This window comes from Corynebacterium ulcerans (genome assembly GCF_900187135.1).
GTDB lineage: Bacteria > Actinomycetota > Actinomycetes > Mycobacteriales > Mycobacteriaceae > Corynebacterium > Corynebacterium ulcerans.
Genome location: NZ_LT906443.1, coordinates 1,845,485 through 2,076,170, shown reverse-complemented (window position 1 = coordinate 2,076,170; position 230,686 = coordinate 1,845,485). Strand labels below are relative to the sequence as shown.

Here is a 230,686-nt window from a genome sequence, read left to right as displayed (position 1 = left end):
CAGGTACGTCACGACCCTCTCATGCCACCCAATGCTCATGTGGGAACCGGAGGAAAGGCAATTACCCCGACCACCACGGTCTCTGCCCCCTCAACCCCACAACCGCAGACAACAACTGTGATTCCAGAGACAGACTCACCTGTTGTTATCCACGAGCCTGAAGAAGAGACTTCGCAAAGCCAAAGCTCTCAGCCGCCTACCTCTATTCCCCCGGTAGTAGAGGGGTCTTCTTCCAGTCCAGGACAGTCTTCGGAGAAGCCGGACCAAAGCATAAGCAGCACTTCGGCGGAACCAAGCCCAGCTCCCACGGAAATCATCACAGAGCCCACTGCCCCTTTGGTGGACCCTTCCACCGTGCGCAAAGCGCTGAGCTCTGCGGGAACTCTTCTTAACCCGCATGCGCAGCCTCGCACTACTGCGCCACAAGAAGCTGAACCTAAGCCTGCCGCGCCAGTCCAGACCGCAGAAAAAGCACCGGTTCCGCAGCCTTAAAACAGATAATTGTTAAGAGGGAGCAGCTTGCACGTGCTGCTCCCTCTTTATTCGTATCGTGCTAAAAATCAGGTCACACGGTAGCTACAAAAAGCTGGCCCTGTCCGCGCGCCTCTACCTCAGCATCAGCTGCAGAAAGCCACAGCGCTTGAGTTGGCCCTAGGACCACTCCGTCGACTTCCACCATTCCGGCCGTGCACAAAAGGATGGCAGGGCCGTCGTGAGCGATCTTCTCTGCGGTGTTATCAAGGTCAAATCGCTTGATAGCAAACTCGTTAATAGGCACTGGATAAACTCCAGATTCTGCCTCCACAATGGGGTCTTCTAAAGAGGAAAACTTCAGCACTCGCACGAGCTCCGGCACGTCAACGTGTTTGGACGTCAACCCGCCACGCAGAACATTGTCGGAGTTTGCCATGATCTCCACGCCAAGGCCTCGAACATAAGCGTGCAAGTTACCTGCATCGAGGTAAATAGCCTCCCCGGGTTGGAGAACAACATAATTGAGCAGGATTGCGCCCAATACTCCCACGTCTCCGGGATACTGCTCATTGAGCAACACGATATTCTTCAGTGCAGCGCTCATCCACTCCGGGGCAGTGTCTGCTTTTTCTTTCGCAGAAGCCACTACCGCGGCGATGAGACCGCGGCGATGAGCAGTGGGGATCGTGATCCATGTAGTAAACAGCGCGCGCAGATTATCGGATTCCTTGAGCGGATTATCCACGACCATCGCAATGTAGCGCTCTAGTTCCTCACAGTCGAGGAATCGCAGCATCTCCAGGGTCTTAGCCAATGGACGGAATCCTGCCATCGCATGAAACTCGGTCAAGGCGATCAGCAACTCAGGCTTGTGGTTATCGTCCTTGTAATTCCGATTATGAGCCCCAAGCTGAATTCCCTGCTCGTTGTCCCGAGCAAATCCTTCCTGAGCTTGCTCCAACGAAGGATGGGCCTGCAAAGATAGCGGCTGATCCGCTGCCAGGATTTTCAGGAGGAATGGAAGCCTCTCTCCAAATTCACTGTGCACGCGATGCCCAAGCTGTTGCTCAGGAGCGGCGGCGATGTGCTCGGCGAGGGACTCATCACCGATCTGCGATGGCCCGCCCGGATGGGCACCATACCAAAGTTCAGCGATTGGGCTGGTTCCTTGCTCTTCGCCTCTAAGTTTTTGGATGAGTGTCCTAGAGCCCCAGGCATAGGCCTGCGCACTTGGGGACAGCAACTGCATGTCATTCCTTCCGATATTCCGTACCAGTCTTGGCACCGATGTAAGAGAATACTTGTTAACTCGATAGAAAGGCAGTCGCCGCGAAGCCTCGAGCGATCATCCGCAGTGGAGTGCCCATGAGTCCAGCGTCGACAAACTCTGTCCGCTCCCACGCATTCTGTTCGGGTTCGCACCACGCAATCGTTGTCACGTTTTGTCCCGCGGGAGCTTTATCCACGTCAGGATCAAAAAATATGTCTTTAGGTGCATATGAGAAACGCCCCAGGGCAGCCCCAAGTTCCGCGACGGGAAGACTCATCGATTCTTTCCCATAACTAGTCCATAACACAGCTATGAGATTGGCCACTGCCACAGCAGGGGCGGTGGCACCGGTATGAATGATGTGTCCGGTTATCTGAGCTAGCTGACGCGCTCTATTGGTGTCCTCATCGCGTTCTGGCGAGCACTGTAGAATCTCCGTGTCCACGCAAGAGGCATATTCCTCCAAAGCACGAGCAGTTCCTTCTGCATCGTGGTCAAGCAACCCCAGCACTGCCATCGCTACGGCGATAACGCGAAGAGGGCTTGGTCCCTGCGCCAGAGGAAGAACCGGTACAACGGCTGTGTCTTGGCTAGCGTCGTCGTGAAGCATCCCCTCTGCAGCGCTAACAAGGATTACTGTGCAGCCTCGACGTTCCGCAGTAATGAGAGCCTGAGATAGGTGCTCCGAGGAAGAACGCTCAGTAGCAATAATCACGATGTCCAGAGGTCCCACGTAACGCGGTAATTCTGAGGTAACGGTGACGGGAACCTTCAGCGGAGCATGTAAAGCTATAGCCGCCTGCGCTGAGTACGTAGCAATTGCCTCTGTGGTCACTACAACGAGGCTTCGTGGTTGAGTTCCTTGCACAGCATCAAGCCCGCCGGAGCGAACAAACTCTGCAACCACTCGTAGCTGCGCGCCTTCATGCGCTATATCGTAAAATGCCACGGCTTCTGGGTCATAGGAATGACTGGGTATAACGGCAGCATCGCTCTCGCGGAACATCTCCTGTGTATGCATTTCCTTCCAATTGTAGGTCTAAACCGGAAGGCACATTCTGCGCAGCCCTTAACAAAATACGCAAAAACTCCCGGGGATAGCGCCATACATGGCTGCATGTTCCCTGGGAGTCAGATGCTCACAGTACAAAGCTAAGGAAAAGTTACTGCTTAGGATCCTCTTGTTAGAGCTTATTACGCGCGAATAACCCCAAGAATTTCAGTAACTAGGGCATCCACTTCTTCCGCAGTAGGAGCTTCAACGTTCAGGCGCAGAAGCGGTTCCGTGTTGGAAGCACGGACGTTAAACCATGCCTTGGTGTCCTTGAGCTCCACCGTGACGCCGTCGAGACGATCAACGCTTTCAGTGCGATCCGCAAAAGCATCAAGTACGGCTTGCGTACGCTCAGCCTGTGCCTCAGCGCTAGCCAAACGCGAGTTAATCTCACCCGATGCCTCGTATCGAGAATACTCTGCCATCAGCTCTGACAACGGTTTATCTTGTCCGCCCAGAGCCGCCAACACGTGCATTGCCGCAAGGATTCCAGAATCGGCGTTGAAGAATTCAGAGAAATAGTAGTGAGCGGAGTGCTCGCCACCGAAGGCAGCACCGTGTTCCGCCATTTGTGCCTTGATAAAGGAATGCCCCACCCGCGTACGTACGGCGACGCCGCCATTTTCTGCAATGACCTCTGGCACGGTCTTGGAGGTGATCAGGTTATGGATGATTGTGCTTCCTGGACGCTGTGCGAGGTAGCGTTCCGCAACGATGGCGCAAATAGCCGAGGGGCTCACCGGATCGCCATTCTCGTCAACCACAAAACAGCGATCTGCGTCGCCGTCAAAAGCTAGACCAATGTCTGCTTTTACCTCTGGGGTGAACTTTTGCAGATCTACAAGGTTCTTGGGATCGAGCGGGTTGGCCTCATGGTTAGGGAACGTTCCGTCTAGCTCAAAGTAGAGAGGCTTCACATCCAGCGGGAGCCCTGCAAAAACCTCAGGAACAGTGTGTCCCCCCATACCGTTTGCTGCATCCACGGCAACAACGAGCGGACGAATACCGGAGAGGTCTACCAAGTCGCGAAGGAAGGAACCATAATCCGCGAGGGTGTCTTTCTGCGTGATGGTGCCGGGTTCACCGTCATAAGCAGGAACGCCTTCCACCAACATGTCAATGATCGTGCCCAAACCTGTTTCTTGCCCCACAGGACGCGCACCAGAGCGGCACATCTTGATGCCGTTATATTCGGCTGGGTTGTGGGATGCGGTGAACATCGCACCAGGGCAGTCCATAACGCCAGAAGCGTAGTACAGCTGGTCCGTTGAGGTGAGTCCCAGCGCAATCACATCAACGCCTTGCGCGGTAACCCCGTCTGCGAAGGCTTGGGTGAGCTCGGGTGACGATGGCCGCATGTCGTGGCCTACGGCGACTTTAGTAGCGCCCTCGTTACGCATCAGATGGCCAAAAGCCGAGCCTACCTCGCGGATGAAATCAGCATCGATGTCAACGCCGACTACACCTCGCACGTCATAAGCCTTGATGACCTTGGTCACCGATTCACGGGTACGCATCTACCAAATCCCACCTTTCAGGGATGAACAAAAGTACTCCGAAGAGATTGTACTCTGATTCTTCCCATCGCCAGCAGTGTGGCGGTGGATAACGCGTTGTGCGCGCTGCCGCGCAGCCGACAATGAGCCTTAGTAATCATCCTCCGGGTCAGGAACAACCGAAAGGTGACCACGCCTAGTGTTCTTTGACACCTGCTTGCGTTGCGCACGGTGAACAGGGTGATTAACTCCAAAATCTTGATTGGAATCGATTAGTCCACTAGTAGTTCTGCCGGCTTCCCGTACCGCCTCTGCAAGTGCTGTGAGGTCCTCATCATCGTCGTCAACCGCATCGACGCGCAGCAACTCCCATCCCAGCGGAGCTGTAATCTTGGACGCGTGGAATTCACACAGATCCCAGCTATGCGGATCACTGTTAGGGGCCAAAGGACCAACCACAGCGGTTGAATGTGCGTACGCGTAAGTCAACGTAGCTACGGCAGGCTTACCGCAACCGGGGCGAGAACAACGACGAAACTGATTCACGTCCATAAAGTCTAGACTCCTAGTTGAGGTTTAGGTAGCCCAGGGGGACTTCGGCGCGTTCTCCCAACCTATAGCGTTCTTAGTTTTAGTGTTATCAGCATGGATTACCGCCTGAATCGAGATCGCCACGGCAGAGGGCTACGAGGCCCCGCGTTCCCCACGGCCGTTCCGCGCTACCGTTCACGGCGTTCGCTTTTCGACGCCGCAGTGCTTGAGGCATATGCGCCCATCCAGCAAAGTTTTGCCCAACAACTTGCACATCTAGACATTGCCGTAGACACGGTTCCGCGCATGCGACTCAATGCCAATGCCGCGTTATTGCCGGACGAAGTCGCTGCCGACGGACCTGTCCCACTAGGCCGCGTCATTCCAGCAGGAATAGATCACTTAGGGAGTCCCACCCGCGCTCGAATCGTCCTTTTCCGCATGCCGATAGAGCAACGAACCAACTCAGCGCAAGAGCGCCAAGAGCTGCTTACCATGGTTCTCACTTCCCTCGTAGCCAATTATCTCAACGTGTCCCCCACGGATATCGACCCAGATTTTCAGTGGTAAAACCGCCGTAAGGCATTACCAGTGACGGTGCAGAACTCGCGCTATGGCACTACCCCATAGTCAGAAGGTCTCCCGTTGCCCCTCCATACAGACACAAATAAAGGACCGCCCAGGCATCGCACCTAGTAGGTCCTTCATATTACAAAGTCTTAACCAATATCCCGTTTGAGTCTCCGGCGCTCACGCTCAGAAAGACCGCCCCAGATACCAAAACGTTCATCATGCTCTAGCGCATATTCTAGGCACTCATCACGCACAGCACATGCTTGACAGATGCGCTTTGCCTCACGGGTAGATCCACCCTTCTCAGGGAAGAAAGCTTCCGGATCTGTCTGGGCGCACAGGGCCTGCTCTTGCCACTCCTGTTCAACTGCACCAAACAGGTCATCTAGCGTCAGCTCTAGGGGTGTGCGAGTCCGAGGCGCGGCGTTACTGGCCATATCTTCCACGCCACCCTCCTCTCCTCGTTGATGTTCTCATATGCGAGCTCTTACGCGAAGGGAAACCACGTCAGCCCACAACACGCCACATAGATACACAGCACACTCACGCAGGATTAGCGGGATATGTAAAGCCATATAAGAAGACTATGCAGCGAATTACATACTTGAAATTCAACACTCCAACACAAGATGCCGTCAACCTGAGAGTGGATTTCCCCTTGAAAAAAATGCATTTCCCCAGCTCGCAAACTTCACGAGTCACATCTTTCACACAACATATTTCTCGGGGGCGGACGTCAGGGGTACTAGATCTAGTATCCCTGACCCAGAGTCACTACTGACCACGTAGCAACCAGCGTGTCGCTACACCTATCAAATTCTCTCGTGCTATCGCACGCTAAAGAACTTTCACACGTACTTTGAGAACCCTCCGAAAGACCTTCCGACTTTTATTCAACCACTCTATTTTTTTAGCAGCAAAATGTCCTCAAGGGTACAAACACACGCTACTAAAATTGAGATGGTCGACACATTTTTCTAGGCGTCAGAGCTGAAGCGGATTCCAGCGGTGGGAATCTCAACTCCTGGCCATACTCGTAGCCCGTTCAAAAGCTCGCAGCGTGCACCGATCTGAGCGCCTTCACCAATAACGCAGCCCTTGATTCGAGCGTTAGCACCAATGCGAACACCATGGGCGATGATGGAGTCTTCAATGACTGCCCCTGGTTCAATGGTCACCCCATCAAAAACCACGGTGTCGTCGAGACGGCAACCGGCACCGATTTCCGTACCCCGGCCGATAACAGTGCCGCCCAGCAAGAGCGCGCCATCTTTCACACCGGCGGACTCGTCGATAAGCGATTCACCTGTGCGTCCTTCAAGCAACGGCGACGGCGCAATGCCACGAACCAAATCGGAAGAACCGCGAACAAAGTCCGCAGGTGTCCCCATATCGCGCCAGTATGCATTATCCACATATCCGAAGACGCGACGGCCCTCTTCCAGCAGCTTGGGAAAAGTCTCACGCTCAACGGACACCACACGGTCAGCGGGAATCGACTCAATCAGCTCGCGGCGGAAAACATAGCAGCCGGCGTTGATCTGATCTGTAGGAGGATCTTCCGTCTTTTCCAAGAATGCTGAAACACGTCCCTCAGCGTCAGTAGGAACGCATCCGAAAGCCCGTGGATCAGGGACTCGAACGAGGTGCATGGTCAGATCGGCCTGTTTCTCATGATGCGCATCGAGAATTCCGCCCAGATCTGTGCCGCCAAGCACGTCTCCGTTGAACACCATGACGGTATCTGCACGAAGTTTTTCATAAACGTTCCGGATACCACCACCAGTACCTAGCGGTTTATCCTCAACAACGTATTCGATCTCCAGGCCCAAGTCTTCGCCGTTGCCAAAGTACTCTTCAAAGACCTCTGCTTTGAAAGATGTGCCTAGCACGACGTGCTTAATTCCGGCAGCCTTAATTCGTGCAAGGAGGTGCGATAAGAACGGCACACCCGCAGTCGGCAGCATCGGCTTCGGAGTCGACACCGTCAGCGGACGAAGGCGCGTGCCTTTGCCACCAACCAGGATCACGGCATCTGTGTTACCGCGCAGCGTCGTTGTGGTCATTTTTGATGTCCTTACTTTTCTTGCTTGTCACGCACGCCTAGACGTGCACCTCCGGATTGACTCAATCAGACTACCCTGACAGAACCTGAAGTTTATGGTTCCACACAGAATGTCCAGCGACACGACCCGCTATCACACATACGGAAGCGCGGTCCTTGCCTCCCGATCCAGGCGTTACTTTTTCACTTTCGCCGTCGCTACTGCCACAAAAGCACGAGCTCGGAGTCCCAGTTTTAAAACAACACGTATGGGCAACTGCCAGGCATGGGGATGACGATCTGCTTGGAATCGATACGCTGACTCGTGATGCGCAGGGAGCATCTTTTCCGGATGCTTTCCCGCCGCATGGCCCACGGCATGAGTGATAAAAGAAGAAGGACAAAAGACATTCTCAAAACCTGCGCGGCCAAACCGGTCACCCAGATCTACATCTTCCATATACATAAAGTAACGCTCGTCAAAGCCACCTATGGCGTCAAAAGCATCCCATCGAACCAACAAACACGAGCCCGACAGCCACCCGGCGGTGCGCTCAGTGGACATGTCAGCATCGTCCTTATACGCCTTTGTCCAGGGATTATTAGGCCATATCGCACCAAATAGCGCATGGCCAATGCCGTTGCTTAGCGTAGGAATAGCACGCGCCGAGGGATATGCAGACCCATCACTTTGCCGAATGTAGGGACCAATGGCAGCAGCATGCGGCCAACGCTGCGCGCATTCAAGCATGACGTCGATTGAGCCTTTATCAAAGACAACATCGGGATTGGCCAACACGAAGAACTCCGGCTCTATGTCACCGTGTGCTCGTTTGTCTTTGAGGTGACGAGCCGCCGCGTTGATTGCAGAGCCGTAGCCGATGTTGCCGCCGGTAGCAAAAAACTCCACGCCGTCCCGTTCTTTCGCAGCAGCCTGAGGGGTTCCATCTGTGGATCCGTTGTCCGCGAGGACGGTATACGCACCCCGCACGGTCGCTTCGCGTACAGAATCTAGGAAGGCTGCAAGGTGATCGCCGGGAGAGAAAGTAACCGTAATCACGGCTATCGGCTTGGCATCTGTTGTAGTCACCCGCTTGAGCTTAGTCGGGCGTATCCGGGAATCGAGATCTGCCACGCTTTTATTCATCGTTGGGAATCCGAACACACAATAAAAACAATTTCGCAGAAAAACTACGGCTTTTAGCCCTACTTCACCTAGACTTTTACCTGTTTCTACTCCTTTCTTCATGGAGATCCAACAAATATGACCGACAAATACCGTCGTAACCGCGACATTCAGGCGCCGCCATCAGCGATGCCCGATACCAAACAAATGGGCCCTAGGCCCGTTAAGATCTTCCTCGCGTTGATCTCGTCGATAGTGCTGGTCATATCTGGCGCCGGTTACTTCACCATTGGAAAACTAGGTAACACTGTTGCTTCTGCCGGCAATCTTTCCCTAGGAGGCGACAAGGGAATGAAGGAAGCTGCCGACGGCGCAACCGATATCCTCCTCGTAGGCTCCGATTCGCGTACCGACGCCCAGGGCAATCCACTTAGCCCGCAGGAGATTGAACTACTGCACGCAGGTGATGAGGAAAACGATAATACTGACACCATCATGGTGATTCGTATCCCTAACGACGGTTCTTCGGCAACCGCCATCTCCATTCCTCGCGATACGTATGTGCACGACAATAACTTGGGAAATCTCAAAATCAACGGCGTGTACAAAAACTATAAAGATAAGGAAGCAACCAAGCTTCTGTCTGAGGGAATCAGCGATCAAAAGACTCTCGATGAGCGTTCTAAGCAAGCCGGACGTCAGGCTCTCATCGGCGCGGTATCCGACCTCACCGGAATTACTGTCGATCACTACGCAGAGGTTGGCCTCCTAGGCTTTGTTCTTTTGACAGAAGCTGTGGGCGGTGTCGAAGTCTGTCTGAACGATAGCGTCAAAGACGAGTACTCCGGCGCTGATTTCGGAGCCGGACGCCAAACGCTTAAAGGCGGACAGGCACTTGCCTTTGTGCGCCAGCGGCATGGCCTTCCTCGTGGCGATCTCGACCGCATTGTTCGTCAGCAAGCGTTTATGGCCTCCTTGGTCAACAAGGTGCTGTCGTCTGGAACCCTGACCAACCCGCAGAAGCTATCAGACATGGGTAAAGCTGTGGAGCGTTCCGTTGTTATCGACCAAAACTGGGACGTGATGAGCTTTGCCAACCAACTGCAAAATCTTGCCGGCGGCAACGTCCGATTCAATACCATCCCGGTTACCTCGATCGATGGCACCGGAGACTACGGCGAATCCGTTGTTACTGTGGATGTACAGCAGGTACATAAGTTCTTTGACCAGCTACTGAATGGCGGACCAAAAGAAGAGCCCTCCAGCGAGACTCCTTCTGAATCCAGCGATCATACGGTGCACCCCAACACCACCGTGGATGTTCTTAACGCCACCACTACGTCGGGACTCGCCGCCGAGGTAGCAGGGCATCTAAAGACCAAGGGCTACACCATCGCAGAAACCGGCAATGCACCCGAAGGCTTGTATTCTCATAGCCAAATCTTGACCGCAGACCCGGAGTCTGACGATGCCAAGCACCTTTCCCAGGAACTCGGAGGCATTCCGGTCGTACAACATGACGGACTCGATCCGCATTCCTACGTGGTAGTTGCGGCCGGTGATTATGCGGGGCCAAAGAGCGCCGAATCTACAACCAGCACGTCAACGACAACCTCTGTGGTGGGGCAACCTGGAGCAGATGAAGGACAAGCAATAGTCTCCCCAGAAATTGATGCCGGCGGAAACGGACCGCGATGCGTCAACTAGCAATCACTCTGTAATTTCCTATGGGCTGAGGGCATCGACTTTTCCGCTTGTCGATGCCCTCAGCCCTTTTCCACGCACAGCAAATTCTTATTTCCCCTACGATGGATTCTCATGGAACTTCTGCGCACCATACTCTCCTCAGACCCCGCTACCCCACGACTGACGGTCTACGACGAATCGACCGGGGCTCGGCTCGATTTCTCTGCTCAAACGTTGGATAACTGGGCGGCGAAAGTAGCAAACATGCTGCGTGAGGAACTAGACCTTGAGCAGGGCTCACTTATCAGCCTCGATCTTCCCGCAAGCTGGCAATGCGTAGCCATAGTTTTAGGTGCAATGGCAGCAGGAATCGACGTTGAGTTTTGCCCCATCGAGCAAGCTCAGGGTGCCGTAGTGTTTATGGATTCCGAGCGTATCGACGCCTCCCCCGCATTCCCCGGAGACGTTGTACTTGTCACACAAGATCCTTTTGGGCGCGGCGTTGTGGAATGTGGAGGAACAGTTCCCGATGGAATGATCGATTTTGGTCCGACTGTGCGCTTCTACGGTGACCAATTCTTTGAGCCAGGCACAAGGATTGAGGAGAGCGTGGATAAGCAAGCCCTTGCCGCGATTACCTCTGGCGCACGCGCTCTGAGCACTGGTTGGACTACCTTGACAGAAATGGAACGCACCGTACTAGCGCCGCTTGCGGCAGTCGGATCGGCTGTTGTTGTCACGGGCGTGGCTAGCGATCAGCGTCTCGACGCTATCGGGCGAGCCGAAAAGGCCACAATCCGGTTGTCGTAAACCCTTCTCGCGCATATGGGGTGAATAGTCGGAGATTGATAACGAGGTTCATTCATATTTAGCACCCTATTTACGGGGTGATAAGGGCCATAAGTCCTTTACTTCCACCGGAGGATCACTACCTTAGTGAGAGAACTCAACGGAAAGGTGATCCTCTCGATGAACGTCTCTAAGACCGGCGCGTCGCTTGCAGCCACAGCGCTTTTTGCTTCCGTAGCCCTCGCAGGCTGCTCCTCCGATTCCTCCGCGCCAGCACCGCAGAACACTGACGGTCGCGGCCCCATCACCTTTGCCATGGGTAAAAACGACACGGATAAAGTTATTCCGATTATTGAGAAGTGGAATAGCGCACACCCCGATGAAAAGGTCACGCTCAAGGAACTCGCCGGCGAGGCCGATGATCAGCGTGAGACCCTCGTGCAGTCGCTTCAGGCCGGCAACTCTGATTATGACGTAATGGCACTCGACGTTGTCTGGACTGCTGACTTTGCCGCCAACCAGTGGCTGGCTCCGCTCAAAGATGCTCTCCAGGTAGACACCTCCGGACTGCTCAAAGCAACTGTCGACTCGGCTACCTATAACGGAACCCTCTATGCCCTGCCGCAAAACACTAACGGCCAGCTGTTGTTCCGTAACACCGAGATCGTTCCAGAAGCACCGGCCACGTGGAAAGACCTCACCGCTAGCTGTGAAGCAGCAAAAGCCAAGCACGTAGATTGCCTCACTACGCAGCTCAAGCAGTACGAGGGTCTCACGGTCAACACCGCAGGCTTCATCGAAGGCTGGGGCGGACACATCCTGGATAATTCCGGCGCACCCGCTGTAGATTCTGAAGACTCCAAGGCCGGCGTTCAGGCGCTCGTGGACGGATACAAAGACGGATCTATCTCTAAGAACTCCATCTCCGCTACAGAAGAAGAAACCAACCTGGCCTTTGTGGCAGGAGAAACCGCTTACGCCATCAACTGGCCATACATGTACACCAATGCTGCTGAGAACACCTCTGCGGTCAAGGGCAAGTTTGAGGTTTCCCCACTCGTTGGCAAAGACGGCGTGGGCGTCTCCACTTTGGGTGGCTACAACAACGGCATCAACGTGAACTCCAAGAACAAGGCTACGGCTCTGGACTTTATGAAGTTCATCGTGAACGAGGACAACCAGAAGTCCTTTGCTGATAACTCTTTCCCACCAGTGCTCGCATCCATCTACGATGATGAGGCTCTCGTGGCCAAGTACCCTTACCTCCCAGCACTGAAGAAGTCCTTGGAGAATGCTGCACCTCGCCCAGTCAGCCCCTTCTACCCCGCTATTTCTAAGGCTATTCAAGACAATGCCTATGCTGCGCTCAAGGGTGACAAGAGTGTAGAAGACGCTACCAAGGACATGCGAGCTGCGATCCAGAACGCATCCAAGAAGTAGTGCTAGATCCACTGAGCTCATACGCTCACGCACTCATAACCACATAGACGGTTCGCACTAAGCTCCAATATCTTTATCAAGGAAGCCTGCACCGGTAAGCTCATGCTCCACGAACATGTTCTTACCGCGGGCTTCCTTTTAGTGCTTTAAGGTTGTAGCGGACCAGCATCAGACAAAGGAGGTACCGTGGACACAACACGCCCAGCGCGAAAAGTTCCTTCTCGGGAAGGAATCGTCGAAGCGCGCCGGAAACAGCACCGCAACGCTGCGTTGTTGATCGCCCCCACGCTCATCGTCCTAGCTATCGTTATTGGCTATCCCATCGTCAGGGCTATCTACCTCTCTTTCCAGGCAGACAAAGGCCTTGACCCAGTTACTGGGCTTTTCACCCAAGGCGGTTTCGCCGGGTTGGAGCATTATGCCTACTGGCTAACGCAACGCTGCGGCACGTCATCAGGAAGTGCAATCGCGTGCCCACCCGGAGTCATATCCACTGACTTTTGGCCAGCTGTAGGCAACACGCTCTTTTTCACCGTAGTCACGGTAGCGCTAGAAATCGTTCTAGGTATTGGCATGGCTCTGGTCATGAACAGGGAGTTTCGCGGTAGGGCGCTAGTTCGAGCCGCAGTGCTCATTCCGTGGGCAATCCCTACGGCAGTGACCGCAAAATTGTGGCAGTTTATCTTTGCGGATAAGGGCATCGTCAACTCGCTCTTGCATACCCCAATCCAATGGACAACCGACCCATGGGCTGCACGGTTTGCCGTCATCATTGCCGACGTGTGGAAGACCACTCCCTTTATGGCTCTGCTGATTCTCGCGGGCTTACAGATGATCCCTAAAGACGTATACGAGGCAGCGCGTGTCGACGGCGCCAGCACCTGGCAACAATTCACACAGATCACGCTCCCGCTGGTCAAACCCGCCCTCATGGTCGCTGTCCTTTTTAGAACACTCGATGCCCTGCGTATGTACGACCTTCCGGTCATCTTGATCTCATCGTCGTCAAACTCCCCCACGGCTACGATCTCCCAGCTTGTGGTCGAAGACGTGCGTCAGAATCACTTCAACTCGGCTTCTGCACTCTCCACGCTGATTTTCCTCCTCATTTTCGCCGTGGCCTTCCTGATGATCCGCGTCCTTGGCGCAGATATCACGGGCCGTGGCGACGCCCCCAAGCCGCGCCGGCAGCGTCGTCAGCGAGGAAAGCATCAGAAGCTAGATAACTCCACGACTCCCAAAGAAAGGACAGCTACCGCACCATGAATCACAAAATTCGTGCAGCACTAGCCAACTACATCGGTGTGGTCTTTATCCTGATCTGGGGTCTGGCACCGTTCTACTGGATGCTGATCACCGCGCTGCGGAACAAAGATTACACCTTTGAAACCACGCCGTGGCCAACACATGTAACCCTGGAGAATTTCCGCGATGCGCTGTCCACAGACAAAGGAAACGATTTCCTCGGCGCAATCGTCAATTCTTTGCTGGTAGGGCTTGCCACCACTCTCCTCGCCGTCCTTGTCGGAGTCTTCACCGCATATGCGCTGGCTCGCATCGAGTTTCGTGGGAAAGGAATAGTCACGGGCGTTGTGCTTGCAGCCTCGATGTTCCCAGGTATCGCCCTGGTCACCCCACTTTTCCAGCTCTTTGGTGACCTCGGCTGGATAGGAACCTACCGCGCGCTCATCATCCCCAACATTTCCTTTGCGTTGCCGCTGACTATTTACACCCTCGTGTCCTTCTTCCGGCAGCTTCCGTGGGAATTAGAGGAGGCAGCGCTTGTCGACGGCGCCACTCGCAGCCAGGCCTTCCGCCACGTACTGCTGCCCCTTGCGGCACCTGCGTTGTTTACCACCGCCATCTTGGCTTTTATTGCTACGTGGAACGAGTTCATGCTTGCTCGTCAGCTCTCCACAACAGCGACCGAACCTGTCACCGTCGCTATCGCTCGTTTCTCCGGGCCCAGCGCCTTTGAGTTCCCCTACGCAGCCATTATGGCTGCGGGATCCCTGGTGACCATCCCCCTTATTATCATGGTGCTTGCTTTCCAGCGCCGTATTGTCTCCGGTCTGACGGCAGGTGGAGTGAAAGCATAATTACCGCTTTCGGGTACTAGGCGCAGTACAATCATCCGCATGAAACCGCGCGATCCTCAACCCCAAGAGACTAGGAAGAAACTCGTACGCGACTCCATCCTAGGCTTTGTGGGGTTTTTCGCGTTTCTTGCCCTGGTTCAGGCCGTAGTGAATCTGTTTCAGCCACAGCCCTCGCTCTGGCCGGCATTCCTTGCCCTCATTTTGGTCATCGCGACTATCGCCCTGTGGCGAGCGTGGCGTTAACCCTTGCAACGAAAAATCTAGCTATCTACAGTGCTCATCCACGGCAGCATGGCTGGCCCACGCTGGGTAGTAATGAACTCCGCTTGCACTGAATACATGGCACGAATCGTCTCTGCGTGCACAATGTCCGAGGGCGCTCCCGAACTGATCAGACTCGTACGCGAATCATCCTCGCTCAGACGCCGTAACGTCACAGCATGATCCGCAAGTGCTAGAGCATGATTCGGGTCATGGAGTGTCGCCAGCAAAGTGATGCCTTGTCCGCGCAGCATATCCATAACTTCCAGCACGCGTTGCTGATTATAAAGATCCAAATAGGTCGTCGGCTCATCCAACAATAAAATATCTGGTTCTTGTGCTAATGCTCGTGCGATCATCACCATCTGGCGTTCGCCACCGCTTAACGTTGTGTATTGCCGGAGCGCCAGATGCCCCACGCCCAGCATGTCCAAGGCGCTGTGCGCGGCATCTACGTCTTTGGGAGCTGGGGAAGAAAACGCCCCAATAAACCGCACTCGCCCTGTCAAAACAACATCTACTACGTCAAAAGGAAAAGACATTGCGTGTGCTTGGGTCACAAATCCCAAGACTGCGTTTGGGGTATCAACGGTAATAGCGCCGCTGTGCACCGGAGTAAGGCCAGCGATCGCTGAGAGTAACGTCGATTTTCCGCAGCCATTAGCACCTAAAAGCGCTGTAATTTTCCCTGCGGGAAAGGCATCCGTCACATCACGAATCACTAAGCGTTGACCATAGCCGACGCTCACTGATTCCATACTCATTCCTACTGCCATTGACCTGCCTTTGTTGAGCGCAGCAACAACCAGAAAACCGGCGCGCCTACAAGCGTGGTGATGATGCTGACGGGGATCTCAAAACCCGTAGCTGTCCGAGCTACAGTGTCGATGATTGCCATCAGCGCCGCCCCCAAAGCAGCAGAAACTGGGATAAGTATTCGGTGGTCCGGACCTAGAAGCATCCTCACGATATGCGGGACAATAAGCCCCAAAAGCGCCACCACTCCCACCATAGAAACAGACAAAGCTGACACCAACGCGGATAAGATGATAAAGAGAACACGGTATCTCTCCACGTGCAGCCCCGATACTTTTGCTTCGGTTTCTCCCATGGTTAAAACATTGAGCCGCCAGCGCAAACCAATCATGAAAAAGCAACCGAGAAGAATCAGTAACCATGTGGGCTTAAGAGTTGACCACGTCACCCCGTTGAAGCTTCCCATGGTCCATAACACGATGGCTTGCAACGACTTCTCATGCGATGTTATTTGAACGATCGAGAGCAAAGCAGTAAACACCGCTGAGGTGATGACACCTGACAGAACCAAGTTCACTATTGGAACCGAGTTCTTTGTTCGCGCCATGAAATAGGTCATGGCTAAAGCCACAAGCGCAAAAACAAAAGCGCTGATAGAAACGGGTATCCAGCGCCATACTGCGATAGCTAAAGCCGCACCAAAAGCTGCCCCCGAAGACAAACCCAAAATATACGGATCCACCAGCGGGTTACGCAGCACTCCCTGTAGCGTCGCTCCGGAAATGGCTAGAGCCATTCCTACCAGTAAAGAGGTCACTACCCGGGGGAGTCTAATATCGGTTATCACCACGGAAACAGTTTCTTGGCTACCACATAACCGCGCGACAAGAGCCGCAATCGCCTCACTCGGGCTGGCTCCATAACTACCGAGCATCATGGACACAAAGAATGCCACGAGCGGAGAAAGAAGCAGCCCGAGAATAAGGAGCTTGCGGCCGCTCATTAAGCGTTGTGGATTCACTGAGCTGGTTTGAATCCTGGGTAATGCAGGCCGTACATATCTACAAAATACTGATCAGTTTCTGCAGAATTATCCCACTCTTTGAAGGCGGCAGGGTTGATGTCTTGTGCGACTTTGGCAGTCGCCATTGGCAGACGCCCAGTCATCATGTCATAGAGGAATGGATCATCAAGTTCAAAGACCTGCTTGTTCTTCACCGCATCGAGGTTCTTCCACGCAGAGAAATCAACTCCGCCTACGTTCTTGCCCTCAATAACATCTGAAGGGTCAATCTCCGAGTTGTACCACATGTAGATCGCATCAGGATTAAGCTTGGCCAGGGTTTCCAGGGAAACAACCGGATGCTCGGAAGCCTTGGCAGAGTTATCCCACTTGGCAATCACGTTGGTTCCACCAGCAGCCTCAATCAGGTCATTAGCACTGGATTTTGTGCCAGCGGTACCGTAAGCGTCGCCCCACATCCAGAACACAGAGGGTTTCTTTTCGATCGTGCTCGTCTTCTCAGCGATCTTGTCCATCTGTTTCTTCACAAGCGCATTGACTGCAGCACCACGCTCCGGGGTCCCATTGACATTAGCCATATCGACGGCCAACTTGTCCAGGTCTGCAAAGGAGGTCAAGAATGCCGCATACACCGGCACTTTCAAGGTCTCCTCGATGGCAGCAATCGCTTTATCGTCGGCAGACTCTGCCCACAGAACCACAAAATCGGGTTTCAAAGCGGCAAGTGCTTCCAAGTCATAGCTGCCGTCTTGAGAGGCAATAACCGGCAGCTTGGAAAAGCCCGGGTGAACTGCCTCAAGGAAGTCCTTCTTAAACGTAGGCTCCCATACTTCGCCCGTTCCCACGATCTTCTTGCTACCACCCACAGCCATCATGGTGTTCATCGCGTTTTCTACCAGGAACACAGAACGCTCAGATGCCTTGGGAAGTTTTACCTGACGACCATGAAAGTCAGTCACAGTGATACCAGCCGCTTGGGATTTTTCTTGTGAAGCTTTTTCTGGAGCTGTGCTACATCCCGATAAAGCCAACGCCACTACCGCGAACATCGCGGTCCAGAGCGCAAATATTTTCTTCATAGTCCCTCTCGATTCCAAAATCTCACATTCAACGTAACAATGGAATGTTGAGGACCCTATTTTTGTTGCGCTAAACACAAAGACGGAACAACGCTTGCTACCTGCCGAGATGCCCCACTCAAGAATCCTGCTCCCCACTCCCCGGCCTATCTCAAAGAGCCTTCTTTATAGCATCATCACTACATCAAAGTGGCTGCTATCAGCAGATTTACTACTGGAAGGCATCTAGACGCATCTGCAATCAAAATCATCAGAAAAATTTAATTACAGCGATAAATCCCAGCTATGAACTAAATCGGTGGGGCTAAATCAAGGGGGTGACAGCAAAGGGGCCTGACATGCCCTGGCCAACACACTTCGCGGGTTTGTCGTGGCGTCGCAAAGCTAAGCTACTCGACGCCACGCTATCCGCAGCAGCGAATGCGGCAATGCAAAGAGCTCACGAACAAAATTCCGCACTCTAAAGGGCGGCTTGGTCACCGCGGAACTTACCGTTATGGGAATTCCTAGGTGTCGCGCCCACGCGAGAGTGCGGAGTTTATGAAAATCGCTCGTTACCACGATCCACGTGTGAGTTTCGGGTAGGAGGGCGTGCGCGTTTTCCAAGTTCTCGTTGGTGCTGGTCGCCTCGGGTTCGATTATCAACCGTTGTGGATCTAATCCGTGACGCACCAGCCAGTCCCCCATCACAGCGGCCTCGCCTTTTCCCGAGACCACAACAGGGCCTGACGTTTGTTGCGACAACTCCAAGGCATGCTGGAGGCGCCACAACAACACATGCCCGGGTTCGGCACCGCGCACTTTAGAGCCGAGGGTAAGAATCGTCGATTCTTTCCAGAAATCAGCCGACAAAAGTCTTACTCGCCCATCAATGTGCGCTTGAGGTTAGCGTCTTTCTGCTCGACTTCCTCACGCATTGCGTCTTGATACGCAACCATTTTTTCCGTCAGGGCCGGGTCACCCGCAGAAAGAATGCGTACAGCAAGAAGTCCCGCATTCTTTGCTCCGCCGATGGAAACCGTGGCCACTGGAACGCCTCCCGGCATCTGCACGATAGAAAGCAAAGAGTCCATACCATCGAGGTCTTTGAGCGCCCGCGGGATACCGATCACGGGCAGTGGTGTGGCCGCGGCAACCATACCTGGCAGATGAGCTGCACCCCCAGCACAAGCGATAATCGCTTTCAGTCCTCTCGTGTGAGCCGACTTGGCATAGGCCAGCATCTTTTCGGGAGTGCGGTGTGCAGAAACCACACCAACCTCAAAAGGGATACCAAACTCAGCCAGAGTTTCTGCTGCTGGTTGCACTGTGGGCCAGTCGGAATCGGAGCCCATAATAAGGCCGACGAGAGGGGACATGTTTTCTCCTAGTTTTGATAAAAAGCCGGCAAAGAACCGAGGTTAGTCCCACGTTGCGTGGACTAGATACTGTGCGGCGAGGCGGGCGTCGGCACGCGTTGCTTCAACGTCAGTACCAGTGAGATTGATGTGTCCTATCTTACGGCCAGCTCGATAGGTCTTCCCGTATAGGTGAACCTTTGCGTTAGGGAAACGACGCATAACTTCTGCAACGCGCTCCCCCATCGGCTGCGCTGGATCAGTTGCCGCCCCAAGAATATTCGCCATCACAGTAACCGGCGCGGTGAGAACAGTAGCGCCGAGCGGATAATCCAATACTGCACGAATGTGCTGCTCAAATTGACTGGTCACGCATCCGTCTTGCGTCCAGTGCCCAGTATTGTGCGGACGCATGGCTAGCTCGTTGACAAAAATCTCTGGCTGCCCGTCCTCGCCGCGAGTCTCAAAGAGCTCCACGGCAAGCACTCCCGTGACACCAAGCTCAGTGGCAATGCGGATGGAAAGCTCGCGGCACTGGTTTTCTAATGCCTCGCCCAAGCCCGGCGCGGGTGCAACCGCTTCCGTACAAATCCCATCAGTTTGTACCGATTCCACCACGGGCCAGCTTTGCGCCTCACCGCTGGGGGTGCGCGCCACCATGGCTGAGAGTTCGCGAACAAGCTGGACTTTTTTCTCGCCCATCAGCGGAGTTCCGTTGCTAAGAAGCTTGTCGACGAGCTCTTCTAACTCCGTCACCGAATCCGGGAACCACACTCCATGCCCGTCATAGCCACCCCGGCACGCCTTCACACACACCTGACCATCCACCGATTCCCAAAAAGCGCGCGCGTCTTCCACACTGCTGATCGGGGCAAATGGAGGGACTGGCGCGCCCATTTCTTTAAGGCGCGTACGCATCACGAGTTTGTCTTGGGCGTTGAGCAAAGCATCGGGCTGGGGCTGTACGTTGTAGCCCTCAGCGATAAGTGTGCGTAGGTGTTCAGATGGCACATGCTCATGGTCAAAAGTCACGGCATTCGACCCGGCTACGACGCGACGTAGATCGTCGAGGTTTGTGTAATCGCCGATGATCACGTCAGCGGCTACTTGAGCGGCGGAAGAATCATGAGAGCTTGCCAGAACCCGAAGTGATTGCCCCAGTTCAATGGCCTCTGTGTGCATCATGCGTGCCAATTGTCCGTCGCCGATCACACACAGAATTGGCATGTCTGGTGCGTGTGCTGCTGGATTACCGCTGCTGTGAGTCACGGGTAACAACTATAGCTTGTGAGCAGAAATGAAGGGGTGTTCTGCATTAGTTGCAAGAAAGCACCGCCTGTCCGCTTCAGTGCTTTTACGAGCACCTTCACAATCCAGCCTCTCGCAGTGTTCTCTTTAGCATCCATTCACAACGATGAAGAAAAGCTAAAAATGAGGGCAACCACCTTGACGAGCAAAACAAAGTTTCACTATCTTTAGCCGGAATTAAAAGAAAATCATTCTCTGTGCAGGCCGCACTGTGCGGTCCCGCATACGTAAAACAATTCTTCCGTATGTGTCGGGAATACCACGACTGTGTTGCCATAATTTTCTATCTAATCCATTCCCGACGATTCGCTAGAACATGTAAATAAACACGCACTTCTCTTCAACAACTGGCGCATTGTCTTCCCATATTCCGCCCGAAAAGTTTCTTTAGCTTCATGCATAAAACCAAAGAAAATACATACAGCCTCGTCAGTTCAGGAGTTTTTAAACAAGATCCTTCGGGCATCGTTTTCCTATTGTCATAATTATTGGAGCCGTAGTCATGCAGCCTCTGGAAGTATCTCACCTCAGCCGCATTTTCTCCTCTGCAAAAAGTGATTACATTGCAGTTAACAACGTGAGCTTTAGTGTCCCCGCAGGACAGGTCACATGCCTCGTGGGCATCAATGGGGCGGGGAAAACCACTCTGCTAAAAATGTGTGCGTCTTTACTAAAACCGACCAGCGGTTCGATCACTGTTCATGGAGTTAATGCTCTTAAAAAACCTTTCGAAGCTCGAAAACATCTAGGAGTAGCTTTTGGCGGCGATAAGGGGTTCTATCCACGCGTAACGGTCTTTAATAATCTTCTCTTTTTCGCTGATTTGGCAGGGGTACCACGTAAAACTTCTCCGGCTGAGGTCTCTCGTGTGTTAAATGCCGTTGATCTTAGCTCTCATGCGGATAAGAAAGCAGGAGTTTTATCACGCGGGCAGATTCAGCGTTTACATATCGCACGAGCGCTTCTAGGAAGCCCAAGCGTACTAATTTTGGATGAGCCTACTAGCGGTTTAGACCCCGATATTTCTTTACATATACGCAGTCTTATCGCCAGCATTGCTCAGAATGGAACTGCTGTATTTTTGGCAAGCCATTCTCTGGAAGAAGTCGCAGAGCTTTCCGAACATGTTTTATTGCTCAAAGAAGGGCACATCGTTGCAAGAGGAACAGTCCCACAAATCGTAGAAAAAGCCGGACTTAGTCACGTCACTATGCTCCACATTCCACCGCACGCTAAGCCCGATATACCAAAACTCAGAGCGGCGGTTCCAGGCTTAGGACACGCAGCGGTACGGCCTATTGGTAGCAAATGGTGTCTCACCACTTATTGGAACATCCCCAATCATGAGAGACTCCTAGCTGAGCTCGCATCCCAAGGCATCACAGTGGTAGATAACGTCATAGATAAAAATCCCGAGCTGGAGGATGCTTATATTCTCCTATCCCATGACACAAAAACCGGTGCTGCATGAGTACATGGGAGCAACTAACGCGAATTAAACGAATGACGCTGTTTCATATGCGCCAATTCCTTACTTTCCCTTATTTTGTGCAGCTGATGTTGGTCGCGACAATAGTATCGGCCATCATTCAACGATTGGCAGTATCTGCTTGGGGCGCTGACCCCTACGCCAGTTTTGTCCGTACGGGTTTAATTGGCACATGGGCTACGATCACCGCCGCTGGCGGGATTATCAGATTTGAAAAGTTTAAAGGCACACTGATCTACTTTTTCAGTGCACGAATTGGGGCTATTCAACCGCTCATGGCGTTGATTCTATCCATCGCATGCAGCGGGATTCTTTCATTCCTTATAGCTTTAGGTCTCTGGGTTATCCCTGGCCCTGCCAGTATCGCTATTCACTATGATGCTGCATTCCTAGCATTGTTTATCTTCGGTTTAACAATCATATGGATCGCGGGGATGGGTGTATCCATGGTAATCGCGTCCTTATTTGTGCTGAGCGATAATGCCCCAGCATTTGAGGCGTTGCTTCTTATCCCTTTGTATATGGTCTCCGGGGTCTTTGGAGTTCCGGCTCTGTCACATCCGATTCTTGAACAACTGCTGCTCGTAGTATCGCCAACGATGCGGATCAGTCACCTTCTCATGGCTCCACAAGCCGTCACACTTTTGGGATTAGTGTGTTCTCTCTTTACCGCGGCAATGTGGTTCTTGCTGGGAATAGTTTTACTTAGAACAGTCAGCAAGAAACTTTCTACTGCTACGTTATCCAGCCTCACCATTTAATTATTTTATTCCCTGAGAGGAACCCCCTTATTCATGTGGTTTGCACGCTGCGTTTCCACTATGCGCATGGCTTTTCTTTCTTCGCCATTGTTAGGTACCCCCACCGCCGCAATCATAACAATAGGGTTGGCTCCACTCCTTGAAATCCTGGGGATGTTCTTACTTGGCTCAGCTTTACACTCTCCCAATCCAGGAAGCATTTTTGTTCGAGCAATAATCATGTGCACAGTGGCAACAACAGCGATGTTGATTGCCACAACAATCGCCCATGACAGAGCCTGTGGTGTGCTCACGGAAGTGGTGACTCGCCGCCATCTCGATTCTGCGTACTTCGTAGCAATCGCACTTTTTGCGGGCGGTGTCAGCGCCACGAGTGCCGGTATCAGTGCTCTTGCTTTATGGATCGCAATGCCGCCGTCTATTTCGGTTATCAGTGCGTCTCTGCCGCTTTTCCCGATCGCCATCGCATTAGGAGTAGGTTTGGGCCTGTGCGCATCAACCGCAGCTTTTCTATGGTCAGATCCGTATATTGTGCTTAACCTACTGGTTCCGTTTCTCCCCATCGCCCTCGGAACTATCGTGCCTATATCGCTTTATCCGCAACCGTTCGGCTCGCTACTGCACTATTTTCCGCTAGCACGCAGCTTAGAGTCCCTTACTGCAGCATCACTGCGTTACGACGCTTTCTGCTGCGTAGTACTCCTCGTCATCGCGACGGGGACACTAGTGCTCGTGGGTCGCCAAAGTCGCAAACAGGGATCCTTGCCGTCCCTATAACGGCCCATCTACCCCCAATATCCACGCCCCTGATTCATGCCTTCTTCAATAGACGCAACCACGTGCTTGGCTTTGGCTACGTTTGCCAACATGATGGGACGTTGGTAGCCAGAGACAGCCAAAGAAATATTCTTACGCTTACGGCCCACATGACGCACCGCACGCAGCGGTATTGATTCGCTAGCCCCCATGATGCCCTGAGTACGCAAGATCACGCGTTGATCAGTGACAATCACACGTTCTTTGCGAGCACGTAGCACGGGCAGAGCAAAACGCCAGAGGGCCAGCGCCGCCCATAGACCTACCACGGCGTTACGCAGTTGGATGGAGTCCTGGGGGTCACGATCCAGGTATCCGATGAGCATCCAGCACACGCCTGTGATGAGTAGGAGCTCGCAGACGGGATAGACTAGGGAGACAAATGAGCGGGTGACGTCGACACGCACAATTTCGTCGGGTAGAACTCGAACTCGTGCCACTTATTTATCCTGAAGTCGCAAATGGGTCACGTCTCCGGCCATGAGCTCGTGGAGCTCTCCTTGCGAATCGCGAACGCAGATAAGCCCGGCATCGGAGACCGATTCCGCTACACCGAGGAGCTCCTCGTTTTCCGACAGGATCACTCGAACGTCAGCACCTATAGAGGTGCACACCTGACGATATTCTGCGATCAAGGTGGGGTCGTTGTCCTCCCATTGGCGCAGCCGTCGGTGCAGCGCTGTCAGCACTCGAACTGCTAGTTCGTTGCGCTCGTAAGGTATTCCTTCCAATTCCAGGCTCGTGGCATGCGGTACCGGAAGTTCCTCACGTGTGAGCGAGGTGTTAAGCCCGAGGCCTATAACCACGGCGGGTTCTTCTCCTAGACTCACGGCTTCAGCGAGCATGCCGCACAGCTTACGTCCCTCGCAGAGCAGGTCATTGGGCCACTTGAGGCCGACTCCTTCTGCGCCTTTGAGGGCGTCGATAAGCGCCAAGCCAGTGGCTAATGGCATCGTGCCGAGCCGGAAAACCGATTCCCTCGGCGGCCGGATGAGTACGGAAAGGGTGAGCTGTGCACCCGCTGGTGCCTCATAGCGTCTCCCCATGCGCCCGCGGCCCAAGGTTTGGTGTTCTGTGAGAACGACAGTCCACGCAGGTGCTCCCTCATGCGCAGCGGCGACCAGATCAGTGTTAGTGGAACCCGTCGTTGATGAATGAAGGATACGCGCGAAGGGGCCATCATCTATCAGCTGTTCACGCAACCACCCAACGTTGAGAGGGGTCCGCGAGTCACGACTACCGCCGCTTTTTTCTACGAGAGTGCTGCGTCTCGCGTCCTTATCCACCATTTCTCCTGACCCTGTACTCATTCGCATCATTTTAGCCGTTTGCCTCCCAACTCGTTTACTCCTCGTTACAGACGCAGCCCTGGGTCAGAATGCCTGAATGTGCGAGGGATTATCTCTTATAGAGCGCGCCAGGAGACATGCGGAAAAAATTTTTTGTGCACAAAATAACCTGCATGTGGTGGGAAAATACGCTTTCGTTGAAAAAAATTTAACGTTTTGCTCTGGAAACTGTCGCCGTACCGGTCTATGCTGCCAAACATGACACTTTCCTCACCTTTTGTTGATGTTGCCGCACTCAAAGACATGACCACTACTGCCGGCAAGATCGCGGACTTCAAAGCACGACGCGTTGAAGCAGGTCAGCCTATGGGCGCAAAAGCTCTGGATAAAGTTAAACAAGCCGGCAGGCTCACTGCCCGTGAACGACTCGATTATCTTCTGGATGAGGGTTCCTTCATCGAGACCGATCAACTCGCACGCCACCGCACCTTTGACTTTGGCATGCATAAAAAACGCCCTGTCACCGACGGAATCGTAACCGGCTGGGGCACGATCGACGGCCGCGAAGTATGCATCTTCTCCCAAGACGGAACCGTTTTCGGCGGCGCGCTTGGCGAGGTGTATGGCGAAAAAATGATCAAGATTATGGAACTTGCCGTTGCCACCGGACGCCCCCTCATCGGCCTCTACGAGGGCGCAGGCGCCCGCATTCAAGATGGCGCGGTCTCCCTAGACCTCATCGCGCAGACTTTTTATCACAACATCAATGCTTCCGGAGTAGTTCCCCAAATCTCCGTCATCATGGGAAGCTGCGCGGGCGGGAACGCCTATTCCCCTGCTCTCACCGATTTCGTGGTGATGGTGGACCGAACCTCCAAGATGTTTGTCACCGGACCAGATGTTATTAAAACAGTAACCGGAGAAATCATCTCCCAAGAGGAACTCGGCGGAGCCAATGCTCACATGACTGCAGCTGGTAACAGCCACTTCACTGCGGCAGACGATGAGGAAGCCCTCGATTTTGTCCAAGACCTTGTCAGTTTCCTCCCTTCAAATAATCGTGGCGTCGCCCCGCGCGAGGATTATGACCGAGAAGAAGGAAGCATAGAAGACAATCTCACACCAGACGATCTGCGGCTAGACCACATCATCCCAGATTCTCCGTCAATTCCTTATGATGTTCGCAGCGTCATCGAATCAATCACAGACGACGGTGGTTATCTGGAGATCCAGGCAGATCGCGCAGAAAATGTTGTCATAGCGTTTGGCCGCATCGAAGGCGAATCGGTAGGTTTTGTTGCCAATCAGCCCACCCAGTTTGCTGGTTGCCTCGACATTGATGCTTCAGAGAAAGCCGCCCGTTTTATCCGCACATGCGACGCATTCAATATTCCTATCGTGATGCTTGTCGACGTCCCCGGCTTCCTACCCGGCGCAGGGCAAGAACACAACGGCATCCTGCGTCGTGGCGCTAAATTACTGTATGCCTACGGCGAGGCCACGGTTCCAAAGATCACCGTCACCATGCGAAAAGCCTACGGCGGAGCGTATTGCGTCATGGGATCTAAGGGGTTAGGAGCCGACATCAACCTTGCCTGGCCAACCGCCCAAATTGCTGTGATGGGAGCGGCAGGAGCTGTCGGATTCCTGCACCGGCGCGAGCTTATCGCAGCGGCAGAGAATGGCGATGACGTTGTAGCTCTCAGCGAAGCCCTAGAACGGGAGTATGAAGATCACATGCTCAACCCCTACCTAGCTGCCGAGCGTGGGCTTATCGACGCAGTCATTTTGCCCAGCGAGACCCGCGGGCATATTTCACGCAACCTCCGACTCCTCAAGAACAAGCATGTCCAGCGCCCGGCGCGCAAGCACGGAAACATCCCGCTATAGACAGCATCAACCTCACTTCTGAAGAGTTTTTCGCAGCAGCACCTTCCCCTACTACCCCCATATATCTGTAGAAAACTTCAAAGCATACACCCCCAAAGAGGGAAATTTTTGCAGGTCAAGAGTCTTAATTTTCATTGCAGCTCTATATAGCAGAAAAATCCTTCAGGAACATACCGAAGTTTTTTTGAAACGCCTCACAATTTTTGGGTACTACCTTTACACTATTGAGTCATGACTGCCGCAACGATCAACGATCAGGGAACTCCAGCTCCCGATCTCACCACCACTGCCGGAAAGCTCGCGGATCTTCGCGCCCGCCTCGCTGAGACCGTGGCCCCCATGGGCCCGGCCTCGATTGAAAAGGTACATGCAGCGGGGAAAAAGACCGCTCGCGAGCGTATTGAATACCTCCTCGACGACAATTCCTTTGTCGAGGTCGACGCACTAGCGCGCCATCGCTCCAAGAACTTTGGGCTTGACGCCAAGCGCCCGGTCACTGACGGCGTGGTTACCGGCTACGGCACCATTGAGGGCCGCAAAGTCTGTGTCTTCTCCCAAGACGGCGCTGTCTTTGGCGGAGCTTTGGGCGAGGTCTACGGCGAGAAGATCGTCAAGATCATGGATTTAGCCATTAAAACCGGCGTTCCACTCATCGGTATTAATGAAGGCGCTGGAGCTCGTATCCAAGAGGGCGTTGTCTCCCTTGGCCTTTATTCCAAGATTTTCTACCGCAACACCTTGGCGTCTGGCGTTATCCCGCAGATCTCCCTCATCATGGGTGCTTGCGCCGGCGGTCACGTTTATTCCCCCGCCCTCACCGACTTCATCATCATGGTGGATAAGACCTCCAAGATGTTCATCACCGGCCCTGACGTGATCAAGACCGTCACTGGTGAGGAAGTCACCCAAGAGGAATTGGGTGGCGCACACACCCACATGTCCACCTCCGGTACTTCCCACTACACCGCGTCTGATGATGCAGACGCATTGGACTGGGTTCGCGATCTCGTGGGATTCCTGCCATCCAACAACCGCGCGGAAGCTCCTCGGGAAGCTGCCGAGCTTATGGTGGGGTCGATTCAGGAGAACATCACCGAGTCCGACCTTGAACTAGACACTCTGATCCCAGACTCTCCGAACCAGCCATATGACATGAAGGACGTCATCACCCGCATCGTTGACGACGGAGACTTCTTTGAGGTTCAGGAACACTACGCCGGCAATATCATTGTCGGTTTTGGCCGGGTAGAGGGCAGAAGCGTAGGAATCGTTGCCAACCAGCCCACCGAGTTCGCCGGCTGTTTGGACATCAAGGCATCAGAGAAGGCAGCCCGTTTCATTCGCACCTGCGATGCCTTTAACGTTCCGATCATCGAGTTCGTGGATGTGCCAGGCTTCCTGCCTGGCACTAGCCAGGAATATGATGGCATTATCCGTCGTGGTGCTAAGCTGCTGTATGCATATTCCGAGGCAAGCGTCGGAAAGATCACCGTGATCACCCGTAAGTCCTACGGAGGGGCTTACTGCGTGATGGGTTCAAAGGACATGGGCGCGGACATCGTTCTTGCATGGCCTACCGCACAGATCGCCGTCATGGGCGCCTCTGGTGCAGTGGGATTCATCTACCGCAAGGAGCTGAAGAACGCCGCAGCCAATGGCAAAGATGTCGCTGCGCTGGCCAAGGAATACGAAAAGGAATACGAGGAAACCCTCGTCAATCCTTACATGGCAGCAGAGCGCGGCTACGTGGATGCCGTGATTCCTCCGAGCGAGACCCGCGGCCAAATCATAGAAGGCTTGCGTCTGCTTGACCGCAAAGTTATTAATATGCCGGCTAAGAAGCACGGTAACATCCCGCTGTAATATTCGAATATGTTTTTAGGGCGTGGTGCCGTTAGTAGCTACATACCTAACCGCGCCGCGTTCTTATCCTATTCACCCGATGGCAAGAAGGATTTTCTATGTCTGATACGTCCACCACGACTGAAGAAACCACTCCGGCTAAGAAGCCCTTTCTTACCGTGGTAAAAGGCAATCCAGACAATGTCCAAGTGGCTGCGATCACCACTGTGATTGCTTCCCTGGCCCAAGATGCAGAGAAAGCCGCCGCTAAAGACCGTGATCGTAACCTCTGGGGCAACGTTGAAGAACGGCTACAACGGCCCATAACCTACAATCCCACAGCCTTCAGGAATGTAAGTTTTTACTAAGTAAACTTACAATACATTAACACATAACCCCCTTCTTGTCATACTCCATACACAGGAGAAGAAGGGGGTTTACTTGTAGATAACAGCCATTTTGCCACTTTTCCCCACTTGACCATCGCGCTGGTGTAAGTTAATTTTAGTTAAGTTCAGATTGCAAACGTTTGCACCAAAGCAGGTTTTATGGAAGCTCCCCGCACTCCCGTTACGTCTTATCCGCGCCGTCGGCGCCAGTCAACAACACTTAAAGATATTGCCGCTGAGACAGGTTTTTCTATCAGCACAGTGTCCCGCGCCCTTGCACACAATCCGGTAATCCCAGAGTCCACACGTACTATCGTCGCGGAAACTGCCAAACGACTCAATTACCGCCCCAACGCTCAAGCGAAAGCACTCCGCAACCAAAAGACGAACCTCATCGGCGTCCTACTACCTAACATCTGCAACCCATATTTCAACACCCTGGCATTTGAGATCCAACAGGCCGCACGCGCTAAGGGCTACAGCACGATTCTCTCCAACACGGATGAATCTCCCATTGTTCTCAACAGTGCACTCGATACGATGAACAGCCAGCAAGTCGACGGCATCATCGTTGTCCCTCATATTCAATCTGCAGAAAAAATAACAGAGCTTGCAGACTCCGGAATCCCCATCGTCGCAGCAGACCGCAGCGTTCTAGGAGGTTCTGTACCTTCGGTCACTTCGGATCCGCTTCCTGCTATGAAGGAAGCTATCAGACTTCTCAGCCTCAACAGCCAGGCAAAAATTGGATACTTAGCAGGCCCCCAAGACACGTCCACCGGCAGAGTACGCCTTGAAGCAATTACGTCCATCAAGGAAGATCTACGCATCCCCTCCCCCGACGTCTATTTTGGTGGATACCACTATGACGCCGGACGCGCAGGAACTCTTGAGCTCTTAGACCGCGGAGTCAACAGTATCCTCACAGGCGACATGATGATGGCAGTCGGCGCGTTGAGCGCTATTTACTCTCGCAAACTGAAAATTGGCAAGGACGTAGCACTCATCGGTTTTGACAATGCCGCCGTGTTCACGCTCCAAGAATCGCCGCTTACTGTCATCGATCAACAAGTGGAAGCCATCGGACAGAAGGCCTTTGAAATGCTGTATTCCATCATGAAAAACGATGCAACACCCGAGTCCGTTGTCATCCCTACGGTACTCAAAGTCAGAGATTCCCACACGTTAAGCTAAAAAACGTGTTCCTACAATAGAATTAAATAACGAGCATTTTCACTGTGCCTCTATATTTTTTGTTTACATGTTTCACGGGAAACACAAAACTTGTGACTTCTCTGGTTGCTTAAGGTAGTCGCAGGGCTATGTGTTAGCTACTTAAAAGGACATGTGATCTGATTGTGCATCGGTTGCGCTAGACAAAGACACAGTGCCCGCCCACCAGTTAGGAGTAACTCACCATGCTAAAGACTGTTGCCGTCGTAGGCTCTATCAACGCAGATTTAAGCGTGCGTGTTCAGCGGCATCCCAACCCGGGAGAGACCGTCCTCGGCATGGATAGTTCCGTTTCCCCCGGTGGCAAAGGCGCCAACCAGGCAGTAGCGGCAGCTCTCCAAGGGGCAAAAGTGATCTTTGTCGGCGCTGTGGGCAAAGATGCCTACGCAGAACCAGCTCTGGAGTTACTGCGTACTTCCAACGTATGTCTGGACCACATCTCGAAGGTCGAAGGCCCCACGGGCACCGCAGTCATCACAGTTTCTGAAGACGGGGAAAACTCCATCATTGTGATCCCTGGCGCGAATGCCACTGTCGACGCCGCCTGCGTCGCCACGCATGCAGAAACCATTGCGAACGCAGACATCGTGCTCCTGCAGGGAGAAATCCCCGCCGATGGATTCCGGGAAGCGATCAAGGCCGCAACTGGTCGCGTTGTGGTCAATCTTGCTCCCGTTATTCCTGTGGATCGCGAAGCATTGCTTAAAGCAGACCCCATCATGGCTAACGAGCACGAGGCCAACCTCATCCTGGAACAGCTCGGCAGCAGCATCAACAGCGATGATCCGCACGAGCTCGCTCAAGAACTATTGACCCAGGGTTTTGCCTCGGTTGTCCTCACGCTAGGAAGCAAGGGTGCACTTGTGGCAGACCCTGCGTCCAGCGTCATGGTGCCTTCGCCAAAGGTAACAGCAGTGGACACAACTGGCGCAGGCGATGCCTTCGCTGGAGACTTTGTAGCCCAATTGCTCGGTGGGGCGTCGTCTGTGGAAGCCGCCCAGCATGCGGTCCGTGTCGGGGCCTACGCCGTGCAGTATCGAGGCGCCCAAGCCTCCTACCCACACGCGGACGCTGAACTCCCCAGTTAGCCCGAATAAGATGTAAGGAATGAGAATCGTCCTTGCATCTTCTTCACCATCCCGACGCGCGATCCTCCGTTCTGCCGGCGTGGATCCCATCATCGACCCCGCTGACATTGATGAGGACAGCCTCCTTGAACAATGCAAGGACCTGCAACCGGAGGAGATTGTCGCGCAGCTTGCCACGGCAAAAGCACACGCCGTAGCAAGCAAATATTCCGGCCACGTTGTAATCGGCGGAGATTCCATGCTGCTCCTCGACGGAGAGCTACAAGGAAAACCTCACACTATCGAACGCACGATTCAACGATGGAAAGAGCAGCGCGGCCGTACTGCCCACCTCATTACCGGGCACTGCATTGTTTACGGTGTTGATGGGGCGTCGACAAGCTATCAGCACGTGGAGACGTCTGTTACCAAGATCAGCTTTGCACAGGCAAGCGACCGCGACATCGAAGCCTACGCCCAGACCGGTGAGCCCTTGCAGTGTGCCGGGGCTTTTACCCTCGAAGCACTTGGGGGCTGGTTTATCGATGCCATCGACGGAGACCCATCCAGCGTCATTGGCCTTTCTCTGCCGGTGGTTCGCCGAGCTCTTTATTCCTTTGGGCTTAACGTTTCAGATTTCTGGAACATGCAGATTCTGGAAGAATAACGGCATGACCCAATTCAACGACATGCTCGCGCCCCCACCCGTCATGCTTCCCGCAGACGAAGCAGCCGCTGAGCCAGAAATCACCGCAGCAGTTGTACTCCGACACCCCGCAAGCCCCCTAGCATGGGCACTCCTAGCGGAAGCTCAACTCGAAGCCGTCGCAACCACTGACGTCGACGCTCTCGCCGCTGCTTATGCGTTTGCGCGGACCGGCTACCACCGCAGCCTTGACAGGCTCCGCGCGAATGGCTGGAAGGGATGGGGTCCTGTGCCCTACTCTCATGAGCCTAACCGAGGTGTTCTGCGCGCCATCGCAGCTCTGGCACGAGCTTCCCAGCTCATTGGCGATCAAGCCGAATACGACCGCTGCCGACAAATGCTTTCCGACGCCGACCCCGAGTCAGTGGCAACGCTGCTTTAAACATTGCTGTTTTTAGGAAAGAATCGTCGATTCTTTCCTAAATCTTGCTCACAAACGTGCTGATTTGCGCCCAGAGAAGCGGCACCAAAGACAACGCGTAAGCGTCCGAAATATGGTTGCCGTCGCGATAGATGTAGATATTGCCTATGACCGCTGGACAAAAATCGTCTGGACAGAACCAGTCTGCGGTATCCACGGACAGCATTGAGTCTGCCGTGAAAAACTTCTGGGAGGGATCAGTATCGGCATACACGTGCGAACGTGGCAGCCCGCACTCTTCGATGCTTCCACCGTTTTCTACGCATTGGGAGACCATCCAGCCTTCGCCCTCTGCCAGGACGAACCAAGGGTTATCCCTTAGACCGATGAACGGAATCTTTTCCTTCTTCAGAAACTCCCAGAACGTGGGATAACTCTGGGGAACTTCATCACGAGTGTGACCTTTTTCCAGAAGTGGTCGGGTGGAATTGCTGATCACCAAATCAGGACGATCTTCTGTAATCCGCTCAATAACCTTTTGGTTAAAAGTCGTGCACTCTTCAGAGAAGACGTCGTCTTTTTCTTCCTTATACATAGGGCATCCTTGGCGCACAAAGGGGACAATTTTTATCCCATGTTGTTTGCCTATCTCGTCCCATGCAGCCATCCACTGCTCTGCGTGGGAGCCGCCTACGAGGTATGCCACTTTTTTAGCGTGGATATCACCGTACAAGCAGTGATCAGGACCTAGATTATCGTTGGCGATGACCTCGGGGTCGTCGCCAAGCAAAGAAATACAGCCGTCGGTCCACGCCGGTGAAAGCGTATTTGCGAGTACAAACGGATCCGGTTCAAAAGGAACGTTGGGAACTCGAACACCTTTGAGAGCAGCGGCACCCGGGTATAGCACCGGGTTGAGCTGCGTTCCGCTCACACGGTCAACTTCCTCTTGCCAGACAGAAGGAATCCACACTGCGGTCCAGCACAGAGTCGCCACGCACAGCGCCGCTACAGCACGAATCGCGCCGCTGGGGGTGGAAAGAGAAGCCACTGCTATGCGACTACGACCTTCCAAAGAAACCGGACGCTTTGCGTGCTGTTTAAATGGTTCCTCGATTACTACATGAGTAAGTTGTGCCACAAGGATTGAGACAACAACCACGCCAAGGCCCAATGCCACGCTAGGCCGTTTTTCGCCAAGGTAAGCAGTGGAGACAATCAGAATGGGCCAGTGCCAGAGATACAGCGGATAAGCAATCTTTCCTAGCCACAACATAAAGCGACTGCTGAGCCAGGTCGCACCTTGCCCACCACCTAGGATCACAAGGACAGCGCCACCGAGCGGGAAAAGCGCTGCGGGGCCGGGGAAGAGCGTTGCGCCGTCGAAAAGCAGCCCAGTAGAAACCACCATCAACAACCCCAGATAGGTAAAGGCAACGCTTAGTCGCTTAGCAATCCGGAGTTTTTCGGCGTATAAAACGAGCACAGCGCCGAGGGTGAGCTCCCACAAACGAGACCATGTGGAGTAGTAGTTGAGCGATTGATCTACTGAATGCAAGTACACCGCATAGCCGAATGAACCTAGGGTTATCAGGATCAACGGGATGCCCGCTGCTATGCGCAGCGTCGTAACGACTTTCCGTCGACGGCGCATCAGTTTCACACCAATTGCTAGCAGCCAGGCAAAGGCAATGGCCATGAGGTAGAACTGCCCTTGAACTGCCATCGACCATAGATGCTGCAGCGGACTTGTCGTGCTTGACGCCGCGCCATAGGCAGCACCTTGGGTGGCAAGCTCCCAGTTCTGAAAATAACCGATGCACGCCAGCAACTGGTCCGACAAGTTGGTGGTTCGTAGCTCTGGTATCCACAGATGCACCGCCAATATCGTGGACATCAGCGTAACCAGCAATGCAGGGAAGAGACGACGGATCGTCCGCCAGACAGGCCACCATGGGTTTAGGCTCGCGTTTGGCTTGATGGCATAACGCAGCTGCGATCCGAGAAAAAAGTAGCCAGACAATAAGAGGAAGACGTCAACGCCGCCAGAAACACGGCCGACAAAAACGTGGAATACGACGACAAAAGCGATGGCGATACCGCGCAGGCCATCAAGATCAAACCTGTATTTGGTAGCTTTCGCTTGCGATTGTTGAGTTGTCCCAGCGGCCATTGATACCTGAGCTTTAAACTATCCCGATTGTGGTGCCTAAAAAGTCCTTTTATTTCTTACCAAATCGGCACCGCTTTACCTATTCCGCACACGGTTGCATGGTCGACGCATAGGAAGTTCTTGCTACTTTGCGTCAAACACCATCGTCACAAGCAACTCCCGCCCCCTCCCCTGGTTGGGGGTAAGGCGGGAGTTGGGGTTACAAACCTGCGAGGACGCGTGAAAATACGCGACACGTCACGCGTTAAAACATGTCTTTTACATCGTGAAAGGGGGCGGTTAAGCGGTCTGAGCTTCCGACTTCTTTTCTACGCGTTGGATTGCCTCTTGGGCTACGAGCTCTTGGATTCCCATGTCCAATTCGGACGTGAAACCAACGCAAGAACAGTTGATTTCCCCTAGAACGTAGGTGTCTTCACCGTTGGCGCCGTCAGCAAGCATAAAATCGGCGGTCCAGATCAATGGAATGTTGTCTCCACCAAGTTTCTCCGCGATGACGGGGCGAGCGTCGGCAAACATATCCACGAGGGACTGCCACGCCTCTGGTTTGTCATAGGTGTACTTTGCCCCCGAGAAGAGGGTCGCGGAGAAGTTATCCCCGCCTGCGGCCGGCTTCTTGTGAACAACAAAGACTGGATGCGGGCCGACCAGGAGAATACGGATTTCGCCTTCCACAATGCGCGGCATAAAGCGCATGTCTACCAGCATGCCGTTATCGCCGATGATGTATTGGTCGCAGAAGTCCATAAACTCACCGAGTTCGCGGATTTCCGTGTGGTTGTCTACAGCCTCGGTGCAGCGCAGCTTGGTATCGAGTGGCAGCGCAGTTCCTGGAGCGACAGAAGCTGCAAGTTCTTTATCTTCCAGCTGCACGCGCCAAATACCGGAGCCGGTGGAGCCACGGTTTTGCTTGAGTACGCGCTCGCCATACGACAGGGACGTGGGGAAAGTGCTGTGGAAGGATTCGACGTCGTAATACGCGGCAGTGTCCGAGGGAACTAGATCTGTGTCATTGAGCTTAACCAGGGCATCCTTTGCGCCGTAGGCCATCATCTCTGCCGGGGTGGACATGCCCACGAGGCCGGCGTCGGAAAGCTTAGTAAGCAGCTCAAAGTAGCCTTTTTCTCCGCCAGGAATGTTGCCTGGGTTAACGCGAGAAATATAGCCATCAAAGTTCTGCGATACATAGTCAAACAGCTGTTCAGACCACTCGGGACGGTAGAAAACTACCTCAGAATGCCACCCTTTTTCCTTGATTGCGTCAACGATGGGCAGCGTATCTTTGCGGTGACCGTTGAACTGCTTGTCACTTCCGCCTTCTACTTCGAATACAACGATGCTCTTGTGCATGTATCTAACCTTTCGGGGATCTTCGGAGGCCCTCCGGACCTACGCATGCTCGCGATGCCTTCCAAAAAGCACCTCGAACTATTAAACGAGACAACTGCTACCCAGTCACCTAGAGAGGATCAGCGATCAACAGGACACAACAATGCACATAACGTGGCACTACTTTTTCAAACCCACCCCCGCGGCACACCACCGTTAATCGTTGTTGCCGTTGCAAGCTTTACGACGCCAACGGAAGCCAGACCACAAACCAAAATTGTCGAGATTTCAATTGCACAGGCCTGACCATGTTATTGCTAGCGTGACGCGCGGGTTCATAGTCTCGTGTCACACACCTCACTTTCATCGTATTAGATCTCTAGACTCTGGGGGATCACAACAAAGATTGCAGTAATGAAAAACACATCTACTTTTTCCGGTGACGTAGAACCCTTCTATTGCATAAGCTAGAAGTGTCTCGGTTGTAAAAGTTCAGGCCTGACGCCACAGGGGCACGAAATGGGGAATTGTATAAAAGGAGTGCACTAGACGACATCGTCACAAGCCTCTTAATGTCCGTTCCCTACCACTACAACATGACCAAAAATTGTTACAGTGGTCACATCGTGGCGATTAAGGCACTGACCTCTCTCCGCCGAGTGGTTTAAAATTTTTGATATCTATCAAGAAGTACATCCAGATTTCATCATCATCCGTAATTTTATGTAAGCGCAAAGGTCGTCCAATGCCCGCACCCTACGATCCCCATCCCCTATTCCAGGACTACGCACATCCCGAGAAACTCGTCTCTGCCTCGTGGCTCAGTGCTCGATTGGGCACGAAGGGGCTCCGAGTTGTGGAGTCTGACGAGGACTCCCTGCTCTACGACATCGGGCATATCCCCGGCGCCGTCCGGATCGACTGGGCAAAAGACCTCAATAACAAGACGGTCCGTGACTACATCACCGGCGAAGACTTTGCTGCACTCATGAACGCTAAGGGCATCGCGCGTGATGACACTGTGGTTATCTACGGAGATAAGTCCAACTGGTGGGCAGCCTTCACCCTGTGGATTTTCGAACTCTTTGGCCACGAGGACGTCCGCATTCTCAACGGCGGACGCGATGCCTGGATGGCAGAAGAACGCGACACCTCTTACGCCGTACCGGAATACCCTGCCACCGATTATCCAGTAGTTAAGCGTGCCGACCATCCAGACCGCATTTACGTCCAGGAACTCCTAGAAAAACTCGGCACACCAAAGCTTATCGACGTCCGCAGCGCCGCAGAATACAACGGCACGGCAGACGCCGGCTCCCCCTCTTCTGGGGTCCTAAGGCGGGGGCATATCCCCACCGCAGTGAATATTCCTTGGGAAAAATCTGTACACCCCAATAGCCGCTTCCGTTCCGCCGAAGAACTCGCCGCACTCTATGCAGAGGTCCCCAAGGACTCCGAAACGATCGTTTACTGCCAAGTAGGAGATCGCGCAGCCCATACATGGTTCGTACTAAAGCACCTGCTTGGATACGATTTTGTCCGAAACTATGACGGCTCTTGGGCAGAATGGGGCAACATGGTCAAGATGCCTATCATCACCGGCAATGAGCCAGGCCAGGCCTAGGAGTCTATAATTACTTTCGGCAACAAAAGCTCATGTAGTTAAATCTCTAGGAGTTTTTGCTTTGAAAAAGTGCCGAATGTGCAACAATATGTGATGCACAACGCATCGATATTCAACGGCCTGCTGAAAAATTCGGTAGGCCACTCTGCATAATCGATAACCGTTCGGACTTATGCGATTAACGTGGCTACGAAGGCCATCGTCACATTGGTCACCATACTTTCACAAGAACTAGGAGAGCTTCAGTGTCTGTGGAACAGAAGAAGATCACGAAGGTTCTCGTTGCTAACCGCGGCGAGATCGCCATTCGAGTCATTCGCGCCGCGCGCGACGCCGGCATCCCAAGCGTTGCTGTATACGCAGAGCCAGACGCCGAGGCCCCTTTCGTGTCCCTGGCAGACGAGGCATTCGCGCTCGGCGGACAGACGTCCGCTGAGTCTTACCTCGTTGTAGAAAAAATTCTCGACGCAGCCCGCAAGTCCGGCGCCAACGCTATTCACCCCGGATACGGCTTCCTCTCCGAAAACGGTGACTTTGCAGAAGCAGTCATCGACGCAGGACTGATTTGGATCGGCCCGTCCCCGCAATCCATCCGTGACCTGGGAGACAAAGTTACGGCTCGCCACATTGCCCTTAAGGCCGATGCACCGATGGCCCCCGGCACCAAAGAACCGGTGAAGGATGCAGCTGAAGTCGTTGCTTTTGCGGAAGAGCACGGGCTCCCCATCGCTATTAAGGCAGCCTTTGGCGGCGGCGGACGCGGCATGAAGGTCGCCTACACCATGGATGAGGTCGCAGACCTCTACGAGTCCGCTACCCGCGAAGCCGTTTCCGCATTCGGCCGCGGCGAGTGCTTTGTGGAGCGCTATCTAGACAAAGCCCGCCACGTTGAGTGCCAGGTGATTGCAGACCAGCACGGAAACGTCGTCGTTGCAGGTACCCGCGATTGCTCCTTGCAGCGTCGATTCCAAAAGCTCGTCGAAGAAGCCCCTGCGCCGTTCCTTACTGATCAACAGCGCACGTCCCTTCACGAGTCCGCAAAGCGGATTTGCCGTGAAGCCGGATACTATGGCGCTGGCACCGTGGAATACCTCGTGGGTGCCGACGGCCTTATCTCCTTCCTTGAGGTCAACACCCGACTCCAGGTGGAACACCCAGTCACCGAGGTAACCACCGGACTCGACCTTGTCCGCGAACAGTTCCGCATCGCCGAGGGACAAGAACTTCACATTAAGGAAGACCCCACACCACGCGGCCACGCTTTTGAGTTCCGCATCAACGGTGAGGACGCAGGCTCCAACTTCATGCCAGCCCCAGGCAAGGTCACCAAGTACGTTGAGCCTTCCGGCCCCGGCGTACGCATGGACTCCGGCATCGTTGAGGGCTCTGTCATCGGCGGACAATTCGACTCTATGCTGGCAAAGCTCATCGTCTACGGAGAGACCCGTGATGAGGCTCTCCAGCGCGCACGTCGCGCGCTCGGCGAGTACGTCGTAGAGGGCATGCCAACCGTCCTCCCCTTCCACCGCCACATCGTTGAAAACCCCGCCTTTGTTGGCGACGGCACCGGCTTTGACGTGTACACCAAGTGGATCGAGGAAGAATGGGATAACCCAATCCCTGCATACGTCGATCCCGCAGACGTCGCTGAGGACGAGGAAGCAACCCCAAGCCAAAAGGTCGTCGTGGAAATCGACGGCCGCCGCGTGGAGATCGCCCTGCCTGGCGACCTCGCACTTGGAGGTTCCGGCGGTGTAAAGAAGAAGGCCAAGAAGCGCCGTGCCGGCGGATCAAAGGCCGCAGTCTCCGGCGACGCAGTCGCAGCACCAATGCAGGGCACTGTTATTAAGGTCAACGTAGAAGAAGGCGCTGACGTTGCCGAAGGCGATACCGTTGTAGTGCTGGAAGCTATGAAGATGGAAAATCCCGTCAAGGCTCATAAGTCCGGCACTGTCACCGGCCTTGTTGCTGCAGCAGGCGAAGGTGTGACCAAGGGACAGGTTCTGCTCGAAATTAAGTAGCAAGCCACACGAGCTTTATCTGTTTGAAGGCCGCGTGCTCATCGATGTTTCGTCGAAAAGCATGCGGTTTTTGCGTGCCTGTGCGATCACTGAACAACGTTCTAGAATATTTGCTATGGAACCAACCGATATCAACGGCGGACGCTTCTATGCACGCCCCCTGCATAACGACGACCGAATCGATGACACCCCCGCTATCCGGCTGATCGACGCCCACTTTGATGTGGATGAAGCCCACCACCGTTGGCACGACAATTCCATGTATTCCTGGGCAGTATGCGAACAGACAAACATCGATATGATTGCTCTCGCAGTTCTCCACCTGACTACGACAGAACACGGTCTAAGCGGCATACTCGACATCGCTCCCGCAGGTGACCCCGCGCGGGAACTGCCCAACGATCCCATCCTCGACCCAAAAACGGTCGGCGATGGGGTTCATGAGATCCGAGGCCCCATCGAGCGGTGGTGCGATGCGCACGGTATCACCCTGACAAGGTGATCTTTGTGGGAAAGAATCGTCGATTCTTTCCCAAACTCCCCGCCGCCGCGTAAGCTGTCATGCTTTGTGGCGGCTTACGCATTTCCCCTTCGCACCGCAGAAGAGTAATCAAACAAAGATAGGACGTCCCGTGGCGACTTCACCGCAACGCATCCCCGAACCGACTCAGGGAACCACAACATCTTCGGAACCACGGGTGGGATTAATTCTTGGTGTCGTCGTTGTCGCGACGATGATCATGATTCTGAATGAAACGGTGCTGTCAGTGGCACTTCCATCAATCATGACCGATTTTGGAGTTACCGCCGACGTCGTTCAGTGGTTGGCTACTGGCTTTCTGCTCACTATGTCCATCGTCATTCCGGCGACAGGCTTTCTGATACAACGGTTTACTACCCGGATGAACTTTTTAACTGCCGTGGGGCTGTTCATCCTAGGGACGCTGATGTGTGCCATAGCCCCTGTCTTCTGGGTATTGGTCGCAGGGCGAATTGTCCAGGCGATGGGCACCGCCATAGTGCTGCCCTTGCTCATGACCATGACGATCACGCTGGTGGAGCCAACCAAACGCGGCACGATAATGGGTATCAACGCAGTTGTTATCTCGGTAGCTCCGGCCTTTGGCCCAACCTTGTCTGGATTCATCCTGAATTCTTTGTCGTGGCACTGGCTGTTTTGGGTGGTGATTCCGATCGCTGTGGCCGTCTTTATTCTGGGCTTTGTTGTAGTAACCAATGTCCAAGAAGTCTCCCGCGTCCCCTTCGATACAGCCTCACTAGCCCTCTCTGCCCTAGCATTCGGAGGGATCATTTACGGGCTTTCCACTATGCGTGAGCTTGTAGACGGCCACTGGCTTCCCGCAGCGGTCTTCCTCATAGGTCTGGGTGCTTTAGCGATCTTTGTCCGTCGACAGCTGCGGTTAGCACAATCAGGCCGCGCACTTTTAGACCTTTCCCCCTTTGCAGTCCGCAATTTCGTTTTATCAGCAATAGTCCTCATGCTGGGGCTCACTGCGCTCTTAGGAACAGTAAATGTGTTCTCGATTTATTTGCAGGAAGGAATCGGCGTTTCTGCCCTCACCACCGGCCTAGCGTTATTACCCGGCGGATTATTTCAGGGCCTAGTCTCGCCTTTTATTGGACGCTTCTACGACCGCGCAGGCCCTCGCCCTCTGGTAATCCCCGGCGCAATCTTGATGTTCGGGTCAATGCTTGCTGCGGCTCTCATGTTCACTGCCGAGGCTTCAGTGCTGGTTGTGGTCGCTGTTGATTGCCTTTTCTGTGTAGGACTTGCTTTGGTGATGACCCCTTTGATGGCAGTCTCTTTGTCGTCCCTTCCTACACGCCTCTATGGACATGGCTCGGCGATCGTGAATACGCTTCAGCAGCTAGGCGGCGCTATGGGGACTGCGGTGATGATCGGGATTATGACTATCGTCGCAACGCGTTCTGTGGCTGCCCCTGCAGTAGCGCAAGCGGAGGGCACGACTTCCGCGTTCGTGGCAGGCACCGTTTTCGCTGGGCTGATTTTGGTGGCTTCACTGTTTATCACGCCCGTTGCCGCAGTCAAGGTCCATGCGACTCAGCCTGAGTAATAATTTTGCGTATCGACGCACAAGGGCGACCACTCACATACGAGTGGCCGCCCTTTTCCCCTGCATACGGCTTAAGCAATAACCAGTAGTAGGTCTCCGCCTTCAACCTTGGTGGGTTGCGTCATCACGATGCGTTCCACGGTTCCATCTGTGGTAGCCGAAATGGTGGCTTCCATCTTCATGGCTTCAATAACTGCAACAGGGTCTCCTGCTGCAACCTTCGTGCCAGGTTCTACGGTTACGGTAACCACACCAGAGAATGGTGCTGCAACGTGTCCAACGTTGGATGCGTCCGCCTTTTCAGCGGAGGCCGTGATGGATTCGACGTTTCGATCCCGGACCAGGATCGGACGAATCTGCCCATTGACGTTGCATACAACATTCCGCATGCCCTTCTCGTCAGGCTCACCCACTGCATCGAGCCTGACGATCATAGGAACGTTGCTGCCCGCTGTGTGGATAACGGTTTCTTTACCCTCCACCAGGCCGTACAGGAATTCTGCATCGCCTAGCTTTGTGGTGTCGCCGAATTGACGACGATGCTCTGAAAACTCCTGTGCTGGCTTGGGGAACAGCAAGCGGTCCAAGGTCCCGCGGACGGTGGCTTGGTCAGCCAGCGCCGCAGCGTCCTCGGCAGGAAGCTCAGCAAGGGTGTCCTTTGACTCTTTGCGTCCGGCGAGAGCCTTGTTGCGCAGCTCTTCTGGCCAGCCGCCGGGAGGAGTTCCCAATTCTCCCCGGAGGAAAGCGATCACGGAGTCAGGGATGTCGTACTTTTGTGGGTCGGCCGCAAAGTCCTTGGGGTCGACTCCCGCGCCGACCAGGTAAAGGGCGAGATCGCCAACGACCTTGGAAGACGGGGTGACTTTAGTGGGCCGGCCGAGCATCTCATTAACAGCGGCATAGTTGTCTTCGATGAGTTCAAAGCGATCTGCCAATCCCAGGGCTATGGCCTGTGCCCGTAGGTTGGAAAGCTGACCACCAGGGATTTCATGAAGGTAGACGCGTCCGGTTGGGCCGGGAGTTCCGGATTCAAATGGCGCGTACAGCTTACGAACAGCCTCCCAGTAGGGCTCCAGGGAGCCAACGGCATCGAGGGAAAGCCCCGTCGAGCGGTAGGTGTTATCAAAGGCCGCCACAATGGCAGAGAGCGACGGCTGCGACGTGGTCCCGGACAGTGGCGCGGAAGCACCATCCACAGCATCTGCACCGGCGGCTGCCGCAGCCCAGTATGTGGCCAGCTGTCCGCCTGCGGTGTCATGGGTGTGGACGTGCACCGGGAGATCAAAGTTCTTACGCAGCTCAGAAACCAGCTTGGTGGCAGCGGCGGGCTTCATCAACCCAGCCATATCCTTGACCGCCAGGATATGAGCGCCTGAGTCAACGATTTGTTCTGCAAGCTTGAGGTAGTAGTCCAGCGTGTAGAGCTTCTCGTTCGGGTCAGTGAGATCACCAGAGTAGGCCATTGCGACTTCGGCAATGGTGGTTCCTGTGTTGAGGACTGCGTCGATAGCGGGGCGCATCTGGGAGACGTCATTGAGTGCGTCAAAGATGCGGAAGATGTCTACGCCTGAGCGCGCTGCCTCGTTGATAAAAGCGGCGCACACGGAATCTGGATAGGGGGTGTAGCCCACGGTATTGCGTCCGCGCAGCAGCATCTGAATGTTGATGTTGGGCATGGCCTCACGCAGGTGGTCTAGGCGCTCCCATGGGTCCTCGTGGAGGAATCGCATGGCAACGTCATAGGTTGCGCCACCCCAAGCTTCAACAGAGAGGAGCTCAGGTGTAAGGCGTGCAACATGGCGGGCGGCGTCGATAAGCGTGTTAGAGCGGACGCGTGTAGCCAACAGCGACTGATGCGCGTCGCGGAACGTGGTGTCAGTAACCGCGAGTGCATCTTGCTTGCGCAAGGCACGTGCAAATTCCACCGGCCCCAGCTGGAGAAGTCGATCGCGGGAGCCCCTGGGGAGTTCCTCTTTGGATTCAGCAGGAAGCTTCTCCACCGGATTGACCACAGCGGGGCGCACACCATGTGGTTTATTCACGGTCACGTCTGCAAGGTAATCCAGGATTCTGCCCTGTTCGTCATCCGCAGGAGGTGCCTGGAGCAGCCATGGGTGGTCAGCGATGAAGCCGGTAGCGATGCGCTTAGACTGGAAATCTTCTTCGCGCAGCAACGCGCGCAAGAATCCAATGTTGGTAGCCACACCAGAAACCACGAATTCCGCCAACGCACGCTGTGCACGGGCGACCGCCGTTTCAAAATCGGCACCGCGGCAGGTCATCTTTACCAGCATGGAGTCGAAATTCGGGCTGATCTCTCCACCAAGCATGGCAGCGCCGTCGAGACGCACACCGGCGCCTCCCGGTGAGCGATATGCCGTGATAGTTCCGGTATCTGGGCGGAAACCGTTATTAGGGTCTTCCGTGGTGATGCGGCACTGCAAAGCCGCACCTTCAGTATGAATGTCTTCCTGGCGCAGCCCCAGCTGCTCTAGCGTCGCGCCAGCCGCAATCATGATCTGCGACTTAACCAAGTCCACCTGGGTGACTTCTTCAGTCACCGTGTGCTCCACCTGGATGCGGGGGTTCATCTCAATGAAGACGTGGTTTCCGTCCTCATCAACCAAAAATTCCACGGTTCCTGCGCCCATGTACCCGATGTGGCGAGCAAAGGCCACGGCATCTGCACAGATCTTGTCACGCAAGTCAGGGTCGAGATGCTGCGCCGGCGCAATCTCAACGACCTTCTGGTGCCGACGCTGCAGCGAGCAATCGCGCTCGTAGAGGTGAACGATGTTGCCCTCGGCATCGCCTAGAATCTGGACCTCAATGTGCTGTGGGTTAATCACAGCGCGCTCGGCGTAGACACGTCCGTCGCCGAATGCAGCAGCAGCCTCACGAGAAGCCTCCGCCGCTAGTTTCTCCAGATCCTCTGGCTTTTCGACGAAACGCATCCCTCGACCGCCACCGCCTGCAACGGCTTTGACAAAGAGCGGGTAGACCTGGTCTTGGGAAAGAATCGCCAATTCTTTCGGATCATCTGTGGGCTCGGTCTCAGTGAGAGTCGGAAGACCTGCCTCGCGAGCTGCAGCTACAGCTGCAGACTTGTCACCCGTCAGGTCGAGCACCGAAGGAGGCGGGCCGATGAAGGTAAGTCCGTTTGCTGCGCATTCCCTGGCCAGTTGGGCGTTTTCTGAAAGGAATCCATAGCCTGGGTACACGGCGTCGGCGCCTGTTTGTTTGGCTGCGCGAATGACCTCATCAATGTCGAGGTATGCCTTAACTGCAGACCCGCCCTCGCCGATGAGAACAGCCTCGGAGGCAAATGACCGGTGGAAGGAGTTCCGGTCTTCCATGGGATAGACAGCTACCGTTGAAGCCCCAGTCTCAAATGCAGCACGGAAAGCACGAACTGCAATCTCGCCGCGATTAGCGACCAAAATCTTGGAAAACGACGTCGGGTGGTGCGTTGCGTTTTTCTGCGTGGAGTGATGCACGGCTAAAGAGTCCTTGTGTTTTAACGAGACACGTAACCCTTGCCCGCAAGACCTAGTTATCTCCTCAAGAACAACCCCAAAAAGGTGTTCCCTCAAGCAGAAAACCCAGCTTGTGAGCAGAGTTACAACGACGGTTGTTGAGTCTACCCACCCGCAACAAAAGAATCAGCATAGGTTTCCGGTTAGCGGCATATTTCACGCTTCTACTACACCTGTTATGCAAAATTTGCCGAGCTTTTTCCATCCCCACAAAGCCACGCATGCAAGCGCTTAAATGGAGTTTTCTTGCAACAGCACAAGAGCCTTCCCCATAAAACGTGCTCTCCCCCACCCCTCTTTTATCCGATTCGTCGAGGATGCCCCTACAACGGGGAGCATCTCCGCGCTTCTTTCAGCCGTTATGGCTCGTTGCATACCCCAGCGGTCCTACAACGAGCCACCACCATTTCCTCCGTCCCCGCCACGCTTTCAACCGATACAGGATCGAAAAGACAGAAAGAATGATAGGAAGGACCTTCAGTCAAAAGCTTTACTCCAAGTCGTCGTGGCTCACAAGCTGGCGTGCAGCCTCTGTAATGGAGCCAGACAGAGAAGGATATACGGCAAAGCTTTCTGCCAAGTCAGACACCGTGAGTTGGTTGGTCACAGCCACTGCGATCGGAAGAATCAGCTCTGATGCCGTAGGTGCCACAACAACACCGCCGATGATAATGCCGGAGTGTCTACGGCAGAACATCTTGACAAAACCATGGCGCAAGGAACGCATCTTCGCCCGCGGGTTAGTTTCGAGCGGAAGAATCACCGTGCGCGCATTGACGTCACCGGACTCAATCTGATGCTGTGTCACGCCCACTGCCGCAATCTCAGGGCGCGTGAACACTGCCGTGGAAACAGTTTTCAAACGAAGCGGCTTCACGCCCTCGCCCAATGCGTGATACATAGCAATACGCCCCTGCATGGCGGCAACAGAAGCCAACGGGAAAAGGTCGGTGCAGTCGCCACCGGCGTATACACCGGGAACGTTGGTGCGAGAGACACGGTCTACATGAATATGCCCCGACCGGGTCATCTCTACGCCGATCTTTTCCAATCCCAGATCCTTGGTATTGGGGATAGAACCTACGGTCATAAGCGCATGGGAACCAAAAATCTCACGGCCGTCGGAGGTACGTACGCAGACGCCGCCGTCTTCAGTACGAGAAACCGAGTCCACGCGAGCATGCTTCTCCAACGAGACGCCCCGCTCAGCGAGCACGGCTTCAAGTGTATCGGCGGCGTCGGCATCGTCGTGAGGCAAAATGCGGTCGCGGGAAGCCACCATGGTCACCTTGACGCCTAGTTCCGCAAACGCCGATACGAATTCCGCGCCCGTTACGCCTGAGCCGACAACAATAAGGTGCTCAGGAAGGTCCGTAAGGTCATAGACCTGTCGCCACGTAAGGATGCGCTCTCCATCTGGTTGCGCGCCAGGGAGGATGCGCGGGGTGGCGCCGGTGGCCACGAGGACCAGATCGCATTCAATCGTTTCCACGGTGCCGTCATTCAGTTCGGCCTTGATGTAGTGGAGGGTCTGCTTTGGGTTGTAATCATCAAACGATCCCCGCCCATCAAGCACCCGCACCCCATGATTAATCATGGAACGGCGAATATCTCCAGACTGTTCTCCTGCCAAAGCCTGCACGCGAGCATTCAGCGCGTCCAGAAGAAGATTGGCCTCGCCTATCCCCTTATTCAGTCCCATGTCATCCGCACGCCGCAGGTCAGTCTTAATGTTGGCACCCGCGATAAAAGACTTTGATGGCACGCAATCGTTAATCACGGCCGCCCCACCCAAACCGCGATCCTCAATAATAGTGATCTGGGCACCGTATTTAGCACCAGCAAGTGCGGCCTCGTATCCAGCGGGGCCGCCGCCGATAATGACGATTCGAGTCAAAATTCCTCCAGACATGGGTGGGCTGGTTAGTTCATCCGCACATAGTCTAACGCAGCACATGGCCTGTCTTGTGATATACGACAAGTCCGCGGGTAAAACAGGGGCAGCTCAGCCTTGAGCTTCTCGACGCCACCCCGGCGTCTCACAACGAAGGCTTTGAAAAGAGTTCAGCGTTGTGGTTATACCTCTCCGCGACTGCGCCGAATAATTTAACTCCAACAGCAATACAGCGCTCATCTATGAGGATGTCCGCCTGATGCAGATCACCGGGCTCTCCTGCCCCGTCCCAGCATCCCAGACGTGCCATCGAACCCGGCACATGTTCGAGGTACCACGAAAAGTCTTCACCGCCCGATGACTGCGGCGCCTGCACGACTGCGTTGGGATCGATGCTGCGGGCGGCGTCGGCAAGCACTGCTGTAGCCACGTCATCATTGAGTACCGGAGGGACCCCCTTGTGGTGAACGATAGATACCTCGCACCCTGTAGACGCAAGGATCTGTGGAATAAGTTCGCGCAGAAGCTCCCCCATCTTCCGCCATACTGTAATGTCCGCGGTGCGAATCGTACCGGTTACTGAGCCGGATTCCGGAATGGCATTCGGCGCATACCCTGCATTAATAGATCCAAAAACTAATACTGTGCCAGTACGGGGATCCACGCGCCGAGAAAGTAAACCGGGCAGGTCGATCACCAACTTGGAAAGCGCGTACACGATGTCCACCGTGAGATGCGGACGTGAGCTGTGACCACCTGGCCCCGCGATATGAACCTCAACAACATCAGATGCGCTGGTAATGGCCCCTGCGCGCACCCCTACGTAACCGACCTTAAGTTTGGGCTCGGCGTGGATTGCAAAGATATTAACTATTCCCTCTAACGCTCCATATTTAATGACATCCGGCGCACCGCCATCCATGACTTCCTCTGCCGGCTGAAAGATCACGCGAACACCTATGCTCAGCTCCGCCGATGCAAGTGCACAAGCAGTAGCTAGGGCTATTGTTGTGTGGATATCGTGCCCACACGCATGCATGACCCCGGCATTGGTGGAGGCAAAGTCAAGGTCGTTCTGCTCGCTAATGGGCAGCGCATCTATGTCTGCCCGGAACGCCAACTTTTCTTCCGTCTCTGGGCCAACGTCTACCATCAAGCCAGTCGTGGGAAACCTGTGCGGGGTCAGACCATAAGAGATGAGAGTCTCTGCAATGAAGTCAGTGGTAGCAAACTCCATATGGGATAGCTCCGGGTGACGATGCAGATGCCTGCGCCACCCGATCACCTCCTCCTGATGATCCGCGATCCAAGCGTTCACATGCTCGGAAATCGTAGTAGCCACGACCAACCCCTTTCTTTCTCGACTGCTCATCCTAGAGGGTCAACCACTGAAAGCTACCCATATAGTGGCCAAGCTAGCATTGCGTAGCAAACATACTGCAGCCGTACTGCATCAGTAGTGTCTCGGAACGAGTGGTAACTGGCATGCGCGACTATGCACGCAGGATCGCTACGACAAGCGCACAAAGGCGACCATCCGACCCAGAACACAGTTAATTCCCACGACGCACAAGGAAAGAAATCTCTAAACTTATAAATTCAGGTTAGCGACACCTCGGTCGATCCTTCCGTGACCTCACAGTTCTTATCCGTTTCACCAGTTCACGTGAGAAAAGAGGCAAAACATGTCCTTAAGATTTGGCACAGCAGGCGTCCGTGCCCCCGTGGGGCCAGCCTCCAACCAGATGAACGTAGGAAACGTCACTAAATTCACATCAGCAGTGGCCATGTGGTTAGCGGAGGAAGCCGCAGCTTCCCCTACACATCACGCAAGAACGTATCCTCAGGATCCGGTCAAGGGAATCGGCGACGTCTTCCACGATGATGCCGCTCCACTGCGCGTTGCTGTGGGGTACGACGCCCGCTATGGTTCACACGCATTTGCCACCGCAACAGCAGAGGTGTTCGCCGGCGCCGGCTTCGAAGTCTTCCTTATGCCTATGCCTGCCCCCACCCAACTCATCCCCTGGCTCATCCGCACTTGGGATCTCGATGGCGGCGTTCAGATCACCGCATCTCACAACCCCGCTGCGGATAACGGCTACAAAGTCTACTGCCACAACGGCAGGCAGCTTATCGACGCCAGCGCGCGTCGCATCGAAGCTATTTATGATGGAATAGACGATTCTTTCCAGATACCCCGCGTCTCTGTGCGACCAAGCTCAGATCTCCTACGCCGCTACATCGATGACGCAGTCTCCACGATCATCCCCGCCCAATCAGATCTCTTACGCGTCAATTCCGACCGCGCTAATCTTCGCGTCGCTTTTACTGCCATGCATGGCGTGGGTGGACGTACGTTACAAGTGTGCCTTCAGGCCGCAGGCTTTGCACACGTCTTTCCCGTCTATTCCCAGCTGTACCCCGACCCCACTTTCCCCACGGTGGACTTTCCCAACCCAGAGGAACCCGCGGCAGTGGCGGCGTTACTAGAGCATGGGGAAGCCACCGACGCCGACATTCTCATCGCGCTAGACCCAGATGCCGATCGCTGCGCCGTGGGAATCCGCACCGAAGACGGTACCCTCCGTATGCTCAGGGGCGACGAGCTAGGCCCGTTACTGGCGGCTCGCCTTGTTCCCAATTGGACTCCAGAAGATGCTGAGCCACAACCAGTCGTGGCTACCACTATCGTCTCTTCTCAGCTGCTTAGTGTGATGGCTAAGGATCGAGGATGGTTGTATCAAGAAACCCCCACCGGCTTTAAAAACCTGGCAGCCGCAGCCGCTTCCGTCGCACAAGATGGCGGGATCGCCTATGCGTGTGAGGAAGCAAATGGTGTAGCCCCCGATTTGCATCGAGTGGGAGACAAAGATGGCGTGGTCACGGCCCTCGTAGCCTGTGCGTGGGCCGCGGAACTTAAGGGGCTAGGAGTGGGATTGCATCGTGCGCTGCATGACCTGTATCGCCAATATGGTTATTTCACCGGCACCCAGATCGCGGTAAGGACCATCGACCCCACAGAGCTTGTTTCCGATTGGATCGCCAACCCACCGGAGTGCCTTGCCGGTATTACTGTCACAGCCACGCAGCTGCCGGAGATTCGTGGACTCAAGCTCAGCGGCAGCAACAAAGACGCCTCAATTAGAGCTATTGTCCGAGCATCGGGCACTGAGTCTAAAGTCAAAATGTATGTGGAGGTGTCGCAGGCTACCAGCGTTGAGCAAGCTGAAGAACTCCTTGCGCAGTTGTGCAACGAGGTGCGAAATCGGGCGCTGCGCTTTTAGCGGTTTTTAGTGTGGTTATACGCAGACATAAAAATCAGCCGACGGTATCTCCAGGTATTGCTTGAGGACCCGAAGGATCAACGAATCGTGGATTCTCCCCCATCCGCAGCCCATAAAGATGCTGAATATCAAAAGCCAATGTGTCTTCAGGGGCTGCGGGCCATACGAGGTCCACTTCAAGATCAGCAGCGTTGTCTTTGCAGATATCTTGCACAATGTCCGTTGCTGCGGGCAAAAGCACCGCAGGCGGCACGTGCAGAGCTCGGGCCAAACGATAAACAGTGGACATCGTAGGATCAGCGGATTTAGTAGCGCTATTCTCATTGCGCTCAAGGTTGGAGATTTGGTTACGGCTCACATCTGAAAGTTCTGCAAGCCGGTCCTGGCTCAGGCCTCGCATCTTGCGAAGGGTGCGCAACCGCACGCTCAACGCGTGACCAAAACTCGGCCACTGCTGCCAACCATTCACCATGCAACACACACTGCCCACCGCAATAGGCAAAGTCCGCACAATATATTGTGCAATACCTTGACCATTGCTGCCGGAGCCCCGTTGGAAAATATTCCTCAATTCTAATACGGCTTGCGGCGGACCAATAATTTAAGTGTTATAGGCAGTGGCAGGCGTTGTGTACGCCTGGAAAAACGCGACCTGGCGCGTCGATAAGCTAAGTGCTAAAGATCAATATTTCGTGGCCCGTAGAGACGGTCGCCAGCATCACCAAGGCCCGGCACGATATATGCATTCTCGTTGAGCTCAGGATCGATCGTCGCGGTGACTAATCGGCACGGTAATCCCGAGTTAGCAAGTGCATCGACTCCGGCCTGAGCAGACACCATGCATACCGCGGTAATATCCGTCGCACCACGATCTGCCAACAATTTAATCGCGTGCAGTAGCGATCCGCCCGTAGCCAGCATAGGGTCCACGCAGAACACTGTGCGTCCGGAGAGGTCCGCCGGAAGCGCTTCCAGGTACGGCACCGGCTCATGGGTTTCTTCATCTCGAGCAAGACCAAGGAAACCAACCTGAGCGTCAGGGATCATCGACAACGCTGGATCTACCATGCCCAGGCCTGCACGAATGATCGGAACAATGATAGGTGGATCTTGCAGCCTAATCCCCTGGGTCTCAGCCACAGGGGTGCTCATCGGAAAGTTTTCCACCTCCAGCTCTCGGGAGGCCTCATAGATCAGCATCGCGCCAAGGTCGGCCAACGCTGCACGGAAGCCAGCGTTATCGGTGCGCTTATCTCGCATAATACTTAGTCGGGACGCCGCAAGGGGGTGGTCAACGATCGTAATCTCCATGTCCTCCATCGTAGCCTCCTTATGACAGGGAACCAGAACTACGCTCGCAAACGTCTAAGTGTTCATGAGGATCGAGCCAGACCACGCACGCACGCTCATTGCCAAGCTTGTCGACGACGCCACCGCCCTTGCCCCTATCGTGCACAATGCCGGAGCAAGCCTTCCCGAGCTTGGCAGTTTCTTTGCTGCTTATAACAGCTGCGTTGAGGCTTTTATGGCGCGAGCTACAGAGCACTGTTCCCGCGCAGAAAGTCTCGCAGCCACGGCGCTACGCAACCTCGAAACTATAGAGAACACCGACGCCTCCCTTGCGGCCTCACTGGAGTCATTGTGATTAACCTCGCAGCAGTCGTTTCCATGCTGAGCGCACTCGCTCCGCCTGCACAACGACTCACGCTGCCCTGCGTTCCTCTCTTCCACGCCGCTGTTCCCCTAGCCGCAGCTTTCGGCTCTCATCCTAAGCTTGTCGACGACGCGCGCCGACTAGCCACCGACATAGAACGCGCGCATCGCTTACTCCCCCGAGCCCATGCTGAAATCGATGCAGTTCGCGCAGAGCTAGGTCACATGGCGGCTGATTTCCTTAAAGAAGCAGCACTGTTATTACCCCGAGTTTTTAGCCCAATCCCTGCTATTTCAGCACCCGCACTGGCAGAAATCACGGCACTCCCGGACATATACGTTCGACTTGCCTACGCGCGCCTGCATACAGCTTCTACCAAGCTTTCCGACGTCACCACTGAGTTAAACCGACTAGCCAGCATCGGGGTAGACATACCCGAAATAGGCAACGCTAACCCTGAAGCTCTTGAACCCAACACACCTAATGTCAACGAAAGCACACCAACACACCAATCGCCCGGCGCGTTGGCAGTCACTGCAGCCAAAAGCGCCTTGGGAACTCCATATCAGTGGGGAGGAACCTCCACCGCAGGATTCGATTGTTCTGGTCTCACGCAATGGGCTTGGCGACAAGCCGGCGTAGAGCTCCCCCGCCTCGCGGAGCAACAAACAGTGGGCACACAAGTAACCCATGAACAGCTCCTCCCTGGTGATCTCGTGGTCTGGGACGGACATGTAGCAATGTATGCAGGGGACGGAACTATCATCGAGGCTGGAGACCCCGTTCAAATAAATCCATTACGTACAACGAATATGGGAATGGCTTTTAAGGGTTACTTCCGGCCAACGGGCTAAACCCGCTAGGATACGTAGCCATGGCTAATAAAGGAATCGTTCCCGTCAAACTGTCGCTGACTGAGGGCGACTTCTACACTCTCTGGGCGCCCGAATGGCGCGAACACGGCGCAGAATGGCAAGCATTCCTCGGAAAAGATGACGATCTTTACGTATTCGCATCCCCTGAAGAGCTTCTACTTTTCCTCGAATCCGGCACAAAGCACGACCTTAACGACCACCCCAAGTGGAACTCTTTTAATGCAGGAGCCGCCAACCGCGTTGTTCCCACTGCACGCCAAGAATTCGATATCGTCGGCACACCCCAGTTGCTTGCCGAGCGTCCCTCTTATGACAACGTCTCCGCAGTAGCTCGCAACTTCAAAATTGCGCGCAGCCTTGGCGACGTCACCGGCACCACCGATATCCTCGTCTTTTTCTCATCTCACTCCATCCTGAGCAACCCTGAGCGTGGCGTCGATCATTTCGCGGGAGAAAATGGACTTGGGGAATGGAGCGCGATCGGACGTGTGGTCCTGAGCAACTGGGACACTGTCGTCGATAGCCTAGACAATCTGATCACGATCAAAGACGTCACAGGCGATTCCGCTTCCATCGAGGATGCTTCTACCCGGATCAAAGCCGCTGAAGAAGCAGCTCGCGTCGCACGCGAAAAGGCTGAAGAGGAAAAGAAGGCCAACGCCGAAAAGGTCGACCCCTACGACACCACCGCTTGGGCAGCATCCGGCATCGACCCTATCAAGGTCTCAATCGACGGTCGCACCCTCTACACCCTGCGCACCTACGTTGAGGCACAGCCCGTTTTCCTCGGAAAATTTGGTGAGATCTTCACCTTCTCTTCGTCCAAAGCGCTCTTGCGTTGGCTCGTCGAACACGGCGACCACGACCTCGCAAAAGTCTCCACATGGGAAGATCTCATGGTTCCGCTGAACGCCGGAGAGCTCGATGTCACCGTCCACTCCGACAACGTCTACTCCTTCAACGGCTTGTCCCGCGACATCAACTCCAGCGTCGATGCAGTAGACACAGCACAGATGGCTCGCGCCTACGAACTGCTTGCCGACGCCGCCGACTGGGCCGCAGACGACTCTCTTAACTCCTACTTCCTGGCCAACCCCCGCATGCAGGATTACATCTCCTACATGCTTGGGTCCAGCGAAACATCGGGTTACACCCCAACCCCGCCTTTCGACGACCACGCAGAAGGTTGGAAAGAACTCGAAGCGATGCTGACCAAGCGCTTTAGTAAGTTCTAAAGAATCGGAAAGAATCGTCGATTCTTTCCGGCCCTACGCATTATGCGTAGGGCTTTTTCTCTGGGATCTATTCGTTGAGACCGAGATCCTTGAGATCGATGCCCATCTCAGCGATGAGTTCTAGAGGTGGTTCGGAAAGAATCGACGATTCTTTCCGATTCTCCTTACTACTTTCACTATCTTCCGCGCTTGCTTCTGCTCCGCCGTTGTCATCGTCGCTGAGGCTGGCAAAGAAAGGACTAATGGTTGATTCGATCAGTTGGCTCCGTGCGGGCTCGGGCAGATAGGAGACGGAGACCGCCGTCATGGTTAATGCGTAAAGGTCTTCGATCGAGTAGTCAAAGTGTTCAACGAGCTCGATCATGCGATCACTACTGAGTAGAGCTGAGGCTGCGTTGAAACCAAGCTTATGCATGAGGGGCAGCGGATGATCTGAGAGGTCATCGATGTCTCCGGATTCGAGGTCGTCGAAGGGATTGGTCAGCACAGGGAGGCGCCGATCCAGAACCCATGCGGAAAGTTGTCCGGGTTTAAGGTCGCCGTCGGTGACGCAGAAGTCGTCGAAAAGCTCTATTCCGTGAGTGATGCGGGTGGCGCCGGCATGTATTTGTTGTTCGAGTGGGCCAGTGAAGTCGTAGGCGATGAGGTTTTCTCGCAGCGCACGGGCGGTATGGGCGTCGGAGGTGACACAGGCTAGGATTGCCGGGTGTGTGAGGTGGTCAAGTGGTGCTGGTTGATCGCCAAGATCGAGGATTATGCCCACGGGGAAGGGCGAAGAGTCCGCGGCTGCGATGGCGGCGTCAGCGGCGTCGAGAGGCACTGTGCATTCGTAGTAAGCAACGGTGTCGTCGCCCAGTTCCCGAATCCGGACTTTGAGGTAAGCTGCGTCACCGGCGTCGCCAAGAATGACCTTTGGCATTGCGTGAAGCAACTCCGGGTTTAAGATCTTAAACTCTGTTCGAAAATCTGGGGTGTCGTACATGCATATAACATTAAGGCACAGGCACGATCATTGATATGAAAGTGTCATCACCGATCGCAGCCTTAACTGCATCATGTTTTACCTTAGCGTTTGTTTTTACCCCCGCGGCGCTAGCCGACCCTACCCCGCGATCATCGGCACCTAACACCAATAACTGCGAGTACGCACTTACTCCCCCACCTGCAGAAAGCACTTCTGAACAGCTAAAACCTGGTCAGGTCCCTCCCACGCCTCGACCTACGGTTATTAACGAATACCCAGGTGGCTGTGGTGTGACCAAAGCTAAAGGATTCAACGAACCCGCCAACACGGCCTCTGCATGGATGGTTTTTGATTTAGACAGTGGCGACGTCATCGCTACCAAAGATCCGCACGGACGTTATAGACCAGCCTCCGTTATCAAAGCCCTGCTCGCGCTTGTTGCACTCGACGAACTCAATCTGAAAGCAAAAGTAAAGATCACCGCTGAAGACGCCAACCAAGAAGGCTCTGCGGTGGGTTACGTAGACGGCGTCGAATACACCAACGAGCAGCTTCTCTACGGCTTGCTTCTCAATAGCGGAAACGACGCAGCACACGCCCTCGCGCAACGGCTTGGTGGCGATGACAAAACTCTGGAAAAGGTCAACGCTCTCGCCCAGTCCTTGGGAACCGTGGACACCTACGCCGCCAGCTATTCCGGCCTCGACGCCCCCGGAATGTCCACCTCCGCGCACGACTTAGCGCTCATCTATAGCCATGCCTGGAAGAATCCGACATTTGCAAAAATGGTGGCCACAGAGCACATAGAGCTTCCTGGCAACGCAGCCACTCCCACATTCCAGGTATGGAATGACAACGGTCTCTTCCTCAACGACGAGCACGGCATCGGCGGGAAAACCGGTTACACCGACGACGCCCACCACACCTTTGTCGGCGCGAAAGATATCGACGGACGTCGCCTCGCCGCAGTGATCTTAGATACCACCGTGGAACAAGGCCGCCCGTGGCAACAGGCCCAGAAGCTTATCGACGCCGCCTACGCTGTTCCGAAAGGTGAAAAGGTGGGGAATCTGAAAGAAACGTCGATTCTTTCCCAACCTTCCCCCTCAGAGCTACCGACTCCACCTGCACCTGGCGAGGGCGATGCTCCTAGCCGCGACCGAAATCATGCCCCAGCTCTTGTCATCGGAGGCGCAATCCTAGGGTTAATAATGTTAGGGACGCTGACATGGCTCCTAGGTAGGAAAAGGAACGACAAGAAAGCGTAAAGAAAGGGGAGCCCATGAATGGCTCCCCTGATTTTATTTTTTCCTTAAAGCAGTAACTATTGCCGCAGCCGCAGCACCTGCTGCCACTCCAATTCCGATTCCTTTACCTTTATCGTTGCTGATCCGAACTTCTTCACGCACTCGAATCACTGCAGGCGCTGGAACATCAAGCTTAGCGATCGCCAAAGCTTCTTCTGTTGTGGCTGCCCATGCAGAGCAATACATCAGGATTCGCCAAACAAAGTAGAACAAAACCATTACACCGATGATCGGACCGAAAGTAGCACCCGCTGGGTTGTTCAAAGCGTTTGAGAAGAACTGTGCGGCAAGCTGTTTGAAGATCTCGAAAAGGACCGCTCCGATGATGGCCGCGCGCACCGCGGATTTCATGGGTACCTCCCCGCGCGGGAGGTATTTAAGCATCCACAAGAAAACAAAGAAGTTAGCGACGAGTCCCAGCAGAATAGCAACTGCGAAGGTGAGAAGGAAGATACCGGGGACGTCGTCAAGCGAAACCGCAACGAGCAAACGCTCTGTGAGACCCGAAGAGCCAATCGCGGTAACGCCGAAGGCTACGATGAAGGCTAAAAGGAGGCCCACTAGCCCAAGTAAGTCCTGCAGTTTTGCTTTAAAGAAATTTTCTCCGGTAACGGGATAGCACCACATTTTCGACGCTCCGTAGCGCAAGTTAGCCATCCACCCAAGCCCTGACCACAAAGCTGTCAAACCACCGATACCAAACATTGCACCACGCTGATCAATGGCGGTATCCAAAATCTTGGTCAATGTTTCTGCAATCGAGCCGTCGACAGAAGCGACAATTTTCTCCTGAAGCTGAGCAAGCAAGTCAGGACGCTGCGCCAGCATCGACGCTGCAATTGCCATGATGAGCATCAACAAAGGGAACATTGACAGAACTGAGAAGTACGTAATACCAGCGGAGTACTGATTGCCGCCTTCTTTGCTATACCGCTCGTTCATCCGCATGATGTGGTCGAACCACGGCCATTTATTCCGATACTTATCCACAAATCCTGGCTCATCGGCATTGGATCGCTCAATCCCGTATTCGTCAGTTTTGTTTTTATCTTGGCGGGTTGAGGTGGGAGTTGTGGACATGAGGGATTCCTTTTGACAAAAGTTTTCTTACTAACTTCTTCCACGATAGAGACGACAAGCAAAATCCGGCCCAAGATTTCAGCTATCTGGGCCGGATCGTTGTCAACTTGTTAGATGTTTTCTGGAAAGAATCGCCTATTCTTTCCCAACCTTCAGAAAACCGATGCGCTCATACGCATCCGCGAGGGTGCGGGAAGCCACTTCGCGCGCCTTAGACGCTCCAAGGGCAAGCACTCTCTCAAGCTCTGCCCGGTCAGACATATACATGTCATATTTGGCTTTGAGTGGCGTCACAAAAGCTTCAAGGGCATCGGCCGTGTCGGTTTTGAGGGCGCCATAGCCTTGTCCTTGGTATCCGGCTACAAGGTCATCGATCGTTTTACCTGTCAGCGCCGATTGGATAACAAGGAGGTTGGAGACGCCTGGCTTGTTAGCTTTGTCATAGCGGATTTCGCCATCGCTGTCCGTGACGGCAGATTTGATGCGTTTCACAGATACTTTAGGGTCGTCGAGAAGATTGATGAGCCCCTTAGGATTCGTTCCCGACTTACTCATCTTGGACGTAGGCTCCTGCAGATCGTAAATCTTGGCAGCGCCTTCCGGAATGATTCCTTCTGGAACAACAAAGGTCTTTTTAAAACGCGAGTTAAAGCGCTCTGCAAGGGTACGAGTCAGCTCCAGGTGCTGGCGCTGGTCTTCACCAACAGGAACGAGCTGAGGCCGATACAGGAGAATGTCCGCAGCCATCAACATGGGGTAGGTGAATAGGCCGGCAGACGTCCGGTCGGCGCCGCGCTTTGCGGATTTGTCCTTGAACTGCGTCATGCGACTTGCCTCGCCAAAACCGGTAAGGCATGTCATGATCCATCCCAGTTCAGCATGTTCTGGGACATGAGATTGGACAAACAATGTCGATTTTTCGGGATCGATGCCCAGTGCCAAAAGCTGCGCAGCTCCTGCGATTGTGCGCTGACGTAGCTCTTTAGGGTCTTGATCTACGGTGATGGCATGAAGGTCTGGGATGAAATAGAACGCATCATATCCGTCTTGGAGATCAATCCACTGTTTCAAAGCACCGAGGTAGTTACCTAGATGGTAGGAATCCGCAGTCGGCTGGATTCCCGAGAGCACTCGTTGCTTTTTTACAGCTTTCGGTTCAGTCATGGTTGCCATTCTAGTATTGCGTAGTCTGTCGTCCCCTATGGGAATCGCTTAATCCGCCATTGCTTTTCGACGCCCCACGCTGAGCATAAACTCACGCATCGCTATGAGCGAGCCACACCCAGACGTACTAAGCGTTAGCCCCAAATTTTCATGTGCTGCAGTAGGAAAGCGATAAGAGTACCAATCCCTGCGAGACCAGCAAGTATTCCCATGACAATTCCTACGATCCCCGTCGTCTTCTGTGTCGGCGACTCTTCCTTTTCTTCAACAAGGTTGGGGCTATGTGCGTTTACATCAGCCTCCGGCTTCTTCGTTCCTTCCCCTTCTGAATCCAACAAGTCTTCCGTGTGTACCTCCAGCAAAGGCGGCTGCTCTGTTTTTTCTTCTGTATTGTCTAAAAATTCAGAGCTATCAGTGGACTCCATGTCCTCCCATTGATCGTTGTTCCATCTCCGCTGAAACGGACCCCGATCGGTCTCTGAAAAAGTTGCTGAGTTTTTCGCTTGCGTTATCTCATGTTCAAGACCGTTAAGCTGCGAGTAATTAACCCATCGATATGTATAACCCCACGGTTTGTGAGAAGCCACGCCGACTACCTTTTCATTCACAAATAGTGGCCCACCCGAATCACCGGACTGAGTATTGCTGTTATCTGTGTGATAAGCCTCGATAGCCGGTCCGCGGTACGTGGATTTTCCTACCGTTTTAACAATGAGTTCTCCCTTTTTAAGCACATTTCCGGTGCCTTTACCCCAGCCATACCCAGTGCCGCGGGTTTCAGGGCTTATAGGGATATAGTCCAGCTCTGCATAACGAGGAAGTTTCATGTCTTGGATAGTGTGCAGCAATGCCACGTCAGAGTTAGGAATAAACAATGGTTTATCCGCCTCTACAAAACGGTCAATTGCTACTTGATCTCCCGTTGTTCCTCTTTCAATACCTAAACGAACATAGCTTTTCTCCGCGTTTTCCGGGAAACAATGTCTTGCCGTCAATACCCAATGCGGTGCAATTGCGGTCCCTGTGCAATGCCGAACCCGTATGACCATCTGCGCTAATTGATCATCGCTACTTACTTCCACTCCCCCTTCCATTGCTTGAACTGGAGTGATAGCACAAGCCAGCGCAGTTATTCCGATAGTGCATAAAGTAGCAATCTTACGAATTATCATTTTCACATTCCGCTAAAACGTTCCAAAAATAAAAATGAATAAAAATAATTTTCCGTTTCACACATACAGAAAAAGGGCCCCAACCATCCGTACACGAAAAAGAAAACTAAAAAATAAAGCTACCTCTTCCCCGGTTATTGGCAAGCAATTCGGAAAGAATACCCCTTTAAGAGGTCAATAAAAAATAAAATTAATATATTTTGAATTTAAGTCACTAAACGCTTGTGGAATATGGTTTTCCAACATAAGAAAACTAAATACTGTATTGGGAGATAAATGTGGCTAGTGAGAGGCGTCGCAAAGCTTATGCATAAGCAAAAGGCCTGCCACTATAAGCGACAGGCCTTAGTCCGAAGACTACGCAAGGTATGTGTTATTGCTTTCGCGGTTCTTTACAAAGAACTCCTACTAGTCCGCCGACTACTATTGCTCCCCCAATTCCCATAATGATGGAAGCAATCATTGAGTTAATGTCATGTGCGTTAATCATGAAGTGAGACCCAACAAACAAAACAAGACCAACGGCAATCGCAATAAAACTCTTAACCCGCATGAAAGCTCCTAGAAAATAACGTACACAGGAATGACAACCCGGTGTATCCTACTCGAAAATTCTGTAAGTGCCGAAGTCTCCACCTTTTTAATGGTAGATAACGCTCAATGGCGAGTGATCCGACCATCGCAGATCATAAGCACCTGCTTTATCTACCCATGTCTTTTCTGCGCGATCTAGCATCGCCTGCGTCGCAGCCTGGTAGTCGATACGCCACCCTGCGTTCGTATCAAAGGCTTGTCCACGATACGTCCACCACGTGTAAGGAGCGTCCTGAGGTTGTAAACGTCGCGCCACATCAAACCATTGAGGATTCAGTGCAGGCTTGCGCTTCGCATCCGACGCGTACTCCACAGCACCAGCCCATTGCCCAGCATCCTCCACTTGAGAGGCCGCGTCGGGGAATGTGCCAAACACCGAATCCATAAAAGCGCGTTCGTCTGGAAGGAATCCAGATTTCTTTCTATTGGTCTTCCAATTCTTCAGGTCTTCCCGACGATGGCAGATATTCCAGTCTCCGCCTATCACCATGTATTTGTGGTCCTTAGCTGCCTGTTCGAGGAAAGGCTCGAAGACGTCCAAAAAGCGATACTTCTCATCCTGCTTCTCCGTCTGAGCAGAACCAGAAGGTAGATATAGCGAGGCGACTGTCACATCATCAGTACCGTCGCGAAGCGTTGCCTGGATGTACCGACCGGAATCTTCAAATCCTTCGATGCCCACGTGGACGTCGAAAAGCTCAGAGCGGCTCAAGATCCCCACCCCGGCGCGGCCCTTAGCAGCCGCCGGGGCTCCTACGTAATGCCAACCAGCATCAAGCGCCGGGGCAAGCGCTGCCAAGGTGTCTTTCTCAGAAGCTCGAACCTCCTGTAAAAGCACTACGTCGGAACCGGCACTTTCCAACCATGGGAGCATACCCAGATTTGTTTCACTGCGCTCTTTCACGGCTGCGCGGATGCCGTTAACGTTGACCGTCGTAATCTGCATGATCTTCATCCTAACTTTAATTTGTGCTCCTTGACCTTGCCCCAGCGTCAAGCGTCACAATAGAAGTATGAACGAACTCACCATAGGTGAAGCAGCCGAATTCCTCGGCATAACCACACGAGCACTGCGACACTGGGACGCGATCGGACTGTTGGAGCCTCAATGGCGCAACCATAGCGACTACCGGCTCTACACCGAAGAAGACCTCACAAAGGCTTTTACCATCTTGGTGTATCGAGAAGCAGGGCTGAGCTTAAAAACCATCCAGAGAATTTTGGAAGAACCGTCAACAGAAAAAGAGCACCTTCAGAGACAGCTGAAGCTGCTTAAACAAGAGATTTTTAGGAAAGAATCGACAATTCTTTCCGTCGAAAAGCTACTCCGAGGAGAAACCCCCATGACCCCACAAGACTTTGCCGATACCTTTTCCCATGACTGGAGCGAAAATTACGTCGAGTACCAGGATGAGGCGGAGTCGCGTTGGGGCGATTCGGAGGAGTGGGCGGCGTCGCAAAGCACAGCGCGTTCGATGTCCGCGAGCGACTGGCAGCAGGCTAAGGCCTCGGATGCAGCTTTTGTGTCCGAGCTACATCGCGCATGGCAAGCGGGCGTGCGTCCGGGCACCGCAGCCGCGGACCGCATTGTTGAGCTACATAGCCAGCAAATCGCTCAATGGTATGAGTCGTCTCTTTCAAAGCAGCTCATTTTGGCGAACATGTACGTGAGCGACGAGCGTTTTGCCGCCCACTACCAGGGTCTTGCGCCTTATCTTTTGGAGCTTGTTCGTGATGCTGCGCGGCGCGGGGGCGTTGACGTGGATAATCCGTCGTGGGCTTAGCTTGTCGACGCCAACGCCTGCTCAGATCGCACGCGGAAAATATGAGCGGGGATCCACAAGATAATGGCTGCGATTCCTAGTGCGGCGCCAGCGAGCGCAGGTGCAGAATAGCCGTAGCCGGCAGCGATCACGAGGCCTCCGAATTGTGCTCCTGCCGCATTGGCGATGTTCAAAGCAGACTGATTGAGGGCAGCAGCCAAGGTCTGTGCTCGGCCGGCAACGTCCATCAAACGGATTTGCAGAGAGGGAATCAGCAACGAGCCGGAAAGCCCGATGAGCCCAAAGTTGATCGTTGCGAGGACAGCGTTATGGCTTGTAAAGAAGAAACCGGCCAAGGTAACCACGATGGCAATCAATGCCCAGAAGATCCCGTATTCCACACTCCAATCAGACAAGCGTCCACCGAGCCAGTTTCCGGCGATCATTCCAATTCCATAAGCCATAAGCACAAGCCACATAAGGCTTTCGTGCAGACCAGCTTGTTGCGTCATAGTCCAAGAAATATAGGTATAGACGGCAAACATGCCACCAAATCCCACAGAGCCAATGAGCAGTGATGCCCAGACCTGACCACGTGCCAAAGCTCCCAATTCTGTCAAAGGACTGGTGGGCTTCATCTTGGTCATGTGCGGCATAAGGAACCAGAGCAAGCCAAGCGTGATCAGTCCTACGACAGTAACCAGCAAATATGCAGCGTGCCAGCTTGTGGCATGTCCCAGAGCTTGTGCGGCAGGTACGCCAAGAACGGTGGCGATAGGAAGCCCCATCCCAACAAACGCAAGCGAACGGCCCCGTTGACCTTCAGGGGCCATCGACGCAACGGCCAAACTTGCGACGGAGAAGAATGCACCTTGTGGCAATCCTGCAATAACACGCGCCACGATGAGCACAGGGAAACTGGAAGCGAAGAAAGTCAATGCGTTGCCAACCACAAAGGCGAATGTGAGGATGAGGAGGAGCCTACGGCGCGGGATCATGCCAGTTAATGCGGTAATGAGAGGCGCGCCGATCATCACACCTAGGGCATAAGCGGCAATGACGTGACCTGCGGTATCTTCGCTGACACGAAAATCTGCGGCGATCTGATTGAGCAGCCCCATTGTGACGAACTCCGTGATCCCCAGGCCAAATGTTCCGAGCGCCAAGGCGATCATGGTGGCGAGCCGATGTTGCTCGGAAATTTCAGTTTGTCGGGGAATCGGGCGACGCATCATTTTTTGCACATCGGACTACCTTACAGCTAACGAGCTTGTTTTTACGCAAGAGGGCTGAGCCCTCTCCTACCAGACCACCGTAAGCGGACATTTAGCGCAGAGCCCCCGCCTGATAAACAGGACAGTTGTACTGTTTTTACCCCCGACTCCCCAACCACTATCCCCAGCATATGGCCATATTCTCCCCAGTGGGGAGGCATTTGTGCTGTACAACAGGTATTCTTTTTGTTTGTACAACGAGCCCGAATAAAGAGGAGACTCATGGCAAAGATCATCTACACTCGCACCGACGAAGCACCGCTTCTCGCCACTTACTCTCTCAAGCCCGTCGTTGAGGCCTTCGCCTCCACCGCAGGCATTGAGGTGGAGACCCGCGACATCTCCCTCGCAGGCCGCATCCTCTCGCAATTCCCCGAATTCCTTGCGGAGGACCAAAAGGTCGACGACGCACTGGCGGAACTCGGCGATCTTGCCAAAACTCCGGAAGCAAACATCATCAAGCTTCCTAACATCTCTGCTTCCGTCCCTCAGCTCAAAGCCGCGGTTGCAGAGCTGCAGTCCCAAGGCTACAAACTTCCGGATTACCCAGATTCTCCCTCCACTGACGAGGAAAAAGACATCCGCGCCCGCTACGACGCAGTCAAAGGCTCGGCCGTCAACCCAGTGCTCCGCGAGGGCAACTCCGATCGTCGCGCACCTATCGCAGTGAAGAACTTTGCCAAGAAGCACCCTCACCGCATGGGTGCATGGTCGGCAGACTCCAAGACCAACGTGGTCACCATGGAAAGCGACGACTTCCGCCACAACGAGAAGTCCGTCATCATGCCTTCCGACGACACCCTCACCATTAAATTGGTGACCGACAACGGTGAAAAGGTTCTCAAAGAAGGACTTAAGGTCCTCAAAGGCGAGGTCGTAGACGGCACCTTCATCTCTGCCCGCGCCCTCGACGAGTTCCTAGCAGTGCAGGTCAAGCGCGCCAAAGATGAAGGCGTCCTCTTCTCGGCACACCTCAAGGCCACCATGATGAAGGTTTCCGACCCCATCATCTTCGGCCATGTCGTCCGCGCCTACTTTGCAGACGTGTTCGCAACCTACGGCGAGCAGCTAGAGGCAGCCGGGCTCAATGGCGAGAACGGCCTTGCCGCGATTTACTCTGGTTTAGAGTCTCTCCCCAATGGCGCCGAGATCAAAGCAGCTTTCGATGCAGCCCTCGAATCGGGTGCCGACATCGCCATGGTCAACTCCGCCAAGGGCATCACTAACCTCCACGTCCCCTCCGACGTCATCATTGATGCCTCCATGCCGGCTATGATCCGAACCTCTGGCCATATGTGGAACAAGAACGATGAAGAGCAGGACACCCTGGCCGTCATCCCCGATTCCTCCTACGCAGGCGTGTACCAAACCGTTATCGCAGACTGCAAGAAGAACGGCGCATTCGATCCAACCACCATGGGCACCGTCCCCAACGTGGGCCTGATGGCACAAAAAGCTGAGGAATACGGCTCACACGATAAGACTTTCAAGATCGAAGCTAACGGCACCGTACAGGTTGTTAACTCCGCTGGTGAAGTCCTGATCGAGCACAACGTAGAGGCCGGCGACATTTGGCGCGCCTGCCAGGCCAAGGATGCCCCTATCCAGGACTGGGTTAAGCTGGCAGTTACTCGTTCACGCTTGTCCGGTATGCCCGCAGTATTCTGGCTCGATCCTGAGCGCGCGCACGACCGCAACCTCACGACTCTCGTGGAAAAGTATCTCACCGACCACGACACCGAGGGACTCGACATCCGCATCATGAGCCCTGTCGACGCCACCCAGTTCTCCATCGACCGCATCCGCCGCGGCGAGGACACCATTTCAGTTACCGGAAACGTGCTCCGTGACTACAACACGGATCTCTTCCCAATCCTTGAGCTCGGCACCTCCGCCAAGATGCTCTCCGTGGTTCCTCTCATGGCTGGCGGCGGACTCTTTGAGACAGGCGCCGGCGGATCCGCTCCAAAGCATGTCCAACAACTTGTCGAGGAAAACCACCTCCGCTGGGATTCCCTTGGCGAGTTCCTCGCTCTAGCGGAGTCCCTACGCCACTTTGCCAATACCGAAGGCAACACCAAGGCCGGGGTACTTGCCGATGCCCTCGACCGCGCCACCGAAACCCTCCTCAACGAGGGTTACTCTCCATCGCGCAAAGCAGGAGAAATCGATAACCGCGGCTCGCACTTCTTCCTTACCAAGTTCTGGGCGAAGGAATTGTCGATTCAGTCCGAAGACGCCGACCTTGCCGCCACATTCGCACCTGTCGCAGAGGCCTTGGAGGCGCACTCGGATGAAATCGCCGATGCGCTGCTCGCAGTTCAAGGCACCCCTGCCGATCTTGGTGGCTACTACCAGCCCGATGACGCCAAGACCACCGCGATCATGCGTCCCGTCGCTAGCTACAACAACATCATTAGTTCCATAAAGTAGTCTCCTAAAAAAGCCGTCCTGCACTCACACGTGAGGGCGGCTTTTCCCATCCCCAAAAACCGCTTAGTCTATATTTTAATTCACCAACTACCTGCATTTTCTTCAAAAAATAGACCAAGCTGTTTATTTTTTCATTGATGCAGTCTAGCGTTCTTGCCAATGCACATTATTCAGAAAGGCAAGAAATGACTACCAAGTACGACAACTCCCAATCTGCTCAATGGAATTTTGATACCCGCGCTATCCATACCGGCCAAACCGTCGACACGGACACCGGCGCGAGGAATCTCCCCATTTATTTCACATCCTCTTATGTTTTCAACGACGCAGAACATGCTGCGAACCGTTTCAACCTTTCCGACGCAGGACCGGTATATTCCCGGCTCACCAATCCAACAGTCAATGCGGTCGAAGAAAGACTCGCTTCCCTGGAAGGAGGTGTCCATTCCGTCCTATTTTCCTCCGGAATGGCTGCAGAGACCGCGGCGATTCTCAACATCGCACGCGCCGGCTCCCACATCGTTTCTTCCCCAAGAATCTACGGCGGCACGGAAACCCTTTTTACAGCCACTTTTGCACGCCTCGGAATAGAAACAACGTTCGTGGATAACCCCGACGACCCCGCGTCATGGGAAGACGCTATCCAGGACAACACTGTCGCCCTGTATGGCGAGACCTTTGCCAATCCCCAAGCCGACATTCTTGATATTCCCGCAATCGCAGACGTCGCGCATCGAAACAGCGTGCCGCTGATCGTCGATAACACCCTTGCCACCGCAGCGCTCGTTCGACCGCTGGATCTTGGCGCCGACGTCGTCGTAGCGTCCCTCACAAAGTTTTACACCGGCAACGGTTCAGGCCTTGGAGGAGTGCTTATCGACGGCGGCCGCTTCGACTGGAGCGTCGAAAAGCACGGAAAACCCCTCTTCCCTGATTTTGTAACCCCCGATCCCGCCTACCACGGCCTCAGATACATAGACCTTGGACCAGCAGCATTTGGACTCAAGGCACGTGTCGGATTGCTTCGCGATACCGGCGCGGCTCCTTCCCCCTTCAACGCCTGGGTAACCGCGCAAGGCTTGGATACACTCTCACTACGCGTCCAGCGCCACAATGAAAATGCACAGGCCGTCGCAGAGTTCCTTGCCAAACACCCCAAAGTAGCCAAAGTTAACTACGCCGGACTCCCTGACTCCCCGTGGTTTGTTACGAAAGAAAAGCTCAATCTTTCCCACACAGGCTCAGTCTTGTCCTTTGATATCTGCGGAGGACAAGAGGAAGCATGGCGCTTTATCGACGCCCTCAAGCTCCATTCAAACCTAGCTAATGTCGGAGACGTTCGTTCGCTGGTAGTTCACCCAGCCACCACCACTCACTCCCAATCCGATAGAGTTTCCCTTGAAGCTGCTGGCATTACGCCTGCCACAGTGCGTATTTCAGTCGGAATCGAGTCAATCGAAGACATAATCGCCGACCTACAAGCAGGCCTTAGCGCTATCTAATAAGACAAAGCACGTGAGACAAGATTTTTGTTTCTTGTCTCACGTGCTTTATTTAGCCCGCCCCACCCAAAGTCTATTGAACAGTTTACACGTTCATGAATGGAAGATTCCGCAAAACGCCGGACTTCATTGCAACCTGGAACAAAACAGCTACCGTAGCTACCAATCCAGCGACTCCCAGAACGATGCTCCAAATCTTAGGGAAATTACCGAGCGAAAGGTCTTTCGGGGAATCCGGCTTTCCAGCATCAGGAACTCGACCGTCTTTGATCCCGCAGTTGTTTTTAACTGTTAGCTCAATGTTTACATCGTCAATTTCGGGTTTGTATTCATCGTTATATATACCCATAAAGAGTATGTCTATTCCGTCGATAACATTTTTCTTACCGTCGGTAAGAGGCTTGGGGGTGTACTTCATATTTTTCCCCGCAAAGCTCAAGCTTTCGCCATTAAGCTTCCACCCTTCAAGTTGACCTGAAGCAAAAGTGTCCGTACCAGTCCTTTTATTGGCCTCTGTACGATCTGCCGCCTCATATTTGGTCATCTCCTTACCTTCGACGTAGTACCCTTCATAAGATGCCCCAGCTTTTACGTCCCGACCATTAATCGAGACGTAAGGGCTCTTCATTATCGACTGAAGAGAATCGCCATGTCCTGTAAAAGTAAGAGACGAAGGTTTTGTCTTAATCTCTGCCAAGCTAACCTTTCCCTGGGAGTCTAGAGCTACCTTAGAAGTTTGAGGATCTACATCAAACGTGAAAGCAAAACCGGCACCGCTCTTCCCTCCGCTACCTTCGGAGACGGAACCTGTAGTTTCCCATTTCCCCTTTGCAATAGGGCCCTGTATATAGCTTCGCCACGATTGCTTAATCCCCCAATTTAGCGTTCCGCTTACAACTTCGATCGAGCATTTTTCAGATGCCACAGCCTGAGGGACGGCAATACCGGCAGCAATCATGGTGGCTGCCACGGGGACAGCAAGTCGCTTAAACACGCGGGGATCCTATCTTTAGAGATTTTTAAAGGCAAGGCATACCTTATTGAAAAAGGGCATGCCTTACCTAACTCAAGAACTAAAGACTCACCCCGAATACCCCTGTGGCGTTAAACCGTTGGCAAACCGATCCCGTTTTTACCCCTCTAGAGAGCGGCAGCCTCTGCCTGATGCACCAAGGAAACGAAAACTGATTCTTGTTTACCGCCCTGATCGCGTGCAGGGTGGACGGAAAGGGAACCATCAGCATGTTTTTCTACGTGGATCGGCCATCCGTATACCGTAGACAGATTCTCGTCTGTGTAGACGGAATCGACGATTCCTTCCTTCGCAACGCAACCGTTGGCTAAACAGACTATCCGGTCGCAGTATGCGGCGGCCGCGTTGAGGTCATGAAGCACAACGATCACCGCTACATTCGTTTCACGAGCAATCGTACGCATAAGACCTAAAACTTGTTCTTGATGGCGGATATCTAGCGCAGCAGTTGGTTCATCAAGCATCACTACCGGTGTCTGCTGGGCTAAGACTCGAGATAAAGCCACACGCGCACGTTCGCCCCCGGACAGAGTAATTACATCGCGTCCAGCAAGATGAGCAGCATCCGTGGCGGCGAGGGCGGCATCGATGAGGCGGTCGTCGAAAAGCTGTTTTTCGGTGCCCTCCCAAGGACGTCGGCCCATCGCGACTACATCACGCACAAGGAACTCAAAAGAGACACTCACGTCTTGCATCATGACGGCACGGACCCGCGCCAAATCTTTCGGAGAGCTAGTTGCTGGATCGTGACCCAGAATGTCAATAGTGCCCCTCGTTCGTTCAAGATCACCGCTGATTGCGGCAAGAAGCGTCGATTTCCCCGCACCATTAGGACCTATCAGGCCAGTGATTTCTCCTCGACGGGCTTCAAAAGTGACCTTGTCCAGCAGAACTTTCTCACCGACGGCGACGGTAAGATCGCTTACGACGACTGCAGGCTGCCTACTCAATGGACCGAACCTTTCTTGAGCATACGACGAAGCAAGACAAAAAATGTTGGCCCGCCGACTATTGCAGTGAAGATGCCGATGGGTAAATCAGCAAAAGGAATCAACGTACGGGCCGCAACATCTGCAAAAGCAATGAGCACAGCACCCGTTAGCGCAGAGGCCGGCAAAAGAATCTTGTTTTCTGGCCCAACGAGACTACGCAACAAATGTGGGACGATAAGGCCGACGAATCCAATCAGGCCGGCAAAGGAAACTGCACCAGCAGTCAGAATCGTCGATGCCGCAATAGCGATAATCCGTAATCGCGATACATGAATACCCGTGTGGACAGCCGCTCGTTCGCCTAAAGCAAGAACATCAAGCTGACGGCCTAATCGAATTGCAATGAGCACACCGGCTATTGCTATCGGCAGTACCACCCAAACATGCTTCCACTGCGATCCATTAAGCGAACCCATTTGCCAAAAGACGATCTGTTCGCGGTTTGCGGTCGGGGCTAAATAAACCAGGAAAGAAATCAACGCGTTGCATACAGCGTTGATCGCAATGCCAGTAAGAATAAGGTTGACCACCGCCACTTTTCCCTGATGGCGTGCCAATTGGTAAATAATCACGGTAACCAAAACTGCGCTCATAAACGCAGCCACAGGAACCGTAAAAGTCCCCAGAAAACCGACGTTAAACACAATGACGGCAGCAGCCCCTACACCAGCGCCTGAGGTCACGCCGATGATTGAAGGCTCTGCAAGTGGGTTTGCAAACACTGCTTGCATCAGCGTGCCGGCAACACCCAAACAAGCACCGACCAAAAAGCCTAAAACAATACGTGGCAGTCGAATCTCCCACACCACACTGGTGGTGAGGCTCTCGTCGCCCCGATTCAACAAGATAAAAGGCAAGTCTTGCAGTGGGACATAATACTGACCTAGTGCAAGAGACGTTACAAACGCTACAAACGCCAAACCGGCGAGGACGATAAAAAGTATCGCCCTGCGCCTAGCCCGATGCTCAAAAACATCCCGAACCGAAGTACTACGTTTGCGGAGCATATAAAGCCTGTGCGGTTCGGAGAAGGGTCTGACCAGTTAGCGGTCCGAATGCCAAAGACTGTCCATCGGGAATCGTGATCACTCGTTTGTTTTTACCCGCAGTCGTTTGGGCAACGCCTGGACGAGACAATAAGCCCTCAATACCTCCTGTGGACTCCAAGCCTCCCGACATCATGATGATTGCTTCAGGATTGATCTTGGCCAGTGCTTCTGCATTGGCAGGTTCTGCATAAGAAAGCTTGTGCTCAGCGGCAAGATCAACAGCACTTAAGCCTTCGATGAGATCCTTAGCGCCCGTACCCTCACCCATGATGAAAAAGACTCCACCGTTGCCACGCGCATAAAGGAATGCCATCTTCATTGGGTCCTTTGGAGCAATGTTCTTAATCGCTTCCCGTGCAGAGTTAATCTCTTGGATGCTGCGTTCCGCTAGTTTCTCGGCTTCGTCGTTAAGTCCAACCACTCCGCCAAGATTTTTAATGTCCTCAGACACTGAGTCAATAGTGCGTGTTGGTTCCATGACCACGGTAGTAACGCCAGCAGCACGTATCTGATCAATGGCGTCCCGCGGCCCAATAGAGTGATCCACGATAACCAACGAAGGCTGAAGATTCAGTACAGCCTCCACGTTAATGGTATGTCCGCCCTCCGTGACCACAGGAAGATCCTTCAACGCATTCTCCGTTGAAGACACCGTACGACCCACGATGTTCTTTGTCAGCCCCAGGCCCTCAAGTGTTTTTGTATATGTGCCATAGATGTCTAAAGCTAGAATTCGTGAAACATCTGTGACCTCTACCTCATGTCCGTCAGCATCAGTCAACTTCACAGGCAGCTTTGGGGAAACTGAGTCTGCAACCGGTTGAACGTCGTCAAAGTTCTTTACTTCCGATACCCCTTTAAAGCTTCGAGGATCCTTCACATCTGTAGGAAGGGATTCACGCAACTCCTTAGTGGAATCATATGACCCTTGAACGCCACAGCTTATCAACGACAACGCACACGCCACCGATGCAGCTACGCGCACAAACTTATTCATTAAAAATCCTATTCTCGGCGCTGTCGAGCATGTCTAGTTCCATAGCCTATTTAACTATGGTTGACCCGACAGCGTTGATCACATACAAACCAGCAATAAGTAACGGAAAACCTACAACTACGACGGATTATTAAGAACCAAACGCCCCATACTACCTCCGGCGATCACAAACCCAGCAACGACGAGCAGCAGATACATGTTGGGATCGATGCCTTCTTTATCGTCAGCAGCTGGACGGATCTTAAAGTTCTTTGCGCCATTCTTGTAACCAGACTCATTCGAGCTCTGGTCATCGACAACCGATGTGCCACCATTATCTTTATCCTCTTGATCGATTCCAGCGGAGGCCGCAGCACCAGATGCTTTGTTGCCTTTTGTCCCGCTTGCTTTAGCAGCACCAGAAGCACAATCTGCGGAACCGCCCAAAGCAGCATCAAAATCTAAAGAATCTAGTTCTGTTCCCGCTTCATAGAAACCAGCGAAAGCTCCAGAACCTTCCTTAGTTAAGGTCGTAGTGGCCTTGCCCGAAACTTTAGAGTCTGAAAGATCCAACGAACCAAAGTTCAGGTTAGCCAGCGGTATATGCCCATAATCGCTCTTATTACCCTGCATATCAGATGAGCGAACGTCGGCATAGAGCACGCCACTGCGCCCATTAAATCCGATTTCAACGTTGGAGATACTTAAATCCAACACACCATTGTGACCGCTAAAGTTCACTCCACCCACAAATTTAATTTTCCCTGAACGCTTCGAAACATCCACAGCTCCAGAATTCCCTGAAAATACGAATTGGCCACCACTGTGGGTCGCTTGATCCAAGCTCCACTTCCCTTTTGCTATCGAACCGGTGATATACGACTGGAAGGACTTTTTTACACCCCAGCGAGCCGAAGCGCTCTGGATTCCTACAGAACCGGCTTCGCATGTTTGAGATTTGGCGCTTTCAGAAGGTTGTTGGGAAGGTTGGGGGTCAGTTTGAGTCTCGTTTTTAGGAAGGAATTGACGATTCCTTCCAGAATCTTGACCGCTTGCTGTGGTGGCATTACCCGCCCGCACGCCCCTACTTGTCGACTCAGTTTTCCCCGCTCCAGTCCCACGCGTTTCAAAGTCTTTCAAAGAATCAAGAAAGTGTCCTGCGTTGTCCATGAAAATCGTGGTGGCATTCATGGTGTCATTGGTCTCCGACAAAATAGCCATGGCTTCTTTATTGAAACCCGTAAAGTTTCCTTTAATCGAAGCCAGTGTGCGCTTTTTACCACCCGTCGATCCACCTGATCCGTTACCACCTTCTATAGACGGGGAGCAGCGACCATCAAGCCGTATATTTCCGTGGGTGTCATCCATCGACTCCCCAGGCTGATAAGCGATAAAGAGCTTGGCCCCTTCACTGGTCAAAGTCGTTGTGCCGCTTAAATCAACAGCGCCGCTGGAGGGATCCGCATAATTTGTGAGGTTAATCGTTGCAATGGTTACGTCATCGCCAGTGATTTGAGCGCCTCGTTCGTGGGTATTGCTCATATCTGACTCATAGGAGACGTAATCAACTTTGATTTCCGCGGAAGAGCCGTTCGTAACAACTTTCCAATCGCTAAGCGTCATATCCAACAGATAAACGCCGTTGCCATGATCGTGGCCTTTGAAATGGATGAGACCACCGAATGGGATGGTGGCGGTGGAGCCGTCGACACGCGCTTTGCTCGGGGTGAAGTTAAAAGCACCGTCATGTCCGGTGTCACTGCCAGAAAAGCCGATTCCTTCTGTAGCCCATTGCCCACCAGTTTGTCCGGCTGCGCCTTTAAGCATGTAGTACCTAAAGGTTTGTTTAATGCCCCAATCAAACGAGCATTGTTCTTCGGCAGCTTGAGCGTGCGGGGCAAAGATAACCGACAGCGGTGCAGCAGCAAGAGCCGCGACGCTCATCAGCCCTAAGACCAATCGACGGGGGTTCAACATGAGTGGATAGCTCCTAGAAGAGGGAGGGAATCGTCAATTCTTTCCTAAAACAGCCCTCTAAAGGAACCCTTTAAGAGAGCTGAGCAGAGATGAGGCGACGAAAAAGGAAGTGTTACCTAACAGAAAACATGTATAGGCTACACTTACCTAATCTTCTAGTCCATCCCTTGGTATCGCGAAGGATTTTGCATGAATACCTCCACTACCTCAGCCTTTAAGAACCTCTATCCAGACGTCGATCCCACCCAAGGTTTACCCCTCAACTGGTCCGAACGTTTGTCTATTACTTTTTCTTGCGCAACGCTCGCCTTTGGCGCAGTGTTTGGCGACCTCATCATCGTCGGCGCAGGCCTTGCCTTCATACTTTTCTCCACCATCGCCCCAGCACAAAAAACGGCCCGACGGATCAGAACGGAAGCAAAAAACCGCTTCCCCACACAGCCCTGGGCGGAAAACGCCCAGGGCTGTGGACGCCAACAACTTATTTTTATTCTGTTGTTTTGGGTGGCGATCACAGCAGCATGCATCGGCTTATTTTTAATCGCACCACAGATTAGCCGACTCCTTGCCGCTGCCATCGCCGCAACAGTAGCGGGAATCCTCACATGGTTTATGCCCGGAATGAGCTCGCTATGGAAAAAGCGGACGGGAGGACGTCGAAAAGCCCGGAAATCTAGACGCAACAACTCGTAGTATCGAGGGATGGACTAGACAGAGCTGTCCATGTAGCATGTACGCGATCCTCACGGCACACAGTCAAGGAGCCACGACATGCTCACAACCACAGGAGAACTCACGCTTGTCCCCATCGGGAACTTTCACACGGAAGCTGGAGTCACAATCCCTAATGCCGTCATCGCCTATCAAGCATGGGGCACGTTTCGTGGCGACAATCTTGTGCTCGTCGAACATGCTCTCACTGGCGATTCCAACGCGATAAGCTGGTGGAACGGGCTTATCGGAGACGGTCTAGCGCTGGATACGCGCCGTTACTGCGTCCTCTGCACTAATGCACTCGGCGGATGTATGGGATCTACCGGCCCCAGCACTGTGCACCACGACGGCCAGCCTTGGGGATCCCGCTTCCCCGCGCTTTCCATCCGCGACCTCGTACACTGCGAAAAACAATTCCTCGACACACTCAACATTAATAAAATTCATGCAATCATCGGCGGCTCGATGGGCGGTGCCCGCACGCTGGAATGGTCGATTCTTTACCCAGACATGCTGCGAGCTGCTTTAGTGATCGCAGTCTCCGCGAGAGCGAGCGCTTGGCAAATCGGTATTCAATCTGCTCAAATCAGCGCAATCGAACGCGACCCACATTGGAACAACGGCGACTACTACGCCGCCGATTACCCGCTCGATGGGCTTGCTGCCGCACGCAGAATCGCTCATCTTACCTATCGAGGAGAGCTTGAGATTGATGAAAGATTCGGCACTTCTGCCCAACGTGGTGAAGATCCTTTAGGGCCTTACAGGAATGCTTCACAACGCTTTGCCGTAGAAAGCTATCTACAGCATCAAGGACGTAAACTCGCAGAGCGTTTCGACGCCGGCAGCTACGTAACACTCACCGAAGCCCTTAATCGTCACGATCTCGGACGAGGACGAGGTGGTTTGAACAAAGCACTCGCATCCATCGAAGTTCCAACGATGGTCGCTGGCGTAGATACCGACATCCTTTACCCTTATCACCAGCAGGAACACATCTCGCGCAACGTGAAGAACCTATTAGGTATGGCAAAAATTAGCTCGCCTATAGGTCATGATGCTTTCCTGACAGAAACCCGACAGATGAATCGCATCATAAGGAATGTGTGGGAAAGAATCGACGATTCTTTCCCACACATCAGTGTCTAAGTTTTAGTCACAATTCCGAATCCCAACACCTTATCTTTTTGATCCACTGATGCCTGCCCCAAAGAGAGCGGACCACTACACAAAATCAAAAGAAAATACAATCATTTGATAACCAACACGCAAAAATGTGAATAACTAAAGCCATATCATTGCTGTTTTCCTACTCAGAGTGTTCACCTGTGAATAACTTTTCTGACAAAGCTAGCTACTTCTTATTTCGGATCTAGGCTGATCCTGAAATGTTGGCTGACTTCGCCTCCAGGTGAGCGTCGGAAAGCTTTAAGCAGGGAGTTTTCATGATTGGATTCAGACATACCGACACGAGCAACTCGGTATCTGCTTTTCAGATGAGTATTAATCGCCAGCTCATTACGTTTTGGCTGCATCAGGTCCCTGAGACTGAAGAGGATTTTCATACTCAGATAGACGCTCTGAGCATTTCCATGAATATTTCCCGGAATGATGCAAAAAACGGACTACGCGTAGGCGTTATGCTGAGAAATTTTCCAAAATTGCTGTCTTGTTTACAGGCTCATTGGCACCTTGATATGCCGCGGCTTGTAGTCCTGGAGAAGCATCTCATGGCCATAAATAAAGACTTATTCCCTAAGGTAGACAGCTATTTATACGATTATTTCACCCCGCAAGTACCGGGCCAAGTAATACCTCAAAAAGCAACGTTATCCAAGCATATTCGAAACTACGTTGAAGGCATCGACCCTCCAGCTGCACAAAAAACGCAGGATCAACAACAGCGAGCAGCGTCTTTCAAACGAGGACTCGACGGATACACTCGTCTTAGCGTAACAATGACTGATACCGAAGCTTGCATACTGCAGCAAGCTCTCAAAAAACAACCGGGTGAGGAACTCATCGATTCCTTTATGGCTTTGATCGATAGCCAAATAACGACAAAAGTTATTCTCAATGTTTTTAAAGGCACTGATGGTCTCATGCGTATGACTGACGGTGGGATCACTGATTTCACCACCGTCGATGCCACACGCGTAATCGATCCGGATGCCTATACCGCTGCTTACCAGCCCACGGATGAAATCCGAATAGCTGTGCAGCTACTCGACGGTTCCTGTCGTTACCCTAACTGTACTGTCAGCGCGCAGCATTGCGACATCGACCACGTCATAAACCACGATGAAAACGGGCCGACCACTCCAGATAATCTGGCATGTCTCTGTCGTTTTCACCATAATTTTAAAACTGAGCAGCGGGTACACTACTCAATCGATAAAAATCGGATAGCTACGTGGTTTTTCCCCAACGGCGTCATCAAAAAATCGCAGCCGGGAGGAGTTAAGCGACCGCCGCGTTTTGGCCAGTCTTGGAAAAAACATGAGGACCAGCGCGTGAGAGCGCGTCGGCAAGCAAATCAAGGCTAGCTGTCGCTACGAACCCAACGAATCAATCGAGTAAGAAAAGAACACCATCGCGCCACCGACCGCCGATGCATACATCACATCAAACGTCTTCGAGCGTATAGAAAGAACTCCTAACACTTTCGAATCACAAGTCGACCGCAGAACCGCCAACCATAACAGAGCTATTCCAAGGACAAAGGTAGCGCGACGCCAGTGTTCAGTAAGTGAGTAAACGCCTGAAACTGCGACAGCGATCACGAAGAGTGATAGCCCGACGTACTGGATTCCGGAAGGAATCTTCGATTCCTTCCGACCAATGTCGTGTGGATTATCAAGAGGAGAAATTTTAACCAAGTTCCGCGCGCTCCACCACATTACGAATCAAAAATGCACGTGTAAGAGGACCAACACCGCCGGGATTCGGAGAAATAGCCCCTGCGATATTCCAAACGTCTGGATGCACATCGCCCAAGAGCTTTCCATCTTTGCGGGAAACCCCTACATCCAGAATAGCTGCGCCAGGTTTAATCATGTCTGCGGTTAACATGTGAGGTTGTCCTGCAGCTGCCACAATAATGTCTGCTTGAAGTGTTTCTGCCGCAAGATCCCTAGTACCAGTATGACACAGCACTACCGTCGCATTTTCACTTCTACGCGTCAGCATCAAACCGATTGGCCTACCAACGGTCACTCCACGACCGATTACAACAACTTTTTTACCTGCAATTTCGATACCAAAACGCTTTAATAAATGGATTGCTCCATTCGGTGTGCAAGGTAATGGAGCATTCTCATTGAGCACGAGTTTGCCGAGGTTGACTGGATGCAGTCCATCGGCATCTTTGTCAGGATCAATGCGCTCTAACACAGCATTCTCGTCCAGATGCTTCGGTAACGGAAGCTGGACAATATAGCCAGTACATGCAGGATCGTTATTCAGCTCATCGATAACACCAAGCAGCTCATCTTGTGAAATATCAGCAGGGAGATCCTTGCGGATAGAACGTATACCGATCTGTTCACAATCACTGTGCTTCATTTTTACGTAAGAGTGACTTGCAGGATCATCACCGACCAAAACTGTTGCCAGACCGGGAACAATTCCCTTTTCTTTCAATGCTTGAACGCGGACTTCTAAATCAGCAAAGATCTCGTCCCGGTACAGTTTTCCGTCTAATTTAATAGCAGTCACAGTACAAATTATTGCACTTTCTGGAACGAATCGTCGATTCTTTCCAGAACAGATCTAAGATTATTCCCATGTCTGCATTCGCTCATATCATTTTCGACCAGCCTGCAATACCGCCAAACACGGGGAATGCAATAAGAATGTGCGCAGGTACTGGAGCTCATTTACACCTTGCAGGCCCTCTAGGTTTCAACCTTGAAGAGAAAAATCTACGTCGAGCTGGACTCGATTATCACGATCTCGCTGAGGTCAGTGTCCACGAAAGCCTGGAAAGCTGTTTCGATTCTCTCCCACATACTCGTGTCTTTGCTTTCACCACTCATGGGGAAGTTCACCACTCGGATGTCGTATGGCAGCCTGGTGACGCACTCCTTTTTGGCACCGAGCCAACTGGTTTAGCAGAAGCAACTTTGGCGCATCCTCGCGTTACCCAGCTAGTTCGCATCCCGATGCTGCCGGGACGGCGCTCCATGAATCTCTCAAATGCCGCTGCCGTAGCGGCCTATGAAGTGTGGCGCCAATTGGGCTATCCCGGCGGAGTTTAATCGATCAAAGCGCTAGTTTTTCGACGCCGACGTCCCCGTCACGTTAATCGCCCACAGGCTAGCGTCGGCAAGCGGAACATCTTTTCCGTCCACTGAGATAAGGCTCATTCCTGGGTATGCGGGTTGTTTGATTGTTACGGATACACCTGGCAATACGCCATGCTCCGCGAGATACCGCAACAAGTCTGGATCGCGATCATGAATTCGTTCCACAATCACGGTTTCACCAATTTCAAACTCGCCGAGCTCTCGTGTTGGGACAGAATCGACGATTCCTTCCTGAGAAGGAATCGGATCGCCGTGCGGATCTCGTGTTGGGTGGCCCAGGTGGGCGTCGATACGCTCAAGCAATCTGTCAGAAAGTGCGTGCTCTAAGATTTCGGCCTCTTCATGGACTTCGTCCCACGTGTAACCGAGCGTGTCAAACAGGAACATCTCAATAAGCCGGTGCCGGCGAACAACTTGAGTGGCAAGGATGTTACCGGCGTCTGTGAGTAAAATGCCCCCATAGCGCTCATGATCAAGGAAGCCCCGTGCGACGAGTTTTTTTACTGCTTCAGAAGCCGTCGACGTTTTCTCAGACATTCTAGAGGCGAGTTCACCCAGTGGAACGGGCTTTCCGGTGGCTTCGTGTAGATCCCACACGTTTTTCAAGTAGTCCTGGGACTTTTGAGGGAGCTCAGAGACATGCATACTCCGTAGAATACACCGGCCACCACCGCGATCGTTCCACCGGCCGATAGGTTGAAGGCTACAGCGATCCCTAGACCAACGAGCCCTATGCTTACGCCCACCATAGGTGCGAGCCATAACAATTTGGTGGGGCTGGCGACAAGGAAGTGTAATCCTGCGGTGGGTGCTGCGATAAGCGCGATAGACAAAATCGTTCCGATGGCTGGAATAACGCACACCACTGTTGCCACAATCATGCCGAGTATCAGGGACTCAGCCAGCTTCACGTTTCCGCCTGCGGCACGGAATCCCATCTCATCAAAGCTGTAATAGACGAGGTGTTTCTGGAAAGAATTGACGATTCCTACCGAAACCACCAGCACCACCCCCGCTATAACAACATCCAAAACCCTCACCGTAAGAACTGAACCGGCTAAAAACCCTTCGATTCTGATAGGCAACGGTGCGAACCATTTGTTAAGGAAGTAGCCGAGCGCAAAGCTTACTGTGAGTATGATCCCCGCAGAGGCTTGTGATGACTGTCCACGGATGTGAGTGAGCCATCGCATCGCTACGGCCATGAGGACACACATAATGAGAGCCCCAAGGTAAAGACCATCACGCCCCAGGATCACGACGCCCACGATCGCCCCGGGGAATGTGGCGTGAGTGACGGATTCAGTGAAGAATACGCGTTGCTTCAGCACTGTGAAGACGCCGACTAGCCCACAAAGAGCACCTACGATGATGAGTTCTAGGATGGGGAGGGTGAGGACGTCGATTAGCATGGTGCATCACTCTTTTCCACTCGATGTCCAAGCCTTGATAGACCTAGCGCGAGGAAGTACATAGCGACTACAGAGAGGGCGACGGCCGCTTGTGGGGAGATCCGTGCGGAAACCCCCGTTATCCATAGACCGAAGTAGCCTCCAATCAGGCCTACCGCCATAGCAATAGGGACCATGTGACGGATGCGCGTACTCACGAGGCGAGCTGCGGCACCGGGGATCACTAAGTAGCCGATAACAAGAAGCGTTCCGATGGCTGTCGACGCAGAGACGACGACGGCTGCGATTGCGACGTTGATGGCGGCGTCGTAAAGCACTACGTTCACGCCGGAGGCTTTCGCGCCTAGGCGATCAAAAGCGACAAAAATCTGATTTCTCCAGGTAACCGCCATAATGAGGACGGCAACCGCACAGACGATAAGTGCCTCCCCTAAACGTTTGTCTGTCGACTCGAGCAATCGTCCAAACATCAACGCCTCAAGCTGTCCCGATAAGTCGCCCTTTTTCAGAGATAAGACGACACCTGCGGAAAAAAACGAAGTAAGGACGATGGCGGTCCCGGCTTCCGAACGACGCGACGCGAAAGTGAGGACTACTGCCACTACTACTGCGACTACGGAAGCATACGGAATGATCGATTCTTTCCCACCAAACACCGCCCCAGCCACTATTCCGGGGAAGACTGCATGCACCACGGCCTCCGCATTGAACTCTAATTTGCGGAGATTAACAATCACTCCTACCATCCCCGACACAATGCCAAGAACAGTGAGAAGAATAATTGGGCGCAGGAGATAGGGCGGGATATCGAGGAATTGTGCTAGCTCGTTAACCACGAGTTCCTCCATAGGCGCGGGCGATGAGGTCGGGAGTCATCACGTCGTCGATGGCGCCAAAAGCAATCTGCCGACCAGCCAGAAGCAGCGCTTTATCGCAGGTTTCCTCAGCAAGTAGCAGGTCGTGGGTGGACACAACGACTGCCACTCCCTCGCACTTAGCAGCATCGATGATGCGCAGCAGCTCTTTGCGATTGGGCTCGTCAAGCCCGTTGAAGGGTTCGTCGAGAAGCACTAATTTAGGAGTCGCCACAAGGGCACGGGCGATGAGCACGCGCTGCCGCTGCCCGCCTGAAAGCTCACCGAAGCGTTTCGACGCCCGATCCAATAGCCCCACCCTCGTCAGTGCAGCGTCAACCCTCGGATCCTTTGCGGGGCTCTTTCGTAAAAACGTGGGTTTCCATCCCGACTCGTTGTACAGCCCCATCGCTACAACGTCCCGTGCGGTCACCGGAAAAGTTAGATCCAAATCCGCAGATTGAGGAACATAGCCAATGGAATTGTTGGTGCCTCGGTCGACGATTGTTTGGAAAGAATCGACGATTCCTACAATCCCCTTAAGCAACGTCGTCTTCCCCGCCCCATTCGGCCCTATTAACGCAAGCGCCTCACCGGGATATAGTTTGCCTGTCACCCCCTGTAGCGCGACATTTTTGTTAGGCCCCTTGCCATAAGCAAAACTCGCGTTATCAAACTGAAGAACTGGTTTGTTCACGTCTAACTTTCGTGTTGTGGTGTTATCAGTGTTCATGGGTCATTCATGGGTCTCTCTAGAAAAACAGGCGAGGACCTTCATACGAAGGCCCTCGTAGCTCTTTGTCTAATGGTTTAAGGGATCAGCTCAGCGAGGCGGGCTTCTCCGCAAGTTTGCCGCCCCATCCTTCTACAAGAGTCTCCACGTTGTGGACAATTGATTGAATGTACGTAACGTCAGGACCTAAGGAATCCCCGTAGAGTTCTCCACCGATTTTCACCCCAGCAGCCTTTGCTACAGCTTCAATGGAACGCGAGCTGTTGGAGTTCTCCGCGAACAGCACCTTGGCACCAGACTCACGAACCTGGGCTGCGGCCGAATTGATGTGATCGGCGGTAGCGTCTTGCTGAGCGTTGAAGTCGGAGAGCGCGGCTCCGATGAACTTCACGTTATAGTCCCGCGAAAAGTAGCCAAAAGCGTCATGCGAGGTAAAAAGAATACGTTCTGTCTCTGGGACGGATGCCAGGGAATCAGAGATCCACTTATCTAGGTCAACAAGCTTTGCGACGTACCCATCCACCCGTTTCTTGTACTCAGCCGCATGATCGGGGTCGGCCTTTTCCAATGCTTTTCCAATGTTTTCCACTTGGGTCTTCGCATTACGGGGGCTTGTCCAAATATGCGGATCGTGGGTGAATTCAGGCTGGCTTTCGCCTTCTTCTGGAGGGAATGGCCACTTCGCTATAGACACGCCTTCAGAGGTATCGACGGTAGTCCCGGCAAATCCCGAGGACGTAACGGCATTATCTAAGAAGTGTTCAAGGTCAATACCGTTTTTCAGGAGCAGATCGGCTTTAGATAACGCGTCCATTTGTTCACGAGTCATCTCGTGCTCGTGCGCTGAAGCGTTGGGGGCGAGCAGGCACGTGAGATTAATGTCGGCGTCGATGTTTTTCACGTAATCGCAGATTTGGGTGGTAGTCGCCACAACTCCGAGTTTGTTATGGTCCTTGTCTTTATTGTTGCCGGCGCTTGAGCATCCGACGAGAGCAAGGGAAACGACCATTCCTGCGGCCAAACCGCGGGCAAGTTTAGACATGAAATGCTCCTGTTTGAAAAATATTCCAAAACAGAAGCTAACACCACACTTCACCTATATCAAGATAGTTCATTCAATACATTGAACTCCCTACCCCTTAAATAGTTCACCAGCTCCCGCGCCTGCGCCTCATCCAGATCTCGCCCCTGCATTAGTACTGGTCCCGTCACAAGATCTAAGCGCACAGTCCGCAGCCCCAACAGCCTTTGAATCGGCCCCTGGACCACACTAAGTTCCTGAATATGTGCCGTTTCCACCACGGCAGCGCGACGACGAAGCCACCCAAACCGCGTCGACACATAGCCGTCGAAAAGCTTCACTGTCTGGTTACTCACATCCAACGGCGAAATCCACCGCGCCCGGCGCGGGCTTATAAAAGTGGGATGGCCCTCCCGCCGTGGATCGAGAGAAATTCCAGTGAGCTCATTCACTAGGCCCATTGCCTGAGCAAGAGTGCCCACTGGCAGCAATGTTGTCGTCCCCGCCTTTTTATCCTTAACCCCGTAGCCCACGACCGAGACCCGTACTCGCCACCAACCGAGAAAACGCCACAATGCGGGTTGCGAAATTTCCACAGCGTGGATCCTCGACAAAGGAATTGATTGCTTTCGACGATCCGCCAGACCATAAGACACATGAATGCTCGGCTCCTCCGCGTCGCCGACGAAGCTGGACCGAAACTTCCACCCTTTATCAATCACCCCCCAGGCGGAAGGGACGATTCCCACCACGAAGGGCAGTGCCGCGGCAGCTCCACCAGGAACCAAAAACAGTAGTCCCACGCAACACAACCACGTACCGTGCGTCAATGCGGTGCCCAGCAAAATCTTCGAAACCTGGATATGTTCCCCCACGTGTTCAACAGGTTCCCCCAGCAGCTCCCGTCGAACGGCCTCCCCCTCCTCACGAGTCAAGTAGCCAATGGTCAACACAGAATCCCGGCCACCCGCGGTCTCTACGCGCACCTCCACCACACGAAATATTCGCGCGATAACCGATTCCACAATATCTACAGCCTGAATACGATCACGCCTGGCAGAACGCAACTTCGCATTAAAAACTCCGCGCGCAACAGTGACATCCTGTTCCGTAATGTCAAAGCCTTCCGACTTCCACCACAGCCCCGAAACCGCCCACACCACGAGCACACTTAGCAGCACCGCCCCCACTGCATAAAACACATAATCTTGATGCTCAACAACAAAACGAATCTCATCCCGGTCAATATTGACCACCAACAAAGACACAAGCGCTACGATCCCGCTCCAAAAACGAAGCAGCGGAGTCAGTCGATGCACCCTGCGCATGCCAGCCACCCGCTCACCTCGGGGGGACATACGTTCGCCCTGAGCTTTCGAGGTCATAGCCCGCTCATCCTCTCCCGGGCTTTCTCCGACAACCTCCGCCTAAGCTCATGAGCTTGATCGACCTCCAGGCCAGGGATCGCCGAATCACTCGTGGAAGAAGCCGTATGCAGCTCGACGCGAGCAAGACCAAAGCGTGAAGCGATAGGCCCCTCGGTGACGTCGACAAATTGGATCCTGCCATAGGGCACCACGGTGAGCGTCCGCCACATTTTCCCCTTAGCGATCAGCAATTCATCATCACGCTCTTCCCAACCGAGGTTTCGCACTTGCAAAGGAATAAGCCACGCCACCCACAACGCAGCCATGAGCGTAACGACGCCACCCGCCCACAGCCAAGAACTCCATATACATGCAGAGACAGCAAAACCAACAAAAGCGACCGCAAAGCAAGGCATCAACGCAATAAGGCGAGCCGCGACGAGTTTGGAGGAAACCGGGTTCACAACGACCATTTTTACAAAGGTGGGAAAGAATCGTCGATTCTTTCCCACACATCTTCCTTATCGCCACCCCACCCGCCACTGAATGAATTTATTCAAAAATAAAGTCGATAAATTTAATGCTCGGATTACATAACCTACAAAATATCCGCTTTACAGGTGTTTTTGCACGATCACTCCTTCCAAAAGAACCCTGCATTAGAACGTGCACGCTATAAAAATACGATCAATTACTAGACAAAGCTGTACATTTTGATCGACCTCAACTACTGTCCCAGTGATAACCGCATAACCCTTGAGGATTTCCATCTTCGCCTGAGCGAAAATAGGCACTGAACAGTGATGATCACACTGCCCTTCAGAGCCCATATGTATGGTTCAGCCGTTACGGCCATCCACACAAGGGTCCATGAGGTTACCGAGCTGTCTATAGATAAGTGGCCTTCGGCTGGCGTCGAAAAGCTTTCTTGCTCACCCTTTTATTTTCATAACACCCAAACAAAATCTCACTAAAGGACTCCACCATGAAACTGCGCCGCAGCCTCGCTGTTATCGCCGCATCCACACTTGCCGCAACGGGTTTAGTAGCGTGCTCCTCCGATGCCAAGGACGGAACCACCATTAAAATCGGCACAACGGACTCCACAAAGAAAGCATGGAGCGCCTTCGAAGACAAAGCCAAGGAAGCCGGAATCAAACTCGATATCGTCGATTTTTCTGATTATTCCACCCCCAACGACGCTCTGAACCAGAATCAAATCGACGTTAACCTCTTCCAGCACCTCAAATTCCTCGCAGAGTACAACGTCGGAAAAGGAGCCGACCTCACTCCTGTTGGGGCTACCGAAATCGTCCCTCTAGCTCTGTTCTGGAAAGGGCACGACTCTTTAGACGGCATCGACGGCGAATCCATCGCCATCCCCAACGATTCCTCGAACCAGGGCCGCGCGATCAACGTACTTGTCCAAGCCGGATTGCTCAAGCTCAAGCACGATGGCCTAATCACGCCAGCACCAGCAGACATCGATGAAGGGGCCTCCAAAGTCAAGGTCACCCCCATCGACGCAGCCCAGACGACTGCAGCCTACGGCGAGGGCAAACCTGCCGTCATCAACAACTCATTCTTGGATCGAGCTGGCATTGATCCAAAGCTCGCTGTTTTCCAAGACGACCCCGAGTCCCAAGAAGCCGAGCCTTATATTAACGCCTTTGTTACCAAAGCCGATAAGAAGGATGACCCGAACATCACCAAGCTGGTCGAGCTATGGCACTCTGCCGAAGTTCAAGAGGGAGTCAAGGAAGACTCCAAGGGTACTTCCATTGAGGTCAAGCGCTCCCCTGAGGAACTACAAAAGATCCTCAAGCGACTTGAAGAGGCTCAAGGTAAATAACAGTTCCTGCTTTTCGACGCCCACCCCAGCCGCATCGCTGGGACGGGGCGTTTATGCCTTGTAGTCCTACAGACCCCTGCCCCACCCCAGCACAGAGTAGACCAAGCTGTACAAAATAAGTTCGCTCGACTACTCTGCCAGCGATAACAAAAATTCAACTGCTTTTCATAAACAACTACAACACCCTGCCGAAGAATTGCCAGAAGGAAGAAAACACGCGTCCATGAATATTCGTCACAGCATCGCGGCCATCGCGGCGGCGGCCATCGCCGCTACCGGACTTGTCGCTTGTTCTTCGGAAAGAATCGACGATTCTGTCCGAATCGGCACCACTGACTCCACGAAAAAAGCATGGACAGTCTGGAAAGACAAAGCGGCAGAAGCGGGAATCGCACTCGATGTCGTCGAATTTTCTGACTTTTCCACTCCTAATCAAGCTCTCAGCCAGAACCAGCTGGACGTGAATTTGTTTCAGCATTTGAAGTTCCTTGCTGAATATAACGTCAAGTCCGGCTCTGATTTGGTGCCTGTCGGTTCGACCGAGATTATCCCTCTGGCGCTATTTTGGAAGGGCCACGATTCGCTCGAAGGAATTGAGGGAAACTCCGTGGCGATTCCTAATGACCCAACAAACCAAGCTCGTGCTTTGAATGTTTTAGTGGCAGCAGGCCTGCTCAAGCTTAAAGAGGGCAGCCCCGATCTACCGGCACCGGCAGATATTGATAAAGAGCAATCCAAGGTCTCCGTCACTCCGGTTGAGGCGGCTTCAGCGCCGGCGGCCTATGGCGAAGGAAAACCTGCAGTCATCAATAACACTTTCCTCGATCGTGCAGGAATCGATGCCAAAACCACGATTTGCCAAGACGATCCTTCTTCTGCAGAGGCAGAGCCTTATATCAATGTGTTAGTGGCCAAGAAGGAGAATAAAGACGACCCGAGGTGGCAGAAGCTTATCGAGCTATGGCACACCCCCGAAGTGCAGGCCGCACTTGCAGAAGATTCAAAGGGAACCTCTGTGGAAGTCAAGCGCTCGCCTGAGGAGCTACAACAGATTCTCGATCGACTTCAAAAGCAATCCTAAAAGTTTGGCCCACGTTTTACGTGTTTAACAGCAGAAGGCATTCCCTATGAACGGAACCCGTATCGAGTTTGAAGACATCACCAAAGTCTTCAGCTCAGGTAAGAAAAATATCACCGCTCTCGATGGCATCACCTTGACCGTCGAACCGGGCGAAATCCTTGGCGTCATTGGTTACTCTGGCGCCGGAAAATCAACACTTGTCCGCATGATTAACGGCCTCGACTTCCCTACCTCGGGGCATCTGCGCCTGGATGGTACGGACATCGTGGGCATGCCTGAGAAGAAACTCCGCAGCATTCGTGCTGGCATTGGAATGATTTTTCAGCAATTCAACCTGTTCACTTCTCGCACGGCTGCCGGAAATATTGAGTATCCGTTGAAGCTGGCGGGCGTCGAGAAGCAGGAGCGTAAGCGGCGTGTCGACGAGCTCCTCGCATTCGTGGGGCTCTCCGATCGCGGCGGCAACTACCCCGAGGAACTGTCGGGCGGACAAAAGCAGCGCGTCGGCATTGCCCGTGCGCTCGCCAACAACCCGGCGCTTTTGCTTGCCGACGAAGCCACCTCAGCGCTGGACCCAGAAACCACGCATGAAGTGCTCGACCTTTTGCGTAAGGTCAATCGCGAATTGGGGATTACCATCGTCGTGATCACTCATGAGATGGAGGTTATCCGCTCTATCGCCGACAAGGTTGCGGTCATGGAAAACGGAAAAGTGGTCGAATACGGCAGCGTCTACGAGGTCTTTTCACATCCACAGACGCACGTGGCCCAGCGCTTCGTTGCTACGTCGTTACGCAATACTCCCGACGCCATTGAATCGGAAGATCTTCTGGCGCACGAGGGCCGTCTCTTTACCATCACGCTCTCTGAGGACTCGGGATTTTTCACCGCAGCGGCACAAGCCAAAGACGCAGGAGCCGGAATCGGGATCGTGCACGGTGGCATCACTACGCTGCAGAAACATTCCTTTGGCAAAGTCACTGTCCGTCTCACAGGCCCCGACAGCGTCATTGATGACTTCTTCGCTTACCTTGCCACCACCACCGACATCCAGGAGATCCAGCGATGACCACTCAGATCCTCGCCGCCAACTGGTCCCGCCTCGGCGACACCTTCACCTCTGCCATCGTGGATACCCTCATCATGGTGTCAGTTACTCTCGTCGTCGGTGGCCTGCTGGGCCTTGCCCTCGGCGTCTTGTTGTACACCACCCGCACCGGCGGAATTCTCCACAACAAATTCATCTACACCGTTATTAATATCTTGGTGAATTTTGTTCGCCCAATCCCGTTTATCATCATGATTACGGCATTCGGCCCACTCACGCTGGCGGTAGTGGGTACGACCATTGGTCGCGAAGCCGCCATGTTCATTATGTCCATCGCCGCCACCTTTGCCGTTGCGCGCATCGTGGAACAAAACCTTGTCACAATTGATCCCGGCGTTATCGAGGCAGCCCGTTCCATGGGAGCAAGTCCCTGGAAAATCATCACGTCGGTGATCGTTCCCGAGGCCCTAGGGCCATTGGTCCTCGGTTACACCTTCATCTTTATTGCCATCGTGGATATGTCTGCCATGGCCGGCTATATCGGCGGCGGCGGTCTCGGAGACTTTGCCATCGTCTACGGCTACCGTGCTTACGATTGGGAGGTCACCTACGTAGCAACCTTCGTGATCATCCTTATCGTTCAGATCGCACAGCTCTTTGGTAACTGGCTGTCAAAGAAAATCATGCGACGATAGAAAGAACCGTCGATTCTTTCCCGTGGGCGCCATACTTTTCTTGTACGGCGCCCACTTTTCTGTCTTCATAGATTTAACAGCTTGCGGTCAAATACAACGATTCATGGCTGCTGTTTCACCACGGAATCAACAAACCAGGCTTTTCCCGTTGTTGGAGGATTTCCACACGACGCCACAACGCCTTCCACCTCCGCCTCATGCATGGACACGATCCAAGACCGATCGCCTGATGCTTCGGTGATAAGGGAAGAATCGTCGATTCTTTCCCACACAAACTGCCCAAGCCGTGGTTTTTCGCCATTGCTCGCCAGGTGCTCTGCCACCGCGACCTCGGCTACTTGTCCCTCAGGTGCCCAGATGCCTCGGCCACGGCACCCGGGGAGGAAGAGCTCCCCACGCCGTGCGGTGCGATAGAGCTCTTGCGACGCAACCTCGTTGAGTCTGCCCCAGGCATATCCCCATGGCATCAGAACCATAGAGGGAGCAAAGCGATGTCCTTTGGTATGGCTGCATTCCCAAATAGGAGCTTCTGGGAAGGCTCTGCATAATGATGCCGCAATGGGCCGACCTTTGACCGCACAACAAACGTCTCGTTTGGCGTGAGTGCAGATAAGAAGAATGGGGTCTACGACCCGCGCCGCCCCGTTTTTTCCCGGCCCCGAAAGGTCCAAAGAACAAACATCTTCGGCTTTTTCTACCGTGAGCGTTTCCGCTATTCCTGCGGATCCAAACACTAAGTACACCGTTTTGAGTGGCTTATCGACGTGCCCAGCCCGGCCCGGCTTCCGGATCAAATAGAGTCCTACGCCCAGCGCTTTAAGTCTCGAAGACACTTCCGCAGTGAACGTACGTCCATCAAGGATGTCGTGGCTCCATGCCCCGGTGTGCTCCAGCAGCACATACGTATCGCCCACTTTGGAAGTTCCGGGTAGCGGCTCGATGTGAACGTCAGAGCACAGGTCAGTCATGACGATTAGCGTACCGTGTAATTAAGTAAGGTGCAGCTAAGCCCGCTCTGTGTGCTCAATACACGAAAACCAGCCATTCATTAAGCTGCATCACACTTGAAGCGTATCTCAATTTCACAACGATTAGCTGGAATATCGCTCCTAGGCTTCATTATGAGTCACCTGGCGCGTTACGGTAGGACACATGAATGAACATCCAGTTGGCAGTTACTCCCGTTGGAAGCTGTCCGCTGCTGCGCTTGCAGCTGCCCTAAGCGTGACAGGACTAGCCGCATGTTCTACACATGAAGCTTCTGCGCCGAACGATGCTGTTGCTTCAGCATCTACGCACTCGGAACTGCCCTCAGCACCGGCATCCTCGTCTAATGCCGGCCTGACTCCTTTAGGCGATGCCAACAAGGAAGCAAAAACGCAGCGCCCGGAGAAGTCCGAATCCATCGTCACAGGTGTCCGAGTTGGGCATCACGAGACCTTTGATCGCGTGGTATTTGATATCGAAGGGACTGGAACCCCCGGCTGGTTTGTGGACTACACGTCTTCTCCGACGCAGCAAGCAAGTGGTAACCCTATCCAGGTTCGCGGCAAGGCAGCGCTCAACGTCAATATTGACGGCACGCTGCTCCCTTTTGAGCTCGGCAAGCAGGATCCACAGATCGGCACTGTGCAGGGCGCCGGAAACATCACCGAGGTTAAATCTGCTGGCACCGTAGAAGGCCGTTCACAATTTGTTATCGGTTTGGACGCCGAACACCCTTATTCGGTACAGATTGTCCCCGATCCCACACGCGTTGTGATCGACATCCGTTCCCAGTCCTAGCGACCTAATCTAAATCGCGAGAATGCGCCCAGCGAGTCAGCGCATGCCTATTCGACTGCTGGGTCTTCCGGAGAATATTCGAAGCATGCGTTTCGACGGTTTTGACCGATATGAAAAGCTGCGCCCCAATTTCTTTATACGTGTACCCACGGGCCAGCAATCGCAGCACTTCCAATTCTCTCCGGGTCAGTGCATCCACCACTGGATCAGAAATCTGCTTGCCTTCTTCTACTTCTCTATCGGTTTCCGGAGAGTCAACGACTCCAGCCCCCATAGGATCAGGACGAGCAAATGCATCGAGGACAAAACCCGCTAGTCGTGGCGAAAACACGGCGTCACCGTCGTGCACCCGCGTGATGGCGTCGACAAGCTCTGTGCCCGAAATCGTTTTTGTCACGTATCCCCTGGCCCCCGCGCGAATCACGGAGATCACGTCTTCAGCAGCATCAGAAACGCTCAAAGCCAAAAACCGCGCAGGCGTTTCGACCCCACGCAACACTGCCACCCCTCCGCCGTCAGGCATGTGAACGTCGAGAAGCACGACATCAGGGTTGGATGCATCAATGCCCGCCACGGCCTCGCTGACAGTCCCAGCTTCCCCCACGATCTCCACATCACCTCCGATCTCAGCGCGAACGCCCGCACGGAACACAGAATGATCGTCAACGAGAAAAACCTTCATGCTTCCTATTGTTTCTTGAAAGGCATGCGAATGGCTACCTCAGTTCCCGACGAATTATGAATCTGCACGTCACCGCCAGCGCGCTTCACACGCCCCAGGATAGAATCGCGAACGCCATGCCGGCTCTCATCCACAGCCTCAAGGTCAAACCCCGGCCCACGATCCCGCACAAAAATAGCCAGCTCCTCAAAACACTCCGCATACACATCCGCAGAGCTCTCCCCCGAATGCTTCGCCGCATTCACCATCGCCTCACGCGCAGCCAACACCGCGGACTTCGTCGATGCGTCCAATGGCCGATCCTCCCCCACGATCACAGGCGAAATTGTTATGGCAAACATGTCTTCTACCTCGCCGCAAGCCCGCTCGATCGCCTTAAAAACCGTGGCATCCTCCCGTGGGGAAAACAACCACTGCCGTAATTCCCTCTCCTGCCCCCTAGCTAATCGACGCACCTCCGGATCCTCCGAACGCTTCTGGATAAGTGCCAAAGTCTGCAGCACCGAATCGTGAATTCTCGCCGCAATCTCCGCCCGCTCATCAGCCGCAGCCTTTTCCGCCCGCTCTACGCTCAGCCTCTGCAACATCCGCACCACAAAAGGCACTACTAACGCCGCCACACCAGCCAAAGTGAGAACCACCGTAATCACAGCAGAGCCAAAAAACTGACGATCCTGCCACTGGACAGCCGCAAACAACACCCCCACAAAAACTAACGACGCCCCCGCCCCAATCATGGTCACCGCATAATCAGAATTAATCCGGTCATAAGCGAGCCATGCCAACAACACGCCAACACCAATGATCGCAAAAGCCGCCACAGCCCCCGAAGAAATACCTGCCGCTTTCCCAAAAAATCCCGAGATTCCAAACGCTCCGGCTAATGCTGCAGCCGCTAGAAACCAGTTTGTTGATTGTGTCCACGCCGATGTTTCAGAAGTCTTTCCGGAAAGAATCGTCGATTCTTTCCGGAAAGACTTCGACGTCGTGAAGATCCACAAAGCTGTATAAGCCATCACCCCTACCCCATTGCATAAAGCTAATACGGCAAGTCCAATCCGAACTTTTACCACGCTAACCCCAAAATACCTGGCTAGCCCTGCAGCGACGCCTCCGATGACGTTGTTATCGCGGTCTCGATAGAAAGGAGGATAGGCCTGTTGCATGCATGTTATCTTCCCATAGCGTCCCTGATTCTCCATCAGGTGAGACCCTGATTTTTGATGATTCAGGGTCTTCCCCGATGTGCGTTTCTGTATAAGCGTTCACAATGGAAAGCATGAACGAGACACTTCATCAGATGTGGGACACTCGCCCAGTACGTTTACCTCGCGATCAAGGCAGCGAGGCGAAGCTCTTAGGTGTCTGCGAGGGCATTGGAGTTCGTTACCAAATCGACCCAACCTTAGTACGCATCTTTTTTGTTATCTTCGGTTTTTTGGGCGGCGGTATTTCCTTATATCTCATCGCTTGGCTGCTCATGCCAAAGTATTCGCTTGTGAAAGCACCTGTAGATTTGTTGCGTCAAGACGCCTCCATCAAAGACAACAAAATCTTGCGTAGCGAACGAAACACCGGATGGGTCTTAATCCTGGTGCTCTTTGTGATAGTTTTTTCATCCGGAAACTCAGATACAGCGCTGTTTGGGGCAGGTCATTTTGGCGCATTCATCGCGTTCTTCCTCGCGTGGTATCTGTTGCACCAACGCACCCCTGAGCCCCCAGCAGGATTGTTGCAACAGCACACAGATACTTCAGGTCCGCACGTAGATCTGAGCTCTTATAGTCCGGTGGATGGATTCGATGCACCGTTTACCGCACAACAGCCACCCGCATGGGATCCACTAGGAACCGCACCTTTTGCCTGGGATCTTCCGGAACCTGGCCCAGCTCCACAGCCTAAGAAACGCCGTAACCCGTGGATCAGAGGACTGATGTGGTTCGCTAGCGGCATTGTCATCGTTGGCATCCTCATCGCTGCGTTGCTTGGTCCTCGGGAAGGAATCGACGATTCTTTCGGAGACATCGACGCACGGCCCGCCACCGCCACACAGCTTGCAGACTCCTATACTCTCCGAGCCGGCGATATTAATCTCGACCTTAGCCGTATTGATTCTTTGGATAAGCCTCGTCAAGTTCAGGTTCAGACAAAGGTCGGAGACGTGCACGTCCGATTGCCGCAAAAGGTACGGGTGGAGGTCAGCTGTGAGACGCGCATCGGTGACAAGCACTGCACCGAGGGTGTCCATAACCCTGACGCTCAGGGAGAAACGTTGAAGCTGCGGGTAACCAGTGGCATTGGCGATGTCACGGTGCAACCGGCAAGTTAAGAATCGAGTTGGGCTCGGACCTCTTCGCAGAGGTTTCCGAGCTCGTACCAATCGGCTTCGTCGATATGCTCAAGGCGATAGTCCTCGGGGCTGAGCGCATAATGTTTGAGGGCTATGGCTAGGGGGAGGATGCGCTCGGAGGTGGCGTCGATGCGCATCATACGATCGTGGGGACCGCCGATACGCGCGAGATTAAAGCGCCCCACTTTCTTGGATTCTAGGATCAACACCGAGAGATCGAGAACCACTTGGAATGCTGAATCGAAGTGAAAACCAGCTCCATCGAGGGAAGCCTCGGTATAGTTTCCGTGAAGTTCGTCAAGGTGGAAATCTTGAAAGATTTCCTCAATCGTGACTACCTCACTTTTGGAATCAAGGTACTGCGTCAGAGTGCGACTATCAGCAGAATCGCCGAAAAATCTTCCCCAGTAGGTATCAATAATCATCGCAGTATCCTTCCTCGTGCGTTTACTGCAACCAGCAGTCTAGACCCAATTATGCGCAGTTGCATTCACGAAACACACTCATGAAACGCCAATGGCTACCGACAACTCGGTAGCCATTTAATCAGCGTTTACTCCCACTCGATGGTTCCTGGGGGCTTGGAAGTGCAGTCGAGAACCACGCGGTTGACGTCTGGTACCTCGTTGGTGATGCGCGTAGAGATCTTCTCCAAGACCTCATAAGGCAAGCGTGTCCAGTCCGCAGTCATCGCGTCTTCGGAGGAAACCGGACGCAGCACAATCGGGTGACCGTACGTGCGGCCATCGCCTTGAACGCCCACGGATCGGACGTCGGCAAGCAACACCACAGGGCACTGCCAGATCTGGTCGTCCAAGCCAGCGGCTGTGAGCTCAGTGCGGGCGATAAGATCGGCGGCGCGCAAGGTCTCTAGACGATCCTCAGTGACCTCGCCGATAATGCGGATGCCCAGACCTGGCCCTGGGAAGGGCTGGCGGTTCACGATCTCCTCGGGCAGTCCTAGCTCTCGTCCAACAGCACGAACTTCGTCTTTGAAGAGCAGACGCAGCGGCTCAACGAGCTTAAACTCCACATCATCAGGGAGTCCGCCAACGTTGTGGTGGCTCTTGATATTCGCGGTGCCTGCACCACCACCAGATTCGACAACATCCGGGTACAAGGTGCCTTGGACGAGGAAATCTACGCTCGCTCCCGGAGCACTTTCCAACACGTCGGCGACAGCGCGCTCAAAAGAACGGATAAATTCCGCCCCGATGGCTTTGCGCTTTGCCTCTGGCTCAGTGACACCAGCCAACTTATTCAGGAAGGCAGCTCGCTCGTCAACTGTCACGAGCTTAGCGCCTGTCGACGCCACAAAGTCCTTCTGTACCTGCTCACGCTCGCCAGCGCGCAGCAGACCGTGATCCACAAAGACACACGTGAGACGGTCGCCAATAGCGCGCTGTACCAACGCTCCCGCCACCGCAGAATCGACGCCACCGGAAAGACCACAAATCGCGCGTCCCTCAGGACCAACCTGATCCCGAACCGCCTGGATAAGCTCTTCAGCGATATTTGCCGCAGTCCAATTCTGTTCCAACCCTGCGATCTCTGTGAGGAATCGAACCAGAACCTCTTGACCATGCGGTGAGTGCAGCACCTCTGGATGATACTGCACGCCTGCCATGCGCTTTTCGAGGCACTCAAACGCCGCCACCGGAGCGCCCTCCGAGTGGGCAGAAACGACGAATCCTTCCGGAGCTTGAGACACAGCATCGCCGTGGCTCATCCAGACTTTATGGGTCTTTTCTAGGCCTTCATGCAGTACGCCGCCCTCAACAACCAGTTCGGTGCGTCCGTATTCGCGGTTCCCTGTGTTGGCTACAGTTCCCCCAAGTGCATGGGTCATCGCCTGGAATCCATAGCAAATACCGAAGACAGGGATTCCTAGTTCCAGCAGTGCTGGGTCAAGAGACGGTGCCCCGGTCTCATACACAGACGAGGGGCCACCCGACAAGACTAGCGCCGCAGGATTTTTGGCTTTAATTTCTTCAACGGTCGCGGTATGCGGAACCACTTCCGAATAGATCTTTGCTTCACGGACGCGCCGGGCAATGAGCTGCGCATACTGAGCGCCGAAGTCGACGACTAGTACCGGATTATGTTTTTGCGGAGTTTGCTGTGTCACGCTGCATACACTACCGCATGGGCTAGGCCCCTAGATACCGGGGCTTAGCGAGGGGCGTCGAGAAGCTTTATCCCAAGTGGACATGCGGATGCGGTTTTCCGTCCTTATTAGCGCGCCGAATTATCTCGTGGACTACAACTGCATTTTGCCCTTTACCGATAGCCAGATAGCGCAACATATCACGCACAGGAGAACCTGGTGACCAAGAAAAGTACACATCCACGTTCCCGCGGTGGTGCATATCCACTGCGAGCGCCGCAATCGCATTAGGAATGGCCGCGGATTCGGTGCGAAGGATCGTATGATCGCCACACACGTGCCCGGTGACCACGAGCGCTGAGCTAAATTCGCTTGCGTCTCGTATCCCTACCTCTAAAAAGATGACGGGCTGAGAATCTGGAATGTGATTGCGGGCCCGAACTTCATGTTCTTTACGCTCATACTCAGCCGGGTCTTCGGAGCCTATGGAATGCGCAATGATTGCAAAGGGGCCACAGGTGGAACCGATGATGCGCAGCGCCTTCTCGTCATAAGAAATAATGGGACTCCGCAGTTCAAAGGCCCTACCTACGCGGGAAACCATGGATACCACGATGATCGCCACGATAAACCAAAAAGCCACTTTGAGTCCCTCGGGTCGCTCGACCATGTTGGTGATTGCGGTGTAGCCCAAAACCAACGTCACCAGGCCGTAAGCGAGCGGCTTCCAATACCGACCGTGCTTGCGCCGAACGTCCACAGCGGCTGAAAGCGTGACTGCCAACGCCCCGGAGAGCAAAAGAACCAGCACACCCGTGGCATAGGCCCCAGATTGCTTATCCACGTTTGCCCTAAAAATTATGGCTACGACAAAAGTAATAACAGCTACCACTTTCACCATCGGGCGCGTCTTAGCCACCCACGCTGGGGCCATGCCATAACGCGGTAGATAGCGCGGAATCAGGTTAATCATGCCGGCCATGGCTGAAGCACCAGCGAACCAGAGGATCACCACAGTGACCAGGTCATAAGCTCCACCAAAGAACGGACCAAACTGCTCGTGGGCGAGGTATGCGAGGGCACGTCCGTTGGCGGGGCCGCCGTCGATAAGCGAATCTGCAGGTACGAGCAGGGTGACCACGATCGACGAGGCTATGAGGAACACGCTCATGATAGATGCAGCCACCAGCAATAGCTTCCGCCCGGCGCGCACCTTTCCCGTGCGGCCTTCCGTGCCGCCGTCGATCTGAGGTATCACCGCCACTCCCGTTTCAAAGCCGGAGAGGCCCAATGCGAGTTTGGGGAAAACCAGCAGCGCCACGAGGATGATGCCCAGCGGATGTGGGTGCGCGACGATCACAGAATGCCACCAGTCCCCCACCATAGAGGGGCGCAGGCCGATTCGGATGAGCCCTGTGGTCACGATAATCGCGGTCAGAACCAAATAGACGCTGACTAATACCACAGATACCCTGATGGCCTCAGTGAATCCGCGGTAGAACACCAACGCCAGTGACGCCAACATAGCGATCGTCAGCGGAATCGTCCATGGGCTGGACGTCGTATGCAGTAGGTGCGCCGTTGCATCTGAAGCCGACAGCGTCATGGTGATGGTGAAGTCCGTTGCAGCAAACCCGAGCAGGACAAGGATCAGAAACTTCCCTTTCCAACCATGTACAAAGTGGGATAGCACTGCGATGGACCCCTGCCCGTCTGGCGACTCGCGCGCAATACGCCGATAGACAGGCACTGCGCCCAGCATCGTCACAGCAACAAGTACCAGCGTGGCGATAGGCGCCAACGCTCCTGCAGCAACAACTGCGATGCCGGGCTGGTAACCGAGCGTGGAATAGTAGTCCACACCAGTCAGGCACATGACCTTCCACCAAGGGTGCTTGGTGGCTGGGGACTCCTGTAACCGGCGATCCCTCTTGACCAGATGCGTCATGGAAGACAGTTCTACGCCTAGGAAGGCCCAAGACCAATAGCTCTCACTGTGCAATAAATCACTACGCTACGGTTTCTAGGTTTATTGCTTATCGACGCCATCACAAAAACGCCGGCCCCTATGACAGGGATACCGGCGTTGTGTGGGAAAGAATCGACGATTCTATCGGATCGTCAGCTCAACTTTTTGGAAGCTCTTCAGATCCGTGTAACCGCACTTAGCCAGAGCACGTTTGAGTCCGCCAACAAAGTTTTCTTCGCCGAACACGTTTGCAGACGGCCCGTGCAAAACGACCTCGAGGCTGACGCGCTCCGTAGTTGGAATAATCCCAACGGTTCCCACAATGCCTCGTGGGAAGCGCGGATGTGCTGCAGCCGATGGCCAGAAGAGGCCTTTTCCTGCAGCTTCGGTGGCCCTGGCGAGGGGTTCTCCAAGGATGACTGCGTCTGCGCCACATGCGATGGCTTTGACGGCTTGCCCCGAGTTATTGATGTTTCCATCAGCGATCACGTGGACATAACGTCCTCCGGTCTCGTCAAGGTAGTCGCGACGCGCTGCAGCCACGTCTGCGATAGCGGTGGCCAAGGAGTCGTCGATACCTAAGGCTAGGTCGTTGGTGTTTGATCCACCGCCAGCGATAATGCCGACTGCACCAGCGCGCATGAGGTGAAGTGCAGTGGTGTAATCGCTGACGCCGCCAGCGATTACTGGCACATCAATCGATCCGATGAATTCTTTGAGGTTGAGTGGCTCGCCACTTGTCTCTACGTATTCAGCAGAAATGATGGTGCCTTGGATGATGAGCAGATCAGCTCCAGCCTTGATGAGCAAAGGCGCAAGCTCGCGACACCGTTGTGGCGATACGCGTACTGCCACAACGGCTCCCGAATCGCGCACCTGGGCAATACGCTCGGTGAGCAGATCTTTATCCAGTTCTGCGGCATGCAGTTCCTGCAGTTTCTTGGTGGCTCGACCAAGCGATGCTAGATCAAGCTCATCTTCGCCATGTGCCTCCACGATCTCGGTGATTGCCGCATCCAAGTCCGCATGACGGCCCCACAGACCTTCCGCGTTGATTACGCCGAGTCCACCTTGTTTGTCCATCTCGATGACAAATTCGGGACTTGCCAGCGCATCGGTGGGATGGGACATGAATGGCACTTTGAAGGTGTAGGCGTCGATATGCCACGTAGTATCCACATCTTTGGAGGACCGTGTGCGACGCGCTGGTACGACCGCGATGTCATCTAGGTCGTAGGTGCGGCGAGCCTCACGGCCAATTCCGATTTCGACGTAATCACGCATGATGAAAAGGAACCTTCCCGGTTTTATTAGTGGTAGTTAGGTGCTTCGACTGTCTGCTGAATATGGTGCGGGTGTGATTCGCGAAGCCCAGCAGAAGTAATTTGGACGAAGCGAGCGTTCCACAAATCATTTATCGTAGCTGATCCGGTGTACCCCATGGATGCTCGCAGACCTCCCACGAGCTGATGCGTGATGGCCTCGATGGAACCGCGGAATGGGACGCGTCCTTCGATTCCTTCCGGAACAAGCTTGTCTTCGCTCTTAACATCCGCTTGGAAGTATCGGTCTTTGGAGTAGGAGCGCTTTTCACCGCTGAGCCCGCGGCCCTGCATTGCACCCATGGACCCCATACCGCGGTAGCGCTTATACTGCTTTCCGCCCACGACGACGATCTCGCCGGGTGATTCGGTAGTTCCTGCCAGCATGGATCCCAGCATCACAGAGGACGCTCCAGCTGCCAGTGCTTTTGCTAGATCACCGGAGAATTGCATACCGCCGTCTGCGATAATTGGAACTCCTGCGGCATGAGCCGGGACGGAAGCTTCCATAATCGCAGTGATCTGGGGTGCGCCCACGCCTGCGACGACACGGGTCGTACATATTGAGCCAGGACCAATACCGACTTTGATTGCGTCGGCGCCTGCTTCAATCATGGCTTTTGCGGCCGAGCGAGTGGCGAGGTTTCCGCCAATCACATCAACGCGGTCTCCCCATTCCTTCTTAACACGGGAAACCATATCCAAAACACCACTGGAGTGCGCGTGCGCGGAATCGACCACGAGCACGTCCACGCCGGCGTCGACAAGCGCTCCAGCACGAGTCCAGGATTCCTCCCCTACTCCGATGCCGGCGCCAACCAACAGTCGGCCAGTGCTGTCCTTAGAAGCATGTGGGTACTGCTCGGTCTTTACAAAGTCCTTCACCGTGATCAGACCGACAAGTTTTCCTTGCTTATCGACGATCGGCAGCTTCTCCACTTTATTAGCACTGAGCAGATTCAACGCCTGCTGCTTTGTCACGCCTTCTTCTGCCACGACAAGCGGCATCCGGGTCATGATTTCCGAGACTTTAATGCTGAAGTCTTGCTCAAAGCGCATATCTCGGTTAGTGCAGATTCCCAAGAGGGTTCCGTTGTCATCGACTACCGGCAATCCGGAGATTCGGAAGCGGGCGCACAGTGCATCTACTTCCGCGATGCTCATGTCGGGGGAACACGTAACTGGATCTGTCACCATGCCGGATTCAGAGCGCTTCACTGTCTCTACGTGCTGAGCTTGTTCCTCTATGGAAAGGTTGCGGTGCAAGACTCCCATGCCGCCTTCGCGCGCCATCGCAATCGCCATGCGAGCCTCCGTAACCGTATCCATAGCTGCAGAAACGATCGGAATGTTGAGCGATATATTGCGGGTAAGCTGCGTAGATGTAGACACTTCACTCGGAATGACGTCAGATGCGTCGGGGAGAAGGAGAACATCGTCAAATGTCAGGCCAACGAGAGCCACTTTGTCTGGGTTGTCGCCACCAGTAGATACGCGCTGCTGCGTCATCTATGTACTCCTACCAAAGGTAATATGTGACCGCTGTGGGTGCATGCATTCGGGAAAAAGGGCGTTTTCACGCTCTACCTAGACTAACCCCTACCAGCATTTTGCAGGAATCCACAGGTGGACTTGCAGATGCTTGCCCATGCTTAGACAGACCAATATGGTTAAGCACGTGAACTTTGACTGGCAAATGCCCCGCGACCCCTTCGCCGACGATCCGAATGACCCCGCATCGTTTTTAGATGAAGACGAGCCCTTGCCACCACTCAGCGAGGCTGAGAAAAAACACATCGAAGAAGACCTACGGCTGGTTCAGCGGTTCAAAAAAGTCCTACAGCCCCGTGGTATCAACGGAATTTTCTTCCTCTGCGAAGACTGCAACGAGGAACACTATTACGACTGGGACATCATGCTTGAAAACATCCGAGCCACCCTCAATGGCGAGCTTAGCCCAGTCCACGAGCCAAGTCTCAACCCCAACACCCAAGCCTATGTCCCTTGGGATTATTGCCTAGGATACCTCGACGGACTCGAGGCTCCCCGCTTCTTCTAGTCGCGGCCGAGCCTCACAGCCCCTGCCGTGGCTAGTGGATCTGGAATTGATCCGGCTGCGGCAGCTCAGCTACAGGGGTCGGCACAGCCGTCGAGACAGCAGCCGAGCTACTCGGCGTTGTGGAACGGTCAGTACTTGGGGCCACCGATGTAGAACGTGCCGGGGTAGGTTCCACAGTCACGGTCTCCGTTACCGTGGTAGTCACGGTAGCAACTACTGGTTCAGCAGAAGCTTCTGGCTCAGCTGGTGGAGGGACTGGGGTTACTGTAGTGCTGCGTTCAACCTGTTTGATTCTTTCCTCAGCCTGCGCACGATCGCGAGCGTTGAGTATGTTGACCAATTCTCGAGCTTGCTCAAGCAGTTGGCGCGCACCCTCCTTATCGCCCTTCGCATTAAGATCATTTGCTTGATCCAGTTTTGAGGCAAGAGCTACTACAGCCTCAGTATTTGTGGTTTGCCCGAAGAATTTTTGGTTCAACGCATACAAGGCGGAGCCTTCACCTGCGTTATAGATAGCAGTGCCACCACCAGCGATGATGAGCGTTGCCGCCGCCGCGCCGACCAAGGCATGGGCAAAGGCATTGCCCCACCTACGGCGAGGAAGCTCAATAACTTCGGCCACGGGGGCGTCGATAAGCGCGGAAGACTCTGATACTGCATCCTCTACCGGAGCGAATTCTCCAGTGGGAAACTCTTCCGTCGAGCCAAGCCCTAGCATAGCCAGAGTAGGAGCCTGCGGAACATCAGTCTGGATCTCAGCGCGGGCTTCCAAGAACAACCGAGCCAACGGGTCCTGCCCATCGGTAGGGTCAACGCCCTGAGATAGGTGCGTCAGAAACTGGTCGTCTGCCTGCAACTGCTCAACAGATTGCGTGGCCTCGACCTCGTCTCCCGCCCAACGGCGTTCTGTCATCCTTAGTTCTCCTGCTCTAATGCCTTGCGCAATGTGGCAAGTGCTCGATGTTGCGCTACGCGCACTGCACCTGGCGTGCTACCAACGATCTCCGCTGTTTCTTCAGCCGAGAGCCCCACAAAAACTCGAAGAGTAATAATCTCGCGGGGCTTATCACCTAGTAAATCGAGAAGTTCCTTAACTCTGTTACTACCAGCCGCTACCAGCGCAAACGATTCCGGTGTGTCGAGTTCCACCTCAGTTTCCGGAACATCCTCAGTAGGATTTGCAACATCACGGGAATACGCCCGGTGAGCGTCAGCGACTTTGTTGGACGCGATACCGTACACAAAAGCCATGAACGGCTTCCCCTGGTCGACGAACTTGCCTATCGACGTAGCCACCGCCAAGCAAATCTCCTGCGCCACATCTTCTGGGGTGGGATGTCGCCCGCCGCTCAAGCGAATGCGCGCGTAACTCAACACTTTCGGGTAAATGATGGAGATAACCCGTTGCAGCGACCGAGAATCACCCCCGGCAGCACGCGGTACGAGACTTGAAAGCTCAGTCTCTGCTTCGGCCACTGCTAGCCCTTTCTCTTCCATCACTCATGTGCAGAAACCGAGCCTTCTAAGCCCGGTTACTGGCGGCGCTTCTAATTCAGGTACGAATCACCGCGTTTATCTAACGATACAAAAAATAAATAATACCTAGGACATAGCCTCAGTTATCAACTTTAGCCTTAGCGAGGATTCTGGAAAGAATCGACGATTCTTTCCAGAATTTCCTCCCTCTTCCCTCTTCGTCCATGCCTTGTTTACTTCGTGCCTTCACAATCAAGAACGCACCCTCATATTTAGAGTTTGCCCCAGCCCACTGGCACGTCTGTGACATGCCACTGATATAAGGAATCACCCTTCATATGAACAACATCGACCTATTACCGGCTCCACAAGCTCAATTATGGGATTGGCAATTGCATGGAGCATGTAGGGGAACCCAATCGGAAATTTTTTATCATCCCGAAGGCGAGCGTGGCCTGGCCAGGCGATCTCGTGAACGCAAAGCAAAAGAGATTTGTGCTTTATGTCCGGTGATGCGGAATTGCCGACAACACGCACTTCAATACGCTGAGCCCTATGGAATCTGGGGTGGTCTCTCCGAATCTGAACGCGCAGCACTGTTAGGGCAGAGGACCAACTAAAAGAGCAGGTGTCCCCAAGCGCCGGCACCAGGGTGTTCTAAACAGAAAAATCCCGAGCGTTGGAAACCAGCGCTCGGGATTTTTACACCGTTTATCTAGTGGTGATGATGGTGGTGCCCACCGGCCTGTGGTTTAGCCTCAACAGGCTTCTCCACAACAGATGCCTCGGTAGTCAGAACCATGCGAGCAACAGACGTTGCGTTGACCACTGCGGAGTGGGTGACCTTGACGGGGTCGATGATGCCCTGTTCAATCAGGTTCCCGTATTCCAGGGTTGCGGCGTTGAAGCCTTCCCCGTTGGGCAGCTCAGCGATCTTGGAGACTACAACAGCGCCGTCGAGACCTGCGTTGTCAGCGATCCAATAAGCTGGCTTGCTCAAAGCGTTGGCCAAGGCGTTAACGCCTACCTTAGCGTCGCCTTCGAACTCCTCAGAGTATACGCGCAGTTCTTTCGCAATCTGAACAAGTGCGGAGCCACCGCCAGCGATAACGCCCTCTTGCGCCGCCGCACGAGCAGCGTTGATAGCGTCCTCGACTCGCAGCTTGCGTTCGGAGACCTCAGTTTCCGTGGCCGCACCAACTTTGATCACAGCGACGCCGCCGGATAGCTTGGCCAGGCGCTCTTCAGCTTTTTCACGATCCCAGCTGGAATCTGTGTTTTCAATCTCGCGACGGATCTGTTGGCGACGATTCTCCACTGCGTCGGAGGTTCCCGCCCCGTCGACGATGATGGTCTCATCTTTAGTCACGGTCACACGGCGGGCGGTGCCGAATACCTCGACGCCAGCCTCATTCAGGTTAATGCCAACCTCTGGGTCTACCACGGTGGCATGAGTGACCACAGCAAGGTCATCCATGAATGCTTTACGACGCTCACCAAAATACGGAGACTTCACAGCCACAGCGCGCAGGGTCTTCCGAATGGAGTTCACCACGAGAGTCTGCAGGGGCTCGCCCTCTACGTCTTCCGCGATGATAAGAACCGGCTTGTTTGCTTCGACTGTCTTTTCCAGCAAAGGCAGGAAATCTGGCAGCGAGGAGATCTTATTCCGTACGAGAAGAATGTACGGGTCATCGAGCTCAGCGCGTTGGGAGTCGGTGTCGGTGATGAAGTACGGGGACAGGTAGCCCTTGTCAAAGGACACGCCTTCGGTCACATCAAGATAGGACTCGATGGACTGGGACTCCTCGACCGTTACTACGCCATCTTTGCCCACTTTTTCCATCGCTGCAGCGACCATGTCGCCAATCTCAGCGTCGCGAGAAGACACGGTGGCTACGTTGGCGATGTCCGCAGCAGACGCTACTTCTGCCGCACGCTCACGAAGCTTCTCCACAGCCTTATCAGCCGCCGCAAGGATGCCACGGTTCAGCTCGACTGGGTTAGCTCCAGCGGCAACATTGCGCAAGCCTTCTGTGATAACTGCCTGCGCCAGTAGTGTTGCGGTGGTGGTGCCGTCGCCAGCGATATCGTTGGTCTTTACCGCTACCGATTTCACTAGCTGAGCACCGAGGTTCTCAAAGGGATCCTCAACGTCGATTTCGCGGGCGATGGTCACACCATCGTTGGTAACCGTCGGGCTACCAAAAGCCTTTTCCAGTACCACGTTGCGGCCACGGGGACCAAGCGTTACTTTCACCGCATTAGCCAGCGTGTCCACACCCTTCAGGATGCCTTCGCGGGCTTCCTGGTTGAATGCAATCAGCTTTGCCATATGTCGGTCGCCTTACTTCTCAATGATCGCGAGAACGTCGCGAGCGTTGAGCAGGAGGTATTCTTCACCGTTGTACTTCAGCTCGGTTCCGCCATACTTGGAGAACACAACGGTGTCCCCCTCTTTGATGTCCATAGGAACGCGGTCATCACCGTCGAAACGGCCAGGACCTGCTGCAACAACCACGCCCTCTTGTGGCTTCTCCTTAGCGGAGTCTGGAATAACCAGGCCAGAAGCAGTGGTGGTCTCAGCTTCGCTGATCTGGACGAGGACGCGGTCCTCAAGGGGCTTAATGTTGACGTTAGCCACGATATACCTTCCGTACAATGAAGTTTCTCTTTGTGCCGGTTGCGGGAATTCCAGCACAGCCGTCGTCGCGGGTGAACAACTGTGTGAGTACAACCTACTGGCACTCTACCCGTGCAAGTGCCAGCACTCAACAAAGTTGTCTGCTAGCGAACTCCCCTGTTTTACATATCTGCGTACACGAGCGGAATTTCCACTTCCAACGAGGTATCAGTGCCAATGTTCAGCCCCGATTGCGGTGCGCCCTCGTGGATGAGCTGAGCCGCCACGGCAGCGATCATGACCCCGTTGTCCGTGCACAGCTTGAAGCGCGGGACACGAAGCTCGATACCTGCCGTCTGACAGCGTGCCGCCGCTAACTCCCTAAGCCGTGAATTAGCCGCTACTCCACCGCCCAGAAGCAAGACCTTGGCACCAGTGTCTTGGCAGGCAAGAATCGCCTTGTGCGTCAGTACGTCACAGACAGCTTCCTGGAAAGAAGCACACACGTCTTCAACGCTGATCACAGTCTGCTCGCGTTCCGCCTTTTCCACGTAGCGCGCCACGGATGTTTTTAGGCCAGAGAAGGAAAAATTGTAGCGATGCTCACCGCGCAGATCGTCGGCACGCGAAAGCCCCCGAGGGAAGCGGATAGCTTTGCGGTTTCCTCGCGCGGCAAGCTTATCGATCACCGGACCTCCTGGGTATCCCAGGCCGAGCAGCCGTGCAACTTTGTCGTAGGCTTCGCCGGCGGCGTCGTCAAGCGTAGATCCCAGCTCTTTCATTGGCTTGCCTACAGCCTGGACTTCCAACAATTGCGAATGCCCACCGGACACCAAAAGTGCGATGGCATGAGGTAGCTCTTCCCCCTCCAGGTTGGCCACTGCAACATGCCCACCCAGGTGATTCACACCATAAAAAGGTACGTCCCACGCCGCTGCATAGGCTTTGGCTGCGGAAGCTCCCACCAGCAAAGCACCGGCAAGTCCAGGCCCCACGGTCGCAGCCACCGCATCAGGCTTATCCACGCCCGCCTCATCCAATGCCCGGCGCATCACCGGCACCATCGCCTCAAGGTGCGCCCTCGACGCAATCTCGGGGACCACGCCGCCAAAGCGCGCGTGCTCTTCCATGGAAGAGGCCACTGCGTCAGCGAGGATCCGCATACTTCCATCAGCCGAAAGCTCAATAATGCCCACGCCAGTCTCGTCGCACGAGGATTCGATGCCAAGGACAATCATGTTATTTTTCACTCTCTTCATTACTTTCCACAGCCGATGGCATCCGCACCATCACATAAGCATCAGCACCTGAGGGCTGATAGTAGTTTTTCCGGACCCCTTGGCGCTCAAAACCATACGACTCATACAAGCGTATAGCGGGCTCGTTGGTTGTCCGTACCTCTAGAAACACCGGCCCCGCAGTGCGATCCGCCACAAACATCATGTTGTCCATCATCAAACGAGCCACACCCCGACGCTGAAACTCAGGATCGACCCCGATGGTATGGATCTCAAACTCTGGGTCATGAGCTGGTCCCAGCATCGCCAATCCCGCATATCCCAGAATCTGGCCATCATCAAGAGAATCCACGACCGCAATATACAGCGTGTGCGGATGGTTCATTGCTCCTCGCAAGTCCTCTACCGACCATGGGTTTTCCTCCGCAAAAAGCAGCGTCTCTAATTCCGCACATCGTGGTGCATCGGCGGCAGTTAATTCTCGGAGAAACATCTAGAGCTCTACTTCCGGGATCGCAGAAGACCTCGGCTTTGGCGCTGGTTCTTTCGCATCAGGACGACGCAAATACAGCGGTTCCAAAGGCTCAGGCGTCTCCGAAAAATCGGCTACAGCGACAAGGTATTCCGGCAGGGGGCGCATATTTACCTGTGGCACATTCGACACGGCCTCAGGTAGAAGCTGCCCGAGTTTTTCCGGGATCGAAACTGTGGAGATTCTGGAAGGAATCGACAATTCTGTCGGAGAAACAATGCTTGGTCCCATCGTCCGAACGCCCTCGGAGTAGAGCGACCAATAGATCTCTTTGCGACGTGCATCCGTGGCCACGAGAACCTGGCCATCTAACTGCGCCGCAATCGCATCATGAGTGCAGACACCATGCACAGGAATACCGAGGGCATCACCAAAGGCCGCAGCAGTCACCATCCCTACCCGAAGTCCGGTGAAGGGCCCTGGCCCGCAGCCGACCACGATGCGGTCAATATCCGCAAACTTGTGCCCTGATTCTTCTAGAATCTCCACGACAGTAGGAGTCAGCAGCTCATTATGCTGTCGGCTGTCCGTAAAAATCCGTTGCGCGATAACAGCTCCGGTAGCTGCATCAGCAGGAACTCGGACGAGCCCGACTATGAGATCAGGGGTGGCGGTATCCAAAGCAAGAACAAGCACGCTTAAGAAGAGTAGTCGCTTCTTAAGCGTGCTTGTTATAAGGACCCAATTCTTTCTCGGAATAAACCGAACATCAGGACCGCCCTGAGCCACCAGCCCCCGGTGGATGAGGGCACTTTTAGCGGCTGGTTCCGATCTTCCACACACCGTCTTGCTTGATAAAGGGGATCAGGGCGGAGGTCTCAAAACCACCCTGCGGGCCAACGGAACATACGTCGACCTCGTTACGGTTGAGCTGCTCAAAGCGGATGTCTCCATCACCGCTTGCCATCACAAGGTAGTTCACGTCTTCGGGGACTTTGCCGCCGTTGAGATGCAAATCAGTGGTATCGATGCCGTAGTTCTGGGCGATGCTCTGCTCAGTGGCACCGGGGCAGATCATCGCGCCTGCTACCCACTCCGGACCATAGAGGTCGCTGAGCGATAGCGCAGTGGCATGGACACCGGAACTACTAATTTTACGCAGGGTGCTTTCCAAAGCTCCTTCTTTGTTGGTGGTCCCGCTCCGGCCATGTGCCATGGCGATCATCGCGATGATAACAACGAGAAAGGCAGCAATAATAGCGGCAAGTAGGCCACGGGCAAGTTTGTTCATGGGCTCGTAATGCTCCTGGATTGCACAATAGGGGTGGGTCAACCGTTATGGAAGCCTCTTGAGCTAAAACCGTACTACGTCAAGAGCATAGAGTGCTGCACCGACTGAGTTTTCTCTGAGTGCACAATACGCCCCGCATCCCCTTCATTAGTGCGAGGGGATGCGGGGCGGCGTCGATAAGCCTGTGTCTAGAGCAACAGAAGCAAAAGCATCTGGCTGGCCACGATCTTCCCGATCATAGCCGTGGGATACACCGTGGCATAGCCACGCGTGGCCAACTCGGTGCCGGTCTGCCCATTCAGATAAGAAATAATCGCTGGGTTCGTGGTTACACCAGCAGCTACCCCCATAGCCTCGTCCCACTTCAGCTTGAGCAACGGCATGCACACCGCTGCGGTAATCAGCGCAGAAGCTAACGTGACCACAAAACCTGCCGCGATAAGTTTCAGCGAAGAGGGGTCTGTCAGAGCATGGCGGAAGCCAACGCCTGCCGACGTTCCCACGCCCGCGAGGAAGATCGCTAAACCAAAAGTGCTGATTGTGCGGTTTGCGTGATACGGCAACGGCCAGTGAATAGGACCTGTGCGATGCACAGCGCCCAGGATCAAACCGACCACAATAGGACCGCCACCAAAGCCCAAAGACAAGGTGTTTCCGCCAGGTAGCGGAATCGGAATGGCGCCGACGAGCAGGCCTAGAGACAAGCCGATGGCGAAGGGAAGCAGATCGACGTCGGCAAGCTGTCGCTCCGAATCGCCAAGGAAACGACGCACCTCATTCATTCGATTCTTCGGCGCAATCACGCGTACACGATCGGAATAGTGCAAAACATCGTCGGCTTCTGGAACCACTTCAGCGTCGCCGCGGCGCAACCGCGCGATGATAAACCCAGAGCGCACAGTGTCCAGATCAGAGATTTTCCGCCCTACGACGTGCTTGCTGGAAACCGTCACCCGCAAATACTCAAGGTCGGTGTCTTCAATCTTTACGTCCACTGGCGCGCCTAGCTTGGCGATCGCCCGCTCTAATGCCTCAGTCGTGCCGTTAATCACCAGCACCATGCCCTCAAAAAGCCGGTCGCTGGGGGCTGCAAGCGAGTGGAAACTATCAGAATGCACCACACGGGTAGCGATGATCTCTTCACCAGCTATCGACGGAAGCTGAGCGATAGTTCCTGTGATCCGCGGGCCGATGCGCACACCAGTCCACTCCAGAGGATCCATCACCAGACCTTCTTCTTCCGCGTCCTTAGCGTGGTTAATTTTCAACACACGCGCGCCGATCGCAGCAACCAAGATGGAACCAATCACAGCACCGGGATAGGCCAACGAATATCCCACCACCGGTTCTGCTACGAGAGAATCGTCGATTCCTTCCAGAATCGCCACCATCGCGGCCATGCCGGGAGTAGACGAAATAGCTCCTGCGAACATACCTGCGCCCGCGGCGCGCGAGCCAAGATCAAACGTCGTGATAAGTGCATAAGAGATACCCATAAGCACCATCAAAAGACCGATCACGTACAGCGTGAGTTTCCAACCGCGGTGTCGGAACTCAGCAAAGAAAGCGGCACCGGCATTCAGGCCGATGGCATACACAAACATCGCAAGCCCCAGCTGGAAAATCAGCGGGGGCAGTTGCAAAGCTGGATGGATAGTAGAAAGGGCGAGTGCGACGAAGAGAACGGCCGCAGCGCCGAGAGAAATGCCGAATAGGCGGATCTTCCCCAGAGCTAGTCCCAACGCGAGGATGAGGACCAGAGTGATAAGGGGTTGCGTCGCAAGATAATCGAGCACGGCGCTTCGAGACTCCAATCTGAAAGTACAAGGACATGTTCACTCAGAAGCCAGATGCAATCGACGCGTAACGACGCCCACCGCTTCCCCACGGACGCTCATCCCAGCGCTCACAACAACTGACATAATTTTCAGGCAGCACAAGAATTTAAGGGATCATGGGGAAGCCAAAAATTCAGGGGTCGCTCAAAGCGAGGTCCGTTACCTGAAAGGTCAATCATAAAAAGGTTGACCTGCAACGTCAGTGTTCTTGTGCGCGGGGATTCACGTGGATCCGTCATGCCTTGTCAGGCCACGGATTCCTTCCATGTGCATGGTTTCTGCTCGTGAACAGACAACATTCTTATATGGGTTATCTAAAAACACAATTCCGTCACATCATTTTGTCAGCTGCGGCCAACTGTTCCGACCATGTCGTGGCCCGTACAAGCGGCCGGGCATCTTGCTGAGACGGCATCGAGAACGCCATGAAAGTCCACAAATCTAGAGAAACACCACCGTGAACTGGGGATACGTAGATTCTCCAACGAGTTGAGTCGATTAGGAAACTACTTTTTCCCATCGAATGATACGAGCCTCGGACTCAGGATTTTCCCGATGCGCGGTGGTACGGTCGATGGATATCCGCAGGTAGGAATCAGAAATCTGTTCCACAAGCTCGCCTCCCCACTCTGCCACAACCACTGCATCTTCGAGTTCTGTTTCCAAATCTAGCGAGTCCAATGCGCCGATAGGATCGGCGGCCCCGGCGGTTTCGTCGATAAGCCTGTACGCATCAACATGGATGAGCGCCGGTCCGCCCACAAGCGACTTATGCTCGCGCGCGATAACAAAAGTAGGCGAGGTAATACGCCCCTTGACCTGCAATCCTTTGGCTAGGCCTTGGGTGAAGGTGGTCTTGCCGGCACCGAGAGGACCGTCCAAGATAAGCACGTCTCCGGCTTCCAAAGCCGCGCCCAGTTGCTCTGCTAGGGCTTGAGTGTCAGCAGGTAGTTCAAGACGACGCTCGCCGCTGGAGGGGAAGGAATCTCTCATACTTAATGTGTCTCCTCTGACACTAGGAAAGCCGACGTGTTTTTCATCCTATATTGCTCACAATCCCAGTTTTAGGGTGATTTTTGGAAAATTCTGCAGCGCTATCATCACAATTTTATTGCACTGTTTCCGCCGCGTTAGTCGCTGGGCTAGTCCCTGTGCTCGAACACTCGCACAGTGCGACCGCAGGGTCGGCAAACAAGTTCATAGTTAATTGTCCCTATAGCCGTGGCCAGTTCCGTTGCCGTCATCCCTGTGGGGCCGAGGATAACTGCCTCATCATCTTGAGCCACACCGTAGGGATTCTCTCCTAGGTTCACCACAATCTGATCCATACACACGCGGCCCACTTGCGGATAGCGCCGGCCACCAATCGTGACTTCCAAGTGTCCTTGCGCCGAACGTGGCAAACCATCGGCATAGCCGACCGGAACGACACAGAGATACCCGTCCTGTTCCGCACGCCACGTGAGGTTATAGCTTGTCCCCTCCCCCTTGGCGATCGGTTTTACTACCGTTACCCGCCCAACCCAGGACATTGCCTCACGTAAGCCATGGTTTTCACCAGGAATTGGCTCGTGCCCGTAAAGGGCCAGACCGGGGCGAACCATATCAAAATACAAGTCTGGTCGATTCAGCGTCGCCGGAGAATTGGCAATGTGATTGACGGGCAGCTCCAGCCCTAGCGAGCGCCCAAGTTCAATCGCGGCGAGGAAAGCCTCCACTTGTTGTTCTGTCTCAGAAGAATCCGATTCATCCGCGCTGGAAAAATGGCTAAACACGCCTGTGACCTGAATATTCTCCGCATCCCGCAAAGAACAGAAAGCTTCTTCCCAATCCTGCTTATCCACTCCAGAGCGGTGCAGACCGGTATCCACTTTTACGGTGACGCGCACTGGTTTCTCGCCATAGCTTTCCGACGCCCGCACCAAGGCCTTAACATGCGCAAGCGAGATGGCAGCCAGATCGATTCCTGCAGCAATCGCCGCCCCAAGGTCTTGCTCCGGCGACCAAATCCAGGAAAGAATCGACGATTCTATCCCACCTTCCCTTAAAGCAAGGGCCTCCCTGATGGTCGCTACGCCAAACTGATCCGCACCATTGTCTTCCATAACGGTGGCTACTTCCACTGCGCCATGGTTATACCCATCGGCTTTTACCACGCACATCAGCTGCGCACCTTGTGCCGCAGCTTTGTCTTTAATCAGACGCGTGTTGTGTGCGATGGCATCCAGATCGATACGGGCCTCGAGCAAGTTCATGGTGAATCATTGTGCCACTGTTATTTTCCCCACGAATAACGACCACTACTTTTCAGGGATTTTCTCAGCAAGCTCCCCCAAAATGCCTCATCACAATCCACTGACAATACTTCTCACCCATAACACGTACTAATTTCCACTATCCTTGGACAATGTGGCTGATAAATTCTCAAAGCATCTAGCAACCCTATCCAAGCGCGGCCGGCATCGCGTTCTCGTTGGCGACCTCGATTACGCAGGTTTACCGGGGAAAATCTACACTCCGGCTGAGGGCAACGGACTTCCTGCCGTTGTATTTGCCCACGATTGGTTGAAGGATATATCCGTTTACCATGCAACACTAAGGCATCTTGCCAGCTGGGGTTTTGTCGTAGCAGCACCGAACACGGAAAAAGGTTTCTCTCCAAACCACCGTGGTTTTGCCGCAGACATAGAAACGAGCCTGCAGATCCTCACCGGGGTGAAACTCGGTAGTGGCAACATCACGGTAGCCCCTGGCCGCCTCGGAATTGTCGGCCATGGTATGGGAGCCGGGGCCGCTGTTTTGGCGGCAACCAACCGCCCACAGCTAGCCGCAGTGGCGGCTCTCTATCCCTCGCAAACCACCCCCTCAGCTGAGGTGGCGTCTCGTGGCGTCGAGGCACCCGGGCTGGTCGTGGGGACGGAAGACAATGCGCTCTTCGATTACGGTAACGCTGCCAAACTCGCGACGAATTGGAAGGGAGACGTCGCTTATCGCGAAATCGACGGCGCCTCCCATAACACGATCACTGAAGACACCCTGTTCAAGCTCGTCACCGGCCAGGGGCGTTCTAAGGCCGCTTCACGTGAAAAAATCCGTGGTCTTGTCACCGGTTTCTTGCTCCACCGCCTCACTCATGAGAACAAGTACTCGGCGTTCTCCGAACCTGAGGCAGAATCCAAGAAGATCACGTCGTATTGGGGCGATGCATTAGAAAAGCGCGCTCTTGTCACCGCCGACCCAGAAGCAATCTAAAGCCACACTCTTTACTTGCAAGAAGCCTCTCACCCGAGAGGCTTCTTTTCATATTCTGCGCAATACGCTTTTCACGCGACCGCGCCTTCTTCGGTAAGACATCTGCTCCCGTGGCGAACTTACGGTGCTCCTCTGATCACTCCGGAATTTTTCCGCCGCGCGGGTCTCTCCACGCTGTCTGACTTTCTCCGCAACCTCCTGCGACTTTTTCAATTCGCGTTCAAATTCTTCCATTCGCTTTGCCACGGTTGCGCGAAATTCCTTGGCAAACTCCGCATAATTATTGACAGTAACCTGTCGTTGCCTTTCCACATTCTCAACGCGTCGTTGAAATTCCTCTTCAGCGTTCACCATGCCCCGGCTTTCTTGATCCCGACTCCCTTATTTCCCTGCGGCACGCATTCTTGTTGATTGGCTATAAATTGCTGCTTATCCACGCCCCTCGGTTCTTCCGCAACAGGCAAAGGCACCTTCGATACTTTCGGTTCCTCCGGCCGCGGTTGTGGCGTAGGTTCTGGTACCGGCTCTTCGGGCCTCACTGGAGTTCCCTCCCCATCTGTCTCCCCGCAGTCAGGAATGCTATCCAACCACCCACAAGCTGCCTCAACCAGCAGGCTCAGTCCTATAAGCGCAACTCCCACTCCAAGCGCTCCTAAAACACCACACATCCCCTCATGATTTTCCCCACGATCAGGATGCTGCGCTGGTGCCACTGCCTCCAACGCTTGTTCCTTTTCCACGTTTTTCTGTCGTACAAAAGACTGTGGCGTTGTTGATTCCTGTGTGCATTCTTCCGCAGCCGCTGTGGCCCCTGCCAGGGCACACTCCGCCTGCGCTATCACCGTTATCGCCTGCCCTTTAGCTACACCAGAAGTCTCCCGTGTGTCTTGTCGTCCGCATTCTTTGCTTAACGACGCCCCCAGCTGGGCATAACACGACTCAATAGCTTTGTCCCGGTCTGTGCAGGTTATGGCTATTACTTTGGCGGCAGAGTCTATGCAGTCGGCTCCGGCTTGAACGCAGTGAAGAAAACCGTGCGGGTCTTCCTTTTTATCTATTGCGGCTATGTGCCCAGACAGCTTCTCGATGGCCACGGTCAACTGGGATAACACGGTAGCTATGGTCTTATTCGCATGTGCATCGACGTCGTCGATAGCGTCCCCAGCGTGGTTAGCTTCCTTGGCAAGGTTCTTAGCACCGATCAGCCCTCCCAGCCATGTCGAGGCAAGATCCATAAGCCCACTAGCGATAAGCGTCATAGCACATTGTTTCACCACGTTGAACAACACAGACCATAATTTGTTCTTGGCAGAAAAGTTAGTTTTCCCCACGGACTCAGCAGCTGCTTCGCGCAGAATCTTAGTATTAAGTCCCTCTGTGCTCGACGCCACTTTTTCCATCTCTGAGCTGCTCACTACTGGGCCAGAATAGGTTCCCTCTGAAACCATCCGCAGCAAGTTAATTGCTCGTTCATACTGTCTAAGATCGGGTTGAGCCATCAGTCCTCCCCTAATACGCACAAGAATCCCATTGCTATGCTCCGCTGGCTTTGAGGCTTGCAGAATGCGTGCGGTCGGCGTCGATAAGCTTCTGCACATCAGACAGTGCTGTGGTAACCCCCACCTGAAGCCGCTGCAGCCGCATTCCGTTACTGTGATGAATCAGCCGCAACGCCTCAGAAATCTTTTCTCCGTGGTGAGCAAATGCCTTTCCTAATGCCTCCGGGTCAAGCTCTGGCGGCTTTCCATGCTTGTGCTCTTGGCGATCAAGTTCCCTAATAAACCTTTTAATGATCCCCACTACGATAGTCGGCTCAATGAGCACGTCAAACACAAAATCCCCCTCCAAACGTCATCATGCTTATAAGGCTTAGACGTATGAAAGGGGGCCTGCGGTTCCAACTACTAAATTTTTGACACTAATGCTGCTAATTCACCAGCTATTCGACGCGCCGTCTCTTCCTCAGCAGCTTCCACCATGACGCGGAAAAGCTCTTCCGTGCCTGAGGGGCGCAACAATACACGCCCGGTCTCACCGAGCTCATCGGTAGCACGCTCTAGCGCCGCCGCAACTTCTGGATGGTCCCGGATTATGGCTTTGTCAGAAACCGGCACGTTAATAAGCACCTGTGGCAAAACTGTCATTGCCTCGGCAAGCACTTTCAGTGATAGTCCTGTCTCTGCCATGCGAGCCATGAGCGATAAGCCGGTCAATGTGCCATCTCCGGTCGTGCCATGATCTGGCAATACGATATGGCCTGATTGTTCGCCGCCCAGGCTATAGCCGCCAGCATTGAGCTCTTCAAGCACATAGCGGTCGCCGACTTGAGTAGTCATGAGAGTAATGCCAGCGTCTTTCATCGCCAGGCGCAGTCCCAGGTTGCTCATCACAGTAGCCACGAGTGTGGATTTGCGCAGCTCGCCATTCTCTTTCATCGCAAGTGCAAGAATCGCCATGATCTGATCGCCATCCACAACATTGCCTTCTGCATCAACGGCTAAGCACCGGTCAGCGTCACCATCGTGAGCAAGCCCCAGATCCGCGCCATGTTCCTGCACCGCTGCTGTGACCTGATCTATATGGGTAGAACCGCAGTTATCGTTAATGTTGTAGGCATTGGGATGGTTGTGGATAGCAATGACCTTGGCACCTGCTGCGGAGTAAGCCAGCGGAGCTACCTCGCTTGCTGCACCATTAGCACAGTCCACTACCACCGTGATGCCCTCAAGCGATTGCGGGATTGCACCTTTCAGATGCTTCAGATAGCTTTCCTGCGCGTCTACGGCCTCTTCTATTACGCGACCAATGCCGTGCCCCGTGGGGCCACCATCTGAGATGGTCTCCATGACCGTCTCGATCTCGTCTTCCACCGAATCCGGAAGCTTATGTCCACCTTTGGAAAAGAACTTTATGCCATTATCCGGCATAGGATTATGGCTAGCGGAGATAACAACGCCCATGTCTGCACCATAAAAATCTGTTAGGTACGCAACCGCCGGAGTTGGCAAGACACCTACTCTCAGCACATCCACCCCCCGGCTTGCCATTCCGGCGGCCAAAGCTGCTGCCAGCATCTCGCCAGACACACGAGGATCGCGTCCAACCACAGCGACTGGGCGTCGGCTGGTGCTGCGGTTGTCTTTGGTCAATACCTCGGCAGCTGCAGCCCCCAATTTCAACGCTAGAGAAGCCGTAAGTTTTTTATTGGCAAGGCCGCGGACACCATCAGTTCCAAAGAGTCGAGTCATGCGTTCTATTATGCACGCCTAGCATTATGTTCTTATAGTTGGCTCCCTGAGCACTGCACAGTATTTATATAGCTCCCTGTTGATCGCTGTCCGCCGCGCTCTATCGCCATCTGTGTCCCGTTGCCCGGCGCTATGCTTGAGGGCTCTGGTTGTAGGTATCTCCCGCTGACTGTGCTTCTAGGGCTCCTGCACAGCCAACCGAAAACGGCGAAAGCCGCCCCACCAAACGGTGAAGCGGCTTGAACCAGCGAAAAAAGATTAACGCTTGGAGTACTGCGGGGCACGACGTGCCTTGTGCAGACCAGCCTTCTTACGCTCGACGGCACGTGCGTCACGGGTCAGGAAGCCAGCCTTCTTCAGGGCTGCGCGATCTGCCGGGTTGTAGACGTTGAGTGCACGAGCGATAGCCAAACGGAATGCACCCGCCTGGCCGGTCGGGCCGCCACCGGTGAGGGTAGCCTGGATATCAAACTGACCATCGCGATCAATGAGAACGAGAGGAGCCTTGATCAGCTGCTGGTGCAGCTTGTTCGGGAAGTACTCCTCCAAGGTGCGGCCGTTGCAGGTGAACTGGCCGGAGCCCTCAACCATGCGAACACGGACGATGGCACGCTTACGGCGACCAACAGTCTGAATCGGGCCTTCGTGCAGAACTGGAGCTGCGGTCTCGACCTCAGCCTCAGGTGCAACGACGTCACCAATGGTGTTGGTGAACTCTTCAGAAGCTGCAACTGCTGCGGCGATGTCCGCTGCGTCTGCCTCGAAGTTCTCGGTTACGTTCTGATCACTCACTGGGCCACCTGCTTGATCTCGTAGGTCTCGGGCTTCTGAGCAGCGTATGGGTGCTCAGAACCTGCAAACACGTGAAGCTTCTTTGCAGAAGCACGGGAAAGACGGTTGTGCGGCATCATGCCACGGATGGATTCCTCGATCACGCGCTCTGGGTGAACCTCAAGGGAGCGTCCCAGCGTCATGGTCTTCAGACCACCCGGGTAACCGGAGTGACGGTAGCGCATCTCGCGCTCGCGCTTGTTGGAGGAAATGTGAACTTTGTCAGCGTTGATAACGATAACGTGATCGCCGCAGTCAACGTTCGGTGCGAACTGAGGCTTGCCCTTGCCACGCAACAAATCAGCTGCGTGTGTAGCAAGACGACCCAAGACCACGTCAGTGGCGTCGATGACGTACCACTTGCGGGTGATGTCACCGCTCTTCGGGTGGTAAGTAGACACTGATGACTCCTTTTAAGTCTGTCTAGAACTGCCAGCCAGGTGTTATTCAAGAGGAAATCACGAACGGCGGCCGGTGGTGACCCGATCGTGGACTGCTGCACCGCGTCAACGGAGCTCTGAACACACAGGCGTTTAACATTACGCGATCTGTGAACGTTAGACAACTTTATTGAGAACACAGAAAAAGGGGCACACGACGGTCGTAATAAGTGTCGTATGCCCCCCAGTTCAGCGATGACGGAAGAAGTGCCCATTCTTCTAACCCGTACTCATCACAGCCTGCCTTGGTTTTCTTTGTGACCAGCTACGGGTTCCGCCATCGGTACTCAATCGCGGGCTATCCCCACGAAGCAGCTGCGGCTCTATTTACCTCGCTCATTCTCTCGTTTCCAGCTCGAACTGTCTGGGAAATCGTAGACAAAATTGTATTGAGCTCATACGCTGCCTGATCCCATTGGGATTGAGCCTCTTGATATGCCAAAGCGGAATCTCCTTCCCATGTGCTTACCATCGGACGAATACTGGTCTTGAGGTCTTCAAGTAACGAGCTCATTCGACCCGACGTAGATTGGATGTCCCCCGCTGCTCCTTCAATGGCAGCAAATCCATACTTAATCATGTATATCGTTTCCTTGTTTCAGGTTTCAGCAGATAGCTAAGCGTTTTATAGAGCAAGCCCCTGTGCCCCCACGGAGGCAAAAGCTGCTTTGTTATCGGTTTCTGTTTGGTCGAATGAGGCTGCATTACTACGGATGTTGTCTGAAATAGATTGCAGCGCCATACGCAGCTTGCCTGCCGATGCGTCCCACCTCTGCATTAAGTTGTCAAAACTTACCTGAGCAGCACCCGCCCAAGAACCCCGAATTCCATCGACGATTCCTCGCAGTCGAGCAAGTTCCGATTGCACCTCGGCATTAGTGTTGTCCACGCGACCGGCGGTAGCCATCATCACGTCAGCTTCCGTTCTCAACTGACCGGACATAATCCCTCCCCATAAATTGTGTGTATTTTCTTCCCCTACGCGGGATTCCTATCAGCTGCCATGACAGCCTTGATCTTTAGACGTAGCGTTGCGCCTTTTTGGTTCCCGCTTTTCTCTTTTTCTTCTGAGTCTCAGCTCCCACTCCCCCTTCCACCCAGCGTCAAGAGCTACGCACGGACACGCTTTCTACCGCCTTACGGCATACTGCACGCTGAGGAATAGTGGACATCCGCTTACTGTGACACCCAACGGAATACACGTATCCATTATCTACCCAAGACCACCAATGCGCATAGGATCCATCCCCAGGACGCTCTTCATAGGAGACCAGGCGGGTTGGCTTAGTTATTCCCAGAGTTTGTCCATGTGTCAGCGTGGGATCGTGGGTGATCATTGCATCTAGCTCCGCATAGATAGCCTCTACGTCAGTTGAACCCACGGGGTCTATGGACAAGAAGATCCGAAGTTCTGGATCATCGCCGGTCGCTATAACCATTCCGCTCGTTCCTTCTTTTTCCGCCAAATGGTAATCGCTAGGTAAAAGCACTTGTATGCGAGCGTGGTGCAAAACCACATCATTACTGGAAGACGAAGCCCCGCTTGTCGTTGGTACTGGTCTCATCTCAGAGTGGGTACCCTGTGCGCCCCTCTGCTCTTGGTCCCCCACGCTTTGCACCGGTGTTACTCCCGTAGAGGGAGATGTAAGATCTTTTCCCATTGCCCACCAAGACACCACGGCTACTGCGATAACGAGCACCACAAGTAAACCGTGAAGAGGATGCAACTTCTCCGCTAGTGATATGTGACTAAAGGATAAAGTTTTCGCCCGAATAGTTTTTCTCCGCGCATCGTGCTCTTCGACGTCCGGTTGAGGTTCACACGTGTACTCAACGTGATCGCTTTTTATAGGTTCTCGCTTTGTATAAGAAGCCTCCCTAGTCGATGCTGCTTCCACTGAGACTCCGTGTTCCGACAACTGTTCGGCGAGAATCTCTTTTACTGTTGCTTCCGCAATAATCTGGATTGTTACTGCAGGCCACTGAGGCAACAACTGCTTAGCTTGTTCGACGATTTTGTCAAGCGCCCATCCCTCCGTAACCCCGGCACTCGTGAGGTCATAACGAAAGGCATCTTCTGTAGCTTCAAAAACTGTTGCGGTATCCAGGACGGTAATCACCAGGTCATATGGTTTATTCATGGCGTTCCCTCACAACCTCCCCCACCGTTACACATGCAGCTTCCTGCGAACCATCGGTCTGAGTAGTTAAATACGAATCTGCAACAGCTACTTGGAACACTCCCTTGTTGCTGCCACGTTCCACTACAATTCCGCGGCCCGGAGGCTGCTGGCTAGGGCGTATCCCCCATAGAGGTCCGTCATCTCTATCACCATCGAGAATGATAGCCGTGGGCTGTTGGTCCCTAATTTCCGTGAGAAACGGCTGATACAAAGCACGCTGCATACCTCCAATTTTTCTGCATGCCACCACGTGCAAACCAATGTCTTTTGAGTGCGGTAGAAGCTCAACCAGTGGGTACAGGCAACTGTCGGGAAGGATATCGAGATCGTCGATAAGCAAAAATATGTCCGGACCGCACCACCAGGAACGATTTTTTAGTTGCTCCGCAGTCACATCCGAACTAGGCAAACGTGAACGAAGAGTCACAACCGTATCGCTGATCATGCTTTCTGTGGTCTGGGATGTCGCAGAATACGCCGCGAGCATGTCCTCCTGCACCGCTCCCAGGTGAGCCCGCCGGTGATCGATCATCACGATGCGAGCGTGCTCCTTCCCCATAGCTTCAATTCCTTTGACGATCGTGCGCATCAATGTGCTTTTTCCACAGCCTTGATTGCCTACGCACAACAGATGGCTCGAATGTTGAGGATTCCACGTCAGTGGAGTGAGCTTTTTGCCGCCTAAGCCAAGAGGGATTCCCTGCTTTTCGACGTCCACCGCCAGCTCCGAGACTCCTACCAAGGAGGGGAGCATCCTGAGCTCGGGTACAGCACTATCTCCCCTATCTATGCAGGCTGATGCCGCTTGTTCCAGGTCTGCCGGTGTGGATAGCGCAAAGAGGATGTGCTCCTTATCCGTATTCAGACCTCGGCCAGCAGCAAGCGGAAGTTTGCCTTGTGCTTTTCTATCAATGAGCGAATCCAAAGGCTCTGCCAGCTTGAACTCAATCCTCTGCGGTATCAGGTCTCGGATCTCGGGACGCAGCGCAGTCCATCGCGGAGTTGAGATCACCAGATGAACATGTGCGGCTAGCCCGTCGGAGGCAATACGAGCAAGAGGTTCAAGCAGATCGTCGAAGGCCTGACCCACCACGTGCCAACCATCGACAACAAGAAAAGTGTGGCGTTCTTCAGGAGAATCGATGAAGGATACGACCTCGTCTATGATCCTTCGCACCTTTTCTGCCTCAGTGCGGTGTGCAATCCCAGCTACATGCGGCAATACTGATGTCGAGGCAAGGCCTGTTCCAGCGAGGTCCAATACATAAAACCGAAGGGTGCGCGTCGAATGCGAGATGGCCAAAGATGTCATGATCGTACACAACGCGCTACTTTTCCCGGTCTGCGGCCCACCGCAGAGTGCGGCATGTCCGCTTTGTCCGAGGAAATTCATGATCAACGGGTCCTGACGCTGCAGATATGGACGATCGATAATGCCGACCGATGCCACCAAGGACGTCTGGTTGAGGTCCAAAGAGTTGAGACTCATGGACTTTGGGAGCGGTGGGAGCCATATACGATGTGCTCGCAGTTGTTCTTGCGCTGCAGCTTGCACACTGGCAGAGACGATGGCGTCGACAAGCGTGGTCCCTCGAGCATCAGTTTTCTGTTCTGCTTGTCCTGATTGTTGCCCAGAGTCTTCCCATCCAGTCCACAGCCTCACTGAGCGGCCTCTATTGTGTTCGACGTTAAAGTTCTGCATGGGGCCTGACACATAGGACGCCCTGAAACGTTGCAGTGAGCCTGCACCAGTAGAAAGAAACCCGACACCTGGTTGATTGGGCAGCTCGTAGGCATCAGGCACTCCCAGTATTTGGCGGGATTCTGCAGCAGAAAACGTCTTTAAACCAATCCGGTAACTCAGATGTGAATCCAGTCCGCGCAGTCTTCCTTCATCGAGTCGTTGGCTCGCGAGCAGAAGGTGTATATGCAAAGATCGACCTAAACGTCCCACTGCCACAAAAAGATCGGCAAAGTCGGGGTGCTGTCCCAATAACTCCGAGAACTCATCAACGATGATGAGCAGCGCCGGCATGGGAGCTAGCTCTGGTCGGTGCTGTCTCGCCGCAGTGTATTCACTGACGTTGCTCAAGTTTCCGGCCTGGCGCAGAGTCTCTTGGCGTCGATTCATCTCCCCCGAGATCGCATCATGCATGCGCTCCACAAGCACAGTTTCTTGAGCCAAGTTAGTGATTACGGCAGAGGTATGGGGTAATCGGTCTAGTCCTAAAAAGGTGGCGCCACCTTTGAAATCTACAAGCACAAAATTGAGATCTTCCGGGCTATGAGTTGCAGCAAGGCCCGCGACCAACGCCCTCAAGAGTTCCGATTTTCCGCTACCTGTAGATCCCAAGCACAGACCATGCGGCCCCATCCCACCGTGCGCCGATTCCTTAATATCGAGCACCACAGGCTTCCCCGATGAGTTGAGCCCAAAAGGAATACTCAGTCGCTTGTTCTTTAACCCTCCGATTTTCCGGCGGCGCCACAAAGATCCCACGTCAAGCTGCCCGGCGGCGCCACGAATTCCTAAGAGCGCACGCAGATCAGAGGAGGCCGTGCTCTCGGATTCCGCCCGTTTATACCTGGTCAGGATTCTTGCAAGGAGCAATGCCCCACTGCTGGTCAAGGTTTCAGGAACACCGATGTTCTCGACACCTTTTTCTGTAATTACCCCAAGACTCGAACCTGCCTGCAGCACAATCCCTTCTTCCTCAGCCCGCAGGCCTAGATCTGAGTCTGGGTGTGCGTCAATAGCAATAATCACGTCCCACCGGCTCGCACCAGATGCCTCTATTTCCTGGCTCTGTTTGTCCCTGCAATCCACAATGGCGACCCGATGCTGTGCGCTTTGTGGTGTTCGACAATGCGGAAACCATTTAACAAAAGACCAATCATCATCAGAACCTGGGACGCCCCTCGCTACGGTATTCCCTACGATGAAATCTATACCCACGGCTTCCGGACCATGGTGAAAGCACAGCTGCGCGACGATAGCACGGACTAAACCATGCGCGTCATCTCCTAAAATATTGATAACTCGAAACGCCTGTAACTGCATAGTCAGTGGCATATCGTGGACAGAGCTCAAAGCCTGAACCGTCGAACGTAGCGACACCGCACAGACCGGATCCAAATCTTCTGCTGCACCCGAATCCGGCACCTCAAATGGAGTGCATAACGCGGTGCTTCCAGTGCCAATGCGCACTTCTAAAGCATCGGAGGCATCCCCCAACCGCTCCCACATCCGCTCAGTTCCTGCCATCGACCACAACTCATGCGACGAAGGATGCCGGTATAACTCATGTGTTCGCTGTGCATTAGCATTGTCCGCTGCTTTTTCGCGCAAAGCCACCAAGTGTCGTAGATATGTTCTGCGCATCTCCGCTGTGTCTTCTCCCGGCGCGGGAGAAAACATCATAAGCAAGGACATCCCCATCATGAGCGGCAGAGTGAGCATCATTGGGTTTAATGTTCCACCTGAAATCACCAATAGCCCGACCATCGCGATGACCGCGCCCACCATAGCTAGCGGCATGAGCATCTTGAGCAGCGGCACAGATTGCGCACGCACGGCTTCCGGGACAGGCTCCGGTTGCAGAGTTCCTACTGGAAGCGGTGGCGCGGGCAGCCGTTCATCTGCGCTGAGCTGTGGAATTATCCCGTGATCGATCTGCTTACTGGGTGTATTTTCCTGCGGTGACGTAGGCATGCAAGAGGGTTCTTCCCTTACCAAGATCTGCTGTTCAGCAATGTGTTCGCCATCGTTTTCCTGGATAGTCGATACGGCGGCACGCACCATTTTCCCCCCTTGTGTGCACGTGGAAAAGTCACTTCCCCGGTTCCCCTTTGACGGCCCCACCCGAAGTTCCCCCTTGGGCTAGACACTGAAGCGATCATAAGTCAGGATGGACGGTACTTGGTAGGGGGTACCAACAAAGAGGGGGGATTTCTTTTGATAGATCAAGATATTCGGCTTCATTTCCGCATTGAAACACCTGGGGATCTCACGCCAGCTGTTTCCTGCGTTAACGTAGATATTTCCGTCCCACGGTCATCTGCATTGGTAGAGGTCATCCCGGATATTTTGTCGCTCGCGGGAGTAGAAGCGGGGACTACGCCGTGGCAATCTATCACGGCTTCTGGAGTGCGTATCGATGCCTCCGCTCCCCTTCATGCTACGAGCCTTCCTGACGGTGCGGTTGTCCTTCTGCGGCCACGCCAAGCGTCGAAAGCTCCTGTTGTGCGTGACTCTGCGGAAACCCTCGCGCAAAGCAGCAAAGATTCTCTTCCTCCACGTGGTATCGCTACTGCTACAGAGGCCTTGGGGATTATGGGTTGTGTTTTTCTCATCATGCGCATAGACGCGCTCGGGCCACCCGCATTCCGCTGGTTGATCCTGTGTGGTTTAGCAATGCTCGCGTATGTATGGACCCGCAACCCCCTGGTGTTAACAGCGTTCTCCGGTTTTTGTGCCTTCGCAGCAGGTTCTTTTGTTGTGCCTTTCTCAGTATCAGAGGCGAGAGCATCTGACATCGCAGCAGCGGTCTTAGCAGCCGATATAGCGCTCATAGCAGGTTCGCTCTCGCTGCATGTGCTTGCTTCTCGACGCCTACCCCGCACCATCACAGCCTCGTATGAAAAGCCGATCGACCACTTACGGACTCTCAGCGCGATCATCTCTTTTGCGCTATCGACTTCTCCTGTAGCTGCGGCGGGCTGGCTCTATCAATTTCCAGAATCACAGCCACACGGTTGGTTTTTAGGCGCGGCTAGCGCAGTAGTTGCATGCGCACTTACTGTGATAGTCCTGGCCCCAACTGTGGCAGTCAAGTTAGCTGGTGTTGAGGTCCCACGTCTTCCCAGCGCGGGTGAAGATCTGAGCGTCGCGGACTCGCAGACTTCACCTCAATGGCTAAAACATCAAGCCAGGAAATCCCTGTTGCTGTTGGAGGGCATAGTGGTGGGGGCGTCGGCAAGCGCTGCCCCGGCACTATTAGTTATTGGTTATCTAGCAAACGGCAACGGATTCGCCTTTGTGCTCTGCATATGCGTCATTATCTGTACCGCAGCGCATTCGCATCGTCATGCAACCGGTGTATCGGTATGGATGCTGTGGTTGATCTCCCTCGGCGGAATTCTCGGATTGTCTCTAGCCACTGATGTTTCCGTTCAATGGCTAGTGATAATCCCCTTATCCGTCTCGTTGTGTGCTCTCACCGCTTCCTTCTGGGCCAAACTTTTGCCTCGATTCACACCCGTTACTGCGCTATGGATCGGCAGATGCGAAGCCTTGGCCCTGGCCGCGGTATTTCCGTTATCGTGCCAACTCATGGGGGTATTTTCCCTGATCCGGGGGCTGGGATAACTATGCACATCTTTCGGTTTTCCGGCCTGGCTTTCGCTCTGGTGATCATTGTTCTTTGCCTCGGTTTCTGTCCACTGGCTTACGGTCAAGAACACTCGTGCGCTCAAGCAGCTCATGCGTCGGCAGAAAATGTCCGCAACCAAGCAGCCGTCTCGCAGAAGTTTCGCCGGGCCCACCGTCACGCCACCGGCGCTGGCATTCGAGTCGCGATAATCGATACCGGTGTCGCTCCCCATCCGCGTCTTGGTCTGGTAGAAGACGCGGGCAGCTTTGTCAACGACGGCACACGTCGCGGCGGCCTTTATGACTGCGACGCCCACGGCACTATTGTCGCCGGAATTATTGCAGCACGCGATGGCCCCGACGGAGTGGTAGGGGTAGCGCCTGCCGCAACGATCATCTCTATCAAGCAGACCAGTGTGCGGCAGGAATACTCGACTCGCACAACTCCTGCGGGGAATCTCTCTACGCTGGCTCAGAGCATACATACAGCTATTGACCATGGTGCACACGTGATCAACATCTCGGTGGTGTCATGTGTGCGCCAAGGAACCCTCGTAGAGCTTTCCGAGCTACATACAGCCCTTGACCGCGCTGAGAGGTCAAACGTCATTGTGGTTTCCGCCGCAGGAAATGCAGGTTCTGGTTCATGCGAACCAGGCGATCATGTCTACCCAGCTCACCTAGATACAGTGCTGGCTGTTTCCGCGTTACATGGCAATGGATTTCCTACGCAGTATTCCTTACCTGCTCCACATCCGATGCTCAGCGCCTTGGGCCACGTCGCGGCAGCGTTATCGCACGAGGGTGATGCGCTATCCCAGGGAACCCACAAAGATCGCGATGTTGTGCCTTTTGAGGGAACTAGCTTTGCTGCCCCCATTGTTGCCGGCACCGCCGCGTTACTCCGGGAGCGCTATCCACAGGCCGTTGCTGCTGACATCAGGGCTTTGCTGTATCACAGTGTTGATCCTATGACCGGAGCCGTCGACCCTGAGTTAGCTCTTACTCAGATTTTTCCACGGACTTCCCCACAGCCACACCCATCACTCGTGACAGTGTCTCAACCGAGCCGACATGAAGCACACGGGCGGCTGATCGTTGCTGTTGTGACGTCGTTATTGCTCATAACGCTTACGTCCACAGCGCTGTTGCTTTCGCGTATGCATCCGCGATCTGATCACTATCTGGCAAGCTAGCCGATCAGCATACGCACTATGGGGTCTAGAAACGGTACAAACCCCAATTTCCATAGCAGTAGAACAATCGCGATTCCAGCGATCCAAGCAGCCACTAAAGTGCCGGCTATCAGAGAATAACGCGTCCTTTTGGGTTGCACGTGGTACCAGGAAAAGAAGCGATCGTAAAGCCTCACACCCCATGCTAAAAGGCCGCTTGCCCAGTGCAATTCCAAGGATAAAATTCCGATTCCCACAAACACGGTAAGCCATCCAGGCCCGGGAAAAGGAATGGTAATAATCCCCACGATAACGACCAACCATCCAAGAATGAGAACGGTGGGTCGTACAAGGAATCCAAAACGATGGCGTTTAAGACTCTCATGACGCTGATTGATGTGAGCAAGCTTGTCCGCAACTGCGTCACGCATCGAGCTCATGCGCGTTCCTTTCCTCTTGCGGGCATGGTGATAAAACGTATATGTGGTCCTTCGAAAAATTTCAGACTCGAAGGAAAAGTCTACACACTAGTAGAGCGGTGTTAATGCGGCTTCCTTGCTCAAGGTAGTTCCAGATGGCAGCAGTCGGAGAAGAAACCATGACACACGCTGTATCGTGCGAATGCCTAAATGCTCTAACACCGCATTATGTGCCAGCTGATGGCGCAGACCATGCTCAGAAATCAGATGTACTCCCGCGCCTGTTTCTACAGCTACAGTCCCTCCGGTGCCCACAAAGTGCGTCGCCACAGAGTCTCCCGAAAGTTCGACTGCAGACGCAGACGCCGTAGCAGAACTGGTGAGTCCCACAGAGATGCTCGATTCCATATCTGTGTGGGCAAACGACACCGATATGCAGGTATCTGTTTTATGAGGATTTTGCCAACGCAACGGTTTCTCGGGCAGCGCTATCTGAAGTTCTATGTCAGGTCGCGCTGTCATCTCTGTTCGCGAGACGGTTTTGAGTTCCCAACCTACATCTGTGAGAACATCCTTTTGCAGAGGGCTAATGCGCACAACTCCCAAGTCATTCTTTAGCCAGTATTCGCCGTCGGCTACAAAAAGTTCCAGATTCCCCACGGGGAGGTGGAACTGGGGTGACTCTGGAACAATAGCCAACACGTCTGGCGCAGGGTTCCACCGTGGCGTCGCAAAGTCAATGCCGAGTCTTCGCCGAATGCTCCTGCCCTCGGGAGTCTCAGGTGGTGGAAGAAGCCTCCTAGTTGCAGCGGTGACCACCACGTCGCCTGCCGGGCTCGTTGCTAAAAGGGCTTCGTCGTCCCCGAGTTGTGGGGCTTCGTCAAAAGCAGTGGCGTGATTGATGAGGAATGTTGTCCGTGGGGAATTCGACTCGGTTGGTGCAGGAGTAGAAGTACAGACTTGCCAGAGGGGCTCTGTCCTGGGGGCTTCGTTGAAGACGCTGGGTGCGTCTGCGATCCCGATGGGGACTGCTATGCGTTTGGTCTTTAGTACTGAATCACCAACTTTGACCGGCGTGGACGATTCCTCCACGGCAAGCCGTGCGGACGTCAGATTGGTCACCGGGTGCAGTTGTTCTCCGACGCGCACAAAGAGGTCACCTCGTTGCGAGGACAGGATACGTGCGTCGCCGGGATCGGGGTTCGGGCTAAAAAGTGCTAGTGCGCCTGCGCCTAATGCCACAAGCCCAACCGCGCTGAGCCCAAACGCCAGGGCGCGGCGCAGCCTACCTAGCGGATCATGGATCATGCGGACGTCGCCAAGCAAAAGCCCTAGCTCTATGCGCCGAACAAGAAACCTATGGCCTGAGACTTGAGCCTTTGTTGCAGGGGCGATGCCTCTGCGTTGAACTGCGTTCTCGTGGGGAGTTTGTGTTGTTGTGTCCATGGCATCCGTCCTCATGCGCATAGGGAATTGGCTAGACAGCCCCTGGGAATGGGCCATCTAGTTAGACGGATGCGAATGCCTTAGTGGTTCCCTGAAATATCGCCAGCGGTCCGCACTGCACGGGTAACGTCTGCGCGAGCCAGCAACTCGCTGTCCACGGGGTAATCGACGCCCACCAGGCTTAGCCCTTTGGCTGGTGCAACGGGAACGCGGGAGGAACGAGAGGTTTCTGTGAGCAAAGAATCGGCGAATCCTTCCGGCCGTTTCCCCTCTCCGATGACTAGACAGCTGCCGACGAGTGACCGGACCATGGACCAGCAAAAGGCGTCAGCAGTGACGTGGGCTTCATAGAGCTGTGGTTCCAGCGGAGTGGAGACGTCGTGCCATGTGAATTCTTGCAGGTCGCGGATCGTTGTTGCGCCTTCTCGATACTTGCAAAAGGCCGCGAAGTCGTGCAGACCGATAAGGACGTCTGCGGCTGCTTGCATCGCATTCATGTCGATCTGCTTCGGCCAGTGCGCTGTGTCCGTTGCACGAGTAGGAAGAGCGCCTCGCGGGTGGGTGGTCAGGCGGTAGACGTAGTGGCGTCGTAAAGCAGAAAACCGCGCGTCGAACCCTTCCGGGGCTCGCGTGCACGCGTGGACTCGCACGTCCTCGGGCAGCAGGCGAGCCAGGCGTCGTACCAGGTTGCACGGGTCGCCGTCGATACTGCGAGTATCCAGCGCAGCCTCCGGAACATCAAAGTGCGCCACCTGCCCCGCAGCATGAACTCCGGCATCTGTGCGGCCTGCCACGGTCAGTTGAATCGGATGTCTAAGAATAAGCTCAAGCGAATCCTCGAGCACTCGTTGCACCGTGCGCAGCTGGGAGGTTCCCTGACGCGCCCACCCATGAAAATGAGTGCCATCATAAGCCAGATCGAGGCGAATACGCACAGTTAGCTGGTTGGTCTCCATATTGTTATTCCTCCACGAAGCAACACTGGTTGCTTTTCGACGCCCACCTCAACCCCACATTCTCTCAAGCACAGGGTCGAGCGCATTCTAATCTAACAAAGGGCACGCCTGCGACTGCTGCCCCTATAGCAAAACGTCCCTCATCTGCTTTTATCAGCGATGAGGGACGTTTTATGTCCAGGCGTTAAAGCCTTAAAGACTACTTCTCTTCTGCAGCCTCGTCGGTGGAGGTCTCTGCAGCGGTCTCCTCGACTGCTGGCTCCTCTACCTTCTCAGCTTCCTTGGAAGCAGCTGCGCGGGTTGCGCGGCTTGCCTCTGCAGAAACAGTCTCCTCAAGAACGAGGGAGATCTGGCTCATAGGAGCGTTGTCACCCTTGCGGTTCTCGAGCTTGATGATGCGGGTGTAGCCACCCTCGCGGTTCTCGAACTTCGGAGCCAACTCGTTGAACAGATGTGCAACGACGTCCTTGTTCGGAACGAGCTTGAGCACGTTGCGACGATCCGCAACAGAGCCGCTCTTAGCCTTGGTGATCAGCTTCTCTGCGTAAGGACGCAGAAGCTTAGCCTTAGCATCGGTGGTCTTGATAGCGCCGTGCTCGAAAAGCTGTGCCGCAAGGTTCGACAGAATGTGCTTCTGGTGGCTTGCGGAACCGCCGAGACGGGCGCCCTTCTTAGGGGTAGGCATTGTGTACTCCTCGTGTACAAGTTTTATTGAGCGCTTGGGACCTTGGCCGCAATGGTCAGGCCCCTACTGGGCTTCTTACTCGGAATCTTCCAGATCCGTGTCCACGTAGTCGCCGGTAGCGGCGTCGTAGCCCTCGAGTTGGGTGGGATCAAAGTCCTCAGGAGAGTCCTTCAGGAACAGACCCAAGCCAGCGAGCTTGATCTTGACTTCGTTGATCGACTTCTGACCAAAGTTACGGATATCCAGCAAATCCGACTCGGTGCACTCTGCAAGCTCACCGACGGTGTGGATCTCCTGACGCTTCAGGCAGTTGTAGGAGCGAACGGAGAAGTTCAGGTCCTCGATTGGCATGCTGTAAGCAGCGATGTACTCAGTCTCTTGCGGAGAAGGACCGATCTCGATGCCCTCAGCGGCGGTGTTCAGCTCACGTGCGAGGCCGAACAGCTCAACCAGGGTCTTGCCAGCAGACGCAAGAGCGTCACTCGGAGCGATAGAGTTCTTGGTCTCAACATCGATGATGAGCTTGTCAAAGTCGGTGCGCTGCTCAACACGAGTAGCTTCGACCTTGTAGCTCACCTTGAGCACCGGGGAGTAAATCTGGTCAACAGGAATGCGACCGATCTCGTTGGTGCCTGCGTAGAGAGAAGCCGGGACGTAGCCACGACCGCGCTCGACGATCATCTCGATATCAAGACGACCCTGCTCATTTAGCGTCGCAATGTGCAGATCCGGATTATGAATCTCCACACCGGCAGGCGGCTCAATGTCGCCAGCGGATACAACGCCAGCGCCTTCCTTACGGAGGTACATGACAACCGGCTCATCAGAGTCGGAAGACAGAACCAGACCCTTGATGTTCAGGATGATGTCAGAGACATCTTCTTTCACACCGTTGATCGTGGTGAACTCATGAAGAACACCATCGATCTTCACGCTGGTCACTGCAGCGCCCGGGATGGACGAAAGCAGGGTACGACGCAGCGAGTTACCAAGGGTGTAACCGAAACCCGGCTCAAGCGGTTCGATAACGAAGCGCGAACGAGCGGAATCAACGTATTCCTCGGTGAGGGTGGGGCGCTGAGAAATGAGCATTTAAGAACTCTCCTGTGAGTGACGACCGCTATTTGACGTCTATAGGCGGAAAGGATGAAAGGACTTAAAGAAGATTCCTGTCGCGTCCTGCCCCGCGGCCTCCACAGTATGGAAGCCACAAAGCAGGAGAACAGAAAATTACTTCGAGTAGAACTCGACGATGAGCTGCTCTTGCAGCGGAACGTCGATCTGAGCGCGCTCTGGCAACTGGTGCACGAGAATGCGCAGGGTGGACGGAACGACCTGCAGCCATGCTGGCACAACTGCGTCGAGGAGGTTCTCCTGAGCCTCTTCGAACCAGATCATCTTACGAGACTTCTCGCGAACATCGATGATGTCGTACTGAGAAACCTTGTAGGAAGGAACGTTGATCTTCTTGCCGTTCACGGTGAAGTGTCCGTGGGAAACGAGCTGACGTGCCTGGCGGCGCGTGCGTGCGAGACCTGCGCGGTACACAACGTTGTCGAGACGAGCCTCAAGCAGGATGACCAGGTTGTCACCGGTCTTGCCCGGGAGACGGTTAGCCTCTGCGTAGTAGCGACGGAACTGCTTCTCCATAACACCGTAGGTGAAGCGAGCCTTCTGCTTCTCCTGCAGCTGAAGCAGGTACTCAGACTCTTTGATGCGTGCGCGGCCAGCCTGTCCCGGAGGGTAGGGGCGACGCTCGAATGCCATGTCTCCGCCGACGAGGTCGACGCGGAGGCGGCGGGACTTACGGGTTGCTGGGCCGGTATAACGAGCCATTGTAAGTTACCTTTCCTTTCCTATTAAACGCGACGACGCTTCGGTGGGCGGCAGCCGTTGAACGGCTGAGGGGTGACGTCGGAGATGGAGGTCACCTCAAGGCCGGCAGCCTGAAGAGAGCGGATAGCGGTTTCGCGGCCCGAACCTGGGCCCTTAACGAATACGTCAACCTTCTTCATGCCGTGGTCCATTGCCTTGCGAGCAGCGTTCTCAGCAGCAAGCTGAGCTGCGAACGGGGTGGACTTACGGGAACCCTTGAATCCGACGTGGCCGGAGGATGCCCATGCGATGACAGCACCGGACGGATCCGTGATGGAAACGATGGTGTTGTTGAAGGTGGACTTGATGTATGCGTGGCCCTGAGCCACATTCTTTTTAACTACACGACGACCAGTGCGGCGAGCCGTGCTGCGAGTCTTAGGAGGCATGAATTACTTCTTCTTTCCGGCGATCGTCTTCTTCGGACCCTTACGCGTACGTGCGTTGGTCTTGGTGCGCTGGCCACGGACGGGCAGGCCACGGCGGTGGCGCAGACCCTGGTAGCAGCCGATTTCGATCTTGCGGCGAATGTCGGCCTGAACCTGGCGGCGGAGGTCACCCTCAACCTTCCAAGTTGCTTCAATGACGTCACGAAGAGCAGAAACCTGCTCGTCAGTGAGGTTGTCAGTGCGCAGGTCCGGGGAGATGCCGGTCTCCTTGAGCAGCTGGGCGGCACGGGCAGGGCCGATACCGTAGATGTAAGTGAGTGCAACCTCCATGCGCTTGTTGCGCGGAAGGTCAACTCCAGCTAGACGTGCCATAAGGGCAGTACCTTTCCGGTTGTTACGGTGGTTTTCTCCATGCTCGTCCTTACCAAACATCACTTTGCCCGGACGGATGCCGGACGATGGGATGAGATGCGCAAGGCTTTGGCCACCGCGGCCAAAGGTGTGGGTGATGCCGAGGCATCAGTGAAGCATGGAGGCTTCAAAAGAAATAAACGACTGAGTCGAATTATTTGTAGCGGTAAACAATGCGACCACGGTTCAAGTCGTAAGGAGAAAGCTCCACGACTACGCGGTCCTCAGGGAGGATACGGATATAGTGCTGACGCATTTTGCCACTGATATGAGCAAGCACTTTGTGTCCGTTATCGAGTTCGACGCGGAACATTGCGTTGGGCAAAGGCTCGATAATACGACCCTCAACCTCGATTGCGCCTTCCTTAGCCATAGCCTCCACATTCCTGACATCGGTCCTGAAAATTTGGTTGAATATCCCAACCGATTCATCATTACGATGCCGCATAATCACTGCTTATTACAGGTGTTTCACCTTTTGGCAATACACCAACGAACAACAATACAGCGCCCCGCCCGAAAAGCCAAGTTTTTTCTAGGCTCTTTATCAGCCCCAGCGCTCGCTGCAGGTTATGACTTATTAGCTTCTCGACGCCCACCCCCTCACCATCACCCCACTATCCCCAGGTGCTACCCCATAAAGAAAAGGCCACGGACATCTTCTCACGATGCCGCAGCCAGTTCTTATAAGCCATAAACCTACGTTGCGATTAGTACACGTAGACGACGTCCCCAACCTGCAGTTGATTAAAGAAGGTCACAGCATCGTTGTGGTTGAGGTGAATGCAACCGTGCGAGGCCACCTGTGGGCTTCCCTCATGGAACGCAATACCGTTGTTGGTGAAGTACACAGAAAATGGCATAGGAGCGTTATTGAATTCTCGGGAGATTTCATCTTTAATCTTGCGATTAACATGGAAAATACCCTTGGGGGTCTCATGACCTACGCGTCCGCTGGAGATTGGCACCGCACCATAAGAGACCTGGCCATTCTGTTGGAGCCATGAACGCTGCCCCGCCAAGTCAATGCACGCACGGGCAAATGCTGGGCAAGAGCCGGTGTCAAAAGCTGGGCGGGCAGGAGCAGGCGCCGGAGCAGGAGCAGGCACAACTGGCGGCGCAGTCCGCTCTTGGATAAGACCAGGGAACGCGAAGTTAACAGCATTATCAATGGATTGCTTCACCATAGTGGCGGCGTCGACAGGCAAACCAGCATCGGCCTGCGCGCGCAAGTTATTACGCAGATCCCAAGCTCCGTCACGAGTCTGACGACCAAGGTTCTGCAACTGTTGATCAATAGAGCTACTGAGGTTGCTCGATCCGAAGTCCTGTGCGGAAGAAGTGGCAGCCTGGCTCACCAGAAGAGCTGCGGAAGTTGCTGCAGTTCCAACCATCGCCGCAATACGACGACGAGCCATGGACTGCTTCGCATGACGGGGCTTATACGACATGCTGACCACTATATCCCGACTGAGCAAAAACTTAGGAAACTGAGCACACCCGACTCGGCGTGTCGCACGTAACAATTCGGCAACTTTTAGCAAGAGATAAACAAAAATGGGCGTGTGGATTCTGCTCCACACGCCCATTTTTTAGCGATCACATTGTTCTCGCCGTTTTAGGCTTTAACCCCAAATAATTTCTGTATCCCATCCCATAGCGATGCTAAGAAACTGAAAATGGGTGCAAGTCCTGGCAAGACTTGCAAAAGACCTTGCCAAAAACCTTTATTTTCGGTGTTATCTGTGTCTTTACCTGTTTTGTTCTTCTCTTTCTCCAACCTAAGCGCCTCTTCTGCTGCTTTTTGAGCAATCTCGGCAGCCTCTTTAGCCTCAGCGAGAACCTTTGCCTGATCTTGGGATTTTGCTAATTCCTCCTCAACCTTGGCCAATTGCTCTGCAAGGGCTTTAGCCTCATCCTCTGCCTTTGCAGCGGATTCTTCGGCTTTCGCCGTAGCCTCCTCAGCGGCCTTAACCTTGGCATTAGCCTCTTCCGCAGCAGTAATGGCTTTCTGCGCCGCTGCCTTAGCCTTATCCAGAGCTTCTAGCAGTTCTTCCCTATCAATCTCAAGATCCTCCAGCTCCTTTGTTAGCCTTACGACGTTCGCCGTAGCCTCCTCAGCCTTAGCCGTCGCAGCTTTCGCATCTTCAATGGCCTTGGCCAGAGCGGGATCCGGCAGATCAGTGATACCCAGGGCCTTATTACTCAAGCAATCAGCGCCCAGCCACGCCATGTTGAACTTGGCGAACTTGAGGATCATGCCGGTATCAAATGTTCCCGTCTCATAAACCATGCCGATATTTCCGTCAGCCATAGGAGTCATGACCGAATATTGGAAACGACCTGATTCGATCTGGCGCCCATGTGTCCATGACCTACCATCGTCACAGGAAGCCATGACCCAGCCGTTATTGCGTCCATCCTTCGTGTGCTCATGGTTCGTGCGTTTGTCAATTGGCGCAGAGTATAAAAGGACGCGGGCTGCAGCACTCCCCTCGGGAGCATTAGGATAAGCCCTGATCAGGGAAACATTAATGCCCGTATTGTGCTTGGTAGGAAACTGCGGCGGAGCAACAACAGTACGTACCGGGTCAGACCAGGTTTCCCCCTGATCAGAAGAATAAGCGGTCCAACGGGTCTTATCATTGTCCTTCGAATTCATCATGATGCGGCCGTCCGACAGCTCAACGAGCTTGCTCTCATCACCGTTAAAGATTCCATCGCCTGCGATGCCTTCGCCAGCTTCCCAGGTCTCTCCACCATCATCCGAATAGATCGAAAGATTTACTACCCTATCTTGCGATCCATATTTCGTCTTCACAGAAATAGGAACAATTAAACGACCCGAATGTACCCCATAAGTAAGTTGAATCCCGCTTCCCGAAGTCACGAATCGTCCATATCCAGGAACAGCCGAGTTCCCGTGCGTTTTGACTAAAATCTTTTCAGTCAAGCCACTGATGAGGCGCATATTCCCCCAGGTTTCACCATTATCCTGAGATTCAATTACCACAGTATCCTGAACGTCACGGCGTTGTATTACAGCATCGATATCGCCTTTATTCACCCCTGCACCAGCTTGAAAAAAGCGCTGATCATATCCACGGACGAAAAAGGCAAATATTTTTCCGTTAATTCGGTCTACAACCAAGGCAGGATCCGTATACGAAAGGCCACGTTCATCTGTAGTACCACGTGCAATAAATCCCCCGTCGCTAAAGGTCTTACCGGAATCATCAGACCGATATAGCTCAATATCTGTCTGTTCTTTAGGAGATTTTGCATTCCCAGGAGTGTAAGGAGCATCTCGACACCAGGTTTTACTCTGCTCGCCCGGACCATACCGATTATCAAAAGCCACCAAAAGCGTTCCATCAGCAGCCGTAGCAATAGCAGGAATACGGAAACACCGCTGACCAGCTGGATCCACGTCCCGCAGCGTCTTTACATCAAAGACCGGATTCTCATTTGGTTCAGGAAGCTGTCCCTCCCCTACTGCGCCACGCGCTACAGGTGCGGGCGGAGCGGCGTCGAAAAGCCCATTGTTATCGAGGGGAGCAGTTGCAGGGCTGAGGGCTTCTTCGGCAAAAACTGTAGGGACCGCAAGGCCTTGAGCAGTGAGAGCAAGCGCTGCTGTGAGAGTTATCAGCGCTTTGCGAGTTCCACGGCGGCGTGACTCCGTCATTGGAAACTTCCTTCCTTGAGATGGATGAAACACACAAAAATGAGACAGCCAACACATCAGACGTCCGACCTCCTATAGCGACAAGTGCCCCACGGTTCACAATGGATTAGGGACACACATCACGTTCAAAACAATTGGTGATAGAACATACAGATGGCGTTACTAAGGAGACTAGCAACCACAAAGGAGCGCTTAAAAACCTTTGCTTTAAATGTGTCCTTCTCCACTAATGGGGGTAGTGTGCACAACATTACGTCGAAGTCACAAAATAATAAAGCATTTATAACAAGAAAAATAGCTATATCCAGCACAAAGCACGCAAAAAGTGGCCTAACGGAACAAAGACACAGACCGTCAGACCACTTTTAGGCAGAAAACGTGTAACTACTTCCGGGGGGTAAGAATTCGGGGGCCCTCATTTGTCGCCGCCACAGTGTGCTCCCAATGTGAGGACCATGAGTCGTCATCCGTGACCACAGTCCACTCGTCTTCGAGAACAAGGGAATCCACAGACCCTAGAGTCAGCATGGGTTCAATCGCCAGAACCGATCCCTCTTGGATCATCGGTCCCCTACCAGGCTTCCCCTCGTTAGCCAGATAAGGCTCCTCGTGCATCGTCTGGCCGATGCCGTGTCCGCCATAGCCGTCCACGATCCCCAGTTTCACACCAAAGCGCTTTTCCGCCTGGCGCGTTGCTTTTTCCAAGGCATGGGACACGTCGGTAAGCCTATTCCCCGGCACCATCGCCTTCATGCCTTCCGCAAGCACCCACTCGGTGGCATCGTTAAGCGCTTGGACATCCGCGGCGAGTTCACCTATACCAAAGGACCAGGCAGAATCTCCTACCCATCCTTCAAGGGTCGCCCCGCAGTCGATAGACACCAGGTCACCTTCCCGCAAGATCGTCTCCGCGTTCGGGATTCCGTGAACGATCACTTCATTCACCGATGCGCAGATTGAACCTGGGAAGCCTTCATAACCCTTAAATGTGGGGATAGCACCGTAGGACCGAATGGTCTCTTCCGCAACCGCGTCAAGCTCAAGAGTACTTACCCCTGGAGCTGCGGCGGCTTTAACGGCCTGCAACGCCTTACCCACAATCTCACCTGCAGCTTGCATCGCATCAAGTTCCGCGGGCGTTTTAGCTGGAATCACTTTGCGTTTGGATCGAAACCCCATCATCACATCACTTTCATGCCCTTTATCAGGACGTATTCTTCCGTTCTAGCCGCAGCAAACGAATAACTTTATGAATTAAAAATGCAAAAACCGAGCACTGACAAACGCTATACACCGGATGTATAGCCACACGTCAGGCTCGGTTCGCAGTCAATCAGGTTTTATTTTCCTAGGGCCTCAAGGGTCCGGGAATTAATATCTTCAACGGTACCCTCAGCGGTGATAGCAATAATCCGCTCGCCGTAGTGGTCAATCAATGGTGCGGTTTCATCGCGGTACACCTGCAGACGAGTACGAATCGTCTCCTCGTTGTCATCTGCACGTCCGCGGGCCAGCATGCGCTCCACAACAACGTCCTCGGAGACCTGGTAGTTGATCACGCCGTCAAGCTTGGTACCAAATTCTTCCAAGAAACCTTCGAGGATTTCTGCCTGCTCCACGGTACGAGGGAAGCCGTCAAGAAGGAAACCACCTTTAGCGTCTTCTTCCTCCAAGCGAGACTTCACCATGCGAGCGGTGACGTCGGTAGGAACCAGCTTGCCGTTATCAATGTACTGCTTGGCTTCGATACCCAGCGGGGTGCCCTCACCAATATTGGCCCGGAACAAGTCGCCCGTCGAGATATGCGGGATACCAAGCTTTTCGGAGAGAATCGCAGCCTGAGTGCCCTTGCCGGCACCGGGAGGTCCAAGGAGTACAAGACGCATTATTTGAGGAGTCCTTCGTAGTTACTTTGTAGAAGCTGAGATTCGATCTGCTTAACCGTAGTCAGCGCGACCGAGACCATAATCAGAATAGCCGTGCCACCAAACGGTGTGGAGCCTGCAGAGCTTGCCCCTACCCCCAGATCGAGGGCGATGTTAGGAAGAACAGCAATGATACCAAGGTAGAGAGCGCCCACGAACAGCAGACGGTTCATAACAAAACCAAGGTACTCAGCGGTGGGACGACCAGGGCGAATGCCTGGAATGAATCCACCGTATTTCTTCATGTTTTCTGCCTGCTCGTTCGGATCATACTGAACCGAAACGTAGAAGTAAGAGAAGAAAATAATCAGGACAAAGTACAGCACGATGTACTGCCATGAAGACGGGGTCTGCAAGTACTGAATAACGTTGCGCTGCCACCAGTTATCAGAGACCTCGTGGGAGCCAGAATTGATGATCTGCGTGATCAGCACAGGCATGTAGATGAGCGAGGACGCGAAAATCACGGGGATAACACCGGCCTGATTAACCTTCAAAGGCAGGTACGTAGAGGAGCCGCCGTACTGACGACGTCCCACCATACGCTTTGCGTACTGCACCGGAATACGGCGCTGACCTTGCTCCACAAACACAACGCCGACCACGAGAATGATCACGGCTACCAATACAACGGCAAAGACCACGCCGCCGGAAGAATTCAAAATGTTTGCGCCATCGGAGGGAAGTCGAGTAGCGATACCTGCAAAGATGAGCAAAGACATACCGTTGCCCACGCCGCGCTCAGTAATGATCTCACCTAGCCACATAACGAGCATTGCACCAGCAGACATAACAAGTACCAGCATGATGAGAGTCCACAGGCCCGCATTGGGCATCAGCACCTGGACGCCAGAGCCCAAAAGCTGCTTACGGTCTGCCAAAGCAACGATGCCGGAAGACTGCAACAGAGCTAAGCCCAAAGTGAGGTAGCGGGTGTACTGGTCCATCTTTGCTTGACCAGACTGCCCCTCTTTCTTCAGTTCTTCAAACTTAGGGATCACCACAGTCAGCAGCTGCACGATAATCGAAGCCGTAATATACGGCATCACGCCGATGGCAAAAATCGACAGCTGCAGTAGCGCCCCACCCGAGAACAGGTTGATGAGCGAGTAGACACTCGAGGAGTCTGAGGTCAGCTCACGAAGACGCCCACTGATAGACGCGTAATCTACTCCGGGTGACGGAATTTGTGCACCAATCCGGTAAAGGATGATCAGCGCAAGGGTGATCAAAATCTTCTTGCGCAGATCCGCGTCCCGGAATGCCTGAAAAATGGCGGACACTTAGCCTCCTGGCTTCGCATACCCCCGTGATGAGACCACAGCAATGAATCAACGCAACGCTGATCATGCTTCCGGCTTCATCGCAAAGGATGGAAGGTTTAAATAAAACTCGTTCGCTCTAACCGTTGAATAATGCAATCTTTTTTGCCGCAGGCGACCAGAGAAATCTCAATCACAGAAAAAGCTAGCTTCAACTGCTGTTTTGGAAGAATCCCTGTTACAGACCATTCTCCCTTTCTCCTGCCAGTCCCGCTTACAAAAAGCTCGCATTCCATCAAAAGTTGAGGTTGGACATGATTGACCGCTTTACTCTACCACCGCACCCCACCAACTACACAGTTAAGGTTATTTTTAGCTTTAGGATCCCCTAAGCGGTCATGCCGTAACTCACCCGATACTTCTCCCCCTAAAGATGAGTCATACGTCTCAAGTTTTTTCATTGTGCGCCCGTGTCACGCACTTTCCCCGTACAATAACGATGTCTATGCCCAATTACTGCGTATAGCTCATACCGAGGACTTTGTCCTCACGCACGCTTCCACGCGATTCTTTACTACGGACCGTTCGGCACGTACCTGCCGATGAAGAAATGGAGTTGCCTCACTATGGCATCAGTGACCTTTGAAAAAGCATCTCGCGTTTATCCCGGCGCGAATAAGCCAGCTGTCGATGAATTTGACCTCCATATTGAGGACGGCGAGTTCCTGGTCCTCGTGGGACCGTCAGGCTGCGGTAAATCTACTACCTTGCGCATGTTGGCAGGTCTTGAAGACGTCAACTCTGGCCGTATTTCGATCGGTGACCGTGATGTAACAGACATGCCTCCTCGCGATCGTGACATCGCCATGGTTTTCCAGAACTATGCGCTGTATCCCCACATGACTGTCCGCGAGAACATGGGCTTTGCGCTGAAGATTGATAAGAAGCCCAAGGAAGAAATCAACCGTCGCGTTGAAGAGGCTGCTCGCACCCTTGATCTCACCGAGTATCTCGACCGCAAGCCAAAGGCACTTTCCGGCGGTCAGCGCCAGCGTGTGGCTATGGGACGCGCCATCGTCCGCAAGCCTGAGGTCTTCCTCATGGATGAGCCTCTCTCCAACCTGGATGCAAAGCTTCGCGTGCAGACTCGTACCCAGATCGCTGCTCTTCAGCGCGAACTTGGTGTCACCACCTTGTATGTGACCCACGATCAGACCGAGGCCCTAACCATGGGTGACCGCATCGCGGTGCTTAAGTTCGGCGTGCTGCAGCAGGTAGGAACGCCTCGTGAGCTCTACGATTTCCCAGCAAACGAGTTTGTGGCTGGCTTTATCGGTTCCCCAGCCATGAACTTGGGAACGTTCACAGTTGAAGGCGATCATGCGGTCCTGGGCAAGGCACGAGTTCCGCTAAGCCCAGCAACACGCGCAGCCATTACTCCGTCTGATAACGGCAAGATCATTATCGGTTTCCGACCAGAGGCACTTGAGGTTGTTTCTGAAAACGATCCGAATACCATTCCGGTAAAGCTGCACTTGGTCGAGGAGCTCGGCTCCGATGCCTACATGTACGGCAAGCTTGAGGGTGGCGGATCACTAGGCTCTGGCACGGACGCTAACCCCGATGACGAGTCCACTGATGAGATCATCATTCGCACCGCTCCGCATGCAGCGCCTCCTATTGGTTCCATCGTCCATGTCCGTATCCGTGAGGGCGCTCAGCATAACTTCTCCAAGTCCACGGGCGTGCGACTTCCAGAATAAGCACGTTTAGCTCTTACCGCCGCTGCCCACACGGGATCTTCCCCGCGTGGGCTTTCGTGCAATTAGCCTTCGGCCCTGTCCCCTCATCTCCTCGAAGTCTTCGTGAAAGAGTCCTCATGCCTGCTACCCCCTCTATGCAGATAACTAACGGTACGATCGCCCCAGCATTGCTACAGCTGCCCTGGTCACTTCCGTTAGAAGACTGGCCGGAAGAATACTTAGCATCGCTCCCCCGCGGAATTTCGCGCCATGTGGTGCGCTTTGTGGGGATCGACGGCAGGGTCTTTGCGATCAAAGAGATCGGGCAAAAAGTTGCCTACCATGAGTACAAAACGCTGCGGGACCTCAATCGCTTAGGGGCGCCGTCGGTACGCCCTCTTGCAGTCATTACCGGGCGTGTCGACGCCACCGGGGAACCCCTCACAGCGGCACTGGTCACGGAGCATCTGGAGTTTTCTCTCCCCTACCGCGCGGTTTTTTCTCAGTCCATGCGCTCAGAAACCGCCACCCGACTTATCGACTCACTTGCAGTCCTCTTAGTCCGCCTGCACCTACTGAATTTCTTCTGGGGTGACGTCAGCCTCTCCAATACGCTGTTTCGTCGAGACGCAGACTCTTTTTCTGGGTATCTTGTCGACGCAGAAACTGGCGAGCTACAGCCTAAACTCAGCGATCAACGCAGGCTTTACGACGTCGACATCGCACGGGTGAACATCATCGGCGAGCTTATGGATCTGCAAAGCGGCAAACTCCTCTCCCCTGACGTGGACGCTATAGAAATAGGCAATCGCATCGTGGAAAAGTACACCCTGTTATGGGAGGAACTGACCGCCGAGCAAACCATTGGGCCAGACGAGCACTGGAAAGTGCAGCAGCGGATCGACAAGCTCAACGCACTGGGCTTTGACGTAGGAGAACTCAAACTCACAAGTTCCGATGAAGGACAGTCCGTGCATATTAGGCCTCGGGTAGTCGACGCAGGACATCATCACCGAGCGCTCATGCGGCTCACAGGCCTAGACGTGCAAGAAAACCAGGCCCGGCGCATACTCAACGCCATTGAGACCTACCGAGCAATACATTCAGATAGTCACCGGCCGATGAGCACAATTGCGCATGAGTGGTTGACTCATATTTTTGAGCCCACGCTTGCGGCTATCCCCCAGGAGTATTCGGCGCGGCTGCAGCCCGCGCAGATATTCCATGAGGTTCTCGAACATCAGTGGTATCTCTCAGAGCACGCCGGGCATGAGGTGCCGCTGGAGACTGCGGCAGCGGACTATGCAAAAACCATCCTGCCTCATCGGCCAGACGAGGAGCGGATGTTGGACCAAGACCCCCACGACGAGCTATCGGAGGATTAAGCAAGTGTGGGGGCGTCGATAAGCTTTTTAGTCGCGGTACTTGTCGTTTCCCCGGTTCAGCCAGGCGTACACGGCGCCCATACACACGCCTCCGCCTAGCAGGTTACCGATAAAGACAACCGCCCAGTTGTGAGCGATATGCGCAGCATCAAAATGGGCTGGGAGCGTCTCGGCGCTGAACCCGACCAAAGAGACAAGACCAAAGTTTGCGATAACGTGCTCAAGCCCCATCACGGTAAACATGCTGATGATAACCGCCAGAGTAAGAAGCTTGCCGGAGAATTCTTTCATCGTGGCCACGCCAATGATGCCCATGTTGACCACGACGTTAGCCAGAATTCCCTCGATGAGGAGTCCCAAAGACGCCTTGGCCAATTTAGTTTCCGTGATAGTGGAGACCAGGTTCTCTGCGTCCACATGGGAAAACACGACTGCTCTGCTCAGCAAAAAAGCCACGAGTGCAGAACCAACAAGGTTAAAAAAGGTGCAGACAAGAAGCACGAGGGTTGCCTTGGACAAAGACACCTTTTTATTGACCACTCCAAACCCGAGGTACATCATGTTGCTGGTGGCAAGCTCGGCGTTGAGCAACACTATGGTGTAGAGGCCGACAAAGAACATCAACCCAAAGACTGGGTAGCCCACGCCTGGAACGATATGATCGAGCTTTTGGCCGAGCGTCACGGCGAAAGCTGTTCCAAGGGTGAGATAAACGCCAGCGAAAATGCAGCGGACAGAGTACCGCCAAAAGTCGGTGTCAAAGAGGGCGACTTTCTTTGCTACTGCTGAGGAGACTTTATCGTTGAGAGATGCGGGCGCGGTCAACGTGCACGACCTTTCCTAAATCGAGATGAGTCCGCGCTGCGCCCCCGCGAAGGGGTGGTCTCAGTTCGCGCGAACGTAACAGATCGATGTTAGAGCATCTCTTCTTTATTTGAGGAGAGTGAGAAACTATTCACATTCTCAATCCAGCCCTCAACTCCGCCTGGGCTTCCTAGCACGGCGGCTTTACTGCCTTTTTACATCAGCACCGTGGCGATAAGCCCCGTACACAGAAGAACCGCAGGGTATGCCCATGGAATCCAGGCTGCCGGCACATCGCCTTCCTCGTCGAGTAACGGCTGGCGGTAATGCAAAAATACTGTTCCCAGCGCCGGCGAAATAAACATCGCCGCACCAAAAGCACCAGCTGAATACATCATGCGATTCTCAGCTCCCCAGAAGAGATAAAAGATCATGATGAATCCGAGTAAGGCGACCCCCATCGGGATGATTCCCAAACGTGTTCCCAAGGAAAGCGCCACTATCCAAAATATCGCGGCAAGAGTGACACCCAACATTGCTGACCACCTCACCGCAGTAGACAACTGCGCCGTGATGTCGATAGCTGCCAGTACCACGAGAGCTATCAGCAGTACCCACACAGGATTCTGCGACTCAACGCTCCACACTCGACGCTCCGACGCCAAATCGTAGGGCACCTCGCTCACCACGGCGATAATGAGCGTCCACCCGGCAAGGCGCCATCGGTTTACTCCACGTTTGATTGCCAGCGTATAGAGCCAAGCGACGAGTGGGATTGCGCACCAAGAGATGACCTCCATCACGATTCCCACGGTCAATAACCACAGGCCAGTATCTGCGTACCCCCCGTCTATGGGCCACAACAGGAGAGAGCCCAGCGCGGATGTAATGATGAAAAACCCTGCTAAGCCAGCTAATTTATGAGCACTAAAGCCTCTCTGACGTTGCTGAGCATTCATTCATTTCCTCACTTCTGCTTACACGCATCGCACCTCAGGTTTTCCTGTGCTGCGCTCCGCGGCTCTCCGGTGGCTTTTATAGATTGTGTCCATTGCAGCGGGATGCCCTCGTGTTACTTGATCTATGACCAACACGAGGGCACTTGTTGTACAGACAACGAGCTTTACTATCCCTTAACGGAACCAGCCATTGACTCCTGATAGTAACGCTGCATCACGATGAACAAAATCGTGATGGGAATAGAGATGCACACAGCACCTGCGGCAAAGCGTGCAAACCAATCGTAGATATATTCTTTCTCCAGCATCTTCCAAAGGCCGAGAGAAACCGTGTAGTTTTCCTGTGTCCGAGCGATGGCTTTTGCAAGCACAAAGTCCAACCAGGGGGTCAAGAATCCCACAATCGCTTGATACACGATCATCGGTTTAGAAATCGGAAGAATAATCTTGGTAAAGACCTGCCACCTGGTGCAGCCGTCGAGAAGCGCTGCCTCATCCAACGAAATCGGGATCGTATCCATGAATCCCTTCATCACGTAAAAGCCCATACCAGTGCCAGCGGAATACACGATGATCAATGCCAACGTGGTGGTCCAGCCTTGGGTGAGGCCAATCGCTTTAAGGATGAAGTAGATAGCTACCACCGACATGATGCCGGGGAACATTCCCAAAATCAGCGCGGTGTTCATATAGACCTTGCGGAATCGGAAACGCAGACGGCTCAGGGAATAAGAGACAAAAAGCACGAAGACAACGCTGATCGCGCAGGTAAAGCAGGCAATGATCAGGGTGTTTAAGAACATCTTGGGGAAGTTCAGCACTGAGTGATCAGTAAAGAGCTGAACATAGTTGTCCACGCTGTATTCCGTGGGGAAAAAGGTACTGGTGTACGGAGCAGTGTTCTTGTTAAAGCTTTCTGCTACAACCCAGACGATGGGAACCACCCAAATGATTGCGAGGATGGTGAGAAAGAGATGAACGAGGAAGTCGACAAACTGTCGTGTGCGACGCTGGCTTCCACGGATCCCTACTTGTTTGGTGCTCATCACTGGAATCCTTCCTCGTTGCGATAAGAGCCGCTTCGTCGATACGTAATCAGTGCCACTGTGGAGAGAACAATGAAGGTCAAGATACCGATCACCGCACCCACGTTATAGTCACCACGATCAACCGTGAGTTTGTACAGCCACGTAATCAGGAGATCTGTTTTACCAGCCGAGGCGCCAATCGGTGTTGGGTCGCCTTTGGAAAGCATGTAGATCACATTGAAGTTATTCACGTTCGCGGTAAATGTGGTGATCAGATACGGCGTCATCACAAAGAACATGTAGGGCAACGTCACGTTGCGGTAGGTTTGCCACCAGCTGGCGCCGTCGAGACGCGCGGCCTCATAGAGCTCGCCTGGAATGTTCTGAAGAATACCCGTGACCTGCATGATCGTGTACGGGATACCAATCCATAGGTTGACAACGATCACCGTCACACGCGCCCACGTTGCATCCGTGAAGAACGGCAAGCTGCTATCAATCCAGCCCCAATCCAGCAGCAGGCGGTTCACAATGCCCTCTGGCTGCAGCATGCTGCGCAGCACGAGGAGCGTCACAAACTGCGGAACAGCCACAGACAGGGAGAAAATCGCGCGCCAGAACGCTTTTCCGCGGGTGGTTTTGCGCTGAATAATCATGGCCAAGAACATGCCCAGGAAGTAATTAAGGAATGTGGCAAAGAACGCCCACACCAGAGTCCAGGTGAGCACACCGACAAAGATCTGCAGGTTAACTTCACCACCGGTGTTAGAGAACACCTTGCCAAAGTTCTCTAGCCCCACCCAGTCAAACTTCTGAACATTCCGAGAATCATAGCTAGTAAACGCCATGCTGATCATAAAAATCAGCGGCAAAACCGTGAAGATCAAAATGCCAGCCGTAGGAAGCGACATCAGCATAATCGGTGCGTCTTCATCAGTTAACGCATGTAAGTCTTCTTTCAGCGTACGCGCGCGTCCTTGCTTCTCGACGAACGTCTGTGCCTTGTACGCACTGCGCAACGCGATCGTAGCTAGCCACAGGAAGACGATAAGAAGAAAGATCGTGGCCACGCCTTCGAGCAACAAAACAACCGACGGCTCACTGTTTTTATAAACCCAGAATCCGTCTACTTTGACGCGACCTTGTTCCCCAGTACCAAGCCCTGGCAATTCTTGCAGTGCCTTAATACCTTTGCTTATAAACAGCGCAATAGCGACTATCTCTATGCCAAGGAACACCGCTCCCTTGAGAAACTGTTTACGCAGTAAATTGCCAAGACCAAAGACAATAAGCGATGCCTTTGTCATAGCGTCTCCGTTAGCCCACGCGTTAGACAGCGAATAGAGACTCGGTTCGTCGTTGCGTTTTTGCGTCTTTGGCTTCGGTTTGGTTAGCAGGCCACCGCGGTGGACTCCAGCTTTCATGAGCCCGCACTCCCCTTCCTGTGGCTTTTAAAAGTGTGTTCTTTTGAAAACTGCTACGCACACGTTGAGCCCAGCACGCAGACTGGGCTCAACATACGCATACTCAGGGATTACTTTTTGTTAAAGCTAGAGGTCCAAGCGTCGGTCTTAGCCACCGCATTCTCAGCGTTGATCTCGCCGTTGACCAGGGCCTTGCCAAAGGTGGTTGCAGGATCCCAGAAGTCAGACATTGGCTTCAGGGTTGGCTGCAAGATCGAAGCATTGGCAACGGTCTCAAACAGTGCGACTGCCACAGGGTCAGCTGCGATAGCAGCATCCTTTGCCAGCGTCTTATCTGCTGGGATAACACCGTTCTTGTCAAAGTGAGACTTCTGAGACTCAGTGGAAGCGAGGAAAGCTGCAAACTCAGAAGCAACCTTCGGGTTCTTGGTGTTGGGGTTGTAAGCAATTGCCTTGGAACCGGAGAAGGCCTTCATCTGAACATCCTGGCCTTCGAGCTTGAAGGTCGGCAGGCTGGCAACGCCATAGTTATCGCCCAGAGCCTTCTTGATGTTCTTTGCATCCCACGAACCGGAGAACACAACATCTACGGAGCCATTAGCTAGCCCACCGATGCCGGAGCCCTCGGCGTCATTGACAAAGTTGGGGTTCTTCACAACGCTTGTCAGGTACTTGGTTACTTCGCCAGCCTTGTCGCCAAGCTTGATGCCAGCGTTTTCATCCAAGCCGTCCTTGCCAAAGAAGGAAGCACCCGCACCTGCGTAGAACGCTGGATAGTACCAGGAGTTAGACATAGGGAAAGAGACCTTAGCCTTAGACAGCATGGTGTCAAAGGACTTAATGTCTTCCTGGTTTAGCTTTGCCTTGTTGTAGTACATGAACCAAGTGTTCGGCTCAATCGGAAGGCCATAAGCCTTGCCGTCTTGTCCCTTCACACTGGCGGCGATGGTGTCTTCTGCCTGCTCACCGAGCTGTTTCATGCCAGCGTCGGAAAGCTCGCCAACAGCACCCGAATCCAACAGCGAGCCTAGGCGGTCATTAGCGTAGACATAGACATCAGCTGCTGCCGAAGGATCCTGGTTTACAGTCGTAGCAGCCTGATCTGCACCAACGACCGAGTTCTTCCATGTGATGTCATAGTCCGGATGTGCCTCTTCAAACTTCTTTTCAACGGACTGCAACCATCCGTCTGCACCATCCTGATCTTCCTGAGAGCTCCACACGCTCAGAGTGATCTTGCCGCCCTTAGAGTCACCCGAAGCACTCGACCCCTTGGAGTCCTTGTCGCTGGAACAGCCGGCCAAAACGAGGGTTGAAATGGCTAATACGCTGAGGGCCTTCTTTGCGTGGATCTTCATCCACTTCACCGCCTTTAGAGATTAGGGGGATAAGTTGGGGGACGACTACCTTTTCTTCATGCCCGGATAAGGCATTTTTGAAGTGGTAATCACCTGTCAAACACTTAGCTTAACTGCCTGTGACACTTTCGAGTAACCCGAAAGTTTATGCACTAACTCACAGAACCCCATACTCGCAGTCCACTCACCCTTTTTGCAACCCCCACCTGCATTAACCAACCAACTTTCCCCCTTTTCGAGGAAAAACCAATAAGAGAAAAAGTATCAATAAAGCAGCTTCTAGCTGGCAATAGGTCAGACAACCTACCTTCTCACGCAACAAAGAAGACCCCCGAAAAGACCACCCCAAACGGAACAGGTAATAACCAACATCGGACAGAGTGAGATCTTGCACACGATATCCAATAACTGCGCAAATATACGAAACTGACCCGTTTAACCGGAATCCATGAAGAGCATTAAGTCAGCCAATCGATCACCGCTTACATTCAGAGACACACCTAGAACAGAAGAAACCCCTAGATGCTTATCCACATCCAGGGGTACAAATTAACGGCCAGTCTTGCTTGGACCGGAAAGACGAGTCTTCAGTTTTTCAACCTTCTCCTTGGTTTCAGAATCACTACCCTCAACCAACTTCTCAAGCAATTCAGATTGTTCTTTACTTAAGCGCTTGTAGTGACCCAATTCTTCAGTCGTACGAATCAAGTCCCCCTCAAGGATTCGAGGGTCCTGCCCTTCTTTAGGTAGCAACTTCTCATAAGCTCGACCAAGTTCCGAAATCGTACAAGGCCCTTGAGAAACCAACGTGTACGACTCGCCACCACTTACAACGACAGATTCTCGAGTACAGGTCCAGATACCGCCCTGTTTCTCCACAGTCTCGCGAACATTAGTTTCTTGCGAGCCATTGTCCGTACGCAAAACCTGAGAAGCCCCCGCCACGGAACCACCCAGAGCTAGGCAGCATACCGCACCGGCAATAATTGAAACTTTGATTTTTTGCATGAGGGATCCCCTTTTGAGAGTTGAAAAAGACGCACTATAGGGACTACCTATAAAAATCCCCAGCGCGTTAGGTTATTTTCATGTTAACCTTAAATAAGGTTTTGGTCAATTTTCAATAACCTAAAACACAGAAAAGTGGAATCTAGATAAGAAAAAGCCGTACCCACCACCGCAAATGCGGAGTAGGTACGGCTTTTTAGTGAGAAAATTCTCAGTTAGCTAAGAATTAAGCCTCGGCGATCGAGCCGCCAGCGGCTTCGATCTTTTCCTTAGCAGACTTAGAGAACTTGACGCCGGAAACGGTCAGCTTAACGCTGATCTCGCCCTCGCCAAGAACCTTAACAGGCTGCTTTGCACGAACGAGGCCGGCAGCTGCGATGTCTGCAGCTGCGATCTCGCCGCCATTCGGGAAGGCCTTCTCCAGGTCAGCAACGTTGACAACCTGGTAGTAAACCTTGGAAGGGTTCTTGAAGCCCTTCAGCTTTGGCAGACGCATGTGGATCGGCATCTGGCCACCCTCGAAAGCAGCAGAAACTTGCTTACGAGCCTTGGTGCCCTTAGTACCGCGACCAGCGGTCTTACCCTTAGAAGCCTCACCGCGGCCAACGCGGGTCTTTGGCTTGTTTGCGCCCTTTGCAGGACGCAGATCGTGGAGCTTAATTGGTTCGCTCATGTTTTTACTCCCCTGCCACTTCTTCGACAGACACCATGTGGCGGACCACATTGATCATGCCGCGCACTGCGGGGGTGTCCTCGTGTACGACGGAGTGGTTGATGCGCTTGAGACCAAGAGCAGCCATGTTCTTGCGCTGCTTCGGGTTTGCACCAACCAGACCCTTATGCTGAGTAATCTTCAGGGCCATGGTTACGCCTCCTGTCCTGCGCGTGCGCGCAGCATACGAGCCGGAGCAACTTCTTCCAAGGTCTTGCCACGACGAGCAGCGACCTCTTCAGGACGGTTGAGCTGCTTCAGGCCAGCAACGGTAGCGTGAACTACGTTGATAGCGTTGTCGGTGCCAAGAGACTTGCAGAGGATGTCCTGAACGCCAGCGCACTCAAGCACTGGACGAGCTGCGCCACCGGCGATAACACCGGTACCAGGTGCAGCCGGACGCATCATAACGATGCCTGCTGCTGCTTCACCCTGAACTGGGTGAGTAATGGTGCCGGCAACCATTGGAACGCGGAAGAAGTTCTTGCGAGCTTCCTCAGCACCCTTTTGGATTGCAGCTGGAACTTCCTTGGCCTTGCCGTAGCCAACGCCGACCATTCCCTTGCCGTCGCCGACGATCACGAGAGCGGTGAAGCTGAAGCGACGACCACCCTTCACGACCTTGGAGACGCGGTTGATGGTAACGACGCGCTCGATGTACTGAGAGCGCTCGTCCTGCTGCTGGTTACGACGATCATCGCGGCGTCCGCCACGGCGATCGTTCTTCTTCTGGTTGTCGTCGGCGGAGCGTCCGCCGTCACGCCGTTCACGTCCCGGCATTACGCAATCCTTCCGTTGATGTTCATGGAGATAGCGGTCATTAGAACTTCAGACCACCTTCACGAGCTGCGTCGGCCAGTGCAGCAACACGGCCATGGTACTTGTAGCCAGCGCGGTCGAAAACGATCGACTCGATGCCAGCAGCCTTAGCGCGCTCGGCGATCAACTGACCAACCTTAGCGCCCTTAGCCTTCTTGTCACCCTCGATTGCACGAACTTCTGCTTCCAAGGTGGATGCAGCAGCCAAGGTGTGGCCAGCGAAGTCGTCGATGACCTGAACGTGCATGTGGCGAGAGGTGCGATGGACGACGAGACGTGGGGTCTCGGCGGTACCACGCAGGTTCTTGCGGATGCGGTTGTGACGGCGTGCGCGAGCGATGCGACGGCGGGTGGAAATGTCCTTGCCCACAGGCAGACGCTTGCCGTTGTTGTTCTCGTTGTTGCTCATTGCTTACTTACCCGTCTTTCCGACCTTGCGACGGATCTGCTCGCCCTCATAACGAATACCCTTGCCCTTGTAAGGATCATCCTTACGGAGGCGGCGGATGATGGCGGCGATCTGTCCGACCTTTTGCTTGTCGATACCGGAGACAGACAACTTGGTGTTGCCGTCAACAGCGAACGTGATGCCTTCCGGAGCCTCGATCAGGACCGGGTGGGAGTAACCAAGGGAGAACTCAAGGTTCTGGCCCTTAAGAGCAACACGGTAGCCAACACCGAAGATTTCCATCTTGATGGTGTAGCCCTCGGTCACGCCAACAACCATGTTGTTAACGAGCGAACGAGACAAACCGTGCAGCGAACGGTTCTTGCGGTGATCATCCGGGCGGACCACGGAGATCTGTCCGTCTTCAAGAGAAGCACGGATTGGCTCTGGGAGCTCGAAGCTCAGGGTTCCCTTAGGACCTTTAACCTCAACGAGCTGGCCGTCGATCTTGGTCTCAACGCCGGACGGAATAGCGATAGGTGCCTTACCTACACGTGACATATTTCGTCTCCTCCTTTACCAGACGTAGGCGAGAACTTCTCCGCCTACACCCTTCTCGGTAGCCTGACGATCGGTCAGCAGACCCTGAGACGTGGAGATGATAGCCACGCCCAGGCCGCCCAGGACCTTCGGCAAGTTGGTGGACTTTGCGTACACGCGCAGACCTGGCTTGGAAACGCGACGAACGCCCTCGATGGAACGCTGACGGTTCGGGCCGTACTTCAGGTTCAGAGTCAGGGTCTTACCGACCTTTACTTCCTCAACCTTGTAGTCAGCAATGTAGCCTTCTTGCTTCAGGATCTCAGCAATGTTTGCCTTGAGCTTGGAAGAAGGCATCGACACTACGTCGTGGTGCGCGTGGTTTGCGTTGCGCACGCGCGACAGCATGTCGGCGATAGGATCTGTCATGGTCATAAAAGTGACCTGGCGCCTTTCTCGTTGCGGTTCCTACCCACCTTTAAACGTGCGTTACCGCGTGCTCTCGGGCCACTTACGCTCCCCAAACTCAGTAGCTTGGGGCGCTCGCTGCCACATGTCCACACGGTCGCATAAGGCGAGGGGCCTACAACAAAGTAGGTATGAAAATTTGTACATGGTCTCGGCTGTACCTTGATAAGGGCGCACGAGTCCAAGTGGCCAGCGTACTCTACGTTGTTCTTCTTGCCAACTTTTTTTACAAACTTTTTTCGACGCCTGTTTTCCTAGCTAATCGACGCGCACCGCACCGTGCTCATCCACCGTTACAGTTGCGGCCATAGCACGTGCCAAGTTAATCCGTTGCCAGGACCCTCGCGGACTCTGATCATCTAACGGGTAGCCAGCCTCTGAAGCTGTTTGACGCAGCACTTCAGCACGTTGTTCCCATGTCAGATGTGGGAAAGCAGATGCCAATAGCACGGGAGCGGCCTGTGGCACCACCATCGGCGCTTCTGGAGAATATACGCGAGTTTGCATCCCGTAGGTCATGCGCTCTGTGTATTGTTGCACCGCCTGTTGCTGCGCCCCTACGTCTGCAGCGCACTCGGACAGGCTCTTCCCACAGCGCCATTCCAACTCCGCACGTAGTTCTGCTCCGGCAGCATCTAATGCCGCTCGCATCTTTGGATCATTAAGACGGTCTGCTGCAGCCGCATTCCCCGTCATTCGTCCACCAATCACGTCCAACGGGTAGTGAACCCCAAGTACTACGCGATTAAATCCTGCTTCCGATCCCCTATTCAATAGCTGAGCTGAGAATTCAGGCAGCATATAGGCCCATAGAGCAGTCGTCCATGCCGCCTGGTTCGTGTGCCCCGAGGGGAAAGAACCCGATGTTGGATACAGGTCATGATGATCAACTCGGTACTGGCGAATCGCATCGGGATGTGCAATATATGGGCGTGGATTACGGAAAATGTTCTTTTCTATGAATGTGGAGCTTGCTGGTCCCCCGGCGCGTGCTGTCCAGCCGCCAAGAAGCATCTGTAGTTTAGGAAGCCGATTCTCTGCGAGCGCAGTACGCAGATGAGCTCCAAGTGTGGGGCCTAAAGCATCCGAAAATGCCATGAGTACGCCATCACGCTCAGTGAGAGCGTCGTGTTGCGCCCGTGCCACGGTCTCTGGAGTGGCCTCATTATTAATGCGTATCGACGTCGCCGAGTTTTCTTCTATCGCTTTCGGATGATTCCTGCGCAGGTCTTCAAAGTTAGACACCACATCGTAATAAGTTCCGCCGCTATAAGAGCTGATATCTGATATGTACCCCACGTAATCTGCCGGGCCAAACGGTTGTGGAGTTGGAGCACCAGGATGCAGAACGGGCGGAGCAATCAGGGATGAACCTGCTTGTGCTTCTGGGGGTATAGGAAGGGAAGATTGTGCGCTTACTGGTGCGGTTAAGGCAAAGATACAAGCCGTGGTACATAACGAACTCAGTAGTCGGCGATTCATCTTGGACAAGGTTTCTCCTTAATAGGTCAGCCGCAGCCTTGCATATTTTCAGCGCCGAGTCTCTGAGATGTGCGAATCACCATGTCGCTACCATTCCAAGTGCTCAACGTTATTTTCACTTATACCAAGATATGAATCGTGTAAGCAGAGTTCCCGAGAGTTAGGCCCTTAACAGACGCAATCAATCAGAAACAAGAAAGCCCCTGGAAAACACGTTCTTTTTCTTTACTACCCCGATAAGAAACGCCCATCCTGCATCTTTATTCTGACTACCCTGTCCCCTTAAGGAAATTTTCCTAACGCCTACCCACACCCTTCCACGATAAAAAATTCATTATGAAATACATCTCGTTTTCTTTTTTAAAGCGGTGCTCTGTGCGGTGGTGCTTTCCTGAGCACTGCAGTATTCGGCGAAAACATCACTGGTCGTTCCGTTACGACGATCGCCGCTGTTTATAGCCTGTCCACGCCGATGCAATAGCATCACAAGCGGGAGCGGATCACCAGTTGGTCTCTGCCGCGAAATATTTCATGACCATTTGCAAGATCTCTCGCTCTTCGCAGAGTTTCCCAACTTCTTTTTCCAGCTCTCGTCTGTGCTATGCCTCAGAGATTTCCTAGGCTTGTTACACCAATTGTTTGATGCAGACACATTTGCTAGTGCCGACGTCTTCAGCCACGCATACAAAGCGCAGTGACAGCTCACTACAGGGTTTTAAGCCCAGTTCAGGACCCTAAAATTCGAATGCATTATCTTGAGGATTTCTCTCGATACCGTGCCGCGAAAATTGGAGTGACAAGTGCGCCCAATCCACCCCCGGCCATCAGGAAATATGCAACGACCTTAATGGCAAACCCACTGAAAACCGTGGAACCCAATATAAGAAGAACCGCTCCAGCTACTGAACAAAGCACGCTCATTAGAGTTGCTAATTTGAAACGCCAATTCCAGTTAGAGAAACTCCCCTGATCTCCAGAGTCAAATTTTTTTGGATCTACCATAATTTGTTTCCTTTGTTAGTGATCACATTTCGAGCACATCAAAAGTTCGTTGCCTCATCTTTAAAAAGATCCACGAAAAGAGCCTATGACTTGCTGTATAACGCAATTTAAAATCACAAAATATTGCGCCCCTTAGGAGATTGTTTATGAAAGCTCTGCTGACCGTCTCCAAAGAAAAGGCCAGACCATTCCCCGCTTCAAAATAACTATGACAGACAAAGAGCAGTTGCTAATGGAGTATCTGCTAGAACAAGTCACCAGCATCAACATAAAGATTCACAGGAGCACACAACATCGAGGCTCCTTTACACACGATTCTTAAGAATCATGATGGAGAAGGACCTACTTACTAAGTATCGCCAATCTTTCAAGAAGACTCCGATCACTAATCCCGACACCAAACACCATAATAACCTGCTAGATCGCCAATTCAATCCCCATTGCGTTGTCAGCAGCCCCCCCCCAGGACACCGAAAATTCATAACATGTCCATCTATATTCGCAGGCAACAAAAGTAAAACGCCCTATGACAATCATCTTGTCTATCGATCAGATTCCACGAGCGTTCCTACCAATTCAATGAACGAAAAACGCGAAGAAAACAAGGGGCACAACACCCCAGTCACCACACTTGCTCGCCATGATGCGTAACGAGTCTTTACTCCCCCAGTCCAGGAAATAGTAATCCTAACTGCCCCTGTTCAACTAAAAGCATCAAATATACAAGAAAGCTTTTTCTATCGACCAGCGTTATTGATATCGCGGTCGCATTGTTTTCTTTTCGGCTTCTTCGTAGCGGCACCGAGTGGAACGGTTTTTGTCAGCATACGTCCATTGCCATTGCTTTTTTAGTCGCAACAACCATCGTTTTCGTCGTAGGCTTTTGCAGAAAACCCCAACAAACCAGAAAAAGATTCTTAAAATCGTGCGCCCCCAGCCGGCTGGGATATGCTCCCCCGAACACACCTCAGCCGGCTTACGCTCTTTAATTAAGCCTCGCTAAAGAGCACCTTGGGATCCGCTCCGGTAGCCAGAGCTGCCGCGAGCACAATACGCGATTGTCCCGCCCGCAAGTAATTCGAGCCAATCACGCCCTTTTGTGCAAGAGTAGCTCCGCCGCCTGCGCCGCCGTAGGTGCCTTCCACGAGCCCGGCATCCACACGTGTGGTCATAACTATTGGGATATTTTTCTCCGCAGCAGCCACGATTCCCTCTGCGATATCGCCACCGACGTTTCCTGCGCCCATCCCTTCAATGACCAGAGCCTGTGCACCGGTGGAGATGGCGGCGTCGACAAGCGCACGAGGAGCACCTGGATAGGCCGCGATAATGTCTACCCTGTATGACTCCAAAGGCTTAAAGTCCAGAGGCTTCGGCCGTACCAGATCTTCGCCAGCGTTAGTGCGGAAACCATCTTTTTCAGAGGTATGAGATTTGTATGCTCCCCGCGCCCGAATCAACGTACCGCCAAAAGCAATAAAAGTGCCTTTTCCTTGGTTTTTCGGATCTGTTGCTGCGGTAACAGCCAACGTTAGGTTGTCCGGACCGTCGGTGTGGGGATCGTCGAAAGGCAGCATCGAACCGGTAAAGACCACAGGTTTATCACCGCTAAGGAAGGTGTCCACGGCGATGGCCGATTCCTCCATCGAATCAGTACCGTGCGTAACAATTACGCCTGTGACGTCGTCTTCCTTCACTGTCTTAAGTACTTCGCGGATGATGTTGTCTGTATCCTTCAACGTCATCGCAGAGGAATCCAGCTGACTTACCTGACGTACTTCAATAGTGAGCTTATCTTTAGAGAACTTTTTATATACGGGTGCTACAAGTTCTTCGCCGCTTACCGTGGGGACCAAAGCTCCATCAACATTGGTGCTAGCAATAGTTCCACCAGTAGATAAAACGACTAAATGACCAGAGATCGCTGAATAATCTACGTGCTTGTCGCTGCTGGAGTCTGCACCACTGGGCTGAGAATCTCCCTGCGAACATGCTGTAAGTACGCCGATACTGCCAGCGGTCGCTAGAGCAGTGGCTCCGAGAAAGCGGCGGCGAGAGAAAATTTGTGTCATGTGATCCTACCTTCCTTCTTGCTACTCAATGCGGCCAATGATTCCATTCACCGCAACGCTTATAAGTGTTGTCGCGCAAATACCAAAAGCACCTTTGCAGGGATGTGATGCCAGTGAAAACTAATGTCACAATCATCATGTGCCCATACAAAGGTGCTCATTGGTGTTCTTTATGCCTATTCCGCGGCTTGCGCTAGACAGTGATAGAAAACTAGCTACACGGCATCAGCTTAGGAAGCACAACCTTAGCCAAACCGCCAAGGGAGGTCTCGCGGTACTTAGAATCCATATCTTTACCGGTCTGATACATGGTGGCAATGATCTGGTCTAGTGATACCGTCGGGTTCGACTCACGCTGCAAAGCCATATTTGCGGCGTTGACGGCCTCCACAGCAGCCACGGCGTTACGCTCGATGCACGGAACCTGCACCTGGCCGCACACGGGGTCACAGGTGAGACCCAAATTGTGTTCCATTGCGATCTCAGCTGCAATGAAGACCTGCTGCGGGGTTCCACCCATAAGTTGCGCAACACCGGCCGCAGCCATCGAACAAGCGACGCCCACCTCTCCCTGGCAGCCGACCTCAGCGCCAGAAATAGAAGCGTTCATCTTGTAGAGCGCACCGACCACCTTGCAGGTAAGGAAGTAATCGGTGTACATCTTCTCGTCCACAGGTGCCACCAACTTGTCCCAATAAGACAGGACAGCGGGCAGCACGCCACAAGCACCATTTGTCGGAGACGTAACTACGCGACCGCCAGCAGCGTTTTCTTCGTTTACGGCAAGTGCGAACATATTAAGCCAGCTCATCATGCGCAATGGCTCATTCTCACTCGTATTTTCCAAGCGCGTCCGCAGTGCTTTGGCACGACGCGGGACACGAAGTTCACCGGGGAGAATTCCCTCAGTACTCGATCCGCGCTCAATGCCAGTACGCATCACCTTCCAGACTTTAGCCAGATGAGTACGCACTTCCTCTTCCGAGGCAGCTGCCGTCTCATTACGCCACTCTAGCTCCGGAATGCTGAGTCCCTCGATATCACACATCGTGAGGAATTCTTCCGCACTACGGTAAGCAAACGGCACAGAAGAAGTGTCCTCATCGGCTGCACCGAAGTGCTCCTCATCCACGATGAATCCACCGCCGATAGAGAAATAGGTTTTATGCAGAAGCACTTCTTCTTCAGAGAAGGCCGTGATGGTCATGCCATTTTCGTGCAGTTGTAAGCAAGTGTTGTGGAAGACGATGTCCTTCCCACGCGGGAAGTTCACCAGTTTCTTTCCACCGGAGAGAGGCAGACGTTGAAGAGAGGCTACCTCTTCCAAGAAACTTGGCATTGCATCGATGTCCACGGACTCTGGTTCAAAACCAGCAAGCCCCATGATGATGGCTTTATCGGTTGCGTGTCCGACACCGGTGAGGGACAAAGAGCCATAGACGTCTGCTTGTACACGGACGGTGGCGTCGAGAAGCCCTCGTGCCTCGAGTTCATCGGCAAAGGCTTTTCCTGCCTTCATCGGGCCGAGCGTGTGTGAGCTCGAAGGGCCGATACCGATCTTGAACATATCGAAACTACTGATAAACATTCTTGCTCCTAGGGAACAGTGCGAGGTTATCGCGGGAAACTATGGGTGTTTTAGATTGCTTGAACGATGTTGTAGAAGATCGTGCCAAAGGCAACAAGACCCATGAAGAAGATGAAGTAGTTCGAGAGACGCCCACGGTACTTCTGCAGAGCAGGAACCTTGTGGATGGCATACATCGGCATCAGGAAGAGGAGGATAGCGATGGTAGGACCGCAAAGTGTCTCAATCATTCCGAGGATGGAGGGGTTCAGCCAACCGACGAGCCAAGCAGTGACCAGCATGAAAGCCAGCGTGATGAGTGCAAGTTTACGATCGCCCTTGGCCTCAGCTGGAGCATCCGCGCCTTTCTTAGAGATCAAGCCCTGGAAGCCTTCTGCAGCGCCGAGGTAGTGGCCCAAGAAGGACTTAGCCACAGCAATCATGGCGATGATGGGAGCAGCCCACTGGATGACGGGATTATCAAAGTGGTTAGCCAAGTAGGAAAGGATAGTGATGTTCTGTGCCTTTGCTTCAGCCAGATTCTGTGGAGAAAGGCTTAGTGCACAAGAGAACACAAAGAACATAACCACGCAGACCATAAGAATCTGTGCAACCCTGAGGACCTTACCGGTCTTCTCATCAGCATGAATGCCGTACTCTTCACGCTTTTCTACCGCAAAGGAAGAAATGATCGGCGAGTGGTTAAAGGAGAACACCATAACGGGAACCAAGAGGAGCAGGGTTACCCAGATGCTGTGACCCGTCGCTGCCTTGGCAGATTCCAAGGAGAAGGTGCTGAACAGCGCTGTGTTCCACTTAGGTACCAAGTACAGGGACAACAGAACCAGAATGCCGATAAATGGGAAGACCAACACACTCATAGCCTTGACGATGACGTCGCGTCCGAGGCTCACAACGAAGATCAGGCCACCAACGAGGATGAGGGACATGATCCAACGAGGCCAAGGAGTCACTCCGAGCTGGTGCTCCAGGAATGAGTTAACGGTGTTCGTGATGGTAACCGAGTAGACAAGAAGGATGGGGTACACAGAGAGGAAATAAAGAATGGTCATGAAGGCACCGGCCTTCCGACCAAAATGCTCCTCAACAGCATCTGTGAGGTCTCCGCCCTCTTTAGAGGTAGAAAGAACGAAGCGAGTCAAGCCGCGGTGTGCCCAATACGTCATGGGGAAAGCGACGATCGTCATGACGATCAGCGGGATGATACCGCCAATGCCTGCGTTAATAGGAAGGAAAAGGACACCGGCACCGATGGCGGTTCCGAAAAGGCTCAAAGCCCAAACGGTGTCACTTTTACGCCACTTCGGTGCCGATGTCGAGTGAGACGGCGACGAGTCTGACGATGATGAATCGGCCGAGCCTGAGTTTGCTGGCACGGAAATTGTCTGCGACATGGGTTCTCCAAAAATTCTCGCGAATTCCAAACCAAAGAATTCAGGAAGTCCTTGTCGCTCTTATCCGTCCCCTTAATCCATCCTGCTTCATCATGATAATGAGTCTCAGCATGAGCACTAAGAAAACAAGAATAGGAGCCAATGGCGACATGTGACGCCAGTTACCATTAACATCCCTCTGTCTTTGGTGTTACATCTGGACAATAACCACGGAAGTATGCAGGTTAAAAATATTAACCGGCTATTTTTGTGTAATTAATATCTCCCCCGTAGACCCTTGCTTCCCTAGAACCAATTGTTCACTAGGTATCACATGAGATATCCCCCGTTTGTGCAGCTCAACAAAACGGACATCAGTTACCCCACATCGTAAACTGACACGTATTTTTTCTTTCTATAATTCGACAGACTTCCTAAAGAATGGGATCTTTATCACCATAGAAGGTGTGCTACTTCAACAAAATCTGTATTTTTTACCATTTTCGGAAGAAAACAAAAATGTCCGATTACTGCTTTTCCTTCCCACATCACCCCCTAATCGGACAATTTTTAGGAATATCGCCCCGAGACGTCGCCAAAAAACAAGAGGGAAAGCGTCAGAAGACACAAAAAGCAAAGTCACCCACTGTCAATCAGTGGGTGACTTTGCTTTCAAGCTTTACGCTACTTTTATATAGCTAAAGCTCGATTGGGATAAGAACCTTTAGTTCTCAGCCTTCTTGAAAGGGAAGCCGAGCTCACGCAAAAGCGCGCGGCCTTCCTCGTTGTTGGTTGCAGTGGTAACAACAGTGATGTCCATACCACGAGGACGGTCAACCTTATCTACGTCAATTTCGTAGAACATGGTCTGCTCAGCAAGACCGAAGGTGTAGTTGCCGTGCCCGTCGAACTGCTGGTCAGAAAGACCACGGAAGTCACGAATACGAGGCAGAGCAACAGTCAGCAGGCGGTCCAGGAACTCCCACATGCGGTCACCACGAAGGGTAACGCGTGCGCCAATCGGCATGCCCTCACGGAGCTTGAAGTTAGCAATGGACTTCTTTGCACGACGCAGCTCAGGCTTCTGACCAGTAATAAGGGTCAGATCCTCAAGAGCACCGTTGATCAGCTTGGAGTCACGTGCAGCGTCACCGACGCCCATGTTGACAACAACCTTGGTCACACCAGGAATCTGCATGACGTTCTCAAAAGAGAACTCTTCATTCAGTGCGGTGCGGATTTCTTCGCGGTAGCGGGTCTTCAGACGCGGGGTGTAGTTCTCGCTCATGATTAGATGTCCTTCCCGTTACGACGCGAGATACGGACCTTCTTGCCGTTCTCATCGAAGCGGTAACCGATACGGGTCGGGTTACCGTCGGAGTCCAGAACCATGACGTTAGAGACGTGGATTGGAGCTTCCTGGGTGACAATTCCGCCAGACTCAGCGCCGCGCTCTGGAGCAGAGTTAGCAACGTGCTTCTTTACACGGTTAACACCCTCAACGAGGACCTTATCGGTCTTCGGGAAAGCCTGGATGACCTTGCCCTTGGCACCCTTATCGGGGCCGGAGATCACCAGAACCATATCGCCCTTATGGACCTTCATTCTTAGATCACCTCCGGTGCAAGAGAAACGATCTTCATGAAGCGCTTATCGCGCAGCTCACGAGCAACGGGACCGAAGATACGGGTGCCCTTAGGCTCGTTGTCGTTCTTGATCAAAACGGCAGCGTTCTCATCGAAGCGAATGTAGGAGCCGTCTGCACGACGGGTTTCCTTCTTTGCACGAACGATAACAGCCTTCACAACCTCGCCAGCCTTGACGTTGCCGCCGGGGGTTGCTTCCTTGACAGTCGCGACAATAACGTCGCCGATGCCAGCAAAGCGTCGGGTGGAGCCACCAAGAACGCGGATGCACAGAATCTCTCGTGCACCAGTGTTATCGGCAACCCGCAGACGCGATTCCTGCTGAATCACTATGGGTCTCCTGACCTGGATGTTTGTGCGGCAGATTTCCGAACTGACGCACGCGGTCTATGTACTACCACCTACACTTTCTCAACGAACCATAAATGGTCGAGGGGTCTCGGCCGCGGCGCTCGGAAACTAGCACGCAATCAGCCGACCTATATAGGCAACCTGAACATTTAACCACAAGGCTTAGTACCCCAGCAAGCCCAACCCCACCACGTTTCTCAAGCCCCCCCCCTTTCAATGACCTCCACCCCACATCACATCTTCAAATCGCATCTCCCTCCAGAAAGACCTCACAACGCCCCACATAACAGCCGCACGTTTATTCAGCCTTGTCGCCACACGCCCCACGATCCACAGCTAGCTTCCACAAATCACCCCAAAATGAGGAAGAAATGGGCGGTTTCCATTCTGAAGTTTCCCCACAAACAGCCTGTTGACCAACAGGAAAGATTGGAATAATTTTAGTAGTTAACATTTATTCCACATTGCCCACATTCCCCAATTGCAGCTTCTAGCACGCATTAATAGGAAAAAAGCGCCAAGCGAGCAAGGAATGAATGGAAATAATTCATTTAAACCTCTTTGAAAAAATCACACACAAGCACGCCCGACTCTGCTAATTTTCATAATTAATATGAACTGACTCACGTTAATGGAGTGTAGTGATCCCCTTTACTTTTGACAGTTGAGGCTTCACCTACACCCATAAAATTCCGACAGGCAGCCCATCCTATGATCAAGTTTTTAGTTAAGAAAACGCTTGGCTGGTTGGCCATGATTTTTCTCGCGGTGAACCTTACATACTTCCTCGCGTCTTTTTTCCTTAATCCGCGTTCAAACTATGTAGGACGTCGGCCGCCTGTTCCGGAATCGCGTATCGACGCAATACTGACTCCTCTTAATCTCAACGACAAAGAGCCTCTCATTGAACGCTGGTGGCACTGGCTTTCCAACATCGTCCTCCACTGGGACTGGGGCTCTTCTCCCCTAGGCGATTCTGTAAATTCTCAAATCTCCTATCGCATCTGGGTTTCCGCCCAACTATTGCTTCTCGCCACAATCATTTCCGTGCTGCTTGGCGTGGGTATAGGTGTTTTCACGGCCTCTCGCCAATACAAAGCAAGCGATCGAGTATTCCAATTCATCTCCATCTTGACCATGAACATTCACGTCGTGGTGGCATCGATCGTGGTCGTATGGCTTGCTATTAAAACTAACCAGACCCTCGGTACCAACTTATTCTTTGTCACAGGATCATCATCTGTCGGTGTTGAAGGATTCCTGCCCAAGCTCGTCGATTACGCGCAGCATCTCATCCTGCCCACCGTTTCGCTCATCATCATCTCTTACGCGAGCTACCACTTTCTCCAACGTTCAATATTGCTCGACAACATAGACGCCGACTATGTGCGCACTGCCCGCGCAAAGGGATTAACCAGGGCTCAGGCTGTGCGTCGACACGCTCTACGTACGTCCATCATTCCCGTAGCTACCACCGTTGCATTCTCTATACCTGGAATTTTTACTGGTGCGATCATGACCGAAACGATCTTCGGTTGGCAAGGGATGGGGCAATATTTCGTCTCCACTATTAATAAAAATGACATCCATGGAGTCGTCGCAGTCGCGGCCTTCGGTGCTCTTATGACGGCCATAGGCGCAGTTCTCGCAGACATCTTCGTTGTCATCCTCGATCCACGAGTCCGGGTGAGCTAACATGCGCAAGGAATACCGTAATAACGGCGAAGACCGACACGAAGATCTCTCACCGAATGTTCTGCCCACAGCAGATCTCACGGTTTCCAGTTCTCCGCTGACGCAAACCAATACTTCTAGCGTCACAGAGACGGAAATCCTCAATGCCCAGCAGGGTATGGAAGCAGCACATGTCTCGGTTCAAAAACCGATGAACAAATATCGCCTCTACCTGCGCCGTTTCCTCCGCAACAAGATGGCAGTAGTCGGATCGATGATCCTGTTCTTACTCGTCCTGCTTGCAATTTTTGGTTCGCTGCTAGCTCAGTGGAACTTTGATGACCCAGACTTTTTAGCTCTAAGCAGCCCACCGTCCCCGGAGCATTGGTTTGGCACAAGCTCTTCGGGAAATGATCTCTTTGCCATGGTCATTCATGGCTTGGGCCGCTCACTTACCATTGCCATCTCCGTTTCCCTTGCTACCACTATGATCTCCGCATTCGTCGGTGCCACTGCTGCATTACTGGGTGGGCGTCCCGAGCGTGCGATCTTAGGAGTTATTCACTTCCTCCTGGTCATCCCTTCCTTCCTTATCATTGCGCTCATCGTCTCCGGTTCTGGTGGTGACTGGAAACTACTCATCGTGGTCCTGATTGCATTCGGATGGATGTACTACGCCCGGGTGATCTGGTCTATGTCGATTTCCCTAAGGGAACGGGAATACATCAAGGCAGCCCGCTATATGGGGGTCTCCAATTTCACTATCATTCGCCGCCATCTTATTCCCAACATTGGCTCACTTCTTGTCATTAATGCCACGCTAGGGGTGGTCAGCGCGGTCATGAGCGAAACTGGTTTGTCCTTCTTGGGCCTTGGAGTCAAGATCCCCGACGTCTCACTCGGCACCCTGCTCTCTACCGGAGCAAATTCGCTCTTATCCTCACCATGGGAATTCTATTTCCCGGCTGCCGTACTTACTCTCCTCACCGTCTCTATGGCGTTCATTGCAGACGGTCTCCGCGACGCGCTCGATCCCAATTCCGCAGCAGTTGGAAAGGCTTAAATCATGACTAATCCAGTCCTTAGCGTCCAGAACCTCAATGTCACTTTTCCTTCAGAAGCTGGAAACGTCAATGCAGTCCGCGGAGTTTCTTTTAACCTTTATCCTGGTCAAACCCTTGGCATAGTAGGAGAATCTGGTTCCGGAAAATCCGTAACATCTATGGCAGTCATGGGGTTGCTCCCCGACTACGCCACAGTGACAGGCTCCGTTCAACTTCATGACCGCGAGCTCATCGGGCTTTCCGACGACGCCATGTCGAAAATACGCGGCAAAGAAATCGGAATGATCTTCCAAGATCCACTCTCCGCCCTGACCCCCGTGTTCAATGTGGGATCTCAGATCGTCGAAGCTCTGCGCTGCCACCAAAAAATCTCTAAGGCTAAAGCGTGGAATACAGCTATCGAGCTTCTGGACCTCGTTGGAATACCCGATCCCAAGCGTCGCGCCCTTGCTTTTCCCCACGAATTTTCCGGCGGTATGCGCCAACGCGTCGTAATAGCCATTGCCATCGCCAATAATCCGTCCGTTCTTATCGCGGACGAACCCACCACGGCTCTCGACGTGACTATTCAGGCCCAGATCCTCGACCTGATCAAGATGGCGCAAAAGGAAACTAACGCCGCGACGATCATGATTACTCATGACATGGGCGTTGTAGCTGGCACCGCGGACAACGTGATGGTTATGTATGCAGGGCGCCCCGTAGAATACGCCGGTGTTCACGAGCTTTTCAGCGAGCCGAAGATGCCTTATACCGTCGGTCTGCTTGGTTCTATCCCCTCTGTACACAAGCGCGAAAAGGTCTCCCTTACCACTATCGAGGGAAGCCCTCCGATCGTGGTTAATCTGCCCGACGAGTGCTCTTTTGCCCCACGGTGCCCCATAGCCACAGCCGAATGCCGTGCAACTGAGCCTGGGCTCCTACCCATTAATGATAAGCATCAGGCAGCGTGTATCCGCTCTACCGAAATCTCCCACGGAGAACTTCATGGCGCTCCGATTTTCCCTACGCCTCCTGTTCATGAGGGCGCCCTGATGCGAATCCCTCGTGACAAACGCGCCTGTGTTTTGAGTGTCTCTGATCTGACTAAAACCTTCCCTTTGGTCAAGGGTGCTCTCCTGAAACGAACGGTGGGAGAAGTCCGGGCTGTGAACGGGCTGACCTTTGATATCAAAGAAGGCGAATGCTTTGCTATCGTCGGCGAATCTGGCTGTGGTAAAACCACCACGCTGCTAGAGATCATGGATCTGGCCCCGCAAGCGCCCACTCAGATTCGATTAGGTGAACAAGATGTCACGGGCATATCCAAACATCAACGACGACTCCTGCGCAAAGACATTCAGATCGTCTTCCAAGACCCCATGGGGGCTCTTGATCCACGGCTCACTGTCGCAGAAATCCTCCGCGAGCCCCTCGATGCTTTGGGATGGGATGGCGATAAAAATGAGCGCATCCGCGAGCTTATCCAATTAGTCGGGTTAAACCCGGCCCATATTGATAGGTTCCCCGGCCACTTTTCCGGTGGCCAACGCCAGCGCATTTCTCTCGCCCGCGCGCTTGCTGCCAACCCCAAGTTGATTGTCTTGGACGAGCCCGTCTCTGCTCTCGACGTCTCTGTTCAGGCAGGAATGCTCAACCTCCTCGACGAGCTCAAAGCTCGCTTAGGCATCAGCTACCTCTTTGTGGCTCACGATCTTTCCGTTATCCGTCATATCTCTGATCGTGCCGCAGTAATGTACCTGGGTCGTTTTGTCGAGCAGGGCGATACAGATTCTCTCTTTGATAATCCGCAGCACCCTTATACCAAAGCGCTGCTCTCGGCGATTCCGCTGGCGGATCCCATCGCCGAGCGCAATCGAAGACGGATCATCCTCACCGACTCGCAGCCTTCCCCCACGGAAGAAATCACGGGGTGCGCGTTTCGGGGACGATGCCCGCTCTACGCCACGCTTGGCGACGCCCACCAGCGTCGATGCCGAGACGAAGAACCGGAGGTACGCAGAATAGAGAACTCAGAGCATTCAGACCATCTTCACGCTTGTCACTTTGCGGGTACTCCTCTCAATTAACCTCTCTCAACTTAAGAAAGGCATGGCCATGAAACTCAGAAGTCCCAGCGGAAAATTAGCCGCTGTGTTTGCTGCAAGCGCGTTATTCCTTGCAGGATGCGGCAGCGACTCTCCCGCGTCGAAGGACGCGCAGACCGCCGATACCATCAGTATCGCTGATTACAATGCCTTGGATCGCGACAAGGTCAAGCAGGGAGGCACATTCACCACTGCTATTGGTGAAATCTCCGAACAACAGAATCGCCACCACGCAGATTCCACGCGTTACACCACTATGCTGTGGGAATGGTACAACCCGACAATTATTGACTCCACTCCAGAGGGCGAGTTCTCTTTTAACAAGAACTACGTAACGGATGTCAAGGAAGAATCCTCGAATTCCAAAACCAAGCTCGTCTACACCATCAACGACAAAGCTGTCTTCAATGATGGAACTCCCATCGACTGGCGTGCTTTTGAGACCACGTGGAAGATCAACAACGGCAAGGACCCTGCGTTTGTTCCTTCAGCCACCGACGGTTACGAGAACATCACTTCCGTGACCAAGGGCGCTACTGACAAGCAGGCTGTCGTAGAATTCGACAGCACCTACCCATGGTGGACAGGCCTCTTTAGTATCATCGCTCATCCTGCTTTGAATGATCCACATAATTACAATGATTATGTAAAGAAGCTGCACCCGGAATGGGGAGCAGGACCCTACAAGGTGGAATCTATTGATTTCAACCGAGGCGAAGCCACGTTCGTCCCCAACGAAAAATGGTGGGGTGACGCACCAAAGCTGGATAAGCGCATCTTCCGCCAAATGGACACCGCTGCGGCCGTCAATGCCTTTAAGAATGGCGAAATCGATGCCACAGCTGTTCCGTCGAAAGACCGCTACGCCGCAGTCAAGGATATGCAGGGTATCGAGCTTCGCACCGGCCGTTTGCCTAAGAACGCACTGCTGTTGCTCAACGCAAAGTCCGATATTTTGCAAGACATCAAGGTACGCGAGGCAGTAGCTCGTGGTCTAGACCGTAAGCTGCTGTCCTCTATATGGTTCCAAGGTGTTCCCTACACCGAGGATCCTCCCGGATCTCTCATCAGCTTCCCCTTCCAGAAGGACTATCAGGACAACTTCTCCAAGGTAGCTACCTTTGATGCAGACAAAGCTAAGGCCATTCTTGATGAAGCCGGCTGGGCTGAAGGCCCCAACGGGATCCGTGAAAAGGACGGCAAGCCGCTAGCTATTCGATATGTTTTGGTTGGTGAAGATGAGCAGACTACATCTGTTGCTAAAGCTAGCCAAAAAATGCTCAAAGATATCGGTATCGATTTGAAGATCGAGACTCATCCATCTTCTGATTTCTCCAAGCTCGCTACCAGTGACGACTACGACATCTTCCCCATCGGTTTCAACGCCGGAGATCCTTTCGGCGTCGCATACTTTGGACAGATGTATCTCTCAGATTCCCAGCTCAATCGTTCTCACTCGGGAACCCCTGAACTCGATGCTAAGATCCGCGAGCTCCAGGCGCTTCCTACCCGTGAGGAACAAATCAAACGTGGAAATGAACTAGAAGTAGAGGCTTTCGCTCGCTACGGAGTAATCCCTGAGTTCAACGGCGTTAATATTGTCGCGGTGAAGAAGGGACTTGCTAACTACGGCGCTTATGCTTTTGCTAGCGTCCCTGTAGAAAACATCGGCTGGGCTGCCGAATAAAATAATAAAGCCAGACCGTCGCTCTCAACTAGCCTCGGTCTGGCTTTACTCTTATCTATCCGCAATAACCTGTGCATAAGAAAACGCGGTGTATATCTCAATTCCTCAAGATATACACCGCGTTTGTTATTAGCTAGGAGCTAATTCTCTGTCAAAGACTACTTAGCCTTCTCGATGATCTCAACGAGACGGAAGTGCTTGTCCTTGGACAGCGGACGAGTCTCCTCGATGCGGACGAGGTCGCCGACGCCGGCGATGCTGTCCTCATCGTGTGCCTTGACCTTCGAGTTGGTACGAATGGTCTTGCCGTACTTGGCGTGCTGCTTGCGGTCCTCAAGCTCAACAACGATGGTCTTCTGCATCTTGTCAGAAACCACGTAGCCGGTGCGGACCTTGCGTGCGCCCTTTTCCTTCTTGTTCACGTTTGCCTCACTCATGTTTAAGCCTCAGCTCCCGGAACCTCGGACAGGCCCAGCTCACGCTCGCGAATAACGGTGTAGATGCGGGCGATGTCGCGCTTTACCGTGCGAAGGCGGCGGTTGTTGGTCAACTGGCCGGTAGCAGCCTGGAAGCGCAGGTTGAACAGCTCTTCCTTGGCCTCGGTCAGACGGGTCTTCAGCTCCTCGGCGTTCAGCTCGCGAAGCTCGTGTGCGGGGGTACCGTTAGCCATTAGAACTGGTCCTCCTTCTTAACGATACGAACTTTGCAAGGAAGCTTCTGGCCTGCACGGCGCAGAGCCTCAAGAGCTACCTCTTCATTCGGGAAGCTCATCTCGAAGAGGATACGACCCGGCTTGACGTTAGCGATCCACTTCTCCACGGGGCCCTTACCGGAACCCATACGCACGCCGAGCGGCTTCTGGGTCAGCGGACGATCCGGGAAGATGTTGATCCACACCTTGCCACCACGCTTGACGTGGCGGTTGATGGCGATACGTGCAGACTCGATCTGACGGTTGGTGATGTAGGCAGGCTCAAGAGCCTGGATGCCGTAGTCACCGAAAGTGATGCGGTTACCGCCCTTGGACACGCCACTACGAGTCGGACGGTGCTGGCGACGGTATTTGACGCGCTTAGGGATAAGCATTCTTAGCCCTCCTGCTTCTGCTCAGCGCGGTTACGACGCTGGCCACCGCGACGCGGGCGTGCGTTGCGGTCACCACGGCGGCGACGCTCTGCGGGTGCATTGATCTCGCTCTCACGACGACCACCGACGACGTCACCCTTGTAGATCCACACCTTGACGCCAATGCGTCCGAAAGTGGTGTGTGCCTCGTAGGTGCCGTAATCGATCTCGGCGCGGAGGGTGTGCAGCGGAACGCGACCCTCATGGTAGCGCTCGGTGCGGGACATCTCGGCACCGCCGAGACGACCGGAACAAACAACCTTGATGCCCTTGACCTGTGGCTGGCGCATTGCAGACTGGATAGCCTTACGCATTGCGCGACGGAATGCCACACGGTTGGTCAGCTGCTCGGCGATGGACTGAGCCACCAGCTGAGCGTTTGCATCAATGTTCTTGACCTCGAGGATGTTGAGGGCGACCTGCTTGCCAGTGAGCTTCTCCAGCTCTTTGCGCAGACGGTCTGCCTCAGAACCACGACGACCAATCACAATGCCCGGACGAGCGGTGTGAATATCGACGCGGACGCGATCGCGGGTGCGCTCGATAACGATATCGGCGATACCTGCACGGTCCAAGGTCTTTACCAAGTACTCGCGGACACGGATGTCCTCAGCAACGTACTCGGAGTAGTTCTTGTCGGCGTACCAGTGGGACTTCCACTCGGAAGTGATGCCCAAACGTAGGCCGTGAGGATGGATTTTCTGGCCCACTACTTGGCCCCTTCCTTCTGGCTCTCAACAACCACGGTGATGTGGCTGGTGCGCTTGCGGATCTGGAAAGCACGACCCTGAGCGCGGGGGCTGAAACGACGCATGGTCGGACCCTCGTCAGCAAAAGCCTCAGAGATGACCAGGGAGCGGCGATCTAGACCGAAGTTGTTCTCAGCGTTAGCGGCTGCAGAAGCAACGACCTTTGCAACCGGCTCAGAAGCAGCCTGCGGAGCGTACTTCAGGATTGCGAGTGCTTCCTCGATGGACTTGCCGCGGACCAGATCGATCACGCGACGTGCCTTCATAGGAGAGACACGGACGAAGCGCGCGGTAGCGCGTGCGGAGGTGACAGATTCACTCATCGCTTATCGACGTCCCTTCTTATCGTCCTTGATGTGACCCTTGAAGGTCTTGGTGGGTGCAAACTCACCGAGCTTGTGGCCGACCATAGAGTCGTCCACGAACACTGGCACATGCTTGCGACCGTCGTGGACGGCGAAGGTGTGGCCAATGAAGTCCGGGAGAATGGTGGAACGGCGGGACCAGGTCTTGATGACCTGCTTGGTGCCCTTTTCGTTCTGAGCATCGACCTTTGCGAGGAGGTGCTCATCGACGAACGGGCCCTTCTTAAGGCTGCGTGGCATCTAAGTTTTCCTCCTCTTAGCGCTTCTTGCTCTTGTTCGTGCGACGACGCGACACGATCATATTGTTGCTGTAACGGTTGGGGTTGCGGGTACGACCCTCTTTCTTTCCCCATGGGGAAACAGGGTGACGACCACCCGAGGTCTTACCTTCACCACCACCGTGTGGGTGATCGACCGGGTTCATAACGACACCACGGACGGTCGGGCGGACGCCCTTCCAGCGCATACGGCCGGCTTTACCCCAGCGGATGTTGATTTGGTCAGCGTTGCCGACCTCGCCCACGGTTGCACGGCAACGGATATCTACGCGACGGATTTCCGAAGACGGCATACGCAGAACTGCGTACTTACCAGCTTTACCGAGGAGCTGGATGGAGGCACCAGCGGAACGAGCCAGCTTAGCGCCTGCGCCCGGCTTCAACTCGACGCAGTGAATGGTGGTACCAGCAGGGATGTTACGCAGCGGAAGGTTGTTACCAACCTTGATGTCTGCAGCAGCACCAGACTCGATCATCTGGCCCTGCTTCATGCCCTTAGGAGCGATGATGTAGCGCTTCTCGCCATCTACGTAGTGCAGAAGTGCGATGTTAGCGGTACGGTTCGGGTCGTACTCAATGTGAGCGACCTTTGCGGGAATGCCGTCTTTGTCATTACGACGGAAGTCGATGACGCGGTACTGGCGCTTGTGTCCACCGCCCTTGTGGCGAACGGTGATGTGGCCGTGAACGTTACGGCCGCCCTTCTTAGGGAGCGGGCGAACCAGAGATTTTTCCGGAGTCGAACGAGTGATCTCGTCGAACATGGAAACGGAGCTCTGGCGGCGACCCGGGGTTGTCGGCTTGTACTTACGAATAGCCATAATTTGTCCTTACCTCGAACCTTAAGCGGCGGAGCCGCCGAAGATGTCGATTGCGTCGCTGCCCTCTCGAAGCGTCACGTAAGCGCGCTTGGTTGCCTTGCGTACGCCGTAACCGGAGCGAGTGCGCTTGCGCTTGCCCTCACGGTTAGCGGTGTTAACGGAAGCAACCTTAACGCCGAAGATCTGCTCGATTGCGATCTTGATCTCGGTCTTGTTGGCGCTAGGAGCAACGAAGAACACGTAGGTGTTCTGCTCCATCAAGCCATAAGACTTCTCGGAGACGACCGGGGCGAGAATGATGTCACGGGGGTCTGCGATCTTAGCCATTACTTCTCCTCCTGAGCCGCGCCGGTGACGCGGTTGATGAAGGTGTTCAAAGCCTCGACAGAGAACACAACGTCATCAGACTTGAGGACGTCATAAGTGTTCAGCTGATCAGCGAACAGGATGTGAACGCCGGGCAGGTTACGAGCACTCTTCTGTGCAGTGGTGTCCTCACGACCGACAACGAGAAGAACGTTGCGACGATCAGTGATGCGCTCAACAAAAGCGCGTGCGGACTTGGTGGAAGGAGTCTGACCAGCGACCAACTCGGTGATCACGTGGATACGCTCGTGACGAGCGCGATCCGACAGTGCACCGTACAGAGCAGCCTTGATCATCTTCTTCGGGGTGCGCTGGCTGTAGTCGCGCGGCTTAGGGCCGTGCGAGATGCCGCCACCGGTGAAGTGAGGAGCACGGATCGAGCCCTGACGAGCGCGGCCGGTGCCCTTCTGACGGAACGGCTTGCGTCCGCCACCGGAGACCTCAGCGCGGGTCTTGGTCGAGTGAGTACCCTGACGCTTTGCAGCAAGCTGTGCGTTGACAACCTGGTGCATAAGTGCCACAGAAGCTTCACGATCGAAGATCTCTGCTGGCAGTTCGACTTGACCGTCGGTCTTGCCCTCAGCGGTGAGGACGTCCAACTTTAGGTTGGTCATGCGTGTGCACCGCCCTTCACTGCAGTCTTAACGGTAACGATGCCACCGCGGTTGCCTGGAATAGCACCCTTGATCAGAATCAGGTTGGCATCTGCATCAATCTTCTGAACCTTGAGGTTCTGGGTGGTGACGCGATCATTACCCATGCGGCCTGCCATGCGGGTGCCCTTGAAAACGCGACCTGGGGTAGCGCAGGCACCGATGCCACCGACGCGGCGGTGTGCAGCCTGGTTACCGTGGGCAGCGCCCTGACCTGCAAAGCCGTGGCGCTTCATAGCACCTGCGTAGCCCTTACCCTTGGTCGTTCCGGTGACGTCAACGAAGGTGATTCCTTCGAAGATCTCAACGGTAACGTCCTGACCGAGCTCGTATGCAGAAACGTCGTTCATACGAATTTCTGCAACGTGACGGCGAGGGGTAACGCCAGCTTTCTTGAAATGACCGGTTGCAGGCTTGTTTGCCTTGCGAGGGTCGATGTCGCCGTAGGCGATCTGGATGGCGTTGTAGCCATCGGTTTCGATGGTGCGAATCTGGGTGACCACACACGGCCCAGCTTCAACGACGGTAACCGGGATTACTCGGTTGTCCTCGTCAAAGATCTGGGTCATGCCGAGCTTGGTGCCCAGAATGCCCTTGATCTCAGTTTCACTCATAAGTTATTCTCCGCTGCCAAAAATTTCGTCGATCACTGAATATTCACGTCGACGCTGGCCGGAAGGTCGATGCGCATAAGAGCGTCAACCGTCTTCGGCGTCGGGTCGAGGATGTCGATCAGGCGCTTGTGAGTGCGCATCTCGAAGTGCTCGCGAGAATCCTTGTACTTATGGGGAGAACGAATAACGGCGTATACGTTCTTTTCGGTGGGCAACGGCACCGGGCCGACGACACGTGCACCCGTACGGGTCACGGTCTCGACGATTCTGCGTGCAGACGCATCAATCGCCTCGTGATCGTAGGCCTTCAGCCGAATGCGGATCTTTTGTCCCGCCACGCTTATCCTCTTCCTCGCTTGTCCCACATCCTAGGGATTGGTGGGAATCGCTCTTAATATCTCTATAACGTTGTCCGGACCTTAGGGCCTGGGCGCAACGCCAGTTCTTACTTGACTGTCTATGACGACTTGGTGGAGTTAGTGGACGTGGACACAAACACACGCCATAACACCTGACGGGGTACAAGACCCGTATGTCAAGCCGGAAGGGACCTAATATCTCACGATAAGCGTGGCCCTTACGTACTGCCGCTGTTTATTTGCCATGCCCCTTCACTCCGGCCCTCAAGAAAAACGTGCATTGCACTCAATCTCTTAAGGATCCTTCCGTTTCCCTCTTTACGTTTCCGCTCAGAGGTTCACCATGAAGGTGTCATGTTTGCCTCACCAGCAGTAATTCAAAATTGTCTCACTCATATGTGTGACCATTTTGCGCTCACTGTGTCAAAGCAACCTTTGTATTTAAACATCAATAGCTATTCAGCACAACCCTTCTCGGAACTTTATCCACACTTTTCACGTGTTTTCCATCACATAGAAAGGTTTCTAGCTTTTCGACGCCCCCGCGTTCCCATCACGTCGACTTGCCTAAAAATTGTCCACATCGTTATCTGCATAGAGCAGTCCTCCCCTCCCCTTTTAAGAAAAACCCTTTTAGTATGGAGTGCGTAACTTTAGGGGCTGCAAAACCGGCTGCGTACTTGTTACACCGCCACTCATAAGGAGGATCGTCTCATGTCCGATACACAGAATGCTCCAGCAGTAGAAACCTCAACTACTGGTTCCACTACCGCACTAGAAACCCCCCACGGCAGGACTGTCATTGAAGACACCGTCGTGGCAAAGATCGCTGGCCTAGCCACCAGAGAAGTATCGGGGGTTCACGCCGTCGGCGGCAACGCTGCACGCGTTGTCGGAGCTCTTCGCGATTCAATTCCCGGATCACGCACCAATCTTCAGCAGGGCGTTGAGGTGGAGGTTGGTGAACGGCAAGCCGCCGTGGACGTTGCCATCGTTGCTGAATACGGAGTCGCTATTCACCAGTTGGCACAGGCAATTCGGCAAAACATCATTACTGCTATTGAACGGATGACAGGCCTTGAGGTCACCGAAGTTAATGTCACTGTTCATGACGTCCATCTGGAACTGGATGAAGACGAAAGCGAAGCCAACGATTCTCCTACCCATACCCGCGTCCACTAAGGAGTTTTCATAGTGTCAACCCCGCGGCCATCAGGGCTTCCCGCTCTCCCCTCATATGAATCTGCGCACGCACTAGCAGAAAAGATCCTTGGGATTGATGGTGTTGCAGAACTCCGCGGCGGACGTTTTGGTGAGGTAGCACTCCTCTATCCACGGCGCAAAATCACCGGGCTCAGATTAGATGATGTGCAGGGCCACCAGGCCCTTGAGGTAAATGTTGCCGCTTATTACGGATATAACTTCGTGGAGCTTACCCAATCAATCACTGCTGCTGTGGCGGATTCTGATCTCTGCGATGTTACTTCGATTGACGTGGTCATCAGCGACGTCGTAAAGCTAACCCAGCTCAAGGAGCTTTAATGTTTCAGAATAAAACCCTTCTCGGCGCAATCCTCGGCGTTTTGGTGATCTTTGCAATCCTGTCGGGTCATTTGCTCACGCTCCTCATTCTGGCGGTCGCTGGAGGCATAGGTGCCCTTATCGGCGCGCACTTTGATGGAAAGATCGACTTGTACAAGATTTTCCATGACCTCGTTGAGAATCTCCGACGCGGAGGCCGCGGATAATGACAGCCGCTCCGGTAACCATTACGGATCGGGCGCTTACCAAGCTAGCTAAAGCGGCGGTGAACTCAGTCCCCGGCACAGTACGCGTTCCGCGCCGCGCTGGCCGCTCGCTTCCGCGTATCGACGTCCGACGCGATGATCTTCACTCACCTCCCACGGTAGAAGCCTTCATTGCAGTATCGTGGCCCAGTCCGGTGACAGCCGTGGCCGAAAATGTAGCCACGGCAATTGCTGAGTGGTTTTCCGTCTATGCGGGCATTCAGGATGCTCCGGTGAATGTTGTAGTCACCACACTTAACCACGGCACACGGATTGAGATCGCACCGGAACCGCAGTCACCCCAAGTAACGCATCCCGTGGCTCCTGAAGCCCAATCGCTCATGCCCATCGTCACCGCACCTCTGCGCCCGCTTAAACCAATAATTATCCAAAGAATTGAGTCAAGGAGGAGCCATGGATAGTCCCACTGCTATCAAAGGACGTCCCGCCGCCCGCCTTGCCGCAATTCTTATTGGACTCGTGGCTATAGGCATTGGCTTTGTCGCCGCGCGAGAACTTTGGTGGGTGCGAACTGAAGGCCACCACGGCCACGCCTGGTTAGACCCAGTGCTTCGTTTCATCTCTGACGTCACATATCAGCCATGGATGTTGGTTGCAGGGGTAGCCACGGTGATTCTCGCTCTGATCTTGATAGCTATTGCTTTCAAGCCTCGACCGCGCACTCACGTGGCGCTTATCGACACCACCACCTGTTATGTACGCCCCCTTGACATCGCACGCCTAGCCACGCTAAACGCCAAGCAGGTCCCTGGGGTCAACCAAGCGCACACCACAGTAAATGGTTCTGCTCGCTCCATCAGAGTGGTCGCATCAGTTGATTCACAGCAGCTTGGGGAGGCTCATACATACGAGGAGCGCATTCGCTCTGCAGTTGAGCCACTTACTCTGAAGCTGCACACGCGTCCCAAACTTAAAGTTGTCGTGAGAGGTGAAGGTTAATGAAACGATCTACGGCTAGTTTCGACCGTCTCCTTTGTCTCCTCGTCGGCGTTCTTCTCGGTGCGCTGGCTGTGTGGACCATCGCCCTCAATTTTGATCTTCCATGGGCACAGCACCTCGCTGATCTCGCTGAATTTCCTCGTTGGTACCAAGCCTCTCAGCAACGCTGGTTCGATGTTGCTTTGTTCTTCGCTGCGGTCATCTTCTTAATCAGCGGAGTCTGGATTGTAGTTGCCAATATGCGCCGCAATCGTATTTCTCGCGTCGCGCAGAATAACGGGAAGATTAGTGTCAACATAGACCACATAGCAGAACTAGCAGCCGAAGACATAGGAGAACTCGATCCTGTCATCTCCGCTCACGGGCATGCGGAAAGACGCGGTGAAGAAACAGTCATCGCCCTTACTATCCTCTTGGAATCAGTACCGGATGCGCTAAGCATCCAGCAGGCACTTCAGCAACTAGACCAGGACATAGCAACAGCGTTACCAAACACTCCCGTGCGTACCGAATACCGCGTACACATGGCTAAAGTAGAAAATTAAGGATAAAGCCGGTCTACGCCTGCCACGCCTCGCAATAGCTCGGGGTCCACGGGGGTTCCTTCCCTAAAGATCGAGAGTTCTCCCGTGGGCTCAAGAATCACGCACTGAACCATGTCCATGCGGTGTATCCCGGCTCGTCTAATGGCGAATCGAACGTCCGACTTAGCCAGGTGAGTCTTACGCAATTCCTCAAAGATCCACTCGCCATGCACCAACACTATGCGAGGACGCCCGTCAAAGGTTTGCCGTAAACCAGAAGAAACGCTGCGCGCAGCTCCGAACATCGCTTCCAACAGCATCAGAGTTATCAACCCGATCACACCAGCGGCGAGCGTCGGCGGATGCCCGATGATAACGCGACCTGCCACAGCCCCAACCATCGTAAGGACCACCGCGTCAAAGGCTGTCATACGGGAGAGGACTCGTGCACCGAATATTCGGATCATCAGTAGGAAAACAAGATAAATACCAACCCCCGCAATAACCACAACGGGGATGCGCCATGGCTCGATGGTTAGTTGCTCTACGAGGATAGGTTTAAACTCCTGCACCACAAGAACTTTACCGGCAGTAGAAAGCTCAGCGCCGCTACCCAAGGATAATTGCTGTGATAACTGGCAGTTCGATTACATTGCGTTCCTTGGTGAGTAGCTTTAGCGGTTTTTCCTTTTCAGGCAACCACGCCTGCGGGACCCAATATTCATTGGTCTCCACCTCACGACGCCTACGCACAAAATGACGCGCTTGATGGCCTCTTTGAAGGACCACGGAGGCGTCGGCAAGCTCAATCACGCGTGTATCTGTGTCGTCCACTAGCATCGTCTTTTCAATACGACGAATCGCGTCCAGGCGATGTTCGATGCCTTCCCGGTCGGCCACGATGAGGGGCGAACCAACCTGTGCTTGCACGAGAGACGTGTAGCACCACCAGATAGGCTGCTGCCAACCGCGCAGCAGTGCAATACGCTCCGGGGTAAGTACTGCAGTGGTGTTGTTAGCAAGTAACACGCTGTACTGTCCGGTGACTTTAGAAAGTGTCCCTGGATAAGTAGTAGCAATCGTCATGCATATGTCCTGGGCATCATCATCGGAAATTCCCCACGTGAGTCCGTGTGTACTCAGCATGCCCATGAGCGCAGCAAAATCCAGATCTGGCTGGCCTTCCCACACTTCTCGGACGGCATCAAGCATTCTATCCATGCGGGAGCGATCGATCATGGGTTCTGATTTTATCCCACGACATAAAAAATCCGCCCTGGTACTTAAACCAGAGCGGATTTTTACAAGCCTAGCAGCGAACTGCTAAAAGATCATTACTTGATGATCTTGGTGACGCGGCCAGCGCCAACGGTGCGGGAGCCCTCGCGGATAGCGAAGCGCAGGCCCTCGTCCATAGCGACAGGCTGGATCAGGGTGACGGACATGTCGACGTTGTCGCCAGGCATAACCATCTCGGTGCCCTCAGGAAGCTTCACAACACCGGTAACGTCGGTGGTGCGGAAGTAGAACTGAGGACGGTAGTTGTCGAAGAACGGGGTGTGGCGGCCGCCCTCGTCCTTGGAAAGGACGTAGACAGAGCCCTCGAACTCGGTGTGAGGAGTGTAAGCGCCTGGCTTAACAACAACCTGACCGCGCTCGACGTCTTCGCGCTTGATACCACGGAGGAGGAGACCACAGTTGTCGCCAGCCTCGGTGTAGTCGAGAAGCTTACGGAACATCTCGATACCGGTAACGGTGGTCTGGGTGGACTTTTCCTTGATACCGATGATCTCAACGTCTTCGTTGACGTTCAGCTGGCCACGCTCAACACGGCCGGTAACAACGGTGCCACGACCGGTGATGGTGAAGATGTCCTCGATAGGCATGAGGAATGGCTTGTCGGTCTCGCGCTCTGGATCCGGGATGGAATCGTCGCAAGCCTGCATGAGCTCGAGGATGGACTTGGTCCACTCCTCGTCGCCCTCGAGAGCCTTCAGAGCGGAGATGTGGATGATTGGAGCCTCTTCATCGTAATCCTGCTCTGCGAGCAGCTCACGGATCTCCATCTCGACGAGCTCGATGATTTCCTCATCGTCAACCATGTCGCACTTGTTAAGAGCAACAAGGATGTAAGGAACGCCAACCTGGCGAGCGAGCAGAACGTGCTCACGGGTCTGAGGCATTGGGCCGTCGGTAGCAGCAACCACGAGGATTGCGCCGTCCATCTGAGCAGCGCCGGTGATCATGTTCTTGATGTAGTCGGCGTGACCCGGAGCATCCACGTGTGCGTAGTGGCGCTTCTCGGTCTGGTACTCAACGTGGGAGATGTTGATCGTGATGCCACGCTCTTTCTCCTCCGGTGCCTTATCAATGGCGTCGAAGGCGAAAGCCTCGTTGAGATCCGGGTATGCGTCAGCCAGAACCTTGGTGATAGCAGCGGTAGTGGTGGTCTTGCCGTGATCGACGTGACCGATGGTACCGATGTTAACGTGCGGCTTAGTACGCTCGAACTTAGCCTTTGCCACTGTGTGTCCTCCTGGACTTCGTGGTGGCTACGATTTCGCAGCCACGAGTTGACAGTTGCTGTACATTCTGACCGCTAATTCGGCAGTCTGGCAGTACAGCTATTTACTAATGTGCCAGTTACATGATCCTAGGGTCACACGGTGTTTTTATCAAACCACCGAAGGATCCAGATGGATCTTACAGGGTAACGGCCGGCTCAGCATTCCGCAGGTGGAAATACTCAACGAGCCGCTACCCCTTTCGTACCGCCCCTTTCCCCACCAGCACAGGAGGGAAAAGGACATAGTACGAGAGGGCTTAACGCTTAGGCAGTGCCGTTGCGCTCAGCAACGATCTCGGTTGCTACGTTGGTCGGAACCTCTGCGTAGGAATCGAAGATCATGGTGTAGTTAGCGCGGCCCTGGGTGCGAGAGCGCAGGTCACCAACGTAACCGAACATCTCGGACAGTGGAACCTTTGCCTTGACGACCTTGGCACCAGCACGGTCATCCATTGCGGAGACCTGGCCACGGCGAGAGTTGATGTCGCCGATAACGTCGCCCATGTACTCCTCAGGAGTAATAACCTCAACAGCCATCAAAGGCTCGAGAAGAACGGGCTTTGCCTTTGCAACAGCCTCTTTAAGAGCCTGAGAACCAGCAAGCTTGAAGGCCATTTCAGAGGAGTCAACCTCGTGGTATGCGCCGTCGATAAGCGTTGCCTTGATGTTGACCAGCGGGAAGCCAGCGAGGTAACCGTACTGCATTGCATCCTGGATACCTGCGTCCACGGAAGGGATGTATTCCTTCGGGATGCGGCCACCGGTAACGGCGTTCTCGAACTTGTAGATTGCGGACTCGCCCTCTTCCAAGGTCTCCACCTCAGGAGCGTAAGGCTCGATGCCGATGATGACCTTAGCGAACTGACCGGAACCACCAGTCTGCTTCTTGTGGGTGTACTCAAGCTTCTCGACGGTCTTACGGATGGTCTCGCGGTATGCAACCTGCGGGTTACCAACGTTAGCTTCGACCTTGAATTCGCGCTTCATGCGGTCAACAAGAACGTCGAGGTGGAGCTCGCCCATGCCGCCGATAACGGTCTGGCCGGACTCTTCGTCGAGCTCAACGGTGAAGGTTGGGTCCTCTTCAGAAAGCTTCTGAATAGCGGTACCAAGCTTCTCCTGGTCAGACTTAGTCTTTGGCTCGATGGAAACCTTGATCACTGGGTCCGGGAAGTCCATGGACTCAAGGATGATCTGGTCGTTCTTATCGCAGAGGGTATCACCAGTGGTGGTGTCCTTCAGGCCGATGAACGCGTAGATGTTACCAGCGCGTGCCTCGTCAACAGGGTTTTCCTTGTTGGCGTGCATCTGGAACAGCTTACCAATGCGCTCGTTCTTACCCTTGGTGGAGTTGGCAACCTGAGCACCAGGCTCAACAATACCGGAGTAAACGCGAACGAAGGTGAGCTTACCAAAGAATGGGTGAGCTGCGATCTTGAATGCAAGAGCCGAGAAAGGCTCGTCAACGGAAGGCTTACGCACCAAGTCCACAGACTCGTCGCCAACCTTGTGTCCGTGAACCTCTCCGATGTCCAATGGAGTCGGGAGGTAATCGATAACAGCGTCGAGCAGTGGCTGAACACCCTTGTTGCGGTAAGCGGTACCACAAAGAACTGGGTAGATCTCAGAGTTAACGGTCAGCTTACGGATACCGGCCTTGAGCTCTTCGATGGTGAGTTCCTCGCCACCGAAGTACTTCTCCATAAGAGCTTCGTCGGACTCAGCAACGGTCTCAACGAGCTTCTCGCGGTATTCAGCAGCCTTGTCAGCCAAGTCAGCTGGGATCTCCTCGATAACCGGCTCAGCACCGGTCTCGACCTTGCCGCGCCACGTGATGGCCTTCATCTCAAGAAGGTCAACAACGCCATCGAAGTCATCTTCAGCGCCGATAGGCAGCTGCATGACCAATGGCTTAGCACCGAGGCGATCGATGATGGTCTGAACGGTGAAGTAGAAGTCTGCACCGAGCTTGTCCATCTTGTTCACAAAGCAGATACGAGGAACGTCATACTTAGCAGCCTGACGCCACACCTGCTCGGACTGAGGCTCAACGCCCTCTTTACCGTCGAACACTGCAACTGCGCCGTCGAGAACGCGAAGGGAGCGCTCAACCTCAACGGTGAAGTCCACGTGGCCTGGGGTATCGATGATGTTGACCTGGTTGCCGTTCCAGAAACAGGTAACAGCAGCGGAGGTAATGGTGATGCCGCGTTCTTTCTCCTGCTCCATCCAGTCAGTGGTGGAAGCACCATCGTGGGTCTCGCCGACCTTACGGTTGATGCCGGTGTAGAAGAGGATACGCTCGGTGGTGGTGGTCTTACCGGCGTCAATGTGGGCCATGATGCCGATGTTGCGGACCTTGTTCAAGTCCTTAAGCACTTCTTGTGCCACAGTTGTCCCTAACTTATGTAGCCGGAGTGGTCTTTCACCCTAAAGCGATGAACGCTGTAGGAAGACGCACTCACTGCACGGATAGTTCGTGTTTATTCTGCCAAAAACTCGTTGATTTCTCAGCCGAGTTCCAACAAAACGTGAAAGTTTACGAGATCTTTCCTATGGAAAAGTGACCCAACTGGTAGCGCGCAGTTTCTCACATCTCCTTGTCGCCGTGGTTTTACACGTGCGCAACGAGGGTGAAAACTCTGAGCCGTCCCAGTCGGGTCACAATACGCATACGAATTACCAGCGGTAGTGGGCGAAGGCGCGGTTAGCCTCAGCCATCTTGTGGGTGTCCTCGCGACGCTTCACAGAAGCGCCCAGGCCGTTCGCTGCATCAAGAATCTCGTTAGCGAGACGCTCGATCATGGTGTTCTCGCGACGCTGACGGGTGAAAGTAACCAACCAACGCAGAGCCAGGGTGTTTGCACGACCTGGGCGAACCTCAACAGGAACCTGGTAGGTAGCGCCACCGACACGGCGGGAACGAACCTCAAGGTCAGGCTTGATGTTGCCAAGAGCCTTCTCAAGGGTAAGAACAGGATCAGTACCGGTCTTTTCCTTGCAGATGTCCAGTGCGCCGTAAACGATACGCTCAGCGGTGGACTTCTTGCCGTCCAGCAGAACCTTGTTTACCAGCTGGGTAACAACCTCAGAGCCGAAAACTGGATCTTTAACGATAGGACGCTTGGGAGCTGCATTCTTACGCATTGATTACTTCTCCTTCTTTGCGCCGTAGCGGGAGCGAGCCTGCTTACGATCCTTCACGCCCTGGGTATCCAGTGCGCCACGGATGATCTTGTAGCGAACACCCGGAAGGTCCTTCACACGACCACCACGAACGAGCACCATGGAGTGCTCCTGGAGGTTGTGGCCCTCACCTGGGATGTAAGCGGAAACCTCAATGCCGGAGGTAAGGCGCACACGAGCAACCTTACGCAGAGCGGAGTTCGGCTTCTTAGGGGTAGTGGTGTACACACGGGTGCACACGCCACGACGCTGCGGGGAGCCCTTCAGGGCTGCAGTGGAAACCTTTGCAGTCTTATCGTGGCGGCCCTTGCGGACCAGCTGCTGAATAGTAGGCATAGCCGTCTTTCTCAATCGGTACTTTTCTTCGAAGCTGAAAACCTCGAAGAAGTTATCGCTTCATGTGCCTGGCTAGTGCGGAATAGATCTTAAAAGACCCTAGACAAACCAAAAAAGGGGCTCTTTTCCGGGGCCGCTTCCGCATTTACCACAACGCTTCAATCCACTGTGGACTGGTGCGCATTCTCTTAAAGAATCACGCCCCGGCACCAACCAGGCAAAACGTCAGGCTCCCACCATCAAACACGTGGGACTAGCACACAACCTACAGCATCCACCCCACACAAGCAAGCCCAAGGCCTAAAAATGCGCAACACGGCAAACCGACCACCACAGCGTTGTCGTTTTTGAGAACTCTAGCCATCCCTCCACCAGAAAAAGCCCAAGAGAGACCTTCTAACGTTCTCAAAAACAACATTTTTGCCGCAGACTCTCCCCTTACTCCCCTTACTCCCCAGCCAGGACCACAACTCCCAGCCCGGAAGAGCGCGCACGCTCATAAAAATCAGTAAAGGAACGAATAACGTCCCCCAGGTCAGCTTCTTGCACCGCGACATCATCCACAGAAGAGAGATCCGACAGCACTTTTTCTACACGCTGCGGAGCAACAATTCCCACCATCGGGTCTCCCACAATAATTTCTTCCCCGTCAACCGCGGCAGTACTCAGCCCTACCGAATGCAGCAATTCCTGAACATCCATCCAAGCGGCAGCAACATCAAAAAGCTCCCCATGATTGCCCGCATACAGAGCCTCCACCAGATCATCATCCTTGATACGAAGGTCATCAAGAATCCAGTCCTCGACTGCCACATAAGAGTTGTAAGACATATTCATTCCTTCATCATTTTCTATTGCAGTCGCCGAGACTACCCGCAGCGACGCCAAGAGTGTCACCCCACGCCATGAAACTCCCACCGCCACAAACAATAAAGTAATACAACTCACAAATGACCAAAAGTCGTGAAGTGAACGACAAATATCACCCCCACAAGATGCACCAGCGTTTCCGCAAGGCGAGCTACAGCCCCACCACAACATCTAGTAATTGATGACACTTCAACAACTATATGCTGTAGTTACAAAGGAATAATTCCGCCTATGTTATTTCCTATGAGCGAATCCCATGTTAATTCCCGTTCCACTATCGAGGAATACCTCGATCGATCGGACTGGCGCGTCAATGCCAACGCAAACCAGGACTATTCCCTCGGCGGAATGATCCTCAATTCAGCGGGAAAAATCACCGCCAATTACTGGTTGGATAATGTCTTCACCCCAGAAGCCGGACAGGCGCATCGCGATGGCACCATCCACATTCATGATCTGGATATGCTTTCCGGCTATTGCGCAGGCTGGTCTTTGCGCCAGCTTCTGGAACAGGGATTCAACGGTGTTTCAGGCACAATCTCCTCACATCCCCCCAAGCATTTCTCTTCCGCATGCGGGCAGATAGTCAATTTCCTTGGCACCTTGCAAAACGAGTGGGCCGGAGCACAAGCATTCAGCTCTTTTGACACATACATGGCCCCCTTTGTCCGCTTGGATAACCTCAGCTACGACGATGTCCTCCAACAAATGCAGGAGTTCATTTTCAATCTCAATGTCCCCTCGCGCTGGGGCACACAGACACCATTCACCAACCTCACTTTCGATTGGACCTGCCCCGAGGATTTGCAGGACCAGGTTCCATTCATCGGCGAGGAACTACAGGCGTTTACGTATGGCGAACTGCAAGCAGAGATGGACATCATCAATCGCGCATTCATTGAGGTCATGAGCGCGGGCGACGCAGACGGACGCCCCTTCACTTTCCCCATCCCCACATACAACATCACCAAGGATTTCGACTGGGATTCGTCGAATTCCAAAGCTCTCTTCACCATGACCGCGAAATATGGACTGCCCTATTTCCAAAACTTTATTAACTCCGACCTTGACCCCGGCATGATTCGCTCCATGTGCTGCCGCTTGCAACTGGACCTCCGCGAACTGCTCAAACGCGGTAATGGACTCTTTGGCTCGGCGGAGTTGACCGGTTCCATCGGCGTGGTCACTCTCAACTGTGCCCGCTTGGGGTATCTCCATGCTGATGATGAGAAAGGCCTGCTGGCAAGCGTCGAAAAGCTTGTTGATCTCGGCATAGATACCCTCGAACGCCGCCGGGCCTTTGTGGCTAAGCAAATGGACGCGGGCCTTTATCCCTATAGCTCCCGGTGGCTGCCGAGCTTGGACAATCATTTCTCCACGATCGGAGTTAACGGCTGCAATGAGATGATCCGTAATTTCACCCACGACGCCTACGACCTCACCGATCCTCAGGGCCATGCCCAGGTGGCTCGCCTGCTTGATCACATCAACGATCTGCTAGTCAAGGCTCAAGAACGCACAGGTCACCTGTTTAATCTTGAGGCCACCCCGGCCGAGGGCGCCACCTACAGGCTGGCCAAGGAGGATATTAAGCGCTACCCCGGTATTCTTCACGCTGGTACGGATGAAGAACCCTATTACACCAATTCTTCCCAGCTGCCGGTATCTCATACCCCAGATCCCTTTGAGGCGCTTGCACTCCAGGAAGATCTGCAATCCAAATACACCGGCGGGACCGTGCTCCACCTTTACATGGGGGCGGCTATGAGCGATGGGGAGGCTTGCGCAAAGCTTGTCCGACGTTCATTGGAAAACTTCCGTCTCCCTTATGTCACGATCACTCCCACATTCTCCATTTGTCCCACCCACGGTTATATTTCCGGCGAGCACCCAGAATGTCCCGATTGTGGAGAAAAAACTGAGATGTGGACCCGAGTGATGGGTTACTTCCGCCCTGTTCAGAGCTTTAATACCGGAAAGAAGGGCGAGTTCCATGAGCGCACCTACTTTGCGGAAGCCCTTGCCTAATACAGCGACTGCCCAGCTGCCGATCGCGGGGATCATTCCCTTCTCCGCGACGGATTGGCCGGGGAAACTCACTGCAACAGCCTTCACCCAGGGGTGCCCCCTACGCTGTGTGTATTGCCATAATCCGCAGTTGCAGGCCTTTACTCCCGGCGCGCACTCGCTTGCAGAGTTTCTCTCCCTTTTGGATTCTCGGCATAGGCTTATCGACGCCGCCGTGATCTCAGGTGGCGAGCCGACGTCCGTCCACGGCCTAGCAGATGCGATAGCCGCTATCCATGGCATCGGGTTCCCCGTGGGGATTCACACGTGTGGTTATGCGCCGCGTCGTATTGCTGAGCTGGTGAGGGACCCTGCCACTACTCCGGATTGGGTTGGGCTGGATATCAAGGCTTTGCCCCGGCATATGCAGGAGGTCACGGGGTGTTCGCCCCGTGTAGCAGTGTCTGTGTGGGAATCGCTGCGGATTCTGCAGACCGCCGGGGTGGCGGTGACGCTGCGCACCACACTGTGGAAAGGCTCTGTTATTGAGCAGAATCTCGACGAACTACGTTCCTTGGTTGCTGCCCGCAGCCTGGAGACTTCTGCAGAGCTTGTTATTCAGCATGCGCGGGCTGCCGACGGAAGCCCCTGGGCACCAGGTCATTCCGAGTAGAAAGTCCACGCTTAAAGATCCCCAAACACCAGTGCGCCGACCCCTATCGCGGTGAGCAGTGCAACCACAAAGGTGAGTGGGACAAAGCGCACAACAAATCCCGTGCCCCACGCCCCACGTTGCATCGCTATGAGTTTGACGTCCACCATCGGTCCGACCACTAAAAACACGAGTTGGGCCGTGGGCGGCATCATGGTGAAAGAAGCGGCGATAAAAGCATCCGCCTCTGAGCACAATGCTAGGAGCACAGCCAAGGCTGCCATAGCCAGGCAGGCTAAAACTGGCCTATCGCCAAGGATCAGGAACCATTCCCGTGGAACGATGAGTTTAAGCAACCCGGCGAGCAATGCCCCAAGCACAAGATAACCGCCGGCGTTGAGGAGATCGTGGAGAAAAGATTCTCTCAGTCTTTCCCATTTATTGGGTGCATGATGCTGGTGGGAGTGGCCTTCTCCATCAGGCACGTCGATGCTCCCACTCATCCAGATCCAGCCCACCAGCACTGCCGCGCTCAGAGAAGCCACAAATCTGGCGATCACCATACGTGTGTCTCCGCCAAAAGCAACCGCAGTGGAGACCAGCACCACCGGATTAATCGCGGGGCTGGCGAGGAGGAAGGCAAGGGCCGCGGCAGGAGGCACTCCCCTGCGTACAAGCGACTGGGTAATTGGCACCGATGCACATTCGCAGGCAGGAAGCAGCATTCCAGAGGCTGCGGCCGTGGGGACGGCGAGGCGTTGAGAGCGCGGTAGGCGTCGAAAAGCGGCCTCGGGCACAAAGACCTCGATGAATCCTGAAATGATGACGCCGAGGATCAAAAAAGGTGTTGCTTGCAGCACAATTGCGATGCTTATCTGCGCCCATGCCTCCGCGAACCCATAAAGCTGAATCAGCGGCCCAAAGATGAGCAATGCACTGAGAATCATGAGAGAAACGATCGCGCCGTACTGGCCAACTCTATGTCTCATAAGTAGGGCTTCTCCGGCTGCGGGATCTGGGTGGCGTGGTCTATCTTGAGCACCGGAAACTGTGGATTGAATTTCTCCGAGTGGGGTACGACTTCCGCTGTGATCTCATACCAGTTGTCCTCTATGAGTTCTGCGTCCCCGTCCAGCGACGCGGTGTAGGCCATAGCGTCCGCGGCGCAACAAAAAATCTTATAGCGACTAAGTCGCCATGTGCCGTCTACCGAACGCGAGGCGAATCCCGTCACAGCCACGGTCTTTCCCATCATCGATGTGCTGTCCGAGCGTAAAAACCGGGCCGTGAGCTCTTCCATAGTGAGCTCGTTGGTCCCATAACTACGCAGCGGTTCCATTGGAAGATCGTCTAAGGAGTTTTTCCGTGCCGTCGCACCACTGCTTTCCGCGGTATAGCGTAACGACGCCGCCCCCAACGCAGTCGGAGCACAAAGCGCTACGAGCAGCACGGGGACTAATAGCAGCCAGGAGGTAGCGCGCATCGGAGAATACGAACACGGATACCGGCGGGCGCTGTATGTGCTCCACCCGCCAAGCCCTATCAACAGCACCCCGCTCAGTGCTGTCCAGGGCCGAAAAGCTGGTTGGAGGTAGTTGTTGATGCCGCCTGTTATTGACTCCACAAGCAGCAGCACTCCGAGAGCTGCAATCACAAAAGCACCAACGGCAACGCCCTTGGTGGATTCTGTGTGTGACTGCCCAATATTCATGTATTAGAGGGTGCAGCCTTTCTTCCAACCTGGCAAGTCCTTCCCTGACTTTATCGGTTGGTGGCACGGACTGCACCCTCACACTCCTCCCAGCTAATTTTGCTAGCGAACATCTCGTTTAGCGTTGACCCACAACCCAATAGCTAGTGGTACAACGATCCACGCCGCAATAAGGCCTATGTTGTATGCCAACGGCTGCACCTCAGCGAAGTTCCATCCGGAAGAGAAGAACTCAGCGTTTTCTTTTCCATATTTAGTCAGCTGACTGACACGCTCTCCGGGGGATACCAACCACAGCAGAACAAAAGCGTCGCTCTTTGCCGCAGCTACGCCTAGAAGGCGCTCGATAACCAAGAACCAAGCAAGTGGTATTGCCATAGCTGCTACTCGACTACGCGTCAGCGCAGCTAAGCCCATCGCGATGAAGCTAAACACTAAAAAGAGCACGCCGTCTCGCAGGATCACTAATGCTTCCTCGTTGAGCAACGTAACCCTAGGAGCCACAAGAAGTGCTACATAAACAAGGCCCACACCTATCAGATAATTAAGCAGAAGAAATCCTGATACCACCAACGCCCTTGCGCTAAGCCACAGGCTACGGCGCGGTTGTGTCAAGAAAGCCTGGGCATGCATGTGATCATTGAACTCGCCGGCTACGGCCGAAGCAGCAAACGATATAGACAGCATTGCAAAGATCATCGCGCCTGGAAGGGCAAACGCCCAGTTAACTTCTGAGTCTTCGGCACTAAATAGGCCTATAAGCACGGCAGGACCATACAGCGAGCCGGTAAGAAGAATCGCCCATATCCAGGTGCTTCGTAGAGTCAACAGTTTGGTGGCTTCTGAGCGCAAAACATTTATCATGTGGTTGCTTATCCTTTTCATTCCTATGGGCAAAACTATTAATGAGTAGCGCTCGAAGCCGTGTCTTCCACGGCACTATCGACGGCCTGCTTAGTGCGGTATTCCTGGGATTCAGCGGTGGCTGCGAGGAACCTTTGCTCCAAATTGTCTTGCTTAGTGCTTAAGCCGTACACAGGCAGACGGGCATCCAGGGCAGTCATAGCCACGGCCATGCGCACAGCTTGTTCGTCTGTGTTTTTATCTACGCTGACACTAAATCCCACAGTGTTGTGCAGGTTGACAATGTCAAACCCTTTGTTCTGTAACTCCGCCGCAAGCTCAGCAGCGTGCGGTGTTTCTACCTCCACGCGAGTGCCATCCGCCAGGAATTCTTCAAGGGAATACTCACCAATCATCTTTCCTCGCCCAATCACAACCAACCGGTCTGCGGTTAATTGCATCTCCGAGAGCAAATGGGAAGAGACCAAGACGCTTCGTCCCTCAGCGGCAAGGCTACGAATCGTGGTGCGCATCCAGCTCACACCTTCCGGATCAAGACCGTTGACGGGCTCGTCAAGGATGAGGTGCTGTGGATCCCCCAACAAAGCTGCAGCCACACCGATGCGCTGTTTCATGCCTAGGGAGTAACCACCGATTTTTCCTTTAGCGGCCTTTTGCAGTCCTACAATATCCAGGCACTCTTCTACCCGGTTATCAGAGATACCTGCACCTCGCGCAAGCACCCGGAGGTGGTTACGTCCAGATCGGGCGGGGTTAAACCAATTTGCATCAAGGATTGCCCCAGCCATTGTGGATTTGTTTTTTACATCCGCAAACGCTCCGGTGTAGTCATCAGTGGAAAACTCGACACTGCCTTCCGTAGGTGCATCCAAGCCAAGTATGCATCGCATTGTTGTGGATTTACCAGAACCGTTTGGTCCGAGGAATCCAGTCACTGTCCCATCCGGAACGGTGAAACTCAGATCAGCGATAGCGGTCTTGGAACCATACTTCTTGCTTAGATGTCGAACTGTGATCATGCTTCCCATAATCCGCGATTTCTCAATTGTTGTAATCCTGCTGGGGGCCGATCTTTTATGTCACCCCTAGGTATGACAACGCATAAGTACAGTCCACCTAATTACCTATAATTAGTATTGCGCGCAATAGCAATCTCGAAATGCTGTTTTACCGAGTCCAACGTCACAACATTCCCAACCACCAACGTCATAAGCTGGACATATAGACCCGACTCAAGCGAATGGTCTGGGAAAGTTCGTGGCACAGCCGGGTATCCGAGGAAACACACCGGAAAGGTTTATCATGCTACCGAGTATCCCCGCGCCCGACTATCCAACGCTATTTTTCTTCGAGCGTGGCGACTGGTGGGACTATGCAATGCTCATCATTGTCACAGCTGCGCTTGCTATCACCGCTTGGCTAGCCCAGAGAAATAAATGGGTAGTTCTCTTAGTCTTTATAGTCGCACCATTATTGCTCACACTATTGTGGTGGCCGCACTCTACCGAAGGAACCGCATCCTCGGGATGGTTTGCCATCGTAAAGCAATATTCAGCCTTGGCAGGATCCCTCTGCCTAGTAGCCTTGCAATATATCAAAAAGCTACGACACAACTACTGGTACCTCACCATCCCTCCGGCGATCTTAGCTATCAACATCCTGGAAGCAGTTGTTCGAGATTTTCAGGCCTATGGCATCCACGGCTTTGACCCGAACCAACACATGGCCATATGGGGCGGCCCCTGGAACATCATGAATGGCATTGCGGGAATCCTCAACCTCTTAGCCATATCCGGCTGGGTTGGCATCTTTGTGGCTAAAGGTAAATCTCGCGCAATTATCTGGGGCGACCTCACACTTGGCTGGATCATTGCTTACGACGTCTGGAACCTCTCCTACTGCTACAACTGCCTCACAGACCGCGCTTGGTATTCCGGAGTTGCTCTCTTACTGTCGTGCACAATTCCCGTGTTCTTCAAGTTTGGCCGAGGCTCGTGGATTCAATTCCGTGCCTACACCCTCACCCTATGGTCTGCCGTTGTGCTAACGTTCCCAGCTTTTACGGAGAGCTCGGTCTTTGCACATCGCTCAGCGCACAATCCCACAGCCCTTTTCATTCTGGCTGCGCTGTCCCTCGCACTCAACATCGCAGTCTTTGGCTACCACGTGTACAAGGTCATGCGATATCGCAGGAATCCACTTGTTCAAGAGGTCTATCCTGAGAGTAAAGAATCCACTGCGCTCATACGTACGCATGCCACTCCCGAAGATCAAGATCGTATAGCCGCCAGACTGGGATCCACTCCAGAGCTCTTAGGCTACAGAGATTCTATTGTGCGCAATAGCAAAGAGAAAACCTTATCCCCACACTGAGTAACCACACTGATTCATTGCCTATATTGCGCACAATATTAGTATTGTGCGCAATATAATTCGGCAAAAACGCTAGGCTCTACCTTTCTACCTTCTTCCCCCATCCTTTAAGGTATGTGCGTTCTTTCTTTTGCCTTATTTGTTCTTCCCACGAGAACTTTGGTTCTTCCCAATCCGTAAAGTAATCCGGATCAATTATCTCTGACCAGGGGGTTCCGGGCCCAACAGGAGGCCATGCGGGGTCATCGGTCTTTGGTGGACGAATCTCCGCAACTGCCGGGCAGCTGCGTCCATACTGGAACCATTGCGTGTAAGTATCTTCAAACAGTGGGGTTCCATCCCACCGACCGGCAGGCACCTTTGATCCAAAGTATCGTCCACCCAGAGTACCGCGCATGAATTTTCCAATATGCTGCTGCTTCTTTCGGAACTCCGCAACACGCTTAATATAGATGTTTTGCAGACGCGTCATGCAACCACCGATGAGCTCAATATTTACCCAGTTGATCGCTGTGGGCAACGGAGCATTCGGTTCATATCCAATACGCCAGTGGTTGATCAACCGAGTACGCTCATCTTTAAGCGGGATCATGTAGAAACACCATGCCGCAGCAAAATGATCCATAGATGGGTACCGGAAGGCATAGGATCCTGGGGCAGCTGGCGGATTTTTAGTGTCAACCCACTGAACGAGGTATTTACCAGGAACAACATCAGCCCATTCCATGGACATCCCCTGATAATCAAAGGCTGCAATATCGCCTGGCACCATTGAGTCTGGCTGCTGGAATTCTTCCTGTATTTCATAGCTGTTGTAGAACGGTAGCCGAGCAAAAGTACGCTCAAGCCACTCTGAAGAAAACGAACCTGTTTTATTGGCACCTAACTGCTTCAATATCCGCCATACGGCATACGCCGGCGCGTCGATGTCGATAGCGTAGGTAGAAGAATAGCCATTGTCATAGTTGGCATCAATAAGGTCATCGCCAGGATATGTCCATGCTTGCTCTTCCGGGGTTGCTTTGCCACTGAGCTGGCTAAACGCATACATTCCCCCAATCGTTGTCGCACTCAATGCGCCTATCCCCCATGCTGCACGCGCGCCAATGCTCTGAGATTTTTTCTTCCCCATGGTGTGTTCAACCGCCTTAGCTAGTCAACGTTTGCAGGAACACGGAGATGTGCTCCCGTAGCGGGCCAAGGGCACATGCATCAACTACCTATCGCGCAACGCCCCTTCATGCGTGCCCGTGTGTTAATAACCTCATTCTATCACCGCGATAACCTGCGGTGGTAGGGTTAAAAACTAGTTACATCCCACAATTGGAGGCATGAGCAATGCATTCGCTCTTTCTCTGGGAGATAGGCACCCCTCTTGTTTACATCACTTGGGTTGTAGTTTTTGTTGCCCAAGTAGCTATCTCAGAAATTAATCGCCGCTGGAATTGGACAATATTTTTCCTTTGGACGTTCGGCGGCCTCGCCCTAATGCCTTATGCCGCACTACACGGCACTCCTATGGTCGGCTGGTTCCCCTTTGGCAAATACGTGATTATGGTTGCCACAGCGACGATGACGGGTTTTCTTCTGTGGTACGGAAAGCGAAACCCGGTCAAAGCGCATCGCTACGCCATATGGTTTGGCGTGGCACTCTGGATTGGGCTCGCGGTGAACATCATGGAAGCAAACATCCGCGATGTCACGATTTTCTTTGAATCAGACAAATATCTGCAGTGCGCCACCGATCCCGCCTGCTTGAAGTCCATCAACGATGCGCATGTAGGCATTGACATGATTAACGGGCTACCGGAAACCCGTGGCGTTACAGCGCCCGTCGGAAGCCCCGAATGGTATTCCGCAGTAGCCGCTAATTTCCGCGCATCTGGTGTAGGAATAGACCCAGCCACCGGGTTCCGAACTATCGGCGGGTATTGGAATCTGCTCACCGCCGCCGCGGGCGTGCTCAACATTGTCACAATCACGGGATTAGGAAAGATATTTGTTACGTCCAACAAGGAGCGCAAAGTACGCGGACTCATCTGGGTAGACATGGTGTGGCCCTGGGTCATTGCTTATGATCTTTGGAACCATGCATTCTTATACAATGCGCTTGCCGACTACACATGGTACTGCACCCTTGCATTGCTTTTAGCCTGCACCATACCCGCGTTTACCTGGGCAAAGGGTCAGTGGATCTGGTTCCGTTGCTTTACGTTGATGTTCTGGATCGCCGCGAATAACCTTCTACCAGAGTTCTTGGTTCCGCCGAGCAGCATCACCAACTTCTCCACGATGAACCCCGTGGCAAATGCTGTGTGTGCGTGGGCTGCTTTCCTTTTCAACGTGGGTCTCTTCTTCTATTGGTTGTACAAAATCCGCACCACCAAGCGAAACCCATTGCGCGATCCTTTGTACCCAGAGCTCAAAGAGTTCCGCACCATCATGCGAGAGCATGCCGATGATGCCGACAAGTATTTTGTCACCGACATGATTAAAGAAACTCCTGAAGAGTTAGGTTTTGCACCTAAGTGCTCCACCCCACCGCCAGATGGCTACGTAGGAACGATGCCGTGGTGGCGCAGCGATAAGCGATACCCTAAGCCGCGCACCCCACTTTCGGCTGATCCAGCGCTCGCCGCCAAGAAGATTCCTTCCGACACCACCTGGGATGTGCACGGCTAGATTGGTTTCTTCGTCGTGGGTCAGTTACCTAAAAGCGCATCCTGGGTAACTAACCCACGTTTAAAGGCAAAAAGCACTGCATGGACTCGGTCACGGGAACCGGTTTTGGTCAAGACTCTCCCCACGTGTGTTTTTACCGTGGGCAAAGAGATAAACAGTTGCGAAGCAATCTCTGGGTTGGACTTTCCCAAGGCGATCAACTCAAGAATTTCTAGCTCACGCGGAGTCAACGGCTCTGCAAGACCCTCGTTTATATCCTTAGCGTCGCCAATCTGTTTGTTCGTCTGTCCCGACCTTATTCTTCGAAATAATTTGGCGGTGGCCGCCGGACTGATCACTGCGCTTTGTGCCCCGACTGATCTGACCGCGTCGAGCAAATCCTCTGGCGCGGTATCTTTGAGCAAGAATCCTGAAGCTCCGTTTTCCACCGCTTCCATTACGTAATTCTCGCTGTCAAAAGTGGTCAGGATAATCACCCGAAGCGGCTCGCCATTGGGCCCCATAGCGCCTCGCGCTACCAGCTCTTTAGTAGCTGAGATGCCATCCATGATCGGCATTTGTACATCCATCAAAACCACGTCAACGGGCTGTGCCATCGCACGGTCCAACGCCTCTACGCCGTTGTTTGCTTCCCACGCAATGCGAATATCATCTTGCGAGCCTAACACCATGCTAAAACCGGCTCTCACCAGCTGTTGATCGTCGACAAGCCCTACGTTAATCATGTCCTCTTAACCTCTTACAACGGGATTTCAACATCAACGCGCCAGCCGCCGGTATTGCTTATCGACGCACCCCATGTCGCCTTTCCACCATGCAGCAAAGCGCGCTCTTTGATGCCTGCCAAACCACGCCCCACAGAATCGACTGTATCGTTCACAAGGGCTTCGCCTTGCGCGTTGTCCACTGTAATACGCAGGATTTTGTCTTTGGGCAAACCCCAGTCCAACGTAACGTTAACCGCCGTCTTCCCCGCATGTTTGAGCACGTTTGTCAGGGATTCTTGAATAATACGAAAAACCGTTAGTCCACGAGATTCGTCGACTGCTACGGACTCACCGCGCACGGAAAAGTCTATCCTTAACCCGGCGGCGCGGGCTTCGTCGATAAGCCTTCCTATCTCATCGAAACCGGGCGTGGTGTTCATGTCTCTCTCGTCTTCCTCGCCCGTGCTTTCCCTTAATACGGTCAGCAACTCCCGCATCTGTGTCAATGCGTCTCTTCCCACCGACGAGATAGTTTCCAACGCATCAATGGCGGCCGTCGGATCTTTTCTCCCCGCGTATCGTCCACCATCTGACTGCGCGATTACTATGGCCAAAGAATGCGCCACAATATCGTGCATCTCACGCGCGATACGGTTTCTTTCCGCTAACGCTGCCAGCTCAGCCTTGGCACGCAGCTCCTCCAGCGCTTGATTTTTCCGCCTGGTATTAAGCCCTATTTGCCACCACAGAGAAATGGAAATAACAATAAAAACCAGAATCCAGGCTGCCCCGATCCAAAAATTAGGTTCTCTCACTGCGTTACCGTCGATGAATGCTTTTCCGCCGAGGGCGTTACTCACCGCAATCACGCTCAGACCGACAACGCTGCCGACCACAAGCGCTGCAATCCACGCCCTTCTATGGCGCTGGATATACGCAGCGATAAACCAGGATTGATAGCACACAGCCGCGTACCCTAGAAGAGCCACCAACGGGGCTCCCCAAGCTATCAGCAGTAGCGCGAAAACCACGATCCACAGGCCCAACAATCTGCGATACCGCTGAACAAGCAGCCCAATAAAAAGCGCTGCGCCACCAATCCACAACAAAGCAAAAACTATCGAAAGATGCATCTGCTCACGCGGAGACACCGCCTCTGGTTTGATAGCAGTATTCTGCACAGCGATCAGGAAGAAAAAACCGCCCACCAGGCTCTGCGCCACTAACTGCGACCAGAACCCGCGATCCTGGAGCCATCCGCCCGTACCCATGCGCTTTGTGAGCGCAGAAAAAGATTTCATGATAAGCAAAAGCCTAGAGCAGCTAAATCCCTGCACGCATCCGACCACAGTATGAATATCCCAGCTTATCGACGCCCCCAGCAGCCTTTTAAAAAACGTAACAGGGGCCTGCCGCACACTACGATGCAACAAACCCCTGCGGTTTCAGCCTTATGCTGTTGTTTTAGCTTCTATTTTAGTTTTGCTTACGGCGTACCGTGAGAACCGCACCAACGGCAATCAATACAGCTGCAAGAATCGTAAGCACCCACACGTTGGCGCCTGTCTGCGCGAGGACCTTCTTCTCCGTCTTGTTCACGTTAGCAACGGGAGCCTCGGTCTTCTCTGCCTCTGCAGGCTTTGCTGGACCTTGCGGAGTAGCGTTAAAGCGCGCTGGCTCTGCGGTGTTCTTAGCAGATGAACCATTGGAGGAGAGTCCTAGGGCTGCAGCCACGATTCCCAATCCACCCAAGGGCAGCAAGATCCACCACGGGAAACCCGAAGGCTTTTCCACTAGCGGCTCGTCTTCTTCTACCGTCACGGTCTGCGACTCAGCGTCATAATCCTCATGCTTTGCCACAACTGTCTGCTCATCATTCTTTTTGAAGAGCTTTTCAAAGACAACGAGCGTTTTACCTGCGAACTTTCCATCCACATCAAAAGTAACGTCAACGGAGCCGTCGGCAGCCTCTGCAGTGAAAGTCTTCTCCGCCTTGATGCCCGTGGATTCCTTGGTGTCTTTATCCATCAGCTCGCCGCGAAGCACGTACTCTTCACCCTGGGTAAGACCCGTGTATTCCACGGTGTCTACGATGGTGCCACCGTTGGCAGAGAGAGTCTTATCTTGATCAGCGTTATCCAATGCGGTCGTCTTCAGCTTTGGCTCTGGCGAAACTTCCGGTTCCACAGGTGTCCCATCTTGAGGGTTAACAAATTTAACGCTCAAGAGATTTTGGAAGCCGAGCGGAGCCTGGGTCTTGTTGCTGTACGGAGTGTAGATGGCCAAAGTAGCTTGTTTGGGATCTACATCTTTGAGCACGACCGGAGATTCTGCTTGTCCGGTAAGGATTTTGAAAGCCTGTTCAATTTTTCCGACGCTTTGTGTTGCATTGTAGGTGTATCTACCCCAGTCGCTATCCGACCAGTACCACACAGCCAGCTGAGTAGCATAACGGAACTCATTGTCTGTGAGATTCAGGGCAGCCTTCAGGCCTGCCGCGTCACGGCTATACCCATTATAGATCGCCTTTAACACGCCCGCGTCAGGGTCGCTGCCTTCTCGCCAACGGTGAGCAAATTTTTTCAGAGAAGTATCAAAGTTGGCCTTGTACCTGAGATCAACACCAGAGTTGTAATAGTTTACCGAGTCAGATGGCTGGGCGTCCTTACGCATCGGTGGGACTGAGTTCATATTAAAGCAATACGCAAGCTCAGTTTCTCCCTCCGTTGCAGACTCTGGTTGCACAACGAGAGGCGGGACAGGAGAGATTTGATGAGCTCCATTACCGTAAGGATTTTGGATTGCTACGCTGCTATCCACGTAACCAAGGTATGGCTCGTCATTCTCAACAGCACCAGCGCTAACACTCGAGGTGAAAGAGAGCGCTATGCCCGTAATAAGTGCGGCCACCCTTTTTAAGGTATTCTTCTTCATTTTTCTTTCTGAGTGAGTCCGAGACCTTCTAGGTTTTCACAAGAGTGTCAACCACCCAACATTGCCCAGAAGTAAGGAAAAGCACGGAATACGCCTTGAAGAACCTGTGCACATCCAGCTTACAAGACGCTAATTCTAGGAATATACAACAAAGATTCACAACGTACTATTCGTTGAAAATTTATATAAAAACAACAGGGGAAAACGTTTATAAAACACCATTTAAGTGCATAAATAAAAAGTTCACCCCTGTAATAACCCCTGCTTTTCTTTTGAAAAAAATCACACTTTTCCCTAAAAGATTTCCACATTAAGGAGACTCAGACAGCGTCGTGGAAATCCCAGCACGAGAGATTTAGCTAAATGACAATTGCCTTCTCTCCGGACACCTCGGTTACCCCCCCACGTATGAACGTCGTTAGCAATTATCGTCGGCTAGCGGATCCTTTTCTCCAAGTAGCATTTCACAACGCTTGTAATCTTCAAGCGACGCAAAGTGTCGAGAATACAAGTCCGTATCCTCATCAACTTTTCCGTAGAGCGCCGGAGCTACATCGACAATATGCCTTAAGATCACAGCCTTATTTTCCGAGGATTCTCTAGGAGTCTCTTGCTCTCTGGCGCGCGTTTCTACGCGCGAGTACGCTTCGGCGTCGCTATCCGCATAGACCAAGTACCAATCCTCACGAAAGAAACTTGGCCGAGGATTCTCGCTGTTATCTGCCAACTCAAATATGGCAATTCCCACATATGGTTCCATAACCATAGCGTTACCATAAATGCGAAAACGAAAACAGGGGTCACCATCTCTGCCCTGCGACACGTGCGAGCCACATCTCTTATTAAACCGCCTACATAGCAAAAGCTCCCTAGGAGATCTAATTTCTTAGATCCACTCCTAGGGAGCTTAGGACTATGACCGCTTAGAGGTCGTAGGCCTCATCCAGTGGCACGGAGGCACCGGTGAACTCACCGTAGCCATCATCGCCATAGATGGAGTCTCCATAAGTCGGGATTGAGTAAGCCGCATTGCGGGCTGCCTCAGTCGGCTTAACAGAGATGTTGCGGTAACGGGAAATACCGGTACCGGCCGGGATCAGCTTACCGATGATCACGTTCTCCTTGAGACCAATCAGCTTATCGGACCGCTTGTTGATGGCGGCGTCGGTAAGCACGCGTGTGGTCTCCTGGAAGGACGCGGCGGACAGCCACGACTCGGTAGCCAGCGATGCCTTGGTGATACCCATGATCTCCGAGCGGAGCTCAGCAGGTTGACCACCAGCGGCAATAGCCTCGGCGTTAGCGGCCTTAGCCTCCGAAAGATCAACGAGAGTACCTGGGAGGAACTCAGTCGATCCGGACTCGATGACGGTTCCACGACGCAGCATCTGACGGATGATGATCTCGATGTGCTTATCATGGATAGCCACACCCTGTGCACGGTAAACGTCCTGAACCTCGTCGACAAGGTGCTGCTCAACACCACGGCGGCCAAGAACCTCAAGTACGTCATGCGGATCAGCAGGACCACGCAGCAGACGATCGCCCACGTTCACGTGGTCGCCCTCTGACAAGGTGCGCTCGATCATGGCACCGGGGTTGGACTCCATAGGAACCCGAACGGTAGCCAGACCCTGACGCTTAGAAAGCTTCTCGTAGACCACAACATCAGACCCATCATCTGGGTTGATGGTGAGGGTGTAGAAGTTGCCTTCATCCTCAAGGTGGACGGTACCTGCAACAGAAGCAATCGGAGCACGGTTCTTAGGAACACGAGCCTCGAAGAGCTCCTGAACACGAGGCAGACCACCGGTAATGTCGCCACCGACACCACCCTGGTGGAACGTACGCATTGTCAGCTGGGTACCAGGCTCACCAATGGACTGAGCAGCGACAATACCCACTGCTTCTCCGATATCAACGAGCTTGCCGGTAGCCATGGACTTGCCATAGCACTTAGCGCACACGCCGGTCGGAGTCTGGCAGGTAAGCACGGAGCGAACCTTGACCTCTGCGATACCCGCAGCGATGAGCTTCTCGATGAGCTGGTCGGTGAGGTTTTCACCAGCCGGCACCAAGACGTTGCCTTCAGAATCCTTGACGTCGACGGAAGCCACACGGCCAGCGACAGAGGTCTCGATGAGGCTGTGTCCGGTGTAACCGGTGACGTTGCCCTGAGCATCCTTAACCTCGACGGCCAATGGGACACGAATGCCCTGCTTGGTGCCACAGTCGTCCTCGCGGACGATAACGTCCTGCGCGACGTCCACCAGACGACGGGTGAGGTAACCCGAGTCAGCGGTACGCAGAGCGGTATCGGCAAGGCCCTTACGCGAACCGTGAGAGTTGTTGAAGTACTCAAGAACCGACAGACCTTCACGGAAGGAAGTCTTAATCGGTCGGGTGATGTAGTCACCCTTTGAGTTCACAACCATGCCCTTCATACCGGCCAGGGTCCAGATCTGACGCATGTTACCGGCAGCACCGGACTTCACGATCATAGGAATCGGGTTGTCGTCCGGATAGAGCTTCTCGACGGCATTACCAACCTCGTCGGTAGCCTCCTTCCAGAGCTCAACCAGACGGTCGTAGCGCTCGCGCTCGGTCAGAGCACCCTGCTCCCAGTACTTGCGCTCGATCTTTGCAGCCTCGGCCTCATAGCGGTCAAGGATCTCTTCCTTGTTAGGAAGAACGAGCACGTCAGACATGGTGATGGTCACGCCGCTTCGGGTTGCCCAGTAGAAACCGGCATCCTTCATCTTGTCCATCGTCTGCGCGACAGTAATCATCGGGTAGGTCGCAGCGAGGTCATTAATCACGTCGCCCAAGAGAATCTTGTTGGAGCCGCCACCCTTACGGACCATAACGCCCTCAAGGTATGGGTAGTTCCACGGCAAGAGCTCGTTGAACATGATGCGACCAAGGGTCGTATCAGCCAACCAGGTCTGCCCCTGCTCCCAGCCCTCTGGGAACTGTTCTGCCTCGACATCAGTCGGGGGACGCAGGTGGCTAATGCGCACCTGAATCTTAGCCTGAAGACCAAGAACACCACGGTCCCGAGCCATAAGAGCCTCAGCGTAGGAGGAGTACACACCGGTTGCTGGTCCGGTTTCGGTAGCAGGCTGGTATGCACCCTGTCCGCCGATCTCATCCTCAGTCTTGTCCATGGTGAGGTAATAAAGACCGGTCACCATGTCCAGACGTGGCATGGCAAGTGGCTTACCGGATGCCGGGGAGAGGATGTTGTTAGAAGCAAGCATGAGGATACGAGCCTCAGCCTGCGCCTCAGCAGACAACGGCAAGTGCACAGCCATCTGGTCACCGTCGAAGTCGGCGTTGAAGGCTTCACAGGCAAGCGGGTGCAGCTGGATAGCTTTACCCTCGACGAGCTTAGGCTCGAAGGCCTGGATACCTAGGCGGTGCAGGGTAGGTGCACGGTTAAGCATCACAGGATGCTCGGAAATTGCCTCTTCCAGAACGTCCCACACCTCAGGGCGCTGACGCTCAACCATGCGCTTAGCCGACTTGATGTTCTGCGCGTAATCGTTTTCCACGAGGCGCTTCATAACAAACGGCTTGAAGAGCTCAAGAGCCATGAGCTTAGGAAGACCGCACTCATGCAGCTTCAGCTGTGGACCAACGATAATAACGGAACGACCAGAGTAATCGACACGCTTACCCAGCAGGTTCTGACGGAAACGACCCTGCTTACCCTTGAGCAGATCGCTCAGGGACTTCAGAGGACGGTTGCCAGGACCAGTGACGGGGCGACCACGACGGCCGTTGTCGAATAGCGCATCGACGGACTCCTGCAGCATGCGCTTCTCGTTATTCACGATGATCTCGGGAGCACCAAGATCGATCATGCGCTTGAGGCGGTTGTTGCGGTTGATCACGCGACGATAGAGATCGTTCAAGTCGGAGGTAGCAAAACGGCCACCATCAAGCTGAACCATCGGGCGCAGCTCCGGCGGGATCACCGGAATGCAGTCGAGCACCATGCCAGCTGGGTCATTGCCCGAGCGCTGGAATGCAGCAACGACCTTGAGGCGCTTGAGAGCGCGCATCTTCTTCTGGCCCTTGCCGTTGTTGATGATCTCGCGCAGCTCTTCTGCCTCAGCGTCGAGGTCGAAGTTGCGGATAAGGGTTTGGATAGCCTCCGCGCCCATACCACCGGTGAAGTAATCCTCGTAGCGATCAACGAGCTCTTCATAGATGGTCTCGTCGATGATCATCTGCTTAGGAGCAAGCTTGATAAAGGTCTGCCAGATCTCCTCAAGACGGTCGATCTCACGCTCAGCACGCTCGCGGATGTGCTGCATCTCTTTGTCTGCAGCCTTTTGCACCTTGTTGCGAGCGTCAGCCTTTGCGCCTGCTGCTTCGAGCTCGGCAAGGTCTTCCTCTAGCTTCTGAGCGCGCTCTGCGATCTCAGACTCTGCGTCAGCCTCAACGTCCTTCTTCTCCAAAAGCATTTCTGCCTCAAGAGTGGTCTGGTCGCTGTGGCGAGCTTCCTCGTCAACACCAGTGATGATGTTGGCAGCAAAGTAGATGATGCGCTCAAGGTCCTTTGGAGCCAGGTCCAATAGGTAGCCGAGGCGAGAAGGAACGCCCTTGAAGTACCAAATGTGGGTCACAGGCGCAGCCAGCTCGATGTGGCCCATGCGCTCACGACGAACCTTGGACTTGGTCACCTCAACGCCACAGCGCTCACAGATGATGCCCTTATAACGGACGCGCTTGTACTTACCACAAGCACACTCCCAGTCACGGGTTGGACCGAAAATTCGCTCGCAGAAGAGGCCGTCCTTCTCCGGCTTCAGGGTGCGGTAGTTGATGGTCTCCGGCTTCTTGACCTCGCCTTTGGACCAACGACGAATGTCGTCGGCGGTAGCCAGGCCGATGCGGAGCTCGTCGAAGAAGTTGACGTCGATCACGTAACTCCCTTTCCCCCCGGTTTTCCCAGGGGATCGTTTCAAAAAGTGATGATGCTTTAAATTCCGCCTACTCAGCAGCCTTAACTGCCAAGCAGACCTGGTGTATTAGGCGATGTCGGCGTCGGAACGCTCGTCGCGAGACAGGTTGATGCCTAGTGAAGCACCAGCCTGGTCGAACTCGTCGTCATCCGAACCGGACAGCTCCATCGGAGTGCCGTCTGCAGAAAGAACTTCCACGTTCAAGCACAGCGACTGAAGTTCCTTGAGGAGCACCTTGAAGGACTCAGGGATACCCGGATCCGGAATGTTCTCGCCCTTAACGATTGCCTCGTAGACCTTCACACGGCCGACCACGTCGTCAGACTTGATGGTCAGAAGCTCCTGAAGCGTGTAGGCAGCGCCATAAGCCTGCATTGCCCACACCTCCATTTCGCCGAAGCGCTGTCCACCGAACTGCGCCTTACCGCCCAGCGGCTGCTGAGTAATCATGGAGTAAGGGCCGGTGGAACGTGCGTGGATCTTCTCATCAACCAAGTGGTGCAGCTTCAGCATGTACATGTAGCCGACAGACACTGGGTATGGGAAAGGCTCGCCAGAACGGCCGTCGAAAAGCTGTGCCTTGCCGTTTTCGTCCACCATGACGTCGCCGTCGCGGTTTGGACGGGAGTTGGCAAGAAGACCAGCAACTTCCTCGTTGGTAGCGCCGTCGAACACTGGGGTTGCGGTGAGCGAACCAGCAGGGACGTCGTATAGCTCCTCAGGCAGAGTCTTCAGCAGCTCAGCGTTAGCAGGATCTTCAGGATCGATCTTCCAACCGGCAGCAGCCAACCAACCAAGGTGGACTTCCAGAACCTGGCCGATGTTCATACGACGAGGCACACCGTGCGTGTTCAGGATGATGTCAACCGGGGTACCGTCAGGCATGAACGGCATATCTTCCTGCGGAAGAATCTTGCCAACAACACCCTTGTTACCGTGGCGACCAGCGAGCTTATCGCCGTCCTGGATCTTGCGCTTCTGGGCAACGTAAACGCGAATCATCTCGTTAACGCCAGGTGCGAGATCGTCATCGTCTTCACGGGAGAAACGACGAACGCCGATGACTTTACCGGTCTCGCCGTGAGGAACCTTCATAGAGGTATCGCGAACCTCGCGTGCCTTCTCACCGAAGATTGCACGCAACAGGCGCTCTTCAGGGGTCAGCTCGGTCTCGCCCTTAGGCGTGACCTTACCCACCAAGATATCGCCATCGCGGACATCTGCGCCGATGCGGACGATACCGCGCTCGTCGAGGTCCTTGAGCACATCCTCGGACACATTCGGGATCTCACGAGTAATCTCCTCGGCACCAAGCTTGGTGTCGCGGGCATCAATCTCGTGCTCCTCGATGTGGATCGAAGTAAGGATGTCCTCTTCCACAACACGCTGGTTGAGGATAATAGCGTCCTCGTAGTTGTGGCCTTCCCAAGGCATGAACGCAACGAGGAGGTTACGTCCAAGCGACATCTCACCATTGTGAGTACCGGGGCCATCTGCAAGAACCTGTCCAGCCTCAACGCGGTCGCCCAAGTTCACCAATGGGATCTGGTTGTAGCAGGTGCCCTGGTTGGTGCGCTCGAACTTGCGCAGCATGTAGGTCTCGCGGGTGCCGTCATCAGCCATCACGGTGATGAAGTCAGCGGAGACGTTTTCTACAGCGCCAGCCTTCTTGTTGATGATGAGGTCGCCGGCGTCATAAGCAGCACGACGCTCCATGCCGGTTCCAACGAACGGAGCTTCCGAACGAACCAGCGGCACAGCCTGACGCTGCATGTTCGCGCCCATGAGGGCACGGTTAGCGTCGTCGTGCTCAAGGAACGGAATCATGGCGGTAGCCACAGAAACCATCTGACGTGGGGAAACGTCGAGATAATCAACGCTTTCCGGTGCGACGACCTGAATGTCACCATTCTTCACACGCACGGTAACGCTGTCCGCAGTGATCTTGCCGTTTGCGTCCACCTCAACGTGAGCCTGGCCCACCACAAAGCGGTCTTCCTCATCTGCTGTGAGGTAGTCGATCTGATCGGTGAGAACACCGTTTTCTACCTTGCGGTAAGGAGTCTCAATGAATCCGAAAGAGTTCACTCGTGCATAGGAAGCCAAGGAACCAATCAAACCAATGTTCGGACCTTCGGGAGTCTCAATCGGGCACATACGGCCGTAGTGAGAAGCGTGAACGTCTCGAACCTCGATGCCAGCGCGCTCACGCGAAAGGCCGCCTGGGCCCAGAGCAGAGAGACGACGCTTGTGAGTAAGGCCAGACAGGGAGTTGTTCTGGTCCATGAACTGCGAGAGCTGGGAGGTACCAAAGAACTCGCGGATGGCAGCAGAAACCGGGCGCACGTTGATCAGGGAGGTAGGAGTAATGGACTCCGCATCCTGGGTTGTCATGCGCTCGCGAACCACGCGCTCCATGCGGGACAGACCCACGCGGACCTGGTTCTGGATCAGCTCTCCGACGGTACGCAGACGACGGTTACCAAAGTGGTCGATGTCATCTGTGTCCACAGGAATCACATCGCCGTTTGGTGCAACCATGGTGCTCTCGCCTGCATGGAGGCGTACGAGGTACTCGAGGGTGGTGGCGATGTCCTGCTCGGTGAGGGTCATCAAGCCCTCATTGTCTCCACCAAGACCGAGTTTGCGGTTCACTTTGTAGCGTCCAACCTTGGCAAGGTCGTAACGCTTCGCGCGGAAGAAGGCGTTGTCTAGCAGTGACTGTGCGAGGTCACGAGTCGGCTGCTCGCCCGGACGCTGTTTGCGGTAGATCTCCAGCAGAGCCTCATCGGTGTTCGCTACACCGTCTGACTCGAGCGTGGACATCATAATTTCGGAGAAGCCAAAGCGCTCCGTGATCTGCTCGGTGGTCCAACCAAGAGCCTTGAGCAGAACCGTCACCGGCTGGCGACGCTTGCGGTCGATACGCACACCAACGGTGTCGCGCTTGTCCACGTCGAATTCCAACCATGCACCGCGAGAAGGGATCACCTTCACAGAGTGCAGTGGACGCTCGGTGGACTTATCAATCGTCTGGTCAAAGTAAACACCAGGCGAACGAACAAGCTGGGAGACCACGACACGCTCGGTGCCGTTAACAATGAATGTTCCCTTGTTGGTCATCATCGGGAAGTCACCGATGAAGACAGTCTGGGACTTGATCTCCTGAGTTTCGTTGTTGATGAATTCTGCAGTCACATAAAGCGGCGCAGAATAGTTAATGTCCTTGTCTTTACACTCATCGATAGTGTTCTTCATGTCCTCGAAGCGTGGCTCCGAGAGAGACAATGACATATTTCCGGAATAATCCTGAATCGGAGAGAGCTCCTCCAGGATGTCTTCCAGTCCGCTGGTTACGCGGACGTTTTCACCCAGCTCCTCCTGCTGGCGGGCACGCCACTCAGGCGTGCCAATGAGCCATGCGAAGGAATCTAGCTGAATATCGAGAAGTCCCGGGACCTCAATAGGTTCCGTAATTTTGGCGAACGAAAAACGTTCGGGAGCCCCGGGGATGTCGGCCACTGACTTGGTCTGGCGGGAGACTGCCAAGATGGGTCCTTCCAGCACCTCACGCGGCGGTGGCCCCGCAATATTGACCACCATAACCGCTGGTAATTGAGCAATCGGTCTGCTGAGGAGATAACACACCTAGATAGCACGGAATGACCTTGTCAAATCGGTTTTTTCAACCAGACTGATCAAGGTCCTCGAACTAGCCAGATACGTACTCCAGCGCAACGAAACAGCCTATACCATACTTCCACCCTTGTAAAGGGGGTGCCATATTAGTACCTCATCGTTTGCGAGGCCAAAAAGCGCCGGCGGCTCCAACAATAGTCAGAATCACTCCGACTGCAAGCACAACATAATTAATAATCCGAACAAGCTTGCCGTCCGACACGCCGGATGCCTGGTGCAAAAGCTCAGACACGTGATCTTCGCTTACTTTTCCGTTAAAAGTAAGAACGTCCTCACGCTTCACACCTTCTGCATCGCCGAAGTAATCATCGATTTTTTCTTCCACGTCAATTACTAGACCGGTTTTCTGGTCAACCAACCAATCTCTAGTGCCAGAGTGAAAAAGGTAGCCGGGTGTGGTGTTCTCTCCATCGCGGAAAGTCGTGGTGTTCAGTACCGAGTGGTAGAGCTGCGCAACATTGGTGGGCTGAATTTCTTGCCGATAACGATATAAAGTACGCCCTTCTTTAACAGTTTCCTCTGTAAAAACCGCAGGGAGGGTTTTGCGCAGAGTCACGTCAAAGACCTCGTAGGTAGTTTTTTCTGCGTCAGTTGGGAATTTTAACCATTGCCCATCAATAGTTACGCTGCGTGTGGGACTAGCTAATTGATCTGCCACTGTGGCCTGAGACGTTGCAGCTCCGCTGCGTCGATCAATCGAATAAGACCACACGGTGGCACTGATAAGTCGATCAAGATCCTTTTGTAGGCTCTCACGCATATCAGTAACGCCGACCCGAACCGTAGCAGTATTTTCATCGCTTGGAGGCAAAATCTCCGTGTGAAACTGACGCGTCACAGGAGCCTGGACCACAAGATCCTTACCAACAACGCGGGTCGTAGCTTTTTCATCTCGCAGAGTGAGGGTGGTGTGTGAGAGGTCGAGCGGCAAGCGGGCATCACTCATTAAAAAGCTAGGAGCCAGTATCCCCCACGCAACAAGCGCGAGACCAAGCCCTAGGCCCAACACTGCGAGGATCCGTGACCGAGGAAGCATGACGGTGATGTTACCTTCTTTCTCCGGTCTCGGTTCAGGTGGGGTCTCCAAGCAGTGCCTACCGGTCTCACGCTTTTGCGAACAAGCCCGCAAGCAATATTAGGCTATTTCCGCTTTGTGATGTTCCTAGCCTGGGCAAAGAACACCATTCCGCCGAGCATAGCCATTGCGCCCAGCCCAAAGAGGAACCCAGTCCACCACCCGCGTTTTCTCATAGACTCACCTGTGGCAGCAATCTTCTCATTGCTGGCCTCTTGAGCTTCGTCCGCGTTGTTGTCGGATGTCTTCTCCGCAGGCTTTGCTAATGCCTTCTTCTCTGTGGACTTCTTAGCAGGTTTCTTCTTGTCTTTAGAAGCTTCCTTGTCCTTTGCCGAGGATTTAGCGGAGGAGCCGCCAGAAGACGAGGTGCTCCGCGGTTTGTTCGGCTTTGCCGCGCTGCCCCCGCGATCGGAGCTTCCGCCGCTAGAAGAACGCTCTGATGTGCTCGTATTTTGTCCAGGAGATCTTTGTTCGCTGCGTCCTCGTTCAGCGCTCGTCGAGTCATTCGAGGCAGGTTTACGCTGTTCCTCTTTCTTCCCAGAGTCGTTGACAGTAATCACTTTGAAGAGCGAGTCAGTTTGTCGAGACATGGTAGTCAGCTCCCGATCGAGCTCACGGATGTCCTTAGCCAAATTTTTTAGATCAATCGGAACAATCGGAGACGGCACAGAAGGAACAGTGTCTTCTTCCTGCTCTTTAGGTTCTTCCGTCTTAGGCTGCTCAGACTCAGGTTCCTTGGTTTCTGGTTCTGCTTTCTCTGGGTCTTTCTTAGGTGCGTTCGCCTCCGGTGTCTTCGAGGTAGAGGTCTCTGACTCTTGGGACTGCGATTCCTTAGGCTTGTCCTTCTGGGTCTTTGGCTTCTCCTTGTTGTCCTTTTTACTTTCCGGCTCTGCAGAGTTTGTTGCTTTAGGTTCGTCCTTCTGAGCAGCTTCCTTCAAAGGCGTTGCATTGACAGACGTCTCTGTAACCTCCTTACGTGGCGTCTCTTTTTCTGCGCTAGCGGTTCCCACCAAGAATGCAGCGCTAAAGCTATACTTTTGGGCCACAGCTTGGTTGTGAGCTTCTTGGTCTTCCACAAAAAATGTAAACGTTGCGGTGTACGCTCCCGGAGCCGTAAAGGCAAATGCCTGGCGATAAGAATTTCCGCCCTCGTATTCCCATGCTTGATCTAGGTCTTGGGAGTCAAAAGCTACTTCCGCTTTCTCCTCGCGCACTTCTGCGGTCACCATGCGCCCGGGGCCATGATAATCAGAGAGAGCTACCGTGATCTTTTTGGTAGCTGGGACTTTTTCAAAGTTAAAACCCACGGAAGGAACATCTAGGTTGGCGTCTTTTTCCTGAGGCAAATACCAAAGAGGAGCTGAATCTTTTTTATCCTTCAATCCCAGCAATTCTCCTGGAACTCGCGCCTTATCGCCAACCGTAATCAGCGCTTCGCCGGAAGCGTATGCCTTAGGAGCTGCGGAGTCTCCAGTGAGCTCGTCTTTTTTGTCCTTTGCCACTACCAGGGATGCCATGTTCCGGGGTTCTTGCTGCCCCGCAGCCTTTTCCCCCGGAGTCGTTGGAACCGTAATGCTCAGGTCACCTTTACGGAGAACTGTCTGCGGCGCCTTAGACTTTTGAGCAAGCTTCTCCCACAGCGAGCGGACTTCTTGATCAGTCAGCTTGCTGTTGTCTTTGCCTGATGCCTCGAGCTTTTTCCCCTCTTTTATAAGCTTCTTTTCCAAGCCCTCAGCGGCCAACTCAGGTTCCTCTAGTGGGATTTCCTCCAACCCCTCAGCCTCTTCGGGCACATCCTCGATATCTTCTGTCGGGTTAGGGGTGGGCTTCTTATAAGAAGTCGCGGCAGCGCCAATGGGCAGGGTAAAACTATCGAGTTGTTTTCTCGTGGACTCTAGATCGAGCAGAATGCTGCTATCGTCCGCTTTGCTTTCCGACGCCGCAGTCGGTTCCGTCTCAGCCCCCTCTTGCGCAAAAGCCCAAGGATTGTGCAACCCACAGAGAGTCACTGCTAAACCAACGCCAACCAGTGGTCGTCCAATACGAGTAGTAATTCGTTGTTGCCTCATGAGAGAACGGCTCCTTGTGAGTTGTCTGCCGAAGTGCGGCGTTTGAACAATCCGTGGCGAGGTGAAAGACACCACGAAAGCAGGAAAAAGACTGTGGCCACGAGCACGATGGTCGCCCCTGTGGGGAGATCCAAGGCCCATGAAAGATATACGCCGACCAGGGATGAGCACGTGCCAACCCCTGCAGCAATCGCAGACATAATACTAAATTTGTCTGTCAACATTCGAGCAGTCGCTGCGGGAGTGACCAACAACGCAAGCACCAAGATATTTCCGATCGTTTGGACAGAAATAACCACGGCTGCGGTGACTGCAACATACAGGAGGACGTCGAGAAGCATCGTGGGCAGATTCATCGCACGCGCGGTCTCCCGATCCAAAGTCACCGCAGTCAGTTGCGGCGCAAGGAGAGCTAATAACACGATCACAACCAGCCCTACAACGGCAGTAAGAATGATGTCTTCCGTGGATACTCCGGTGATAGAGCCGAAGAGAAAGCTGGTCAGTGATGCCGTATATCCGTCGACTTGAGAGATAAAAACCACGCCGGAAGCAAAAGCTGCAGCAAAGAAAATGCCGATAACCGTGTCCTCTTTTACGCGTCGCCGCTGTGAAAACACCGCAATGAGCAGGGCTACTACCGCGCCGGCCACCGCTCCTCCCACAAGCACTGAGCCTTGCAAGACAAAGGCAATGGCAATACCAGGAAAGACCGCGTGAGCCACGGCATCACCCACAAAAGCCATACCGCGTAGCACCACATGAGTGCCCACTACCCCACATACAATCGAGCTGATCACGGAGATCAGCAAGGCCTTAGGCAAGAAGGCCAGGGCAGGGTTGCTCAAATCAGAGAAGAACTCCACGAGCGAAATCATGGCGCTGGCACTCCTTTCTGCGCACTGCGCGCGTCCTCTCGACGTAAAGCACCGACAGACACAAGCAAAGGCGAGTGCTCACTCACGCTGAAAGTCTCGATCCATGGCTCTGGTCGCTCCAGGTCCTCCGGCGCTGCATCCGCAACGATCTGGCCGTTGAAAAGGAGAATGCGGTCACAGGAGCTCACCGCTTCGACCAAATTGTGGGTGCTCATCACGATAGCGGTGCCTTCTTTGGCCAAGCGATGGAATAGCTCCAGCAGGGATTCGGCGGAAGGCATATCCAACCCGGTAAAGGGCTCGTCAAGGAAGAGCACCTTTGGAGCAATGGAAAGCGCACGCGCGATAAGAACTCGCTGTTTCTGCCCACCAGAGAGCTCACCGATAGGCCGGTCTGCTAGGTGAGTCATCCCCACCATGTCTAGCGCGCGGTGTACCGCATCGAAGTCCTTTTGCCCGGCGCGCTTGAACCAACCGATCAGGCCTGTGCGCCCATTCATCACAAGTCCATGCACGTCGATGGGATAATCCCATGCAAATTCATGACGCTGCGGCACATAACCCGCATGATTACGCACGCCGCGCCCCTGGGCGCCCGATATAGTTACATGCCCAGAATCTGTTGGTATGAGGCCCAAAAGCGCACGCATCATGGTGGTTTTGCCGGCACCATTGGGGCCGATCAGGCCTACAAATTCGCCTGCGCGCACATCAAAATGTATGTCCTTCATGACAGTGCGCCCCCCTAAGCTCACGCCTAGACCGCGCACTTCAATGACGGGTGCAGCATTACTCATCGTTGCCCATTCTGTGCAGCTGTTTCTTTACGTTTCTTTGCCGATGCCCGCATACGGAGCCCAGCTATCACAAATCCCAGGGCGATAAGAATCATCGCGATGAAGATCCATACAGCCACGGAGCTTGAGTTGTCCTCGTCGGATGCGTCCTTTGCTTTAGTGCTTGCCGACGCTCCCTTCTCCCCGCTCTTTGTTGAGCTTGGGAGGAACTCGCCATCCCACTGTGCGGACTTTGCTTCCTCCAAAGATTCTTTGCCCACTGCAAAGGTGAGTACTTCGGTGATCTCTTTGGTTGTGCCGTCGAGAAGCGGAATGAGTGCACGGACTGCCACTTTGTGCACTCCTGGCTGTGTAAACACCCAGTTAGCATGTGTGTGGGTATTCAGGTCCACCCACATTGGCTGGGACTCGTTTTTTGCTGATGTCCACAGCACCTGGGGTTCTGCAAAACCGCCGTTTTGTAGGAATAAAGAGAATTGTCCATCGCCCTCATGTCCTGCAAATTCCAGTGTGATGCCACGATCAGATGTTTTGGTCAGCGTTGGGTTTTGAGTATTCCATCCCAACCATGGCACCCCGTGCACCTCACTTTGCGGGATAACCCATACGTGAGAGCCAGGTTTTGCCCCTGTGAACTCAAAGGATTGCGATTCCTCGGGCAGAGTTTGCTTAGCGTTGTCATCCACAAGGAAAACGGTGTCTGATAGGTGACGCCACTTGGGCGGAAATTCCGAATCATCTCGTACCAAGAATCGGGTTTCCCCAGAATCTGCGTTCACCACAGGACCTAGATCGGCATGTCCATGGTCGAATACTTTTTGGGTGCCGAGCGTCACCACGTCTTCAGCGTCTGTCACTGTCTGTTCTAACGATGGGTCATCCTGTGTCTGTGCTACAGCAACTGCTGGGAGTGCCACATGGACAGCACCGATAGCAGCGACAGTGGCGGCTGGTGCCGCAATGCTCGACACGATTGCCATACTGGTTGCAAGCGCTCCGACGCGTGCCTTGTTCACGCAGGCAGCTGGGACCCTAAGTTTAAGATTGATAGACACTGGTTTTGCTCCGATTAATGATGGATGCCTCAGAAAACATAAGGCGTTCGCTCTAATAAAAGATGGAATGAGTTCTTCTGGTGCTGAATGCTTAAGACGTGTCTCGGCGCACCCCTAGGCATTGCTGCAGGCTTGTTGCATTTGCCCGCATCAGGTCAATGTAGGTAGTTACGTCCTCATCAAAAGAGTCTCCTCGGATGGGGCAGACTCGGATGTTGAGCCTCTTAGCTGTTTCCAGCAGGTCCGTGGAGGCGACTGCCAACTGTGGTTCCAAGAACACCGCTGGCACATGGAGGTTCTTCAGCGTGTTGGTCAAAGCTATGAGGTCACGAGCAGAGGGTTCGACGCCTGGATTTGGAGTAACAAATCCAGCTACATCAATCCCGTAGGCGTGGGCTAGATAGGAGTACCCATCATGAGTGGTCACCAAGTGGCGGCGTTCCTCTGGGATGGACGCAATCGTGTCTGTTACTTCCTGATGTAACCTGCCTAGCTCGCCGATATACGCGTCTGCATTCGTTGTATACTCGCGCGCACCTTGCGGATCAGCAGCAATAAGCTCGTCCCTTATTGTTTTTACAAATGCTATAACGTTATCCACGTCATGCCACAGGTGCGGGTCTACTTCCCCATGCACGTGTTTGCCCAACACGGCTTGCGGAAGAACATAGACCTCGTCCCCAGGGGTACCCAGGAAACGAAACTGCGGACCTGCCGGGATTTTTTGGAGCGTATTGTTGGGGACCTCTATGACCGTCGATGCAGCATCGTAGACGGTCGCAATGTCCTTACCATCAGCAGCGTCCCCTTGAATCTCAATTTTTTTGTTATTCAAATTGATAGAAACATCCTGATGGCCTTGTTCGAGCACCGTAGCAGAAGCACCGGAGGGTGCGCTCTTAGCACTTACGCCGACAGCCATGGTGATAGAACTTGCGCCTACCGGGATAGGGCGGGCACCGCGCTCGGTGACCAATTCCGCCTCGATGTCAATGACGTACACGCCAGGCTTGCTAAAGGCCCAACTCACATGCGTATGCGCAGCAGCGGGCAGAGTGATCGTATCGCCCTCGTATCCGCGCTCAGGGTGAAAGCCGTCGCGCGAATTAAAGTACACCTCGGGTGTGCCAAAAGCAGTGGTCAAATACGCAGCAGCGTCCCCCGGTGCTTCAGCGCCGTCTGCCCCATGAACACCAGTGACGTGTATGTTTATCTCGCTATGTGAGTTTGCGCCCAGCTGTGTTCCCGTGCCTTCTACGCGCATGCCAAGCCACACAGAATCCAAGGTGACGTCCTCGACTAACTGCAGCAAATGCGCACCGTGCTTGGTAGATTGCTCGCCAAGAGCGACAACTTTAGCGGGCTTTACCGCAGCATTATCAATGGCGCGCAGCACAGATTGTTGTTCCAGAAGAAGGCCGTTGGTAAAGATAACGTCCGCATTAGCCACGTTGCGGACGTCGCGAAGCGAAGGCTCATACGTATGTGGGTCTGCGCCCCGAGGCATGAGAGCAGTGACTCGAGCTCGGTTGCCTGCTACATTGCGCGCAATATCCGCCACGATCTGCGTAGATGCAACAACGTCCGTGATGCCGTCGGCACGGCTAGGAAGATCCTTTGTGTCCGTTCCACACGCAGTGGCAAAGAACGCGCAAGCAATCAATGCTCCAACCCCCGCCTGTTGTTGACGGGTGCTGAGTATCGTCTTTGAATACATGATCAGCGGCTATTTGTTGCGGGTAACAGCCTTAACCAAACGAACTGTTCCAGCGCCGAACACCGCTAGACCAACACCCAAAACCAAGAAGGACGCCGTCATATAGGAAGGACCGGTCTCCGGTAAAGACTGACGCTTTGCGGGAGATGCAGCCGATGCAGGCTTAGAAGAAGTAGGTTTTGAAGATGTAGTAGCGCTAGAAGTAGAACGGCTCGAAGACGAACTCGATGGGCGGCTCTCCTTGTCGTCGTTGCCACTACGAGCTGATACAGCAATGGCTTCTCCCTCACCATCGCAGCTTGCTACCGTGTTCGGGCCTCCGTTACCGACGCTCCATACGTAACGCGCGACATTACTCGTTGCACCATCTGCGGCTGCTTGCACGCACATGGTGTAGGTACCAGGCGCAGTAAACACCCAGTTGGTGTGCACATGCGCCGGTTCCTGCTGAACAATGGTCTCTCCGCTTCTTACCTCAAAACCTTTATCAGCCAAGATCGGTGTGTTGCCGCCAAAAGAACCTGTTTGAAAAGCATAAACCTGCCCGGGGCCAGAAACCTTGACAAAATTGATGTCTACTTCACCAAAACCACCCGCACGAACACCATTGGTATCCCAACCAGGCCAAATAAGATTGGGGTCTTGGGTCTGCGGCAGATAATAACCGGATGTTCCTACCTCGGGGACCTGCGCCGTCTTATCCGTCCATGCCTCTTCTTTTACGCGCAGCGTCACAGAATCAGGGTCATGCAGCACATGAGAACCGGTTACGTCCTCTTTAAGATTAAGTTTAAGGTTTCCCCCCTCAGCCGTAACGTTAAAAGCGTCAATATGTCCAGAATCAAGTTCTAGATCTTCCGCCCACGCCGCCGGCGCAAAACTAGCAGATAATCCGACGAGAACAACCGCACTAGCAGCCGCGATCCGTGAAGTACGTGAGGAGCGAAGAGGGCGAGTGAACACGGAATTCCTTTACAAATATGGCATTTTTAGTTCTTTACCTCAGCTGTAAGGTTCAGCCGAACGACCTAACCATAATGGGAATTGCGTTCATTTGCAATAAGCGCGCAACCTCCCGCCCCTATTGGAGCTTCCCCCATAGCAGAATCCTCTTTGACTTCACTTTCGTACCGTCTGTTAGTGCTGTTTCCAGTGCCGTCTCCACGTTCCGACACACTTTCCACAGAGGCATCGCCGCTCCAACAATCACACAGTAGAAAAACAAAACTCCCATTGGGAAAGCATCATGCTTATCCCAATGGGAGTGATGTATTCAGTAATCGAAAGATTACTTGAGGGTAACCTTTGCGCCAGCCTCTTCGAGCTTAGCCTTAGCAGCCTCAGCGTCATCCTTGGATGCAGCCTCGATGATTGCCTTAGGAGCGGACTCAACGAGCTCCTTAGCTTCCTTCAGACCCAGGCCGGAAACGATCTCGCGGACAGCCTTGATCACGCCGATCTTCTTAGCGCCAGCGTCCTCGAGAACGACGTCGAACTCGGTCTTCTCTTCAGCAGCAGCCTCAGCGCCAGCAGCGCCTGGAGCAGCAACTGCAACAGGAGCAGCAGCGGTAACTTCGAAGACCTCTTCGAATTCCTTGACGAACTCAGAGAGCTCGATAAGGGTCATCTCTTTGAAAGCCTCAATGAGCTCGTCCTTGGTGAGCTTAGCCATAGTGGTAATCCTTTCGATTGCGGGCTGTGCACCAGCCCAAAAGTATGTGGTTTTTGTTTAGGTGCCGAGTTCGGCGACCTAAGCTTCCTTCTTCTCCTGAAGCGCAGCGCCGAGGCGTGCGACCTGAGAAGCAGGAGCGTTGAACAGGCCAGCGGCCTTTGCCAAGTTGCCCTTCATGGCGCCTGCCAGCTTCGCAAGAGTGGTCTCGCGGTTGTCCAGCTCGGCGATAGCGTTGACCTGATCAGCGTTCAGGGCATCGCCATCCATGTAGCCACCCTTGACTACGAATGCCTTGTTGTTAGAAGCGAACTTCTTCATCGCCTTAGCGGCATCAACAGCCTCGCCCTTAATGAAGGCGATAGCGGTCGGGCCGGAGAGGAGATCATCAAGGCCCTCGACGCCAGCTTCCTTAGCAGCCAGCTTCAGCAGGGTGTTCTTGGCGACGGAGTACTGGACATCCGCACCGAGGGTACGACGCAACTCAGTGATCTGAGCAACAGTCAGTCCGCGGTATTCGGTGATAACGATGGAGTCGGTATCTGCAAAGCGCTCTTTGAGCTCTGCAAGCGACGATACGTTCTTCGGGTTTGCCATTACTTCGCCTCCTTCCTCTTGTATCTCTTGGGTATCTGATCCGCCGAGGCTTTTCACCGGCGCTAGCCAATAAAAAAGCCCCGTGCAAGAGCACAGGGGGCGCACATACTCCGAAAGGAGTGTGAACTCTAAGTGTCTCCTGCGTGGGCCGTTCCAATCTCTTGGAATCCTTCGAGCCTAAGGCTGACCGACGGTCTTCGGTGAAACTTGAGTACGAGCCGAATTCGACTCATTCAAACTTCGAGCGATAACGCTAGTGCACAATGCTATCTTTAGCAAATCGAAAAACTCCACATAACATTTCCGCCTTGTTAGCTCGGCTTTTAGTCCACAAAAGGATAATCGGTATAGCCGTGAGGCCCGCCCACGTAAAAGGTATCCGGATCAGGAATATTCAATGCTATGCCTTCTTGCCACCGGCGCACGAGATCAGGATTAGCAATAAACTCGCGCCCCACGGCCACTGCATCAGCGTATTCTGACTCAACGATGTCAGCAGCCTCTGCGTACTCGGTATACGAGCCAAATCCTGAATTCAGGATCACAAATCCATCAAAGGTCTCTGCCAACTGACGGACAAAGTCGCTGTGATAATCCGCATGGAGGATCGATAGGTACGCGAGTCCTAGGCTGCGGATTTCGTCGAGAAGCACCTGATAGGTGGCTAGGGTCTCCTCGCGGTCGGTTTCTAATACGCCTTGAATATTGTGCTCCGGTGAAATACGCAGACCCACCCGGTGCGCGCCAACCTCCTCTGCCACTGCCTGAACAACCTGAATTACAAACCGTGCTCGGTTTTCCGGCGTGCCGCCAAACTCATCCGTGCGCACATTGGAGGATGGACTTAAAAATTCGTGCAACAAATAACCATTCGCCCCATGCAGCTCCACACCGTCGAGACCTGCATCAACAGCACGACGGCTAGCAGCGACAAACTCCTGTTTCACTCGCTCAAGTTCCGCTGTTTCAAGTGCATGGGGAACGGGAAGATCAACTTTTCCAACAGGCGTGCGCATCTGCGTTCCTGAGGCCAGCGCGCTGGGAGCCTCAGGAGAAACACCACCATTCATCGACTCATGGCTCATCCGTCCGGCATGCATAACTTGCATCACGACGCTCCCACCCGCCGCATGCACGGCCTCAGCGACCTTGCGCCAGCCTTCCTGCTGCGCACTATCTGTGATGCCGGGTTGTCCGCTAAATCCACGCCCACGAAGCGTCGGGTATGTTCCCTCCGTAACAATCAAGCCTGCCGACGCCCTCTGCGCATAATACTCGGCGTGCAGTGCGCCAGGAACGCCGTCTTCACCGGCGCGGAGCCGTGTTAATGCGGCCATCGTAATCCGGTTGCGGAGGTTTAACGCTCCTGCTTGAGCAGAAGTAAAAAGTGACGTCATGGCAATCATGCCTTTCTCTGGATATTAAGGAGGTCTTGAAGCCATTCAACAGCTCCAAGACCCACCTCATTCCGCGCCATGACTCCTGGCTGTTCAACGCGACATTTTTACGCCAGCGCGCCCATCGGATCCCAAGCCGGAAGAACATGAGGAGTTTTGGTTAATGCCCGGCGATACTCCTCCGGGAGACGCGAAGCTGGCACTGCGACTTCAAAAACATACTCCTCAAACCAAGAATCACTCATCGTCCAGAACCCCTTGTCGGCTTCGTCCGCTCCCCAGGAGTTCTCCACCCGCCAGCGATTCACAGTTGTGCCATCTTCTGCCAGATCCATGCCAGTGAACACCATGGCATGAGTCATCAAAGAATCGCTCGTGAGGAGCCTCTGAGCCTTCGTCATATCAAAATCCACGCCATACAGCCCCTCGTAATCAAACAGGTGAGCATCCCACAGGCCTGCATCTGCATAGGCTTGCACCTCGGTATCACAGCCGAACCACACCGGGGTGGCGTCGAGAAGCGAATCTCGAACTGCATCGCGCAGTACCTCTATGGGGGCGTTGACGTACGTTACCGGTGGCGCCCCAACAACATTGCCCAGGTATTCCACCGTATAGAGCTCGCCGAATGCATTGCGCGGATCATTGACCACGCACACATAATCGCTGAGATCATGAGGAAGATAGCGCTGCGCGAACTCCAACGGAGACATCGTGCCCTCACGCACAAAAGCATCATCTTTAGTGCGGTACTGCCACTGGAATGTCTCAGGAGGCACTCCAAGATGCGTAGTAATCACTTTAAAAGCGCTTTCTAATGCTTCTTCTCGCGCACCAGCCACGCCTGCCCTTATCCGCAGGGCTCCCCGACGCAAAACAGAGGCCAGATCTCGATTCATGGCGTGAGTATTGCTGCTAGAAAACGTCTCGGGCATCGCGTACTGCGGAACCACGCCATACTTGTGCACCAAAGCAACAAACATATTCCACTGCCCGCCATCGTCGATCGGGTCACGCAACAGCTTTTCCACGGTCCGATCTGTCAGTTCCCGGTCACGTAACTCATCCATTGCGCAGAGGAAATAGTTTGCCTTTTCTACTTTGTCCCAAAAATGGATGTATGTCTGGGATAGTTCAAAGTCTTTGATGGCGGTTTCCTTCATGATCGCGCCACGCAAAGAATTAAGGCCCGCGAAGATCCAGCATCGGCCGGAATCCTTTTGGTTAGCCACCGCCCAAGAATCCACTTTGGTGGACACAGACGTATCTAGGGAACGCAGTACTTCACGATCGAGCGCAACCTTGGTAGCTGAGCTCACCGCGACGGCATTACGCGCTAACCGCAGAGTCGGATCCTTGAGCAACTCGGCATTTGTAGCAGACACCGAGTTCATAGTTAGTTCAGTCATGAGTCTTTAAGTTCCTTAAACCTTATGCGGTATCGGTGTCTAAAACATCAGGTCATAAGCCGGGAGACGGATAGGCTCCATGTCCAAAGCTTTGTGTAGTGCCTCTGGGACAAAGTCGCGTTTTAAGGCAACATAGAAAACATTTTCTTCAAACCACTCATCCGACATAGTGGCGTATCCCGCGCCCACAGCCTCGGTCTTTTTGTCGTGCAGCTTAGTGCCCCACGAGTTTTCTACCCGCCAAGCACGTATGAAACCATCGGGGTGACGATCCAAACCACTAAGCACCATTGCATGAGTCGGCTGCGATTCCCCGGAGATAAAGCGCTCTTCTTTTGTAGAATCAAGCGCCACGCCGTACACGCCGGCCAGATCAAGGAGCGAGGTGTCCCACACTCCCAGCTTGCGATTAAACTGCCTGCTCACGTCACAGGCGAACCACACTGGCTCCCCCGCTTCAATACTTGCAGCCACGGCCTCTTTGAGCACGTCCATCTCCACGTTGATGTAATTGTGCTCTTGTGCGCCCACAACGTTGGTGCACAATTCCACCAGGAAGCGAGTGTTCTTTGGCTTGTCGCTCCGTGGGTCCTCGGCAAGAACGACCATGGTGTCTAGGTCTGGCAGATATTTCTCCGCAAACTCACGTGGTGTATATGTCCCCTCTCTGACAAAGGTGCCGTCTTTCGTACGGTATTGCCACATAAACTCAGTCGGCGGAACCCCCAGGTGAACAGTAATCACGCGCTGCGCGTCTCGCAGCGTGGCATTCATGATGTCATCGGCTTCCGCGTCCGTCTCCGCGTCCCGCATCCGGCACGCCCCGCGACGCAGCACATGGGCCAAAGCTCGGTTCAGCTCCTGAGTGTTTCCCGCCGACTCAACTTCTGGCATCGCATAATCCGGAACCACACCATACTTGCGCACCAGGTTGCCAACGTAGCTATACCATCCCCCGTCTTCAGCCGCGAAGCGCAACAGCTGAGCAATCACCCGATCATCACTATCCTGATCGCGGCGTTCCCGCATCTCCGTTAAAAAGAGCTGGGCCCTCTCCAACTTGTCAAAGTACTGCACATAGGACTGCGAGAAATCAAAAGTTTCCAGATTAAGCTTCTTTGCTAACGCATGGCGATGCACGTTCAAAGCAGCAAATAACCAACAGCGTCCCGAGCGTTTTTGATCCGTCACGGCTAACGAGTCAAGCTTGTGCTCTACGGTGTGATGAAGCTTGACGACGGCCTCTCTATTGAGTGCTGCGTCGTTAATGCCCACGGAGGTAACCGCGTTACGAGCTAGGGTTGCAGCAGGATCGTCGAGTAGCTGCGAGAGCAAACGCGCACGTGTTTCTTGACTAAGCGGGACAAAGGAATTCATGTTGACGGTTATACACGTAAGCTCCCACAGAAACCACAAAAATACCCCCTGTCCACAACATATGGGACAGGGGGTATTCCATGCTTAAAGCACGTACACTACGAGTTTTTACTCAGCGGTGTAGTTCTTCTGGATGGAGGTGTCAACTGGAACACCAGGGCCGGAGGTCGACGCAAGGGTGACCTTCTTCACGTAGATGCCCTTAGAAGAGGAAGGCTTGATGCGGTTGATCTCATCGAGCAGTGCGCCGTAGTTCTCAGCGAGAGCCTTAGCGTCGAAGGAAGCCTTACCGATAACAGCGTGCAGGTTAGCAGCCTTGTCAACGCGGAAGGAGATCTTGCCGCCCTTGACGTCAGCGATTGCCTTAGCAACGTCGGTGGTAACGGTGCCGGTCTTAGGGTTAGGCATCAGACCACGAGGGCCGAGGACGCGAGCAACGCGGCCAACCTTAGCCATCTGATCTGGGGTTGCGATTGCAACATCGAAGTTGATGGTGCCAGCGGTGATCTGCTCGATCAGCTCGGTGGTGCCAACGATGTCTGCGCCTGCTGCCTCAGCCTCGGTAGCCTTCTCGCCCTCAGCGAAAACAGCAACGCGAACGGTCTTGCCGGTGCCGTTAGGAAGGGAGACGGTGCCGCGAACCAGCTGGTCAGCCTTGCGGGGATCAACGCCAAGACGGATAGCAACGTCGATGGTTGCATCGTAGTTCTTGGAAGAGGTCTCCTTGACCAGTTCAGCAGCCTTCAGAGGGGTGTACAGACGACCCTTGTCGATCTTCTCAGCGGCGGCGCGGTATGCCTTAGATTTGTTGCCCATTGTCAATCCTTTGATTTTCTAGATGAGGATGTGTGGTGTGCGGGCCGGAGCCGGCCCTGCCACGGAATAACTGAGGAATTAATCCTCAACAACGATGCCCATGGAACGGGCGGTGCCAGCGATGATGCGAGCAGCGTTATCGATGTCGTTAGCGTTGAGGTCTTCCATCTTGGTCTGAGCGATCTCGCGGACCTGCTCCATGGTGACCTTGCCCACCTTCTGGGTGTGCGGGACGCCGGAGCCCTTCTGCAGACCAGCAGCCTTGAGCAGCAGTTTAGCTGCAGGAGGGGTCTTCAGCTTGAACTCGAAAGAGCGATCTTCATAAACGGTGATCTCAACAGGAACAACGCTGCCGCGCTGGTTCTCAGTTGCAGCGTTGTAAGCCTTGCAGAACTCCATGATGTTCACGCCGTGAGCACCAAGAGCCGGACCAACTGGCGGAGCCGGGTTAGCCTGGCCAGCCTGGATCTGCAGCTTAATAAGGCCGGTGACCTTCTTCTTCGGAGCCATCGTTTACCTGCTTCCTTGTTAACAGTAGTAGTGGCGATTCGATGGTTATAGGAACCACTACCACCGTCCGGATGCCGAGCCCCGAGCCTGTGCCGCAACACTATCGCTGCTGCTCAGCCCGTAACCCGGCCACCGGGAATGTACGTTTCTTTGCGCAAAAAACACGCGTTTTACCATGCTACAGCAAACCCCGCCACCTGCCAAAACTTCATGCAGATAGCGGGGCAACGGAGAAAAGGTCGAGCACCACATGCGGGGCGCCGGCTCTTGCCCTATCAGACAAGAGCCAATCTCATTAGCTAACTTTTTCCACCTGGTCAAAGTTCAGTTCGACCGGGGTCTCACGACCAAAGATAGACACCAGTGCCTGCAACTTATTGTTCTCAGTGTCGATAGCAGAGATCGTTGCAGAAACGGACGCAAGCGCACCGGAGAGAATCGTGACAGCCTCGCCGACCTGGAAATCAACCTCAACCTTGGGCTTGGTGGATGCGCCCGGCATAGCCACAACTTTCTCGCCCTCAGCGTTTACAGCGTTGCTCTCGCCGCCGTCGCCAGCCACAGACTCCTGCGGCATGAGGAACTTGGCCACATCGCGGTGCTTCACCGGCGTTGCATTGCCCTCGTTGCCCACAAAGCTGGTCACACCAGGAGTATCGCGGACGACAGACCAGGAGCGGTCATTAATGTCCATACGAACAAGGACGTAGCCGGGAAGAAGCTTGCGCTTAACCAGTTTGCGTTTACCGTCGCGAAGCTCAACAGCCTGCTCGATCGGAACCACGACGTCAAAGATGGAATCCTCAACCTCAAGGGTCTGCGCACGCATATCCAGGTTGGTCTTCACTTTGTTCTCGTAACCGGAATAGCACTGAATGATGTACCAAGAACCTGGCAGCTTCTTCAGCTCACGCGTGTACTTACGCAGACGCGCCTTGTACTCAGCATCGCCATCCTCCACAGCACCCGCAAGCGCAGCTTCTGCATCTACTTCCTGTACAGGTTGCTCGACTGCCTCGTCCAGCTCGGGTGCAGCCTCTGCGGCTTCCGTCTCCGCGGCGATGGTCGCCTCTAGGGCGTCGTCAAAAGCCTCGGCAAATGAACCGCTATTGTTCTCGTCGCTCATGTGTCTTTTCTCCTGAAGTGTTGACGTTCGGAATTCATGGTACCCCGAGACGTGCAATAAATTATCCCGTCGATCCGAAGGATCTGACGGGACGTTTTAGCTTTACGCTCATCCTAGCTAGCGAGTAAGAGCCTTCTCAACTCCCAGCCCCGCAACAAAATCCACGCCTGCAACGAGTGCAGTCATGAGAATAAGAAATGCGAAGACGATAAGCGTGTAGTTGACCATCTGCTTAGCAGTAGGCCAAATAACCTTCTTCATCTCAGAAGCCACTTCAGGAACAAAGGCAGCAACCTTGTTGCCTTTCTTCCCCTCATTGTCTCCCGCAGGTGCGACCTTCTTGGCCTCATAAGAAGAAGTGGAGGTGGTATTCACACCAGCGAGCTGGCGTTTACCGGTAGGACGCGATGCGGCGCCCACCTTCTCAGGCTGTTGTTCAGTCACAGCTCTCCTCGTTGTTGTCTACGATGCAGGTTGTACGACGCAATTACTTATCGCCGCTTCCAGAGCACCTCTTTACCGCTACCGTACCTTGACACGCGCCCATAAAGCTAACGACGTAGCAAAGGGGAACGCATTGCAGTACAAGCACGGCACAAAGAACCCTGTTGCGAGGATAGGCATACTACCTGTCCCCAGTTATCGTGAAGACTATATCAGACTTCCTTAAGGCTAGGAATTAATCCTCATGGCATCTATCAACACCAAGAGGGATACACTTCAATAACAAAACCGGTAGATGCTACACATCTACCGGTTTCTTTTGCAGGGGCGACAGGACTCGAACCTGCAACCTACGGTTTTGGAGACCGTTGCTCTACCAATTGAACTACGCCCCTAGGCCGTTGTTTCCGATCACTCGAAAGCAACACGGGCAACCTTACTAGACCACCCAACAAAAGGGAATTCCTATGGAAAAAGCACCGGAAAGCATCCCAGTGCATAGCCATTCAGCATATTCCCTAGTAGCGATGGCGAGAATTGAACTCGCGACACAGCGATTATGAGTCGCTTGCTCTACCACTGAGCTACACCGCCCCACTCCCCTACCTGAACAATGCCAGATAAAAGAACAGAGCCCCCTGACAGAATCGAACTGTCGACCTTTTCCTTACCATGGAAACGCTCTGCCGACTGAGCTAAGGGGGCACAGCCTCTTGTTGTGAACCAGAATCCTCTGGGCCGCTCCGTTGAAGCCTCACAAAGATTAACCCGAGTATGGCAATTAATACAAATCACCAGTTCATAGCGCATTTAGAGACCGAAAACTACGACTAAAACTTTTATAGACCCCCTTGCTTCAAAGAAACCCCTAGCCTCCCAGGCGCTTCCGCATCCGATTGTCGTTTTTGAGAACGCTAGCTCTCCAGTTTCCCGCAAAAGCACAGTTCACTTTTTCTAGCGTTCTCAAAAACGACACTCCCCCACCCACCACAGGCAACCCCCTCTCCACAACGACCCCAAAGACGCCAAAAAGCCCCAGCATTTTACTGCTGAGGCTTAGTTGGTGCCAGGTAGAAGATTCGAACTTCTGTAGGCAATGCCGACGGATTTACAGTCCGCTCCCTTTGGCCGCTCGGGCAACCTGGCGTGCTCCACGTTCGTGGTGCGCTACATACTGTACTACGAATCTAGTAGACAAAGGCAAATCGGTACGCTGACCTGCTTTTAACCAACTCGCTGAACGGTAAAGCGAGCAAGATTACGCAACGCATCTGTTGTTGCATTCTGCGGCAGAAGTTCCAGTTGGCTCTCCGCCTCATTGAGATAGCGATGAACATCAGCGAGCGCCTGGTCCCGACCCGTAGATTGAGCGAGCAGATCAAGAACCCTGGCAACAGTCGCGTCATCAGTCAGCGGCCCTGTAAGGGTTGCCCGAAGCTCCTCGCCTACTGGTGTCTGCTCTCGCAACGCATAAAGGACCGGAAGGGTGAATACGCCTTCTCGTAGGTCGGTCCCTGGGGTCTTACCCGAGTCCTCAGAAGCCGAGAAAATATCGATAATGTCATCGACAATCTGGAAGACCATCCCAATGGCAGCACCATATGCCCGCAGTGCCTCGATATGAGCCGGAGTTGCTCCAGAATGCAGGGCACCAAGGTATCCGGCGGAGGCTATAAGCACTCCCGTCTTTTCGCGGATCACGGCCATATAATGCTCGATCGGATCGTTATCTCCGACTCCGATAGTTTCTCGCATTTGGCCGGTGACCAAGTCACCGAAGGTTTCAGAGAAGTGACGTACTGTATCGGTGCCCAAGTCGGCCATAAGTCGTGAGACGTGCGCCAACAGAATGTCGCCGGCCAAGATGGCGACGGAGTTATTCCAACGTGCGTTAGCGCTTTCTACACCGCGTCGTTTAGCAGCTTCGTCCATCACATCGTCGTGATAAAGCGTAGCCAGGTGCGTCATTTCAACGACTACGGCAGCTTTGATCACGTCCTCGGACACGGGCCGATCCCCGTACTGTGATGCCAAAAGGGCGAACATGGGCCGGAAACGTTTCCCGCCGGCTTTCGCGAGGTGTTTGACCTTCTCCACAATGAAGTCCTCACCGACGGAGAGCTCCTTTTGAAGTAGTTCCTCGACACGAGTCATGCCGACGGAAATATCCTCGTTGAGGGCGGGGTTACCGAGGTCAACTCGCGTACCGGTGGACGTGCTTAATCCTTCGGCACCGTTGCTCATTCCAAAACTGCCTTTACAAGGTCATGGCAGTAGCCATCCACGTTAGGATGAACTAACCGCGCTTAGCGTTCTACAACTAACCTCCTAACCGTAGTCGAAACTGTCATGCTTACACACCCCGGGGTGTGAAGGAAGGCCTATAGCTGTCACAATGGTGCGCGTGAATGATTCCGTTTTTTCTGTAGACGTGCTCGTGGTGGGTGCTGGCCCTGCCGGTTCCACGGCAGCTATTAATGCCGCACAGCGCGGCTCAACGGTTTTGCTTATCGACGCCGCCACCTTCCCTCGCGACAAAACCTGCGGCGATGGTCTCACACCCCGTGCGGTGCACCAATTAGAAAAAATTGGGATTGATGTCACCTCTCGATATTCCTCCAAGGGCTTAAAACTGCACGGCTTTGGAGGTTCGGTGACTGCGCCGTGGCCCACGTCTTCTTTTGGGACGATCGGCTCTGCCATGCCGCGTACAGAGTTTGACGAGTTGCTCTTAAACACAGCTCAACAGCACAAGAATGTCCTGGTGTGGCAAGGGGCCACGGCGGTCTCCGTGGACGCAGATCCTCATACGTCGCAGCCGCCAAGTGCTACTCCCAAGGCTGGCCGCATCCGCACTGTCACTGTGGATGATGGTCGAGTCATTGCTCCCGCTTATGTCATCGTCGCGGATGGCGTGCGTTCCACTTTTGGAAAGCTGCTGGGCCGGCAGTGGCACCGCGGCGAGGTGTACGGGATCGCAGCGCGGTCTTATTGCGAGACTCCTCGCGCAGATGACCCGTGGATCCATTCGCACCTAGAGCTTCGCGACGATACCGGTACCACGCAGCCCGGATACGGATGGATATTTCCGTTAGGCAACGGCACTGCAAACGTCGGCTGCGGCGCTTTGTCCACGGACACCCGTCCGGCGAAGGTGAACACAAAAAAACTTCTCCGAAGCTACGCAGAGCAGCACAGCGAGGAGTGGGGTTTTGGAACACCACAACGCGTTGCCTCCGCGTTATTGCCTATGGGGGGCGCGGTAAGCAACGTCGCGGGCCCTAACTGGATGCTCATTGGCGACGCCGCAGCATGTGTGAACCCACTCAACGGTGAAGGCATCGACTATGGCATGGAAACCGCAGCACTGGCAGTCAGTCTGTTGGGCACCGATAAGGATCTATCTCATGCCTGGCCAGAATTGTTGCGCTCCACTTACGGGGAAGCGTTCATGTTAGCCCGCACAGCTGCACGGTTGCTCACCTACCCGCAGTTCTTACCCATCGCAGGTCCGCTCGCTCTACGCAGACCACTGGGCAACGCCATCATGCCAGCGGCTGCACGGCTCATGGGCAACCTTGTCTCGGACTCCGATCGCGATCTTGTTGCGCGTCTCTGGCGCTGCGCAGGCGTAGGCGTCAGCCGGTGGCGTCGTGACAGTCCGTTGTGGTCATAAGGCTGCTCTGCATACGTGTAGCTTTACTGCAATGTGGCGTTAACCATGCTTTTTCTGGTGGAGCTCCATCTTGAGGCCTCCTAGACTGAGAAAGTATGCATACCTCGAAATTAGTTGTTGTTGGCGTAGGCCACGTTGGCTCCTACGTTCTTAGCTACGCAATGGATTCAGGCCTCTACTCGGAGATAGCCACGATTGATATCAATCCGGGTGTGTCCAAGGGTGAGGCCATAGATCAAGCTCAATCCACGGGTGTCCCGGGAACCGCATACACATACTGCCACCCAGGCGATTATTCTGATTGCGCCGACGCGGACGTGATTATCGTCGCCGCTGGTGGATCGATTCTTCCAGATCCTGATGATCCCGAGCGGATGCCGGATCGAGCCGAGCTCGCAGAGATGAGTGGAGCGGTGGTTCGCGATGTCATGGGAAATATCTCGGCACATACCAAGGATGCCGTGGTCATCTTTATCACCAACCCACTCGACGCTATGGTGCACATTGCTACCACGGAATTTGATTATCCCACCGAAAAAATCTTTGGAACTGGCACCATGCTAGATTCCGCTCGGATGCGTTGGATCATAGGAACTGAGCTTGGGATTGACCCCAAATCGGTCACCGGTTACATGATGGGCGAGCATGGCTCTACGTCGGTTCCCATTCTCTCCAGGGTCAACGTTCAAGGCCTCAGCTGGGATGAGCTTTCTACCTGGCGGGGCAGCCCTCTTCCCACGGCCCCAGAGATCCAAGAGCGGGTGATTAAGGCAGCCTATGACGTCCTCTTGGCCAAGGGATGGACCAATGCGGGTGTAGCACGATCAGCTAATGAGCTGGCTAAGTGCGTGTTGCTTAATGAGCACTCCGTGCACCCCATCTGCACCCCGCTCAATGGTGAATATGGGCTCCACGACGTTTCCATGTCCGTGCCTACCCTCATCGGCAATACCGGCGCGCTCCGCAAGATGCCGCCATCCCTCAACGATTGGGAATTGGAGCAGATACACAAGTCCGCCGAGTTCATCCGCGAGACAGTGCAGCGCGCCAGCTCCTAACCGGGGATAACCTAGCTACGCATGTGAGGCCTCCTTGCTCAGGTATAACGACGCAAGGAGGCCTTTGATTTTGTCCCTAGGCGTTGCTCCCAGGTTTTACTGCCGAGTGCAACGCAACGATCCCCAGGGAAAGGTTCTGCCACCCTGCGTCAGACCAGCCGTTATTGTTGATAGCGCGAGCCAGCTCTTCTCTTTCTGGCCATGCACGGATGGACTCAGCAAGGTACTCATAAGCCTCTGGGTTTGTTCCCACAGCTTTAGCTATCAGCGGTAACAACCTGGTCAGGTACTCTTTGTAGATCGTCTTAAAGCCAGGAACATTGGGAGTGGAGAACTCTGCAATAGTGAGCCGACCGCCGGGTTTGGTCACCCGCGCCATCTCCCGAAGCGCCGCCTGGTAATCATGAACGTTCCGTAGGCCATAAGAGATGGTGACCGCGTCAAAGGAGTTATCGGCAAAAGGCAGCTGCATACCGTCGCCCACCACCTTGGGAACGTCTCGGTCTTTGCCTGCTGCGAGCATTCCCTGTGAAAAATCGCAGGCCACAACCCACGCACCTGATTTCTTTAGCTCCACCGTAGACACTGCGGTACCGGCGGCTAGATCCAGAACCCGTTCGCCGGGTTTAAGGTTCAACCGTTCACGGGTCTTCTCGCGCCACTTACGGTCTTGCCCAAAGCTCAGCACGGTGTTCGTGATGTCGTAGTTTTTACCCACACCGTCGAACATTTTTGCCACGTCGAAGGGGTTCTTTTCCAAAGATGCCTTAGCCACGGTTGTCCAGTGTAATCATCGCTTCTTGGTAATAGCGGAAGAGTTGGTCACAAATTCGAGTCCACGACTTACCTTCCACGCTCTGGCGTGCGGTTTTGCTCAGGTCCTCACGAGCCGAAAAGACGTCATACGTGGATTGCGATAAGCCCACCAATGAGTCGTCGATAAGCGGTAGCAGTACACCCGACCCCCTATCTACCAAATCTCGCGGCCCGCCCTCCGCCACGGACACCACCGGAACCCCAGATGCCTTGGCCTCCTGGATTGTCTGACAAAAAGTCTCAAACTCACCAGGATGTACAAACACGTCAAAGCTAGCGTAGGCCTGAGCCAGGGCAAGGCCAGTAAGCGCTCCGGTAAAAATCGCTCCCGGGAGCTGTGATTCTAAGAGTTTCCGTTCTGGGCCATCGCCAACGATAACCAGCTGAATGTTGTTGTCGCGCGCTAGATCAACCAGTCTATGCACGCCTTTCTCCGCAGCTAGCCTGCCCACATATCCCACGATGATGCGGCTGCCTGAGCTCCAAAGGCGCCTGAGTTCGTGGTCCCTGCGATCTGGATGAAACAGCTCCAGATCCACTCCCCGACCCCACGTTTTGACGCGCTCGATGCCATGCAGCTTCAAGGCTGTTACCGCCGAGGTAGAGGGTGCGAGGGTAAGGGTCGCTGCATTGTGAAAAGCCCGTGTCCAGGCCCAACTAGTGCGTTCCAACCATCGCAAATGATATGTGTGGCTAAAACCCGCAATGTCTGTTTGAAAGACTGCCACACATGGTATTCCTAGCCGCCTAGCCACAAAGGCACCTCGGGCAGCCAGCACATAAGGCGACGCAAGGTGCACAACATCGGGCCTAAAGGCTCGCAACAACTCCCGAATCCCTACGGGGACCCCGATGGGCAAGGAATTGATCAGCGGCACCATCACGGTCGGCACGCGATGGATGGTCGCGCCGCAGTAAGAACGTATTTCTTCCTCACCATCCCGTGCACCCGGCGCGATCACCATGGCCTGATGCCCGCATCTCTGAGCGTGTTCCAAGACGCGCAGCACTGAATTGGATACCCCGTTGACAGAGGGGAGAAATGATTCAGCGATGATCGCTATGCGCATGTTTTCTGTACCACAGGGTCACAGCCCACCACAGAGCCACCGCGATGGCGAGAGACACTACCCAGGTACTCAGCGCCGGTATGAGTGCAAGTGTCCATCCCCTGCCCTGCACTTTTACCAGGTCTGGGTTGCTTTTGGCATAGGTTACCCACACGCGTTGCCCTTTGCCCAGGCCCGTGGGATAGAGCAAGCCACCGCGCGGAGAATGGTAGACGCCGTCTTCATCTTGATATTCCACTGTGGAGCGGAATGTGCCCACGTCAATAACTTTAGCCAGAGTGCTCCCTGGTGATTTTGCTATCTCGCGGTCGTTAAGGGCAGGGCCTATCACCATGCTGAAGCAGCCAATCGTTGCCGCGGCAAAAAGCGCCAGTACGGCTTGGTGTAAGCGTCTCCTGATACTCGATGGCGGATAGTGCGGCAGCCGACTCACATGGTCACCTTCTTGGCCAGCGCCTCGTGCATGGCGCGGCGATCAGCACGTGTGGTTCGGGCTTCAATGAGGGTAAAACCTGCCGTGTCGGTGGCGTCGATAAGCTTTTCGACGAGCCCCTGCACATCAGTTGCACAGTGATATTCCACGCCGTATGCGGCAGCCAGGCTTTCAATATCCACCCCGTGCGGAGTACCAAAGGCTCGCTCAAAGCTGTCCCGCAGCTGGGGGTTCCCTACCTCAAGGGTCTCAAAGATTCCACCGCCGGAATCATTAGCCACCACGATTGTCAGGTTTTCCGGCTGCGGCGAATCGGGACCGATGAGGAGCCCACCCACGTCGTGGAGGAAGGTCACGTCTCCCATGAGCGCCACGGTACGAGCAGCGCGGATTTCCTCGGGGTTTCGTGTTTGTACGGCCAACGCCACGCCAATCGCTTGGGACACTGTGCCGTCGATCCCTGCTGTACCGCGGGGTGTATAGGTGTCTACTGCGGAGAATGGCAGGCCGACAAAGGATGCATCGCGGACCGGGTTGGATGCCCCCAGCACGAGGGTGTCGCCGGTGGCGAGCGTGTCTGCTACCGCTGCGGCTACATGGAGTCCGCTGAAGCTAAAGTCCTGGGCGAGTACATCCCGGACGGCCTCGGCCCCCAGCTCGGAGGCAGCTTCACAGATCTTGAGCCATTGCTTTGAAGGTTGACCTGTGGTTTTTACCCGAGTCCCAACTTTTTTCGCGCTGCGAGTGGGGTCGGTAACTGTGTCAGTACGCGTTAGTACGGTTACCTCGATTGCCGGATCAGCAATCAAATCAAAGACGCTCCGATGCAGCG

At 53.8% G+C, this 230,686-nt stretch carries 218 protein-coding genes and 4 tRNA genes (2 of these 222 cut by a window edge); 63 read left to right on the top strand and 159 right to left on the bottom strand.

Annotated features, from left to right (window positions below; translation table 11 throughout):
* Positions 1-492 carry the 3' portion of a hypothetical protein gene (locus CKV68_RS09420; protein WP_038617789.1) on the top strand. Its footprint begins 285 nt before the window's first position, so the window shows 492 of its 777 coding nt (coding positions 286-777); its start codon lies beyond the left edge, outside the window; its stop codon occupies positions 490-492.
* A gap of 73 nt (positions 493-565) precedes the next feature.
* Here the strand turns inward: CKV68_RS09420 and manA are convergent, their stop codons facing one another.
* The 4 genes from manA to CKV68_RS09400 form a co-directional block, all read right to left on the bottom strand.
* A complete protein-coding gene (gene manA / locus CKV68_RS09415) occupies positions 566-1,723 on the bottom strand; it encodes a mannose-6-phosphate isomerase, class I (RefSeq protein WP_014836074.1) in 1,158 nt (385 codons plus the stop codon).
* 55 nt (positions 1,724-1,778) lie between these two features.
* Complete coding sequence (locus CKV68_RS09410) at positions 1,779-2,765, bottom strand: hypothetical protein (RefSeq protein WP_095076084.1); 987 nt, start codon at positions 2,763-2,765, stop codon at positions 1,779-1,781.
* Positions 2,766-2,938: 173 nt separating this feature from the next.
* Complete coding sequence (locus CKV68_RS09405) at positions 2,939-4,315, bottom strand: phosphomannomutase/phosphoglucomutase (RefSeq protein WP_014525425.1); 1,377 nt, start codon at positions 4,313-4,315, stop codon at positions 2,939-2,941.
* A 129-nt stretch (positions 4,316-4,444) separates the two neighbouring features.
* Entirely contained in the window at positions 4,445-4,846 is a 402-nt protein-coding gene (locus CKV68_RS09400; RefSeq protein WP_013910945.1) for a DUF3499 domain-containing protein, read from the bottom strand.
* A 93-nt stretch (positions 4,847-4,939) separates the two neighbouring features.
* On the opposite strand from CKV68_RS09400, the gene CKV68_RS09395 reads away from it, so the two are divergent.
* The gene (locus tag CKV68_RS09395) at positions 4,940-5,395 is read left to right on the top strand and encodes a metallopeptidase family protein (protein WP_013910944.1); all 456 of its coding nucleotides are present in this window, start codon (positions 4,940-4,942) and stop codon (positions 5,393-5,395) included.
* A 149-nt stretch (positions 5,396-5,544) separates the two neighbouring features.
* On the opposite strand, the gene CKV68_RS09390 is transcribed toward CKV68_RS09395, so the two are convergent.
* The 3 genes from CKV68_RS09390 to CKV68_RS09375 form a co-directional block, all read right to left on the bottom strand.
* Positions 5,545-5,844 carry a WhiB family transcriptional regulator gene (locus tag CKV68_RS09390; RefSeq protein WP_014300514.1) on the bottom strand — a complete coding sequence of 100 codons (300 nt, stop codon included), beginning with the start codon at positions 5,842-5,844 and terminating at the stop codon, positions 5,545-5,547.
* A gap of 531 nt (positions 5,845-6,375) precedes the next feature.
* Positions 6,376-7,464, bottom strand: a complete 1,089-nt coding sequence (manB, locus tag CKV68_RS09380; RefSeq protein WP_013910943.1) for a mannose-1-phosphate guanylyltransferase — start codon at positions 7,462-7,464, stop codon at positions 6,376-6,378.
* 174 nt (positions 7,465-7,638) lie between these two features.
* The gene (locus CKV68_RS09375; protein ID WP_095076083.1) at positions 7,639-8,589 is read right to left on the bottom strand and encodes a glycosyltransferase family 2 protein; all 951 of its coding nucleotides are present in this window, start codon (positions 8,587-8,589) and stop codon (positions 7,639-7,641) included.
* A gap of 117 nt (positions 8,590-8,706) precedes the next feature.
* On the opposite strand from CKV68_RS09375, the gene CKV68_RS09370 reads away from it, so the two are divergent.
* The 6 genes from CKV68_RS09370 to CKV68_RS09345 all read left to right on the top strand — a co-directional run bounded on the left by CKV68_RS09370 (position 8,707) and on the right by CKV68_RS09345 (position 14,825).
* Complete coding sequence (locus CKV68_RS09370) at positions 8,707-10,275, top strand: LCP family protein (RefSeq protein WP_029974719.1); 1,569 nt, start codon at positions 8,707-8,709, stop codon at positions 10,273-10,275.
* A gap of 111 nt (positions 10,276-10,386) precedes the next feature.
* Positions 10,387-11,064 carry a TIGR03089 family protein gene (locus tag CKV68_RS09365; protein ID WP_095076082.1) on the top strand — a complete coding sequence of 226 codons (678 nt, stop codon included), beginning with the start codon at positions 10,387-10,389 and terminating at the stop codon, positions 11,062-11,064.
* A gap of 159 nt (positions 11,065-11,223) precedes the next feature.
* A complete protein-coding gene (locus tag CKV68_RS09360) occupies positions 11,224-12,483 on the top strand; it encodes an ABC transporter substrate-binding protein (RefSeq protein WP_014836070.1) in 1,260 nt (419 codons plus the stop codon).
* Positions 12,484-12,669: 186 nt separating this feature from the next.
* Positions 12,670-13,749 (top strand): carbohydrate ABC transporter permease, encoded by a 1,080-nt coding sequence (locus CKV68_RS09355; protein ID WP_013910938.1) that lies wholly within the window; start codon positions 12,670-12,672, stop codon positions 13,747-13,749.
* On the top strand, positions 13,746-14,582 hold the full coding sequence (locus tag CKV68_RS09350) for a carbohydrate ABC transporter permease (RefSeq protein ID WP_013910937.1): 837 nt from the start codon (positions 13,746-13,748) through the stop codon (positions 14,580-14,582). Before CKV68_RS09355 ends, CKV68_RS09350 begins: the two co-directional genes overlap by 4 nt.
* Before the next feature lie 39 nt (positions 14,583-14,621).
* The gene (locus CKV68_RS09345) at positions 14,622-14,825 is read left to right on the top strand and encodes a hypothetical protein (RefSeq protein ID WP_014525420.1); all 204 of its coding nucleotides are present in this window, start codon (positions 14,622-14,624) and stop codon (positions 14,823-14,825) included.
* 17 nt (positions 14,826-14,842) lie between these two features.
* Here CKV68_RS09345 and CKV68_RS09340 read toward each other — a convergent pair whose 3' ends face one another.
* The 6 genes from CKV68_RS09340 to CKV68_RS09315 all read right to left on the bottom strand — a co-directional run bounded on the left by CKV68_RS09340 (position 14,843) and on the right by CKV68_RS09315 (position 20,308).
* The gene (locus CKV68_RS09340; RefSeq protein ID WP_095076081.1) at positions 14,843-15,601 is read right to left on the bottom strand and encodes an ABC transporter ATP-binding protein; all 759 of its coding nucleotides are present in this window, start codon (positions 15,599-15,601) and stop codon (positions 14,843-14,845) included.
* 8 nt (positions 15,602-15,609) lie between these two features.
* Positions 15,610-16,602, bottom strand: coding sequence for a FecCD family ABC transporter permease (locus tag CKV68_RS09335; RefSeq protein WP_231910433.1), 993 nt, complete (start codon positions 16,600-16,602; stop codon positions 15,610-15,612).
* Positions 16,603-16,616: 14 nt separating this feature from the next.
* Entirely contained in the window at positions 16,617-17,702 is a 1,086-nt protein-coding gene (locus CKV68_RS09330) for an ABC transporter substrate-binding protein (protein WP_044032723.1), read from the bottom strand.
* A 384-nt stretch (positions 17,703-18,086) separates the two neighbouring features.
* A complete protein-coding gene (locus tag CKV68_RS09325) occupies positions 18,087-18,554 on the bottom strand; it encodes a YdcF family protein (RefSeq protein ID WP_013910933.1) in 468 nt (155 codons plus the stop codon).
* 5 nt (positions 18,555-18,559) lie between these two features.
* Positions 18,560-19,060: a 5-(carboxyamino)imidazole ribonucleotide mutase gene (gene purE, locus CKV68_RS09320; protein WP_038617767.1), complete on the bottom strand. Its 501-nt coding sequence runs from the start codon at positions 19,058-19,060 to the stop codon at positions 18,560-18,562.
* A gap of 42 nt (positions 19,061-19,102) precedes the next feature.
* Positions 19,103-20,308 (bottom strand): 5-(carboxyamino)imidazole ribonucleotide synthase, encoded by a 1,206-nt coding sequence (locus tag CKV68_RS09315; protein ID WP_095076079.1) that lies wholly within the window; start codon positions 20,306-20,308, stop codon positions 19,103-19,105.
* Between the two features lie 541 nt (positions 20,309-20,849).
* Here CKV68_RS09315 and CKV68_RS09310 point away from each other — a divergent pair.
* From CKV68_RS09310 to CKV68_RS09300, 3 genes are read left to right on the top strand one after another with little or no spacing between them, the layout of a single operon-like run.
* Positions 20,850-21,818, top strand: a complete 969-nt coding sequence (locus CKV68_RS09310) for an ABC transporter ATP-binding protein (RefSeq protein ID WP_095076078.1) — start codon at positions 20,850-20,852, stop codon at positions 21,816-21,818.
* Between the two features lie 32 nt (positions 21,819-21,850).
* The gene (locus CKV68_RS09305) at positions 21,851-22,597 is read left to right on the top strand and encodes a multidrug ABC transporter permease (RefSeq protein ID WP_231910432.1); all 747 of its coding nucleotides are present in this window, start codon (positions 21,851-21,853) and stop codon (positions 22,595-22,597) included.
* A 33-nt stretch (positions 22,598-22,630) separates the two neighbouring features.
* A complete protein-coding gene (locus CKV68_RS09300) occupies positions 22,631-23,374 on the top strand; it encodes a multidrug ABC transporter permease (protein ID WP_095076076.1) in 744 nt (247 codons plus the stop codon).
* Between the two features lie 8 nt (positions 23,375-23,382).
* Here the strand turns inward: CKV68_RS09300 and CKV68_RS09295 are convergent, their stop codons facing one another.
* On the bottom strand, positions 23,383-23,853 hold the full coding sequence (locus tag CKV68_RS09295) for a hypothetical protein (protein WP_095076075.1): 471 nt from the start codon (positions 23,851-23,853) through the stop codon (positions 23,383-23,385).
* A complete protein-coding gene (locus tag CKV68_RS09290) occupies positions 23,854-24,702 on the bottom strand; it encodes a biotin--[acetyl-CoA-carboxylase] ligase (protein ID WP_167376985.1) in 849 nt (282 codons plus the stop codon).
* A 258-nt stretch (positions 24,703-24,960) separates the two neighbouring features.
* Here CKV68_RS09290 and CKV68_RS09285 point away from each other — a divergent pair, with 258 nt between their 5' ends.
* From CKV68_RS09285 to CKV68_RS09255, 7 genes are all read left to right on the top strand, one after another.
* Entirely contained in the window at positions 24,961-26,592 is a 1,632-nt protein-coding gene (locus CKV68_RS09285; RefSeq protein WP_095076073.1) for an acyl-CoA carboxylase subunit beta, read from the top strand.
* A gap of 231 nt (positions 26,593-26,823) precedes the next feature.
* Positions 26,824-28,455 (top strand): acyl-CoA carboxylase subunit beta, encoded by a 1,632-nt coding sequence (locus tag CKV68_RS09280; RefSeq protein ID WP_013910924.1) that lies wholly within the window; start codon positions 26,824-26,826, stop codon positions 28,453-28,455.
* A gap of 98 nt (positions 28,456-28,553) precedes the next feature.
* Complete coding sequence (locus CKV68_RS09275) at positions 28,554-28,802, top strand: acyl-CoA carboxylase subunit epsilon (protein WP_013910923.1); 249 nt, start codon at positions 28,554-28,556, stop codon at positions 28,800-28,802.
* Positions 28,803-28,982: 180 nt separating this feature from the next.
* Complete coding sequence (locus CKV68_RS09270) at positions 28,983-30,017, top strand: LacI family DNA-binding transcriptional regulator (protein WP_013910922.1); 1,035 nt, start codon at positions 28,983-28,985, stop codon at positions 30,015-30,017.
* Positions 30,018-30,241: 224 nt separating this feature from the next.
* Entirely contained in the window at positions 30,242-31,144 is a 903-nt protein-coding gene (locus CKV68_RS09265) for a ribokinase (protein ID WP_095076072.1), read from the top strand.
* A 19-nt stretch (positions 31,145-31,163) separates the two neighbouring features.
* Complete coding sequence (locus tag CKV68_RS09260) at positions 31,164-31,790, top strand: Maf family protein (RefSeq protein WP_095076071.1); 627 nt, start codon at positions 31,164-31,166, stop codon at positions 31,788-31,790.
* 4 nt (positions 31,791-31,794) lie between these two features.
* The gene (locus tag CKV68_RS09255) at positions 31,795-32,211 is read left to right on the top strand and encodes a DUF3151 domain-containing protein (RefSeq protein ID WP_014836059.1); all 417 of its coding nucleotides are present in this window, start codon (positions 31,795-31,797) and stop codon (positions 32,209-32,211) included.
* Between the two features lie 37 nt (positions 32,212-32,248).
* Here the strand turns inward: CKV68_RS09255 and CKV68_RS09250 are convergent, their stop codons facing one another.
* Both CKV68_RS09250 and CKV68_RS09245 read right to left on the bottom strand, forming a co-directional pair.
* The gene (locus CKV68_RS09250) at positions 32,249-34,363 is read right to left on the bottom strand and encodes an acyltransferase family protein (protein ID WP_029974703.1); all 2,115 of its coding nucleotides are present in this window, start codon (positions 34,361-34,363) and stop codon (positions 32,249-32,251) included.
* 279 nt (positions 34,364-34,642) lie between these two features.
* Positions 34,643-35,713, bottom strand: a complete 1,071-nt coding sequence (locus CKV68_RS09245; RefSeq protein ID WP_029974700.1) for a Cj0069 family protein — start codon at positions 35,711-35,713, stop codon at positions 34,643-34,645.
* A gap of 724 nt (positions 35,714-36,437) precedes the next feature.
* Here CKV68_RS09245 and CKV68_RS09240 point away from each other — a divergent pair.
* The 4 genes from CKV68_RS09240 (at position 36,438) to CKV68_RS09225 (ending at position 41,433) form a co-directional block, all read left to right on the top strand.
* A complete protein-coding gene (locus tag CKV68_RS09240; protein WP_095076070.1) occupies positions 36,438-37,316 on the top strand; it encodes a sulfurtransferase in 879 nt (292 codons plus the stop codon).
* A 245-nt stretch (positions 37,317-37,561) separates the two neighbouring features.
* Entirely contained in the window at positions 37,562-39,337 is a 1,776-nt protein-coding gene (locus CKV68_RS09235; RefSeq protein ID WP_014525402.1) for an acetyl/propionyl/methylcrotonyl-CoA carboxylase subunit alpha, read from the top strand.
* Positions 39,338-39,452: 115 nt separating this feature from the next.
* Positions 39,453-39,839 (top strand): hypothetical protein, encoded by a 387-nt coding sequence (locus tag CKV68_RS09230; RefSeq protein ID WP_095076069.1) that lies wholly within the window; start codon positions 39,453-39,455, stop codon positions 39,837-39,839.
* Between the two features lie 130 nt (positions 39,840-39,969).
* Positions 39,970-41,433, top strand: coding sequence for an MDR family MFS transporter (locus tag CKV68_RS09225; RefSeq protein WP_095076068.1), 1,464 nt, complete (start codon positions 39,970-39,972; stop codon positions 41,431-41,433).
* Positions 41,434-41,504: 71 nt separating this feature from the next.
* Here the strand turns inward: CKV68_RS09225 and CKV68_RS09220 are convergent, their stop codons facing one another.
* From CKV68_RS09220 to CKV68_RS09210, 3 genes are all read right to left on the bottom strand, one after another.
* The gene (locus tag CKV68_RS09220) at positions 41,505-44,930 is read right to left on the bottom strand and encodes a pyruvate carboxylase (RefSeq protein WP_042891411.1); all 3,426 of its coding nucleotides are present in this window, start codon (positions 44,928-44,930) and stop codon (positions 41,505-41,507) included.
* Positions 44,931-45,459: 529 nt separating this feature from the next.
* The gene (locus CKV68_RS09215) at positions 45,460-46,926 is read right to left on the bottom strand and encodes an NAD(P)H-quinone dehydrogenase (RefSeq protein WP_013910910.1); all 1,467 of its coding nucleotides are present in this window, start codon (positions 46,924-46,926) and stop codon (positions 45,460-45,462) included.
* A gap of 82 nt (positions 46,927-47,008) precedes the next feature.
* Positions 47,009-48,235: an amidohydrolase gene (locus CKV68_RS09210; protein WP_414017495.1), complete on the bottom strand. Its 1,227-nt coding sequence runs from the start codon at positions 48,233-48,235 to the stop codon at positions 47,009-47,011.
* A 313-nt stretch (positions 48,236-48,548) separates the two neighbouring features.
* Here CKV68_RS09210 and CKV68_RS09205 point away from each other — a divergent pair, with 313 nt between their 5' ends.
* Entirely contained in the window at positions 48,549-50,150 is a 1,602-nt protein-coding gene (locus tag CKV68_RS09205) for a phospho-sugar mutase (protein ID WP_013910908.1), read from the top strand.
* Positions 50,151-50,184: 34 nt separating this feature from the next.
* Here CKV68_RS09205 and CKV68_RS09200 read toward each other — a convergent pair whose 3' ends face one another.
* Both CKV68_RS09200 and upp read right to left on the bottom strand, forming a co-directional pair.
* Positions 50,185-50,622: a helix-turn-helix domain-containing protein gene (locus tag CKV68_RS09200; RefSeq protein WP_013910907.1), complete on the bottom strand. Its 438-nt coding sequence runs from the start codon at positions 50,620-50,622 to the stop codon at positions 50,185-50,187.
* Between the two features lie 203 nt (positions 50,623-50,825).
* Positions 50,826-51,461 carry a uracil phosphoribosyltransferase gene (gene upp, locus CKV68_RS09195; RefSeq protein WP_014836047.1) on the bottom strand — a complete coding sequence of 212 codons (636 nt, stop codon included), beginning with the start codon at positions 51,459-51,461 and terminating at the stop codon, positions 50,826-50,828.
* A gap of 64 nt (positions 51,462-51,525) precedes the next feature.
* Here upp and CKV68_RS09190 point away from each other — a divergent pair, with 64 nt between their 5' ends.
* The 3 genes from CKV68_RS09190 to CKV68_RS09180 are packed head-to-tail and all read left to right on the top strand — an operon-like array spanning position 51,526 to position 53,914.
* Positions 51,526-51,795 carry a hypothetical protein gene (locus tag CKV68_RS09190; RefSeq protein WP_014525398.1) on the top strand — a complete coding sequence of 90 codons (270 nt, stop codon included), beginning with the start codon at positions 51,526-51,528 and terminating at the stop codon, positions 51,793-51,795.
* Positions 51,792-52,658, top strand: a complete 867-nt coding sequence (locus CKV68_RS09185; RefSeq protein WP_029974691.1) for a C40 family peptidase — start codon at positions 51,792-51,794, stop codon at positions 52,656-52,658. The genes CKV68_RS09190 and CKV68_RS09185 overlap by 4 nt, the downstream gene beginning before the upstream one ends.
* 20 nt (positions 52,659-52,678) lie before the next feature.
* The gene (locus CKV68_RS09180) at positions 52,679-53,914 is read left to right on the top strand and encodes a hypothetical protein (RefSeq protein ID WP_095076066.1); all 1,236 of its coding nucleotides are present in this window, start codon (positions 52,679-52,681) and stop codon (positions 53,912-53,914) included.
* Between the two features lie 67 nt (positions 53,915-53,981).
* Here the strand turns inward: CKV68_RS09180 and CKV68_RS09175 are convergent, their stop codons facing one another.
* Entirely contained in the window at positions 53,982-54,896 is a 915-nt protein-coding gene (locus CKV68_RS09175) for an amidohydrolase family protein (RefSeq protein ID WP_095076065.1), read from the bottom strand.
* A 35-nt stretch (positions 54,897-54,931) separates the two neighbouring features.
* Between CKV68_RS09175 and CKV68_RS09170 the strand changes: the two genes are divergently transcribed.
* Positions 54,932-56,146 carry a D-alanyl-D-alanine carboxypeptidase family protein gene (locus CKV68_RS09170; protein WP_095076064.1) on the top strand — a complete coding sequence of 405 codons (1,215 nt, stop codon included), beginning with the start codon at positions 54,932-54,934 and terminating at the stop codon, positions 56,144-56,146.
* Positions 56,147-56,179: 33 nt separating this feature from the next.
* Here the strand turns inward: CKV68_RS09170 and CKV68_RS09165 are convergent, their stop codons facing one another.
* From CKV68_RS09165 to CKV68_RS09145, 5 genes are all read right to left on the bottom strand, one after another.
* On the bottom strand, positions 56,180-57,265 hold the full coding sequence (locus CKV68_RS09165; protein WP_013910900.1) for a YhjD/YihY/BrkB family envelope integrity protein: 1,086 nt from the start codon (positions 57,263-57,265) through the stop codon (positions 56,180-56,182).
* 135 nt (positions 57,266-57,400) lie between these two features.
* The gene (gene trpS / locus CKV68_RS09160) at positions 57,401-58,438 is read right to left on the bottom strand and encodes a tryptophan--tRNA ligase (protein ID WP_023635228.1); all 1,038 of its coding nucleotides are present in this window, start codon (positions 58,436-58,438) and stop codon (positions 57,401-57,403) included.
* 125 nt (positions 58,439-58,563) lie between these two features.
* A complete protein-coding gene (locus tag CKV68_RS09155) occupies positions 58,564-59,601 on the bottom strand; it encodes a trypsin-like serine protease (protein ID WP_095076063.1) in 1,038 nt (345 codons plus the stop codon).
* A 373-nt stretch (positions 59,602-59,974) separates the two neighbouring features.
* Positions 59,975-60,154, bottom strand: a complete 180-nt coding sequence (locus CKV68_RS09150; RefSeq protein WP_013910897.1) for a hypothetical protein — start codon at positions 60,152-60,154, stop codon at positions 59,975-59,977.
* An 87-nt stretch (positions 60,155-60,241) separates the two neighbouring features.
* Positions 60,242-61,141, bottom strand: coding sequence for an exodeoxyribonuclease III (locus CKV68_RS09145; protein ID WP_041477308.1), 900 nt, complete (start codon positions 61,139-61,141; stop codon positions 60,242-60,244).
* 67 nt (positions 61,142-61,208) lie between these two features.
* On the opposite strand from CKV68_RS09145, the gene CKV68_RS09140 reads away from it, so the two are divergent.
* Positions 61,209-61,979: a MerR family transcriptional regulator gene (locus CKV68_RS09140; protein ID WP_023635224.1), complete on the top strand. Its 771-nt coding sequence runs from the start codon at positions 61,209-61,211 to the stop codon at positions 61,977-61,979.
* On the opposite strand, the gene CKV68_RS09135 is transcribed toward CKV68_RS09140, so the two are convergent.
* Positions 61,976-63,202: an MFS transporter gene (locus tag CKV68_RS09135; RefSeq protein ID WP_013910894.1), complete on the bottom strand. Its 1,227-nt coding sequence runs from the start codon at positions 63,200-63,202 to the stop codon at positions 61,976-61,978. The two genes, CKV68_RS09140 and CKV68_RS09135, sit on opposite strands and share 4 nt — an antisense overlap.
* A 252-nt stretch (positions 63,203-63,454) precedes the next feature.
* On the opposite strand from CKV68_RS09135, the gene CKV68_RS09130 reads away from it, so the two are divergent.
* Together CKV68_RS09130 and CKV68_RS09125 are read left to right on the top strand one after the other, a co-directional pair.
* Positions 63,455-65,665 (top strand): NADP-dependent isocitrate dehydrogenase, encoded by a 2,211-nt coding sequence (locus CKV68_RS09130; RefSeq protein ID WP_095076062.1) that lies wholly within the window; start codon positions 63,455-63,457, stop codon positions 65,663-65,665.
* Between the two features lie 185 nt (positions 65,666-65,850).
* Positions 65,851-67,167 (top strand): O-acetylhomoserine/O-acetylserine sulfhydrylase, encoded by a 1,317-nt coding sequence (locus CKV68_RS09125; RefSeq protein WP_095076061.1) that lies wholly within the window; start codon positions 65,851-65,853, stop codon positions 67,165-67,167.
* A gap of 85 nt (positions 67,168-67,252) precedes the next feature.
* Here the strand turns inward: CKV68_RS09125 and CKV68_RS09120 are convergent, their stop codons facing one another.
* From CKV68_RS09120 to CKV68_RS09100, 5 genes are all read right to left on the bottom strand, one after another.
* Positions 67,253-68,161 (bottom strand): HtaA domain-containing protein, encoded by a 909-nt coding sequence (locus CKV68_RS09120; RefSeq protein WP_095076060.1) that lies wholly within the window; start codon positions 68,159-68,161, stop codon positions 67,253-67,255.
* A gap of 146 nt (positions 68,162-68,307) precedes the next feature.
* On the bottom strand, positions 68,308-69,150 hold the full coding sequence (locus CKV68_RS09115) for a heme ABC transporter ATP-binding protein (RefSeq protein WP_014836033.1): 843 nt from the start codon (positions 69,148-69,150) through the stop codon (positions 68,308-68,310).
* On the bottom strand, positions 69,147-70,199 hold the full coding sequence (locus CKV68_RS09110; protein WP_014836032.1) for a FecCD family ABC transporter permease: 1,053 nt from the start codon (positions 70,197-70,199) through the stop codon (positions 69,147-69,149). Before CKV68_RS09110 ends, CKV68_RS09115 begins: the two co-directional genes overlap by 4 nt.
* The gene (locus CKV68_RS09105; RefSeq protein WP_029974674.1) at positions 70,183-71,238 is read right to left on the bottom strand and encodes a heme/hemin ABC transporter substrate-binding protein; all 1,056 of its coding nucleotides are present in this window, start codon (positions 71,236-71,238) and stop codon (positions 70,183-70,185) included. Before CKV68_RS09105 ends, CKV68_RS09110 begins: the two co-directional genes overlap by 17 nt.
* A gap of 117 nt (positions 71,239-71,355) precedes the next feature.
* On the bottom strand, positions 71,356-73,194 hold the full coding sequence (locus tag CKV68_RS09100; RefSeq protein WP_095076059.1) for an HtaA domain-containing protein: 1,839 nt from the start codon (positions 73,192-73,194) through the stop codon (positions 71,356-71,358).
* Between the two features lie 189 nt (positions 73,195-73,383).
* Here CKV68_RS09100 and CKV68_RS09095 point away from each other — a divergent pair, with 189 nt between their 5' ends.
* The 3 genes from CKV68_RS09095 (at position 73,384) to CKV68_RS09085 (ending at position 76,454) form a co-directional block, all read left to right on the top strand.
* Positions 73,384-73,887, top strand: coding sequence for a hemin receptor (locus CKV68_RS09095; RefSeq protein ID WP_095076058.1), 504 nt, complete (start codon positions 73,384-73,386; stop codon positions 73,885-73,887).
* A gap of 78 nt (positions 73,888-73,965) precedes the next feature.
* Positions 73,966-75,057, top strand: coding sequence for a homoserine O-acetyltransferase MetX (metX, locus tag CKV68_RS09090; RefSeq protein WP_095076057.1), 1,092 nt, complete (start codon positions 73,966-73,968; stop codon positions 75,055-75,057).
* 296 nt (positions 75,058-75,353) lie between these two features.
* Positions 75,354-76,454, top strand: coding sequence for an HNH endonuclease signature motif containing protein (locus tag CKV68_RS09085; protein WP_095076056.1), 1,101 nt, complete (start codon positions 75,354-75,356; stop codon positions 76,452-76,454).
* A 6-nt stretch (positions 76,455-76,460) separates the two neighbouring features.
* On the opposite strand, the gene CKV68_RS09080 is transcribed toward CKV68_RS09085, so the two are convergent.
* Both CKV68_RS09080 and CKV68_RS09075 read right to left on the bottom strand, forming a co-directional pair.
* On the bottom strand, positions 76,461-76,787 hold the full coding sequence (locus CKV68_RS09080) for a DUF3017 domain-containing protein (protein ID WP_013910883.1): 327 nt from the start codon (positions 76,785-76,787) through the stop codon (positions 76,461-76,463).
* Positions 76,780-77,625: a bifunctional methylenetetrahydrofolate dehydrogenase/methenyltetrahydrofolate cyclohydrolase gene (locus tag CKV68_RS09075; RefSeq protein ID WP_013910882.1), complete on the bottom strand. Its 846-nt coding sequence runs from the start codon at positions 77,623-77,625 to the stop codon at positions 76,780-76,782. The genes CKV68_RS09080 and CKV68_RS09075 overlap by 8 nt, the downstream gene beginning before the upstream one ends.
* Before the next feature lie 68 nt (positions 77,626-77,693).
* On the opposite strand from CKV68_RS09075, the gene CKV68_RS09070 reads away from it, so the two are divergent.
* Positions 77,694-78,167, top strand: a complete 474-nt coding sequence (locus CKV68_RS09070; RefSeq protein ID WP_013910881.1) for a tRNA (cytidine(34)-2'-O)-methyltransferase — start codon at positions 77,694-77,696, stop codon at positions 78,165-78,167.
* A gap of 12 nt (positions 78,168-78,179) precedes the next feature.
* Here CKV68_RS09070 and CKV68_RS09065 read toward each other — a convergent pair whose 3' ends face one another.
* The 7 genes from CKV68_RS09065 to CKV68_RS09035 all read right to left on the bottom strand — a co-directional run bounded on the left by CKV68_RS09065 (position 78,180) and on the right by CKV68_RS09035 (position 84,114).
* Complete coding sequence (locus CKV68_RS09065) at positions 78,180-78,860, bottom strand: metal-dependent transcriptional regulator (protein ID WP_013910880.1); 681 nt, start codon at positions 78,858-78,860, stop codon at positions 78,180-78,182.
* Positions 78,818-79,627: a metal ABC transporter permease gene (locus tag CKV68_RS09060; RefSeq protein WP_013910879.1), complete on the bottom strand. Its 810-nt coding sequence runs from the start codon at positions 79,625-79,627 to the stop codon at positions 78,818-78,820. Before CKV68_RS09060 ends, CKV68_RS09065 begins: the two co-directional genes overlap by 43 nt.
* Positions 79,621-80,463, bottom strand: a complete 843-nt coding sequence (locus CKV68_RS09055) for a metal ABC transporter permease (protein ID WP_095076055.1) — start codon at positions 80,461-80,463, stop codon at positions 79,621-79,623. Before CKV68_RS09055 ends, CKV68_RS09060 begins: the two co-directional genes overlap by 7 nt.
* Positions 80,456-81,214, bottom strand: coding sequence for a metal ABC transporter ATP-binding protein (locus CKV68_RS09050; RefSeq protein ID WP_029974668.1), 759 nt, complete (start codon positions 81,212-81,214; stop codon positions 80,456-80,458). Before CKV68_RS09050 ends, CKV68_RS09055 begins: the two co-directional genes overlap by 8 nt.
* A gap of 85 nt (positions 81,215-81,299) precedes the next feature.
* Positions 81,300-82,256, bottom strand: a complete 957-nt coding sequence (locus CKV68_RS09045) for a metal ABC transporter substrate-binding protein (protein WP_095076054.1) — start codon at positions 82,254-82,256, stop codon at positions 81,300-81,302.
* A gap of 59 nt (positions 82,257-82,315) precedes the next feature.
* Positions 82,316-83,563 (bottom strand): PH domain-containing protein, encoded by a 1,248-nt coding sequence (locus CKV68_RS09040; protein WP_095076270.1) that lies wholly within the window; start codon positions 83,561-83,563, stop codon positions 82,316-82,318.
* A gap of 53 nt (positions 83,564-83,616) precedes the next feature.
* Positions 83,617-84,114 carry a PH domain-containing protein gene (locus CKV68_RS09035; RefSeq protein ID WP_095076053.1) on the bottom strand — a complete coding sequence of 166 codons (498 nt, stop codon included), beginning with the start codon at positions 84,112-84,114 and terminating at the stop codon, positions 83,617-83,619.
* Positions 84,115-84,587: 473 nt separating this feature from the next.
* Here CKV68_RS09035 and CKV68_RS09030 point away from each other — a divergent pair, with 473 nt between their 5' ends.
* From CKV68_RS09030 to CKV68_RS09015, 4 genes are all read left to right on the top strand, one after another.
* Complete coding sequence (locus CKV68_RS09030; protein WP_014836020.1) at positions 84,588-85,454, top strand: MetQ/NlpA family ABC transporter substrate-binding protein; 867 nt, start codon at positions 84,588-84,590, stop codon at positions 85,452-85,454.
* A 223-nt stretch (positions 85,455-85,677) separates the two neighbouring features.
* Positions 85,678-86,535 (top strand): MetQ/NlpA family ABC transporter substrate-binding protein, encoded by an 858-nt coding sequence (locus tag CKV68_RS09025; protein WP_095076052.1) that lies wholly within the window; start codon positions 85,678-85,680, stop codon positions 86,533-86,535.
* A 46-nt stretch (positions 86,536-86,581) separates the two neighbouring features.
* Positions 86,582-87,604: a methionine ABC transporter ATP-binding protein gene (locus CKV68_RS09020; RefSeq protein WP_095076051.1), complete on the top strand. Its 1,023-nt coding sequence runs from the start codon at positions 86,582-86,584 to the stop codon at positions 87,602-87,604.
* Entirely contained in the window at positions 87,601-88,278 is a 678-nt protein-coding gene (locus tag CKV68_RS09015) for a methionine ABC transporter permease (protein ID WP_095076050.1), read from the top strand. The genes CKV68_RS09020 and CKV68_RS09015 overlap by 4 nt, the downstream gene beginning before the upstream one ends.
* A 101-nt stretch (positions 88,279-88,379) precedes the next feature.
* Here CKV68_RS09015 and CKV68_RS09010 read toward each other — a convergent pair whose 3' ends face one another.
* On the bottom strand, positions 88,380-89,246 hold the full coding sequence (locus CKV68_RS09010; protein ID WP_038617685.1) for a sucrase ferredoxin: 867 nt from the start codon (positions 89,244-89,246) through the stop codon (positions 88,380-88,382).
* Positions 89,247-89,430: 184 nt separating this feature from the next.
* Between CKV68_RS09010 and CKV68_RS09005 the strand changes: the two genes are divergently transcribed.
* Positions 89,431-90,063: an AMIN-like domain-containing (lipo)protein gene (locus tag CKV68_RS09005; protein ID WP_013910868.1), complete on the top strand. Its 633-nt coding sequence runs from the start codon at positions 89,431-89,433 to the stop codon at positions 90,061-90,063.
* A 4-nt stretch (positions 90,064-90,067) separates the two neighbouring features.
* On the opposite strand, the gene CKV68_RS09000 is transcribed toward CKV68_RS09005, so the two are convergent.
* Entirely contained in the window at positions 90,068-90,745 is a 678-nt protein-coding gene (locus CKV68_RS09000) for a LuxR C-terminal-related transcriptional regulator (protein WP_013910867.1), read from the bottom strand.
* Positions 90,746-90,750: 5 nt separating this feature from the next.
* The gene (locus CKV68_RS08995) at positions 90,751-91,911 is read right to left on the bottom strand and encodes an ATP-binding protein (protein ID WP_095076049.1); all 1,161 of its coding nucleotides are present in this window, start codon (positions 91,909-91,911) and stop codon (positions 90,751-90,753) included.
* Between the two features lie 104 nt (positions 91,912-92,015).
* Between CKV68_RS08995 and CKV68_RS08990 the strand changes: the two genes are divergently transcribed.
* Positions 92,016-93,074 (top strand): PspC domain-containing protein, encoded by a 1,059-nt coding sequence (locus CKV68_RS08990; RefSeq protein WP_095076048.1) that lies wholly within the window; start codon positions 92,016-92,018, stop codon positions 93,072-93,074.
* On the opposite strand, the gene CKV68_RS08985 is transcribed toward CKV68_RS08990, so the two are convergent.
* From CKV68_RS08985 to guaB, 5 genes are all read right to left on the bottom strand, one after another.
* Entirely contained in the window at positions 93,071-93,520 is a 450-nt protein-coding gene (locus tag CKV68_RS08985) for an imm68 putative immunity domain-containing protein (RefSeq protein WP_014525364.1), read from the bottom strand. The two genes, CKV68_RS08990 and CKV68_RS08985, sit on opposite strands and share 4 nt — an antisense overlap.
* A gap of 128 nt (positions 93,521-93,648) precedes the next feature.
* Positions 93,649-95,223, bottom strand: coding sequence for a glutamine-hydrolyzing GMP synthase (gene guaA, locus CKV68_RS08980; protein WP_095076047.1), 1,575 nt, complete (start codon positions 95,221-95,223; stop codon positions 93,649-93,651).
* Positions 95,224-95,290: 67 nt separating this feature from the next.
* The gene (locus tag CKV68_RS08975; RefSeq protein ID WP_095076046.1) at positions 95,291-97,150 is read right to left on the bottom strand and encodes an APC family permease; all 1,860 of its coding nucleotides are present in this window, start codon (positions 97,148-97,150) and stop codon (positions 95,291-95,293) included.
* Between the two features lie 162 nt (positions 97,151-97,312).
* Entirely contained in the window at positions 97,313-98,455 is a 1,143-nt protein-coding gene (locus tag CKV68_RS08970; RefSeq protein WP_013910860.1) for a GuaB3 family IMP dehydrogenase-related protein, read from the bottom strand.
* Between the two features lie 26 nt (positions 98,456-98,481).
* Positions 98,482-100,002, bottom strand: coding sequence for an IMP dehydrogenase (gene guaB / locus CKV68_RS08965; protein ID WP_014525361.1), 1,521 nt, complete (start codon positions 100,000-100,002; stop codon positions 98,482-98,484).
* Positions 100,003-100,141: 139 nt separating this feature from the next.
* On the opposite strand from guaB, the gene CKV68_RS08960 reads away from it, so the two are divergent.
* Positions 100,142-100,552, top strand: coding sequence for a DUF5319 domain-containing protein (locus CKV68_RS08960; RefSeq protein WP_013910858.1), 411 nt, complete (start codon positions 100,142-100,144; stop codon positions 100,550-100,552).
* Positions 100,553-100,583: 31 nt separating this feature from the next.
* Here the strand turns inward: CKV68_RS08960 and CKV68_RS08955 are convergent, their stop codons facing one another.
* Together CKV68_RS08955 and CKV68_RS08950 are read right to left on the bottom strand one after the other, a co-directional pair.
* Complete coding sequence (locus tag CKV68_RS08955; protein ID WP_013910857.1) at positions 100,584-101,465, bottom strand: hypothetical protein; 882 nt, start codon at positions 101,463-101,465, stop codon at positions 100,584-100,586.
* Positions 101,466-101,467: 2 nt separating this feature from the next.
* Positions 101,468-102,049, bottom strand: a complete 582-nt coding sequence (locus CKV68_RS08950; RefSeq protein WP_013910856.1) for a sigma-70 family RNA polymerase sigma factor — start codon at positions 102,047-102,049, stop codon at positions 101,468-101,470.
* A 317-nt stretch (positions 102,050-102,366) separates the two neighbouring features.
* On the opposite strand from CKV68_RS08950, the gene CKV68_RS08945 reads away from it, so the two are divergent.
* Complete coding sequence (locus CKV68_RS08945; protein ID WP_013910854.1) at positions 102,367-102,648, top strand: WhiB family transcriptional regulator; 282 nt, start codon at positions 102,367-102,369, stop codon at positions 102,646-102,648.
* Positions 102,649-102,743: 95 nt separating this feature from the next.
* Here the strand turns inward: CKV68_RS08945 and groL are convergent, their stop codons facing one another.
* The 9 genes from groL to alr all read right to left on the bottom strand — a co-directional run bounded on the left by groL (position 102,744) and on the right by alr (position 111,745).
* Positions 102,744-104,363, bottom strand: a complete 1,620-nt coding sequence (gene groL / locus CKV68_RS08940) for a chaperonin GroEL (RefSeq protein ID WP_095076045.1) — start codon at positions 104,361-104,363, stop codon at positions 102,744-102,746.
* A gap of 12 nt (positions 104,364-104,375) precedes the next feature.
* Positions 104,376-104,672, bottom strand: coding sequence for a co-chaperone GroES (gene groES, locus CKV68_RS08935; protein ID WP_004566891.1), 297 nt, complete (start codon positions 104,670-104,672; stop codon positions 104,376-104,378).
* Between the two features lie 161 nt (positions 104,673-104,833).
* Complete coding sequence (tsaD, locus tag CKV68_RS08930; RefSeq protein WP_013910852.1) at positions 104,834-105,889, bottom strand: tRNA (adenosine(37)-N6)-threonylcarbamoyltransferase complex transferase subunit TsaD; 1,056 nt, start codon at positions 105,887-105,889, stop codon at positions 104,834-104,836.
* A gap of 1 nt (position 105,890) precedes the next feature.
* The gene (rimI, locus tag CKV68_RS08925; protein ID WP_095076044.1) at positions 105,891-106,382 is read right to left on the bottom strand and encodes a ribosomal protein S18-alanine N-acetyltransferase; all 492 of its coding nucleotides are present in this window, start codon (positions 106,380-106,382) and stop codon (positions 105,891-105,893) included.
* Positions 106,383-107,057, bottom strand: coding sequence for a tRNA (adenosine(37)-N6)-threonylcarbamoyltransferase complex dimerization subunit type 1 TsaB (gene tsaB, locus CKV68_RS08920; RefSeq protein WP_038617670.1), 675 nt, complete (start codon positions 107,055-107,057; stop codon positions 106,383-106,385).
* A gap of 118 nt (positions 107,058-107,175) precedes the next feature.
* Positions 107,176-107,652, bottom strand: a complete 477-nt coding sequence (locus CKV68_RS08915; RefSeq protein WP_013910849.1) for a hypothetical protein — start codon at positions 107,650-107,652, stop codon at positions 107,176-107,178.
* Positions 107,653-107,840: 188 nt separating this feature from the next.
* On the bottom strand, positions 107,841-109,448 hold the full coding sequence (locus CKV68_RS08910; protein WP_029974641.1) for an aspartate:alanine exchanger family transporter: 1,608 nt from the start codon (positions 109,446-109,448) through the stop codon (positions 107,841-107,843).
* 540 nt (positions 109,449-109,988) lie between these two features.
* Positions 109,989-110,483, bottom strand: a complete 495-nt coding sequence (gene tsaE / locus CKV68_RS08905) for a tRNA (adenosine(37)-N6)-threonylcarbamoyltransferase complex ATPase subunit type 1 TsaE (RefSeq protein ID WP_013910847.1) — start codon at positions 110,481-110,483, stop codon at positions 109,989-109,991.
* 149 nt (positions 110,484-110,632) lie between these two features.
* Complete coding sequence (gene alr / locus CKV68_RS08900) at positions 110,633-111,745, bottom strand: alanine racemase (RefSeq protein ID WP_014525355.1); 1,113 nt, start codon at positions 111,743-111,745, stop codon at positions 110,633-110,635.
* A 154-nt stretch (positions 111,746-111,899) separates the two neighbouring features.
* On the opposite strand from alr, the gene CKV68_RS08895 reads away from it, so the two are divergent.
* On the top strand, positions 111,900-112,742 hold the full coding sequence (locus CKV68_RS08895; protein WP_095076043.1) for a dienelactone hydrolase family protein: 843 nt from the start codon (positions 111,900-111,902) through the stop codon (positions 112,740-112,742).
* Positions 112,743-112,790: 48 nt separating this feature from the next.
* Here the strand turns inward: CKV68_RS08895 and CKV68_RS08890 are convergent, their stop codons facing one another.
* The 10 genes from CKV68_RS08890 to eccCa all read right to left on the bottom strand — a co-directional run bounded on the left by CKV68_RS08890 (position 112,791) and on the right by eccCa (position 123,246).
* The gene (locus tag CKV68_RS08890; RefSeq protein ID WP_029974640.1) at positions 112,791-113,096 is read right to left on the bottom strand and encodes a hypothetical protein; all 306 of its coding nucleotides are present in this window, start codon (positions 113,094-113,096) and stop codon (positions 112,791-112,793) included.
* Positions 113,090-114,241: a hypothetical protein gene (locus CKV68_RS08885; protein WP_095076042.1), complete on the bottom strand. Its 1,152-nt coding sequence runs from the start codon at positions 114,239-114,241 to the stop codon at positions 113,090-113,092. The genes CKV68_RS08890 and CKV68_RS08885 overlap by 7 nt, the downstream gene beginning before the upstream one ends.
* A gap of 34 nt (positions 114,242-114,275) precedes the next feature.
* Complete coding sequence (locus CKV68_RS08880) at positions 114,276-114,575, bottom strand: hypothetical protein (protein WP_095076041.1); 300 nt, start codon at positions 114,573-114,575, stop codon at positions 114,276-114,278.
* Between the two features lie 71 nt (positions 114,576-114,646).
* Positions 114,647-115,990, bottom strand: coding sequence for a phosphoglucosamine mutase (glmM, locus tag CKV68_RS08875; RefSeq protein ID WP_054249486.1), 1,344 nt, complete (start codon positions 115,988-115,990; stop codon positions 114,647-114,649).
* Between the two features lie 258 nt (positions 115,991-116,248).
* The gene (rpsI, locus tag CKV68_RS08870; protein WP_013910840.1) at positions 116,249-116,782 is read right to left on the bottom strand and encodes a 30S ribosomal protein S9; all 534 of its coding nucleotides are present in this window, start codon (positions 116,780-116,782) and stop codon (positions 116,249-116,251) included.
* Positions 116,779-117,222: a 50S ribosomal protein L13 gene (rplM, locus tag CKV68_RS08865; RefSeq protein WP_013910839.1), complete on the bottom strand. Its 444-nt coding sequence runs from the start codon at positions 117,220-117,222 to the stop codon at positions 116,779-116,781. Before rplM ends, rpsI begins: the two co-directional genes overlap by 4 nt.
* A gap of 337 nt (positions 117,223-117,559) precedes the next feature.
* Positions 117,560-117,841, bottom strand: coding sequence for a WXG100 family type VII secretion target (locus CKV68_RS08860; protein WP_013910838.1), 282 nt, complete (start codon positions 117,839-117,841; stop codon positions 117,560-117,562).
* A 45-nt stretch (positions 117,842-117,886) separates the two neighbouring features.
* Positions 117,887-118,204 carry a WXG100 family type VII secretion target gene (locus CKV68_RS08855; RefSeq protein WP_013910837.1) on the bottom strand — a complete coding sequence of 106 codons (318 nt, stop codon included), beginning with the start codon at positions 118,202-118,204 and terminating at the stop codon, positions 117,887-117,889.
* Positions 118,205-118,364: 160 nt separating this feature from the next.
* A complete protein-coding gene (locus CKV68_RS08850; protein ID WP_095076040.1) occupies positions 118,365-119,402 on the bottom strand; it encodes a type VII secretion-associated protein in 1,038 nt (345 codons plus the stop codon).
* On the bottom strand, positions 119,395-123,246 hold the full coding sequence (gene eccCa, locus CKV68_RS08845; RefSeq protein WP_095076039.1) for a type VII secretion protein EccCa: 3,852 nt from the start codon (positions 123,244-123,246) through the stop codon (positions 119,395-119,397). The genes CKV68_RS08850 and eccCa overlap by 8 nt, the downstream gene beginning before the upstream one ends.
* 153 nt (positions 123,247-123,399) lie before the next feature.
* Here eccCa and eccD point away from each other — a divergent pair, with 153 nt between their 5' ends.
* Positions 123,400-124,812, top strand: a complete 1,413-nt coding sequence (eccD, locus tag CKV68_RS08840) for a type VII secretion integral membrane protein EccD (protein WP_095076269.1) — start codon at positions 123,400-123,402, stop codon at positions 124,810-124,812.
* Between the two features lie 2 nt (positions 124,813-124,814).
* Positions 124,815-126,011 (top strand): type VII secretion-associated serine protease mycosin, encoded by a 1,197-nt coding sequence (mycP, locus tag CKV68_RS08835; protein ID WP_095076038.1) that lies wholly within the window; start codon positions 124,815-124,817, stop codon positions 126,009-126,011.
* Here the strand turns inward: mycP and CKV68_RS08830 are convergent.
* The 14 genes from CKV68_RS08830 to secY all read right to left on the bottom strand — a co-directional run bounded on the left by CKV68_RS08830 (position 126,008) and on the right by secY (position 139,064).
* Complete coding sequence (locus CKV68_RS08830) at positions 126,008-126,430, bottom strand: TIGR02611 family protein (protein ID WP_013910832.1); 423 nt, start codon at positions 126,428-126,430, stop codon at positions 126,008-126,010. The genes mycP and CKV68_RS08830 overlap by 4 nt on opposite strands.
* A gap of 87 nt (positions 126,431-126,517) precedes the next feature.
* Positions 126,518-127,876 (bottom strand): type VII secretion protein EccB, encoded by a 1,359-nt coding sequence (gene eccB, locus CKV68_RS08825; RefSeq protein ID WP_095076037.1) that lies wholly within the window; start codon positions 127,874-127,876, stop codon positions 126,518-126,520.
* Positions 127,877-127,935: 59 nt separating this feature from the next.
* A complete protein-coding gene (truA, locus tag CKV68_RS08820; protein ID WP_095076036.1) occupies positions 127,936-128,811 on the bottom strand; it encodes a tRNA pseudouridine(38-40) synthase TruA in 876 nt (291 codons plus the stop codon).
* A gap of 199 nt (positions 128,812-129,010) precedes the next feature.
* Positions 129,011-129,496, bottom strand: a complete 486-nt coding sequence (rplQ, locus tag CKV68_RS08815; RefSeq protein ID WP_013910828.1) for a 50S ribosomal protein L17 — start codon at positions 129,494-129,496, stop codon at positions 129,011-129,013.
* Positions 129,497-129,571: 75 nt separating this feature from the next.
* Positions 129,572-130,588, bottom strand: coding sequence for a DNA-directed RNA polymerase subunit alpha (locus CKV68_RS08810; protein ID WP_013910827.1), 1,017 nt, complete (start codon positions 130,586-130,588; stop codon positions 129,572-129,574).
* A 138-nt stretch (positions 130,589-130,726) separates the two neighbouring features.
* Positions 130,727-131,332: a 30S ribosomal protein S4 gene (rpsD, locus tag CKV68_RS08805; RefSeq protein ID WP_013241248.1), complete on the bottom strand. Its 606-nt coding sequence runs from the start codon at positions 131,330-131,332 to the stop codon at positions 130,727-130,729.
* A gap of 23 nt (positions 131,333-131,355) precedes the next feature.
* Positions 131,356-131,760, bottom strand: a complete 405-nt coding sequence (gene rpsK / locus CKV68_RS08800; RefSeq protein WP_013241247.1) for a 30S ribosomal protein S11 — start codon at positions 131,758-131,760, stop codon at positions 131,356-131,358.
* A gap of 3 nt (positions 131,761-131,763) precedes the next feature.
* Positions 131,764-132,132, bottom strand: a complete 369-nt coding sequence (rpsM, locus tag CKV68_RS08795) for a 30S ribosomal protein S13 (protein ID WP_013910826.1) — start codon at positions 132,130-132,132, stop codon at positions 131,764-131,766.
* 193 nt (positions 132,133-132,325) lie between these two features.
* Positions 132,326-132,544 (bottom strand): translation initiation factor IF-1, encoded by a 219-nt coding sequence (gene infA / locus CKV68_RS08790; RefSeq protein WP_013241245.1) that lies wholly within the window; start codon positions 132,542-132,544, stop codon positions 132,326-132,328.
* Positions 132,545-132,881: 337 nt separating this feature from the next.
* Positions 132,882-133,622, bottom strand: coding sequence for a L,D-transpeptidase (locus CKV68_RS08785; protein WP_038617638.1), 741 nt, complete (start codon positions 133,620-133,622; stop codon positions 132,882-132,884).
* A gap of 167 nt (positions 133,623-133,789) precedes the next feature.
* Positions 133,790-135,856, bottom strand: a complete 2,067-nt coding sequence (locus tag CKV68_RS08780; RefSeq protein ID WP_095076035.1) for a sialidase family protein — start codon at positions 135,854-135,856, stop codon at positions 133,790-133,792.
* Between the two features lie 384 nt (positions 135,857-136,240).
* The gene (map, locus tag CKV68_RS08775; RefSeq protein ID WP_095076268.1) at positions 136,241-137,035 is read right to left on the bottom strand and encodes a type I methionyl aminopeptidase; all 795 of its coding nucleotides are present in this window, start codon (positions 137,033-137,035) and stop codon (positions 136,241-136,243) included.
* 161 nt (positions 137,036-137,196) lie between these two features.
* Positions 137,197-137,742 (bottom strand): adenylate kinase, encoded by a 546-nt coding sequence (locus tag CKV68_RS08770; protein ID WP_013910822.1) that lies wholly within the window; start codon positions 137,740-137,742, stop codon positions 137,197-137,199.
* A complete protein-coding gene (gene secY, locus CKV68_RS08765; RefSeq protein WP_013910821.1) occupies positions 137,742-139,064 on the bottom strand; it encodes a preprotein translocase subunit SecY in 1,323 nt (440 codons plus the stop codon). The genes CKV68_RS08770 and secY overlap by 1 nt, the downstream gene beginning before the upstream one ends.
* A gap of 605 nt (positions 139,065-139,669) precedes the next feature.
* Between secY and CKV68_RS08760 the strand changes: the two genes are divergently transcribed.
* Complete coding sequence (locus CKV68_RS08760) at positions 139,670-140,806, top strand: ABC transporter ATP-binding protein (RefSeq protein ID WP_014525342.1); 1,137 nt, start codon at positions 139,670-139,672, stop codon at positions 140,804-140,806.
* 116 nt (positions 140,807-140,922) lie between these two features.
* A complete protein-coding gene (locus CKV68_RS08755; RefSeq protein ID WP_013910819.1) occupies positions 140,923-142,170 on the top strand; it encodes a DUF4032 domain-containing protein in 1,248 nt (415 codons plus the stop codon).
* A 27-nt stretch (positions 142,171-142,197) separates the two neighbouring features.
* Here the strand turns inward: CKV68_RS08755 and CKV68_RS08750 are convergent, their stop codons facing one another.
* The 19 genes from CKV68_RS08750 to rplN form a co-directional block, all read right to left on the bottom strand.
* A complete protein-coding gene (locus CKV68_RS08750) occupies positions 142,198-142,995 on the bottom strand; it encodes a formate/nitrite transporter family protein (RefSeq protein ID WP_095076034.1) in 798 nt (265 codons plus the stop codon).
* Between the two features lie 194 nt (positions 142,996-143,189).
* Entirely contained in the window at positions 143,190-143,933 is a 744-nt protein-coding gene (locus CKV68_RS08745; RefSeq protein ID WP_038617629.1) for a TraX family protein, read from the bottom strand.
* A 167-nt stretch (positions 143,934-144,100) separates the two neighbouring features.
* Positions 144,101-144,979, bottom strand: coding sequence for a sugar ABC transporter permease (locus CKV68_RS08740; protein ID WP_013910816.1), 879 nt, complete (start codon positions 144,977-144,979; stop codon positions 144,101-144,103).
* Positions 144,979-146,385, bottom strand: coding sequence for a carbohydrate ABC transporter permease (locus CKV68_RS08735; RefSeq protein WP_013910815.1), 1,407 nt, complete (start codon positions 146,383-146,385; stop codon positions 144,979-144,981). Before CKV68_RS08735 ends, CKV68_RS08740 begins: the two co-directional genes overlap by 1 nt.
* Before the next feature lie 110 nt (positions 146,386-146,495).
* Positions 146,496-147,743: an extracellular solute-binding protein gene (locus CKV68_RS08730; protein ID WP_029974616.1), complete on the bottom strand. Its 1,248-nt coding sequence runs from the start codon at positions 147,741-147,743 to the stop codon at positions 146,496-146,498.
* A 549-nt stretch (positions 147,744-148,292) separates the two neighbouring features.
* Positions 148,293-148,751 carry a hypothetical protein gene (locus CKV68_RS08725; RefSeq protein WP_095076033.1) on the bottom strand — a complete coding sequence of 153 codons (459 nt, stop codon included), beginning with the start codon at positions 148,749-148,751 and terminating at the stop codon, positions 148,293-148,295.
* Positions 148,752-148,977: 226 nt separating this feature from the next.
* A complete protein-coding gene (rplO, locus tag CKV68_RS08720; protein ID WP_013241230.1) occupies positions 148,978-149,424 on the bottom strand; it encodes a 50S ribosomal protein L15 in 447 nt (148 codons plus the stop codon).
* Positions 149,425-149,428: 4 nt separating this feature from the next.
* Positions 149,429-149,614 carry a 50S ribosomal protein L30 gene (gene rpmD / locus CKV68_RS08715; RefSeq protein WP_013241229.1) on the bottom strand — a complete coding sequence of 62 codons (186 nt, stop codon included), beginning with the start codon at positions 149,612-149,614 and terminating at the stop codon, positions 149,429-149,431.
* A 2-nt stretch (positions 149,615-149,616) separates the two neighbouring features.
* Entirely contained in the window at positions 149,617-150,243 is a 627-nt protein-coding gene (rpsE, locus tag CKV68_RS08710; RefSeq protein WP_013241228.1) for a 30S ribosomal protein S5, read from the bottom strand.
* Between the two features lie 40 nt (positions 150,244-150,283).
* On the bottom strand, positions 150,284-150,691 hold the full coding sequence (gene rplR, locus CKV68_RS08705; RefSeq protein WP_013910812.1) for a 50S ribosomal protein L18: 408 nt from the start codon (positions 150,689-150,691) through the stop codon (positions 150,284-150,286).
* Between the two features lie 3 nt (positions 150,692-150,694).
* A complete protein-coding gene (gene rplF / locus CKV68_RS08700) occupies positions 150,695-151,231 on the bottom strand; it encodes a 50S ribosomal protein L6 (RefSeq protein ID WP_013910811.1) in 537 nt (178 codons plus the stop codon).
* A 15-nt stretch (positions 151,232-151,246) separates the two neighbouring features.
* A complete protein-coding gene (gene rpsH / locus CKV68_RS08695; RefSeq protein WP_013910810.1) occupies positions 151,247-151,645 on the bottom strand; it encodes a 30S ribosomal protein S8 in 399 nt (132 codons plus the stop codon).
* A 291-nt stretch (positions 151,646-151,936) separates the two neighbouring features.
* The gene (locus CKV68_RS08690; RefSeq protein ID WP_095076032.1) at positions 151,937-153,160 is read right to left on the bottom strand and encodes an acid phosphatase; all 1,224 of its coding nucleotides are present in this window, start codon (positions 153,158-153,160) and stop codon (positions 151,937-151,939) included.
* A gap of 1,991 nt (positions 153,161-155,151) precedes the next feature.
* The gene (locus CKV68_RS08680) at positions 155,152-156,234 is read right to left on the bottom strand and encodes an asparaginase (protein ID WP_095076030.1); all 1,083 of its coding nucleotides are present in this window, start codon (positions 156,232-156,234) and stop codon (positions 155,152-155,154) included.
* Between the two features lie 211 nt (positions 156,235-156,445).
* The gene (locus CKV68_RS08675) at positions 156,446-157,822 is read right to left on the bottom strand and encodes an L-serine ammonia-lyase (RefSeq protein WP_014525335.1); all 1,377 of its coding nucleotides are present in this window, start codon (positions 157,820-157,822) and stop codon (positions 156,446-156,448) included.
* A gap of 50 nt (positions 157,823-157,872) precedes the next feature.
* The gene (locus CKV68_RS08670; RefSeq protein ID WP_029974609.1) at positions 157,873-159,216 is read right to left on the bottom strand and encodes a serine/threonine transporter; all 1,344 of its coding nucleotides are present in this window, start codon (positions 159,214-159,216) and stop codon (positions 157,873-157,875) included.
* A 703-nt stretch (positions 159,217-159,919) separates the two neighbouring features.
* On the bottom strand, positions 159,920-160,483 hold the full coding sequence (gene rplE, locus CKV68_RS08665; protein WP_013910805.1) for a 50S ribosomal protein L5: 564 nt from the start codon (positions 160,481-160,483) through the stop codon (positions 159,920-159,922).
* Positions 160,484-160,485: 2 nt separating this feature from the next.
* Entirely contained in the window at positions 160,486-160,800 is a 315-nt protein-coding gene (gene rplX / locus CKV68_RS08660) for a 50S ribosomal protein L24 (protein WP_087453389.1), read from the bottom strand.
* A 2-nt stretch (positions 160,801-160,802) separates the two neighbouring features.
* The gene (gene rplN / locus CKV68_RS08655) at positions 160,803-161,171 is read right to left on the bottom strand and encodes a 50S ribosomal protein L14 (RefSeq protein WP_013241217.1); all 369 of its coding nucleotides are present in this window, start codon (positions 161,169-161,171) and stop codon (positions 160,803-160,805) included.
* Positions 161,172-161,903: 732 nt separating this feature from the next.
* Between rplN and CKV68_RS08650 the strand changes: the two genes are divergently transcribed.
* The 4 genes from CKV68_RS08650 to CKV68_RS08635 are packed head-to-tail and all read left to right on the top strand — an operon-like array spanning position 161,904 to position 167,704.
* Positions 161,904-162,887 carry an ABC transporter permease gene (locus CKV68_RS08650; protein ID WP_095076029.1) on the top strand — a complete coding sequence of 328 codons (984 nt, stop codon included), beginning with the start codon at positions 161,904-161,906 and terminating at the stop codon, positions 162,885-162,887.
* Between the two features lies 1 nt (position 162,888).
* Entirely contained in the window at positions 162,889-163,929 is a 1,041-nt protein-coding gene (locus tag CKV68_RS08645) for an ABC transporter permease (RefSeq protein WP_095076028.1), read from the top strand.
* A 3-nt stretch (positions 163,930-163,932) separates the two neighbouring features.
* Positions 163,933-165,999, top strand: a complete 2,067-nt coding sequence (locus CKV68_RS08640; RefSeq protein WP_095076027.1) for a dipeptide ABC transporter ATP-binding protein — start codon at positions 163,933-163,935, stop codon at positions 165,997-165,999.
* A gap of 28 nt (positions 166,000-166,027) precedes the next feature.
* On the top strand, positions 166,028-167,704 hold the full coding sequence (locus tag CKV68_RS08635; RefSeq protein WP_014835931.1) for an ABC transporter family substrate-binding protein: 1,677 nt from the start codon (positions 166,028-166,030) through the stop codon (positions 167,702-167,704).
* Positions 167,705-167,862: 158 nt separating this feature from the next.
* On the opposite strand, the gene rpsQ is transcribed toward CKV68_RS08635, so the two are convergent.
* The 11 genes from rpsQ to rpsJ are packed head-to-tail and all read right to left on the bottom strand — an operon-like array spanning position 167,863 to position 173,013.
* Entirely contained in the window at positions 167,863-168,141 is a 279-nt protein-coding gene (rpsQ, locus tag CKV68_RS08630; protein WP_013241211.1) for a 30S ribosomal protein S17, read from the bottom strand.
* Between the two features lie 2 nt (positions 168,142-168,143).
* Positions 168,144-168,374 carry a 50S ribosomal protein L29 gene (rpmC, locus tag CKV68_RS08625; RefSeq protein WP_004566751.1) on the bottom strand — a complete coding sequence of 77 codons (231 nt, stop codon included), beginning with the start codon at positions 168,372-168,374 and terminating at the stop codon, positions 168,144-168,146.
* On the bottom strand, positions 168,374-168,790 hold the full coding sequence (gene rplP, locus CKV68_RS08620) for a 50S ribosomal protein L16 (protein ID WP_013241210.1): 417 nt from the start codon (positions 168,788-168,790) through the stop codon (positions 168,374-168,376). The genes rpmC and rplP overlap by 1 nt, the downstream gene beginning before the upstream one ends.
* A 2-nt stretch (positions 168,791-168,792) precedes the next feature.
* A complete protein-coding gene (rpsC, locus tag CKV68_RS08615; protein WP_013910799.1) occupies positions 168,793-169,539 on the bottom strand; it encodes a 30S ribosomal protein S3 in 747 nt (248 codons plus the stop codon).
* The gene (rplV, locus tag CKV68_RS08610) at positions 169,539-169,901 is read right to left on the bottom strand and encodes a 50S ribosomal protein L22 (RefSeq protein ID WP_013910798.1); all 363 of its coding nucleotides are present in this window, start codon (positions 169,899-169,901) and stop codon (positions 169,539-169,541) included. Before rplV ends, rpsC begins: the two co-directional genes overlap by 1 nt.
* A 3-nt stretch (positions 169,902-169,904) precedes the next feature.
* A complete protein-coding gene (rpsS, locus tag CKV68_RS08605) occupies positions 169,905-170,183 on the bottom strand; it encodes a 30S ribosomal protein S19 (protein WP_013241207.1) in 279 nt (92 codons plus the stop codon).
* 16 nt (positions 170,184-170,199) lie between these two features.
* Positions 170,200-171,042 (bottom strand): 50S ribosomal protein L2, encoded by an 843-nt coding sequence (gene rplB, locus CKV68_RS08600; RefSeq protein WP_013910797.1) that lies wholly within the window; start codon positions 171,040-171,042, stop codon positions 170,200-170,202.
* A 21-nt stretch (positions 171,043-171,063) separates the two neighbouring features.
* Positions 171,064-171,369, bottom strand: a complete 306-nt coding sequence (rplW, locus tag CKV68_RS08595; RefSeq protein WP_013910796.1) for a 50S ribosomal protein L23 — start codon at positions 171,367-171,369, stop codon at positions 171,064-171,066.
* Complete coding sequence (gene rplD / locus CKV68_RS08590; RefSeq protein WP_013910795.1) at positions 171,369-172,022, bottom strand: 50S ribosomal protein L4; 654 nt, start codon at positions 172,020-172,022, stop codon at positions 171,369-171,371. Before rplD ends, rplW begins: the two co-directional genes overlap by 1 nt.
* The gene (gene rplC / locus CKV68_RS08585) at positions 172,019-172,675 is read right to left on the bottom strand and encodes a 50S ribosomal protein L3 (protein ID WP_013241203.1); all 657 of its coding nucleotides are present in this window, start codon (positions 172,673-172,675) and stop codon (positions 172,019-172,021) included. Before rplC ends, rplD begins: the two co-directional genes overlap by 4 nt.
* 32 nt (positions 172,676-172,707) lie before the next feature.
* Entirely contained in the window at positions 172,708-173,013 is a 306-nt protein-coding gene (gene rpsJ, locus CKV68_RS08580; RefSeq protein WP_095076026.1) for a 30S ribosomal protein S10, read from the bottom strand.
* 735 nt (positions 173,014-173,748) lie between these two features.
* On the opposite strand from rpsJ, the gene CKV68_RS08575 reads away from it, so the two are divergent.
* Genes CKV68_RS08575 through CKV68_RS08550 form a run of 6 tightly spaced genes read left to right on the top strand, consistent with a single transcriptional unit; the run spans position 173,749 to position 176,326 of the window.
* Positions 173,749-174,216, top strand: a complete 468-nt coding sequence (locus CKV68_RS08575) for an Asp23/Gls24 family envelope stress response protein (protein ID WP_095076025.1) — start codon at positions 173,749-173,751, stop codon at positions 174,214-174,216.
* 12 nt (positions 174,217-174,228) lie between these two features.
* Complete coding sequence (locus tag CKV68_RS08570; protein ID WP_014525329.1) at positions 174,229-174,576, top strand: Asp23/Gls24 family envelope stress response protein; 348 nt, start codon at positions 174,229-174,231, stop codon at positions 174,574-174,576.
* Positions 174,576-174,782 carry a hypothetical protein gene (locus CKV68_RS08565; RefSeq protein ID WP_013910792.1) on the top strand — a complete coding sequence of 69 codons (207 nt, stop codon included), beginning with the start codon at positions 174,576-174,578 and terminating at the stop codon, positions 174,780-174,782. The genes CKV68_RS08570 and CKV68_RS08565 overlap by 1 nt, the downstream gene beginning before the upstream one ends.
* Positions 174,782-175,243: an Asp23/Gls24 family envelope stress response protein gene (locus tag CKV68_RS08560; protein ID WP_014525328.1), complete on the top strand. Its 462-nt coding sequence runs from the start codon at positions 174,782-174,784 to the stop codon at positions 175,241-175,243. Before CKV68_RS08565 ends, CKV68_RS08560 begins: the two co-directional genes overlap by 1 nt.
* A complete protein-coding gene (locus CKV68_RS08555; protein WP_095076024.1) occupies positions 175,236-175,781 on the top strand; it encodes a DUF6286 domain-containing protein in 546 nt (181 codons plus the stop codon). Before CKV68_RS08560 ends, CKV68_RS08555 begins: the two co-directional genes overlap by 8 nt.
* Positions 175,781-176,326, top strand: a complete 546-nt coding sequence (locus CKV68_RS08550; RefSeq protein ID WP_014525326.1) for a hypothetical protein — start codon at positions 175,781-175,783, stop codon at positions 176,324-176,326. Before CKV68_RS08555 ends, CKV68_RS08550 begins: the two co-directional genes overlap by 1 nt.
* Here CKV68_RS08550 and CKV68_RS08545 read toward each other — a convergent pair.
* The 7 genes from CKV68_RS08545 to CKV68_RS08515 all read right to left on the bottom strand — a co-directional run bounded on the left by CKV68_RS08545 (position 176,323) and on the right by CKV68_RS08515 (position 183,224).
* A complete protein-coding gene (locus CKV68_RS08545; protein ID WP_013910788.1) occupies positions 176,323-176,922 on the bottom strand; it encodes a DUF421 domain-containing protein in 600 nt (199 codons plus the stop codon). The genes CKV68_RS08550 and CKV68_RS08545 overlap by 4 nt on opposite strands.
* The gene (locus tag CKV68_RS08540) at positions 176,915-177,544 is read right to left on the bottom strand and encodes a hypothetical protein (RefSeq protein WP_013910787.1); all 630 of its coding nucleotides are present in this window, start codon (positions 177,542-177,544) and stop codon (positions 176,915-176,917) included. The genes CKV68_RS08545 and CKV68_RS08540 overlap by 8 nt, the downstream gene beginning before the upstream one ends.
* A gap of 95 nt (positions 177,545-177,639) precedes the next feature.
* The gene (tuf, locus tag CKV68_RS08535) at positions 177,640-178,830 is read right to left on the bottom strand and encodes an elongation factor Tu (protein ID WP_013241194.1); all 1,191 of its coding nucleotides are present in this window, start codon (positions 178,828-178,830) and stop codon (positions 177,640-177,642) included.
* Between the two features lie 305 nt (positions 178,831-179,135).
* Entirely contained in the window at positions 179,136-181,262 is a 2,127-nt protein-coding gene (gene fusA, locus CKV68_RS08530) for an elongation factor G (protein ID WP_013910786.1), read from the bottom strand.
* Positions 181,263-181,550: 288 nt separating this feature from the next.
* On the bottom strand, positions 181,551-182,018 hold the full coding sequence (gene rpsG, locus CKV68_RS08525; RefSeq protein ID WP_013241192.1) for a 30S ribosomal protein S7: 468 nt from the start codon (positions 182,016-182,018) through the stop codon (positions 181,551-181,553).
* Positions 182,019-182,021: 3 nt separating this feature from the next.
* The gene (rpsL, locus tag CKV68_RS08520; RefSeq protein ID WP_013241191.1) at positions 182,022-182,393 is read right to left on the bottom strand and encodes a 30S ribosomal protein S12; all 372 of its coding nucleotides are present in this window, start codon (positions 182,391-182,393) and stop codon (positions 182,022-182,024) included.
* Between the two features lie 447 nt (positions 182,394-182,840).
* Entirely contained in the window at positions 182,841-183,224 is a 384-nt protein-coding gene (locus CKV68_RS08515) for a hypothetical protein (protein ID WP_095076023.1), read from the bottom strand.
* Positions 183,225-183,494: 270 nt separating this feature from the next.
* Between CKV68_RS08515 and CKV68_RS08510 the strand changes: the two genes are divergently transcribed.
* Positions 183,495-185,291, top strand: a complete 1,797-nt coding sequence (locus tag CKV68_RS08510) for a ribonucleoside triphosphate reductase (protein ID WP_095076022.1) — start codon at positions 183,495-183,497, stop codon at positions 185,289-185,291.
* Positions 185,257-185,943, top strand: a complete 687-nt coding sequence (locus CKV68_RS08505; RefSeq protein ID WP_095076021.1) for an anaerobic ribonucleoside-triphosphate reductase activating protein — start codon at positions 185,257-185,259, stop codon at positions 185,941-185,943. The genes CKV68_RS08510 and CKV68_RS08505 overlap by 35 nt, the downstream gene beginning before the upstream one ends.
* Before the next feature lie 11 nt (positions 185,944-185,954).
* Here CKV68_RS08505 and CKV68_RS08500 read toward each other — a convergent pair whose 3' ends face one another.
* The 4 genes from CKV68_RS08500 to CKV68_RS08485 form a co-directional block, all read right to left on the bottom strand.
* Entirely contained in the window at positions 185,955-186,911 is a 957-nt protein-coding gene (locus CKV68_RS08500; protein ID WP_095076020.1) for a permease, read from the bottom strand.
* The gene (locus CKV68_RS08495) at positions 186,908-187,633 is read right to left on the bottom strand and encodes a TIGR03943 family putative permease subunit (RefSeq protein WP_095076019.1); all 726 of its coding nucleotides are present in this window, start codon (positions 187,631-187,633) and stop codon (positions 186,908-186,910) included. The genes CKV68_RS08500 and CKV68_RS08495 overlap by 4 nt, the downstream gene beginning before the upstream one ends.
* A gap of 102 nt (positions 187,634-187,735) precedes the next feature.
* Positions 187,736-188,497 (bottom strand): ABC-2 transporter permease, encoded by a 762-nt coding sequence (locus CKV68_RS08490; RefSeq protein WP_095076018.1) that lies wholly within the window; start codon positions 188,495-188,497, stop codon positions 187,736-187,738.
* A 38-nt stretch (positions 188,498-188,535) separates the two neighbouring features.
* Positions 188,536-189,525: an ABC transporter ATP-binding protein gene (locus CKV68_RS08485; protein WP_095076017.1), complete on the bottom strand. Its 990-nt coding sequence runs from the start codon at positions 189,523-189,525 to the stop codon at positions 188,536-188,538.
* Between the two features lie 274 nt (positions 189,526-189,799).
* Between CKV68_RS08485 and CKV68_RS08480 the strand changes: the two genes are divergently transcribed.
* Complete coding sequence (locus CKV68_RS08480) at positions 189,800-190,870, top strand: DUF5692 family protein (RefSeq protein ID WP_231910428.1); 1,071 nt, start codon at positions 189,800-189,802, stop codon at positions 190,868-190,870.
* Positions 190,871-190,949: 79 nt separating this feature from the next.
* On the opposite strand, the gene CKV68_RS08475 is transcribed toward CKV68_RS08480, so the two are convergent.
* The gene (locus CKV68_RS08475; RefSeq protein WP_095076016.1) at positions 190,950-192,002 is read right to left on the bottom strand and encodes a hypothetical protein; all 1,053 of its coding nucleotides are present in this window, start codon (positions 192,000-192,002) and stop codon (positions 190,950-190,952) included.
* 206 nt (positions 192,003-192,208) lie between these two features.
* Here CKV68_RS08475 and CKV68_RS08470 point away from each other — a divergent pair, with 206 nt between their 5' ends.
* Positions 192,209-193,552 carry a DUF5692 family protein gene (locus tag CKV68_RS08470; RefSeq protein ID WP_095076015.1) on the top strand — a complete coding sequence of 448 codons (1,344 nt, stop codon included), beginning with the start codon at positions 192,209-192,211 and terminating at the stop codon, positions 193,550-193,552.
* 20 nt (positions 193,553-193,572) lie between these two features.
* Here CKV68_RS08470 and CKV68_RS08465 read toward each other — a convergent pair whose 3' ends face one another.
* From CKV68_RS08465 to CKV68_RS08335, 27 genes are all read right to left on the bottom strand, one after another.
* Entirely contained in the window at positions 193,573-194,277 is a 705-nt protein-coding gene (locus CKV68_RS08465; RefSeq protein ID WP_095076014.1) for a response regulator, read from the bottom strand.
* Positions 194,278-194,291: 14 nt separating this feature from the next.
* The gene (locus CKV68_RS08460) at positions 194,292-195,560 is read right to left on the bottom strand and encodes a sensor histidine kinase (protein WP_095076013.1); all 1,269 of its coding nucleotides are present in this window, start codon (positions 195,558-195,560) and stop codon (positions 194,292-194,294) included.
* Between the two features lie 175 nt (positions 195,561-195,735).
* Entirely contained in the window at positions 195,736-197,193 is a 1,458-nt protein-coding gene (locus CKV68_RS08455; RefSeq protein ID WP_095076012.1) for a VaFE repeat-containing surface-anchored protein, read from the bottom strand.
* Between the two features lie 418 nt (positions 197,194-197,611).
* Positions 197,612-197,953, bottom strand: a complete 342-nt coding sequence (locus CKV68_RS08450; protein WP_095076265.1) for a DUF4288 domain-containing protein — start codon at positions 197,951-197,953, stop codon at positions 197,612-197,614.
* Between the two features lie 163 nt (positions 197,954-198,116).
* Entirely contained in the window at positions 198,117-202,127 is a 4,011-nt protein-coding gene (locus tag CKV68_RS08445) for a DNA-directed RNA polymerase subunit beta' (RefSeq protein WP_014835918.1), read from the bottom strand.
* Positions 202,128-202,232: 105 nt separating this feature from the next.
* Entirely contained in the window at positions 202,233-205,733 is a 3,501-nt protein-coding gene (rpoB, locus tag CKV68_RS08440) for a DNA-directed RNA polymerase subunit beta (RefSeq protein WP_032802884.1), read from the bottom strand.
* Between the two features lie 226 nt (positions 205,734-205,959).
* Positions 205,960-206,901, bottom strand: coding sequence for a PorA family protein (locus tag CKV68_RS08435; protein WP_014525311.1), 942 nt, complete (start codon positions 206,899-206,901; stop codon positions 205,960-205,962).
* Between the two features lie 104 nt (positions 206,902-207,005).
* Positions 207,006-209,009 carry a hypothetical protein gene (locus CKV68_RS08430; protein WP_095076011.1) on the bottom strand — a complete coding sequence of 668 codons (2,004 nt, stop codon included), beginning with the start codon at positions 209,007-209,009 and terminating at the stop codon, positions 207,006-207,008.
* Positions 209,006-209,887 (bottom strand): anchored repeat-type ABC transporter permease subunit, encoded by an 882-nt coding sequence (locus CKV68_RS08425; RefSeq protein ID WP_013910767.1) that lies wholly within the window; start codon positions 209,885-209,887, stop codon positions 209,006-209,008. The genes CKV68_RS08430 and CKV68_RS08425 overlap by 4 nt, the downstream gene beginning before the upstream one ends.
* Positions 209,884-210,684, bottom strand: coding sequence for an anchored repeat-type ABC transporter ATP-binding subunit (locus tag CKV68_RS08420; RefSeq protein WP_095076010.1), 801 nt, complete (start codon positions 210,682-210,684; stop codon positions 209,884-209,886). Before CKV68_RS08420 ends, CKV68_RS08425 begins: the two co-directional genes overlap by 4 nt.
* On the bottom strand, positions 210,681-211,739 hold the full coding sequence (locus CKV68_RS08415; RefSeq protein WP_095076009.1) for a choice-of-anchor M domain-containing protein: 1,059 nt from the start codon (positions 211,737-211,739) through the stop codon (positions 210,681-210,683). Before CKV68_RS08415 ends, CKV68_RS08420 begins: the two co-directional genes overlap by 4 nt.
* Before the next feature lie 91 nt (positions 211,740-211,830).
* A complete protein-coding gene (locus CKV68_RS08410) occupies positions 211,831-213,456 on the bottom strand; it encodes an anchored repeat ABC transporter, substrate-binding protein (RefSeq protein WP_095076008.1) in 1,626 nt (541 codons plus the stop codon).
* 9 nt (positions 213,457-213,465) lie between these two features.
* Positions 213,466-214,419 carry a choice-of-anchor M domain-containing protein gene (locus CKV68_RS08405; protein ID WP_095076007.1) on the bottom strand — a complete coding sequence of 318 codons (954 nt, stop codon included), beginning with the start codon at positions 214,417-214,419 and terminating at the stop codon, positions 213,466-213,468.
* Positions 214,420-214,744: 325 nt separating this feature from the next.
* Complete coding sequence (gene rplL, locus CKV68_RS08400; RefSeq protein WP_013241171.1) at positions 214,745-215,128, bottom strand: 50S ribosomal protein L7/L12; 384 nt, start codon at positions 215,126-215,128, stop codon at positions 214,745-214,747.
* A 78-nt stretch (positions 215,129-215,206) separates the two neighbouring features.
* The gene (gene rplJ / locus CKV68_RS08395; protein WP_013910762.1) at positions 215,207-215,722 is read right to left on the bottom strand and encodes a 50S ribosomal protein L10; all 516 of its coding nucleotides are present in this window, start codon (positions 215,720-215,722) and stop codon (positions 215,207-215,209) included.
* A 323-nt stretch (positions 215,723-216,045) separates the two neighbouring features.
* Positions 216,046-217,119 carry an alkene reductase gene (locus tag CKV68_RS08390; protein ID WP_095076006.1) on the bottom strand — a complete coding sequence of 358 codons (1,074 nt, stop codon included), beginning with the start codon at positions 217,117-217,119 and terminating at the stop codon, positions 216,046-216,048.
* A gap of 107 nt (positions 217,120-217,226) precedes the next feature.
* Positions 217,227-218,528: a C1 family peptidase gene (locus CKV68_RS08385; RefSeq protein WP_095076005.1), complete on the bottom strand. Its 1,302-nt coding sequence runs from the start codon at positions 218,526-218,528 to the stop codon at positions 217,227-217,229.
* 39 nt (positions 218,529-218,567) lie between these two features.
* Positions 218,568-219,905 carry a C1 family peptidase gene (locus tag CKV68_RS08380; RefSeq protein WP_095076004.1) on the bottom strand — a complete coding sequence of 446 codons (1,338 nt, stop codon included), beginning with the start codon at positions 219,903-219,905 and terminating at the stop codon, positions 218,568-218,570.
* A gap of 108 nt (positions 219,906-220,013) precedes the next feature.
* The gene (gene rplA, locus CKV68_RS08375) at positions 220,014-220,721 is read right to left on the bottom strand and encodes a 50S ribosomal protein L1 (protein ID WP_013910758.1); all 708 of its coding nucleotides are present in this window, start codon (positions 220,719-220,721) and stop codon (positions 220,014-220,016) included.
* Between the two features lie 78 nt (positions 220,722-220,799).
* On the bottom strand, positions 220,800-221,231 hold the full coding sequence (gene rplK / locus CKV68_RS08370) for a 50S ribosomal protein L11 (RefSeq protein ID WP_013910757.1): 432 nt from the start codon (positions 221,229-221,231) through the stop codon (positions 220,800-220,802).
* A gap of 295 nt (positions 221,232-221,526) precedes the next feature.
* Complete coding sequence (gene nusG / locus CKV68_RS08365; protein WP_013910756.1) at positions 221,527-222,357, bottom strand: transcription termination/antitermination protein NusG; 831 nt, start codon at positions 222,355-222,357, stop codon at positions 221,527-221,529.
* A 117-nt stretch (positions 222,358-222,474) separates the two neighbouring features.
* Positions 222,475-222,801, bottom strand: a complete 327-nt coding sequence (gene secE, locus CKV68_RS08360; RefSeq protein WP_013910755.1) for a preprotein translocase subunit SecE — start codon at positions 222,799-222,801, stop codon at positions 222,475-222,477.
* Positions 222,802-223,123: 322 nt separating this feature from the next.
* Positions 223,124-223,196 (bottom strand) — tRNA-Trp (locus CKV68_RS08355).
* 127 nt (positions 223,197-223,323) lie between these two features.
* Positions 223,324-223,395: transfer RNA gene (locus CKV68_RS08350), tRNA-Met, on the bottom strand.
* Between the two features lie 38 nt (positions 223,396-223,433).
* Positions 223,434-223,506, bottom strand: a tRNA-Thr gene (locus CKV68_RS08345).
* Between the two features lie 356 nt (positions 223,507-223,862).
* A tRNA-Tyr gene (locus tag CKV68_RS08340) sits at positions 223,863-223,947 on the bottom strand.
* Between the two features lie 78 nt (positions 223,948-224,025).
* Positions 224,026-225,045, bottom strand: coding sequence for a polyprenyl synthetase family protein (locus CKV68_RS08335; RefSeq protein ID WP_013910754.1), 1,020 nt, complete (start codon positions 225,043-225,045; stop codon positions 224,026-224,028).
* Between the two features lie 151 nt (positions 225,046-225,196).
* Here CKV68_RS08335 and CKV68_RS08330 point away from each other — a divergent pair, with 151 nt between their 5' ends.
* Both CKV68_RS08330 and CKV68_RS08325 read left to right on the top strand, forming a co-directional pair.
* On the top strand, positions 225,197-226,477 hold the full coding sequence (locus CKV68_RS08330; protein WP_038621540.1) for a geranylgeranyl reductase family protein: 1,281 nt from the start codon (positions 225,197-225,199) through the stop codon (positions 226,475-226,477).
* Positions 226,478-226,572: 95 nt separating this feature from the next.
* Positions 226,573-227,535, top strand: a complete 963-nt coding sequence (locus tag CKV68_RS08325) for a lactate/malate family dehydrogenase (RefSeq protein WP_014525301.1) — start codon at positions 226,573-226,575, stop codon at positions 227,533-227,535.
* A gap of 76 nt (positions 227,536-227,611) precedes the next feature.
* Here the strand turns inward: CKV68_RS08325 and CKV68_RS08320 are convergent, their stop codons facing one another.
* The 4 genes in view from CKV68_RS08320 to menD are tightly spaced (each overlapping or abutting the next) and all read right to left on the bottom strand, a layout consistent with a single transcriptional unit that may run on beyond the window.
* Positions 227,612-228,310, bottom strand: coding sequence for a demethylmenaquinone methyltransferase (locus CKV68_RS08320; RefSeq protein ID WP_014525300.1), 699 nt, complete (start codon positions 228,308-228,310; stop codon positions 227,612-227,614).
* Entirely contained in the window at positions 228,303-229,421 is a 1,119-nt protein-coding gene (locus tag CKV68_RS08315; protein WP_095076003.1) for a glycosyltransferase family 4 protein, read from the bottom strand. The genes CKV68_RS08320 and CKV68_RS08315 overlap by 8 nt, the downstream gene beginning before the upstream one ends.
* Positions 229,399-229,854, bottom strand: a complete 456-nt coding sequence (locus CKV68_RS08310; RefSeq protein ID WP_013910749.1) for a DUF3592 domain-containing protein — start codon at positions 229,852-229,854, stop codon at positions 229,399-229,401. Before CKV68_RS08310 ends, CKV68_RS08315 begins: the two co-directional genes overlap by 23 nt.
* Positions 229,851-230,686, bottom strand: the 3' portion of a protein-coding gene (menD, locus tag CKV68_RS08305; RefSeq protein ID WP_038617542.1) for a 2-succinyl-5-enolpyruvyl-6-hydroxy-3-cyclohexene-1-carboxylic-acid synthase. Its footprint extends 778 nt past the window's final position; only the last 836 of its 1,614 coding nucleotides appear in the window; the start codon falls outside the window, past its right edge — the gene reads right to left on this strand; the stop codon is at positions 229,851-229,853. The genes CKV68_RS08310 and menD overlap by 4 nt, the downstream gene beginning before the upstream one ends.

Coding starts and splice junctions, on each gene's coding strand:
- manA (WP_014836074.1), bottom strand. CDS start 1,723: ATGCAGTTGCTGTCCCCAAGTGCGCAGGCCTATGCCTGGGGCTCTAGG.
- CKV68_RS09410 (WP_095076084.1), bottom strand. CDS start 2,765: ATGCATACACAGGAGATGTTCCGCGAGAGCGATGCTGCCGTTATACCC.
- CKV68_RS09405 (WP_014525425.1), bottom strand. CDS start 4,315: ATGCGTACCCGTGAATCGGTGACCAAGGTCATCAAGGCTTATGACGTG.
- CKV68_RS09400 (WP_013910945.1), bottom strand. CDS start 4,846: ATGGACGTGAATCAGTTTCGTCGTTGTTCTCGCCCCGGTTGCGGTAAG.
- CKV68_RS09395 (WP_013910944.1), top strand. CDS start 4,940: ATGGATTACCGCCTGAATCGAGATCGCCACGGCAGAGGGCTACGAGGC.
- manB (WP_013910943.1), bottom strand. CDS start 7,464: ATGACCACAACGACGCTGCGCGGTAACACAGATGCCGTGATCCTGGTT.
- CKV68_RS09375 (WP_095076083.1), bottom strand. CDS start 8,589: ATGAATAAAAGCGTGGCAGATCTCGATTCCCGGATACGCCCGACTAAG.
- CKV68_RS09370 (WP_029974719.1), top strand. CDS start 8,707: ATGACCGACAAATACCGTCGTAACCGCGACATTCAGGCGCCGCCATCA.
- CKV68_RS09365 (WP_095076082.1), top strand. CDS start 10,387: ATGGAACTTCTGCGCACCATACTCTCCTCAGACCCCGCTACCCCACGA.
- CKV68_RS09360 (WP_014836070.1), top strand. CDS start 11,224: ATGAACGTCTCTAAGACCGGCGCGTCGCTTGCAGCCACAGCGCTTTTT.
- CKV68_RS09350 (WP_013910937.1), top strand. CDS start 13,746: ATGAATCACAAAATTCGTGCAGCACTAGCCAACTACATCGGTGTGGTC.
- CKV68_RS09345 (WP_014525420.1), top strand. CDS start 14,622: ATGAAACCGCGCGATCCTCAACCCCAAGAGACTAGGAAGAAACTCGTA.
- CKV68_RS09340 (WP_095076081.1), bottom strand. CDS start 15,601: ATGGAATCAGTGAGCGTCGGCTATGGTCAACGCTTAGTGATTCGTGAT.
- CKV68_RS09335 (WP_231910433.1), bottom strand. CDS start 16,602: ATGAGCGGCCGCAAGCTCCTTATTCTCGGGCTGCTTCTTTCTCCGCTC.
- CKV68_RS09330 (WP_044032723.1), bottom strand. CDS start 17,702: ATGAAGAAAATATTTGCGCTCTGGACCGCGATGTTCGCGGTAGTGGCG.
- purE (WP_038617767.1), bottom strand. CDS start 19,060: ATGTCCCCTCTCGTCGGCCTTATTATGGGCTCCGATTCCGACTGGCCC.
- CKV68_RS09310 (WP_095076078.1), top strand. CDS start 20,850: ATGCAGCCTCTGGAAGTATCTCACCTCAGCCGCATTTTCTCCTCTGCA.
- CKV68_RS09305 (WP_231910432.1), top strand. CDS start 21,851: ATGACGCTGTTTCATATGCGCCAATTCCTTACTTTCCCTTATTTTGTG.
- CKV68_RS09300 (WP_095076076.1), top strand. CDS start 22,631: ATGTGGTTTGCACGCTGCGTTTCCACTATGCGCATGGCTTTTCTTTCT.
- CKV68_RS09290 (WP_167376985.1), bottom strand. CDS start 24,702: ATGGTGGATAAGGACGCGAGACGCAGCACTCTCGTAGAAAAAAGCGGC.
- CKV68_RS09285 (WP_095076073.1), top strand. CDS start 24,961: ATGACACTTTCCTCACCTTTTGTTGATGTTGCCGCACTCAAAGACATG.
- CKV68_RS09280 (WP_013910924.1), top strand. CDS start 26,824: ATGACTGCCGCAACGATCAACGATCAGGGAACTCCAGCTCCCGATCTC.
- CKV68_RS09275 (WP_013910923.1), top strand. CDS start 28,554: ATGTCTGATACGTCCACCACGACTGAAGAAACCACTCCGGCTAAGAAG.
- CKV68_RS09270 (WP_013910922.1), top strand. CDS start 28,983: ATGGAAGCTCCCCGCACTCCCGTTACGTCTTATCCGCGCCGTCGGCGC.
- CKV68_RS09265 (WP_095076072.1), top strand. CDS start 30,242: ATGCTAAAGACTGTTGCCGTCGTAGGCTCTATCAACGCAGATTTAAGC.
- CKV68_RS09260 (WP_095076071.1), top strand. CDS start 31,164: ATGAGAATCGTCCTTGCATCTTCTTCACCATCCCGACGCGCGATCCTC.
- CKV68_RS09255 (WP_014836059.1), top strand. CDS start 31,795: ATGACCCAATTCAACGACATGCTCGCGCCCCCACCCGTCATGCTTCCC.
- CKV68_RS09250 (WP_029974703.1), bottom strand. CDS start 34,363: ATGGCCGCTGGGACAACTCAACAATCGCAAGCGAAAGCTACCAAATAC.
- CKV68_RS09245 (WP_029974700.1), bottom strand. CDS start 35,713: ATGCACAAGAGCATCGTTGTATTCGAAGTAGAAGGCGGAAGTGACAAG.
- CKV68_RS09240 (WP_095076070.1), top strand. CDS start 36,438: ATGCCCGCACCCTACGATCCCCATCCCCTATTCCAGGACTACGCACAT.
- CKV68_RS09230 (WP_095076069.1), top strand. CDS start 39,453: ATGGAACCAACCGATATCAACGGCGGACGCTTCTATGCACGCCCCCTG.
- CKV68_RS09215 (WP_013910910.1), bottom strand. CDS start 46,926: ATGTGCTGCGTTAGACTATGTGCGGATGAACTAACCAGCCCACCCATG.
- CKV68_RS09210 (WP_414017495.1), bottom strand. CDS start 48,235: ATGAGCAGTCGAGAAAGAAAGGGGTTGGTCGTGGCTACTACGATTTCC.
- CKV68_RS09205 (WP_013910908.1), top strand. CDS start 48,549: ATGTCCTTAAGATTTGGCACAGCAGGCGTCCGTGCCCCCGTGGGGCCA.
- CKV68_RS09200 (WP_013910907.1), bottom strand. CDS start 50,622: ATGGTGAATGGTTGGCAGCAGTGGCCGAGTTTTGGTCACGCGTTGAGC.
- upp (WP_014836047.1), bottom strand. CDS start 51,461: ATGGAGATTACGATCGTTGACCACCCCCTTGCGGCGTCCCGACTAAGT.
- CKV68_RS09190 (WP_014525398.1), top strand. CDS start 51,526: ATGAGGATCGAGCCAGACCACGCACGCACGCTCATTGCCAAGCTTGTC.
- CKV68_RS09180 (WP_095076066.1), top strand. CDS start 52,679: ATGGCTAATAAAGGAATCGTTCCCGTCAAACTGTCGCTGACTGAGGGC.
- CKV68_RS09175 (WP_095076065.1), bottom strand. CDS start 54,896: ATGTACGACACCCCAGATTTTCGAACAGAGTTTAAGATCTTAAACCCG.
- CKV68_RS09170 (WP_095076064.1), top strand. CDS start 54,932: ATGAAAGTGTCATCACCGATCGCAGCCTTAACTGCATCATGTTTTACC.
- CKV68_RS09165 (WP_013910900.1), bottom strand. CDS start 57,265: ATGTCCACAACTCCCACCTCAACCCGCCAAGATAAAAACAAAACTGAC.
- trpS (WP_023635228.1), bottom strand. CDS start 58,438: ATGGCAACCATGACTGAACCGAAAGCTGTAAAAAAGCAACGAGTGCTC.
- CKV68_RS09155 (WP_095076063.1), bottom strand. CDS start 59,601: ATGATAATTCGTAAGATTGCTACTTTATGCACTATCGGAATAACTGCG.
- CKV68_RS09150 (WP_013910897.1), bottom strand. CDS start 60,154: ATGCGGGTTAAGAGTTTTATTGCGATTGCCGTTGGTCTTGTTTTGTTT.
- CKV68_RS09145 (WP_041477308.1), bottom strand. CDS start 61,141: ATGCAGATTACGACGGTCAACGTTAACGGCATCCGCGCAGCCGTGAAA.
- CKV68_RS09140 (WP_023635224.1), top strand. CDS start 61,209: ATGAACGAACTCACCATAGGTGAAGCAGCCGAATTCCTCGGCATAACC.
- CKV68_RS09130 (WP_095076062.1), top strand. CDS start 63,455: ATGGCAAAGATCATCTACACTCGCACCGACGAAGCACCGCTTCTCGCC.
- CKV68_RS09125 (WP_095076061.1), top strand. CDS start 65,851: ATGACTACCAAGTACGACAACTCCCAATCTGCTCAATGGAATTTTGAT.
- CKV68_RS09110 (WP_014836032.1), bottom strand. CDS start 70,199: ATGCTCCGCAAACGTAGTACTTCGGTTCGGGATGTTTTTGAGCATCGG.
- CKV68_RS09105 (WP_029974674.1), bottom strand. CDS start 71,238: ATGAATAAGTTTGTGCGCGTAGCTGCATCGGTGGCGTGTGCGTTGTCG.
- CKV68_RS09100 (WP_095076059.1), bottom strand. CDS start 73,194: ATGTTGAACCCCCGTCGATTGGTCTTAGGGCTGATGAGCGTCGCGGCT.
- CKV68_RS09095 (WP_095076058.1), top strand. CDS start 73,384: ATGAATACCTCCACTACCTCAGCCTTTAAGAACCTCTATCCAGACGTC.
- metX (WP_095076057.1), top strand. CDS start 73,966: ATGCTCACAACCACAGGAGAACTCACGCTTGTCCCCATCGGGAACTTT.
- CKV68_RS09085 (WP_095076056.1), top strand. CDS start 75,354: ATGATTGGATTCAGACATACCGACACGAGCAACTCGGTATCTGCTTTT.
- CKV68_RS09070 (WP_013910881.1), top strand. CDS start 77,694: ATGTCTGCATTCGCTCATATCATTTTCGACCAGCCTGCAATACCGCCA.
- CKV68_RS09065 (WP_013910880.1), bottom strand. CDS start 78,860: ATGCATGTCTCTGAGCTCCCTCAAAAGTCCCAGGACTACTTGAAAAAC.
- CKV68_RS09060 (WP_013910879.1), bottom strand. CDS start 79,627: ATGCTAATCGACGTCCTCACCCTCCCCATCCTAGAACTCATCATCGTA.
- CKV68_RS09050 (WP_029974668.1), bottom strand. CDS start 81,214: ATGAACACTGATAACACCACAACACGAAAGTTAGACGTGAACAAACCA.
- CKV68_RS09045 (WP_095076054.1), bottom strand. CDS start 82,256: ATGTCTAAACTTGCCCGCGGTTTGGCCGCAGGAATGGTCGTTTCCCTT.
- CKV68_RS09040 (WP_095076270.1), bottom strand. CDS start 83,563: ATGCGCAGGGTGCATCGACTGACTCCGCTGCTTCGTTTTTGGAGCGGG.
- CKV68_RS09030 (WP_014836020.1), top strand. CDS start 84,588: ATGAAACTGCGCCGCAGCCTCGCTGTTATCGCCGCATCCACACTTGCC.
- CKV68_RS09025 (WP_095076052.1), top strand. CDS start 85,678: ATGAATATTCGTCACAGCATCGCGGCCATCGCGGCGGCGGCCATCGCC.
- CKV68_RS09020 (WP_095076051.1), top strand. CDS start 86,582: ATGAACGGAACCCGTATCGAGTTTGAAGACATCACCAAAGTCTTCAGC.
- CKV68_RS09015 (WP_095076050.1), top strand. CDS start 87,601: ATGACCACTCAGATCCTCGCCGCCAACTGGTCCCGCCTCGGCGACACC.
- CKV68_RS09010 (WP_038617685.1), bottom strand. CDS start 89,246: ATGACTGACCTGTGCTCTGACGTTCACATCGAGCCGCTACCCGGAACT.
- CKV68_RS09005 (WP_013910868.1), top strand. CDS start 89,431: ATGAATGAACATCCAGTTGGCAGTTACTCCCGTTGGAAGCTGTCCGCT.
- CKV68_RS09000 (WP_013910867.1), bottom strand. CDS start 90,745: ATGAAGGTTTTTCTCGTTGACGATCATTCTGTGTTCCGTGCGGGCGTT.
- CKV68_RS08995 (WP_095076049.1), bottom strand. CDS start 91,911: ATGCAACAGGCCTATCCTCCTTTCTATCGAGACCGCGATAACAACGTC.
- CKV68_RS08990 (WP_095076048.1), top strand. CDS start 92,016: ATGGAAAGCATGAACGAGACACTTCATCAGATGTGGGACACTCGCCCA.
- CKV68_RS08985 (WP_014525364.1), bottom strand. CDS start 93,520: ATGATTATTGATACCTACTGGGGAAGATTTTTCGGCGATTCTGCTGAT.
- CKV68_RS08975 (WP_095076046.1), bottom strand. CDS start 97,150: ATGACGCATCTGGTCAAGAGGGATCGCCGGTTACAGGAGTCCCCAGCC.
- CKV68_RS08970 (WP_013910860.1), bottom strand. CDS start 98,455: ATGCGTGATTACGTCGAAATCGGAATTGGCCGTGAGGCTCGCCGCACC.
- guaB (WP_014525361.1), bottom strand. CDS start 100,002: ATGACGCAGCAGCGCGTATCTACTGGTGGCGACAACCCAGACAAAGTG.
- CKV68_RS08960 (WP_013910858.1), top strand. CDS start 100,142: ATGCTTAGACAGACCAATATGGTTAAGCACGTGAACTTTGACTGGCAA.
- CKV68_RS08955 (WP_013910857.1), bottom strand. CDS start 101,465: ATGACAGAACGCCGTTGGGCGGGAGACGAGGTCGAGGCCACGCAATCT.
- CKV68_RS08950 (WP_013910856.1), bottom strand. CDS start 102,049: ATGGAAGAGAAAGGGCTAGCAGTGGCCGAAGCAGAGACTGAGCTTTCA.
- CKV68_RS08945 (WP_013910854.1), top strand. CDS start 102,367: ATGAACAACATCGACCTATTACCGGCTCCACAAGCTCAATTATGGGAT.
- groL (WP_095076045.1), bottom strand. CDS start 104,363: ATGGCAAAGCTGATTGCATTCAACCAGGAAGCCCGCGAAGGCATCCTG.
- tsaD (WP_013910852.1), bottom strand. CDS start 105,889: ATGATTGTCCTTGGCATCGAATCCTCGTGCGACGAGACTGGCGTGGGC.
- rimI (WP_095076044.1), bottom strand. CDS start 106,382: ATGTTTCTCCGAGAATTAACTGCCGCCGATGCACCACGATGTGCGGAA.
- CKV68_RS08915 (WP_013910849.1), bottom strand. CDS start 107,652: ATGAACAAACTTGCCCGTGGCCTACTTGCCGCTATTATTGCTGCCTTT.
- tsaE (WP_013910847.1), bottom strand. CDS start 110,483: ATGAGAGATTCCTTCCCCTCCAGCGGCGAGCGTCGTCTTGAACTACCT.
- alr (WP_014525355.1), bottom strand. CDS start 111,745: ATGAACTTGCTCGAGGCCCGTATCGATCTGGATGCCATCGCACACAAC.
- CKV68_RS08890 (WP_029974640.1), bottom strand. CDS start 113,096: ATGGTGAACGCTGAAGAGGAATTTCAACGACGCGTTGAGAATGTGGAA.
- CKV68_RS08885 (WP_095076042.1), bottom strand. CDS start 114,241: ATGGCTCAACCCGATCTTAGACAGTATGAACGAGCAATTAACTTGCTG.
- glmM (WP_054249486.1), bottom strand. CDS start 115,990: ATGACTCGACTCTTTGGAACTGATGGTGTCCGCGGCCTTGCCAATAAA.
- CKV68_RS08860 (WP_013910838.1), bottom strand. CDS start 117,841: ATGATTAAGTATGGATTTGCTGCCATTGAAGGAGCAGCGGGGGACATC.
- CKV68_RS08855 (WP_013910837.1), bottom strand. CDS start 118,204: ATGTCCGGTCAGTTGAGAACGGAAGCTGACGTGATGATGGCTACCGCC.
- CKV68_RS08850 (WP_095076040.1), bottom strand. CDS start 119,402: ATGAATAAACCATATGACCTGGTGATTACCGTCCTGGATACCGCAACA.
- eccCa (WP_095076039.1), bottom strand. CDS start 123,246: ATGGTGCGTGCCGCCGTATCGACTATCCAGGAAAACGATGGCGAACAC.
- mycP (WP_095076038.1), top strand. CDS start 124,815: ATGCACATCTTTCGGTTTTCCGGCCTGGCTTTCGCTCTGGTGATCATT.
- CKV68_RS08830 (WP_013910832.1), bottom strand. CDS start 126,430: ATGAGCTCGATGCGTGACGCAGTTGCGGACAAGCTTGCTCACATCAAT.
- eccB (WP_095076037.1), bottom strand. CDS start 127,876: ATGCGCATGAGGACGGATGCCATGGACACAACAACACAAACTCCCCAC.
- truA (WP_095076036.1), bottom strand. CDS start 128,811: ATGGAGACCAACCAGCTAACTGTGCGTATTCGCCTCGATCTGGCTTAT.
- rplQ (WP_013910828.1), bottom strand. CDS start 129,496: ATGCCTACCCCTAAGAAGGGCGCCCGTCTCGGCGGTTCCGCAAGCCAC.
- CKV68_RS08810 (WP_013910827.1), bottom strand. CDS start 130,588: ATGCTCATTTCTCAGCGCCCCACCCTCACCGAGGAATACGTTGATTCC.
- rpsD (WP_013241248.1), bottom strand. CDS start 131,332: ATGGCTCGTTATACCGGCCCAGCAACCCGTAAGTCCCGCCGCCTCCGC.
- rpsK (WP_013241247.1), bottom strand. CDS start 131,760: ATGCCTCCTAAGACTCGCAGCACGGCTCGCCGCACTGGTCGTCGTGTA.
- rpsM (WP_013910826.1), bottom strand. CDS start 132,132: ATGGCACGTCTAGCTGGAGTTGACCTTCCGCGCAACAAGCGCATGGAG.
- infA (WP_013241245.1), bottom strand. CDS start 132,544: ATGGCTAAGGAAGGCGCAATCGAGGTTGAGGGTCGTATTATCGAGCCT.
- CKV68_RS08785 (WP_038617638.1), bottom strand. CDS start 133,622: ATGTCGTATAAGCCCCGTCATGCGAAGCAGTCCATGGCTCGTCGTCGT.
- CKV68_RS08780 (WP_095076035.1), bottom strand. CDS start 135,856: ATGACGGAGTCACGCCGCCGTGGAACTCGCAAAGCGCTGATAACTCTC.
- map (WP_095076268.1), bottom strand. CDS start 137,035: ATGGGGTTTCGATCCAAACGCAAAGTGATTCCAGCTAAAACGCCCGCG.
- CKV68_RS08770 (WP_013910822.1), bottom strand. CDS start 137,742: ATGCGTCTTGTACTCCTTGGACCTCCCGGTGCCGGCAAGGGCACTCAG.
- CKV68_RS08760 (WP_014525342.1), top strand. CDS start 139,670: ATGGCATCAGTGACCTTTGAAAAAGCATCTCGCGTTTATCCCGGCGCG.
- CKV68_RS08755 (WP_013910819.1), top strand. CDS start 140,923: ATGCCTGCTACCCCCTCTATGCAGATAACTAACGGTACGATCGCCCCA.
- CKV68_RS08745 (WP_038617629.1), bottom strand. CDS start 143,933: ATGAATGCTCAGCAACGTCAGAGAGGCTTTAGTGCTCATAAATTAGCT.
- CKV68_RS08740 (WP_013910816.1), bottom strand. CDS start 144,979: ATGAGCACCAAACAAGTAGGGATCCGTGGAAGCCAGCGTCGCACACGA.
- CKV68_RS08735 (WP_013910815.1), bottom strand. CDS start 146,385: ATGAAAGCTGGAGTCCACCGCGGTGGCCTGCTAACCAAACCGAAGCCA.
- CKV68_RS08730 (WP_029974616.1), bottom strand. CDS start 147,743: ATGAAGATCCACGCAAAGAAGGCCCTCAGCGTATTAGCCATTTCAACC.
- CKV68_RS08725 (WP_095076033.1), bottom strand. CDS start 148,751: ATGCAAAAAATCAAAGTTTCAATTATTGCCGGTGCGGTATGCTGCCTA.
- rplO (WP_013241230.1), bottom strand. CDS start 149,424: ATGAGCGAACCAATTAAGCTCCACGATCTGCGTCCTGCAAAGGGCGCA.
- rpmD (WP_013241229.1), bottom strand. CDS start 149,614: ATGGCCCTGAAGATTACTCAGCATAAGGGTCTGGTTGGTGCAAACCCG.
- rpsE (WP_013241228.1), bottom strand. CDS start 150,243: ATGCCGGGACGTGAACGGCGTGACGGCGGACGCTCCGCCGACGACAAC.
- rplR (WP_013910812.1), bottom strand. CDS start 150,691: ATGAGCAACAACGAGAACAACAACGGCAAGCGTCTGCCTGTGGGCAAG.
- rplF (WP_013910811.1), bottom strand. CDS start 151,231: ATGTCACGTGTAGGTAAGGCACCTATCGCTATTCCGTCCGGCGTTGAG.
- rpsH (WP_013910810.1), bottom strand. CDS start 151,645: ATGACCATGACAGATCCTATCGCCGACATGCTGTCGCGCGTGCGCAAC.
- CKV68_RS08690 (WP_095076032.1), bottom strand. CDS start 153,160: ATGAATCGCCGACTACTGAGTTCGTTATGTACCACGGCTTGTATCTTT.
- CKV68_RS08680 (WP_095076030.1), bottom strand. CDS start 156,234: ATGACACAAATTTTCTCTCGCCGCCGCTTTCTCGGAGCCACTGCTCTA.
- CKV68_RS08675 (WP_014525335.1), bottom strand. CDS start 157,822: ATGTTTATCAGTAGTTTCGATATGTTCAAGATCGGTATCGGCCCTTCG.
- CKV68_RS08670 (WP_029974609.1), bottom strand. CDS start 159,216: ATGTCGCAGACAATTTCCGTGCCAGCAAACTCAGGCTCGGCCGATTCA.
- rplE (WP_013910805.1), bottom strand. CDS start 160,483: ATGAGCGAGAACTACACCCCGCGTCTGAAGACCCGCTACCGCGAAGAA.
- rplX (WP_087453389.1), bottom strand. CDS start 160,800: ATGAAGGTCCATAAGGGCGATATGGTTCTGGTGATCTCCGGCCCCGAT.
- CKV68_RS08650 (WP_095076029.1), top strand. CDS start 161,904: ATGATCAAGTTTTTAGTTAAGAAAACGCTTGGCTGGTTGGCCATGATT.
- CKV68_RS08645 (WP_095076028.1), top strand. CDS start 162,889: ATGCGCAAGGAATACCGTAATAACGGCGAAGACCGACACGAAGATCTC.
- CKV68_RS08640 (WP_095076027.1), top strand. CDS start 163,933: ATGACTAATCCAGTCCTTAGCGTCCAGAACCTCAATGTCACTTTTCCT.
- CKV68_RS08635 (WP_014835931.1), top strand. CDS start 166,028: ATGAAACTCAGAAGTCCCAGCGGAAAATTAGCCGCTGTGTTTGCTGCA.
- rpsQ (WP_013241211.1), bottom strand. CDS start 168,141: ATGAGTGAGGCAAACGTGAACAAGAAGGAAAAGGGCGCACGCAAGGTC.
- rpmC (WP_004566751.1), bottom strand. CDS start 168,374: ATGGCTAACGGTACCCCCGCACACGAGCTTCGCGAGCTGAACGCCGAG.
- rplP (WP_013241210.1), bottom strand. CDS start 168,790: ATGCTTATCCCTAAGCGCGTCAAATACCGTCGCCAGCACCGTCCGACT.
- rplV (WP_013910798.1), bottom strand. CDS start 169,901: ATGAGTGAATCTGTCACCTCCGCACGCGCTACCGCGCGCTTCGTCCGT.
- rpsS (WP_013241207.1), bottom strand. CDS start 170,183: ATGCCACGCAGCCTTAAGAAGGGCCCGTTCGTCGATGAGCACCTCCTC.
- rplB (WP_013910797.1), bottom strand. CDS start 171,042: ATGGCTATTCGTAAGTACAAGCCGACAACCCCGGGTCGCCGCCAGAGC.
- rplW (WP_013910796.1), bottom strand. CDS start 171,369: ATGGCTAAGATCGCAGACCCCCGTGACATCATTCTCGCCCCGGTCGTC.
- rplD (WP_013910795.1), bottom strand. CDS start 172,022: ATGACCAACCTAAAGTTGGACGTCCTCACCGCTGAGGGCAAGACCGAC.
- rplC (WP_013241203.1), bottom strand. CDS start 172,675: ATGAGTGAAACTGAGATCAAGGGCATTCTGGGCACCAAGCTCGGCATG.
- CKV68_RS08575 (WP_095076025.1), top strand. CDS start 173,749: ATGTCCGATACACAGAATGCTCCAGCAGTAGAAACCTCAACTACTGGT.
- CKV68_RS08565 (WP_013910792.1), top strand. CDS start 174,576: ATGTTTCAGAATAAAACCCTTCTCGGCGCAATCCTCGGCGTTTTGGTG.
- CKV68_RS08560 (WP_014525328.1), top strand. CDS start 174,782: ATGACAGCCGCTCCGGTAACCATTACGGATCGGGCGCTTACCAAGCTA.
- CKV68_RS08555 (WP_095076024.1), top strand. CDS start 175,236: ATGGATAGTCCCACTGCTATCAAAGGACGTCCCGCCGCCCGCCTTGCC.
- CKV68_RS08550 (WP_014525326.1), top strand. CDS start 175,781: ATGAAACGATCTACGGCTAGTTTCGACCGTCTCCTTTGTCTCCTCGTC.
- CKV68_RS08540 (WP_013910787.1), bottom strand. CDS start 177,544: ATGATCGATCGCTCCCGCATGGATAGAATGCTTGATGCCGTCCGAGAA.
- rpsG (WP_013241192.1), bottom strand. CDS start 182,018: ATGCGTAAGAATGCAGCTCCCAAGCGTCCTATCGTTAAAGATCCAGTT.
- rpsL (WP_013241191.1), bottom strand. CDS start 182,393: ATGCCTACTATTCAGCAGCTGGTCCGCAAGGGCCGCCACGATAAGACT.
- CKV68_RS08515 (WP_095076023.1), bottom strand. CDS start 183,224: ATGTCTTACAACTCTTATGTGGCAGTCGAGGACTGGATTCTTGATGAC.
- CKV68_RS08510 (WP_095076022.1), top strand. CDS start 183,495: ATGTTATTTCCTATGAGCGAATCCCATGTTAATTCCCGTTCCACTATC.
- CKV68_RS08505 (WP_095076021.1), top strand. CDS start 185,257: ATGAGCGCACCTACTTTGCGGAAGCCCTTGCCTAATACAGCGACTGCC.
- CKV68_RS08500 (WP_095076020.1), bottom strand. CDS start 186,911: ATGAGACATAGAGTTGGCCAGTACGGCGCGATCGTTTCTCTCATGATT.
- CKV68_RS08495 (WP_095076019.1), bottom strand. CDS start 187,633: ATGAATATTGGGCAGTCACACACAGAATCCACCAAGGGCGTTGCCGTT.
- CKV68_RS08490 (WP_095076018.1), bottom strand. CDS start 188,497: ATGATAAATGTTTTGCGCTCAGAAGCCACCAAACTGTTGACTCTACGA.
- CKV68_RS08485 (WP_095076017.1), bottom strand. CDS start 189,525: ATGGGAAGCATGATCACAGTTCGACATCTAAGCAAGAAGTATGGTTCC.
- CKV68_RS08480 (WP_231910428.1), top strand. CDS start 189,800: ATGCTACCGAGTATCCCCGCGCCCGACTATCCAACGCTATTTTTCTTC.
- CKV68_RS08475 (WP_095076016.1), bottom strand. CDS start 192,002: ATGGGGAAGAAAAAATCTCAGAGCATTGGCGCGCGTGCAGCATGGGGG.
- CKV68_RS08470 (WP_095076015.1), top strand. CDS start 192,209: ATGCATTCGCTCTTTCTCTGGGAGATAGGCACCCCTCTTGTTTACATC.
- CKV68_RS08465 (WP_095076014.1), bottom strand. CDS start 194,277: ATGATTAACGTAGGGCTTGTCGACGATCAACAGCTGGTGAGAGCCGGT.
- CKV68_RS08460 (WP_095076013.1), bottom strand. CDS start 195,560: ATGAAATCTTTTTCTGCGCTCACAAAGCGCATGGGTACGGGCGGATGG.
- CKV68_RS08455 (WP_095076012.1), bottom strand. CDS start 197,193: ATGAAGAAGAATACCTTAAAAAGGGTGGCCGCACTTATTACGGGCATA.
- CKV68_RS08450 (WP_095076265.1), bottom strand. CDS start 197,953: ATGGAACCATATGTGGGAATTGCCATATTTGAGTTGGCAGATAACAGC.
- CKV68_RS08435 (WP_014525311.1), bottom strand. CDS start 206,901: ATGCTTCCTCGGTCACGGATCCTCGCAGTGTTGGGCCTAGGGCTTGGT.
- CKV68_RS08430 (WP_095076011.1), bottom strand. CDS start 209,009: ATGAGGCAACAACGAATTACTACTCGTATTGGACGACCACTGGTTGGC.
- CKV68_RS08425 (WP_013910767.1), bottom strand. CDS start 209,887: ATGATTTCGCTCGTGGAGTTCTTCTCTGATTTGAGCAACCCTGCCCTG.
- CKV68_RS08420 (WP_095076010.1), bottom strand. CDS start 210,684: ATGAGTAATGCTGCACCCGTCATTGAAGTGCGCGGTCTAGGCGTGAGC.
- CKV68_RS08410 (WP_095076008.1), bottom strand. CDS start 213,456: ATGTATTCAAAGACGATACTCAGCACCCGTCAACAACAGGCGGGGGTT.
- rplL (WP_013241171.1), bottom strand. CDS start 215,128: ATGGCTAAGCTCACCAAGGACGAGCTCATTGAGGCTTTCAAAGAGATG.
- rplJ (WP_013910762.1), bottom strand. CDS start 215,722: ATGGCAAACCCGAAGAACGTATCGTCGCTTGCAGAGCTCAAAGAGCGC.
- CKV68_RS08390 (WP_095076006.1), bottom strand. CDS start 217,119: ATGACGTCACTTTTTACTTCTGCTCAAGCAGGAGCGTTAAACCTCCGC.
- CKV68_RS08385 (WP_095076005.1), bottom strand. CDS start 218,528: ATGACTGAACTAACTATGAACTCGGTGTCTGCTACAAATGCCGAGTTG.
- CKV68_RS08380 (WP_095076004.1), bottom strand. CDS start 219,905: ATGAATTCCTTTGTCCCGCTTAGTCAAGAAACACGTGCGCGTTTGCTC.
- rplA (WP_013910758.1), bottom strand. CDS start 220,721: ATGGGCAACAAATCTAAGGCATACCGCGCCGCCGCTGAGAAGATCGAC.
- rplK (WP_013910757.1), bottom strand. CDS start 221,231: ATGGCTCCGAAGAAGAAGGTCACCGGCCTTATTAAGCTGCAGATCCAG.
- nusG (WP_013910756.1), bottom strand. CDS start 222,357: ATGAGCGACGAGAACAATAGCGGTTCATTTGCCGAGGCTTTTGACGAC.
- CKV68_RS08335 (WP_013910754.1), bottom strand. CDS start 225,045: ATGAGCAACGGTGCCGAAGGATTAAGCACGTCCACCGGTACGCGAGTT.
- CKV68_RS08330 (WP_038621540.1), top strand. CDS start 225,197: ATGGTGCGCGTGAATGATTCCGTTTTTTCTGTAGACGTGCTCGTGGTG.
- CKV68_RS08325 (WP_014525301.1), top strand. CDS start 226,573: ATGCATACCTCGAAATTAGTTGTTGTTGGCGTAGGCCACGTTGGCTCC.
- CKV68_RS08315 (WP_095076003.1), bottom strand. CDS start 229,421: ATGCGCATAGCGATCATCGCTGAATCATTTCTCCCCTCTGTCAACGGG.